Origin of the sequence: Planococcus sp. APC 3900 (assembly GCF_030407735.1) — a bacterium.
Taxonomy (GTDB): Bacteria; Bacillota; Bacilli; order Bacillales_A; family Planococcaceae; genus Planococcus; species Planococcus notacanthi.
On record NZ_JASDCT010000002.1, the window covers coordinates 1 to 230,686 of the forward strand.

201 protein-coding genes, 6 pseudogenes and 1 riboswitch (1 of these 208 cut by a window edge) are annotated in these 230,686 nt (G+C 43.8%); of the genes and pseudogenes, 153 read left to right on the forward strand and 54 right to left on the reverse strand.

Annotation, left to right across the window (positions count from 1 at the left end; translation table 11 throughout):
- From QMA04_RS04105 to QMA04_RS18235, 20 genes and pseudogenes are all read left to right on the forward strand, one after another.
- On the forward strand, window positions 1-1,390 hold a 1,390-nt coding region (locus tag QMA04_RS04105), incomplete at its 5' end, for a polysaccharide biosynthesis protein (RefSeq protein WP_290184043.1).
- Between the two features lie 102 nt (window positions 1,391-1,492).
- Window positions 1,493-2,395 (forward strand): glucose-1-phosphate thymidylyltransferase RfbA, encoded by a 903-nt coding sequence (rfbA, locus tag QMA04_RS04110; protein WP_290184673.1) that lies wholly within the window; start codon window positions 1,493-1,495, stop codon window positions 2,393-2,395.
- A complete protein-coding gene (gene rfbC / locus QMA04_RS04115; RefSeq protein ID WP_290184045.1) occupies window positions 2,392-2,955 on the forward strand; it encodes a dTDP-4-dehydrorhamnose 3,5-epimerase in 564 nt (187 codons plus the stop codon). Before rfbA (QMA04_RS04110) ends, rfbC begins: the two co-directional genes overlap by 4 nt.
- Window positions 2,956-3,810: a dTDP-4-dehydrorhamnose reductase gene (gene rfbD / locus QMA04_RS04120; RefSeq protein ID WP_290184047.1), complete on the forward strand. Its 855-nt coding sequence runs from the start codon at window positions 2,956-2,958 to the stop codon at window positions 3,808-3,810.
- Window positions 3,810-4,829, forward strand: coding sequence for a dTDP-glucose 4,6-dehydratase (gene rfbB / locus QMA04_RS04125; protein ID WP_290184676.1), 1,020 nt, complete (start codon window positions 3,810-3,812; stop codon window positions 4,827-4,829). The genes rfbD and rfbB (QMA04_RS04125) overlap by 1 nt, the downstream gene beginning before the upstream one ends.
- A 59-nt stretch (window positions 4,830-4,888) precedes the next feature.
- Window positions 4,889-6,265: a UDP-glucose dehydrogenase family protein gene (locus tag QMA04_RS04130; RefSeq protein ID WP_290184049.1), complete on the forward strand. Its 1,377-nt coding sequence runs from the start codon at window positions 4,889-4,891 to the stop codon at window positions 6,263-6,265.
- Window positions 6,240-7,271 (forward strand): SDR family NAD(P)-dependent oxidoreductase, encoded by a 1,032-nt coding sequence (locus QMA04_RS04135; protein WP_290184051.1) that lies wholly within the window; start codon window positions 6,240-6,242, stop codon window positions 7,269-7,271. Before QMA04_RS04130 ends, QMA04_RS04135 begins: the two co-directional genes overlap by 26 nt.
- A 78-nt stretch (window positions 7,272-7,349) precedes the next feature.
- Entirely contained in the window at window positions 7,350-8,249 is a 900-nt protein-coding gene (galU, locus tag QMA04_RS04140; RefSeq protein WP_290184053.1) for a UTP--glucose-1-phosphate uridylyltransferase GalU, read from the forward strand.
- Window positions 8,250-8,499: 250 nt separating this feature from the next.
- Window positions 8,500-9,791 (forward strand): annotated as a pseudogene (locus QMA04_RS04145) (transposase).
- A gap of 217 nt (window positions 9,792-10,008) precedes the next feature.
- The gene (locus tag QMA04_RS04150) at window positions 10,009-10,932 is read left to right on the forward strand and encodes a right-handed parallel beta-helix repeat-containing protein (RefSeq protein WP_290184055.1); all 924 of its coding nucleotides are present in this window, start codon (window positions 10,009-10,011) and stop codon (window positions 10,930-10,932) included.
- A 439-nt stretch (window positions 10,933-11,371) separates the two neighbouring features.
- Complete coding sequence (locus QMA04_RS04155; protein WP_290184057.1) at window positions 11,372-11,854, forward strand: transposase family protein; 483 nt, start codon at window positions 11,372-11,374, stop codon at window positions 11,852-11,854.
- 227 nt (window positions 11,855-12,081) lie between these two features.
- Window positions 12,082-13,629: an IS21 family transposase gene (istA, locus tag QMA04_RS04160; RefSeq protein ID WP_290184059.1), complete on the forward strand. Its 1,548-nt coding sequence runs from the start codon at window positions 12,082-12,084 to the stop codon at window positions 13,627-13,629.
- Window positions 13,626-14,369, forward strand: a complete 744-nt coding sequence (gene istB, locus QMA04_RS04165) for an IS21-like element helper ATPase IstB (RefSeq protein WP_290184061.1) — start codon at window positions 13,626-13,628, stop codon at window positions 14,367-14,369. The genes istA and istB overlap by 4 nt, the downstream gene beginning before the upstream one ends.
- Window positions 14,370-14,452: 83 nt before the next feature.
- Window positions 14,453-15,517 carry a transposase gene (locus tag QMA04_RS04170; RefSeq protein ID WP_290184677.1) on the forward strand — a complete coding sequence of 355 codons (1,065 nt, stop codon included), beginning with the start codon at window positions 14,453-14,455 and terminating at the stop codon, window positions 15,515-15,517.
- A 296-nt stretch (window positions 15,518-15,813) separates the two neighbouring features.
- On the forward strand, window positions 15,814-17,508 hold the full coding sequence (locus tag QMA04_RS04175; protein ID WP_290184063.1) for an S-layer homology domain-containing protein: 1,695 nt from the start codon (window positions 15,814-15,816) through the stop codon (window positions 17,506-17,508).
- 693 nt (window positions 17,509-18,201) lie between these two features.
- A complete protein-coding gene (locus QMA04_RS04180; protein ID WP_290184065.1) occupies window positions 18,202-18,561 on the forward strand; it encodes a hypothetical protein in 360 nt (119 codons plus the stop codon).
- 12 nt (window positions 18,562-18,573) lie between these two features.
- Complete coding sequence (locus QMA04_RS04185) at window positions 18,574-18,849, forward strand: hypothetical protein (protein WP_290184067.1); 276 nt, start codon at window positions 18,574-18,576, stop codon at window positions 18,847-18,849.
- A 308-nt stretch (window positions 18,850-19,157) separates the two neighbouring features.
- Window positions 19,158-20,291: pseudogene (locus QMA04_RS04190) on the forward strand (IS4 family transposase).
- A 114-nt stretch (window positions 20,292-20,405) separates the two neighbouring features.
- Window positions 20,406-21,626: an O-antigen ligase family protein gene (locus tag QMA04_RS04195; protein ID WP_290184071.1), complete on the forward strand. Its 1,221-nt coding sequence runs from the start codon at window positions 20,406-20,408 to the stop codon at window positions 21,624-21,626.
- Window positions 21,627-22,110: 484 nt separating this feature from the next.
- Window positions 22,111-22,212, forward strand: a pseudogene (locus QMA04_RS18235) (DapH/DapD/GlmU-related protein); the annotation flags it as partial.
- A 136-nt stretch (window positions 22,213-22,348) separates the two neighbouring features.
- On the opposite strand, the pseudogene QMA04_RS04205 reads toward QMA04_RS18235, so the two are convergent.
- The 8 genes and pseudogenes from QMA04_RS04205 to QMA04_RS04240 form a co-directional block, all read right to left on the reverse strand.
- Window positions 22,349-22,696: pseudogene (locus QMA04_RS04205) on the reverse strand (IS66 family transposase); the annotation flags it as partial.
- A gap of 579 nt (window positions 22,697-23,275) precedes the next feature.
- A complete protein-coding gene (locus QMA04_RS04210) occupies window positions 23,276-23,680 on the reverse strand; it encodes a type II toxin-antitoxin system death-on-curing family toxin (RefSeq protein ID WP_290184075.1) in 405 nt (134 codons plus the stop codon).
- Window positions 23,677-23,931 carry an AbrB/MazE/SpoVT family DNA-binding domain-containing protein gene (locus tag QMA04_RS04215; protein WP_290184077.1) on the reverse strand — a complete coding sequence of 85 codons (255 nt, stop codon included), beginning with the start codon at window positions 23,929-23,931 and terminating at the stop codon, window positions 23,677-23,679. The genes QMA04_RS04210 and QMA04_RS04215 overlap by 4 nt, the downstream gene beginning before the upstream one ends.
- Before the next feature lie 343 nt (window positions 23,932-24,274).
- The gene (locus QMA04_RS04220) at window positions 24,275-24,397 is read right to left on the reverse strand and encodes a hypothetical protein (protein WP_290184079.1); all 123 of its coding nucleotides are present in this window, start codon (window positions 24,395-24,397) and stop codon (window positions 24,275-24,277) included.
- A complete protein-coding gene (locus QMA04_RS04225; protein WP_290184081.1) occupies window positions 24,398-24,616 on the reverse strand; it encodes a hypothetical protein in 219 nt (72 codons plus the stop codon). It abuts the gene before it with no gap.
- A 211-nt stretch (window positions 24,617-24,827) separates the two neighbouring features.
- A complete protein-coding gene (locus QMA04_RS04230; RefSeq protein WP_290184084.1) occupies window positions 24,828-25,049 on the reverse strand; it encodes a hypothetical protein in 222 nt (73 codons plus the stop codon).
- 136 nt (window positions 25,050-25,185) lie between these two features.
- A complete protein-coding gene (locus QMA04_RS04235; protein WP_290184086.1) occupies window positions 25,186-25,743 on the reverse strand; it encodes a transposase in 558 nt (185 codons plus the stop codon).
- Window positions 25,744-25,795: 52 nt separating this feature from the next.
- The gene (locus QMA04_RS04240) at window positions 25,796-26,293 is read right to left on the reverse strand and encodes a magnesium chelatase subunit ChlI family protein (protein WP_290184089.1); all 498 of its coding nucleotides are present in this window, start codon (window positions 26,291-26,293) and stop codon (window positions 25,796-25,798) included.
- Between the two features lie 347 nt (window positions 26,294-26,640).
- Here QMA04_RS04240 and QMA04_RS04245 point away from each other — a divergent pair, with 347 nt between their 5' ends.
- The 5 genes from QMA04_RS04245 to QMA04_RS04265 all read left to right on the forward strand — a co-directional run bounded on the left by QMA04_RS04245 (window position 26,641) and on the right by QMA04_RS04265 (window position 33,092).
- Window positions 26,641-28,059, forward strand: coding sequence for an alanine/glycine:cation symporter family protein (locus QMA04_RS04245; RefSeq protein ID WP_290184091.1), 1,419 nt, complete (start codon window positions 26,641-26,643; stop codon window positions 28,057-28,059).
- Window positions 28,060-28,339: 280 nt separating this feature from the next.
- Window positions 28,340-30,631 carry an Ig-like domain-containing protein gene (locus QMA04_RS04250; RefSeq protein WP_290184093.1) on the forward strand — a complete coding sequence of 764 codons (2,292 nt, stop codon included), beginning with the start codon at window positions 28,340-28,342 and terminating at the stop codon, window positions 30,629-30,631.
- Window positions 30,632-30,902: 271 nt separating this feature from the next.
- Window positions 30,903-31,610 carry a zinc ribbon domain-containing protein gene (locus QMA04_RS04255; RefSeq protein ID WP_290184095.1) on the forward strand — a complete coding sequence of 236 codons (708 nt, stop codon included), beginning with the start codon at window positions 30,903-30,905 and terminating at the stop codon, window positions 31,608-31,610.
- Between the two features lie 281 nt (window positions 31,611-31,891).
- Window positions 31,892-32,422, forward strand: a complete 531-nt coding sequence (locus QMA04_RS04260) for a hypothetical protein (RefSeq protein WP_290184097.1) — start codon at window positions 31,892-31,894, stop codon at window positions 32,420-32,422.
- Window positions 32,423-32,546: 124 nt separating this feature from the next.
- Window positions 32,547-33,092, forward strand: a complete 546-nt coding sequence (locus QMA04_RS04265; RefSeq protein WP_290184099.1) for a DUF2179 domain-containing protein — start codon at window positions 32,547-32,549, stop codon at window positions 33,090-33,092.
- Window positions 33,093-33,159: 67 nt separating this feature from the next.
- Here QMA04_RS04265 and QMA04_RS04270 read toward each other — a convergent pair whose 3' ends face one another.
- Complete coding sequence (locus QMA04_RS04270; protein ID WP_290184101.1) at window positions 33,160-33,510, reverse strand: winged helix-turn-helix transcriptional regulator; 351 nt, start codon at window positions 33,508-33,510, stop codon at window positions 33,160-33,162.
- Between the two features lie 160 nt (window positions 33,511-33,670).
- Here QMA04_RS04270 and QMA04_RS04275 point away from each other — a divergent pair, with 160 nt between their 5' ends.
- Window positions 33,671-34,744: an LLM class flavin-dependent oxidoreductase gene (locus QMA04_RS04275; protein WP_191713647.1), complete on the forward strand. Its 1,074-nt coding sequence runs from the start codon at window positions 33,671-33,673 to the stop codon at window positions 34,742-34,744.
- The gene (locus QMA04_RS04280) at window positions 34,741-35,307 is read left to right on the forward strand and encodes an NADPH-dependent FMN reductase (RefSeq protein WP_191713648.1); all 567 of its coding nucleotides are present in this window, start codon (window positions 34,741-34,743) and stop codon (window positions 35,305-35,307) included. Before QMA04_RS04275 ends, QMA04_RS04280 begins: the two co-directional genes overlap by 4 nt.
- 77 nt (window positions 35,308-35,384) lie before the next feature.
- Here the strand turns inward: QMA04_RS04280 and QMA04_RS04285 are convergent, their stop codons facing one another.
- Window positions 35,385-36,221: a ketopantoate reductase family protein gene (locus tag QMA04_RS04285; protein WP_290184104.1), complete on the reverse strand. Its 837-nt coding sequence runs from the start codon at window positions 36,219-36,221 to the stop codon at window positions 35,385-35,387.
- A gap of 989 nt (window positions 36,222-37,210) precedes the next feature.
- Between QMA04_RS04285 and QMA04_RS04290 the strand changes: the two genes are divergently transcribed.
- Window positions 37,211-37,486: an excalibur calcium-binding domain-containing protein gene (locus QMA04_RS04290; protein ID WP_191713650.1), complete on the forward strand. Its 276-nt coding sequence runs from the start codon at window positions 37,211-37,213 to the stop codon at window positions 37,484-37,486.
- A 187-nt stretch (window positions 37,487-37,673) separates the two neighbouring features.
- Here the strand turns inward: QMA04_RS04290 and QMA04_RS04295 are convergent, their stop codons facing one another.
- Window positions 37,674-39,047 (reverse strand): LA2681 family HEPN domain-containing protein, encoded by a 1,374-nt coding sequence (locus QMA04_RS04295; protein ID WP_290184107.1) that lies wholly within the window; start codon window positions 39,045-39,047, stop codon window positions 37,674-37,676.
- Between the two features lie 248 nt (window positions 39,048-39,295).
- Here QMA04_RS04295 and QMA04_RS04300 point away from each other — a divergent pair, with 248 nt between their 5' ends.
- From QMA04_RS04300 to QMA04_RS04380, 17 genes are all read left to right on the forward strand, one after another.
- A complete protein-coding gene (locus tag QMA04_RS04300) occupies window positions 39,296-40,357 on the forward strand; it encodes an S-layer homology domain-containing protein (protein WP_290184109.1) in 1,062 nt (353 codons plus the stop codon).
- 222 nt (window positions 40,358-40,579) lie between these two features.
- Entirely contained in the window at window positions 40,580-41,218 is a 639-nt protein-coding gene (locus QMA04_RS04305; protein ID WP_290184112.1) for a nitroreductase family protein, read from the forward strand.
- A 115-nt stretch (window positions 41,219-41,333) separates the two neighbouring features.
- Complete coding sequence (locus QMA04_RS04310) at window positions 41,334-41,762, forward strand: MarR family winged helix-turn-helix transcriptional regulator (protein WP_290184114.1); 429 nt, start codon at window positions 41,334-41,336, stop codon at window positions 41,760-41,762.
- Window positions 41,763-41,793: 31 nt separating this feature from the next.
- On the forward strand, window positions 41,794-42,090 hold the full coding sequence (locus tag QMA04_RS04315; protein WP_290184116.1) for a putative quinol monooxygenase: 297 nt from the start codon (window positions 41,794-41,796) through the stop codon (window positions 42,088-42,090).
- Window positions 42,091-42,313: 223 nt separating this feature from the next.
- Complete coding sequence (locus QMA04_RS04320) at window positions 42,314-43,075, forward strand: hypothetical protein (protein ID WP_191713669.1); 762 nt, start codon at window positions 42,314-42,316, stop codon at window positions 43,073-43,075.
- A complete protein-coding gene (locus QMA04_RS04325; RefSeq protein WP_290184119.1) occupies window positions 43,072-44,298 on the forward strand; it encodes a glycosyltransferase family 2 protein in 1,227 nt (408 codons plus the stop codon). The genes QMA04_RS04320 and QMA04_RS04325 overlap by 4 nt, the downstream gene beginning before the upstream one ends.
- A gap of 59 nt (window positions 44,299-44,357) precedes the next feature.
- Window positions 44,358-45,248: a hypothetical protein gene (locus QMA04_RS04330; RefSeq protein WP_290184120.1), complete on the forward strand. Its 891-nt coding sequence runs from the start codon at window positions 44,358-44,360 to the stop codon at window positions 45,246-45,248.
- A gap of 257 nt (window positions 45,249-45,505) precedes the next feature.
- Complete coding sequence (locus tag QMA04_RS04335; RefSeq protein WP_290184121.1) at window positions 45,506-46,201, forward strand: N-acetylmannosamine-6-phosphate 2-epimerase; 696 nt, start codon at window positions 45,506-45,508, stop codon at window positions 46,199-46,201.
- A gap of 1 nt (window position 46,202) precedes the next feature.
- The gene (locus QMA04_RS04340) at window positions 46,203-47,069 is read left to right on the forward strand and encodes an N-acetylneuraminate lyase (protein WP_290184123.1); all 867 of its coding nucleotides are present in this window, start codon (window positions 46,203-46,205) and stop codon (window positions 47,067-47,069) included.
- Between the two features lie 23 nt (window positions 47,070-47,092).
- Window positions 47,093-48,601: a sodium:solute symporter family protein gene (locus QMA04_RS04345; protein ID WP_290184125.1), complete on the forward strand. Its 1,509-nt coding sequence runs from the start codon at window positions 47,093-47,095 to the stop codon at window positions 48,599-48,601.
- Window positions 48,602-48,622: 21 nt separating this feature from the next.
- Complete coding sequence (locus tag QMA04_RS04350) at window positions 48,623-50,326, forward strand: FAD-binding protein (protein ID WP_290184127.1); 1,704 nt, start codon at window positions 48,623-48,625, stop codon at window positions 50,324-50,326.
- Window positions 50,327-50,409: 83 nt separating this feature from the next.
- A complete protein-coding gene (locus tag QMA04_RS04355) occupies window positions 50,410-51,306 on the forward strand; it encodes an ROK family protein (RefSeq protein ID WP_203339151.1) in 897 nt (298 codons plus the stop codon).
- 16 nt (window positions 51,307-51,322) lie between these two features.
- Window positions 51,323-52,162: a MurR/RpiR family transcriptional regulator gene (locus QMA04_RS04360; protein WP_203339152.1), complete on the forward strand. Its 840-nt coding sequence runs from the start codon at window positions 51,323-51,325 to the stop codon at window positions 52,160-52,162.
- 45 nt (window positions 52,163-52,207) lie between these two features.
- Window positions 52,208-52,981: a glucosamine-6-phosphate deaminase gene (gene nagB, locus QMA04_RS04365; protein WP_290184131.1), complete on the forward strand. Its 774-nt coding sequence runs from the start codon at window positions 52,208-52,210 to the stop codon at window positions 52,979-52,981.
- Between the two features lie 278 nt (window positions 52,982-53,259).
- Entirely contained in the window at window positions 53,260-53,736 is a 477-nt protein-coding gene (locus QMA04_RS04370) for a VanZ family protein (RefSeq protein ID WP_290184133.1), read from the forward strand.
- Window positions 53,737-53,958: 222 nt separating this feature from the next.
- Window positions 53,959-58,110 (forward strand): tetratricopeptide repeat protein, encoded by a 4,152-nt coding sequence (locus QMA04_RS04375; protein ID WP_290184135.1) that lies wholly within the window; start codon window positions 53,959-53,961, stop codon window positions 58,108-58,110.
- 202 nt (window positions 58,111-58,312) lie between these two features.
- Entirely contained in the window at window positions 58,313-58,822 is a 510-nt protein-coding gene (locus tag QMA04_RS04380) for a DUF6241 domain-containing protein (RefSeq protein WP_290184137.1), read from the forward strand.
- Between the two features lie 47 nt (window positions 58,823-58,869).
- Here the strand turns inward: QMA04_RS04380 and QMA04_RS04385 are convergent, their stop codons facing one another.
- Both QMA04_RS04385 and QMA04_RS04390 read right to left on the reverse strand, forming a co-directional pair.
- The gene (locus QMA04_RS04385; protein ID WP_191713674.1) at window positions 58,870-59,271 is read right to left on the reverse strand and encodes a DUF2512 family protein; all 402 of its coding nucleotides are present in this window, start codon (window positions 59,269-59,271) and stop codon (window positions 58,870-58,872) included.
- Between the two features lie 128 nt (window positions 59,272-59,399).
- Window positions 59,400-60,224 (reverse strand): aldo/keto reductase, encoded by an 825-nt coding sequence (locus QMA04_RS04390; protein ID WP_290184140.1) that lies wholly within the window; start codon window positions 60,222-60,224, stop codon window positions 59,400-59,402.
- Between the two features lie 128 nt (window positions 60,225-60,352).
- On the opposite strand from QMA04_RS04390, the gene QMA04_RS04395 reads away from it, so the two are divergent.
- The 8 genes from QMA04_RS04395 (at window position 60,353) to QMA04_RS04430 (ending at window position 68,573) form a co-directional block, all read left to right on the forward strand.
- The gene (locus tag QMA04_RS04395) at window positions 60,353-60,688 is read left to right on the forward strand and encodes a hypothetical protein (RefSeq protein ID WP_290184142.1); all 336 of its coding nucleotides are present in this window, start codon (window positions 60,353-60,355) and stop codon (window positions 60,686-60,688) included.
- A gap of 352 nt (window positions 60,689-61,040) precedes the next feature.
- The gene (locus tag QMA04_RS04400; RefSeq protein ID WP_290184144.1) at window positions 61,041-61,325 is read left to right on the forward strand and encodes a hypothetical protein; all 285 of its coding nucleotides are present in this window, start codon (window positions 61,041-61,043) and stop codon (window positions 61,323-61,325) included.
- A gap of 143 nt (window positions 61,326-61,468) precedes the next feature.
- The gene (locus tag QMA04_RS04405; protein ID WP_290184146.1) at window positions 61,469-63,205 is read left to right on the forward strand and encodes a DNA/RNA non-specific endonuclease; all 1,737 of its coding nucleotides are present in this window, start codon (window positions 61,469-61,471) and stop codon (window positions 63,203-63,205) included.
- 2 nt (window positions 63,206-63,207) lie between these two features.
- Entirely contained in the window at window positions 63,208-63,993 is a 786-nt protein-coding gene (locus tag QMA04_RS04410; protein WP_290184678.1) for an ABC transporter ATP-binding protein, read from the forward strand.
- Window positions 63,994-64,300: 307 nt separating this feature from the next.
- Window positions 64,301-64,480: a hypothetical protein gene (locus tag QMA04_RS04415; protein WP_290184148.1), complete on the forward strand. Its 180-nt coding sequence runs from the start codon at window positions 64,301-64,303 to the stop codon at window positions 64,478-64,480.
- Window positions 64,477-65,901 carry an amidase gene (locus QMA04_RS04420; protein ID WP_290184150.1) on the forward strand — a complete coding sequence of 475 codons (1,425 nt, stop codon included), beginning with the start codon at window positions 64,477-64,479 and terminating at the stop codon, window positions 65,899-65,901. The genes QMA04_RS04415 and QMA04_RS04420 overlap by 4 nt, the downstream gene beginning before the upstream one ends.
- Before the next feature lie 196 nt (window positions 65,902-66,097).
- A complete protein-coding gene (locus QMA04_RS04425; protein WP_290184152.1) occupies window positions 66,098-67,036 on the forward strand; it encodes an acetamidase/formamidase family protein in 939 nt (312 codons plus the stop codon).
- A gap of 256 nt (window positions 67,037-67,292) precedes the next feature.
- Window positions 67,293-68,573, forward strand: coding sequence for a trypsin-like peptidase domain-containing protein (locus tag QMA04_RS04430; RefSeq protein WP_290184154.1), 1,281 nt, complete (start codon window positions 67,293-67,295; stop codon window positions 68,571-68,573).
- A gap of 100 nt (window positions 68,574-68,673) precedes the next feature.
- Here the strand turns inward: QMA04_RS04430 and QMA04_RS04435 are convergent, their stop codons facing one another.
- From QMA04_RS04435 to QMA04_RS04445, 3 genes are all read right to left on the reverse strand, one after another.
- Window positions 68,674-70,080, reverse strand: coding sequence for a TcaA 3rd/4th domain-containing protein (locus tag QMA04_RS04435; protein ID WP_290184156.1), 1,407 nt, complete (start codon window positions 70,078-70,080; stop codon window positions 68,674-68,676).
- Window positions 70,081-70,172: 92 nt separating this feature from the next.
- On the reverse strand, window positions 70,173-71,747 hold the full coding sequence (locus tag QMA04_RS04440) for a zinc ribbon domain-containing protein (RefSeq protein WP_290184158.1): 1,575 nt from the start codon (window positions 71,745-71,747) through the stop codon (window positions 70,173-70,175).
- A complete protein-coding gene (locus QMA04_RS04445) occupies window positions 71,737-72,249 on the reverse strand; it encodes a zinc ribbon domain-containing protein (protein ID WP_290184160.1) in 513 nt (170 codons plus the stop codon). The genes QMA04_RS04440 and QMA04_RS04445 overlap by 11 nt, the downstream gene beginning before the upstream one ends.
- Window positions 72,250-72,408: 159 nt before the next feature.
- On the opposite strand from QMA04_RS04445, the gene QMA04_RS04450 reads away from it, so the two are divergent.
- From QMA04_RS04450 to QMA04_RS04470, 5 genes are all read left to right on the forward strand, one after another.
- Window positions 72,409-73,830 (forward strand): TcaA 3rd/4th domain-containing protein, encoded by a 1,422-nt coding sequence (locus QMA04_RS04450; protein WP_290184162.1) that lies wholly within the window; start codon window positions 72,409-72,411, stop codon window positions 73,828-73,830.
- 268 nt (window positions 73,831-74,098) lie between these two features.
- Window positions 74,099-74,749, forward strand: a complete 651-nt coding sequence (locus QMA04_RS04455; protein WP_290184680.1) for a DUF4352 domain-containing protein — start codon at window positions 74,099-74,101, stop codon at window positions 74,747-74,749.
- A 197-nt stretch (window positions 74,750-74,946) separates the two neighbouring features.
- Entirely contained in the window at window positions 74,947-75,951 is a 1,005-nt protein-coding gene (locus QMA04_RS04460; RefSeq protein WP_290184163.1) for a GNAT family N-acetyltransferase, read from the forward strand.
- Between the two features lie 135 nt (window positions 75,952-76,086).
- Complete coding sequence (locus tag QMA04_RS04465; RefSeq protein WP_191713688.1) at window positions 76,087-77,040, forward strand: hypothetical protein; 954 nt, start codon at window positions 76,087-76,089, stop codon at window positions 77,038-77,040.
- Window positions 77,041-77,226: 186 nt separating this feature from the next.
- Complete coding sequence (locus QMA04_RS04470; RefSeq protein WP_290184166.1) at window positions 77,227-79,344, forward strand: LTA synthase family protein; 2,118 nt, start codon at window positions 77,227-77,229, stop codon at window positions 79,342-79,344.
- A gap of 521 nt (window positions 79,345-79,865) precedes the next feature.
- Here QMA04_RS04470 and QMA04_RS04475 read toward each other — a convergent pair.
- The gene (locus QMA04_RS04475; RefSeq protein ID WP_290184168.1) at window positions 79,866-81,482 is read right to left on the reverse strand and encodes an aryl-sulfate sulfotransferase; all 1,617 of its coding nucleotides are present in this window, start codon (window positions 81,480-81,482) and stop codon (window positions 79,866-79,868) included.
- A gap of 174 nt (window positions 81,483-81,656) precedes the next feature.
- Between QMA04_RS04475 and QMA04_RS04480 the strand changes: the two genes are divergently transcribed.
- Together QMA04_RS04480 and QMA04_RS04485 are read left to right on the forward strand one after the other, a co-directional pair.
- On the forward strand, window positions 81,657-82,040 hold the full coding sequence (locus tag QMA04_RS04480; RefSeq protein ID WP_290184170.1) for a VOC family protein: 384 nt from the start codon (window positions 81,657-81,659) through the stop codon (window positions 82,038-82,040).
- Between the two features lie 580 nt (window positions 82,041-82,620).
- Window positions 82,621-83,595, forward strand: a complete 975-nt coding sequence (locus QMA04_RS04485) for a N(5)-(carboxyethyl)ornithine synthase (protein ID WP_191713692.1) — start codon at window positions 82,621-82,623, stop codon at window positions 83,593-83,595.
- Between the two features lie 63 nt (window positions 83,596-83,658).
- On the opposite strand, the gene QMA04_RS04490 is transcribed toward QMA04_RS04485, so the two are convergent.
- A complete protein-coding gene (locus QMA04_RS04490; RefSeq protein ID WP_290184173.1) occupies window positions 83,659-84,435 on the reverse strand; it encodes an SGNH/GDSL hydrolase family protein in 777 nt (258 codons plus the stop codon).
- 193 nt (window positions 84,436-84,628) lie between these two features.
- Here QMA04_RS04490 and QMA04_RS04495 point away from each other — a divergent pair, with 193 nt between their 5' ends.
- Together QMA04_RS04495 and QMA04_RS04500 are read left to right on the forward strand one after the other, a co-directional pair.
- Entirely contained in the window at window positions 84,629-85,012 is a 384-nt protein-coding gene (locus QMA04_RS04495; protein ID WP_290184175.1) for a helix-turn-helix domain-containing protein, read from the forward strand.
- A 169-nt stretch (window positions 85,013-85,181) separates the two neighbouring features.
- Window positions 85,182-86,375 carry a cation:proton antiporter gene (locus QMA04_RS04500; protein ID WP_290184177.1) on the forward strand — a complete coding sequence of 398 codons (1,194 nt, stop codon included), beginning with the start codon at window positions 85,182-85,184 and terminating at the stop codon, window positions 86,373-86,375.
- Between the two features lie 48 nt (window positions 86,376-86,423).
- On the opposite strand, the gene QMA04_RS04505 is transcribed toward QMA04_RS04500, so the two are convergent.
- A complete protein-coding gene (locus QMA04_RS04505; RefSeq protein ID WP_483313711.1) occupies window positions 86,424-88,811 on the reverse strand; it encodes an EAL domain-containing protein in 2,388 nt (795 codons plus the stop codon).
- A gap of 293 nt (window positions 88,812-89,104) precedes the next feature.
- Between QMA04_RS04505 and galU (QMA04_RS04510) the strand changes: the two genes are divergently transcribed.
- The 9 genes from galU (QMA04_RS04510) to QMA04_RS04550 all read left to right on the forward strand — a co-directional run bounded on the left by galU (QMA04_RS04510) (window position 89,105) and on the right by QMA04_RS04550 (window position 100,049).
- Entirely contained in the window at window positions 89,105-89,986 is an 882-nt protein-coding gene (gene galU, locus QMA04_RS04510) for a UTP--glucose-1-phosphate uridylyltransferase GalU (RefSeq protein ID WP_191713696.1), read from the forward strand.
- 182 nt (window positions 89,987-90,168) lie between these two features.
- Window positions 90,169-92,274: an LTA synthase family protein gene (locus QMA04_RS04515; RefSeq protein ID WP_290184180.1), complete on the forward strand. Its 2,106-nt coding sequence runs from the start codon at window positions 90,169-90,171 to the stop codon at window positions 92,272-92,274.
- A 462-nt stretch (window positions 92,275-92,736) separates the two neighbouring features.
- A complete protein-coding gene (locus tag QMA04_RS04520) occupies window positions 92,737-93,744 on the forward strand; it encodes a peptidoglycan bridge formation glycyltransferase FemA/FemB family protein (RefSeq protein ID WP_290184181.1) in 1,008 nt (335 codons plus the stop codon).
- Between the two features lie 182 nt (window positions 93,745-93,926).
- Entirely contained in the window at window positions 93,927-94,412 is a 486-nt protein-coding gene (locus QMA04_RS04525) for a VanZ family protein (protein WP_290184183.1), read from the forward strand.
- Between the two features lie 174 nt (window positions 94,413-94,586).
- Window positions 94,587-94,850, forward strand: coding sequence for a hypothetical protein (locus QMA04_RS04530; RefSeq protein ID WP_290184185.1), 264 nt, complete (start codon window positions 94,587-94,589; stop codon window positions 94,848-94,850).
- Window positions 94,851-94,985: 135 nt separating this feature from the next.
- The gene (locus QMA04_RS04535) at window positions 94,986-96,113 is read left to right on the forward strand and encodes a right-handed parallel beta-helix repeat-containing protein (RefSeq protein WP_290184186.1); all 1,128 of its coding nucleotides are present in this window, start codon (window positions 94,986-94,988) and stop codon (window positions 96,111-96,113) included.
- 199 nt (window positions 96,114-96,312) lie between these two features.
- Window positions 96,313-97,278: a UDP-glucose 4-epimerase GalE gene (gene galE, locus QMA04_RS04540; protein ID WP_290184187.1), complete on the forward strand. Its 966-nt coding sequence runs from the start codon at window positions 96,313-96,315 to the stop codon at window positions 97,276-97,278.
- 301 nt (window positions 97,279-97,579) lie between these two features.
- Window positions 97,580-98,545: a glycosyltransferase family 2 protein gene (locus QMA04_RS04545; RefSeq protein WP_290184188.1), complete on the forward strand. Its 966-nt coding sequence runs from the start codon at window positions 97,580-97,582 to the stop codon at window positions 98,543-98,545.
- A gap of 40 nt (window positions 98,546-98,585) precedes the next feature.
- Window positions 98,586-100,049: a lipopolysaccharide biosynthesis protein gene (locus QMA04_RS04550; protein ID WP_290184191.1), complete on the forward strand. Its 1,464-nt coding sequence runs from the start codon at window positions 98,586-98,588 to the stop codon at window positions 100,047-100,049.
- A gap of 37 nt (window positions 100,050-100,086) precedes the next feature.
- Here the strand turns inward: QMA04_RS04550 and QMA04_RS04555 are convergent, their stop codons facing one another.
- Window positions 100,087-101,067 carry a GNAT family N-acetyltransferase gene (locus QMA04_RS04555; protein ID WP_290184193.1) on the reverse strand — a complete coding sequence of 327 codons (981 nt, stop codon included), beginning with the start codon at window positions 101,065-101,067 and terminating at the stop codon, window positions 100,087-100,089.
- A gap of 91 nt (window positions 101,068-101,158) precedes the next feature.
- Complete coding sequence (locus tag QMA04_RS04560) at window positions 101,159-102,163, reverse strand: GNAT family N-acetyltransferase (RefSeq protein ID WP_290184195.1); 1,005 nt, start codon at window positions 102,161-102,163, stop codon at window positions 101,159-101,161.
- A gap of 482 nt (window positions 102,164-102,645) precedes the next feature.
- Here QMA04_RS04560 and QMA04_RS04565 point away from each other — a divergent pair, with 482 nt between their 5' ends.
- From QMA04_RS04565 to QMA04_RS04665, 21 genes are all read left to right on the forward strand, one after another.
- Entirely contained in the window at window positions 102,646-103,770 is a 1,125-nt protein-coding gene (locus QMA04_RS04565; RefSeq protein ID WP_290184197.1) for a right-handed parallel beta-helix repeat-containing protein, read from the forward strand.
- A gap of 160 nt (window positions 103,771-103,930) precedes the next feature.
- On the forward strand, window positions 103,931-104,842 hold the full coding sequence (locus tag QMA04_RS04570; protein ID WP_290184199.1) for a glycosyltransferase family 2 protein: 912 nt from the start codon (window positions 103,931-103,933) through the stop codon (window positions 104,840-104,842).
- Window positions 104,843-105,327: 485 nt separating this feature from the next.
- Entirely contained in the window at window positions 105,328-106,806 is a 1,479-nt protein-coding gene (locus tag QMA04_RS04575; RefSeq protein ID WP_290184201.1) for a lipopolysaccharide biosynthesis protein, read from the forward strand.
- 38 nt (window positions 106,807-106,844) lie between these two features.
- On the forward strand, window positions 106,845-107,996 hold the full coding sequence (locus QMA04_RS04580) for a DegT/DnrJ/EryC1/StrS family aminotransferase (protein ID WP_290184203.1): 1,152 nt from the start codon (window positions 106,845-106,847) through the stop codon (window positions 107,994-107,996).
- A gap of 17 nt (window positions 107,997-108,013) precedes the next feature.
- Window positions 108,014-108,904, forward strand: a complete 891-nt coding sequence (gene rfbA, locus QMA04_RS04585) for a glucose-1-phosphate thymidylyltransferase RfbA (protein ID WP_290184684.1) — start codon at window positions 108,014-108,016, stop codon at window positions 108,902-108,904.
- Between the two features lie 12 nt (window positions 108,905-108,916).
- Window positions 108,917-109,933 carry a dTDP-glucose 4,6-dehydratase gene (gene rfbB / locus QMA04_RS04590; protein WP_290184205.1) on the forward strand — a complete coding sequence of 339 codons (1,017 nt, stop codon included), beginning with the start codon at window positions 108,917-108,919 and terminating at the stop codon, window positions 109,931-109,933.
- Between the two features lie 48 nt (window positions 109,934-109,981).
- Window positions 109,982-112,096, forward strand: a complete 2,115-nt coding sequence (locus QMA04_RS04595; RefSeq protein WP_290184207.1) for a protein kinase family protein — start codon at window positions 109,982-109,984, stop codon at window positions 112,094-112,096.
- A gap of 21 nt (window positions 112,097-112,117) precedes the next feature.
- Window positions 112,118-113,593, forward strand: a complete 1,476-nt coding sequence (locus QMA04_RS04600; RefSeq protein ID WP_290184209.1) for an MOP flippase family protein — start codon at window positions 112,118-112,120, stop codon at window positions 113,591-113,593.
- 297 nt (window positions 113,594-113,890) lie between these two features.
- A complete protein-coding gene (gene fcl / locus QMA04_RS04605) occupies window positions 113,891-114,841 on the forward strand; it encodes a GDP-L-fucose synthase (protein WP_290184211.1) in 951 nt (316 codons plus the stop codon).
- An 11-nt stretch (window positions 114,842-114,852) separates the two neighbouring features.
- Entirely contained in the window at window positions 114,853-115,917 is a 1,065-nt protein-coding gene (gene gmd / locus QMA04_RS04610; protein ID WP_191713714.1) for a GDP-mannose 4,6-dehydratase, read from the forward strand.
- A gap of 36 nt (window positions 115,918-115,953) precedes the next feature.
- A complete protein-coding gene (locus tag QMA04_RS04615; RefSeq protein WP_290184213.1) occupies window positions 115,954-116,925 on the forward strand; it encodes a glycosyltransferase family 2 protein in 972 nt (323 codons plus the stop codon).
- Window positions 116,926-116,995: 70 nt separating this feature from the next.
- The gene (locus QMA04_RS04620; RefSeq protein WP_290184215.1) at window positions 116,996-118,375 is read left to right on the forward strand and encodes a hypothetical protein; all 1,380 of its coding nucleotides are present in this window, start codon (window positions 116,996-116,998) and stop codon (window positions 118,373-118,375) included.
- Window positions 118,376-118,441: 66 nt separating this feature from the next.
- Entirely contained in the window at window positions 118,442-119,551 is a 1,110-nt protein-coding gene (locus QMA04_RS04625; protein ID WP_290184217.1) for a glycosyltransferase family 4 protein, read from the forward strand.
- Window positions 119,552-119,601: 50 nt separating this feature from the next.
- Complete coding sequence (locus QMA04_RS04630) at window positions 119,602-120,909, forward strand: glycosyltransferase family 4 protein (RefSeq protein ID WP_191713718.1); 1,308 nt, start codon at window positions 119,602-119,604, stop codon at window positions 120,907-120,909.
- 421 nt (window positions 120,910-121,330) lie between these two features.
- On the forward strand, window positions 121,331-122,716 hold the full coding sequence (locus QMA04_RS04635; protein WP_203339193.1) for a sugar phosphate nucleotidyltransferase: 1,386 nt from the start codon (window positions 121,331-121,333) through the stop codon (window positions 122,714-122,716).
- Between the two features lie 54 nt (window positions 122,717-122,770).
- A complete protein-coding gene (gene manA / locus QMA04_RS04640) occupies window positions 122,771-123,724 on the forward strand; it encodes a mannose-6-phosphate isomerase, class I (protein WP_191713720.1) in 954 nt (317 codons plus the stop codon).
- 254 nt (window positions 123,725-123,978) lie between these two features.
- On the forward strand, window positions 123,979-124,869 hold the full coding sequence (gene galU / locus QMA04_RS04645; protein ID WP_191713721.1) for a UTP--glucose-1-phosphate uridylyltransferase GalU: 891 nt from the start codon (window positions 123,979-123,981) through the stop codon (window positions 124,867-124,869).
- A 15-nt stretch (window positions 124,870-124,884) separates the two neighbouring features.
- The gene (locus QMA04_RS04650) at window positions 124,885-126,210 is read left to right on the forward strand and encodes a UDP-glucose dehydrogenase family protein (RefSeq protein WP_191713722.1); all 1,326 of its coding nucleotides are present in this window, start codon (window positions 124,885-124,887) and stop codon (window positions 126,208-126,210) included.
- 19 nt (window positions 126,211-126,229) lie between these two features.
- Entirely contained in the window at window positions 126,230-126,943 is a 714-nt protein-coding gene (locus tag QMA04_RS04655) for a sugar transferase (RefSeq protein WP_301611061.1), read from the forward strand.
- A 249-nt stretch (window positions 126,944-127,192) separates the two neighbouring features.
- The gene (locus tag QMA04_RS04660; RefSeq protein ID WP_203339196.1) at window positions 127,193-127,918 is read left to right on the forward strand and encodes a YveK family protein; all 726 of its coding nucleotides are present in this window, start codon (window positions 127,193-127,195) and stop codon (window positions 127,916-127,918) included.
- Window positions 127,919-127,922: 4 nt separating this feature from the next.
- Entirely contained in the window at window positions 127,923-128,627 is a 705-nt protein-coding gene (locus tag QMA04_RS04665; RefSeq protein WP_290184222.1) for a CpsD/CapB family tyrosine-protein kinase, read from the forward strand.
- A 59-nt stretch (window positions 128,628-128,686) separates the two neighbouring features.
- Here the strand turns inward: QMA04_RS04665 and QMA04_RS04670 are convergent, their stop codons facing one another.
- The 3 genes from QMA04_RS04670 to QMA04_RS04680 form a co-directional block, all read right to left on the reverse strand.
- A complete protein-coding gene (locus QMA04_RS04670; protein WP_203339198.1) occupies window positions 128,687-129,133 on the reverse strand; it encodes a GDYXXLXY domain-containing protein in 447 nt (148 codons plus the stop codon).
- Window positions 129,130-130,305: a DUF2157 domain-containing protein gene (locus QMA04_RS04675; protein WP_290184225.1), complete on the reverse strand. Its 1,176-nt coding sequence runs from the start codon at window positions 130,303-130,305 to the stop codon at window positions 129,130-129,132. Before QMA04_RS04675 ends, QMA04_RS04670 begins: the two co-directional genes overlap by 4 nt.
- Window positions 130,306-130,426: 121 nt before the next feature.
- Complete coding sequence (locus QMA04_RS04680) at window positions 130,427-131,959, reverse strand: glucosyltransferase domain-containing protein (RefSeq protein ID WP_290184227.1); 1,533 nt, start codon at window positions 131,957-131,959, stop codon at window positions 130,427-130,429.
- A 407-nt stretch (window positions 131,960-132,366) separates the two neighbouring features.
- On the opposite strand from QMA04_RS04680, the gene QMA04_RS04685 reads away from it, so the two are divergent.
- Window positions 132,367-133,011 (forward strand): flavin reductase family protein, encoded by a 645-nt coding sequence (locus QMA04_RS04685; RefSeq protein WP_191713729.1) that lies wholly within the window; start codon window positions 132,367-132,369, stop codon window positions 133,009-133,011.
- Between the two features lie 69 nt (window positions 133,012-133,080).
- Entirely contained in the window at window positions 133,081-133,629 is a 549-nt protein-coding gene (locus tag QMA04_RS04690) for a GNAT family N-acetyltransferase (RefSeq protein WP_191713730.1), read from the forward strand.
- Between the two features lie 69 nt (window positions 133,630-133,698).
- On the opposite strand, the gene QMA04_RS04695 is transcribed toward QMA04_RS04690, so the two are convergent.
- A complete protein-coding gene (locus tag QMA04_RS04695; protein WP_290184230.1) occupies window positions 133,699-134,409 on the reverse strand; it encodes an MBL fold metallo-hydrolase in 711 nt (236 codons plus the stop codon).
- A gap of 306 nt (window positions 134,410-134,715) precedes the next feature.
- On the opposite strand from QMA04_RS04695, the gene QMA04_RS04700 reads away from it, so the two are divergent.
- From QMA04_RS04700 to QMA04_RS04730, 7 genes are all read left to right on the forward strand, one after another.
- Window positions 134,716-134,991 carry a YciI family protein gene (locus QMA04_RS04700; RefSeq protein ID WP_290184232.1) on the forward strand — a complete coding sequence of 92 codons (276 nt, stop codon included), beginning with the start codon at window positions 134,716-134,718 and terminating at the stop codon, window positions 134,989-134,991.
- 32 nt (window positions 134,992-135,023) lie between these two features.
- Window positions 135,024-135,569 carry a glycerol-3-phosphate responsive antiterminator gene (locus tag QMA04_RS04705; RefSeq protein WP_191713732.1) on the forward strand — a complete coding sequence of 182 codons (546 nt, stop codon included), beginning with the start codon at window positions 135,024-135,026 and terminating at the stop codon, window positions 135,567-135,569.
- Window positions 135,570-135,746: 177 nt separating this feature from the next.
- A complete protein-coding gene (locus tag QMA04_RS04710) occupies window positions 135,747-136,580 on the forward strand; it encodes an MIP/aquaporin family protein (RefSeq protein WP_290184235.1) in 834 nt (277 codons plus the stop codon).
- A gap of 18 nt (window positions 136,581-136,598) precedes the next feature.
- Window positions 136,599-138,101 carry a glycerol kinase GlpK gene (glpK, locus tag QMA04_RS04715; RefSeq protein ID WP_290184237.1) on the forward strand — a complete coding sequence of 501 codons (1,503 nt, stop codon included), beginning with the start codon at window positions 136,599-136,601 and terminating at the stop codon, window positions 138,099-138,101.
- A 283-nt stretch (window positions 138,102-138,384) separates the two neighbouring features.
- Window positions 138,385-140,061, forward strand: coding sequence for a glycerol-3-phosphate dehydrogenase/oxidase (locus QMA04_RS04720; protein ID WP_290184239.1), 1,677 nt, complete (start codon window positions 138,385-138,387; stop codon window positions 140,059-140,061).
- 154 nt (window positions 140,062-140,215) lie between these two features.
- Window positions 140,216-141,364, forward strand: a complete 1,149-nt coding sequence (locus QMA04_RS04725) for a S8 family peptidase (RefSeq protein ID WP_290184241.1) — start codon at window positions 140,216-140,218, stop codon at window positions 141,362-141,364.
- 145 nt (window positions 141,365-141,509) lie between these two features.
- Window positions 141,510-142,208: a DUF998 domain-containing protein gene (locus QMA04_RS04730; protein ID WP_191713737.1), complete on the forward strand. Its 699-nt coding sequence runs from the start codon at window positions 141,510-141,512 to the stop codon at window positions 142,206-142,208.
- 41 nt (window positions 142,209-142,249) lie between these two features.
- On the opposite strand, the gene QMA04_RS04735 is transcribed toward QMA04_RS04730, so the two are convergent.
- Window positions 142,250-142,684 (reverse strand): GtrA family protein, encoded by a 435-nt coding sequence (locus QMA04_RS04735; RefSeq protein ID WP_191713738.1) that lies wholly within the window; start codon window positions 142,682-142,684, stop codon window positions 142,250-142,252.
- A 59-nt stretch (window positions 142,685-142,743) separates the two neighbouring features.
- On the reverse strand, window positions 142,744-145,410 hold the full coding sequence (locus QMA04_RS04740) for a YfhO family protein (RefSeq protein ID WP_290184244.1): 2,667 nt from the start codon (window positions 145,408-145,410) through the stop codon (window positions 142,744-142,746).
- Between the two features lie 271 nt (window positions 145,411-145,681).
- Here QMA04_RS04740 and QMA04_RS04745 point away from each other — a divergent pair, with 271 nt between their 5' ends.
- The 9 genes and pseudogenes from QMA04_RS04745 (at window position 145,682) to QMA04_RS04785 (ending at window position 157,796) form a co-directional block, all read left to right on the forward strand.
- Window positions 145,682-146,233: a divergent PAP2 family protein gene (locus tag QMA04_RS04745; protein WP_290184245.1), complete on the forward strand. Its 552-nt coding sequence runs from the start codon at window positions 145,682-145,684 to the stop codon at window positions 146,231-146,233.
- Window positions 146,234-146,540: 307 nt separating this feature from the next.
- Window positions 146,541-146,942, forward strand: a complete 402-nt coding sequence (locus tag QMA04_RS04750) for a hypothetical protein (RefSeq protein WP_290184247.1) — start codon at window positions 146,541-146,543, stop codon at window positions 146,940-146,942.
- A 337-nt stretch (window positions 146,943-147,279) separates the two neighbouring features.
- Window positions 147,280-148,689 (forward strand): S1C family serine protease, encoded by a 1,410-nt coding sequence (locus tag QMA04_RS04755; protein WP_290184249.1) that lies wholly within the window; start codon window positions 147,280-147,282, stop codon window positions 148,687-148,689.
- A 185-nt stretch (window positions 148,690-148,874) separates the two neighbouring features.
- Entirely contained in the window at window positions 148,875-149,888 is a 1,014-nt protein-coding gene (gene galE / locus QMA04_RS04760; protein WP_290184251.1) for a UDP-glucose 4-epimerase GalE, read from the forward strand.
- 37 nt (window positions 149,889-149,925) lie between these two features.
- A complete protein-coding gene (locus tag QMA04_RS04765; protein WP_290184253.1) occupies window positions 149,926-150,717 on the forward strand; it encodes an ABC transporter permease in 792 nt (263 codons plus the stop codon).
- A gap of 26 nt (window positions 150,718-150,743) precedes the next feature.
- Window positions 150,744-151,244, forward strand: a pseudogene (locus QMA04_RS18240) (ABC transporter ATP-binding protein); the annotation flags it as partial.
- A gap of 1,153 nt (window positions 151,245-152,397) precedes the next feature.
- A complete protein-coding gene (locus QMA04_RS04775; RefSeq protein ID WP_290184257.1) occupies window positions 152,398-153,573 on the forward strand; it encodes a glycosyltransferase in 1,176 nt (391 codons plus the stop codon).
- Entirely contained in the window at window positions 153,563-156,235 is a 2,673-nt protein-coding gene (locus QMA04_RS04780) for a bifunctional glycosyltransferase/CDP-glycerol:glycerophosphate glycerophosphotransferase (RefSeq protein ID WP_290184259.1), read from the forward strand. The genes QMA04_RS04775 and QMA04_RS04780 overlap by 11 nt, the downstream gene beginning before the upstream one ends.
- A gap of 13 nt (window positions 156,236-156,248) precedes the next feature.
- On the forward strand, window positions 156,249-157,796 hold the full coding sequence (locus QMA04_RS04785) for a glycosyltransferase family 2 protein (RefSeq protein ID WP_290184261.1): 1,548 nt from the start codon (window positions 156,249-156,251) through the stop codon (window positions 157,794-157,796).
- Window positions 157,797-157,907: 111 nt separating this feature from the next.
- On the opposite strand, the gene QMA04_RS04790 is transcribed toward QMA04_RS04785, so the two are convergent.
- On the reverse strand, window positions 157,908-159,008 hold the full coding sequence (locus QMA04_RS04790; RefSeq protein ID WP_290184263.1) for an acyltransferase family protein: 1,101 nt from the start codon (window positions 159,006-159,008) through the stop codon (window positions 157,908-157,910).
- A 200-nt stretch (window positions 159,009-159,208) separates the two neighbouring features.
- Between QMA04_RS04790 and QMA04_RS04795 the strand changes: the two genes are divergently transcribed.
- Window positions 159,209-161,881: a CDP-glycerol glycerophosphotransferase family protein gene (locus QMA04_RS04795; RefSeq protein ID WP_290184265.1), complete on the forward strand. Its 2,673-nt coding sequence runs from the start codon at window positions 159,209-159,211 to the stop codon at window positions 161,879-161,881.
- Window positions 161,882-161,969: 88 nt separating this feature from the next.
- On the opposite strand, the gene QMA04_RS04800 is transcribed toward QMA04_RS04795, so the two are convergent.
- Both QMA04_RS04800 and QMA04_RS04805 read right to left on the reverse strand, forming a co-directional pair.
- A complete protein-coding gene (locus QMA04_RS04800) occupies window positions 161,970-162,647 on the reverse strand; it encodes a class D sortase (protein ID WP_301611059.1) in 678 nt (225 codons plus the stop codon).
- Window positions 162,647-163,834 carry a processed acidic surface protein gene (locus tag QMA04_RS04805; protein WP_290184267.1) on the reverse strand — a complete coding sequence of 396 codons (1,188 nt, stop codon included), beginning with the start codon at window positions 163,832-163,834 and terminating at the stop codon, window positions 162,647-162,649. The genes QMA04_RS04800 and QMA04_RS04805 overlap by 1 nt, the downstream gene beginning before the upstream one ends.
- Before the next feature lie 243 nt (window positions 163,835-164,077).
- On the opposite strand from QMA04_RS04805, the gene galU (QMA04_RS04810) reads away from it, so the two are divergent.
- Together galU (QMA04_RS04810) and QMA04_RS04815 are read left to right on the forward strand one after the other, a co-directional pair.
- A complete protein-coding gene (gene galU / locus QMA04_RS04810) occupies window positions 164,078-164,962 on the forward strand; it encodes a UTP--glucose-1-phosphate uridylyltransferase GalU (protein WP_290184269.1) in 885 nt (294 codons plus the stop codon).
- A 120-nt stretch (window positions 164,963-165,082) separates the two neighbouring features.
- Window positions 165,083-165,640 carry a DUF4126 domain-containing protein gene (locus QMA04_RS04815; protein WP_290184271.1) on the forward strand — a complete coding sequence of 186 codons (558 nt, stop codon included), beginning with the start codon at window positions 165,083-165,085 and terminating at the stop codon, window positions 165,638-165,640.
- Between the two features lie 37 nt (window positions 165,641-165,677).
- Here QMA04_RS04815 and QMA04_RS04820 read toward each other — a convergent pair whose 3' ends face one another.
- From QMA04_RS04820 to tagD, 3 genes are all read right to left on the reverse strand, one after another.
- Window positions 165,678-166,871 (reverse strand): LysM peptidoglycan-binding domain-containing protein, encoded by a 1,194-nt coding sequence (locus tag QMA04_RS04820; protein WP_290184273.1) that lies wholly within the window; start codon window positions 166,869-166,871, stop codon window positions 165,678-165,680.
- A gap of 231 nt (window positions 166,872-167,102) precedes the next feature.
- Window positions 167,103-168,272, reverse strand: a complete 1,170-nt coding sequence (locus QMA04_RS04825) for a CDP-glycerol glycerophosphotransferase family protein (protein ID WP_290184275.1) — start codon at window positions 168,270-168,272, stop codon at window positions 167,103-167,105.
- Window positions 168,269-168,661: a glycerol-3-phosphate cytidylyltransferase gene (tagD, locus tag QMA04_RS04830; RefSeq protein WP_203339221.1), complete on the reverse strand. Its 393-nt coding sequence runs from the start codon at window positions 168,659-168,661 to the stop codon at window positions 168,269-168,271. Before tagD ends, QMA04_RS04825 begins: the two co-directional genes overlap by 4 nt.
- Window positions 168,662-168,913: 252 nt before the next feature.
- Between tagD and QMA04_RS04835 the strand changes: the two genes are divergently transcribed.
- The 4 genes from QMA04_RS04835 (at window position 168,914) to QMA04_RS04850 (ending at window position 172,793) form a co-directional block, all read left to right on the forward strand.
- Window positions 168,914-170,113 carry a CDP-glycerol glycerophosphotransferase family protein gene (locus QMA04_RS04835; protein WP_290184279.1) on the forward strand — a complete coding sequence of 400 codons (1,200 nt, stop codon included), beginning with the start codon at window positions 168,914-168,916 and terminating at the stop codon, window positions 170,111-170,113.
- Window positions 170,114-170,194: 81 nt separating this feature from the next.
- Complete coding sequence (locus QMA04_RS04840) at window positions 170,195-171,001, forward strand: ABC transporter permease (protein WP_203339222.1); 807 nt, start codon at window positions 170,195-170,197, stop codon at window positions 170,999-171,001.
- A 17-nt stretch (window positions 171,002-171,018) separates the two neighbouring features.
- Entirely contained in the window at window positions 171,019-171,837 is an 819-nt protein-coding gene (gene tagH, locus QMA04_RS04845; protein ID WP_290184283.1) for a teichoic acids export ABC transporter ATP-binding subunit TagH, read from the forward strand.
- A gap of 89 nt (window positions 171,838-171,926) precedes the next feature.
- The gene (locus QMA04_RS04850; RefSeq protein ID WP_290184285.1) at window positions 171,927-172,793 is read left to right on the forward strand and encodes a DUF1028 domain-containing protein; all 867 of its coding nucleotides are present in this window, start codon (window positions 171,927-171,929) and stop codon (window positions 172,791-172,793) included.
- Window positions 172,794-173,010: 217 nt separating this feature from the next.
- Here QMA04_RS04850 and QMA04_RS04855 read toward each other — a convergent pair whose 3' ends face one another.
- Window positions 173,011-176,223, reverse strand: coding sequence for an efflux RND transporter permease subunit (locus QMA04_RS04855; protein WP_290184287.1), 3,213 nt, complete (start codon window positions 176,221-176,223; stop codon window positions 173,011-173,013).
- An 18-nt stretch (window positions 176,224-176,241) separates the two neighbouring features.
- Window positions 176,242-177,060, reverse strand: a complete 819-nt coding sequence (locus tag QMA04_RS04860; RefSeq protein WP_290184288.1) for a TetR/AcrR family transcriptional regulator — start codon at window positions 177,058-177,060, stop codon at window positions 176,242-176,244.
- A 276-nt stretch (window positions 177,061-177,336) separates the two neighbouring features.
- Here QMA04_RS04860 and QMA04_RS04865 point away from each other — a divergent pair, with 276 nt between their 5' ends.
- Together QMA04_RS04865 and QMA04_RS04870 are read left to right on the forward strand one after the other, a co-directional pair.
- Window positions 177,337-177,858, forward strand: a complete 522-nt coding sequence (locus QMA04_RS04865; RefSeq protein WP_290184289.1) for a GyrI-like domain-containing protein — start codon at window positions 177,337-177,339, stop codon at window positions 177,856-177,858.
- A 187-nt stretch (window positions 177,859-178,045) separates the two neighbouring features.
- Window positions 178,046-179,101, forward strand: a complete 1,056-nt coding sequence (locus tag QMA04_RS04870) for a glycine-rich domain-containing protein (protein WP_290184290.1) — start codon at window positions 178,046-178,048, stop codon at window positions 179,099-179,101.
- A gap of 80 nt (window positions 179,102-179,181) precedes the next feature.
- On the opposite strand, the gene QMA04_RS04875 is transcribed toward QMA04_RS04870, so the two are convergent.
- Entirely contained in the window at window positions 179,182-179,652 is a 471-nt protein-coding gene (locus tag QMA04_RS04875) for a competence protein ComK (RefSeq protein WP_290184291.1), read from the reverse strand.
- Between the two features lie 238 nt (window positions 179,653-179,890).
- Here QMA04_RS04875 and QMA04_RS04880 point away from each other — a divergent pair, with 238 nt between their 5' ends.
- Both QMA04_RS04880 and QMA04_RS04885 read left to right on the forward strand, forming a co-directional pair.
- Window positions 179,891-180,373 (forward strand): sigma-70 family RNA polymerase sigma factor, encoded by a 483-nt coding sequence (locus QMA04_RS04880; RefSeq protein WP_290184292.1) that lies wholly within the window; start codon window positions 179,891-179,893, stop codon window positions 180,371-180,373.
- 58 nt (window positions 180,374-180,431) lie between these two features.
- Complete coding sequence (locus QMA04_RS04885) at window positions 180,432-181,751, forward strand: ATP-binding protein (RefSeq protein ID WP_290184294.1); 1,320 nt, start codon at window positions 180,432-180,434, stop codon at window positions 181,749-181,751.
- Window positions 181,752-181,839: 88 nt separating this feature from the next.
- Here the strand turns inward: QMA04_RS04885 and QMA04_RS04890 are convergent.
- Window positions 181,840-182,040 (reverse strand): annotated as a pseudogene (locus tag QMA04_RS04890) (IS3 family transposase); the annotation flags it as partial.
- 88 nt (window positions 182,041-182,128) lie between these two features.
- Window positions 182,129-183,001 carry a UV DNA damage repair endonuclease UvsE gene (gene uvsE / locus QMA04_RS04895; RefSeq protein ID WP_290184295.1) on the reverse strand — a complete coding sequence of 291 codons (873 nt, stop codon included), beginning with the start codon at window positions 182,999-183,001 and terminating at the stop codon, window positions 182,129-182,131.
- 99 nt (window positions 183,002-183,100) lie between these two features.
- Here uvsE and QMA04_RS04900 point away from each other — a divergent pair, with 99 nt between their 5' ends.
- Complete coding sequence (locus tag QMA04_RS04900) at window positions 183,101-183,577, forward strand: SRPBCC family protein (RefSeq protein WP_290184296.1); 477 nt, start codon at window positions 183,101-183,103, stop codon at window positions 183,575-183,577.
- Between the two features lie 295 nt (window positions 183,578-183,872).
- Complete coding sequence (locus QMA04_RS04905; protein ID WP_290184298.1) at window positions 183,873-184,841, forward strand: SMP-30/gluconolactonase/LRE family protein; 969 nt, start codon at window positions 183,873-183,875, stop codon at window positions 184,839-184,841.
- 185 nt (window positions 184,842-185,026) lie between these two features.
- On the opposite strand, the gene QMA04_RS04910 is transcribed toward QMA04_RS04905, so the two are convergent.
- Window positions 185,027-185,797 carry an NRDE family protein gene (locus QMA04_RS04910; protein WP_290184299.1) on the reverse strand — a complete coding sequence of 257 codons (771 nt, stop codon included), beginning with the start codon at window positions 185,795-185,797 and terminating at the stop codon, window positions 185,027-185,029.
- A 374-nt stretch (window positions 185,798-186,171) separates the two neighbouring features.
- On the opposite strand from QMA04_RS04910, the gene QMA04_RS04915 reads away from it, so the two are divergent.
- From QMA04_RS04915 to QMA04_RS04970, 12 genes are all read left to right on the forward strand, one after another.
- A complete protein-coding gene (locus QMA04_RS04915; RefSeq protein WP_290184301.1) occupies window positions 186,172-187,842 on the forward strand; it encodes a sensor domain-containing protein in 1,671 nt (556 codons plus the stop codon).
- A gap of 530 nt (window positions 187,843-188,372) precedes the next feature.
- Entirely contained in the window at window positions 188,373-191,177 is a 2,805-nt protein-coding gene (locus tag QMA04_RS04920; RefSeq protein ID WP_290184303.1) for an ATP-binding protein, read from the forward strand.
- An 18-nt stretch (window positions 191,178-191,195) separates the two neighbouring features.
- Window positions 191,196-191,891, forward strand: a complete 696-nt coding sequence (locus tag QMA04_RS04925; RefSeq protein ID WP_191713768.1) for a response regulator transcription factor — start codon at window positions 191,196-191,198, stop codon at window positions 191,889-191,891.
- Between the two features lie 333 nt (window positions 191,892-192,224).
- The gene (locus QMA04_RS04930) at window positions 192,225-193,013 is read left to right on the forward strand and encodes a YveK family protein (protein WP_203339237.1); all 789 of its coding nucleotides are present in this window, start codon (window positions 192,225-192,227) and stop codon (window positions 193,011-193,013) included.
- Window positions 192,955-193,650, forward strand: a complete 696-nt coding sequence (locus QMA04_RS04935) for a CpsD/CapB family tyrosine-protein kinase (RefSeq protein ID WP_290184307.1) — start codon at window positions 192,955-192,957, stop codon at window positions 193,648-193,650. Before QMA04_RS04930 ends, QMA04_RS04935 begins: the two co-directional genes overlap by 59 nt.
- A 32-nt stretch (window positions 193,651-193,682) precedes the next feature.
- A complete protein-coding gene (locus tag QMA04_RS04940) occupies window positions 193,683-194,594 on the forward strand; it encodes a polysaccharide biosynthesis protein (RefSeq protein ID WP_290184309.1) in 912 nt (303 codons plus the stop codon).
- Between the two features lie 19 nt (window positions 194,595-194,613).
- The gene (locus QMA04_RS04945) at window positions 194,614-195,126 is read left to right on the forward strand and encodes a sugar-transfer associated ATP-grasp domain-containing protein (protein WP_203339239.1); all 513 of its coding nucleotides are present in this window, start codon (window positions 194,614-194,616) and stop codon (window positions 195,124-195,126) included.
- A 66-nt stretch (window positions 195,127-195,192) separates the two neighbouring features.
- Entirely contained in the window at window positions 195,193-196,479 is a 1,287-nt protein-coding gene (locus tag QMA04_RS04950) for a nucleotide sugar dehydrogenase (RefSeq protein WP_290184310.1), read from the forward strand.
- A gap of 266 nt (window positions 196,480-196,745) precedes the next feature.
- On the forward strand, window positions 196,746-197,489 hold the full coding sequence (locus QMA04_RS04955; RefSeq protein ID WP_290184311.1) for a polyphosphate polymerase domain-containing protein: 744 nt from the start codon (window positions 196,746-196,748) through the stop codon (window positions 197,487-197,489).
- Between the two features lie 16 nt (window positions 197,490-197,505).
- Entirely contained in the window at window positions 197,506-198,192 is a 687-nt protein-coding gene (locus QMA04_RS04960; protein WP_191713775.1) for a DUF4956 domain-containing protein, read from the forward strand.
- 87 nt (window positions 198,193-198,279) lie between these two features.
- A complete protein-coding gene (locus QMA04_RS04965; RefSeq protein ID WP_290184314.1) occupies window positions 198,280-198,612 on the forward strand; it encodes a hypothetical protein in 333 nt (110 codons plus the stop codon).
- A gap of 367 nt (window positions 198,613-198,979) precedes the next feature.
- On the forward strand, window positions 198,980-200,215 hold the full coding sequence (locus QMA04_RS04970; protein ID WP_203339244.1) for an NAD(P)-dependent malic enzyme: 1,236 nt from the start codon (window positions 198,980-198,982) through the stop codon (window positions 200,213-200,215).
- Window positions 200,216-200,387: 172 nt separating this feature from the next.
- Here QMA04_RS04970 and QMA04_RS04975 read toward each other — a convergent pair whose 3' ends face one another.
- From QMA04_RS04975 to QMA04_RS04985, 3 genes are read right to left on the reverse strand one after another with little or no spacing between them, the layout of a single operon-like run.
- On the reverse strand, window positions 200,388-201,494 hold the full coding sequence (locus QMA04_RS04975) for a 5-methyltetrahydropteroyltriglutamate--homocysteine S-methyltransferase (RefSeq protein ID WP_290184316.1): 1,107 nt from the start codon (window positions 201,492-201,494) through the stop codon (window positions 200,388-200,390).
- Window positions 201,495-201,527: 33 nt separating this feature from the next.
- Window positions 201,528-202,700, reverse strand: coding sequence for a cystathionine beta-lyase (gene metC / locus QMA04_RS04980; protein ID WP_191713779.1), 1,173 nt, complete (start codon window positions 202,698-202,700; stop codon window positions 201,528-201,530).
- The gene (locus QMA04_RS04985) at window positions 202,693-203,817 is read right to left on the reverse strand and encodes a methionine biosynthesis PLP-dependent protein (protein ID WP_290184318.1); all 1,125 of its coding nucleotides are present in this window, start codon (window positions 203,815-203,817) and stop codon (window positions 202,693-202,695) included. Before QMA04_RS04985 ends, metC begins: the two co-directional genes overlap by 8 nt.
- 76 nt (window positions 203,818-203,893) lie before the next feature.
- Window positions 203,894-203,997, reverse strand: a riboswitch (SAM riboswitch).
- A gap of 294 nt (window positions 203,998-204,291) precedes the next feature.
- On the opposite strand from QMA04_RS04985, the gene QMA04_RS04990 reads away from it, so the two are divergent.
- From QMA04_RS04990 to QMA04_RS05010, 5 genes are all read left to right on the forward strand, one after another.
- On the forward strand, window positions 204,292-204,597 hold the full coding sequence (locus QMA04_RS04990; RefSeq protein ID WP_191713781.1) for an antibiotic biosynthesis monooxygenase family protein: 306 nt from the start codon (window positions 204,292-204,294) through the stop codon (window positions 204,595-204,597).
- Complete coding sequence (locus QMA04_RS04995; RefSeq protein WP_191713782.1) at window positions 204,594-204,947, forward strand: hypothetical protein; 354 nt, start codon at window positions 204,594-204,596, stop codon at window positions 204,945-204,947. The genes QMA04_RS04990 and QMA04_RS04995 overlap by 4 nt, the downstream gene beginning before the upstream one ends.
- Window positions 204,948-204,963: 16 nt before the next feature.
- Entirely contained in the window at window positions 204,964-205,623 is a 660-nt protein-coding gene (locus tag QMA04_RS05000; protein ID WP_191713783.1) for a cobalamin B12-binding domain-containing protein, read from the forward strand.
- Window positions 205,598-206,365, forward strand: coding sequence for an STAS domain-containing protein (locus QMA04_RS05005; protein WP_191713784.1), 768 nt, complete (start codon window positions 205,598-205,600; stop codon window positions 206,363-206,365). Before QMA04_RS05000 ends, QMA04_RS05005 begins: the two co-directional genes overlap by 26 nt.
- A 323-nt stretch (window positions 206,366-206,688) precedes the next feature.
- Window positions 206,689-207,696: an LLM class flavin-dependent oxidoreductase gene (locus tag QMA04_RS05010; RefSeq protein ID WP_191713785.1), complete on the forward strand. Its 1,008-nt coding sequence runs from the start codon at window positions 206,689-206,691 to the stop codon at window positions 207,694-207,696.
- A gap of 77 nt (window positions 207,697-207,773) precedes the next feature.
- On the opposite strand, the gene QMA04_RS05015 is transcribed toward QMA04_RS05010, so the two are convergent.
- From QMA04_RS05015 to QMA04_RS05035, 5 genes are all read right to left on the reverse strand, one after another.
- On the reverse strand, window positions 207,774-207,944 hold the full coding sequence (locus QMA04_RS05015) for a hypothetical protein (RefSeq protein ID WP_191713786.1): 171 nt from the start codon (window positions 207,942-207,944) through the stop codon (window positions 207,774-207,776).
- A gap of 178 nt (window positions 207,945-208,122) precedes the next feature.
- Window positions 208,123-209,007, reverse strand: a complete 885-nt coding sequence (locus QMA04_RS05020; protein ID WP_290184323.1) for a hypothetical protein — start codon at window positions 209,005-209,007, stop codon at window positions 208,123-208,125.
- A 149-nt stretch (window positions 209,008-209,156) separates the two neighbouring features.
- On the reverse strand, window positions 209,157-209,879 hold the full coding sequence (locus QMA04_RS05025; RefSeq protein ID WP_191713787.1) for an amino acid ABC transporter ATP-binding protein: 723 nt from the start codon (window positions 209,877-209,879) through the stop codon (window positions 209,157-209,159).
- Window positions 209,872-210,531: an amino acid ABC transporter permease gene (locus tag QMA04_RS05030; protein WP_191713788.1), complete on the reverse strand. Its 660-nt coding sequence runs from the start codon at window positions 210,529-210,531 to the stop codon at window positions 209,872-209,874. The genes QMA04_RS05025 and QMA04_RS05030 overlap by 8 nt, the downstream gene beginning before the upstream one ends.
- A 28-nt stretch (window positions 210,532-210,559) precedes the next feature.
- Window positions 210,560-211,336 (reverse strand): ABC transporter substrate-binding protein, encoded by a 777-nt coding sequence (locus tag QMA04_RS05035; protein WP_290184324.1) that lies wholly within the window; start codon window positions 211,334-211,336, stop codon window positions 210,560-210,562.
- Window positions 211,337-211,546: 210 nt separating this feature from the next.
- Between QMA04_RS05035 and pcp the strand changes: the two genes are divergently transcribed.
- A complete protein-coding gene (gene pcp, locus QMA04_RS05040) occupies window positions 211,547-212,155 on the forward strand; it encodes a pyroglutamyl-peptidase I (protein WP_191713790.1) in 609 nt (202 codons plus the stop codon).
- 260 nt (window positions 212,156-212,415) lie between these two features.
- Here the strand turns inward: pcp and QMA04_RS05045 are convergent, their stop codons facing one another.
- Complete coding sequence (locus tag QMA04_RS05045) at window positions 212,416-213,075, reverse strand: HAD family hydrolase (RefSeq protein ID WP_191713791.1); 660 nt, start codon at window positions 213,073-213,075, stop codon at window positions 212,416-212,418.
- A gap of 154 nt (window positions 213,076-213,229) precedes the next feature.
- On the opposite strand from QMA04_RS05045, the gene QMA04_RS05050 reads away from it, so the two are divergent.
- The gene (locus QMA04_RS05050; protein WP_191713792.1) at window positions 213,230-213,523 is read left to right on the forward strand and encodes a hypothetical protein; all 294 of its coding nucleotides are present in this window, start codon (window positions 213,230-213,232) and stop codon (window positions 213,521-213,523) included.
- A 184-nt stretch (window positions 213,524-213,707) separates the two neighbouring features.
- Here the strand turns inward: QMA04_RS05050 and QMA04_RS05055 are convergent, their stop codons facing one another.
- Window positions 213,708-213,839 carry a YhfH family protein gene (locus QMA04_RS05055; RefSeq protein WP_225218317.1) on the reverse strand — a complete coding sequence of 44 codons (132 nt, stop codon included), beginning with the start codon at window positions 213,837-213,839 and terminating at the stop codon, window positions 213,708-213,710.
- A gap of 16 nt (window positions 213,840-213,855) precedes the next feature.
- Complete coding sequence (gene aceB, locus QMA04_RS05060; RefSeq protein ID WP_203339254.1) at window positions 213,856-215,457, reverse strand: malate synthase A; 1,602 nt, start codon at window positions 215,455-215,457, stop codon at window positions 213,856-213,858.
- A 166-nt stretch (window positions 215,458-215,623) separates the two neighbouring features.
- Between aceB and QMA04_RS05065 the strand changes: the two genes are divergently transcribed.
- Entirely contained in the window at window positions 215,624-216,274 is a 651-nt protein-coding gene (locus tag QMA04_RS05065; protein ID WP_290184326.1) for a LytR/AlgR family response regulator transcription factor, read from the forward strand.
- A gap of 104 nt (window positions 216,275-216,378) precedes the next feature.
- Here QMA04_RS05065 and QMA04_RS05070 read toward each other — a convergent pair whose 3' ends face one another.
- Window positions 216,379-217,743 carry an FAD-binding oxidoreductase gene (locus QMA04_RS05070; RefSeq protein ID WP_290184328.1) on the reverse strand — a complete coding sequence of 455 codons (1,365 nt, stop codon included), beginning with the start codon at window positions 217,741-217,743 and terminating at the stop codon, window positions 216,379-216,381.
- Window positions 217,744-217,845: 102 nt separating this feature from the next.
- Here QMA04_RS05070 and QMA04_RS05075 point away from each other — a divergent pair, with 102 nt between their 5' ends.
- From QMA04_RS05075 to QMA04_RS05105, 7 genes are all read left to right on the forward strand, one after another.
- A complete protein-coding gene (locus QMA04_RS05075; protein ID WP_290184330.1) occupies window positions 217,846-218,868 on the forward strand; it encodes a TRAP transporter substrate-binding protein in 1,023 nt (340 codons plus the stop codon).
- Between the two features lie 172 nt (window positions 218,869-219,040).
- On the forward strand, window positions 219,041-219,706 hold the full coding sequence (locus QMA04_RS05080; protein WP_203339258.1) for a GntR family transcriptional regulator: 666 nt from the start codon (window positions 219,041-219,043) through the stop codon (window positions 219,704-219,706).
- On the forward strand, window positions 219,703-220,731 hold the full coding sequence (locus QMA04_RS05085; protein ID WP_290184333.1) for a TRAP transporter substrate-binding protein: 1,029 nt from the start codon (window positions 219,703-219,705) through the stop codon (window positions 220,729-220,731). The genes QMA04_RS05080 and QMA04_RS05085 overlap by 4 nt, the downstream gene beginning before the upstream one ends.
- Window positions 220,732-220,842: 111 nt before the next feature.
- Window positions 220,843-221,337 carry a TRAP transporter small permease gene (locus QMA04_RS05090; protein ID WP_203339260.1) on the forward strand — a complete coding sequence of 165 codons (495 nt, stop codon included), beginning with the start codon at window positions 220,843-220,845 and terminating at the stop codon, window positions 221,335-221,337.
- Window positions 221,334-222,623 (forward strand): TRAP transporter large permease, encoded by a 1,290-nt coding sequence (locus QMA04_RS05095; RefSeq protein ID WP_203339261.1) that lies wholly within the window; start codon window positions 221,334-221,336, stop codon window positions 222,621-222,623. Before QMA04_RS05090 ends, QMA04_RS05095 begins: the two co-directional genes overlap by 4 nt.
- Before the next feature lie 33 nt (window positions 222,624-222,656).
- The gene (locus tag QMA04_RS05100) at window positions 222,657-223,814 is read left to right on the forward strand and encodes an aminotransferase class I/II-fold pyridoxal phosphate-dependent enzyme (RefSeq protein ID WP_290184336.1); all 1,158 of its coding nucleotides are present in this window, start codon (window positions 222,657-222,659) and stop codon (window positions 223,812-223,814) included.
- A gap of 67 nt (window positions 223,815-223,881) precedes the next feature.
- Entirely contained in the window at window positions 223,882-224,376 is a 495-nt protein-coding gene (locus QMA04_RS05105) for a cupin domain-containing protein (RefSeq protein ID WP_290184338.1), read from the forward strand.
- A gap of 76 nt (window positions 224,377-224,452) precedes the next feature.
- Here the strand turns inward: QMA04_RS05105 and ahlS are convergent, their stop codons facing one another.
- A complete protein-coding gene (gene ahlS, locus QMA04_RS05110) occupies window positions 224,453-225,301 on the reverse strand; it encodes an AhlS family quorum-quenching N-acyl homoserine lactonase (protein ID WP_191713803.1) in 849 nt (282 codons plus the stop codon).
- 109 nt (window positions 225,302-225,410) lie between these two features.
- A complete protein-coding gene (locus tag QMA04_RS05115; protein ID WP_191713804.1) occupies window positions 225,411-226,775 on the reverse strand; it encodes an aspartate kinase in 1,365 nt (454 codons plus the stop codon).
- 127 nt (window positions 226,776-226,902) lie between these two features.
- Between QMA04_RS05115 and QMA04_RS05120 the strand changes: the two genes are divergently transcribed.
- Genes QMA04_RS05120 through thrB form a run of 3 tightly spaced genes read left to right on the forward strand, consistent with a single transcriptional unit; the run spans window position 226,903 to window position 230,155 of the window.
- Window positions 226,903-228,195 (forward strand): homoserine dehydrogenase, encoded by a 1,293-nt coding sequence (locus QMA04_RS05120; RefSeq protein ID WP_191713805.1) that lies wholly within the window; start codon window positions 226,903-226,905, stop codon window positions 228,193-228,195.
- Window positions 228,192-229,253 carry a threonine synthase gene (gene thrC, locus QMA04_RS05125; RefSeq protein ID WP_290184340.1) on the forward strand — a complete coding sequence of 354 codons (1,062 nt, stop codon included), beginning with the start codon at window positions 228,192-228,194 and terminating at the stop codon, window positions 229,251-229,253. Before QMA04_RS05120 ends, thrC begins: the two co-directional genes overlap by 4 nt.
- A complete protein-coding gene (gene thrB / locus QMA04_RS05130) occupies window positions 229,250-230,155 on the forward strand; it encodes a homoserine kinase (RefSeq protein ID WP_290184342.1) in 906 nt (301 codons plus the stop codon). The genes thrC and thrB overlap by 4 nt, the downstream gene beginning before the upstream one ends.
- 65 nt (window positions 230,156-230,220) lie before the next feature.
- On the opposite strand, the gene QMA04_RS05135 is transcribed toward thrB, so the two are convergent.
- On the reverse strand, window positions 230,221-230,686 hold the final stretch of the coding sequence (locus QMA04_RS05135) for an NAD-dependent succinate-semialdehyde dehydrogenase (protein WP_290184343.1). The gene runs 959 nt beyond the window's last position; only the last 466 of its 1,425 coding nucleotides appear in the window; the start codon falls outside the window, past its right edge — the gene reads right to left on this strand; its stop codon occupies window positions 230,221-230,223.

Sequence of the window (230,686 nt, forward strand, 5' to 3'; positions counted from 1 at the left end):
TTCAATGTCTTCAAACTTAATTGCCTTGGTAATATCCACTTTAGTCATATTTATTTTACCAAAATATTTAGGTGTTGAAGAATATGGATATTGGCAGTTATATATATTTTATTCTACTTATGTTGGGCTGTCGCAATTAGGATGGAATGATGGTATTTATTTAAGGTATGGAGGAATTCAATATGATGCTTTAGATAAAAAAACTTTTTTTTCTCAATTTATTATGATGTTTGGTAGTCAAACTATTTTTGGAATTCTAATTTGGATTTATACTATTTTTTTCATTCAAGATTTAAATAAAGATTTTATTATAATTATAGTATCAATATCTATGGTTATTTTGAACACTCGAGTTATGCTTTTATATATTCTACAAGCAACGAACAGAATTAAAGATTATGCGCGTATAACTCTATCTGACAAAATGATATTTATAATTCTAGTGATCATCTTTTTGTTTTTTGGAATTAGAGATTTTAAAGTAATTATTTATTCAGATGTAATAGGGAAGTTTTTCTCTCTCATTTACGCTATGTTTTTATGTAAAGAAATTGTTTTCAATAAAGTAAATTATTTTTATTTAACTATCAACGAAATGGTAAATAATGTTGCGGCGGGTATAAAATTAATGTTTGCTAATGTTGCTGGTTTATTAATTGTTGGAGTTGTTAGGCTTGGAATAGAGCGTACTTGGGATATCACGACATTTGGTAAAGTCTCTCTGACTTTAAGTATCTCCAATCTTTTAATGGTATTTATAAATGCCGTAGGAATTATTATTTTTCCAGTTTTAAGAAGAACTAGTATTAATAATCTACCATCTATCTATATGAATATGAAAACATTCCTGATGATTCCATTAATAGGAGTTTTAGTTGTTTACTACCCATTAAAGACAGTATTAGCCATTTGGTTGCCTCAATATGCCGAAAGTCTAATATACATGGCTCTTCTTTTTCCGATATGTGTATTCGAGGGGAAAATGGCTTTATTAATAAATACTTACTTAAAAACTTTGCGTAAAGAAAAAGTAATATTAATGGTTAATATTATTTCACTAATTCTAAGTATAATCTTAACTTTGTTATTTACATTCTTTTATAAAAATATTATTTTTGCGATTTTATCCATAGTCATAGTTTTGGCTGTACGGAGTGTTATAGCAGAAATCCTGCTTTCAAAAATTCTTAAAATATTTATTTTAAAAGATTTGCTTTTAGAACTGTTGATGGTTTTTATATTTATAATAGCAAGTTGGTATTTAAGTTTTTGGTTAGGATTACTTTTCTATTTAAGTTTTTATGGTATTTATATTTTTATAAAAAGGAAAGATATTGGGGAGACTCTTAAATACATTAAAAGGTTAGTAAGAAAAGAAGAAGAAATTTAATTTTTCACTTATTTTTTTGATATCCTTATTAAATCATTCAAAACATTAAAATATGCAATTAAAATTAAAACACAGATTTAATAATAGAAAGGAGCTAGTATGATGAAAGGTATAATTTTAGCAGGAGGAAGTGGCACCAGGTTATATCCTTTAACCATGGTGACAAGTAAACAATTATTACCTATTTATGATAAACCCATGATTTACTATCCATTATCTACATTAATGTTGGCTGGTATTAAAGAAATATTAATAATTTCTACCCCAGAAGACACGCCAAAATTTGAAGAATTACTAGGAAGTGGTTCTCAGTTTGGTATATCTTTGGAATATAAGGTGCAACCATCTCCAGACGGTTTAGCTCAAGCATTTATACTAGGAGAAGATTTTATAGGAGAAGATAGTGTTGCTTTAATTTTAGGAGACAATATTTTCTATGGCCATGGGTTTACAGAATTATTAGAGAACGCAGCATCGAGAAAAAATGGTGCAACTATCTTTGGATATAATGTCAAAGATCCAGAACGGTTTGGGGTTGTAGAGTTTGATAAACATGGTAAAGCAAAATCTATTGAAGAAAAACCAGCATATCCAATCTCTACGTATGCAGTCACTGGACTATATTTTTATGATAATAGAGTAGTAGACATTGCGAAGAAAATCAAACCTTCCAAGCGTGGAGAATTAGAAATAACTGATATAAATCAAGAATACTTAGTTCTTGATGATTTACATGTTGAATTATTAGGTAGAGGTTTTGCTTGGCTAGACACGGGTACTCATGAGTCTCTACTTGAAGCTTCTTCATATATTGAAACCATTGAAAAACGTCAAAGTCTTAAAGTCGCTTGTCTTGAGGAAATTGCTTATCGAAAGGGCTATATTACTAAGAAACAATTAATAGCCTTGGCAGAACCGTTGAAGAAGAATGAGTATGGTCAATATCTTATGAGACTAGCTAATCAACATATCGATATGCTAAATAGAGAAGAGGTTTTAGGATGAATTTCATTAAAACGAAGTTGGATGGAGTACTAATTATTGAACAAAATGTTTTTGGTGATCATCGAGGATGGTTTACTGAAACTTATAATCAAGAAAGTTTTGAGAAAGTAGGACTAACTTTAAGTTTTGTTCAAGATAATCATTCATTTTCCGCTACTAAAGGTACTTTAAGAGGTTTACATTATCAGCTAGCTCCAAAAGCTCAAACTAAGTTAGTAAGATGCACTAAAGGATCAATTTATGATGTAGCTGTTGATATAAGAAAAGGCAGTGTCACATATGGAGAATGGTTTGGAATTGAACTAACCGCTGAAAATAAAAAACAATTGCTAGTACCTAAAGGTTTTGCCCATGCTTTTATGACTTTAACAGATGATGTAGAAGTTCAATATAAAGTGGATGAGCTCTATTCACCAGAAAATGATCGTGGAATTGTATGGAACGATCCGGACATCGGAATTGAATGGCCAATGTCTATTAAACCAGTTCTATCTGGCAAGGATGAGAAAGCACCTCAGTTAAAAGATGCTGACAATAATTTTACATATGGAGCTGAGTAAATGAAAATTTTAGTTACAGGTTATAAAGGTCAACTTGGTTATGATGTAGTTCAAGAAGGTCTTAAAAAAGGATTCGATATGATTGGTATTGATAGAGAAGAAATAGATCTTACTATCAATGAAGATGTAAATTCATATGTAAGTAAGATAAATCCAGATGCAATAATCCATTGTGCAGCTTATACTGCAGTCGATAAGTCGGAAGAAGATAAAGAAGGCTGCTGGAAAGTAAACGTTGAGGGCACTGAGTATCTTGCAGCAGCAGCAAAGAGTATAAAAGCTAAATTTATTTATATCAGTACGGATTATGTATATGACGGAGAAGGTAAACAACCTTTTGTTGAAACTGATGTTCCGGACCCTCAAGGTTATTATGGTTTAACAAAGTATGAAGGTGAAAAAAAAGTAAGAGAATTACTGGAAGAGTACTTTATTGTACGTACATCATGGGTTTTTGGAATTAACGGTAACAATTTTATTAAGACAATGCTTAAGTTATCTGAAACGAGAGATGAATTAAACGTGGTTGGCGATCAAATTGGTTCTCCTACCTATACATATGACTTAGCAATTCTATTGATTGATATGATTCAAAGTGAAAGGTATGGACTTTATCACGCCTCTAACGAAGGATTTTGTAGCTGGGCGGATTTGGCTGAACAAGCATTCCGTATAGCTGGAAAAGAAGTGAAAGTAAATGCTATTACAACAGAAGAGTACCCAACCCCAGCTATTCGACCTAAAAATTCACGGATGTCAAAACAAAAATTGCTTGATAATGGATTTAATCTATTACCATCGTGGCAAGATGCGGTAAAAAGATATGTAGACGAGCTTTATCAAGAGGTGAAATAATAGTGAAACAGAAAATTTTGGTTACAGGCGGAGCAGGTTTTATCGGAGGTAATTTTGTTCAATATATGGTAAAGAAATATCCGGACTATGATATCTATAATTTAGACTTGTTAACATATGCTGGAGATTTAACTAAGCATAAAGAAATTGAAAAGCAAGCTAATTACCATTTCTTAAAAGCTGATATTGCTGATCACCAAATTATTAACGATTTATTTAACAAATATAAATTTGATTTTGTAGTCCATTTTGCAGCTGAAAGCCATGTGGATCGTTCAATAACTGATCCGGGTATCTTTGTTCAAACCAATGTTTTGGGTACCCAAGTGTTATTGGATGCAGCTAAAAATATAGGAGTAACCAAATTTGTTCATGTTTCTACAGACGAAGTATACGGGGAATTGGATTTTGATCCTACAACATTTTTTACTGAAGAAACACCAATCGAACCTAATAGCCCTTATAGTGCAAGTAAAGCTTCTTCAGACTTGTTGGTTCGGGCTTATCATGAAACGTTTAATTTGCCGATTAACATCACCCGCTGCTCGAATAATTATGGTCCTTATCATTTTCCGGAAAAACTCATTCCTTTAACAATATCACGCGTATTGAATGACCAAAAAGTTCCTGTATATGGAGATGGGAAGAATATTCGTGATTGGTTACATGTAATTGATCACTGTGCAGCGATTGATCTCGTTATGCATAAAGGTGGAAATGGAGAAGTATATAATATTGGCGGACATAATGAAAAGACTAATTTAGAAGTTGTGCAAACAGTCATTAGCACATTAGAAAAATCAGAAGAGTTGATTGAATATGTTAAGGATCGTTTAGGGCATGATAAACGGTATGCTATTGATCCGAGTAAGTTAGAAAAGCTTGGATGGCAGCCAACCTACACATTTGAAACAGGAATTGCCCAAACTATTCAATGGTACCTTGATAATAAAGACTGGTGGGAAAGAATTATTTCTGGAGAATACCAGACTTATTTCGAAAAGCAGTATTCAAAATAAGGTTCCTTTCTTTCTTTGTCTCAGGAATTTTAATACTAAGAGAGTAAGGAGTGTTTACATTGTTTAAAATTGCAGTAGCAGGTACAGGATACGTCGGCTTAGTAGCAGGAGTATGTTTTGCTGAAAGAGGCCATCAAGTAGTCTGTGTAGATATAGATGAAAATAAAGTAAACCTGATGAAATCAGGAGTATCTCCTATATATGAAACAGGTCTAGAAAAATTAATGAAGAAGAACTACGAAGCGGGAAAACTTGAGTATACAACTGATTATAAATCAGCTTATAAAGATGCAGATGCAGTATTTATAGGTGTGGGAACACCTGAAAATGAAGATGGCTCTGCTAATCTTTCATACATTGCAACTGTCGCTCGACAAATTGCTGAAACGATTGAAAAAAATTGCTTAGTAGTAGTTAAGTCTACAGTTCCAGTTGGAACAAATGATAAAGTTGAACAGTTTATCCATGACTTCTTAATTAACGATGTAAGAGTAGAAGTTGCTTCAAATCCTGAGTTCCTGGCACAAGGATCTGCAGTGCACGATACTTTGAACGCGAAGAGAATCATTATTGGTACAGAGAGTGAATGGGCAGAAGATCTTTTACAAAAAATTTATCAGCCATTTAAATTACCTATTGTATCTGTAAACAGAAAATCTGCAGAAATGATTAAATATGCTTCTAATGATTTCCTTGCTTTGAAGATATCTTATATGAATGATATTGCAAACCTTTGTGAATTAGTAGGAGCAGATGTTCAAGATGTAGCTAAAGGGATGAGTTTCGATGATCGAATCGGTAGCAAGTTCTTGAATGCTGGTATTGGATATGGTGGATCTTGTTTTCCTAAAGATACGAAAGCTCTTGAATACTTGGCCACTCAAAATGGCTACGATTTGAAAACAGTCAAAGCTGCGATTGATGTAAATAAAGATCAAAAGACTTTATTGTATAAAAAAGCTAGTAAACGTTTAATTACATTTAATGGTCTTAAAGTTGCTATTTTGGGTCTTACTTTCAAACCTGGAACAGATGACTTAAGAGAAGCTCCATCTTTGGAAAACGTGCCTTTGTTGTTAAACCAAGGTGCCGAGATATATGCCTATGATCCAATTGGTGCAGAGAACTTCGCTAAAGCCTTTCCAGAGGGCAAGGGCGGTAAAGGCAGCATCAAATATGTATCAAGTGTTGAAGATGCTTTAGAAGATGCAAATGTATGCTTCATCTTTACTGAGTGGGGAGAAGTTAAAGCTGTTGATGCAAAAGCGTATAAAAAATTGATGAGAACTCCATTGGTCTACGATGGTCGTAACCTTCATAGTGTTGAAGAGATGGAACAAGCTGGAGTAGAATACTATTCAGTTGGTCGAGCTCCGGCAAACCAAGACGCGCTTAAGGAGATGAGAAAGCTTGAGTTACAAGCCTCTAGACTCTAGTAAAGTATATTTCGTTACCGGTGCAGCTGGATTTATTGGTTATTACCTTTCAAAACGGTTATTGGAATTGGGTTGCCGTGTAGTTGGTATTGATAACCTCAATGAATACTATGACGTGAATTTAAAGCATGATCGCTTAAGCGAGTTAGAATCAAATGAAAAGTTCACTTTTATTAAAGGCGATATTTCTGATAAGGAATTAGTTTCTAATCTCTTTGAAGAATATAAACCAAACATTGTTGTGAATTTGGCAGCTCAAGCTGGTGTTAGATATTCGATTGAAAATCCGGATGTCTATATTCAAAGTAATGTCATCGGGTTTTATAATATCCTGGAAGCTTGCCGTCATTATCCAGTTGATCATTTATTGTATGCTTCTTCAAGTTCTGTATATGGAGCGAATAAGAAAGTACCTTTTGAGGAAACTGACTTTGTGGATAATCCAGTTTCTTTGTATGCTTCTACCAAGAAGTCGAACGAATTGATGGCTCATACTTACAGCCATCTTTACAAAATTCCAGCAACCGGACTTCGTTTCTTTACAGTTTACGGACCCATGGGGCGCCCTGATATGGCGTACTTCGGATTCACTGATAAATTGTTTGCTGATGAAGAAATAAAGATTTTTAACAATGGTGATTTTGAAAATGACTTATACCGTGATTTTACATATGTCGATGACATTGTACAAGGTATCCAACGGCTCTTGTCGAATCCGCCAAGCGAAGCCGGTGAAGTTCCACATAAAGTATTTAATATCGGAAATAGCAATCCAGAAAAGCTGATGGTGTTTATAGAAACACTTGAGAAATGTTTAAGTAATAGTTTAGGAAGAACAATAGAGTTCAAGAAGAAGTTTGAACCAATCAAACCAGGCGATGTTCCAGCAACCTATGCTTCTACTAAACTATTAGAACAAGCGATTGGCTTTAAACCGAAAACCTCTATTGAAGAAGGTCTTCGGAAGTTTACGGATTGGTACTGTGAATATTATAAAAAGGCCTAATTTTTTGATAAATAGTTCAATTAATTTACAAAAAAATAAGACTAAGTAGTAAGGTCTAAAGTATAAGTGGGTGCAAAAATGAAAGTGAAAAAAGCGATAATCCCTGCAGCTGGGCTCGGAACAAGATTCCTACCTGCTACAAAAGCAATGCCAAAAGAAATGCTGCCTATCGTCGATAAGCCGACGATTCAATACATCATTGAAGAAGCGATTGCTTCTGGTATAGAAGACATCATTATCGTGACTGGTAAAGGCAAACGTGCGATTGAAGATCATTTCGATCATGCGTTTGAATTGGAAGATACACTGATGAGAAAAGGTAAGCAAGAAATGCTAGATTCTGTCTTAGAAACTTCTAAAGTGGAAATTCATTTCATCCGCCAGAAGCAACCACTTGGCTTGGGACACGCCATCTGGTCAGCGCGTAAATTTATCGGCAACGAACCTTTTGCTGTATTACTAGGCGATGACATTGTCGAAAACGATGAACCCTGTTTGGCTCAATTGATGAATCAACATGAAAAGACAGGCAAAAGCGTCATCGGCGTACAGCAAGTAGCGGAAAAAGACACGAATCGCTACGGTATTATTGATCCTGTTTTGGTCGATGGAAAATTGATCAAAGTGAAGAAATTTGTCGAAAAACCTGCTGCTGGAACAGCCCCATCGAATTATGCCATCATGGGTCGCTATATCTTAACACCGGAAATCTTCGAATACTTAGGAGAGCATGAATACGGTGCAGGGGGAGAAATCCAACTGACTGATGCGATTCAAAAGTTAAACGAAGTCCAGTCGGTTTATGCCTATGAGTTTGATGGCCGCCGTTTTGATGTGGGCGAGAAATTCGGCTTTATCGAAACGACGATTGAGTTCGCTTTAAAGCGTCCGGAACTGAGAGATCAGTTGCTGGAATTATTTAAGGCTAAGCTAAATGAATCGCTGGTTAGAAATGACCAAACAAAAACTATTAGATAATTAACAAGCAGCTTACATATTGAAAATATGTAAGCTGCTTTTATATACAAGTAGCTTACAGGAGCAACAATATAACTATTTTCTTATAAATTATAAAGTAAAATTTATATTAAGTTTATTTAATCGAGTTAATTTCATAATTCCGAGCCCTTACGGCTCTAAGTGTGAAACGGCACAAAAATAGAGCACCTCCCCAAATCCTGTATAATGGGAGTCACCAACAACACACAAACAGTAGGGAAAGCGCTCTATGCCTATTATAAGACAAGATAACCTATTTGACATGCATGAATTATTTGAGATGGAACCTACCCATCGATTTAACGCTATTTTCTCGACAATGGAATTGGATCCGCTTCTGCGCATCTTTGACAAGAAGACGCATCGCGCCAAGAGAACTCAATTACGGTGCCATGATTTATTCGTTGATCACTCGTGTGGTGGAGCGCCCTGAAACAAGATCCTTTTTTTCGGTTTGATTGCGGGTTTCTATTATCGGACGATGTCCCATCTGAAGCTTCTTATTCACGCATGATTACGGCGATCAGTGAAACCGATACGCTGGCGAAAGTGCAAGACGTTCTTGTGGCTCTAGCGATCCAAGAAGGCTACATCACCGAAGAATCTCTTGCCATTGATGCCACGCATTTTGAAGCGCGTGACAAACCGGAAGCCGCCGTGAAAAAGGAAAAGCCGGCTCCGAAAAAACGGAGACGAAAGCTCAAGAGCGAGCAAGCCGTCCAACAACAACAGGAAGCTGACAAGACGCTCTACGAAAAAGAGATTGTCCATCAATTGGATGCCTCGGTTGAGGCGCTGGTAACCGAGATGCCAATTGCCCCGAAATGGGGCATTAAGAAAAACAGTGACGGAAAAAATACATTTTGATTCGGCCACAAAGCCCATTTGGCTGTAAGTACGAACAGCCAATACATTATCAGGAGGCTCATGAGTTCCGGCAGTTTGAGTGACGGGAAAGCCGCCATCCCCCTCTTGAAGCAAATCCAGCAGACAATGCCAGGTCTTTTTCAAGCGAGCATCATGGACAAGGGCTACGATTACAAACCCATCTACCGACAATTGCAGGAGATGAACCTGGATGCCGCCATTGCGTACGGCCCGCGCAGAGAAGAAGAAGTCGTCGGCTTTGATGAACATTTCGCCCCCACTTGCGTACGGGAACACGCGTATCGCTACGACAGCTATAACGCCAAATACGAAACCCTGAAATATTCCCGTCCCAAAGAATGTGCAACCTGCCCGTTGAAGGATGATTCCTTGTGCCAAAAAATCTTTAAGATCAAAAGGTCAGTAGACCTTCGTAAATATACATCACCTGCCAGAGGCTCCTTGAAATGAACACTGTATTATAAGCGGGCTGCAGTAGAGCGCATCAATGCCTATTTAAAAGAGTATTTCGATTTAAATAACGTTCGGCATCGGACAGGCAAGAAAGCAAAAGTCCATTTTCAATTCTTCACCTTAATTTACAACGCATCCCGACTGGCGAGCGATCGAAAGCCTCCAAACAAGCCGTTTTAGCAGTCGCTTAAATTTTAAACCAGCAAAAATGGCTTAAAAAACCGTCTACACTTTTTTAAAAGAGCGATTTATGAAATTGATTCAATCAGATATTAATAAGTTTAATTGCTTAGAAGCATTTAATTACTCTTGAAAAGATTATATTAAAATTAGTAAAGTAATAACTGTTAACAATATTTATTAGTTTCTATATTTTTAATGAAGGAGAGGATATTTTTTGCGAAAATCAGTCAATAAAAATTTTTTTCACATTAAAATTATTATTTTAATGTGTTTTCTATTCTTATTTCTGTTTTATTTCTGGACTATAAAGGATTCAAGAGTTACAATTTTAACTTTTGGTGCTTTAGGAGATGATCAGCAAGAAGATACAATTGCTATCCAAAGAGCAATTGATTTTCAGAGTAATCGTGGAGGCGGAGTAGTTGAGTTTCCTAAGGGAATCTATTTAATAGATGCATCGAAATCAGTTGTCTTAAAGGATAATATTACATTGGATTTTAAGAAAGGAGCTATCCTACAAGCTATTCCTAGTGAGCTAGAAAGCTATGAAATCGTGAAAATTAGAGATGTAGAAAACGTTACACTTACAGGAGATGTTAGAATTATAGGAGAACGTAGTAGTCATATAGGTTCAACAGGAGAATGGGGATTCGGAATAAGCATTATGGGTTCTGAAGATGTAGTAATTAAAAATGCGAATATTTCAGATTGTTGGGGCGATGGAATTTACATAGGTAGCACAGAGAATAAAGAATATAGTAATAAAATAAAAATAATAAATGCGACTTTAAATAATAATCGAAGACAAGGCATATCAATTATTTCTGCTAGAAATTTGGAAATAACTAATCCGAAAATTCACAATACAAATGGAACAGCTCCACAGAGTGGGATAGATATTGAACCAAACTTTCCGTCAGATTACCTAGAAAATATAAAAGTAAAGAATCTTATTACATCAAATAATCTCGGCTATGGTTTACAGATATACTTAATAAATTTAAAAGGTAGCACAAATCCAGTTAGTATTGAAATTGAAACCTCAAAGAATCTACCCGATGGAATTTATTTAGGAGAATATGAAGGAATTAAAGGTGAAATAGTAATTAAAGATTACTTTTCTCATATATTAAAGTGAAATTTGTAACGGTCAAGTAGGTGGAAAATTTTCCGCAAATAAGATAAGTTCTCACGCTCTTTTGGTGAGGTTTCTTTTTATTACTTTTCGGGTATAAGAATACCAGAAACCCGAAAGGTCGTTGAACGAGATGAAGACCTCAATGGAAGAAGCCTTTTTCCATTTAGACGAAAACTGATTACAGCCAAGAAAATATACCACCTCTGCCATATTTCTGAGCCACTTCGGACATAAAATAGAGCCACCTCTGCCTTCAAGAGAGCCACCTTCTGTATACTTAGTTTGCGCAATATTGCGCAAATTGAATGTACAGGAGGTTTTTTAATGGTAAGCGTCCAATAGCGAGCACGTTCTAATAGAAGATTCTTCATGAGATACTCTTTTCAGATTTGAATTTCTGGGAGGGGTTTTTTTTGAAAAGAAAAGAGAAAGAATTGTATTGGACCGAGCAGATCAGCGACTATCGGCAAAGTGGAGAACCTATTGGACGTTTACTCTTATTTATTACAAGCAGACGGAGGAAGAACTCTTTTTCATTGTTGAAGTTCAATCCTCCTCAGCGCTATGTCCTGCTTGTCGTCAGATTTCTCGTCGTCTACACAGCCGTTACTGCCGGAAAGTGGACGACCTGCCTTTGTTAGACCGGCAGGTACATTTTCAGGCTCTGCTGCACAAATGGTTTTGTGATAACTCGGATTGTCCAATGAAAGTGTTCACAGAACGGTTAAACTGGCTTCAATCTTATAAGAGAAAGACCGAGCGCTTGGAGAACGTCATCGAAAAGATCGCTTTTTCCACAAGTTGTTTAACAGCGGAGAAAGTTTGTCAGGCGATGCACATTCCCGTCAGCCATGACGCGCTTCTCAGACGCGTGAAAGCGGCGTCGTTTGAACTGACGCCGCCTTCCTTTCGTCGGCATTGATGATTTTGCCTTTAAAAAGCGCTTCACTTACGGAACCCTATTCATCGATTTACAGAGGCATAAACCAATTGATGTGCTGAATGCATATAGCCATCTAAAAGAACCACCTGTGCCAAATTCCAGAACCACTACGGACAAAAAATAGAACCACTTAAGACATGAGAGAACCACTCCTATATAATTGGTTTGCGGAATATTCCGTAAATTGATTGTGTAGGAGGTTTTTTATGATCAAATATCGAGAGATTCTCCGGCTGGATGCTCAGGAGGTATCCAAACGGGGAATCGCAGCCAGCTGTAAGTGCTCAAGGAGTACGATTAATGATGTGCTGGAGCAAGCAGAAAAGAAAGGGATTTCCTGGCCTTTGCCTGAGGAGTTAGGAGACAGAGAGCTTCAAAAGCTTCTATTCCCCGAGAAACATGTTAAAGACGAAAGGTACTTACCTGACATGGACTACGTCCATAAAGAAATGGCGAAAACAGGCGTTACGCTCTCGCTCCTCTGGCACGAATATGTAATCGTCTGCCGAAACGGGAATCAGATTCCCTACAGCTATCGGCAGTTCTGCCGGGAATACACGAAGTTCGTCACCACAACCAAAGCGACTATGCGCATTAAACGAAAACCGGCTGAAACCCTGGAAGTCGATTGGGCCGGCACTTCGATGAGCGTAAGAGATCAAACAACAGGTGAAGTACATGAGGTGTCACTTTTTGCGGCCACCTTGTCCTGCAGTGGCTACTCGTATGTCGAAGGGTTCTATTCAATGAACTCGCTTCACTGGATTACCGGACATATCCATGCATTTGAATTCTTTGGAGGCGTCACGCAGACGATTGTGCCCGATAATTTGAAAACGGGAGTCGAAAAGCCTTCTTATAGCGATCCCGTGATCAACCGGACTTATCAAGAATTGGCAGAGCATTATCACACCGTCGTCATCCCGGCACGCGTCAGGAAACCTAAGGACAAGCCCAGTGTCGAAGGAACCGTTGGCACCATCACCACCTGGATTATCGCTTCACTGAGGTACCAAGTTTTCTTTTCACTGCAGGAGCTGAATGAAGCCGTCCGGCTTAAGCTGGAGGAATTCAATGAAAAAGAGTTTCAAAAGAAAAAAGGAAGCCGGCTTACTGCTTTCTTGGAAGAGGAGAAGTTTGCGCTTCTCCCGCTGCCTGCTTCCCGGTATGAAATGGCTCAATGGAAGAAAGCCACTTTACAACCAGATTATCATATTGAGGAAGACAAGATGTATTATTCGGTGCCTTATGAATACATTAAACACGTGGTGGAAATACGGTTGACCCGAACAATGGTGGAAGTATTTTTCAACAACTTCCGAATCGCTTCCCACAAGCGATTGTTCGGTAAAGATGGGCAATCTTCGACGGAATTTGATCATTTGCCAGCCAAACATCAGCAGTTTCTTACGTTTACACCGGCGCATTTCATTGAATGGGGAGAGTCCGTCGGACCCTCTACGGAAAAAGCTGTTCGCACGATTCTAGCCAATGGCACCAATGAAAAGCAGGCACTCAAGCTGTGCTTAGGGTTATCTAAACTCGTTGCACAGTACAGTGAACGCGAACTCGAGGTAGCTTGTGAAAAGGCATTGGCCTTCTCTCCGAGAGTGAGCCTGAATACGGTCAAAACAATTCTCAAAACAGAGCGTGACATCAAAACGACGACGCAGTCGCAAAAGAAAACTGTCAGCCTTTCAAAAGAGCAAGGATTTGTCAGAGGGGCAGACTATTACGGGAGGAAAGATCAATGACCATTGAATCTACAATCACCAAACTAAACGAAATGCGCCTGAGCGCGATAGCCGACACCTATTATAATCAAATGAACGACCCTCAATACCGGGAACTATCTTTCGAAGATCGCTTCAATTTATTGATCGACAGCGAGTACATCCGCCGGAAGAACAGCAAATTAGAACGGCTGATCCGTACAGCGAATTTGCGTATGCCAGATGCTTGCATCGAAGACATCCACTACCACGAAGACCGCAAGCTGGATCGCACGACCATCTTGCGTTTAGCCAGCTGCAATTACATCGGAGAGAAGCAGAACGTCATCCTGAAAGGGGCATCTGGAAACGAAAAATCTTATTTAGCATGCGCGCTTGGCGTCAGTGCTTGCCGAAATGGCTATACGGCCAAATATATGCGCCTGCCAGAATTACTGGATGAACTGGCTCTGGCTCGATTAAATGGGACGTACCAAAAGATCATGAAAGCTTACCGAAAGGTAAACTTATTAATTTTAGACGAGTGGCTGCTTGTTTCCTTGACTGAGCATGAAGCGCGAGATGTACTGGAAATCGTCGAATCGAGATACCAAAATGCCTCCACTATTTTCTGTTCGCAGTTTGAACCTAGCGGTTGGTATGAGCAGATCGGGGAAGCGACGCTCGCCGACGCCATCCTCGATCGGGTCATCCATAGTTCGCACTCTCTCTTTATCGATGGGAAGATTTCCATGCGCGAAAGGCTTGGGATTCAGTCATAAGAATAAAAAACCGCCCTTGGGCGGTCTTCTTATTTTTATGACTGGTTCTCAGATGTCCGAAGTGGTTCTGGTTTTTGTCCGAGGTGGTTCTATTTTATGGCACGAGTGGTTCTCGAGCTTGTCCTTCTTCACTGAATACACGAGAGGCCGTTGATGTAACAGACTGGCTCCAAAAATATCCAGAGATTGAACTGATTACGCGCGACGGCTCTAAAACTTATGTCGCAGCGGTGAAAAAAGCTTCTGCCACCATTCTCCAAGTAGGCGACCGGTGGCATCTTCTTCATCAGCTATTTGAAGCCGTCAAGAAAGCACTTTTTGGTATCTTACCGGCGAAATGGGCACCTCCTTCACCAAATAAACCAATTGCTTCAGAGGAAGAAGTGGATGTCCCTCTTCGCAAAAGTGAAACTCAACGTACGCAGAATGAAGAGAAAAGATGGACCCGAATCCAACAGGTACAATCTCTGTTCAAAGAAGGATATTCTAAAGCTGCCATTCAAAGAAAACTTCACCTCTCAAGCGGAACAGTTTACGCTGATCTGCAAAAAAAGGAAAAGCCAAACCATAAACGGACTTCTCCCTTCAAACGATTTCATTCCCTTATTCGATCCTTAGTCCAAGAAAAGCAGACGGTGAAACAAATTGAAGCTACTTGTCGTGCAGAAAGCTACCGAGGATCTTTCGGTACCTTAAATAACTTAGTCGCCGAAGAAAGATGCCAAACCAAACCGGCGACGATTTCGGTCCGCCAGAAAGTCCTCCGTGTGATCTGGGATTTCGAAAAAGGTAATCACCGGGAACGGATTCATGAGTTGCATCCGGATTTACTGAAGATGTTCCCGCAACTGATGAAGCTCGATGAGCTGGTTCACCCATTCCGAGCATTATTTAATGAAAAAAAAGATGAAAACTTGATGAGCTGGATAGCGTCTTACGAACATGTTGACTTCTCTTTTGTTCAATCATTTATTCATGGAGTCCTTCAGGATTTGAGCGCAGCCAAATTAAGCATCGAAGCGCTGTGGAGCAACGGACCGGTAGAAGGACAAGTGAACCAATTAAAAACCATTAAACGCGTGATGTATGGACGAGCCGGTTTTCAAGTGTTAAGAAACCGGGTTCTTTATCAATGGTCATTATCTTAAAATAGCCGGAGATTTTTTCATGAAAGACTTCAAACATTTTCCCCAAAAGAGCGTGAGAACCTATCTTAATTGTTATAAATTGCTCTCTAGTTTAGCATTTACAAAATTTCATAAAATGTATAATCATCCGTAATAAACTGATTTTTATTGTATTTAATAAACAAAAACATATCTCGAAACTCCTTAATTTCTGATTAAGTAAAATGGGGTTAAAAACTCATTTTTTAGAATATTAAAAAAACTTAATACAATTCACCTATTTTTATGATATAAGTAGATAAAAAGAGGTGAAGAAAATGGAAGGAATGGTAACGGAAAAACGATTTTGGATAATAAGCATCTTTATTATTTTTGCCTTAAGCTTATCATTTTCTGCGAGTGCTTTGGCAGAAGATAAACTAAGCGTACTTTTATTTGGGGCAAGTGGTGATGGAGAAAAAGACGAAACTGAATTTATACAAAAAGCAATAGATTTTCAAAATGAGAAGGGCGGAGGAATAGTTTATTTCCCAAAAGGAAGTTATAAAATTGATGCATTGAAGTCTATAAATTTAAAAGATGATATCACCTTAGAATTTGAAGAAGGTACTATATTAAAAGCAATTCCTAATGACTCAGAAGCATCAAATATAATTAAAATTCATGATGTTAAAAATGTAAGCATGATAGGGAGAGTTGAAATTCAAGGGGAGAGGAAAGAGCATATAGGAACTTTAGGAGAGTGGGGAATGGGAATAAGCATAAAAGGTTCAAACAATATTAGAATTGAAAATCCTATTATTTCTAATAATTGGGGAGATGGGATATATATTGGAAGTTCATTAAGACAAAATTATAGTGAGAATATAAAAATTATAGATCCCATAATAAGTAATAATCGTAGACAGGGAATTTCAATAATTTCAGTGAAAAATCTTGAGATCATTAATGCTGTAATTACTAACACCAATGGTACTATGCCGCAGGCAGGGATTGATATAGAACCAAACAGCCCATTAGAGTTTTTAGAGAATATAAAAATTTTAAATTTATCGACAGAACAAAACTTGGGTTCTGGGTTACTCATATATCTTGCTAATTTGAAAGGTACGAAAAATCCAATAAGTATTTATGTAGATAGTACAAAGAGAATCAAGGATGGATATTCTATAAGAGAGTTAGAAAATCTTGAAGGTCAAATTGATATAGAAGGCTATTATTATTTGACAGACAAAGAAATAGTAGAAAAACCTATAGTAAATGCATTAACTGCATCATCTACAGCTTTATCAGGAAATGCTCCAATTGGATCTACCATTACTGTAAAAGCAGGGAGTTCAATAATTGGAACAAGTATTACTAATAATTTAAAGGAATTTACTGTTAAAATTCCAAAACAAAAAATTGGAATGGTGTTAACTCTCACAGCTACCGATATTTTTGGAAATGCTAGTGAAGAGTCGATAGTGATAGTAAAAGCTGAAAAATTCTTCGATATAGAATCTGGACATTGGTTCTATAATGAAATCTTATATCTTTCAGAAAAAAAAATAATCGAAGGATTTCCAAATGGGAGTTTTCAACCAAAAAAATATTTAACTCGTGCAGAAGCAGCAAAAATGCTTGCTACTGCATTAAATATTGCTAGCCCCAATAAAACATCTGAATATCCAGATGTTTATAAAGATCATTGGGCAAAAAAAGATATTGAAAAAGTAACCGCCGCTGGATTATTTAATGGCTATCCCGATGGATCATTTAGACCTGCAAAAAATATAACGCGCGCGGAAATAGCTAAAATTTTGGTTCTAGCTTTTGATTTAGATGTAGACAATAAAACAGTATTTAAAGATGTTCCATTAACTCACTGGGCATCAAAACCTGTTTCTGGTGTTTTTAATAATAATATTACTAAAGGCTTTCCAGACAATACTTTTCGACCTAATACTGCTGCTACTAGAGCAGAGTTTTCAGTCTTCTTATCTAGAGCTTTAAATAAAGAATTTCGGTAGCTATATTGTTATTGACGTCTAATTTCGACTAGAAATTGCCGGCTCTTTTTGTCCAAAACCTGACGGGTTTGTTGTCCGGTAAATAGAGAAAAACGAGGAGAAACTAAGCCAGTTCTCCCTCGATCATTTTTTCACTATTCGGTCGTCGATGATGCGATTTCCATTCTTTACGTAAGCGTCCAATATTGAAGACCTGGTTTCTTAGAAAAGGAAATGCCTTTCTGATTGTTTGTCGGAAAGGCATTTTTACTTTTTCTTTTGGATATAACAGTCTTTTGGAAGTTCCTTCGACCACGGCATAAGGTGATCGATCTTCAACTCTTAACTCATATCAAGTTGTGGAAGTTCTTCGAAAAGAAATTGAAGTTAGAAAAATGGATTCAAACCATTCTCTTTGGCAGTCTCTACGAGACTGTAAATACTTGCGGCTGATCTCATCGGCATAAAGCAGATTTTCCTGTACCAGTTGCCGGTGGAGGTGTTCATAGAACGGGCTCAACCAGCAGGTGGTGCTCGAAATCATTTAATTCGAGAGCGTTTTGTGTAATGCACAATAGAAGTACAGAACTTTGCAACGAATTTGTACAGAGTTCTGCATGAAAGTTTCATGGAAATAAAAATGGACTTGCAAGCCGCCCAAGTCAACCTCTACTGTTAAAGTGCGAAATCATAACAGGTGGAGGTTAGAAAGGAATGCATACAATGTCCGATATCAATTGTATCAAACACTTACGAAACGAAAAAGGATTGAGCATCGACCAGATTGCCAATACCCTCAAGATTAACTGGCGCACGGCCAAAAAGTATGCCGATGAAAGTGAGCTTCCAAGCTCCATCATCAAACCGAAAAAAGGAATGATGTACGAAGAGAAATGGGGAACGATGGTTTCTGATTGGTTGTTCGAGGATGCCCAAGAAAAGAAAAAACTGAGAAGAACGAACCTCCAACTATTCAAAGAATTACAGACCTATCAATTCCTGGGGTCCTATCGGACCTGTTGTAACTTCATCCAGGAATGGCGGGTGCAGCACGATATCGAGGATAAAGACTAAGGATTTGAACGCTTGGAACATCTTGCGGGTGAAGCGCAAGTCGACTTTGGGGTGCTGGAAGCCGTTGAAGAAGGTAAGGCGCGCGATATCCGGCTATTGATCATGTCCTTCCCTTGCAGCAACGTCGCTTTTTATGAGCCTATGCCTTCTGAAAACCAGGAATGCTTTCTGGAAGGACTGAAGAAACTATTTGGCAAAGCGGGCTTTATCCTCCGCAAAATCCGAATCGATAACTTGACGCCCGTCGTCAAAAAGATGCGAGGCAAAACACAGAAGAAGCCCGATTAACGGATGAATATCTGCGCTTTCAAATGTATTACGGGTTTGAAACACAGGTGTGCAACGTGGGCAAAGGAAATGAAAAAGGCCAAGTAGAAAAGAGAGTCGGCTATATCCGCTACAACTTTTTCAGTGTCCCGCCAGTCATCACAGGGCTGGAGGATCTATCCGTATTTTAATAAAAAATTTGAAAAGCAATCACACTATAATATAGCACGCGTGTTGATTAGCCAAAATCATCCAAATGAATACAAAAAGAGACACCTTTCTTGTAGACTGTAAGTGCGAACCAACAACTACAGGAAGAGGTGTCCCTTATGAAACAGAATATCATGTTCCCGAGTTTGATTCAAAAGTTTATTACAGATGAAGATGTGGCTTTACTGACGGAAATGATAGGCTATGAAGACACTGCTCGGAAACTCACCGTGGGCAAGCTAATTGAATACCTGGTCACCGCAGCGGCGTCTGAATGGAAAGGCTACCGCCATTGCGGGGATGTAGGGACTTCCGCAGGATTGGTGGATGTTGATCACTCGACCCTCTCCAAAAAGATGAAAGAACTGGACTACCAGCTGATGAAGGAAACCTTCGCCATGGTTGTCGATAAATGCAACCGGGCAACCCGGCGGGACCTCAAGATTCCAAACCGGCTCCTGCTGGTGGATTCCACCACTATTACCGTCGGTAAGAATCGGCTCCCTTGGGCGCTTTACCATGGCGAACGTTCCGGCATCAAGCCTCATGTCAGCTTCACGCCGGAAACCGGTATGCCGCTCGACGTGATGGAAACCACCGGCCTGGTGCACAACGGCCCGGTCGGCGAAGAGCTGGCCGATCCACGGTTTATCCTGGTGCAGGACCGGGCGTATTTCAATATCAAACGCATCGATCAGTTTGTTTCAGACAAACAGGACTTTGTTATTCGGATGAAAGAAAATGTGGAACTATCGAATATCCGGTCACTTCAGCGCCTGCCGGAAGAAGGTTCCAATGTCACGCGCGACTTCACATGCTGGCTGGGAACGCCTCAATCACGTTCGAAGAAACGGCACCGCGTGGCCTTTTTCACCGATCATGAAGGGCATGAAATCCGGGTCGTCACCAGTCTGCTCCATGTTTCAGCTGAGGCTATCGCCGGCATGTACAAAGCGCGGTGAGGCATCGAATCCTTTTTCCGCTGGATCAAACAAAACCTGAATGTGCCGAAGGTATTCGGCCAAATACCGAATGCCGTCTACAACCAATTGTTTGCGGCTTTAATCGCATATGTTCTCATACAATGACTGTATCAAAAAAAACCGGCCATTCGGACACCTGCCTTATCGCTTGTGGCCTTTCAGCGCACATTGTTGAACGGCACGCTGCCCTTAATTTGGCTGAATGCCTTGACGACATTTCTGCACGAGTACTTTGCGCTCAGCAGGAACAGTCTGTCATTTATTGGTTAATCAATACGCCTGATAATATAGTATACAATATTAAATTACTAATAAAGGGTATCTAAAATATCGTTATGTCTTTATAATTATAATAACAAGTGAAGAATTGGTGGTTTTATATATATGATTCAGTCAAAGACTGTTGCTGGGAAATCTTTAATGTTTTTTATTGCCTTAAGTATTCTTACGATGTTTCTACCTCCTATTTCCTTATCTATAGTTAGTAGCACTCTAACAATCTATGTAGGAGAGATTTTTCTATGGGTTACACTATTTTTGTGGATAATTTTAATTTTTAATAAAAGAAGTTTTACTTTCAATGGCCTTGGAAAATATTCATTGGGTTTAGTGCTAATGGGGTTTTTATCACTCATAAACACTACGGATTACGGAAGGTTTTTTATTGGTTTTTCTACTTACGTAGAAGTTTTTCTGATTATTATTATGTTCTCAGACATTAAGTTAGTTGGAAAGTTTCAAGAAAAAATATTCATGTATTATTTGTATTCGGGTGGAATATTATCACTTTTCATCATTGGATATACTTTAATAGAAAACGAGGGAAGTTTTTTAGTTGGTAATAAAATAATATTAGATATTGGTGCAAGTAATTATCTTGCTTCAATTTTGTTGTTGCCTTTTTTTATAGTGTTTACACAGTTAACAAAAAGTGTTTTTTCAGTTAAAGGTTTAATATTAGTACTGCTCATTGGAGCAGCTATAATATTTACAGCATCAAGGAGCGCTTTACTTATAATGATAGGATTAGCTTTCCTTTTTCTGCTTAAAGATATACTTTTTAATCGCAGTGCGACTTTAGTTAAAAGAGTTACTTCACTGACAACAGTACTTGTAGGCAGTGGACTAACTTACTTTATTGGTAGAGAGTTTATTGCTCAAATGATTGAAGCGGAAAGGTTTTCTAATCTTTCTGAACAAGCTAACTTACTAAGTAGATTTGATATATTTGAAGAATACTTTTTAGCTTTTTCTCAAAATCCTTTTTTAGGAAAAGGATTTTTAAATGTGGATGGTATGGGAGAATATTACTTAGCACATAATCTGTTTTTACAGGTATTAGGAGATAATGGATTTATATTTTTTGTTTTATTTGTTTTGCTCCTTGTATCTATTTATAGAATGCTTGGAAGAAGCTTTAAATCTTTTGAAAATCCATTTTTAAGAATGTTTGTTTTAGGATTTAGAAGAGGATTTTTAGCTATAATAATTCATGGGATGCTAGAACCAAATTTTGGAACGAAATTATTTATGCTTTACTTATTTATTGGAATAGGTATTATTATAGCTACAAACTATTCTTCAGAAACAAATATGAAATATTAGATTGAGTATGTAATAAAATTTAGATGAAAAAGTAGTAAATAATTTAAGATTTTCTAAGCTAGCGATTATGGATTGTACCATATTAATATGAAGCCTAGAACAACTTTTTAGCATGAAAAAAGAGGTGGAAAAGGTAATGGTAGGAAAGATAAAAAAATTATTGGTTCAGCTTTATAGAGATATTTTAGTGAATTCCATTGCGGCATCTTATTTTACACCAATACCAATTAGGAAATTAATTTATAATTTTTATGGAATTAATACAAAAACGAAATCTATACGTCCGAAATGCTACTTCGGGGGAAGAAATGTAACCATTGGAAAAGGCACTACTATTAATGGAAGGTGTTATTTTGAAAACTTGGAAGGTATAGAAATCGGAGAGTATTGTGATATTGCTATGGATGTGTTGTTTTGTACTTCCACACATGAGTTTGGTTCGAAAGAAAAAAGAGCAGGTAAAGCTTATGGAAAAGCAATTAAAGTAGGAAACGGATGCTGGATAGGGGCGCGAGTTACAATTTTACCAGGCGTAACAATCGGAGATGGCTGTATAATTGCAGCTGGGGCTGTAGTTACAAAAGATTGTGAAGCAAATGGATTGTACATAGGATTTCCAGCAAATAAAGTGAGAGATTTAGAAAGGTAAGCGTCCAATAATGAGCACCTGGTTTCTTAGAAAAGAAAATGCCTTTCCGATTTTTTATCGGAAAGGCATTTTTCTATTTTTTCTTTTGGATGTAGCACACTTTCGGAAGTTCCTTCGACCACGGCATGAGGTGAGCGATCTTCAGCTCTTGGCTCATATCGAGCTGTGGAAGTTCTTCGAAAAGAAATTGAAGGTAGAAAAACGGGTTTAAGCCGTTCTCTTTGGCGGTCTCTACTAGACTATAGATGATGGCACTGGAATGCACTCCACTTGTTGAAACCGCAAACAGCCAATTCTTTCGTCCGATGACGAACGGTTTGATGGACCATTCGGCGCGGTTGTTGTAGATCTCAATGCGTCCGTCTTTCATAAAGGTGGTCAGCTTTTGCCATTGATTCAACGAATAAGAGATGGCTTTGCCGGTTGAGGCGCAATAATTTCCTTTTGTTCCGTTAGCCATGCCAATAAGCATCCAGCACGGGCTGTGTAAACGTTAAACTAGATTATAGAGATTTCAACAAATAAGTTAAAACCGCGCCCCTGTGTCAGAGACAATTTAGTCTATACACAACAAGTGCATACCGAAAATGCCGCATCGAGGAACCCCAACGGTTTCGAGATGCGGTTTTAGCATGTATATGGGGAATGCTAAATAGTCATAACTGTTTCGTACACAGGGACCATTTGGGAACTGCTGGGAAAACATGGGTACGTCGAGAGAGCAATTCTTGCCTAGATGCATTTTATCCACATAACGAGCAAGAACAGGAAAATCACTAGAAATCGCGCCCCTGTGTTGAAGAAGATTCAGTTTATTCACGGAATATGTAGACTCAAAAGTCCAAAGCCTGATGCAGCGGGGAGTTAAGGCTTTAGATTGGGAATAATTATCTAAATAATTAAATATTTATAATTGTGTTTGACACAGGGACCATTTGGGAACTGCTGTAATTTTGAGGAGTCGAAGGCGGCACCAATCGATTCCACTGGCAGCGATTCGTCAGCTCGAGCTCTTGGTGGTGTTCTGTTGCAAAATTTCACTCATTTCCTTCAAGGTATACCGGTGGTTTACAACATCCACCACAAAATCCTCTTCACTTATAGCTATCGGAAAACGCAGAATATATCCGTTGTAACGGAAAAAGAGCGCCGTACACATCAGAGCGGTACGTTTATTCGCATTATGGAAAGCGTGGTTTTGAGCCAGTGACTCTAACAATGCGGCTGCCTTCTCATAGAGGCTTGGGTAAGCATCTTGACCAAACAAAGATTGCTGTGGTCTTTTTAAAGCTGAATCCAATAACGCGTGATCCTTTACACCGGTCTGCTCATCGGCAGAATGCTCGAGAATCACTTTCTGGTTAATCAGGATCGCCATCTCTGCTGTCAGGAAAAAAAGGGTCATCGGTCAACGAGTCCTTTTAATGCTTCATGATGAGCTTCCATTTCTTCTTCGAGCCTGTCGAAGAAATCTGACGGGACACCGTCCGGAAGCGGAATCATTTTCGGCACTTTTTTTATGACGATTTGATTATCAACCAATTCGACTTGTACCTCATCGCCCTTTTTGACATTCATTGCTTTCAGCACATCGTTTGGCAGCGTCAACCCCAGCGAGTTGCCGATTTTCGTAATGCGTCTTTCTGTCATGGCCATTGTTTCTTCCTCCTCAATATTTCATTGGCATAAGTTCTAACAAAAGGTATTTGTTCTAACCATGATAACCTTTGCTTCTCAGCCAGGCAAGAAGCTGGATTCCTCTTCGAAGATCTTCTCGAAAGAGTGAAAATCGCGCCCCTGTGTTAAAGAAGATTAAGTGTATTCACGGAATATGTAGACCCGAAAATCCAAAGCCAGACCCAGAAAGGAGTTTCAGACTTTGGATTGGGTATTGTGTCTGACACAGGGACCATTTGGGAACTTCTGGGAAAAGTGGGGCATGAAGAGAGTCGTTCAGTTCTGTATGCATTTTACCCATATAAAAAGAAGAACAGTAAAATTACTGCTCTTGCTCGTTGATTGCGTTGAAAAACACATCGGCTACTTCTTTTTCTTTAATCCCTACTAATCGAGAATAAATATAATCTTGATCCAGCTCATTTCCTTCATAGAGTTTCGTCATCTATTTCAATTGCTCTTTTTCCTTCCAATGGACAAGTGCTCTTAACCTGTCGCAAAAGATGTCCTCAGGACTAATCATATGAACAATGCAACCGTCATCAGTCAGCACATCTCTTACTCTGTCATAACTGCCTTCTAGATGGTTGTCAGGGATTTCAACAGAGACTTGCAACTCTTTTAAATAACTGTCTTTGCCTTGCCCTTTCAAAACCCAACTCAATTAACGCCTCCATGATTTTTTCATGTGACGTTGCAACAAAATCGATATCAACAGTCGCGTATTGTCCGATAGTATAATACTCCACACTGAGGCCGCCGACTACAATCAGTTGAATTTCCGAATGTTTCGTTTCCACATATTCCGTTACAATCCCAGCAACTCGAATATTTTTGTCTACTAACGGAAGGTCTTTTAACTTAGCTAATTTTCTCTATATAGTCCCGTTCTGTTTTCCATATTCTTTCTCAAACATCAGAAGGATTTTTGTCTCATCTTCAGAGCGGGGACGTTGTCTTCCCGGTTTTAAATCAGAAACAATTTCTCCTGTCCTCTCTTCTAAAGTTTTCAGGAAATCATCTGGCAGAGTCGACTTGGAATTTCGACGCTCCTTCATGGCAATGCTTGCAATTTCTAGTTTACGTTTGGGCTCCATTGTCGCTCACCTCTTTTCTATATAATAGCATATTTCTGTTGTAATCAATAAGAATGTAATTCTGAACTAAGCTGGGCCTTACTTATAGAAGAAAGTTGAAAACTATTTTTAAAAAGGAAGGCAGAAACCACTTGTCTCACATCACCGGCGGCTCCATGTCCTCCACATGCTCGTCTTCTTCCGCATTCTGCGCATAGGTCAGGCAGTACATGCAATACGCCGTGTTGTTTTGCTCGAACGGTTCCGGCAGCAAGCCCCGCAGCAGCTCCCGGTCCAAAAAGGCAGGCGCCGGAAGCAAATCATCCCAATAAAGGGGAAACGAACTGTACGGATACAGCTCCAGGCGCTCGACCATCGGCTGTTTCGTCTGGATCGGGTTGCGGTGGATGTAGCTGCTGACAGTAAGCAGACCGAGGCGGGAATCGACTTCTTTCGCGAAATAGCGCTTCTGATAGATCCGGCCGATGTGGCCATAGCGTTTGGCATAGGAAGCGCTGTAGCGCCGGTTGACCAGCCCCATGATTTTAGATAACGGATCTCGCTCCGCTTTGATCAGGATGTGGTAATGGTTGGTCATGAAACAATACGCCAGCAACTTGAACGGGTAATCGGCATGGACGTAGAGGAAGGCGCGTTTCAATTCGAACATGTCTTCCTTGGTCCGGAAAATCGGCTGCCGGTTATTGCCGTGCATGATGACGTGATAATAAGCATGGGGGGGGAAACGTGCGCTTTCGGGTCATGGCTCACCTCATCAGTGAACTGTGGGTACGCGAAGCGCTGATTTTCCATTCGAGCGCTTCATCAACTGCCGCGTCCGTCACTTCATCATTGCCTGACAAATCGGAAATGGTCCGGGCCAGCCGCAGAATTTTCATCGTGGAACGGCTGCTCAGCTTTTCCTGGAAACTGACCGATTCGATCCGTGCCAATTGTGCCGGAGTGAACTGGGTCTTTTCCTCAAACAGCTTGATTGGCACGATGGCATTCGTGTAATTGGCGCCGTAGCGGATGCGTTGCCGGGCACGGGCAGAGGCCGTCAGCTTGCGCAGTTCTTCGGATGTGACCGCAGTCGATTGTGCCAGGACGCCCTGATTTTTCATCTCCAGCACAAAATCCACCCGGTCGATGATGGGGCCGGTGATTTTCTGCATGTACTTCAAGCGGGCTTTGTCGCCGCAGGTACAGTATTTTTCGTGGGAGCCGTAATAGCCGCAAGTACACGGATTAGTCACAGCGATCAAGTTGACGGCAACTCGTGTACATTGGAAAAGTCGGCAAAATACTAATAGCTTTTGAAGGGTTTTAAGTGAAGCTTAAGATGGCGGATCCCGTATGAGAGAGATTTAGAAATTTTGCGGGTGCCAGGCACTTACTCAATTTCCAGTTAATAAACAGATCAAGAAAGTAACAGTTACTTTTCAAGAGTCAATTTTCTTGATATTCTAAAAAAATGCTTGATGTACGAGTTTGGAAACAGTCCTATGTGAAAATTTCTCCTATTTTACTATAAAATTTCCTTGAATTCCGTTTGAAACTATTCAATCTAGGGAAATTATTGATATCTTGAGATAACATAGGAGGAACACAGGTGGATCGTTTTTTGCAGGGTGTTGCTGATTTTTCGGCTTGGTTATGGGGGATTCCGCTCATCACCATGCTATTGATATCAGGTCTTTATATGACAGTTAAACTTGGATTTTTTCAATTCCGTTATTTTGGCTATATTGTCGGACAGACGTTCGGCAGCGTATTTAAAAAACCGAAAGGGGAAGGGACGGTCACTCCGTTTCAGGCTCTGACGTCTGCTTTGTCTTCCACCATCGGAGCAGCGAACATTGTCGGTGTGCCTGCGGCGATTATGTTTGGTGGGCCCGGAGCGGTTTTTTGGATGTGGGTCATTGCGTTGATCGGCATGGCGCTTAAATTCGCTGAAAGCGTACTGGCGGTTGAGTACCGCGAGAAAAATAGCCTGGGCGAGTTTGTCGGTGGTCCGATGTACTACATGACGAAAGGCTTGAACATGAAGTGGTTGGGTATTTGGTTTTCATTTGCCTTGATGATTGAGTTGATCCCAAGCATCATGGTACAAGGGAATTCCATCGCCACTACAGTACAAGCGACGTTTAATATTCCGTTGTTGTGGACGGGGATTGCTACCGCTGTACTGGTATCCATTGTTGTTTTCGGTGGCATCAAGCGAATCGGCAAAGTCACAGAAATTTTCGTTCCATTTATGGCATTGATTTACGTCGGTGGCGCTGTCGTGATTTTGTTGATGAATGTCAGTGCCGTGCCCGAATTCTTTATGCTGATTTTTAGCAATGCCTTCTCGCCTGCTCCTGTGATGGGCGGTTTTGCCGGGGCAGCGATTGTGGAAGTGATCCGCTGGGGATTTGCCCGCGGCCTTTATTCGAACGAAGCTGGACTCGGTACAGCTCCGATTGCCCATGCAGCTGCCATGACAGATCATCCTGTTCGACAGGGGTTCTGGGCAGTCGTTGGAGTGGTTGTCGATACGTTGATTGTCTGCACGGCAACGGCTTTTGTTATTTTGTCTTCGGGTGTTTGGACGGAAGACGGGGCAATGGAGAATTCCTCTGCTTTGACGAGTCTGGCATTTGAATCTTATTTCGGCCAATTCGGTGCAGTTCTCGTAACCATTTCCTTGATTTTCTTTGTTCTTTCCACGATTTTGGTGGTTGTTTTCTACGGCGCTAAGCAGGCTGAATTCCTGTTTGGCACGAAAGCGTCTTATGGCATGCAAGTGGTGTATATCCTTGCGGTTGTTCTCGGCGCGGTCGGTGCAGCAGAAGTGATCTGGGGCTTCCTCGATATTATGCTGGCGGCTATCCTCATTCCGAACGTCATCGCCATTTTGCTGTTAAGCAAAAAAGTAAAAGCATTGACTACCGAATTTTTCACGTCGGACAAGTATTACATAAAAGATCAAAAAGAGAAGAAACGAAACAAAGCGAAAAAAGCAGCGAAAGCGGGTTACGATTCTTAAACAGAAGCTCCGTGTTAAAAGCCTTGAATTCCCGGGAAGGGAAGTTCAAGGCTTTTTTTGCTGGATGGCACTTTGAAGAGAGGGAATGATTAAATTGTGTGCGTGCCTGGCACGTAAAACAATTTACCAAAAATAAATATGTATTTTTTAGGGAGAATCGTCTATTCTTATGAAAGAGTATTCAATAATATGGAAAGTTTATGTGTGGAAAGGTAATTTTCTGTCTTGAGAACTGAAAATGTAATTGAGGACTTATTCGAAAAGTAAAAGGAGATAGATCATGAATAAACTATTGCGGTTAGGTGTGATTGTTGCTTTACTATTGCCTGTTTCTCTTGGACTGGCTGCTCATACCGGTGCTGAAGCGACGGACGAAACCTTTATCGATGTTCAAAAATTTAAGATGGATAACCGGGTATCCACTCTTGATGTCTTTGACGATCACTTTATCACGACCTATCGTGATTATGCCGATCAGGCCGCCGTCATTTCTTCCTATAGCGAAACAGGAGAATTGAATTGGAAAACCATTCAAAGCGGGCCGAATGCCATCACGAAAGACAAATTTGCGACAGTGGACCGCAATGTGCTTTATATCTATTCTACCGCTACCGGGAAAGTCGTAGCCACTGGAAACTACCCGAAGCTTGTCACTTTCGGAACCGTTTCGCGCATTTATATGAATGACAACTACGTTGTTCTGACCAACAAACAATCGAAGACGAAGAATTACTTTGTTTATGATACAAACGGGAAGTTTATTATGGACGGAAAAGCTGAAGGATTTACCGCAGCGGTCCTCAATAAGAACACACTGGTTTTCCAAGACGCTAAAGGTGTCCATTCAATCAATCTGGCTACGCGCCAAAAGGTGTGGGATGTTCCGTTGGAATCCCGCATGAACAATCAGCACACATTTGTACCTGATGAATCTGTCATTTATGCACAAGGGGTTGAAAGCATATCAAAAACGGATTCCCAGGCTGTTAAAGATGTAGTGGTTGCCATCAATGCAAAAACAGGCACCGTTCTTTATAAAAAAGACTTGGGCGATACTGAAGAAACAAGAGTCCAAGTAAAGGATTTCGGACTTCTGATAAGCCAAGATACAGAAGAAATCCATGATTTTCATTATGCTGATGGAAGGCTGAAAATGAAGCTCGATATGGGTTCTCCCGAAATCGAACAGCTCAAGCAAAAAAACAACATCCAAGGAAACCGCTATAATTTTGTTCAAAAGTTTATCGCTTCACAAGACGAACTTTATTACTTCAAGCAATATACAGGCATTCATGACGAGTACATGTTCTCGTCCATCCAAGGCGTGGATGATGCTGGAACTGTAACGTTTGAGAAAGTCTTGGATAAACGTGTAGAGGATATTGCGACGACAGATTCCAATAAGTTATTCGTGGCAAAAAGATTGGACTATTCCGGTGAACTGGACGTCTATGATTCAAACGGCAATTTACTGGATACTCTTCCAACAGAGCCTATTGAACATTTGCGGTCAGACGGCTCGAGTATCTATGGGGTTAGCGGCAGTACAATGTACATCTTTAAAGAAAGTGAACCAAAGAAAGATACAATCGCACCGAACGCTCCGAAAATCAATATATTTAGTAACCTGGACAGTGTATTGAGCGGAAAAGCTGAAAAAGGGGCCATGGTCTACGCCTATGCCGGCGGGAAATTAATCGGTGAAACCAAGGCTTTATGGAGTGCGGTCACTATCCAGATTCCGAAGCAGGCAGACGGGACTGCGATTGATATTTATGCAGTAGATAAAGCCGGCAATAAAAGTGCCAAAACGACCATCAAAGTCATCGATAAAATCGCGCCGACTGTGCCAACGGTAGATGTGGTCGGCGACAATTCGGTTGTTGTGAGTGGTAAAGCTGAATCCGGTGCAAAAGTTTATGCGTATGCAGGAAGCAAAAAGCTAGGCGAAGCGACGGCGAAAGACGGCAGATATTCCGTTAAGATCGCTAAGCAGAAAGCAGGCACCAGTATTTCTGTCCATGCGGTAGATGCAGCAGGGAACAAGAGCGGGGTTAAGACCATCAAAGTGGTCGATAAAACCGCGCCGTCAGTGCCGACTGTCAATGCCGTAGGAGACAACTCCACAGCGGTGAGCGGAAAAGCCGAATCCGGTGCAAAAGTCTACGCGTACGTGGGAAGCAAGAAACTGGGCGAAGCGACCGCGAAAAACGGCGCTTATTCCATCAAAATCGTGAAGCAAAAAGCCGGAACGTCCATCGCTGTCTACGCAGTCGATCCAGCCAAAAACAAAAGTGGCAGCAAAACCGTCAAAGTGGAGGATAAAACCGCACCAGCAGTTCCAACGGTCAACAAAGTGACTACTAAATCCACGTCTGTTTCCGGTAAAGGGGAAAAGGCTGCGACCGTATTAATCTATAACGGCAGTAAGAAGATTGCCCAGGGAACAGTCGACAGCAAGGGCACCTTTAACGTGAAAATCAGCAAGCAGAAAAAAGGGGTTTCTTTGAAAGTACAGCTTCAGGATAAGGCTGGAAATAAGAGTGGGAGTAAGACGGTGAAAGTGAATTGAGAGTGGGGGTTCTGTGAGAAGTATTCATATCTTCTAAGGTATTGAACACTTTCTGCAGAATTCAAAAACCAGGTGTTGTACTGTGGGCAGGTGGAATTGAATAAAAAGGAACATAAGTTAAGGACTATAAGTCTCTAGGAACGTATGGTTTGAGCAGAAAGCGCACTAGACTTAAATGATGTCTCTCTCACCAACAAAATTGTTAAGTATTGCAGAAAGAATATATTGTAAGATTTAGTAACATATAAGTAGTTTAATTAGGGGGATACTCATGGGATTTTGTACGCAATGTGGAAATTCAATTGAAGCTGATGCGCGTTTTTGCGGAAAATGTGGTGCGGAAATTAGGAGAGAGGACATAGTTAACTCTCCTAAACCGATACAGAAGCAGTTATCTGATTCAGCTAATAAAGTAACTAACCGATTGCAAAATATAAGCAGTAATCCAAATTGGAAAAAACAGAAGTACAACAAAAAGGTCATCGGCCTTATAGCTTTAGCTTTAATTATTGGGTTTTATATGGTGTCCCCAAACCAATTGAAAGAGCAGGAGTATGAGGATTTAGTTATCGAATTGCTGGTCAAGGACGAAATGGCAACGGATAATTTTTCGAACGAAATAGCGTATTACGATATTGATACCGGTTTTGATGCGGAATGGTCAGAAGACTACAAACAACTGATCAAACCAGCAAAAGCTCTTGAAAAAGATTTTAAAAAGTTACGCAAAACCTTAGAAAATGTAAAACCCCCGGAATATTTTAAGTATGAACATGAAACATTATTGAAAGTATTTAATACACATGAAAATATGGCCTCAAATCTCATTTCTTATGTGGAAAGTGGAGATGAGAAATACATGGAATTATTCGAAGAGTTTGAAAATAGGGCAGATGAATATTTGGATGAATCCATTTTTGTAACAGAAGAGTATGAAGAGCAAATAATGCAAGCATACCAAAATGCTAAATTGGATTGAATTGAAATGTATGCGGAGAGGTTAAAATCGAGCCCTTATTTCAGAGATAACTCAGATTATGCCTGACGAATGTCTATTGACAAAGCCATATCCTAAAACCCCAAAGGTTTTAGGATATGGCTTTGTCGTATTTATAGGAAGCGCTAAATGGTCATCATTGTTTCCCGCAGTGTTTATATAGATGAGAATAACAGTAAATGATAGTTTCTAGAAAGGTTGCCCAAACATTAGTATGATTAAACTACAAAAACGAACGTTCGATTTAAGGAGAGAATGCAGCTTTGATTAGAAAAATCAGTATCTTGATTCCTTTGTTGATACTTGCGGTACTGGCAGGAGCCATCATTTGGGTTAATATGGGAGATTTAGCTGTCCCAGCTGTCCAAGCAGAACCGGAAGAGACGGCAGAGGTTGAGAAATTGAAGATGTCCAAATACAATCCCGCCAATCCCAAATCGTATTATCAGCAGGCAACTGAAAGTGCATTCGATGGGACTATTGAAGGATTTCTGGCTTCAGTCCATCAGACGTGGCATGAGCTAACGGAAGAAGAAAGGTATGATGGCTCAGTCTATTCAGCAAGCTATGACATCATCGCATCCGTTGTTCTGGAAATTAACTTTCTGAATGCGCACATCCCTAGTGAGTGGGAGTGGAAATTCGATGCGCTTCAAGAAACGGCGCATCAATTGACGAGCCCAGTGAACGAATTGTCGCAGGAAGAGCGGGACGAGTTGATTCCTGTATTTGAAGATGATTTAAAACTGTTGTATGCGAAACTAGTAGAAAGCTTATTCCCAACTCCGGAATGAGCTTTTTTCATATGAGAAAAGAATTAGAACGCTCAGATCACGTTTATTCTTCCCGCTCTGGGGAAAAAGATAACATCTCATAAAATTTCATGGAAAATATTATATATAAAAATGGAGGGAGTTTATGCTGGAGATTCATCCTCTTCTATTGATAGTGATTATTTTCAGTATCAGCCTCAGCTTTGTTACGCTATCGACGATCCGGATGATCCTGACCTTGAAAGGCTATCAGTATTCAGCCGCAGCGCTATCGATTTTGGAAGTGATCATCAACATCCTTGGCCTCGGGCTGGTATTGGATAATGTAGCGAACGTGCAGAATTTATTGGCGTATGCGCTTGGGTTTGCAGCGGGGATTGTTGTGGGTTCCAAGATTGAAGACAAACTGAGTCTCGGCTATGTGACGGCCAATGTCATTTCCCAGGACAACAGCGGCAGACTTGCTTTGCAATTGCGGGAAAAAGGCTATGGGGTGACGGACTGGCAGGCAAATGGTTTTGAAGGAAAGCGCAGTTCGATGCAGATTCTCATGCCGAAAAAGCAGGAAGTGAATCTGTACCGGACGGTGAAAGAGCTGGATCCACAGGCATTCATTGTGGCGTATGACGCAAAAACGATTTACGGCGGGTTCTGGATACGTGCCCTCAAAAAACGGCATATTGCCAAATGAATTGTGTGTGTGCCAGGCACCCACACAATTGGAAAAACGCTCATCCCAACTTGGAATGAGCGTTTTGTTATGAACTTTTGATTTGATCTTGTTTTACATCTCTACGCATCGTATGCTTAGCGCCCCATTCATGCATCGCTTGCAGGACGGGCTCCAGGCTCCGGCCGTATTCCGTTATGGAATACTCGACTTTTGGCGGGACTTGCGCGTAGACTTTGCGTTCGATGATGCCTTCGTCTTCGAGTTCGCGCAATTGCTTGGTCAGCATTTTTTGAGTGATGCCGGGCATCATCCGCTTCAGTTCGTTGAAACGTTTGGTGCCTTCTTGAAGCAGGTATAAGAGAATCATGTGCTTCCATTTGCCGACGAGGACGCCTAACGCATCATCGACCGGGCAATTTTCGGGGATTCTGTCCACATCTATTTCCTCCTAAGTATCTTTTTGTATACTATACCACTTTAGAGTGCGTACTTATAAAGATGGGGATTGGCGTTTATACTGGAAGCAGTGAGGCTACAAAAGTTGGGCATTGCCCACTGCATGTTACCATGAACTTATTCGAAAGGTGGAACTATACATGGAAAAATATCGCATCAATCCAGATGACGGCATCGAGTTTGGCATCTATACACTGGGAGACCATCTCCCGAATCCGGCGACCGGCGAACGGATTTCTGCGCAACAGCGCATTCATGACATTATCGACTATGCGGTGCTTGCTGAACAGGCAGGCGTTGACTTCTTTAGTGTGGGCGAAAGCCATCAGGAATTTTTCGCGACACAAGCGCATGCGGTGGTGCTTTCGGCTATCGCACAGGCGACGAAGAAAATCAAAATCGCCAGCTCTTCAACGATCATCAGCACGTCCGATCCGGTCCGGGTCTACGAGAACTTTGCGACGCTTGATTTGATTTCCAACGGCCGTGCGGAACTTGTGGCAGGGCGCGCTTCCCGCGTCGGGCTTTTTGAGCTGCTTGGCTACAATCTTCACAACTACGAAGAATTGTTTGAAGAGAAGTTCGAATTGCTTCGCTTGATCAATGAAAACGAAACCGTCAATTGGAGCGGGGAGTTCCGTGCACCGCTGCGTGATGCACAAGTGCTTCCGCGTCCGGTCAACGGTTCGTTGCCGATTTGGCGTGCAGTGGGCGGAACGCCGGCCAGTGCGATGAAAGCGGGCTATGCAGGTGTGCCGATGTTCATGGCGCATCTCGGCGGTTCGACTTCCCAATTTAAACGGACGGTGGACAGCTACCGTGAAGCAGCGCGGGCAGGCGGGCATGACCCTGCACAATTGCCGATCGCGACAGCCGGATTTTTCTATGCGGCGGAATCTTCCCAGCAGGCGCTGAAAGAGCTGTACCCGCACATCAATGAAGGCATGAAACGCACCAACGGCGGTGGGTTCCCGAAACAGCTTTTCGCACAAGGCGTCGATCCGCACAACATCATGAATATCGGCAGCCCCCAGCAGATTATCGAAAAAATCCTTCATCAGCATGAAATGTTCGGCCATCAGCGCTATATCGCCCAAATCGATTTTGGCGGCATGCCGATGGACAACATCAAGAAGAACCTGGAACTGATCGGTACGGAAATCCTGCCGGCCATCAAGAAATACACCGCTAAAAACAAGGAGGGGCAGGCATGAAGATTGTTGGCTTATCCGGTTCCCAAATTGGCTCGAAAACAAGAATCGCCATGGACGCCACCCTTAAAGTGATGGCGGAAAAATACCCGGAAGTGGAAACGGAATTGATTGACCTCGCAGACTACAAAATGGAATTCAGCGATGGCCGGAACTATTTGGATTACAGTGGCGACACCGGCTATGTGACAAAGACCCTGATGGAAGCGGACGCCATCATCATCGGCACGCCGATTTTCCAGGCTTCGATTCCGGCAGCGTTGAAAAATATTTTTGACTTGCTTCCGGTCAATGCGTTCCGCGACAAAGTCGTCAGCATGCTGGTAACAGCAGGATCCGCCAAGCATTATTTGGTGGCGGACACCCAGTTGAAGCCCATTCTTGCGTACATGAAAGCGCAGATGGTGCAAACTTTTGTTTTCATTGAAGAAGTGGATTTTCACCAGAAACAAATCATCAACCACGACGTGCTGATGCGCTTGGAGCGTTTGGCGGAAGATACTGTGGTCTTGACGGAAACGTTCACGAAGATCCGTGAGGAAAAAGAAGCGGAGTATGATTTTTAATTGGATGGGATAACGAGAAAAGACGCCGGAAATTCGGCGTCTTTTTTTGATCTCTTCAGTACATGAGCTTGAAGCGTTCAGAAATGGCCCATGACGTTTTCAAAGGTTGGACTCTTGGCGATTTTGCTGGCCATCAAGACAAAAACCGGCTCTGGAATCCGCTCGATTGCCCGGATCCCAAGAGGCGTGATGGTGACCCCGGCATTTTGAGTGGCCTGGAGTGCTTCATGCAGTGCGCGTTTCAACAACACATGGGCATCCCGTGTAGCGGCGAAATGTTCTTGATCTGTATTGCATGCGTAAACGGCTGGGGCCAGCGTCGGAATCAACAGAGCGACATGCGTCTTCAGCCAATCGTCCATGTCTGTCCGAATCTCCGCACGGAAGCCGCGCATTGAGCTCAGCACTTCTGCCACTTCACGTGTTCTGGCTGTCACGCTGCCGTCCACTTCGCCGATTGGCAAGGCCATCGGTTTCTTTTCTTCAACAGGCATCATGTGCATGACATGCCCTTTCTTAAAGCCGCCGGGATGCGGAAAACCGGCCATTACCCGTTCTTTGCCCAGTGCGTCAATGAATTCCTGCTGCCCCGCTGCATTGTTCATCATGAACAGAAACGTGGGGATGAATTTATTGGCAGCCAAGGCAGGGAGAATCTCGGACACGCAATTTTTGCGCATCGGTACGATAACCAAATCGTAACGGTCTTCTTCGTTCAAATTGTCCACGACTGGCAGGCGAGTGACGGTCTGTTCGCCGGTTTCCGTATTTTCGGTGACGATTCCGTACGTTTTCAATTCTTGCTGCCGTTCCTTGTGGTCGAGCAGGGAAACCGAATGCCCTGCCTGTGCCAGGCGTTCAGCGAACAAGCTGCCGAACGGCCCGACACCGTAAATCAGGATGTTCTTCTTCATGGGGATCGCTCCTTTAACATATTGGAAAGCGGCCATGGCTTGAGCGGTGGACCTCCTTTTCTTTAGAAAATGTGTTCTTCGCTTCAAGCTCAACGTATGAAGAGATATGTAAAGTTGGTCAGTTGCAGGCATTGATGTGATTCAGTATTCTACATGCGTGCTATTTATTTGATTTATTATATCATTTTCCAGGCCTGGAGTATTTCATGAAATCTCAGACTCGCCGCGAGGGTTGGCTCGCTTTTGATTCGATATGATTATGATATCAATCAATTTATAATTGAATATTCAGTTAAATTAAACTATGATGGTTGTAGTACTTTAAAACTAAGGAATTTACATAGTGGTTTAAAAGTTAAAGAGTTGAGAAGATCCCGTATGAGGATGCAGGACAATGAAAGGCTCTTCTTCTTGATCATTCAGAAGAAAGAAGCAGAAGGGGAAATGGAGGGATGAAAAGATTAGCGCTTCCGGCTTTATTGCTTGGCATTATTGCCATTGGATTTTTAATTTTTTGGTTGGTTGGCCGATATCTATAGAGAATCCGTCATAATGAAGGAACAAGTAGATAAAAGGGGTTTCCGAGAAGTTTTTTGATTCGGCAACCCCTTTTTTGTTTTGGATAGACGAATTGCGGTAGCGAATGGAGTTGTTCGTGTAGCGAGCGGGGATGTGCAGGTAGAGATAGAAGTTGTACAGGTAGGAACGGTTAAAACTCTTGTAGAAAAAGCGAACACCCGGTTTGAAACGAAAAGGCGTGATAAAAGAGAAGTGGGAAGCGATATCGCGGTTGCTAATGAAAGCGAAAAAATGGTAACTTATAATTCGTTTTTGATGAATGATAAAATATTTATTTTGAGACTATAGTCACTCTGCGAGTTTGCTGTTAAACTGAATTAGCTAACAATATCTGGATGTTATTCCTTTATTGTTGTAAAAGTTATCAAAGGGAAAAATCGAAGGCGATAATTAGAAAAGGGGGATTTATTATGAAAAAGATTGGTTTTGCTATTATGTCTTTAATGCTCGTAATGAGTTTTACAATCAGCGCGGCACCGATGCCGGCAGATGCTGCAGGCGTGAAGGCGAAGACGTATGCCAACTGTAAAGAAATCAATAAAAAATACAAAGGCGGCATTGCCAGTTCTTCCAAAGTGAAGAACAAAGGCGGCGCAACGAAATACAAGCCGTTTGTATCCAAAGCTTTGTACGAAGCGAATAAGAAGAGCGATCGGGATAAAGATTTGATTGCTTGCGAGCGCTAAAAAAGTGCCAGGCTCTTTTATGAGCCACCGGTTGTAGAAAAAAATGCCCTCTTCGATGAAATCAGCAGATTTCGAAGATGGCATTTTTTCGTTTAAAGAGAAGGATGAGGGCAGTTATAATCTGTCCTTGTAGGCAGAATTCTCAACAAAAAACATCCCAAAAAAGTTTTTGGGATGTTTTTTCTATTTATTTCTTCTCCAAACCGATTGTAAACCCTAAGTAGCTCAAGGCATTGCGTGCTTTGAACAAATTGCTCATGACCATGCGTTCGAGTTCGATCTGCGTCATCTGGTGCTTGCGGAGTTCGCCGTCTTGGGCGATTTCTTCCTGCTTGGTGATGACTTGGACAAAGCTGCGTTCCATTTGGTCGCGCAGCTGCAGCGTCCGGATGGTGGCGACGTTCTGGACCTGGGACAGCTCGTAGCCGAAGATGTCCTTCGACAGCCAGAACAAGGCTTTCAACGCGCCGTTTTTGGTGTCGCGGATAAACGGTTTGAGCGGGTTTTTCATGTTTTCTTCCTCGAACCAGATGCGCTGCATGCCGGCGCGCGGGTCTTTCATATCGAGTTTGTAATAATGGGCCACGAATTGAGCAGTTTTTGTGAACAGCGAGAACGACTGGCGGTAAACGGTCTTCAACTGTTCGTTGCGTTCTGCGCTTGGTTTCTTTTCCTGCGCTTCGTATAAGTTCCAGCGCAACGCCGTGAATTCCGAAACCATGGCGTCCATGAAGGTTTCGAGGAAGACGCCGCGTTCCTGGTCATTGGCTTCTTTGTGGCGGTAATTCAGCGTATCGATTTTCATGGTGCCTTTGGGATCGATTTCATTGCCATCATTCAGAAGCAAACGGTGCTTGGCGCACCAGTCGCGGTACTCGCGCTCGTGGCCTTCGAAAAAGTTTGGCTTGTAGCTGCCGGTCATATCGATTGGCCCGATTTCCTCAAGCATCTTGACGGCGAGCTTCAGGCGGTCTGCGTATAACGCGCGGCCGTTGGTGTTGCTGATTTTCTCAGCGCCTTTGTCGAGCAAGTCGCGTGACAGGTGAAGCGCTTCGGCTTTCTGGTCTTTGTCGCGCAGGAACGTCGAATAGAACAATAGCCCCCAGCCGCGCTCAGCGTCTTTGCGCTCGTAGGATGGATCTTTCTCGGCTTCGATCATATCTTCCAAGACATCCAGCCCATCAAGTGAACGGCCTACATAAATCAACGCTTCTGCGTAGTTCAGGCAGATTTGATTCCAAATGGTGGTCGGCACTTTGGCGCGGAACTGGGCGTGCAAGCTTTCAAAGAGAAACAGCTGGCGCTGCTTCATTGGACTGTTCCAGTCTTTTTGAAGCTGGTGCTGGATTCCGAGTTGGCTGGTTTCCAATAGAATCGCCAGTGGATAGGAAGTTTGGCCATCCAGGCGTTTTTTCAAATGGCTGATGATGTCGTTGAGCTTTGCCGGCTGTGTGCGGGTTTTCTGGAATTCCTGGAGCAACAGCTGTGCAGCTTGGTAGACTTCTTTTAAATCAAATTGCCCGTAATCGTCTGATTGGGCAATGTCCTGTAATGTTGACATGGGAACCCTCCTTGAATAGGTGCTTCTTCTATTATTGTAACGAAGTGTGGAGCAGGGGTCACCCTTTGTTGTCGGAATTTTATGGTTTTCAGTTTTTGTGCGCGTAGCAACTTTGCAAACTGCTTTATAAAAGAGAAGTCGATGCTTTTATTAATATCTGAATTTTTATTAATTTATAGAGGTATTAATAAGATTTTGCTGTTAAACTAAGGTCAAGAAGCAAGCCATTAAACGGAGGAGTGACGAGCGTGAAAAAGCTGATGGGTGTGCTGGTTGTAGTGCTGTCGCTGTTTTTAGCCTTGCCTGTTGCCGCTGCTGCACCGGATTTGCCGCAGAATCACCAGTTTTATGAGGAAATGACTTATTTGATGGAGAAAGGAGTGATTACGGGATATCCGGATGGTACGGTGCGGCCGGATCAGCAAGTGACCCGTGCCGAAGCGACGGTCATGATTGGCCGACTGCAAGGGCTCGATGGTACGAAACGGGTGACGCCGTTCCGTGACGTGCCGGCTGGCCATTACGTCAGCGGCTATGTCGCAGAAGCAGCAGAAGCGGGCTATATCCTGGGTTATGGAGACGGGACGTTCCGTCCGAATGCGCCGATCATTCGCGGGGATATGGCGCTGATTTTGGAGCGGGTCTTTGGTTTGGCGTTTACGTTCAACCAGTCGTTTACGGATGTGCCGCAAAATGCTTATTACACAGGGGCCATCAGCAAGATTCTGGCGGCGAACATCACCATCGGTTATCCCGACAATACGTTTCGGCCGAAACAGGCTGTAACGCGCGGCCAGTTCTCTGCATTTCTCGCGCGCGCCTTGGAGCCGGAATTTAAAAACGATGCGACGATCGCCCGTTCTTACCAGAAAGACAAAACCAAAACTTACACGTATCGCATGTCCGACGGAACAACAGTGGTCCATCGCTTTGTCGATGTGCCGGACCGCGGCGGAATGGCCTACGGATTCATGTGGACAGTGGAAGTGGGTGGGGACACCTATGAATACATGGAGTTTGAAAGCCATCAGCTGTTTGCATTCGGGTATCCGTATTCTGAGTATGATGTCGCGCTCGTCTATCCGGTCCGAGTCGGCAAAACCTTCAATGTGGGGTTAGGCGATGAAGTGATCATCCATACCATCACCGGTGTCAACAAAACCGTCGAGACGTCATACAAGATATTCACCAACGCAACCGAAGTGACGACGCAGGATGGCCTGCGCTATTACATGGCGGAGGGCTTTTCAACGATTAAATCGATCAACGCGCAAGGGCGTGTGGAAAGTGAATTGGTGAGTGTGGAATAGGACGGAATAGTGAGGAATTGTGTGCGTGCCTGGCACGCACACAATTCACTCAATTACTGGACGCTCTGCAAAATGCAGAACGTCTTTTTTATGGATCTGAGCAATCAGTTCATATGAATTGCATATTTTTCAAAGGCGTATTATATTGTATGAGGTATCAATCATTGACCCATCAATTATATGGGTTTTACAAACTGTAGATGAAAAGGGAGTTTCGACATTATGCAAAAGCTTAAAGTAACAAATGATTTTGATCAGATCGTCAACGGCCGCCGTTCGATCAAACTATATGACCCGACGGTGAAAATAAGTCGTGAAGAAATGAGCGAAATCATCGCTCAGGCGTCGAGAGCTCCGTCTTCGGTCAACCTGCAGCCATGGCGTTTTCTGGTCATCGACAGTGAAGAAGGAAAAGAAAAGTTACTGCCTTTGGCTTCATTCAACAGCAATCAGGTCAAGACTTCTTCAGCGGTCATCGCCATTTTTGGAGATCTCAATAATTTTGATTATGCCGAAGAGATTTTCGGCAAGGCAGTGGAACTGGGCTATATGCCTGCAGAAGTGAAGGAAATGCAATTGAACTATTTCACCCCTCTGTTTGAAGAAATCAGCAAGGAACAAATGAAAGACACCGTTACGCTGGATTCGGGTCTTGTGGCCATGCAATTGATGCTGGTCGCCCGTTCATATGGATACGATACAAACCCAATCGGCGGATACGACAAAGAACGGATTGCTGAAGTATTCGGCATGGACAAAGAGCGCTATGTCCCGGTTATGCTCATTTCCATCGGCAAAGGGGTAAATGAAGGCTATCCTTCTTATCGCTTGCCGGTAGAGGCGATTACAACCTGGAGCTAAACCAGCGTTTATTTCAGGTGAATATGGTCCGTTGGTGTATACTCTTTAGTGACAGGTCAATGAATAGTGAACCGCGCTATCAACTGGCCTCAACGATCAGGTAGGAGGTCCCGTTATGACGTGTTCATTTTCAAAACAGGAACAAGTCCTGCAGCAGTTTAAAGGGCTCACCAACCAAGTCAGCCCCAAATTTGAACGGTGTACAGGCATCAGCGCATCACGCTATGAACTGCTGTCGCAGCTTTATCAAACAGATGAAATCAACCAATCGACCTTGCAGAAAGCCGTCAATATCGACGGCGCGGCCATTACGCGCCATTTGAAACAGCTGGAAGCCGGCGGAATGGTGGCAAGACGAAGAAATCCTGCAGATAATCGGGTGATTTTCGTCAGCTTGACGGAAGAAGGGCGCAAACAGATTATCGAATACCGTAAAGAAAATATGGGATTTGTGAAGCAGATGCTCCATGATTTTACGCCGGAAGAAGTAGACGTCTTGTCTGATATGCTGAACCGCATGCAACACAATATCGTTGATTACTGATACAAAAACAGTAAAGGATAGGTGAGACTCAATGATCATCATTCACGCCAACATGCAAGTAAAATTGGATCAAGAGCAGGAATTTCTGGAGGCAATCAAAGAACTTCTGCCAGCAACACGAGCGGAAGAAGGCAACATCAGCTACGAGTTGATGAAATCCATCGAGCAGGACGGCCATTACACAATGGTGGAAGTATGGAAAGACTTCGAAGCCACGACTGTCCACGGCAAAAGCGAACATTTCACGGCTTTCACTGACAAAGCAGCAACGTTTATGGCTGCGCCAATGGAGTTGAAAGTGTTTAATGGAGAGTCTATCGAAATCTAAATTTATGAATTTGTAATGCCGCTCTGCATATTGCAGGGCGGTTTTTTATGTATGAGTTGTTTGGGAGTTGTTTGCGTGCCTGGCACGCAAACAATTTTATTAATAATAGAAAGCTATTATAAAAAAATAATGCCAAATTCATAGTTACATGGTATTGTTAATCGAATAAATAATCGGTCACAAAAGTCTTTAGACCCATAATTTTAAGAAGCGAGGGATAAGTATGAAGAAAAATCTAGTTCTCGGTGTATTGATTTTAGGAATTTTGATCAACGGGTGGGCTATCGCTTATCTGGCTTTGCCTTTTTATCAAATTGTCCTTGCTATTGGCGCTCTGTCCATTTTAATTATGACTCTTTTGCACGACCGCTATCTATTTTTATACGCAATTACCATCGCTTTGGCTTTTGGCGTTTTTTTAACCGCATATTCCTTTACCAATCAGAAAACTCCTGAAATGCAGATGTTGTATATGTATGAACATCTATTACTGACAAGCCTGGTATTGATGTATTGGATTTTATTAAACTTCATCAAAAAGATCGGTTATGAAAATAAAGAATTGAAACAGCAAGTGAAACTGCTGCAAAAATACAACGGTGTCACCAAATTACTGACCTTGACCGAATTCAATGAACAGGCACAATGGCTGTTGAAATCGAGTGAGCGCAATAAAGAAGAAGCCTGGTTCGTTAAAATCGATATCCTTTATCCAAATAAACGGACAAAGGTAAATTTGCAGGAAGACCTGGAACGTCTGGCACTGCAGACAATTCGCCAAAAATTCGATTTGATTTCCAGTAACAGCGGAGCCATTTATATTGTTTTAAAAAATACGCATGCAGAAGGAACTCAGCGGATGCTCGAACGCTTTCAGGAAAAGGTCCGGTCAGAACTCAATTTCATTGAACCTCCTTTCACTTTCATGAAGATGCAGGTAGATAAGGCCAGTCAATTGGCCGCTCTGGTGGAGATCAAATCATGACAACTTTAATCGTCATTATCATGGCTTTTTTTTGGGTGCTGTTGACTTTCTATTCTATTATGACTGTCGCTGGCATTTGGTTTCGCCTCGCATATAGAGATGCGCCAGAACTCGATGCATACCCTAGTGTCGCGTTGCTTATTCCCGCACATAATGAAGGCATTGTACTGGAAGACACATTGCGGGCCATGGCCCGGCTGCAGTACAAAGGAAAATTGGACATCTATGTCCTGGACGACAGCTCAAAGGATGATACAGCAGAGATTGCTCAGGAGTTTGCCAATGTGTTTTCCAGAATCCATTACATTCCGGTTCCACCAGGCTCACCTTCCGGAAAATCACGTGTACTGAATTACGGCTTAAGCATTTCTGAATCTGAGTACTTTGTTGTCTACGACGCGGACAATGAACCTGAATCTGATGCGCTTGAAAAATTAGTCAGAGCAGCAGAAACGACCAAAAACGCAGCTGGTGCCGTAGGTTACGTGAAAACAAAAAATGAAGACACCAACACATTGACCCGGATGATTGCTTTGGAATTCCAGGTATTCCAGCTGCTCATGCAATGTGGACGCTGGGCAATCTTCAAATTGGGCTCACTTGCAGGAACCAATATGTTGCTGCGCCGATCCGTGCTGGAAGAATTGGGTGGATACGACGTCCTGGCTTTAGCAGAAGATGCAGAGCTGACCGTCCGCTTAACGGCAAAAGGTTATTTACTGCCGGTTGTGCCTACTTCTCGGACATGGGAACAAGAGCCTGAACAAATCAAAACCTTCATTAAACAGCGGACGCGCTGGCTCACAGGAAATATTTATCTTCTGGAAAAATCGTTGTTGGATTTGACACATTGGAGAGGAAAGACATTCTTTCTGAGTCTTCAGCATGTTCTGACTTACCTAGTCTTCGTAGGAGTCCTTCTCTTCTCGGATATTTTTTTCATTATGAGCTTAGCAGGTTATGAACTGCCGAACATGGAAGCTCCATTATTGATTTTATGGTTTATGAGTTACATTGTGTATACCAGCCAACTATTGAGTGCATTGGTTGTCGACCGAAATGTATCTTTGAAAAATGTTCTATACGTCTTTGTGATGTACTTTACTTATGCTCAACTGTTCATCATCCTACTGATTCGAAGCTTTTCTACTTATGTTTGGAGCCGCATCCGTGGAACAACCATTGCTTGGGATAAAACGAAACGCTTTAAAGGAATCGGCTAATGAAGAAAAAATCTATTTGTCTCGTTATTCTTCTATTAATGATGAGTGGGTGTAGAGATATGGACTCTGTGCAAGAGCAAGTTGAAAAAGAATACATGCACTCCGATAGACTAATCCATGCCTACCCTGGGAAACCGGATTCCGAAGTCTTATCAGAAAGCCTCGGTTTGTACATGGAGTACCTGTTGCTGGCCGGTGATGAACAGAATTTTCAGGAGCAAGTTTCCATTTTGAAAAATCAGTTCCTCGTCAATGAAGATGCCTTGTCTTTTATCCAGTGGCGTTTGAATGAAAAAGCTACAACTAATGCGTTGATTGATGACATCCGCATTCTATCAGTTCTGCAACGGGCAGCAGACGCTTTTGAAAACACCGCTTATGATGAGTTAGCGGATGAACTGAGTATCGCCCTTTCTTCTGTCCAAGTACACAATGACTATACTGTAGATTACTACGATTGGTCTTACTCCTTGTCAGCACAGCGTCTGACGCTGAGTTACGCAACAGATTCCCAAGTCATCTCCGAGAAATCAGTTGAGTTGCTGAAGAAAGTGGATTCTACACGGGCCTTTTTTCCGGAATACTACGATACCAAGCAACAGAAATATATTAATAGTGATGAAGTCCATCTGATCGACCAATTGCTGATCGCCATTAATCGAGAAAAAGAAAATCTGCATTCCGAATCGTTTTTTAACTGGCTCAAAGAAGAATGGAATAACGAGCAGCGACTTTACGGACGGTATAATCGCGAAACCAAGGATGCCACAGTAGATTATGAATCCCTCGCTGTCTATTATTATCTTCAAAGCTACTTTTTGCTTACAGGAGAAGAAGAAATGGCTAGAGAAGTTGTTCAACAGGCAAAAAACATCGCTTCCGAAGAAATGCTCGCTCAGGCCCATTTCTTCGATTACATTCATTATCAATTAATGCTGCAAGAGCAATAGATGCCAAAAAACCGCTTAAGAAAAATTCTTAAGCGGTTTTTTGTGAATTGTGTGCGTGCCTGGCACGCACACAATTCACACACAATTAAAAAATAAAAATGAAAGTTAAAAATCATTTTAAAAATAAATGTTGAAAGTTAATTGTCATGATGGTATAGTTCGATTAATAAAATATTTCGACAACGAACAGGAGGACGGCTATCCAATTCAGCAGAACCTTGAAGAAAAGAAAATGAATGAAGATAGGGAGTTTTTAAATGACGGTTTTAGAACAGATCCATAAAAAATTAATCGTTTCCTGTCAGGCGCTGGAGGAAGAACCACTTCATGATCCGTACATAATGGGGAAAATGGCGTTGGCCGCAAAAATCGGGGGAGCCAAAGGAATTCGTGCAAATACTGTAACGGATATCCAGGCAATCAAAAAAGAAGTGGACTTGCCGATTATCGGCATCATCAAGAAGGATTATCCGGGGAGCAATGTTTACATCACGTCGACACTTCAGGAAGTTGACGCACTGGTTGAAGAAGGCGTTGACATCATCGCGATGGATGCGACAAAACAGCAGCGACCGAACGGCCAAAGCTTCAATGAGTTTTTTTCCGAGGTTAGGCTAAAGTATCCCGACCAACTTTTTATGGCGGATGTATCGACGATTGAAGAAGCACTGGCGGCCGAACAGGCAGGAATGGATATTGCGGCTCCGACATTGGCCGGTTATACGCCTTACTCAGTGGGCACGGTTCCGCTCGAATTGCTGAAGGAAATGACGGACAAGTTATCGATTCCCGTTATTGCGGAAGGAAATTTTGATACACCCAATAAAGCGCAGCTTGCTCTTGAGGCCGGAGCACATTGCGTCGTCGTTGGAAGCGCTATCACACGGCCGCAGCTGATTACAGAAACATTTGCGAAAGCGATAGAAAAAATAGAAAAGGGACAGGTGATATGAGATGAAAGGTTTATATACAGCATTGATGTGTTCATTCGATGAACAAGGAAACGTGAACGAAAAAGGATTAAGAGAAATCGTGCGCTACAATATCGAGGTTTCTGAAGTGGATGGCCTGTACGTCAACGGCAGTACCGGGGAAAACTTCCTCATCTCGACGGAACAGAAAAAGCAGATCTTTGAAATCGTCAAAGATGAAGTCGGCGATCAAGTGAAACTGATTGCGCAAGTCGGCTCTTTGAATATTGAAGAGGCATCCGATTTAGCCAAATTTGTCACCGACCTTGGATACGATGCCATTTCTGCGGTAACTCCGTTCTATTACAAATTCGACTTTGAGGAAATTAAAGACTATTACAATACAATCCTCGAAGGCGTCGATACGCAACTTATCATTTATTCGATTCCAGCATTGACAGGGGTCAATATGAACCTGGAACAATTCGGAGAGCTGTTTGAAAACGAAAAAATCATCGGCGTGAAATTCACGGCACCGGATTTCTTCTTGTTGGAGCGCTTGCGCCATGCATTCCCGGACAAACTGATTTATTCTGGATTTGACGAAATGCTATTGTCTGCAAGTGTCTTGAATGTAGACGGAGCAATCGGCAGCACGTTCAATGTCAATGGCAAGAGAGCGAAGCAAATCTTCACGTTGGCACAGAGCGGGAAAATCGACGAAGCGCGTGAAATCCAGAGAGTGACCAATGACTTGATTGAAGAGATTTTGAACAATGGACTTTACCAGACGATTAAGGAAATGCTGAAAACGCAGGGAGTCAACGCTGGGTTTGTCAGAAAACCGATGAAACAGCTGACAGAAGAAAGAGCGATTAAAGCACGTGAACTAGCTAAAAAATACTTGTAATGACGAACGGGGGTATGGGATAGATGAATGGGACATTTGCGGTTATCGATTATGTGATTTTATTTGCTTATCTTTTGTTTATTTTATATGTGGGAATTGCCTTTGCCAAAAAGGAAATGAAAGGCAAAGAATTCTTTAAAGGGGACGGCTCGATTCCGTGGTGGGTGACTTCGGTCAGTTTGTTTGCCACATTGCTCAGCCCAATATCGTTTTTATCACTTGCCGGAAACTCGTATTCCGGAACATGGCAGTTGTGGTTTGCTCAACTTGGCTTATTGATCGCCGTGCCTGTAGCAATCTATTTTTTCCTGCCGGTTTATCGCAAACTGGATTTGGATACGGCTTATGAATACTTGGAAAGAAGATTTGATAAGCGGATGCGGATTTTGGGAAGCCTGCTTTTCATTGTTTACCAAATCGGGCGCATGTCGATCATCATGTACTTGCCTGCGATTGCATTAGCTACTGTAACCGGCATTAATGTAATCGTCATCATCTTGTTTATGGGGGTCATTGCGACCATCTATTCTGCTTTCGGCGGATTGAAATCTGTCCTTTGGACCGATTTTATCCAAGGGATCGTCCTGATCGGTGGCGGGATCTTCGCCTTAATCATCCTGCTGTTCTCCATTAACGGCGGGCTTGGAGAAGTCATCAGTGTCGGGACCAGCAATGAGAAATTCTTTGGAGATATCGCTTTATTTGATCCGAACCTCATCAATAACAGTATTTTAATCATCATTTTGGGCGCGGGATTATCGACGACGTTTTCGTATATTTCCAGCCAGGATATGGTGCAGCGCTATTTGACGACGAAAGATTTGAAGGAAATGAATAAAATGACGTACCTGAACGGTGCATTGTCATTGGGTACGGCAACTTTGTTCTTCTTGATCGGTACATCTCTGTATGTTTTCTATTCACAGCAAACGGCTGCTATGCCAACAGGAAAATCGGATTTGATCTTCGCCAACTTCATCGTCAGTGAATTGCCTGTAGGGGTTTCAGGGTTATTGATCGCCGGATTATTCGCAGCCGGCCAATCAACGCTTTCAACAGGACTGAACTCAGTGGCGACAAGCTGGACGCTTGATATTCAGCAAGTATTAAGAAAAGACATGAGTGATGAAAAGAGCACACGGATGGCCCGTACAGTATCGACGGTTGTCGGGATTTTCTCTATCGCCTTTGCGATTATTCTTGCGTACTCCAATGTCGGTTCTGCTTATTCTTGGTTTAATGGATTGATGGGCTTGGCACTTGGGATTATCGGTGGGACCTTTACGCTTGGTGTCTTGACGAAACGTGCAAATGCAAACGGTGCTTTGTTCGGTTTTATCGCTACCACGATTTTGGCTGTCTACATTTCTTACTTTACGGATATCACATTGTGGGCGTATTCGATCATTAACTTGGTCGCTTCGATTGTCTTCGGCTATGGCTTCAGTTTACTGTTCGCCAAAAAAGAAGAAAAAGACGACGATGAAGGAGTCACATTCTTCGATTACAATAAAGTGATAAAAGAAAAATAAGCTTTAGATTTAGGTGGGAGCATGTTGGAAATCTCTCGAAAGATCAAAACAGACGTATTAGTGGTCGGCAGCGGGCTGGCAGGAATTAAAGTTGCAAAAGAATTAGCCGATCAAGGACATGAAGTCTTGCTGGCAACAAAAATGAAATTGGCTTCTGGTTCAAGTTTTTATCCGTTGAAAGCTTCGCTGGGTACACAAGTTACGAGTAGTAATTCCGATAAGCGTGTCTTTTTAGCGGATATTGCAGCATCGAGCAGAGGCATGCACCGCCAGGATTTGGCGGAAGTATACGTGGACGAAATTCAGGATCGCGTCAAAGAATACAGCGATATCGGCGTGGTTTCCAAAAAGCTCGAAGGTGAACGGAAAGCTTGCTTTGCTGAGCATCCAAGAGATATTTACTTGCTGAGTGATTGGGACCAAATCAGGGAAAACGTATCCGGAATTTTTGGGTGCTATGAAAATTTGGCGGTGTTGGAGCGGACAGTGGTCATTTCACTGATAAAAAAAGAAAACCGGATTGCGGGCGCATTGATGCTGGATCAATTCAATCAAGTGGTGCTGGTGGAATGCAAGGCAGCCGTGCTTGCTACGGGCGGGTTCGGCAGCATCTACAAGCACAACCTGAATCCGAATGATGTCGATGGATCTGGCCATATACTCGCTCTTGAAGCGGGAGCCAGCCTGGTCAATATGGAATTTATCCAATTCATCCCAGGCATTACATCTCCGCGCTATAAGACCCTATTCGGCGAACACACTTTGGCGTATTGCAGAGATATTGTCAAAGATAATGGAGAGAGCCTGTTGGATGGAGTCCTTCCGGCAGGGCTTGCAAAAAAAGAATGTCTGGATATCCGCAGTACCCATGGGCCGTTTACAGACTCACTGGAATCCAAATATGTGGATATTGCGATGATGAAGGAAATCATCGCTGCCAAAGATGAGAAGGGCTTTAAATTAGTTTTCCATAAAGAGCTATACGAAAATGAAGAAGAGTTTTATACCGTCTACTTAAATTGGTTGAAGACAAAAGGAATCGATATGCTGAAGGATGAGGTGCGGATTGCGCCTTTCGCCCATGCCAGCAATGGCGGTGTCCGCATCGATCCATACGGGCGCTCGGGGGTACCAGGATTGTATGCCATCGGTGAGCTGTCTTGTAATATCGAAGGAGCCAATCGGCTTGGGGGCAACTCGACTGGCGCCTGCATGGTTTTTGGCAAGCGTGCAGCAGCGGACTGCAGCCGTTATCTGGCAAAAGCCAGACTTTGTGCCATCAGTGATCAAGATGCCAAGCGCCACTTAAAAACTGTATTGGACAACGGCGATAGCAGCAGCGTTGGAGAGAACAGTTCGGCAGAGTCTGACAAAGAGCAACTCCACCAGACCATAGAGAAAATCAGGGAAATACTGTGGTATTCTGGAAATGTCGTCCGTTCGGAAAAACAATTGCTCGTTGCACTGGAGAAGATAGCCGAGATGCAGTCCAAAATGGATATCAGCCGTTTATTCGAACAGCAGGAAACCAGAAAAATGGTGATCAAAGCAAAGAACTTCATGGAATTGTCCCAAATGTTACTTCGGGCGATGCTGGAGCGAAAAGAAAGCCGGGGAGCGCATTACCGAGAGGATTATCCTGCTGAAAATCCAGCATTCTCCAAACGCTTGTTTATTTCAAGAAACCCTGCAGGGACCTTATCGCTGGAATTCCTGGATCAGTAAAGAGCAACTTCAAGTATCAAGAAAAGAGAAAAGCCTAGTCGTGGTTTTTCTCTTTTTATTCATTCAGAAAAGAGGAAAACAAAATGCAGCTTGGTGTAATTGATATTGGCGGTACGTTTATCAAATATGCAGTCATGGACGAAGAAGGGGCATTTCTGTTCCATGACTCGGTTCCGACGGATGCAGACCATGGCGCCAATAGCTTAGTGGCCAAAATAGTGGGCCTCTGCGGCCGAATCATGAATGATTTTGAAATCGACGGAATCGCCATCAGTTCAGCAGGACAAATCGATTCACGGCAGGGAGTGGTGGTCTTTGCGACCGATAATCTCCCGGGCTATACTGGAACCAGACTGGCCGAGTTGATATCTGACCATACCGGCTTGCCGGTGACAGTGGAAAATGACGTTAATTGCACAGCACTCGGCGAATCCTGGAAAGGGGCTGCCCGTGGAATAGACAATTTTCTCTGCGTCACCATCGGTACCGGAATCGGAGGAGCACTGTTTTTGAACGGACAGCTGTATACTGGAGCAGGCTTTTCAGCTGGTGAAATTGGACACATGGTTTTGCATCCGCATGGTCGTGAATGTACGTGCGGCAGCCGGGGCTGCTATGAACAATACGCTTCAAGTTCGGCGCTCCATCGTTCAGCGGTAGAAACATTCGGAGACGAAATGACTGTAAAAGCGCTGTTTGAACGCGTCAAATCAGGCGATCGAGAAGCAATTGGCATATTTGAAGTATGGATAGATAACTTGACGACCGGCCTTCAGTCGCTCGTTCATCTATTCAATCCCGAGTTGATTGTCATCGGTGGTGGCATTTCCGCACAAGGCGAATTTTTGCGTCAGGCGATTAATCAGTCACTGGAACAGAAAATCATGCCGAACCATCAAAAATGGCTGCAGATCAAAATGGCTGAACATGACAACAAATCAAATTTACTGGGAGCAGCAAAAAGCTTCCTGACACATTAAAAAGGAGGTGGACACGATGGAATCTAAAACAATGGCAGGACCAAAACCTTCTATTTTAATGGAACAGCACAAACATACTTTCACCAAATCAGAACACAAAATCTATGATTACATCCTGTCGCACCCGGACAAAGTCCTTTACCATTCCCTGACGGAGCTTTCGGAATACAGCAAAGTGGCTGAGGCGACAGTGTTGCGCTTTTTCCGCAAGCTGGGGTTCAAAGGCTTTCAGGACTTTAAATTCCTCTTCGCCCAGGAAGTGCCTCAAGCCAATCATGCGCCACAAGACGAATCGTTCGTTCATCGAATTCGCTACAACATCGTCCAGGCCATCGAAGATTCTTCGGAAGTTGTGGATTTGGGCACGTTGGAGAAATGCATTAACGCGATCGATGCTTCTCAGGATGTGGTGATTTTCGGAATCGGTTCATCGGGCATTGCCGGCTTGGATATGCAAAATCGTTTGATGCGGATCGGCAAGCATGTCAATGCCATTACAGACTCCCATTTCCAGATCATGAGAGCTTCATCGCTCAACGAAAACTCAGTGGTGATCGCCATCAGTTTGACGGGAAGCACCAAAGATATCGTTGACGCCGTAAAATTAGCGAAAGAAAAAAAGGCTACAGTCATTGCCCTGACCAATTATGTGAAGTCGCCATTGACCAAATATGCTGATCATGTTCTGTTGTCTTCTGCGAAAGAAAGTCCGCTCGACAGCGGTTCGCTGGTATCGAAGATTGCCCAATTGTATTTGATTGATTTGATTTGTACGGGTCTGACAATGAATAATGTGAAAGATGCTGAAAGTGTTAAACGGGAAATTACCGAACATATTGCTGGAAAACTATATTAGGGACGAAGATTTCTTTACATATGGCTTTCATTAAGAGGTGGAAAAGTGCAAATTATTAAAGCAAAGAACTATGAAGAAATGAGCGAAATCGCTTGCTCAATGCTCGTGGAGCATGTTCAACAAAACGAATCCCCGGTACTCGGATTGGCAACAGGCTCTACGCCTGAAGGGCTTTACCACTCACTGATCACTGAATACCGCAAAGGAACAGTGTCATTCCAAGGTGTGACGACGTTCAATTTGGATGAATATGTCGGCTTGGACGAAGAGGATGCCAATGGCTATCAATTTTATATGAATGAAAAGCTTTTCAACCATATCAACATTCCGAAAAGACAAATCAATTTGCCTAACGGTGTATCGGCAGATTTGGACAAGGACTGTTCAGACTACGAGTGGAAGATCCAAGAAGCCGGCAACATCGACATCCAAGTCTTGGGACTGGGCTTGAACGGCCATATCGGATTCAATGAACCGGGAACATCGTTTCTAAGCAGAACACATGTCGTCGATTTGGACGAATCGACGCGCGAAGCCAATGCCCGCTTCTTCTCAAGCATTGACGAAGTGCCGACCCAAGCTATCAGTATGGGGATCGCTTCCATCATGGAAAGCAAGAAAATCCTGCTTTTGGTATCCGGAAAAGAAAAAGCTGAAGCCTTGTATCATGCGATGAACAGCCCGGTGTCGGAAGAATTTCCGGCAACGATTCTCCAACTGCACCCTGAAGTCACCGTCATCGCCGATGAATTGGCGTTGTCGAAAGTGCTCGAGTCATATGGTGAAGACGCCATCGCTCATGAACTGCAAGTGAAATAGACATATAGACAGAACCCACCCCCTGCCGTCACGGCAGGGGGTTAATCGTTTGCGTGCCAGGCACGCAAACAATTCCCTTTGAATAGGAGAAAAATACTAGTCAATTTTCATCGTGGGTCTTATAATGAAAAGAATCAAGTTGCTCTATAAAATTAGAAGAATTAATGATATAGCTATTCGATAAACCCAGTCTATTTTCCATCAAGGCTCAACCCATTTGAATCACCATGCAAATAGAGGACTTACTACTATAGAAGAAACCTGAAGGGAAGAACGTTTTGAAAGCTAAATACATACCGGTAGTGCTGTGGGCTTTGTGCATCCTGCTGGCCACCAACAACTACAATTTTCAGTCGCTCTTATTCGCTCAGGAAATCGATTTCCACATTCGCCTGTTCCCGAACTTTTCGGATCTGTTCATCACGAGCGATATCCATTTGGAAAGCAAGACCTATGTGTTTCAGAAAGTCGGCCATGCCCTGTCTTTTGGCATCTTGTTCTTGATCTTAGCTAAAACCATCGCCAACGACACCAAAGCCATTCTTCTGTGCAGCTTGTTTGCCTTCTTCACGGAAGTGCTGCAGTTGTTCTTTGAACGGAGCGGCAGGTTGAGTGATGTGCTGATCGACATCGGCGGCATTTACCTTGCCTATCGTTTGAGTGTTTACGTGAAAGCGCAGGGAGGACCGGTTCCAGCCTTTTGGAAAACCGTCCAGAAAATTTCCGGCGCTTTTGCCGATGAGAAATTACGCTAGTTTATACACAATAAAGTCGCCGCCTCTTCGATGGTTGAAGAGGCGGCGATTTTTATTATTTATGGATAGAATGTCAGTAAAAGAACTTATTAATTTAAATAAAAATTATCATCTTAAAATTATTTCCTAGGACCTCTGAAATGGCATTGCATCCTATAATTTTCCACTATATAATAAATCAACCACATTTTCATGGGGCAATGGGAGAGGCGGGAATAAGAAATGAAAGCGACAGAGATACAGACAGCACAGCAAGCCGTGGAGGCGATCCGTCAGTTATGGGCGGGGCGTTCAATCCGGAAATTGCGTGCGTTTTTAGGAGAACTCGAGACAGAAGATGATTTTTACCGGCTGATGCGTTTGACGGATCAGGCGGATTTATATACGTATAGCCATTTGCTGGCAACTCAGGCGCATAAGCGTTTCGGGACGCTGCGGACATTTACGTGGAGTTGTGCGCGACTGCTTGAAACGGGGCGCAGCTTGGAAGCGGAAGAACGCATGATGGGCAGGTTGCAGGGCATTTCGTCTGCTAACGATTCGGTGGAAGAGCTGGCGTCGGCGCATCAATTGCTGCTTCGGGTATTTGCCCAGCTGAACCGCCTGCCGGAAGCGAAAGCGCAACTGGATCGTTACGCGGAACTGAAAGGTTTTGTCTGGCCGGACCTGGAAGGCTTTTATTTTATCCACAGCGGAGAATGGGCTGAAGCGGAACAGGTATTGGAAAAAGTCTTAAGTGATGATGTGACGGAACGCAGCTCGTATGTAAGGTTGCAATATGCCGACGTGCTGGCGATGACCGGCCGCCAAAAAGAGTCGTTGGACGTTCTGGAACATGGAGAACGAATCGAACCCGGCACATGGACTTACCGTGCGGACATCATCCGCACGCTGTTTTTCCTGGGCCATTATGAAAAAACACTGGATTTGATCGCGGCATACAATGAAGAAAATCCATTCCATGTCCACCGTCCGTCTTTTATTTACATGACTGCCGAAGCTCTCTATAAACTCGAGCGCTGGGAAGAGTTGAAGGCATGGGTCGCGGATCACCCGAAAGTGCTGGAGAAAAGTGTCTACGGCAAAGGCGAAATCCGGCAGGAAGCCGAGCGCCGGGAGCTTCAATTGACGCCGAACATTCAGAAGCTCAATTATTGTGTGCCGGCATCACTCGCATTGATGCTGGAAGCGTTTGGCATGAAAAAAGGGCAGGACGAAATCGCTGAGCATGTGTTTGACGTAACGGGTTCAGATCTGCAAAAGACCATGGAATACATGGAGACGCTTGGGTTTACAGCGCGTTATTTCAAAGGGACAATCGACGTTTATAAAGGGCTGATCGATGCCGGAATTCCTGTGTTGCTGAGCATGATGATTGAAAACAATGCGCATGTGCAAGTGGTCATCGGTTATGACGACCGGCTCCAGGCGCTGATCATCCAGGATCCGAATGACCTTGGACCGTATTTATTGTCCTACTCGGATGTTTCCGATACGTTCAAGCTGACCGATTCCTTGAGCATGGTATTTTTGACGCCGGAGCAGCTGGAAATGCTGGAGCTATTGGACAGCAAGCAGCACGACTTTTTCAATGAATTATTCACCATTTGGGGAGACAACACGAAAGGGCGCGACAAAAACCGTTCGATCGAGTTTTTGAAAGCGCATCCCGATGAGCGCTATGCGGCCGTGGTCGGCTTGGTGACCTTGTTCTCAGAAGAAGCGAAAGCTCTTCATTCGACATGGCTCGAAAAAATCCATCAGGACCTCGGCAAAGAAGACGGCGAAGTGGCTTTGCTTGCGGCGCATATGCATTACCAGAAAGATGAGACGGAACAAGCGCTGGCAAGCCTTGCGCTGGTGAAGGAAAAGAATTCGCCATACGCGCTGTTTTTGAAAGCGGCGATTTTGATGAGCCGCAATGAACACCAGAAAGCGATCCCGCTCTTGAAACGCTCGATTGAGTGGGACAATTACCAACCAATGGCGTACAGCCATTTGGCGCGCTGTTATTTGGAAGTCGGCAAGACCTACCAGGCATTCAAATGGTCGAGCATCGCACTTGACCAGGTGCCGAACGACATCTCGACGCGCATTACGCATAGCCTGATCCAATACGAATCGGGTGCTTATGAGAAAGCGTTGGCGCGTTTCCGTGAACTTTCCGACGAGCAGCCGGAAGATGGGTATTTCATTTACGAAATGGGCCGTTGCCTGTTGGCGCTCGGGGAAGAAGAGAACGCCATCGAGGCATTCGGGCGTGCTCGGGATATTGATCCGAAAGAGCCGTTTTCGTATTTGCGGATTGCTGAAATCCACCTGGCTGCAAAGGACTGGCCGGAAGCGGAAAGCGTTCTGCATGCCGGCATCGCCAATTGCGAAACGGCTGATGTGCTGCATCAGTATTTGGGCCATCTCGACATGGAAAAGGAACAGTATCAAGAAGCGGAAGCGGAATACCGCAAATCGCTTGAAATGGACCCGAATGATTTGTTTACGGTGACGCACATTGCCCATGCGCTGCTCAAGCAGCAGAAAATAGCCGAATTGGGTAAATGGGTCGCGCATTATGCGGAAAACGGCGATACCGATTATTTTGTCCGGACTGCGGCGATGCTGTGGCAGGAGTCAGAGGACGATGCGTGCAAAGCACTGGCACTGGATCTGCTGGAAAACGGCATGGCGCGTGTTGCGCTGGATCTTCATGAAATGGCCGAGCAGTATGCGGATTTCGGCGACGCACCGCAGTTCCGCAGCCACTTGTTTGATTTCTTCAAAGGCCTGCGTGAAAAGAAAGCGGATGCGCTTTTGCTGTGCTATGAAGCGAGCCTTTACGAACTGGAGGACCATCAGCGTTATGCACAGATCCTCTACAGCCAGGCGGCGGAACTGGAAGGCCTGGCGCTTGCTCTTTACCGCCTTGGCCTGCTTGCTGAACAAGCTGGGAAATGGAATGAAGCACTGGCTCACTTCACGAAATGTGCGGAAGCGGAAGCCGGCTTCACAGGAGCTCATGAAGGATTGATGCGGACGCATTTGGCGTTGGAAAATAAAACACAAGCGTTTACAGCGGCTTTGCATGTGCTGGAAAATGAACCGCTGCTGCTTGATCTGGGTGAGCTGTTCGGTCTGATCGACAATGAAACACAGCTTGCGGCTGTAGAGAATTCATTGAAGAAAGTGTCCTTGCAAGTACCGGAGGAATGGCTGCTTGCAGCACAAGCTCATATAGCAGAGAAAAAAGGCGATTTATCGGGAGCAGAATCGTTGTTCCAACAGGCGAAAGCAGTCAACGGGGCCTATCCTTCGCATTACCAGCATATCGAATTTTGCGTCCGCCAAGGAGATGTCAAGCGGGCAGTCGGCTTGCTGGAGGAATTGATTGCCGAGCATCCGGACGAGGAAGGTTTGTATGCTGAATACGTTCGTTTGCTGATGGACATGCGCAAAACCGGCGACCTGCACAAACGGTTGAGAAAACGTCTGAAAGGCGAGGAATTGGCGATGGCGCAAACGTACAGCGCAGATCAATTGGCGGAATGGGTCGATGAAGAGGATGAAGAAGCGCCGAAGCATTTTATCCGCAGGCTGCGTGACAAGTCACGGCGTTTCCTGATGCTTTCAAACGTCATTTCGCTTTACCTGGAGGCCATGAAGAATTTCAAGGACAGCGAAGTGCCGGTGCTGCATCTCGCCGACTTCTATATGAACCGCGGCATGGCGGATGATGCGGCGAAGGAACTTACGCCGTTCGTCAAACGCACCGGCCATTTTGGAGCTGCCAAAGCGCTGCTCCAGGCGACCCTGCAGGAAGCGAACGGAAAACAGTCCGAAAAGCTATTGAATAAAGCCATCAAACAGGCGGAACAACTTCATTTGGAGCAGCCGGGAGATATTGATATTGTCTTGTGGCAAGGCGATATGGCGGCTGTACTCGGCGAAATCGCACAGGCTGTGTCGTATTACGAGCAGGCGATTGCTTTGAATCCGTACCACAGCGAAAGCTATGTCCGTTTATTGCATCTGCTGGCAGAGCACCGGCCAGAAGACGCCAAGCGGTTCGAAAGCCGTCTGCCCGAGGAGCTGCAAGTCAATGAATGGATCCGCTTGTCGCTGGCGATGATCTACACGACGATGGGCGACAGCGCAACTGCCGCAGAACGGCTGTTGGCGCTGCAGGATGATGAACCCACTTACTTGCCGGTAGGCTATGAACTTGCACGTGCTGCCATGAAAGCCGGGCAACCCACTCGTGCCAAAGAATTGCTGAGCCAGTTGTTCAACACCGAAGGCGGCGAACAATTTATTGAAACCGCCATCGAAGAGGAATTGTTCGATGAAATACTGGAAGACGTTTTTGCCGTAGGGGTTTAACTTCTTCAACAAATAAATGCCTTCTCTGAAATCACTTGATTTTAGAGAAGGTGTTTATTTTTATGCAGCAAAGTGGTAAATGTGTGTACGTACGATTTCCTGAATTTATTGAAAAGAGTTGAATTTGGTACTATGGTTCTTCATACTTGAATGGGGATATAGTCGTATATTAAATATAAGAGGTTCGAGGAGTGACAAAAGAATGAAAACATTGATCAAAACGATAAGTCTGACAATCGGCGTATTGGCGTTGTTGGCAGGAGCCGGTTATTATTTCTTCACGCAAAATTCCACGAGCGGCGGAGAAATTACGAAAGTGGCAGAGAAAATCGAAAAACGCGAAGGAACAGACGGCAAGCCTGAAAACACCGAACCCGACGAAGACGATCCAGATATGGAAGAGGTTGATCTGCAAATTCTTCTCCACCAGATGACGCACCAAAAAATCAGCGCTGGCAAAAAGAAAGGCGCTGTCGAAATGACGCAAGAGAACATCGATGGCTTGCTGCTGATCGTACAAGCCAACAAGCATCTGTACAAACATGGTCCTTTTTATGAAGATACCTTGACCGAGTGGCAGCAAGGCGATTTCTCTAACGCCGTCACGGTCCACAACACCATTTGGGATTGGCATAAAGGGACAGTCGGCAGAGCTACAGGGCTGATGAGCGCCGAAGAAGAACAGGAATTTGTTGAAAGACATTTTAGATGAAAATACTATACATAGAAGAAGAGGCTGTCCGCGGACAGCCTCTTTCTTCAGCTTCTTGCCGATTTGTAATTGTTGTACTCAGGCACCACCGAGCGGTCCACATAAAGGTGGAAGAACCACTCGCCGGCTGATAGGACCAATGCGCCAACCAGCGCCGGCGTCACCATCTCGAAATTCTGGCCGGTCAACAGCCAACCGATCAGCCAAATGGTCAGGAACGCCATGACGAAATCAACAAAAGTTGCGATGGTATTGCGCCCTGACTGATTTTCTGGTCTGCCGGCATTCAAAAAAATCATGATATCGCCCATTGCGTAGGACAATGCTGTCAGCGCCAAACTGATCAGCAGCGTATCAACAAACGAAACATCAAAAATCAAGGTAAGAACGATCAATAAGACAGCAGCCACCATTACAAATTTAATCGCCAGTGCAAGCAAATGCCTCAACAGCTTCTCCTCCTCAAAAAAAATTCTATTAAGGAGAATTTACCCGTTTTCCGGACAGAGTATGCCGAAATGTGAAAATAACACGAAAAGCCGCCTCTCCATTGGCTGAAGAGGCGGCTTTCAAACGATTAACGTACGTTCATTTCATTGGGATGAGCGCCTTTGCGGCGGTCTTTGTTGAGTGCGTTGATTTCATTCATTTCCGCTTCCGACAGCTCGAAGTCGAAAACATTGAAGTTCTCTTCGATGCGTGACGGCGTCACGGATTTCGGAATGACGATTGTGCCGTTTTGCAGGTGCCAGCGAAGAACAACCTGAGCCGGCGATTTGCCTTTGGCTTCGGCGATTTTCTGGATGGTCTCATCTGTCAGCACTTCGCCGCCTTGGTCAAGCGGGCTCCAGGCTTCAACGAAGATATCATGCTTAGCGCAGAATTCCTTCAATTCGTTTTGTGCCAGGTACGGATGGCATTCCACTTGGTTCAGGACCGGCGGAATGTCGCATTCCGCAAGCAAACGCTCGAGGTGCTTAATTTCGAAATTGCAGACACCGATCGCTTTGACGCGGCCGTCTTTATACAGCTGCTCCAACGCTTTATAGGTATCCACATAATTATCGAATTCCGGAGTCGGCCAATGGATCAGATACAAATCGACGTAATCAAGGCCGAGGCGCTCCAGGCTTTCTTCGAATGCACGTAACGTATTGCCGTAACCTTGGTCGCTGTTCCAAACTTTTGTCGTGATGAACAACTCTTCACGCGGCACAGTCGTTTCCTTCAACGCTTTGCCGACGCCTTTTTCATTCTGGTAAATCATTGCCGTATCGATTGACGTATAACCCGTCTCCAGCGCTTTTGAAACAGCTGCGGTTGCCTGGTCGTCTTCAACTTGCCAAACGCCAAAGCCCAGCTGTGGCATTTTTATCCCATTGTTTAATGTAATAAAGTCCATTATGCATTTCTCCTTTAGGTTTATTCGGTTAGAGTAGATGTTTACCCGGTACTTCGGAACTCTAAGCATTATTATAAAGGAATCTTTCAACTTCTGTCGAAATAGTTTTGAGAGAGGAGTTGAAAGCCATGAGTATGCAAAAAATTGTCGAAATGGATTTGGTGCGCGACGAGTACGGCAACTATTACAAAGTGGTCGGCACCCATATGGAAGAGGATAAATTGACTGCCATCGAGGTTTCGAACCTGTATTTCGAGAAATCTTTCGAAGCCGGCACAGACAGCCTGGACGAGAGTTACCAAGGCAAGCCGTTCGGCGTCTATATCCAGGATCAAGTGAACGCCTATATCGAGGACATCCAGCAAAACGAACGCCCGATTTACGGCATCCGCGACTTGATGGTCAACCGGATCAAAGTCTACGCGGTCGACATCACCCAACCGCACCCAAAACGCAATTTATAATAGAAGATACGAAGCCATCGCCAAGCTCACAATGAGCTTGGCGATGGCTTTTTTATGGCTTGGAAAGTATTTTGTGGCGAGTGGAAAGTATTCCGCCGTTAACAGAAAGTATTTGCGCTCTATTGGAAAGTATTTGCCTCCAAACGGAAAGTATTTCCATATAACTGGAATAAAACGTAGTGGAATCCTCCCGATTATGGAAATACAATCCCCAACAGAAGAAATACGCTTCTTAAGCGGAAAGCGCAGCATGCGCTTTCCTTCTCTTAGCCATCCAGTGCCTTCCTACAATGATTATTTCCGGCATCAGCGGGTAAAGAAGAAGCAACGACACATTCAGGAGGGATGCATCATGACCAACAATGACGCACACGATAAGAACCTGCACCACAACCAGGATAATGAGGAATCAACACTCGATAAAGTCGTCAAAAAAACCAGCGAAATGCTGAGCGGCAGCGATGAAGGCTGGGAATCCTCCGGCAAAAACGACGTAAGGGAAACTGCAGGCGACGATTTCCAAAACGCGCCGGATGAAAGCTCGGAAGATGTGCCGACCGAAGACCGAGTCATCCGCGATTCGAAAACCGGCGAAGAAACAATTGTGAAGAATGACAATAAAAAATGGTCACTTTAAGCGAGACACTCCACGACCCATTCCACTCCCTGGAATGGGTTTTCTTCGTCTAATTGTGATAAACTTTTTTTGAAGGTAATTAATAGAATATTAAATTTTTAATTGAAAAATATAGCCTATACGTCGGAAGGGGATGGAAGAGAATGGCCAAGAAAATGGAACAGATCCAGCAGGAAGCGTTGCAGCGTTATTTAGCATTTGAGGAAGAGCGCCGGCTGGAAGCACAGGCGGCAGCATCAAGAGAACGGATGATGACACGGTCGAGCATCATCAACCACCACGATAATTTGGCGATGGAGCGGATCATCAACCAAAGCGATTTGTTTCCGATTGCGCATCTGCAGGCGGGGCTCGACGTCAGCAAAGCCGTTTGCCGCATTTCGATCCGCAGCCAATCCGGCCAGCTGGAAAGCTACGGCACGGGATTTCTGGTAGCACCGAATTTATTGCTGACGAACAACCATGTGCTCGAAACGTCCGAAGCGGCGATGTACGCGGTGGCCGAGTTCAATTACGAAGATGACGTCCATTTTATGCCGCGCGACATCATCAGTTTCCGCTTGGATCCGGAAGCGCTTTTCATTACCGATGAGGCGCTGGATTTTACACTCGTGGCGGTAGAGGAAAACAATCAGCACGCCATTCCGCTGACCAATTTTGGCTATTTGCCGCTATTGCCGAAGCCCGGGAAAATCCTCGAAGGCGAATACGTCACCATCATCCAACACCCGAATGGCGGTCCGAAAGCAATCACCATCCGTGAAAATGAAGTCAAATTCATCTCTTCGGACTTTGTCCATTATGTCAGCGATACTGAGCCCGGATCATCAGGTTCGCCGGTTTTTAATGATCAATGGGTAGTCGTGGCGCTGCATCATGCGGGTATTCCAGATCCAAATGACCCCACTAAGTGGATTGCCAATGAAGGGATCCGCATCAGTTCGATCATCCAGCATCTCAGCGAGGCGCGCAGCAGCTTGGAAGAAGAACATTCACGTGAACTGCTGGACCAGCTGCTCACTGTTGTCATGCCGGGCTCTGCTGCAGAACCGATGGAAGTCGGTGTGTTGGCCGAAGATTGGTATGCGGATGCTTCCGGATATGATCCAACTTTTCTTGGACAAGGGTTCGACGTACCTTTACCCGCATTAGGCGAAGCACTAATAGACGATGTGGCACAAACTGCGGACGGCAAGAGAGTCCTTGATTACATGCATTTCTCGATTGCGATGAGCAAATCGCGCCGATTGGCGTTTTACACAGCCGTCAACATCGACGGCAACCAGTTGGTGGACGTCAAACGCAGCAACGACCGCTGGTATTTTGATCCGCGAATTGACGAAGCTTACCAGATCGGACCGGAATTTTACCAATCAAACGATATCGACCGAGGGCATTTGGTGCGGCGCCGCGATCCGAACTGGGGCGTTGATGCGGTGAAGGCCAATGAACACACATTCCATTTCACCAACTGCTCTCCCCAGCATAAGAATTTCAACCAAAAAGCGTGGCTGGATCTGGAAGATTATTTGCTCGATAATGCCCGCGACCACAGCATGAAAGTCTCGGTGTTCACAGGGCCTGTGTTCCGGGACGATGACGTGCGCTACCGGGATGCACAGATTCCGGATCAGTTCTGGAAAGTGGCAGTGATGCTGAAAGGCGATGCGGCCTTATCCGCTACTGCTTACTTGCAGACGCAGGAAGATTTGATTGGCGGAGACCTGGAATTCGTCTACGGCCAGTTCGGGACTTATCAAGTGCCGGTTACGCAAATCGAAGAACTGACAGGGCTTGATTTCGGCAATCTGCGTGATGCTGATCCAATGGCAGCGGGGCAAGCAGCTCGTGTCCAGCGGGCGGAGGATATCCGTCTATGAAAATGATGTTGGAACTGGAAGGAGTCACCCGAAAAAGAGACGACAAAACCGTGTTGAATGGCGTCAATTGGCAGGTCCGAAAAGGCGAACATTGGGTGCTGTACGGCTTGAATGGCGCCGGGAAAACCTCACTGCTGGATTTGATCAATGCTTATTTTTTCCCGACGGAAGGCAAAGTGACAGTACTCGGAATGGAATTCGGCAAGACCTATCTGGCAGAAAAGCTGCGCAGCCAGATCGGCTTTGTGTCTGCCTCTATCCAGCAGAAGTTGCCGATTTACGACAATGCATATGAAGTGGTGCTGAGCGGAGCGTTCGCTTCTCTCGGCCTGTATCAGGAAACGACGGATGAAATCGACCGAAAAGGCGTCGAGATTCTTCGGGAACTCGGCTGCCTCGATTACGCCAACCGGGATTACCATACCTTGTCGCAAGGTGAAAAGCAGCGCGTATTGATCGGCCGCGCGTTGATGGCGGACCCAGAACTGCTTATTCTAGACGAACCGACCGCCGGACTCGATTTCATCGCCCGGGAAGAACTGCTCGAGTCGATTGCCGCCATCGCACAAAAACCGGACGGCCCGACCATCATTTACGTCACCCACCATATCGAAGAAATCTTGCCGGAATTCAATAAAACCTTATTGTTGAAAGCCGGCAGCGTCTTCGCTTCCGGCAACACAGAAGAGCTCATCGACAGTGAACAGTTGTCCGGTTTCTTCGATATGCCCGTAAACGTCGTTTGGAGCAACGGACGGCCCTTGCTGTCAAAAGTCAGAAACCATTGAATGGCTGAGGGCGGGGGCCCAAGCGTACTTGGGACCGAAAGTGCAGGCCTGCACTTTCCTGGGTTAGGGCATTAGGGTGTTTTTGGCAATTTGGACTGTATATCCAATTCACTGGAAGAATTCTGCAGCAATACACCGAATAACTTCAACAAACCCTATTCGACAAGACAAGATCTTGCCGGATAGGGTTTTATTCTGCCAAAAATCCTCTTTAAACTATCTGAACTGTCTGGAAACTATGATAAACTGTCGGTAGACAACCCAGATTCTCAGACGTTTTCAAACTATCCGAATGGGAGGACTTGCTATGGCAGAGGGCATTCACAGGATTTTAGAGGAACGTGGGATTCAAGTACCGGAAGCGCATCAGGACATGCTGGTGCAACAGATGAAAGCGGTGCAGCAATTGCGGGAAACCGTGGACAATTCGCAGCTGAAAGATTTCGATATCGGACTGACGCATGTGCCGGGAGGTGAGCGGCCATGAATGAAGAATTGGCAGCACAATCCATTGGGGAATTGGCACCGAAGCTGCGCGACAAACAAGTGTCGCCTGTTGAAGTGACGGAAGCTGTATTGGCCAATGTCAATGCGTATGACGGAGAAATCAATGCCTTTATTCGAGTGCAGAAAGAGCAGGCGCTGGAATCGGCGAGACAGGCGGAGCAGGAGATCCAAAGCGGCAATTACCGCGGTTTTTTGCACGGCATTCCGATGGCGTTGAAGGATATTTTATATTTCAAGGACGAACCCGCGACGATGGGCTCGAAAATCCATGAAGGATTTATCGCTGATTTTGATGCGACCGTAGTATCGAAGCTCAAACTGTCGGGCGCGACTTTTCACGGCAAGCTGAATATGCACGAGTATGCATGGGGAGCGACGACCACCAATCCGCATTACGGAGCCTGCAAGAATCCGTGGGACCTCAGCAAAATTCCAGGCGGCTCAAGCGGCGGGTCCGGTGCTGCGGTGGCGGCGAATATGACGATTGCTTCGCTTGGGACAGATACCGGCGGTTCGATCCGGATTCCGGCATCGAGTTGCGGCATTATCGGATTGAAGCCGACGCATGGCCGCATCAGCAAATACGGCTGTTTTCCGCTGTCGTGGAGCCTCGATCATATTGGCCCGATGACAAAAACCGTTTTCGACGCAGCGCTCCTGTTGGAAGTGCTCGGCGGTTACGATCCGAAAGACCCGATATCTGTGGACCGGCCGACGCAAAATTATTCCGGAGGGTTGAATGAAGACGTCAAAGGAATGGTCATCGGCATTGAGGAAGGTTATTTTTTCAAAAACGTCGACAATCGTGTCAATGAAGCGATCCAGTATGCACTGCAGCAACTTGAAAAGTTGGGTGCGCGTATTGAGACAGTCCGCATCCCATCGCTTGCACAAGCCGAATTTGCGGAACTTGTCACCATCACAACCGAAGCAAGCGCCATCCATCATGACAATCTGGTCAAGCAGCCGGAAAAATTCGGTGATGACGTCCGCTTTTTATTGGAAGTAGGCGAGCTGATGTCAGGTGTCGATTATGTTCAGGCACAACAGATCCGCCGCAAGCTGGATCTCGATTTTGCGGCAGCGTTTGAAAAAGTGGATGTGCTTATCACGCCGACTCTTCCGTTCCTGTCACCGCCGATCGGCGACAGCACCGTTGACATCAATGGCCAGGCGCTAAGTTTTTTGGATGAAGTCATCCGCTTCACGGGTCCGGGCAATTTGACCGGCTTGCCGGCACTCAGCATTCCGTGCGGTGTCCGCGATGGATTGCCGGTCGGTCTGCAGATCATGGGTCCGGCGTTCCAGGAGGAAAAAGTATTAAACGTCGCCTACGCAATCGAAAAGCTGGAACTGATGAAAGGCCATAAGCCGGATTTGACGGCGATTAAGCCCATCTAATTTGAGTCATATAATAAAAGCTGATTTTAGAGCGGAAAGCGCAGGCTTGCGCTTTCCTGGGCTTGGACATTTATCGTGGTTTGGAAAGTATTTTGCTTCTTCTGGAAAGTATTTAGGCTCAAACAGAAAGTATATCCAGTTATCTGGAAGAAAACCGCTGATTCTATGCCAATTCAACCTGAAAGGATGACGAAATATGGCCAATACGCATCAATTTCCGGAAGACCGCGTGCATTACACATGGGATAAGGACCCGCAGCCGGTATTGACGATCGACAGCGGGGACCAAGTGGATTTTTCCACCCGGGAAGTGGCGGACGATCAATTCAATAAAGATTCCAAAACCGGAGACATTGCCACGCTCGATTGGGCGAAGGTTTATCCGCTCGCAGGACCCGTCGAGATCCGTGGTGCGGAACCGGGTGATACGCTGGAAGTGGAAATCCTCGACCTAAAGCCGGGAAGTTGGGGCTGGATGGCGATTTTGCCTGGGCTCGGCTTGTTGCCGGAAGAGTTTCCAGATGCCTACTTACGGACGTTCGATTTGAGTGATGGCGAATCTATCCATTTCAGCGACAACATCAAAGTGCCCATCACTCCGTTTCTAGGGACGATGGGCGTCGGTCCAGCGAATGCCGAAGGGCAAGCCATTATGCCGCCTGGAACATTCGGCGGCAATATGGACACACGGCAACTGACGGTTGGCACCAAATTGTATTTGCCGGTGCAAGTGGGGGGCGCCATGTTCAGCTGCGGCGATGCCCATGCAGCGCAAGGTGACGGGGAAGTTTGCGTAACGGCGCTCGAATGCCCGATGCAGGCATCGCTGAAATTTCGTCTCATCAAAGGCAAATCGATTCCGGCACCTCAGTTCCAGACAGCTGGCGCATTGACGCCAAAGGTCGACCATAAAGGATTTTACGGCACGACCGGCGTCGGTCCGGACCTGATGGAAGCGGCGCGCGACGCCATCCGTGCCATGGTCGATCATCTTGTAGAAAAATACGCGCTCGAACCAAAAGACGCCTATTTATTGTCCAGCCTGTGCGTCGACCTGAAAATCTCCGAAATCGTCGATGCGGGCCAGTATGTAGTGAGTGCGTTGCTGCCGCTTGCCGTGTTTCAGGAAAGTTGAATTATTAGAGCCGAAACACTGCCAAACAAGGCAGTGTTTTTTGTTAGCTTAACATTTGTAGCCTTTGCTTACTGTTTTCACATATATCCTAAAACATAAAGTTTGAATTTATCACATTCGCTGCATTAAAATAGAAAAGAGAATAAATGTAAACATAAAAATAGAATAAAAATACATTAATTAGATAATATAGACTATTTATTTTCCATTCTAAAACTTATAATAGGCTTATGCAGAATGGCGAGGAGTTATGGAAATGAAATGTTCAAATTGCAGAGAAAAAAACGAGGAAGAAGCGAAGTTTTGTAGGAATTGTGGCACTTTGCTAGAGGTAGAAAAGAGCGGAACTTCTAAAAAGAGGAATATATTAATTTTACTTTTGGTTCTTGTTCTTGCTGTTGGCTTCGGTCTACAGAATTCTCTCTTTGGCAATGGGGAAGAAAGAAATACTAATGAGCAAACTTTTGAAGGAAATGAAAAAAGTACCGGCAAGAAAGAAATTATCAAAAATGCACAGAAAAAAGTCTATACCGTTATAACAGATAATGGTTTTGGTTCGGGATTTTTGTTTGAAGAAAACGGAATGGTCGTCACTAACGCACATGTAGTAGCTGGCTATACCAATGTTACAGTCCGGGATATAGATGGTGAAGAGTATAGCGGACAAGTAGTTGGCATATCAGATGTGGAAGACATTGCTTTAATCAAAGTTATTTCTTTTGAAGGGATAGAACCCTTAACAACAGAAATGGAAGTTACTGATGTCGGAACTGAAGTAATTGCGCTTGGAAGTCCAAATGGTTTTGAAAATTCCGCATCGATTGGTTATCTTACCGGTATCAATCGGGATATCACGTTTGATTTTCAGTATGAAGATGTTTATCAAATTGATGCTCAGATAGCTCCAGGAAGTAGTGGAGGTCCACTTATTAATGCAGAAAACGGCAAAGTTATCGGCATTAATTCCTTACTTTATAATGAAGGCAATGCAATTGGCTTCTCGATTCCTTTGCACTCTGTTTATAATTCTTTTATGGAATGGAAAAAGAGCCCAATGTCTGCAGCTGAAGTTTCAGCATTGTTTGGCATCTACAATGACTATGAAACCAGTCCTAAAGAATTCGAGGATGAAGAAAATGACAGCGAAGAATACGGAGAAGAGTATGATTCTGGATCTTCAATTATTGAAGAAGAAGCAGTTGAGTTTCTGAGCGATTACCGTTCTTATTACGAAATGGCTTTATCGGAGGAAGATTTTTACTATGTTGAAGACATGCTCCTCTATGACAGTCCAATCTATAACGGAATTTCAAGTTATATTGATCAAGTAACTGGGAGAGGAATGATTTTTGAGTTTGTAGATTTTACTGTGTTAGAAACAGAGATTTTTGAAAAATATGCAATTATTCAAACGTACGAGTCTTTTGATTTTATGAATACTTCAGGAGACTGGACATTTGAAGAACGCTATAAAACCTACAAAGTAGTAATGGACGACTATGACGATTATTATATTGCTGACATTGAAGGCGAATAAAATCAGTTACGATGACAATTACGGTAATAGGTTGCTCAGCTTTGAATAGTATAAAAAGAACTCAGTCGCATTAAATGGACTGAGTTCTTTTTAAAATTAATTATTCTTCATCAATATCGGTAGATAGTTCGTTAATATTTGTAATGTAGTAACCACCTTGGACATTAACAGTGTATCTTTTAGTTTTATGATACCTGAAATCGTTGCCGTCAATAGTATAAAGGAAGACCTCGTCTGTATCGATTTGCATAGTAGTATTATCGATTGCTTGAATATCAGTTACTACAGTAGAAATGAAATCATATTCGTAATATTCCTCAGAATTATAATGCTCTTCCATTTTCTCAATATATTCAGCTTGTATAGGGCTGGCTGAAGGAAAAAATGAAGAAATATAAGAGAAATCTCCATAGTTTAAAGCTGATTCAAATTCATAACGGAATGATGCGATAAAATCGTGTAGCATCATTTCATGGGTTTCTAGTAATTTTTTTCGCTGCTTAGCCTCCAATTTCTCACTTTTTTTTGCAGCGATATTCTGCTGGACAAAATCAAAGGTAAGATGTGCTGTTTTACTTTCAATCATTATTGGTTCTGCTTTTACAACAGTGTCATTCTCATCTTTTGCTTCAGCAGAAATTTCTACAGTTTTGTTAAAAGGTACTGGGCCTAGCGTTTTCAATTCTGTTACGGTTTTTTCGGTGGATTTTCCATCAATCCATAAAATAGCACTAGCCAAATCAGAAGTGACGGTAACCATCCCAGCTTCAAGAGCCGGATTTAGTTCATACAAATTCGAGCCATTTCCACGTACTTCAGCGGTACCAGAATTTTCAATTGGAGAATAGTCGCTGGCAGCAGTTGCTTTCCAGTTATAATTCCCAGGAATAAACTTGCCAACTTCAATTTTTTCATTCTGATTTCCAGTAATCGTTTTTTCTTGTATTTCAATAGCTGTTTTATTTAAAAGAGTGGTGGCTTCGACTGTAATAGGATGAATAAAAAAAGATATTTCATTGTATAAACCAAATAAGATAGGTTCTTCACTGACCGTAATGAATTTATTTCCAGCAGAATCTGTAATAATATTCGATAAGCCTTCATTCTGAAGGAGCTCTACTTCGGTTTTCATTTGATCCCGTATTTCTTTCCAGTCCTCTTCTTCAACGAAGGAATAGAAACTTTCAGCGTCACTCATTACATTGTCGTCAAAAATGAAATACGAAAGAAATTCTTTGTAATCATTTTGAGTATAGGCTTGGTTCATTTCGATTAAGGTTTTAGAAGAATCGTACTTTGATTTTAAAAAAACGTGTGTGCCTAGTAGTATTGCAAAAAGAGTTATCACTGTGATAAGCCCAGCTATTTTTTTCCTTGGAGCTTTCCTGAATTTATCAGTATTATTGGTTGGTGCAGGCTTACAATCATCTTCGTGTTTGAACCCACAATTTAAACAAAACTTATCCTTGGAATTTCTTTTAGTTCCACAATTGGTACAGGCCTTCATCTTTTTTACCCCCGTATTTATTTATTCTAAAGGAAATACAGACACCTCACGTCTCTTTGAAGATGTCTGTATTCGTCTATAAAGTTATACAATTATGATTCGCTTAAATAACGCTTTAAAAATCCACCTGCACTGAAAAAAGCAAGTGCATATAAAGTTGAAATTAAAAAGACTGAAATTAAATCTGAATGGACCTGAATACTTAAAGCCTCATCTGATTCCCCAAAACTGGTACTGGATATAAATAATTTTAAGCTGGTAAAAAGCTTGACGATAACCATAAACAAGCCATAAAATGCGCTAAACTTCAATAACTCTATTATTTTCATACGATGTGTTGTGTAAAGATAATAACCAGTCACAACCAACAATGCTGCTGGTAACAAAAAGCTTAACTTTACCCAAATTGGAAAAGTTTCAGCTACAAAGAATGAACTGATAATATCGTTTTGATTATCTGACAAAGATTCTAGTAAATGGAAAGTGTAAGATTCTGTTTCTCCAAACTCACGCATACTTAAATTAATTGGAAGGAAATGTGCTAAGTCCCATATCCATATACTGAAAGAACCAAACAAAGCTATGCCATTCAACTCAAAATACTCAAAAAGTTCCTCGGCAGCAGGAGAAGCACTAAGTGCTGCTAATGTAATAGCTGCCATTGAAAAAAGACCACCAAGGATTAAGAAAATACTAAAAGCTAAATATTGTATGTAAGAAGCTTTTGTTTGGAGATAAATGAAAGTTTGTTTTTTGTAAACCATAAATAACGCTGATGAACCTGCAATAGTAGCCGCTAAAAATAGCCCAGAAAAGAATGATTCAACTAAAGGGAACTTTCCTACAAAATTTAAAGACACTTCAGCAAATGCGCTGTCAAAATCATTATCGTATTTAAATCCTGCAATAAAGGATGAGATGGCCACGAAAATACCGTAAAGAAAGCTGAAACCCATAATCGATTGCCACATTGGAACATTATCTTTTTTAGTATAAAAACCTAATACAACTCCACTCATAAATAATATTAAAAATGTAATCAATAGTAAGGGAGCAGAAAAATTCTGGACATTGATATCTATGCCATACTGAAAGAAGTCACTTTCTTTCTCAAAAGCTTCTCCAGTTAGTTCAAAGTCTACTCCATGCATAAAGGAGATATATGTGAAAATGTTATAAATGCTCGGAAGATCAAGGTTTACTTCATACTCATTTTCAAACTCACTGGCAATGTAATTCTCGAAAGAGTGAAATTGGCCTCTAGTTATCTCACCTTCTGAAAGTTCTATCATAGCTGTTTCTGCTTCGGTTTTTAAAAGAAAGGCAGCTACAAACATTAGTAATATAGAAATGCCCAAAGCCAAAAAGATTGAAGTAAGTGATTTGGAAGTAAATAATTGTATTTTGGTATTTTGCTTAATTGTTGTATTTATAGGTGTTTGCGGTTGTTGTATCTTTTTAGCTACTCCAGTTTTTGAAATGCTATTCGATTCTCCACAATGTTTACAATATTGTGCGGAAGACGTTACAGAGTTTCCGCAGCCGGCGCAAAACCCCTCACTTTTATGGTGAACTGGAGAAGGGAAAGTGGCTATTAAAACTTGTCCATCATTGGGACAGTAGTTATTAAATCCCGGATGTTTAGAACCGCATTCTTTACAATACATACGCGCCCTCCTGAATAGGTACAGTTGAGTGCCCGCAACATGGACAAAATAAAGCGGTATGAGGTATTTCTTCCTCACATTCTTGACAATTTTTAAGTTCTTCTTCGATTGTTTCCGGAATAATTACCGGTGTTCCACAAGAGCCGCAGAATTTATCCGAAGGGTTTACTTCCGAATTGCAAGAAGTGCAAATATATATATTTTGTGTTGATGCTTTTAATTGATCTACTGCTTTTGCTTGCTGGTAAATATTTTTATCAATAGCTTCAATATTAGAGAAGATTTCTTGAAAGTCAGTGTCCACAATTTCATTTAGCCTTAATTTTTTATGCACTTTATTGCCCATTAACACTATCAATTCCTGACGCTTTTGCCGCAAAGCACCTAAGGTTTGCTCTATTTGGCTGATTTCTTGGACTGTTTGAATTTTTTGCTTGCCTTGCTGTAATGAATCTTGAATTTTATTCAAACTGCCACCCACTTTATTCTGAAACTCGCTCACTGAAATTCCTCCATTTGTTAAAGAATAGTTATTTATTAGTTAAATAATATCATATGAATTTAATATATAGAACTATTGTTTTATTACTTTTGCAAATTTTATATTCATAAAAAACTAATGATATGGTATATTTAGTTAAAAATGAATGAGGGAAGTAGTATGAAGAATTGTCCTAACTGTGGTGAAGAGAGAAAAGGAAAAGAAAAGTTCTGCGTAGGTTGCGGTAGTCTTCTTGAAGAGAAAGTTCCTTTGGAAAATGAAAAAGTGAAAAAGGAGAAAAAAATCATCTCATCCAAAAGTAAGAAATCAAGAGTCGCTGCAGTAGTTTCAGTTGTTGTGATTCTTATAGGGCTAATTGGAACCCATTTATTTCTTCAGTCAAAGTATGATGTTTCTAATACTTTATCTAAAATGAATCATGCCTATAGTACAGGAGATAAAAGTGAGTTATTGGATTACTTCGAAGTAGCAGAGGGGACTACAAAAAGTGCAGAAGGCTTCTATTCTTTCTTGGAAGAGGAGGGTTGGGAGAATATACGTGATCAAATCAAATCAGAAGCCAGTAGATTAACTGAAGAGGGATTAACCAATATTATTGTGGATTCTAAAGGTAATAAATTGATTTCAGTCCTTGAAAACCCAGTGTTATTTGGTTTGTATCATGAAGTGACTTATTTATTACATCCTGTAACAGTTGAAATGGAAATGCCGTTGAATGGTACAACATTTACTATGGAAGGTGCATCAGTTAAAGGGGACAAAGGAAAAGTAGTTAAAGTTGGCGATTTTTTGCCCGGAAGTTATGAATGGGATGTTAAAGTGGCTAGTGAGTACGGTGAAATTAAAGAGAATGGTTCAACTGAAGTAGTGGGGGACGGCGAAAATATTTACAATTCTACCCCTCAAATTGATGCGGGTATGGTAAATGTTACTTCTGACGTACCGGAAGCTATTTTGTGGATTGATGGAAAGTCCACTGAAAAAACGGTTGCTGAAATAAAATCTTTCGGTCCAATTCCAATGAATGGGACTGTGGAAATCACTGCTGAAACAAAAAATGGCAAAGGAGAAAACGTAAAAGGAGAACCTTTAGCAGTTGAAACTGATTCGGCACATATCCGTTTTGAACATGTACAGGAAAAAGTAACCGCAGAAAGAACTAGGCAACTTGAAGAAAAAAAACTTGAACAACTAGTTGAAACACATGGGCAAGCTGTAGCATCTTTTGTTGATGATTTTCGCTACTCTTTCGAATCTGCCCTGAATTCTGCTGACTTTTCTTATATTGCGGAGTATTTTCCTACCGGTAGTCAAGTCCAGGAAGATTATTTAGCTGATATCAATAGACATTCTGCAATGGAAGAATCCTATTACTATGATTTTCAATCTAACACGACTACAGGTTTAGATATTATAGATGAAAACACTTTTGTGGTCACAACAGCAGAAATGTTTTATTTTGATTCTTATGAAGACCGTCTAAAGTACAATAAAACAAAAGCATATACTATAAAGTTGCTAAATGACCAATATTATATTCAGAGCATAGATCAACTTACCTCAGACAAAGTGGAGATGTAAAAACTCTTTCCTGTATTTCTTAAGTAATTTTTAGGTCGGATAGCTTTGAAGTAACTATATATTAGGCAGCAGATTTAAAAAATGAATAAGTGAAAGAGATACTGCTGAAATTAGCAGTATTTTTTTATGTAAAAAATTTACATATATAATAAACAGATATATATATAAATTTTATATAAAATTACTTATTTTATATCCATATTTTTGTAGACTTAATAAGTCTTTTGAATTACTATTAAAAGTAGTTATTAAAAAAGGAGAGATTATTATTATGGCCAAATTAGTGCCGTGTAAAGCGTGTGAAAAAGAAATTGCAAAAGGCGTTAAGAAATGTCCGAGTTGCGGTAAAGACCAGCGCAATTGGTTTATGAAGCATAAAATATTGACGGCAATTGGTATCTTAGTGGTTATATCAATTTTAGGTAGCCTTGGTGGAAACGATACTCAAGAACAAGCTGCAACTGATACGAATGTTGAAGTTGAAGCTGAGGAAGTTGCTGAAGAGAAATTTTACAAAGTAGGAGAAGCTATTGTAGCAGATAATTTAGAAGTGACGGTTACAGTTTTTGAAGAAATGGAAGTTATTGGGGATCCGGATTTTTTAGGTAAAAAAGCTTCAGAGGGTGGAACTTTGGTAGCGTTGCAATATACAATGAAGAACATTTCTGATGAACCCGTAGGAATGTTCAGTTATCCAACAGTGAGCCTTTTAGATGAAAAAGGTACGAAATATTCATCGGACATAGATGCAAGCAGCTCTTATGCAGTCGAAACAGAAATTGACAACTCGAAAATATTCTCAGACCTAAACCCTGATATTAGTGTAACTGATACAGCGGTTTATGAAGTATCGAAAGAGAAATTTGCCCAAGGTAGCTGGTATGTACAAATTGGTGATGCTAAAGTACAGCTTAAGTAATTACCAAAATTTAAAATAATAAGCTGAAACACTGCCGAAAACGGCAGTGTTTTCTAATGAAAAAATAAACTGTCTTTAAAGTTATCTGAATTAACTGCATTTTTAATAAACTCTGTGTTAAACTAAAATAGGATTCAGAAGAGACTAAAATCAGCCAATTACTTCCTATTAAAACTATACAAGGAGAGATTGTTTAAATGGAAGATATCTATTTTGAGAAAGACTATGCGCGCTTATATGAAAAAATAGAGAAGGGGAAGTGCGAAGAGTTTATTTTTGATCATCCATTAGGAACAGTCAGCCATCTATTTATTAAACGTGAAATTCCCATAGAGCTGGAGGGGCGCGTTTTTTATGATTTGGTAACGCCATATGGATATGGCGGCCCGCGTATGATCAGCTGCAAAGACGGCGACAGGTTAGCGCTGGCCGCGGATTTCCAGCAGGCATTCGGCGATCATTGCCTTAAAAACGGAATCGTTGCCGAGTTTGTCCGTTTTCATCCGGTCGTGAAAAACCACTTGGATTTCAGTGCTTGCTATGAACTGAGCTTTAAACGCCATACCATCCAGACCAACCTTGCAGATACAGATGATCCCATTCTTACTGAGTATTCAGCTTCCTGCAGAAGAGATATCCGGCGTGCGTTGAAGGCTGGTGTGGAGTACCGGATTATCGAGCATCCTGAAAATCTGAATGACTTTAAGGAATTGTATTATTCGACTATGGAGCGAAATGATGCCCAGGCGATTTATTATTTCAATGATGAGTACTTCCAGAATTGCATTGATTTGCTGGGGCCTTATTTAGTGGTGGTGGAAGTGACTTATCAGGGCAACATTATCGGCATGAGCCTAAGCTTTGTCTGCGGTGACTTTATTCACGTTCATCTGACCGGAACGCTTCAGGAATACCACGGGCTGGCTCCTGCTTATGTGCTGCAATACGCCCTTGTGTTGTGGGGCAAGGAACAAGGAAAAGCATTGATTCATCATGGTGGCGGGCGGACTGGTGAACCGGATGACAAACTCTACCTGTTCAAGAAAAAATTTGGACGTAATGAGGAGTTCGATTACTTTATCGGCCGGAAAGTTTGGAACCCGGCAGTTTACGAATCGTTGTGCAAATCCGCAAATCCGCCAGTCGATCTGGAGCAGTTTCCTGCTTACCGGAATCAAAGCTCTCTTGTAACCATCAATTAACGGTGCGTTGTCTCATCTGCTGTCAGGAATTACAAGAAAGGTCAAAAGGGCGCCGATTTCTGAGTTCGCTCTTGGCCATTTAATAAAAAAACAGCAAGTTAAAAGTTTGTTCCAAGAAACAGTAGGAGGTTCGTTATGAAAGAGATTGGTGGATATTTTGGGTTGGATAATCTGGCAGGCACTGAATTTTACAAAGGCCTGATCGGGCTTAATACCGGTCGGCATGCCCTGCTGTACCTGCTTAAAGCGCGGCGCATCACCAAATTGCATATTCCCTATTACTTATGCGACTCGGTCAGCAGGCAGCTGGTGAAGTATGGCTATGAATTCGAGTATTATCATGTGGACCAGGAGTTTCAGCCGATTTTTGATGAAGAACTGGCACCTGGCGAATACTTGTATATCGTGAATTTTTATGGGCAAATTACGGAAGAAAAGACACAGGCATTGAAGCAGCATTATGGGCAGGTGATTCTGGATCACAGCCAGGCTTTTTTCCAGAAGCCATTGCCTGGTGTCGATACCATCTATTCCTGCCGCAAATTCTTTGGCGTGCCGGACGGTTCTTATTTGGCAACCGATGCGATTCTTCATGAAACGCTCGAGCAGGACATTTCTAAAGACCGCATGAAGCATATACTTGGCCGTTACGAGGCGCCGGCAAGTGAATATTACCATGATTTTCACAGCAACGACGGTGTACTCGATGAAACGCCGCTCCTGGCAATGTCCAAACTGACCCGCAATCTGATGGGCGCCATTGACTACGACAAGAGCTGCCGCATCAGAAATGAAAACTACGCTTATCTGGAACAACAATTGGGTGCAGATAACCAAATGAATCTGACCAAACCGGAAGGCGCATTCGCCTATCCGTTGCTGGTGGAGGACGGCATACCCATCCGAAACAAGCTGGCCCAGCAGAAAATCTACATCCCGCTGCTTTGGCCAAACGTTCTGGACGACTGTCCGGAAGATAGCATCGAATACCAATACGCCGCGAACATCCTGCCGCTGCCATGCGATCAACGCTACAATTTAGAGGATATGGCTTACATGGTGGAGATGGTGAAAAAACAGTTGATGTAAAAAGAAGCTCCGGCTTCTTTTTTTTTTATGAATGGAATCCGTGGATGTAAAGGTTCTATTGTAAACTGAACGTAAAAAACATTACGTCTTTATTAATAAAATCAAAAAAAGATGCTATACTAAACGGAATAATCCACTATCGGAATAGTTTGTGCAGAGTTTGAATTACAGAAAAGAGTGAGTCCGTTGTTTACTAATCTTTCCAAGACAATCACCGTCAAAAAGCTCATCGTCTGGATGCTGACCGCATGTTTTATGGTCGGCTTGCCGTTTCTGACGTTGTATGTCAGTGAAACGATTGTCCGAAAAGCGTTGGACATGCCGTTTTCTGTCTGGACGACGGAGTTTACCAAACGCTTTGCCTTGAATATCATCATCTTAATTGCGGTCTTCAATGTCTTGTATATTCTGCCGCGCAAATGGTTCATGTTCACCAGTTTTCTGGTGAGCTGTATCCTGGTTATTTTTGCGGTGGCCAATAATATGAAAATCGAGCTGCGCAATTCCCCGATTTCCCTTGGCGATTTCGCTTTGCTCAATGAACTGCGCGGTCTGGAAAATCCCGTCGATTTGTCGATGCCGCTCATCATCGGGGGGAGTGTGGCTTTTCTTGCCATCACGGCTGCGATTTTCTGGCTGGTGCCGAAAGTCAAAGAATGGTGGGTGCTGAAAATCGGCGTCTCGGTCCTGTCCATGGCTTTCCTGGCCATTTTATGGACGGGCTATCCGTTTTCACCGATGGAAAAAGTGCAATTCCAAAATACCTGGTGGCAGCAGGAAGTCGGAACGATGAGAAATGGCTTGTTCGGCAATTTTGTCTTGCTGGCGCAACAGGCGAAAATCGCCCCGCCGGAAGGCTACTCGAAAAACGCCATTGAAACGATCGGCAAGGACTATGTGCCAGCTGAAAGCACGGCAGAAGAAAAGCCGAACGTCATCATTCTCATGAGTGAAGCCTTCATCGACCCGTACCATTTTGGAGAAGAGAATTTCAACCAGGACCCGATTCCAAATTTCCGCAAATTGTACGATGAATCGATGCACGGCACCATGTATTCACCGGAATTCGGCGGGGGAACGGCGAACGTGGAATTTGAAGCGTTGACCGGTTTGAGCCGCCAGTTCATGCCGGACAGCTCTGTTGCGTATCAGCTGTATGTCAAAAAGCCTTTGCCTTCCGCTGCTTATGCGTTCAAGGATGCCGGATACGAAACGACCGCCATCCATTCGTATTTTGGCTGGTATTACCAGCGGGAATCTGTTTATCGTCTACTCGGCTTCGACCAATTTATTTCCGGGGAAATGATGGACCTGGATCACGCGCTTGGTTCCGGCTGGGGCTTTCCGAAAGACCATAACATCACCAATTCGGTGCTGGAGACTTTAGATACGACCGAAGGGCTGGATTTTGTCCACGCAGTAGCGGTTGAAGGGCATCAGCCTTATAAGCCGCAGGAAGAGTCCGAGTTGGTGAAAACCGGTGAACTGCCGGACATCACTCGGCAGTACCTGAATAAATTCACCGATAAGATGAACAGCGTCGACAAAGAAATCGGCCGCCTTGTAGAAGAACTCGAAAAACGCGACGAGCCGTCGATTTTGGTTTTCTTCGGTGATCATTACCCGACTTTCGGGAACAATAACCAAGTCTACGGTTCGCAAGGGACGCAAATCGCGAACAATATGCTGGGGGATTATGACGATTTCATCAATACCCATAACGTCCCTTACTTCATTTGGAAGTCGGAAGGGAACGAGCCGAAAGAACTGGACTTGTCGCCCAATCAATTCGGAGCCATTGCTTTGGAAATGGCCGGCGTCAAAGGGAACACAGTGACCGCCATTCTGGATGACATGCGGGCAAAAGGCGATGCTGTCATACCGTATAACCAGTGGCAAAAGCAGATGGGCGCACAGACAGAAGAAATGGGCGACCTGCATCAAATCCAATTTGATTTGCTTCACGGCAAACGCCATGTTGAAGAAACGATTCCTGGTTTGATTGCCATGCCGGCGAACGATTACCACCTGGGACTGTATCCCGAAATGGATGTCCAGAAAATCACCAGCAATGGCAATTCCTTCGAAATCCTGACCAAAGGTGTTCCGAAGTTCACGAAATTATTGAGTGAAGACAATGAAGAGCTGGTCGCCGAATGGAATGAACTCGGCAACGGGCTTTCGACATTTACAGTCAATAAAAGCGATGTGGAAGCCGGAGAAAAATTTCGGTTTGCCCTATACGATTCATTGGAAAATATTCTGCGGAACACCGATTATTTTGAAATAGCGGAAACGCCGTAATACGCAAAAGGAGCACATGAAGTCGAAACTTCATGTGCTCCTATACTGTAGACAGAATCTACTCAAAATGAATAACAATATATAATTCCAAACGGGCTGGCCACTTCGCTTTCCGTGGGCTCAGCTTCAGCCTCCTCGTCACTGCGTTCCTGCGGTGTCTTCAGCTTTCGCTGTTCCCACAGGAGTCTGCGTGGCCAGCCCGTTTGGAAGCGTCCCGCTACAAAAGAGAGAGCAAGCTAGGCAGTCACATAAAAAACAGCTTAAATGAAATTGATCATCACGTTGCAAAGGATCCGAAGCGCAGGGCGGCGACTCCTGCGGGACAGCGAAGTGTCGAAATCCACTCGGACCCGAGTCCGAGTTAGTTCGGCGCGAGTCCGCGGAAAGCGTCCGCCTGCAGCGCAGGATCTGCTGCAAATCAGCGGAAATGAATCGTTATTCTTTAAAGGATATAACTATTCTTTTGTCTAAAAGCTAGGAGCACATGAAGTCAAAGCTTCATGTGCTCCTTTTTTTATCTTTTATTCAAACCAAAAGTCTGTAAAGTTATATTTATATGCGCGGTAAGAGAATGTGCTCGCCTCATACTTGAACTGGGCCAAAAGCTCGCCTTCTGCGCTGTATTCTTCCAAGGTCTTGGCCATGCCGCTGTTGATGACGATCGAGTCGCCAGTCGCTTGTGCATTGCTGACGATGGAGGAATAAGGAACGTCGAATTCCTGGACTCGGTCATAGCTGCGGTTGGTTTCGTCCACCAGGAACTTCGTGAATTTGGAACGGTCCTGGTCATTTGCTTCGAAAGTCTGGCTGGTGTCACGGATGACTGCCCCTGTGTAATCCGGGCGGCTTTCGTACCACCAGTAATTATTGTTGTACATATACAAGTAATATTGGCCTTCCGGCAAGCTGTCGTCCGCCACATAGGTAACGGAATGCTGGCCTGCTTGGCTTGGAAATTCGCTGCTTTTTTTGAGCCGCAGCTCTTCGCCTTCGGTGCCTTCCCAGACGTCGTGAATGCCGATCAAGTAATTGATGGTCGGCTGCGTATAGATGTCATCAACTTTAACGATGGTCGAATTTTCCCGCGCGCTGAGGATCAGCGAGTCGCCTGCCAAGTCAATGGAGTTGAAATGAAGCCAGTCCCAGACGCTTTTGCCATCTGTTTCCACCGGTTTCGTTTTTTGCTTATAGCCGCTCAGCAGTTCATTGAAATCGACCAGCAGCTTTTGTTCGCCGGTGTTCAAGTCAATGCTCATCACCAAGTCTTCGACGGTGTTTTTAGCCGGGTCGGAAACGAGCGTCAGCACTTGGCCGTCTTCGTTGATGACAAAATCATGGTGCATGACGTAGCCGTTAAGTTCAAAGGTGTCAGTGATTTTGCCGAGTGGGTTCATCCGTGCCAGCTTTTGGTCGGTCGTGGTGAAGACCATCGAATCTTCGTAAGCCACCATCCGGTCCATGCGGTAATCTTCCGAAATGATTTCAGCGCGCATGGTGCCTGCGTTATCGAACAGGAACGTGTAGCCATCATAATTATTGACACCCATCAACGCGAACAAGCCGTCAGCGAGTTCCGTATTTCCTGAAGACGCCGTCTGTTCCATGGTGATCGGGTAGCCGGAAGTGGTTGCAGGTGCCGCCACTTTGAATGAATAAGTATCGCCTTGTGTGCCTTCTTCATTGATATAGGTCACTTTGACCGTATTTTCTTTGCCGGGCACTAGACCGATCACTTGATATTCTGCTTCTGCAGCAGCGGGATTGGCGTCTTTTGCATCACGCGTAAAATCCGCTGTGCCTTCTGCAGAAACCGTATACGTCAATGTACCGGAATCCGCTGCTTGAAAATGAAGATAAAGCCCGGTGGTATTGGTGCCGAATGGATTCATGACCGCGAGCGGCTCGGACACTTTATAGTTTTCTTCCTGTTTCAGGGCATCCAGCTCTTCTTGGAGCCGGTCGACAATTTTCACGTCATAAGCGGAACTGGAAGGGCTCACCCGCGTATCGAGAAATTCAAGCTCTTCCACCGTAACTTCTATTTCGCCGTGATCCTTCATTTTCACTTCTTCGCTGCAGCCGGTGAGCAAGCCCGCAACCAGCAGTGCAGCACCCGATAGCCAAATTTTTCGTTTCATTATGTAATCCTCCATTAGTTAATCGAAATCATTAAACCTTAGTAACTTTACCATAAATTAAAGATGAATTTCAATTTTATGATGGATTTTTATTACTTTTAATGAAGGCAATTTAAAGGAATTTGAAATCTTTGTGGCGAATGCATCTGAAAACGACGTAAAGGAGTGTTTCCAGTGGAAGAAGAAAACAAAGTACAGCCAGGTTCCATCATTTCTTCAGATTTAACGGTACATCATGCAGAAACGGTCCGCGATTTTTATAAGGAAGTCGTGGGGTGGGGACATAGTGATTTTCAGATGGGGGACTATGCCGATTACATGATGAACACGCCGGACGGCAATCCGGCTGCAGGGATTTGCCATCAAGCGGGAATCAATGAAGGATTGCCGCAGTTATGGATTGTCTATTTCGCGGTTGCGGACCTGAAACAAAGCCTCGAAGCCTGCCAAAACCGCGGCGGCATCGTCCACCGTGAACCTGAAGGCGCTATCGTTTCAGGCAGCTACGCTATTATTGAGTACCCAGCCGGCGCTTTTTGCGGACTGAGCCAGATCTGAAAAAGCTGCTGCCTAGAGAAAAAAGCGGAAAGCGCAGACCTGCGCTTTCTCGTGTTGGGCATCCGGCGGTTTTAGGGTGTTGAACAGTATTCAGGTGAGAACGGATCGTATTTTCCTCAATCGGACAGTATTTGTATCCAATGGACTGTATATGCCGGAGTTTGGACTGTATGTCCAACAACTGGAAGAATAGCTGGTCTCGCATTTAAAGAATAGTGACGCCACCTCCTTATAATCTCCGCGACCAGAATTACAGTCTATAAGTAATGGAATTATGATTAAAACGTTTTTCGGGTTCTGTAGATAACGGACGAAAAGCTGCTTATTCAGGAATTCCATTTCCTGTTCCAGACGAAAAATAGCGTTGTTGCATCAAAAAAATATATTTAATAGATACGCTTCAAAGTACTTATATTTTTTCCGGTATATGGTATGATTCAAAATAGATCAGCTATACGGAAACGATATTAATATATTAACTCACTCGACAATTTTTGAGGGTTGTCCGGTCGATTCTGTATGAAATGTCTATTATCAGCCGATCAGGATTCACCATCAGTTCATTAATTGGAGGTTTATTATGTACACAATAGGATTTGTCATCAGCCACAAAAACAATGAAAAAAGAAGAGCGCTTTTGCCGCAGGATATGCCGAATATCAAAAACATCAAGCAGTTATTTTTTGAAGTAGGATACGGCGAGGCATTGGGCTACTCGGATGCCGAGTATGAAGTGTCAGGCGCTCAATTCGTTTCACGTGAAGAAGTGCTCCAATGTGACGCCATTGTCGATGTGAAACTGGGCAACGCGGATTATTTCGATCAATTGACACCTGGTAAACTGTTGATCGGTTGGGCGCATGCCGTTCAGGATATCGCCTTTACAGATTCGGTGCTTGCAGGAGACCATACAGTGGTCGCTTGGGAAGAAATGTTCGAAGACGGCCGTTACATCTTTTACCGCAACCGCGAAGTTGCCGGAGAAGCGGCGATTCTTCAAGCGTATCAATATTGCGGCAAAATGCCTTACGAAACGAAAGTGGCGGTTCTTGGAAATGGCCATACGACAAAAGGTGTGCTGCGCATTCTTCACGGCTTAGGTGCCGATGTTGATGTCTACGGGCGCAAGCTGGAATCCCTGTTCATCAAGAACATGGGCAATTACGATGTGCTGGTCAACTGCGTTATGTGGGATACGACACGTACAGACCGCATCATTTATAAGGAAGATCTGAAACGCCTGAAAAAAGGAGCGATGATCGTCGACGTCAGCTGTGACCCGAACATGGAAATCGAAACGTCCCGTCCGTCGACCATCGATGATCCCGTCTATACAGTGGATGGCATCATCCATTACACGGTGGACAACACGCCGGCAATGTTCCCGCACACAGTCACGAAAGTGCTGAGCGAAGGATTTTCCCCAATGGTCGATAACTTTGTCGAAGGCAATTGGACCGACATGATCCGTGATGCCGTCGTCATCGAAAACGGCCACATCATTGATCACCACATTAAAGAGTTCAGAGAAGCCAGAAACCTATTAGTGAAATAAAGAAAACAGCCGTTTCCAGTGAAATCATTGATTTCGTCGGAGCGGCTGTTTTTTATTGACCTCTTACTTACCGATCAGTTCCGTAGCCATGTAAACTTTAAGCTTATCAAACAAATAAGCTTGCCCTTTCGTATTTGGGTACAGCGAATTCTGCATCAATGCCGTTTGGGAGATGGCATCACTATGGATTTCAGCAGCCATCACTTGATAGAAATCAAAGAAATGAACGTTGTTGGCAGCAGCCAACGCTTCGCTTGCCTTCATATAAGGCATCATCTCTCTATTGTCCCCGACAGAAGTAGTCGGGTTCGGCGTGCGGATCAGTACTTCCGTATCACCCGATGCCGTGATTTCCTCTAACATCACTCCGTAGTTTTTGGCATACTCTTCAACCGGAATCCTCCAGCCGCCGAGTGCATCGTTCAGTCCTGCGGAAATGACGACCAAATCAGGTGAATGATTCAAGACGTCACTGCCAATGCGCTGTTTCATATGGGAAACAGTATTGGCATTCATCCCGGCGTTGACGATTGTTGCTTGATCCGGATAATTGGATTCGAACCATTTTTCCAGCAATGCCACATGATTCGGATTGCCATCCGGCAGCGAATCGGGGGACGTCACATAATCGCCTAGAAAGACGATGGTGACAGAATCTCCTGCAGCCAGTTTTTCCGCAAACGTCCCGGGTTCTTCGGCGGCCACTGCCTGAGCGCCGCTTGTTTCAGGGAGGAGTGCTGTTTCTTCTGTGATTTCGATATTGCCGAAGTTGGTTTCACCGATGATAATCACAAGGATTAGGCTAATGATAAGTACGTAAACTAACTTATTGAGCATCATATTACCTACCTTTCTTAGTAAACGTAATTACATATTACCATACATGTTAGTACAATTAACTAAAATTTCAGAATTTTTATGAGTATTCAGCCTTAAATCCCTTGGATGGACTGTTTTCATAGTTTTAAACGGTTATAATGGGGAACAATATAAGTAATGTATAACTGTCACGGGTATAAAGGAGGCGCCGGAAATGAAGCAAATAGGAGAGAAATTGAAAAAATTGAGAGAAGACAATCAGCTGAGTGTAGACGAGCTGGCGCTTGCATTGGGTTTTGCAAAAACAGTGATTTGGGGATATGAAAGCGGCAAAAAGCAGGTAAGTGTTTCCCATCTGGAAATATTGGCCGATTATTATAAAGTAACTGTCGATTTCTTATTGGAGCGGGAACAAATCTCTGACACATTGGACCTTCTAAACCTAACGGATTTGAATTCCATCAAACTGGTTGTAGATGACCAGCCGGTGAATCAAGAAGAACTTGCAGAAGTAACCTCTTATCTACAGGTCAAACGCCGCTTAAAAGAAGAAGCTGATCAGCTTCAAGGACGGGTTGCGGACTTGAAAGAGGGTTAATAAAAAGTGCAAAGCAGCCATCAATGGATGGATGCTTTTTTTAGTGGGCACAGAGTGCCGGGCAGTCACTTGGAAGTAGAGCAGCCATCGATTCAGCTCTTCGTTTGAAATGGCCTTTTCAAGGGAAGAGACCCAAGTAATCGAACTGGAAGTATTGGAGGAGATAGGCATGACGGCGGCTTTGGCGACGGTTTTATTGTGCATCGGTTATTTGGCATTTACAGTTGATAAAAAACAAGAGAACTTTCCGGTGCCGGTTGTACTCGTGCTGATTGGCATCGGTTTGTCATTCCTGCCTTATTTCAAGGAGATTGAAGTGACGGAAACGATGATTTATGATGTTTTTCTGCCGGGACTTTTATTTGTATCGGCTTATCAGTTCTCTACAGACGCGCTGCGGAAAAATGCCGGCATCATCGGATTGCTCAGTACTGTCGGACTTGGATTGACGATCGCGTTGGTCGGTTTGGCGGTCTATTGGATCGGGGGCTGGTTCTTTTCCATCTCGTTGGCAGGGGCGATGGTGATTGCGGCAGTTCTGGCGCCGACAGATCCGGCTTCGGTCGTCTCAATCCTGAAAAAGTCTTCGCCTGACAAGAGCATCGCCGATATCGTCGATGGAGAATCCATGATCAATGACGGCACCAGCATCGTTTTGTTCAGTGTATTGGCAGGGATCTATCTTGAATCGCAATCGTTTGATGTGCTGTCGGCATTGGGTGAGTTTTTCTATGTCTCGGCAGGCGGTGTTATTCTTGGCGTTGCAGTGGGGTGGCTATTGAGCAAAGCCGTCCATATCACCCATCACCGGGATTACCAGGTCATGCTAAGTATCGCTTTGGCATACGGGGCTTTTCAGCTGGCCGAAAGCTTCGGGTTTTCGGGTGTTTTGGCGACTGTTTCAGCAGGCATCATGCTGTCCTGGGAATTTTCCCATGCCAATAAGGAAGACCATTACCGGGAGGCCTTATCCGGATTTTGGGATGTGGTCGAACCTTCCTTATTGTCGCTGCTGTTTTTACTGATCGGCATTGAAGCGACAGAGCATCTGGTCTGGGACAATTGGCTATTGGCCATCCTTATTTTATTCGTCAGTATCGCGATTCGTTTTGTGATCGTCGGCGGTACGTTCAAGCTGTTGGCTGGTACTAAGCATGAAGCGATCTGGAAAAAAGCGCTGCTTATTTCCTGGTCCGGCATACGCGGTTCGATGTCGGTTTTCCTCTTGCTCCAGCTCGGGGTGATGGCGGCGGGAGGCGCTGCAGATGAGTTGATTTCACTCAGTTTTTCCGTGGTCATCTTGTCGCTGATCATCCAGAGTCTGGGCATCCATCCTTTGTCTAAATTATTGGAATCAAAATAAAACAGCCCTCGTATGGAAGCTAAGGCTTCTGCACGGGGGCTGCTCTGTTTATGCTTTTACATATAATTCTTCAATCATTTCAGGAAGCATCGGTTTATGGAAAAAATAGCCCTGAGCTTGGTTGCATTTTTTGGTTTTCAAAAAAGCCAGTTGTTCCGACGTTTCCACCCCTTCTGCAATCACATTCAGCTCCAGGTTATGGGCCATCTGAATGATGGTATCAACCAGAGCCGCGTCTTTGGGATTGCTGTGGATATTGCGTGTGAAATGCTGGTCGATTTTTAATGTATCAATCGGGAACATTTTCAAATAGCTCAAGGAGGAATAACCCGTGCCGAAATCATCAATCGACAAATGGATGCCCATAGCTTTCAATTCCTGCATTTTTGAAATGGCGGAAGCTGTTCCTTGGATGATGCTTTCAGTCAATTCGAGTTCCAAAAACTCAGGAGCAAGCCCTGACTGGTACAAAGCGGATGTAACGATTTCAGCGATATTACCTTGGGAAAACTGCTTTGCAGAAATGTTTACAGCTACACGGAAAGGGTCTAAACCAGCATCCTGCCAGGATTTATTCTGCTGGCAGGCCGTATGGAGAACGTATTCGCCGATCTGGAGAATCATGCTGTTTTCTTCCGCGATGGGAATGAATTCTGCTGGAGAAATCGGTCCCAAAAGCGAGTGATTCCAGCGGACCAACGCTTCGACGCCGATGATTTTTTCGGACGTGATGTCGATCTGCGGCTGGTAATGGACCGTAAACTCGCCAAGCTCCAATCCTTTACGGATACTCATGGAAATTTTGGATTTCCGTGAGACCAACTCATTCATTTCGGAAGTGAAGAATTGGAAGTTGTTTCGCCCTTCCTCTTTGGCGCGGTACATGGCGATGTCGGCATTCTTGACCAGTATTTCCGGTGACTGGCCATCAGAAGGGAAGAGGCTGCCGCCGATTGACGAAGTAGTAAAGACGGTCTCATCATTTAATAGGAAAGGTTCGTTCAGCGCACCGAGAATTTTTTGTGCAACCGCTTCTGTTTTCGTGTAATCCGCATTCAGCAGCAATACGATGAATTCATCGCCGCCAAGGCGTGCTAGCGTATCTGTTTTTGAAAGGCAGGATTTGATGCGTGTGCTTGCCTCAACCAACAGGCGATCCCCGGTTTGATGGCCATAAGTGTCGTTGATCAGTTTAAATTGGTCAAGGTCCAGATAAAGGATAGACAGCACTTTCCCATTGCCTGCTGCCTGATCGATTGACGACTCGAGACGATCGTTGAATAAGCGCCGGTTCGGCAGTTCGGTCAAGGAATCCAAATAAACGAGATTGCTGATTTTCTCTTCTGTTGCTTTCCGTTCGGTGATGTCCCGGATGATCAGGCTGTAATAAGCGCTGTTCGCCATCTGCCAAGTGCCCATGGACAATTCCACTGGAAATCGGGTGCCATCTTTTTTAAAGCCAATCAATTCAATGGTTTTGCCGATCAGGTCCAATGAATCGTGTTCCGGATGAGTTTGATGTTCGAAAATCATTCGGACATTCTGTTGCTGGATCTCTTCTTTACTGTAGCCGAAAAGCGATTGAGCTCCATTATTCCATTGGCTAATGGTTCCTGCAGCATCTGTAACGACAATGCCGTCTGCAGTGGACTCGATGACCGAGTGGAATTGGCGATCGTAATCGTCTGACAGCGACTTCACTTTCGTCTCACTGCGGATGCTGGTAATGGCAATCAGCAAAATCAGCGCCATCCCAATTCCGACATTATAGGCAATATAACTGCTGCCCATCGTATTTCCGGCCATTGTATGTGTGTGTGAATCCATTTTAAATTGCACAGCTGCCATGCCGACATAATGCATTCCTGAAACGCCTATGGCAATCAATGCTGCACTAACGACTTTCAGTCCAATCAGCTTGCTGCGTGCCCGCGCATAAAACAGCAGGAACATCGCCAGGAGCGAAGCGGCCAAAGCGACGAAAACTGACAGGATAACCAAAGGCACATCGTATTGGATGTTGGCCTGCATCTGCATAGCTGCCATACCGCTGTAATGCATGGCAATAATGCCGATTGTAATCATTATGGCACCTATGGCCACTTCTATTTTGCGGACTTGTGGTTTGCTGGTGATGGCAAAGGCAATTCCGCTGGCAAATAAGGCAGGGAAAATAGAAAGAATGACTAAGGGTGTATGATAAGTGACCTCCACTGATACATGGGAAGCCAGCATGCCGATGAAATGCATGGACCAAATTCCAAGGCCCATGACCAGAGCGCCATGAAGAATCCATTTAACCCGATCTCTGCCGACAGTGGAAAATAATGTGCTGCTTATAGTTAAAGCTGTATAAGCAGAAATGAAAACGACAGCAATGGATAAAACAAATAATGGCCAATCGTAAGATAATGGTAATAAGTTCAAAAATTTCACTCTTTCTTTTAACTTGAATGGGTGTTTAGGGTTGACTATACAGAAAAAACAGGAAGTTATTAATAGATTTATAGACCTATAGTCCATTTATTTTAGCATCTTACTACTGTTTTGATAATAAATTTAAATTTCTGTCAACTCAAGGGTGCTTAATTGCTCAGACTGCTTTATACTGAATAGTAAATGGAAAATAAAGAAAATAATTTGGTCTATTTGTAGAACATTGTTCGGATTCAGCAAAATGTATGCAATGAGTTGTATCAGTCAAAAATGTGGATTGGGAAGGTGAAGAGATGAAAGTCAAAAAAGCGATTATTCCGGCTGCGGGGCTCGGAACACGATTCTTGCCAGCGACAAAAGCCATGCCGAAGGAAATGTTGCCCATCGTTGATAAACCCACTATTCAATACATAGTCGAAGAAGCGATCGCTTCGGGAATTGAAGATATCATCATCGTAACGGGCAAAGGCAAGCGTGCGATTGAAGACCATTTCGATCATGCTTTCGAACTTGAAGATACGCTGTTGAAAAAAGGCAAGACCGATATGCTGGATTCTGTTTTGGAAACATCTACTGTCGAAATCCATTACATCCGACAAAAAGAGCCGCTGGGCCTCGGACATGCTATTTGGTCTGCGCGCCGCTTTATCGGCAATGAACCGTTTGCTGTCTTATTGGGCGATGACATTGTGGAGAATGAAGAGCCTTGTCTGGGTCAGTTAATGAAGCAAAATGAAGAGACCGGCAAAAGCATTATCGGTGTTCAGCAGGTGCCGGAAGATGAAACCCACCGCTACGGCATCATCAATCCTGTTTCAATTGACGGGAAATTGATCAAAGTTGATAATTTCGTCGAGAAGCCCGCCGCGGGAACGGCGCCTTCGAATTATGCCATTATGGGGCGTTACATCCTGACACCGGAAATTTTTGAGTTTTTGGGCCGCCACCAGCTTGGCGCAGGCGGCGAAATCCAACTGACGGATGCTATTCAAATGCTGAATGAAGTCCAATCGGTCTATGCCTATGAATTTGAAGGACGTCGTTTTGACGTTGGTGAGAAATACGGCTTTATCGAAACGACCATTGAATTTGCGTTGAAGCGCCCTGAATTGAAAGATCGGTTGCTGAAGTTATTTGATGAAAAGTTAAAAGAGTCGTATATCAACGAAAAGTGATGGCCTGTGTATAGATAAAGCAAAGCGCTTCAGCCACTAAGGCGAAGCGTTTTTTTGCCTGCAGCCGGTTATTGCAGCCGGCAGATAATGGTACACTGGAAAGGTTCTATATCCATTGGAATAGGATTTGAAATTTTTATAATCGACTCTAAAAGAAATGAGTGTTTGAAGTGGTGAGAAATTTGAGTTTCAAAAAAATAGCGGTGTGGCTGTTGATGCTTTTCTTCATGGTCGGCTTGCCGCTTGCAACATTGTATGTCAGTGAACGGCTGGTCCGTGAAGTGCTGACTTTGCCGCTGCGGGAATGGGTGGCGGAATTGCCGGAGCGCTTTATGGTCAATGTGCTGCTGATGCTGGCATTATTCAATCTATTGTATATTCTGCCAAGAAAATGGTTCATGGTTACGAGCCTGTTGCTGAGTGGTTTTTTGGTTGTCTTCGCTTATGCCAATCAAGTGAAAATGGAGCTCCGCAGCTCGCCGATCTCAGTCGGGGATTTTGCATTGCTGAAAGAATTGGGCAGTCTGGAGCAGCCGGTTGGCATCAATGTTCCGTTGCTGGCGGGCATTGGTTTGGCTTTTATTGTGTTGGTTGCAGCAATTCTATTTTGTGTACCGAAGCTGAAGGAAAATTGGATTCTGAAGACAGGAGTTTTTCTTGTTTCCGTGTTGTTCCTGGTGATGATGTGGACCGACAAGCCGGCCTCTCCAATGGAAAACGCGAACTTTGAAAATACGTGGTGGAAGTTGGAATTAGCACTGATGCGCAACGGCGTCTTCGGCAACTTCGTCATGCTGGCTAAAAATTCCCGAATTGAACCGCCTGAAGGTTTTTCTGCAGATAACATGAAAACCATTGCGGAAAAGTACCAGCCGGATGAAAGAACGGGCGGAGAAAAACCGAATGTCATTTTCCTGATGAGTGAATCGTTCGTTGATCCATATTTATTTGGGGAGCAGCATTTTGCTAAAGATCCAGTCCCTAATTTCCGCCGTCTCTATAAGGAATCACTGCATGGCGGAATGTATTCCTCAGAATTCGGGGGTGGGACGGCCAATGTAGAATTCGAGGCGTTGACTGGCTTCAGTATGCAGTTTATGCCGGCGAATTTCGTGCCGTACCAGTTGTATATTACCAAGCCGTTGCCGTCCGCGGCTTATGCTTTCAGGGAAGCGAATTATGAAACAACAGCAATCCATTCCTACTTCGGCTGGTTTTACCAGCGTGAATCGGTGTATCGCCAAATGGGCTTTAACCGTTTTATCTCGGGTGAATTCATGGATTTAGACCAACCCAACGATCCCGGAAAAGGGTTTCCAAAAGACAAGCACATAACCGATTCAGTCATAGCGACGCTGGACAGAACCGAAGGACCGGATTTTATTCATGCAGTGGCTGCTGAAGGCCATAGTCCTTATTACAAAACCGAGCAATCGGAATTTATGAATAGCGGCACGTTGCCGGAGGAAACAAAACAGTATTTAGCCAATTATACGGGGAAAGTACATGGTGCTGATGCCGAACTCGGGCGAATGGTGGAAGAGATCGAAGCGCGTGGCGAGCCGGCAATCCTGGTGTTTTTCGGAGATCATTATCCGTCCTTTACAGATAATGAAGCGATGTATGGAGAAGCGGGCACAGGCATCGCAAACGACATGCTGGGGGATTACGACGATTTTATTGCCACCCATAAAGTGCCGTATTTCATCTGGAAATCCGATGGAAACCAACCCGCAGAGCTGGATGTTACACCTAACCAGTTCAGTGCTTTGGCGCTCGAAATGGCAGGAGTCCAGGGCAATAAGGTGACAGCGATACTGGACGATATGCGTGAACAAGGAGATTCGGTAATTCCGTACAATCAATGGCAAAGTGAAATGGGTCCGCAGACCCAGCAGATGAAAGACCTGCAGATGATCCAATACGATCTGCTTCATGGCAAGCGTTATTCAGAATACTTGATGCCGGACCTTGTCAGAAGGCCTTCTGCGGATTACCACTTAGGGCTTTACCCTGAAATGCATGCGCAGAAAGTGCTGGAAACTACAGATTCCTATGAATTTTATGTTGAAGGGGCTCCCAGATTTTCAGAGGTTTTGGTTGATGGTGAACCTGTTCCTGTAGAATGGCAGTCAGCAGAGCAAGGTTTGGCCGTATTCAGTGTGTTGAAAGATCAAGTGGAAGAAGATGCAGCGATTCAAGTGGTTGTCTACAACTCCAGAGGAGCCGTATTAAAAGAAACGTCTGAATTTACAATTGAAGAAACTGTTGTAACGAGCAGACAGTAAAAGCAGCGGCCGAATTATCGGGCCGCTGCTTTTTCACTAATTGGATAGTATCAGCGGAGTTATCTCCATAAATTCACATGAAAATATCCTCACATATTTAATAAGTACCCTCCATGAGTATCTGATAAATCATGGAAACTGCAAATGATAAATATTATAAAGATTTGATTAGTCGAAGGCGCCAGCTTATTTGTTTAGGAGAGGAGAGCCATTGTCATATGCTTCTACCTTGCAGTAGAGCTTGTTCTTTTTTCAGTCACTAAACAAAATTTCAGGGATCGATCAACTTATTTTGAAATTAAGTAGTTCAAATAATCTAAAAAATCAGTATTATTAGTGGAAATTCTTTGGAAGTATGATAAACTATCTAACTATAGATGAAATAATGTAAACAGTTGGAAATTCAACAAGAATACTGACTTTGCTATTGGCAAAGAACAGCTACAAGGAGGCAAGGCCCAGGTGAAAGATATTTACTTTGAACGTGATTATGGGCGTTTATATGAAAAGATTGAGCAGGGGACATGCGAAGTTTTTGAATTCCAGCATCCATTAGGGAATGTCAGCCACTTGTTCATCAAACGGCTTATTCCGATATGCATCAATGAAGAGTCCTATTATGACATCAGTACCCCTTATGGCTATGGAGGACCAAGAATCATCGATTGCCAAGAAGGCAGCGAAAGCCAATTGGTTCAAGCGTTCCACGACGCCTTTGAAGAATATTGCCGAAAAGAGAACATCGTCAGTGAATTTGTCCGTTTTCATCCTTTATTTACAAATGCACAGGATTTTAACAGCAGCTATGAATTGACATTCCGCCGTTACACTACCGGAACAAACTTAAAGGATTACGAAGATCCGATCAAATCGGAGTTTTCCAAGTCTAAGCAAAAAAGCATCCGAAAGGCGTTGGCGGCAGGCGTGGAGTATAGAGTGACAGTGAATCCACCTGATTTGGAAGAATTCAAGCGCATTTACTATCGCACGATGGGCAGGAAAAATGCTGAGGCTGTCTATTATTTCAATGATGACTATTTCAAAGAGATGCTCGAGCATTTAGGTGAACATATTTTATTAGTGGAAATTCTATATGAAGGCCAAGCGATCGCAATGGGGTTGAATATGGTCTACGATAAATTTATCCATATCCACCTGTCCGGTACCATGGAGGAATTCCATCATCTGTCTCCGGCATTTGTCATGCGCTATGCATTAGTGACGTGGGGAAAAGAAAATGGAATAGAACTGATCCACGAAGGCGGTGTCACAGGTGAAATCGATGATCCTTTGTACTTGCTGAAAAAACAATTCGGAAAACATACGGAATTCGAGTACTATGTCAGCTATAAGATATGGAACCGGAAAGTCTATGAACTGCTTTGCAAAACGGAGGGGGAAGAAGTGGGAACAGGATCATTTCCGACATACCTTTCAAAGAAGAGTCTTAAAGAATATATTGTTCCTTAAAAACCACTAGGTTCTCTAGTGAAAAGCCTGCATCTTGGTGCAGGCTTTTTTTAGTTCGGTAAAAGTGTGGGGCAAATAATGATTCTAGGATTGAGTACTTATGTCAGGTGAAGTTTATTGATGGCGAATGCTATAATAAACCCAATGCTATAAACCGATTCTACTAGTAAAGGATTTGTAAAATGACTGTATATAGAAGTGTTTCCTGGATTGCCGCCTTTTCGTGGATGGCTGTCATTTTTTATTTGTCGCATCAGCCAGGCTCCGCATCAAGTGATTTGAGTTCAGGCGTTGTAGCGGCACTTTTGAATTTTATCGATCAAGTAGCTCCGAACCTTGAATTGAATGTGGAAAGCTTCCATACCTTTGTCCGGAAAAACGCTCATTTTATGGCGTATTTATTTTTAAGCCTGCTGAGTTTGAATGCCTGGAAAAGCAGTGGGTTCCGAGGTTGGAAACAATTGTTTTTAGGCTTCGGGATGTGCGTGCTGTTTGCAGTGACCGATGAAATCCATCAATTGTTTATCGAAGGACGGAGCGGTGAAGCTAGAGATGTTCTCATTGATAGCACAGGTGCTGCGGTTGGAGTGGTGGTCTACATAATCGCTGCGAAAATGGTTAGTTTATGGAAGAATTACAACGATAAACAGATAAAAGCGGAATTATAATAGTTTTTGTTGCCTGTCATATGTCATTAGATTCATCGTTATTCACCTTTCTGTGAAAAATGAACCTAGTAAATGCCAAAAATTTATCGTAAGATGGTATAAATAAGGAAAGCTTCGTGCTTGTTTGGAGCAGTTTTACGAGATTGGTATTTCAGAAATTACAAGGAGTAGAGTATGAATGGTAGCAGCAAGGTTGCGGAAAAAGAGGTGGATCGCATGTGGGCTTTAATTACCGGCGGCTTTATTTTTGTCCTGGCCGTTGTCTTTTCTTTGGGAAAAGCGAGCTCGAAAAGAGAAAATGTGGCCAACAGTCATCGTCAGGAATTACTTTCTCGCGGGAAGGAATCCATTCAGGAGGCAACACTGGTTATTGAAGAAGCGGAATCTCAAAAAAATCATAAAGAAAGAAAAGTGCCACATCCATCAGAGCAACTCTGAAGATGTGGTATTTTTTAGTTCTATTTTCCTTATTGATACTTATATATTGAATTATCAGATATCAAACTGTTATTTTTCGCCTATATTCTGTATGATGAGAAATAAGAATAGTTTGTTTAGAGGGAGGTGATTGGCATGAATATAAAAACAACCGGAGCAGTTCTTCTAGTGCTCATAAGTATTGCGAGCTTCAGTTTTTTCTTTTTTGTAGTTGAAAAATTGATGAAGGAAGATGAGGAGCACAGCGCCGGAGAAGGCTATAGTGCAAATTTGGAGGAGCCGGTCGATAAAACAGAGGAACTTCAAATCGCCATCGACGAAACTCCAGCAGGAGGAACGCTGGAAATTCCACCAGGCGTCTATCTGCTAAGCAAAAACCCTGATTATAAAGCGGTTACTGGCTACGGGGACAGCTATTTTGCCTTAAAGATCTCAAAGCCGATCACAATTCTTATGGATGAAGTTATTTTTCAAACAGATACAGATGATGAATACGGTGTGTTTTGGATAAATGAAACAGAAGACGTCCACCTGAAAGGCGGTACTTTAATGGGGGAGCGATTGCCGGAAGACGGATCTTTAACTTCACATATTGCCATCCTGTTTCTCTATACAGACAATAGCTCGATTGAAGGCACCTACCTGAAAAATTTTTCTCAAGGGGTCCATCTCAATCATTCAAATAATAATCTTGTACTGAAAGTGACATCAGAATTCAATTATGGATCGGGTATCATCAATTTTGATTCAAGCCGGAATGTTATTGATTCCTGCGTGGTGCGGAATTCCGGTGACGGCCATTTATCTTTGTATGGAGGTGGCGAAGATAATCATGTAGTCAACTGCATGGTTACTGAAGACCGCCCGGATTACACGGATCAGCAGGGCATCACGGTAGAAAGTGAAATCGGAAGCCTAATTGAGAACAACACAGTCAGCGGTTTTTACTATGGCATTGATGTTAAAAATGGATCGGAAGGGAACATCATTGAGTCGAACATAGCTTTTGACAATGAATACAATATCGCTGTCCGAGGCGGTGATGGCGGTGAGAATCTTCAATTGCCAAGCTACGATACGCAAATCCTGAACAATATAGTTGTTGACCCACGGGAAAAATCTTCTTATGGCATCTACGTTGGAGCGGGTGATGGCCATGTTGTTATTGGAAATACTTTGAACCCAGGCAATCTGATTCTGCCGAAAGAAGATCTGGAACTTTACGAAAGCCAAAATTATTTTGTACCAAAAGACGAAAGTTAACACGTTTCCTCTGAAGGCGGCTATGGCTTCAGAGGAAACGTTTTTTTATGGACAAAAGAAATCACCTGTTGAGGTGCACTTGAAGCCATGTGAGGTGCGGTCAGCTAATTCTTCTGGAAATACTTTCATGCAGATTTACTCCAAATGGTATAATTGAGGCAATGAGCAACTTTTATTAGATAGAGGAGGAAATGGATTTATGGCAATACTAGTTTGTGGAGGCGCCGGATATATCGGCAGCCATACAGTGAAAGAATTGGTTGATACATATGAAGTGGTAGTGCTGGATAATTTGACTACCGGCTTTGAATCGTTGATTGATGAGCGGGCGACTTTTGTGAAAGGGGATTTGGGCGACGGGGCGGTGCTTGATCGCATTTTTACGGACTATCAAATCGACGCCGTGTTCCATTTTGCGGCCAATAGTCTAGTAGGCGAATCGGTGGAAAATCCGTTGAAGTACTACCGCAATAACGTCAGTGCGACGCTCGTGTTACTTGAGAAAATGATTGAACATAAGGTTAAGCGCTTTATCTTTTCGTCGACAGCCGCCACGTATGGCATTCCCGATACCGAGATGATTACGGAAGAAACAGCTAACAAGCCGATCAATCCATATGGCCACTCTAAACTGATGGTGGAACAGGTATTGGCTGACATTGCGCATGTTCACGATTTTCAATATGTCGTGCTCCGCTATTTTAACGCGGCAGGTGCGCATGAGTCAGGTACGATTGGTGAAAGCCACGACCCTGAATCACATTTGATTCCGATAGTGCTTCAGCATCTTTTGGGCCAACGTGAAAAAATTTCAGTATTTGGTACGGATTACGACACGGCTGACGGTACTTGTGTTCGGGATTATATCCATGTCACCGATTTGGCGCGTGCGCATATCCTGTCATATGAGGGGATGGCCAAAGGGGAAATTGCGAATGAAACGTATAACCTCGGCAACGGAGCAGGTTACTCGGTGAATGAAATCATTAAAGCTTGCGAATCGATTGCAGAACGGAAAGCAACGATTGAATATGCTGATCGGCGCGCAGGAGATCCGGCTACATTGGTCGCTTCCTCCACTAAAATTGCAGCGGCTTTAGGCTGGAAACCGGCATTCGATTTGGAAGCCATCATTTCCAGCGCCTGGGCGTGGCATTCAAAGTGAAAAATAACAGTTGAAAAGATCCCTTGAGCATCCAAACGCTCAAGGGATTTTTTATGCCTGTAAACTAAGGGCGATCAAACACTTTTGATGATTAAAAGCGCTGAAATTTAAATAACATAATTTATTTTCTAAATAGAGCGAATTATCTATATTTAAACCTATTGTTTGTGATAGAATGGGAAAAACAAAACGGAACTGAGTATATAGTAATGGTTTCGAATTTGTTTGCTTCCTCCATTTTTAAGATAGCTATTACCCCTTATCACTCAATCCCCAAATTACATTAAGAGGAGAGAAACTTATGAATAAGAATCCATTAGTCAGCGTTGTCTGTACAAGCTATAACCACGGGGATTATCTTGCTGAAGCAATCGACAGCTTTTTGATGCAGAAAACAAATTTTGATTTTGAAATTTTGATTTATGACGATGCCTCAACCGATCAAGGGCCGCGTGTCATCCGAGAGTATGAAAATCGCTATCCTGATCTGATTAAACCAATTTACCAAACCGAAAACCAATACTCAAAAGGAGTCCGTGTGGAATTGTTCAACCACAACCGGGCGAACGGAAAGTATATCGCTGTTTGCGAAGGGGACGATTATTGGACGGATCCTTATAAATTGCAAAAACAGATTGATTATATGGAGGCGCATCCGAATTGCAGCATGACTGTCCATGCAGCCGACCGGGTTTTATCGGATAAGAAAAAAATCCTTTCCACAGTGCGGCCCGAGAAGGCCAATGCCATTTTATCCATGGAACGCGTCATAGAAGGCGGAGGGGACCTGGTAGCCACAAATTCGATGGTTTATTCAAAAGAAAAAATTCCGGAATTGGCTCCGTTTTATTTAAATGCGACGGTAGGCGACTATCCGATGGTTATTTTAGCTGCGCTTCATGGAACGGTGGATTATTTGGATGACAATATGTCCGCTTACCGCGTCGGGGTGAAAGGGTCTTGGACAGAACGTGAGCTGGCGACCAGTATGAAGCGCATCAACCATTATCACGATATGGAAAAAATGTTTGATGAAATCAATGAGTATACGAATTTTCAATATAACGGCGCATTGGAAAAAGCGAAACGGGGCTACCGATTTTCGCTTTTGGTGGAGCAGAGGAAATTCAAAGAAGCGAAAAGCGGTGAATTTCGCCAAATCTACTTGGATCTTGGCACAAAACAACGTGTCTTAATGGGAATGAAGCGCTATTTCCCGAATGTTACTGAAAGCATCCGCAGAGTAAAGTGGAAATTTGTCCAGTAAATAGAGCGCTAAGAAGGACTGGGGGATAGGAGACCGTTAAATGGAACCACAACCATCATTGAAGAAAAAAATAATTAGCGGTCTGATATGGAGTTTTGGTGACCTGATAGGCAACCAAGGCATACAGTTCCTCATCCAGATTATTTTGGCGCGGCTGTTGCTGCCCGAACATTTTGGGTTGATCGGCATGATTTTGGTATTTATTGCCTTGTCAAACTCGTTGGTTGATAGTGGATTTACGCAAGCTTTAATCCGCGAACGCCACGCCAGCCAGACGGATTACTCGACCGTCTTTTATTTTAATCTGTTTGTTTCGCTCTTGATTTATTTGATTTTGTTCATGGCTGCTCCGGCAATCAGCCGTTTTTTCGACGAACCGCAGCTGGTGGCGCTGGTCCGTGTATTGTCAATTGGAATCGTCATTAACGCATTTGCCGTCATTCCAAAAGCGATGTTCGCCAAAGAGGTAAACTTTAAAACACAAGCCAAAATCAATTTAAGTTCCAGTATTTTGTCCGGTCTTTTTGCGGTGGGGTTGGCATTGGCAGGCTACGGGGTTTGGAGTCTGGTGCTGCGGCAGTTATCGATGAATGCCATCCAGTCTCTATTGTTCACGCTGACAAAAAAGTGGTTGCCTTCTTTGGTGTTCAGCCTAGCTTCGTTCAAGCGTTTGTTTGGATTTGGCTGGAAACTTCTTGTCTCCGGAATGATTGATACCTTCTATACGAATGTCTATTTCCTGATTATCGGCAAGCAATATTCAGCGGCGCAGCTGGGCTATTATACAAATGCCTCCCGTTTCAGTGAAATTGTTTCGCAGAATTTGGCGGCGACTATATTACGGGTGACCTATCCGGTGCTCAGCAGCATTCAGGATGAACACGAACGCTTGAAACAGTCCTATAAAAACATCACCAGGCTTGCCGCTTTCCTCATTTTTCCGGTAATGGTCGGCATGGCTGCGATAGGGGAACCTTTAGTGTTATTGGTGTTCGGTGAAAAGTGGCTGCCGATGGTGCCTTATTTCCAATTGCTGTCCATCGCTGGAATGCTGTACCCCATTTTGGCTCTCGATTTAAGTATTTTGCAGGTAAAAGGACGATCGGATCTTTACCTGTATTTAGAGATCATCAATAAACTTTCATTGACGATTCTTTTGTTCCTGGCAGTGTGGCTGGAATTGGGGGTCATCGGGCTGATCGGAGCAGCTATTTTAAACACGTATTTTGAGTTCTTCGTCAACAGCCATGTTTCCAAAAGGGAAGTGGCGTATCCAGCTATGGAAAAATTGGGTGACCTGCTGCCGGTTTACTTACTGTCTTTTGGGATGGGCGCTGTGGTTTGGGGAGTCGGAGAATTAGTGGATGGCGGACCACTGGTAACATTGCTACTACAGGTTCCATCGGGAATTATACTTTATACCGTTGTGAGCAACATAATAAAAGTTAAAGAACTGAAAAAAATATATGATCTGATAAAATCGATTTTTGTCAAATTAAAATAACCGGAAAGCAGAGTTGTCTGCTTTCCGGTTATTTTAATTACCGATAGGCCGGAAAAAGTTTTGTATGATTATCGTTTTCTTTTAGCTTGACCAATTGCCTGTAGATTTTTTCGTTCCAGATTTTATCGCCGATGTGATAATCGAATTCTGTATTTTTGCCAAATTTCTTTTTGAACAAATAGAGAGAGTCGTCGGGGGCGGTGGTGATCCCGCCGCCGGAATGGATCAGGTCTACATTGTGTTCTTTGCCCCATTGTGCAATAGCATAGGTCATTACATAAACAGGCGATAAGTGGCTGAAATCATTTAAGGTGCCTGACAGATGTGTATGGATAACCGGTCCGGAAAGAAAGTGGATTTCTGCACCAATTATTTGAGAATCGAAAAGAGCCTCCACTAAAATCAATTGATCTCCAAAATAGTCAAGAATGTCCGAGAAATAGGCGTCATTGAAGAAATAGAGTTCATTTGCACCAATTCGTTCCATCGTTTTTTTGTAGATGATTTTGAACTGTTCTAAATCAGGTGGATGGACTGTAACACGCCAAGTCACACCGTCTTTTAATGCTTTTCGGATTCTTTTGCGGGTTGAGCTTGAAAACTCTTCCTGCACTGGATCTTCAAAACCCTTTAAGGTGATGCCTGTGGTATATCGCCTGAAACGGATACTATAGCAAGAATTGAAATCTGCAGCGTTGTTGATTATTGGATGGAAGCGAACGAATTCGCTGACAATGTTCTGTTCCAGACAATAAGCCTGAAAGGTTTGGCAAAAGTGGAAAACAAGTTCTTCTTTTCGTTCTGTATCGAACAACTTGGTGATGACAGGGCCGCCGTAGCCATATGGGGTAGTCAAGTCGTAATAGTGGGAGCCTTGAATATCGATAGGTATCTTTCGCTTAATGAATAGATGGTGGATGGTTCCAAGTTCGTGCCTAAAAATAAATTCTTCACACATACCGCCTTCGATTGCTTCATAAAGACGACCATACTTTATATTGAAATATAAATCCTCCAAAAAATCCTTCCCCCTTTTTTTGGGTATCTGCTGTAAAAAAAGAAGAAGAAGCGGTTGGTGACCCGGCTCCTCCTCATCGAGCTTTGGTGAATTAATTCGATACTCGTTCAAACTTTTTCTGGCGGTAAGCAGGAAAGCTCTCTCCGCTCCTACTAACTTGCGCCTCTTCGCATAGAGCTTGATATATAGGTTCATTCCATATTTTATAGCCAAAATAGTATTCAAATTCTGTATTTTTGCCGAACTGCTTTTTAAATAAAAATAGGCTGTCTTGCGGATCGCGGGTTCGGCCACCCCCATCATGAATGAGTGATATGCCGTTGTCTTTGCCCCAGACCGCCAATGCGTATTGTAAAACATATGCCGGAGAAAGATGATGATAGTCTTTTAAAGTACCGGACAGGTGGGTATGAATCAAGTCATTATAAAAAAAGTTCAATCCCATGCCAATGACTTTGCCTTCGAATGTCACCTCGGTCAGTAAAATGTTTTTTCCGAAACGACGAAGGCAATCAGAGAAATAATCGTCATCAAAGTAATAGATTTCGGCCGCTTTATTGCGGTCCATGGTTGAATAATAAATCTCCTTAAATTCTTTTAAATCTGGTGGATTAATGGTGATCGAAAAGGAAACGCCGCTTTTCAATGCTTTTCGTATATTTCTTCTGCAAGATTTTGAAAACTCGCTCTGCACAGGATCTTCGTAAATTTTTAAGTTTGTTCCAGTGGTATTGCGCCTGTGGACAATTTCGTAACAGGACTTGAAGTCGTGGGCATTTGAAAAGACTGGGTGGAAACGAACGGATTCGCCGACAATCTTGTTTTCCTGGCAATAGCTCCAAAAAGCTTCTTGGAAAAGCTGTGCCAATTCCTCTTTCTTTCCATCAGCAATATCGGTCATCAATGGACCGCCGTATCCGTAAGGTGTTACAAGATCGAAATAAGGTCCGTCCTTCAATTGGACAGGAATTTCTTTTTTGATGAATTGGTGGTAGACCGATCCGAGCGCATGTGTAAATTCAAAAACTTCGCAGCTTCCTCTTTCAATTTTTTCGTAAAGTTTGCCGTAATCTTTCTCGAAAAACAAATCCTTCAAACTAATCCCTCGTTTCCTTTTTTAATTAAATAAAATGTATAGGGCTCTTCTTGGCGAGTGTGGGATAACAGTGCTTAAGCATTCAAATCAGGATAGGGTAAATGGTACCTCTGACTGATTTTCATCAAAAAGATAAAAATTGCAGAACTGATACTCTTTCAGACAAGAACCTGTAGTGGCAGTTTACTTAGATTCTCGAGCTCATAAAAAATGACTAAATTTTCAATTAAATTAGTTGGCATATCGATTATAGCGAATAAAACAGTAAAATGCGAGGAGAAATCGTTTTTTTCATCCAACAAATTGGAAAAAGACTTAGGTAATAGGATAGAATGACGAAGTAAATGGATATTTTTTTAATAAAATTAGTATTCAGAAATATGTGCATTTTAAGAATAATACCCTTATACTATAATTGAGTTTAGTTGTAAAGCACTCAAAAGAAAGAGTTAATTTCCGGCAAGATAAAGGGGAGCGTGCCGATGACCAACAAAAAGACAGCCCGTTGGCTCTTATTCCTTTTCGGGGTTTTCGGGCTGATAGTTATTTTTAGTGTGGGACAGAATTTTTGGCTTACTGAAAAGCAGATTGATGCAAAAACACAATTTGGAGCAGAAGGTGATGGAATGGCGGATGATACGAAAGCGATTCAGACGGCTATTGATGAAACTCCTATCGGAGGCAAGTTACATATTCCAGCAGGGATATACAAATTGAGTAAAAATCCGGACTTGAAAGCGAGCACCGGGTATGGTGACAGCTACTTTGCCTTGAAGATATCCAAACCAATTACCATCGTGATGGATGAGGCAATCTTCAAGACGGAATCAGACGGCGAATATGGGGTTTTCTGGATTGTTGATACAGCGGATGTTCACTTGAAAGGTGGATTTTTGATGGGCGATAAACTTCCTGAAAGTGGCTCTTTGATTTCGAACATTGCCATCTTGCTTCAGGACAGCCAGAAAAGTTCAATTGAAAATGTCTACACTCGAAATTATTCTCAAGGCATTCATTTGCATCACGCCAATGACAATGTCGTCCGGAATGTGACGAGTGAATCCAATTATGGTTCCGGCATCATCAATTTTGCGTCGGATTACAATACGATTGAATCTTGTGTGGTAAGAAATTCGGGAGATGGCCATCTTTCATTATTCGGCGGCGGCAAACACAATCTTGTTAAAGGGTGTGTGGTGATGGAGGACCGCCCGGGGTATACCGATCAGCAAGGAATTACGGTAGAAAGTGAAAAAGAAAGCGTTATTGAAAAAAACACAGTGAGCGGTTTTTATTATGGTATTGACGTGAAAAACGGAGCGGAATCGAATGTAATCGAAGGAAATCTTACTTACAATAATGAATTTAATATTGCGGTAAGGCCCGGAGATGGAGGCAATAATTTGATGACGCCCAGCTATAATATCCGGATTGCCAATAACTTGGCTCTCAATCCTCGAGAAGGATCTGAACGAGGAATCTACGTGAATATAGGGATGGGACATGAAATTCAAGGTAATACCATAGAAGAAAACAATTTAATCATTCGTGATGAAGAGTTGCGGGTGACCTATCAAAAGGAAAACTTTTTTGTGAAATTTGAATGACCGGCCAACATTTACAAGAATGTAAACAAGGTATTAATTTATCTGAATAATCTGCTTTATAGTAAAGTTTATGCTAATATGTAAAAAAGAGTTAACTGTTAAGCTGTATCGTATTTGGTTATGAAATAAATCTATTTAACTGAAGAGGAGTCTGCGACTAATGGCAAATGAGATAATGGTGAGTATTGAATGTACTAGTTACAATCATGAAGATTATATTGCAGAAGCATTAGATAGCATGCTGATGCAAAAAACGAATTTCGCTTACGAGATTCTGGTTCATGATGATGCATCAACTGACCGCACGGCTGAAATCATCAAGAGCTATGAGCAGAGATATCCAGATATTATCAAATCAATTTGCCAAACAGAAAATCAATATTCTAAAGGTGTACTGGTTGAGTTGGTTAATTCGGAACGTGCACTAGGAAAATATATTGCAGTTTGTGAAGGAGATGATTACTGGACAGATCCCGATAAATTACAGAGGCAAGTTGATTATATGGAAGCGCATCCTGAATGCAGCATGTGTGTACATGCTGCAGAAAGAGTTTCGGCGGTAACCAAAAAGACTGTATCCTCCATCCGACCAAGCAATAAAGACAAGATCTTTTCAGTAGAAGAAGTAATTGAGGGGGGAGGAGAGCTTTTCGCCACGAATTCAATTCTGTATTCGCGCGAAAAAATTCCCGAAATGCCTGAGTACTATTTGAACGCCAGTATCGGAGATTATCCCCTGGTTATCTGTGGGGCCTTAAGTGGAACGGTCTTTTACATGGATCGGAACATGTCTGCTTACCGTGTGGAAGTAAAGGGATCTTGGACAGATGTACAAGTCTCGGACGTTGAAAAGAAACAACAGCACCTACAGGCAGTCGCCGATATGCTTGATGAAATAAATGCATATACTCATTTTAAGTATGACAAGGTCATCAATCGGACAAAAAAACGGGATCGCTTCTATATTTTGCTGAAACAGATGAAAATCAAAGAGACGATGAAAAATGGTTACTGGCAATTTTATATGAAACCTGAATTCCTGAAACGAGTAATCAAAAGAATCGCAATTTGAAAAATTAGCAGTTCATAGTATATAAAGGTAGTTTCGAAAGCCAACAGTAGAGGCTTTCGAAACTGCCTTTTTCTTTTTTCAAAACAGCGAATTTGAACTCGTATATTTAAATAAAACCATTTTAAAGAATATACGGAAATGAGGAAGAAAATAACAGTTAAATAAGAAATGTTGCGCGTCATTTGAGTTAACCCACTCAATAATTAAGTTGAAAAAGGAAAGATAGTGGAATAATTTGCATAATAAAAATAAAAAATAATCTAAATTATCTGTTATTTAAGACTTATAGTATGTTAGAATGAAAATCAAGAAGTATTAATAAGCACAAAGTAGTGTATTTGAAAGGGAGGTTATTTTATTTCATATTAAAACAGATTTAATTTACCTAAAATGTATGTTTTAATAATAATCGAATCGAACTTTCTGAACATTGAGTTATATTTAGCGATGATGTATCAAAAAGTTTTTTCGATAGGAGCCAGCAGATGGAAAAGGAAAAATCATTGAAGAAAAAAACAATCAGCGGTCTACTGTGGAGTTTCGGAGACATGATGGGAAATCAAGGGGTGCAGTTTATCATTCAGATCATCCTAGCGCGGTTATTGACGCCGACAGATTTCGGATTGATCGGCATGATTCTGGTGTTTGTCGCACTTTCAAATTCGCTCGTTGACAGCGGCTTTACCCAGGCATTGATTCGAGATCAAAAAGCCAATCAAACCGATTATTCCACGGTTTTCTATTTTAACTTGGCTGTGTCTCTTTTTATTTACGCCACACTGTTTTTATCAGCGCCTCTGATCAGCAATTTCTTTGATCAAGCTCAATTGACGTCAATTATCCGGGTGTTGGCATTGGGTGTCATCATTAATGCGTTTTCGATCATTCCAAGAGCCATGTTCACGAAAGAAGTGAATTTCAAAGTGCAGGCGAAAGTCAATATGGCGGCCAGCCTGCTGTCAGGTGCTGTCGCTGTTGCAATGGCATTGACGGGATTTGGTGTATGGAGCCTGGTCGTCCGGATGCTGGCGCTGAATCTGATTCAGGCGCTGCTGCTGGTTTTCTCCAGAAGATGGCTGCCTTCACTGGTTTTCAGTGTGTCATCGTTCAAGCGCTTGTTCGGTTTCGGCTGGAAGCTGCTTGTATCGGGTTTGATTGATACGGCCTACAACAATATTTATTACTTGATCATCGGAAAGCAATATACCCCAAGCTCTCTGGGGCATTACACAAATGCTGCCAAATTCAGCGATGTGGCAACACAGACATTGACAGCGACCATCCAGCGGGTCACTTATCCGGTATTGAGCGGAATCCAGGAACAGCACGACAGGTTGAAGCAAAGCTTTAAGAAAATCATCAAGCTTTCCGGCTTCCTCATCTTTCCGGTCATGGCTGGTGTGGCAGCAGTTGCAGAACCGCTTATTCTGCTGATCTTCGGTGAGAAATGGGAGAAGATGATCCCTTATTTCCAGCTCCTGTGCATCGCTGGCATGCTGTATCCGATCCATGCATTGAATTTGAACATTCTTCAAGTGAAAGGGCGCTCGGACCTGTTTCTTTACTTGGAAATCATCAAGACGATTGTGCCGACAGTGTTGATTGTCGTTGTCATCTGGATGGATTGGGGCATTATGGCCTTGGTGGCTACGGTCGTACTGGATTCATATATTTCCTTGTTCATCAATATTTATTTTTCAGGACGGGAGATTTCTTACAGTGTCAAAGAACAAATCGGGGACCTGGTGCCGATTTATGCGATTTCGCTGGTCATGGGTGCAGCAGTTTACGGCTTTGGGTGGCTGTTGCCTTTACCGGGTCTTCCTGCCCTGGTCCTGCAGATCGGTTTTGGGATAATCATCTATATCCTGATTTGCAAACTGTTTAAAATTCAGGAATTCGATACAGTCTTTGATTTATTGGTGCCGATCATAAAAAAGATAAAAACCGCTAAGACGGTTTGACTGGCGGGAAGCAGATTTATACCTTGGGAGGGAATGTAATGGCTAAAGCTTTTGAACAACCGATTTATGTCACACGGCCTTTGTTGCCGGACATAAACGATGTCACGGAACGGATGAAAAAGGTATGGGACAGTAAACAATTGACGAATTTCGGCGCACAGCATGATGAATTGAGCCGCCAGCTCAAAGATTACCTGGAAGTGGAGCATATCTCGATGTTTTCCAATGGCACTTTGGCTTTGCTGCTGGGCTTGAAGGCATTGAAACTGACTGGGGAAGTCATTACGACGCCGTTTACATTTCCGGCTACGGTACAAGCTTTGGACTGGAATAATTTAACGCCTGTGTTTTGTGACATCGATCCGGAGACCTTCAATATTGATGCCGATAAAATCGAAGCGTTGATCACCGAAAAAACAAGCGCTATTCTGGGTGTCCATGTTTTTGGGAATCCATGCGATGTGGAAAAAATCCAAGCCATTGCCGATAAGCATAACCTGAAGGTCATCTACGATGGTGCCCATGCATTCGGCTCCAAGATCAATGGAGTGCCGATCAGCAGCTTCGGCGATATGACGATGTTCAGTTTCCACGCCACCAAACTGTTCAATACGATCGAAGGTGGTGCTTTGACCTATAGTGATCCGGCACTCGATAGGCAGTTGGATTTGTTGAGGAACTTCGGGATCGCCAATGCGGAAGAAGTGGTGTTGTCCGGATTGAATGCCAAACTGAATGAAGTCCAGGCGGGCGTCGGTATCGAAGTGCTGCAAGTGATTGAAGGTGAGCGAAGAAAACGCCACGCCATCAAAAGAGTCTACGAAGAAAATTTGTCGGATATTGACGGTATTCGAGTGTTAACAACACTTGAAGACGAATCCAGCAGCTACCAATATTTTGTCATTGAAATAGACGAAGCGGTATTCGGGCAGTCCAGGGACACGGTCCATCGGGAACTCCAGAAATATAAGGTCTTTGCCAGAAAATATTTCTATCCTTTATGCAGTGATTTCGAGTGGTACAGCGAACTGCCATCTGCACGGCCTGGAAATCTGCCGAATGCGCAGCAGGCGGTTCAGCAGGTTCTTGCAATGCCATATTATGGTGATTTGGCGGCTGAATCGATCGGAACCATCTGCGGGATCATCCGTGAATTGCATGTCGCTCAGAAAAGTGTATCTCAACTATAAGAAATGAGGGATCAATGATGAAGGGAATTATTCTAGCTGGTGGAACGGGGACACGCCTTTATCCGTTGACCAAATCGATTTCAAAACAAATGCTGCCTGTTTACGACAAGCCTATGATCTATTATCCACTGTCTGTTTTAATGCTTGCAGGAATCAAGGAAATCTTGATTATTTCTACACCAAGGGACATCTCCGGCTTCTTAAGTTTGCTGGGCAATGGACAAAAACTGGGCATCAAACTGGAGTATGCGATCCAGGAAGAGCCGAACGGATTAGCTGAAGCGTTTACGATTGGCGAAAGTTTTATCGGTGATTCACCTGTGGCACTGGTACTCGGCGACAATGTCTTTTACGGATCGGATTTCGGAAATCGTCTTCAAGAATCGGCTGAGCTGACTAATGGATGCGTTATTTTTGGCTGCCATGTAGCGGATCCGCGAGCTTACGGTGTAGTAGAGGTGGATGACGAGTTGAATGTCATTTCGATTGAAGAAAAACCGGAGAAGCCAAAATCTTCCTATGCAATTCCGGGTCTTTATTTCTTCGACAATAAAGTCGTCGAGATTGCGAAAGGGGTAGCGCCTTCGGCACGTGGAGAAAAAGAAATCACTTCTGTAGTTGATGAATACATGAAGCGCGGCGAATTACAGGTCAATATCATGGGGCGTGGACTGGCATGGCTCGACACTGGAACGCATGAAGCTTTACTGGAAGCTTCCAATTTCGTGGAGGCCATCCAAAAGCGGCAAGGGCTGTACGTTGCCTGCATTGAAGAAATCGCGTACCGGAGAGGTTATATCAGCCAAGCGCAATTGATTGAACTGGCGCAGTCTTTGAAAAAGACAGATTATGGCCAGTATCTGCTCGATATTGCTTCTGAAAAATCATTGTTACCGAATAACTCATAAAGGGGCGCCTCCATGGAAAATGTACTAGTAACCGGCGGAGCGGGATTTATTGGAGGGAATTTTGTCCAATATATGGTCGATAAATATCCGCAATACCATATTTATAATCTGGATTTGCTGACGTATGCAGGAGATTTGACGAAGCATCAGCAAATCGAAAACAAAGAAAATTACAGCTTTGTCCATATCGATATTGCTGATCGGCAGGCAGTGGGTGAATTGTTCGAGCAGGTGGATTTTGCCTATGTCGTCCATTTTGCTGCCGAAAGCCATGTCGATCGGTCGATTACAGATCCGGAAGTATTTATCCGAACCAATGTGCTGGGCACGCAAGTGTTGCTGGACGCTGCTAAATCGGCGGAAGTCCGGAAGTTCGTCCATGTCTCGACTGATGAAGTATATGGCGAACTGAGCTTCGATCCCACAACATTCTTTACGGAAGAAACACCGATCCAGCCTAATAGCCCGTACAGTGCCAGCAAAGCGTCTTCGGATCTATTGGTCCGGGCTTATCACGAAACGTATGGGCTGCCGGTCAATATTACGCGCTGCTCCAATAATTACGGCCCGTACCATTTTCCGGAAAAATTGATTCCATTGACGATTTCACGGGTGCTGAATGACCAAAAAGTTCCGGTTTACGGCGACGGCAAAAATGTCCGTGACTGGCTCCATGTGCTGGATCATTGCTCGGCGATCGATTTGGTGATGCATAGTGGAACGGTCGGCGAAGTGTATAATATCGGCGGCCACAATGAGATGACCAATCTTGAAGTGGTGCGCACCATCATTCGGGCTTTAGGGAAGACCGATGAGTTGATTGAATTTGTCGAAGACCGTTTAGGCCATGATAAACGATACGCCATCGATCCAACGAAAATCGAAGAATTGGGATGGCGACCGGTTTATGACTTTGAAACAGGCATTGCCCAAACCGTTGATTGGTTTCTTGAAAACAAGGAATGGTGGGAAAAAATCATCAGTGGCGAATACCAGCAATACTTCGATAGGCAATATGCACGCAAATAGAGAGATGGGCCAGATGTTGTATGCCGGTGGACAAGGGGGAAGAGCAGCTTGAGCAATCAGTCGACAATCAGTGAATATATAAGGAAATTGTATCCGGATAAACAGGCAGTGAAAGTCCTAGAATTCAATGCTGAAACCAGCGGCCTGAAAAAACAGTTGGCAGCTTCGGGTTATGAAAATTATTTGGGGATCTGTACAGGCGAGCCAATGGGCAGCCGGGATCCTGATCTGTATTACGCGAATGAAAAGACGTTGACCTATAAAAACAATGCAGAAGTATTAATCATCAACCGGGCTGATTTTATGGATCTGAAAAATGCATTTCATTCTTCTGCGGATGTGATCTTGTTTATTCCGTCCAAAATCATTGACCGTGCCAGCTTCCTGCCGCTCTGGGCATATAAGCTGGCGAGAAAGAAAAAATGGTCTTTTCATTTTGAAGCGTTTGCCGGCGGTGCAGGTGAAACCCGGACCGTTATCGTCTTCAAGCGCAATCACCGGAAAGAAAAGGCAGCTCGGCAATACCTATCTCCTGAATTGGGATTGGAAAATTTTTTCGATTTGTTGAATGAGCGGAAACTGGATTACGTCATTTTGCGCTGGTTTGATGAATTGCCTTTTTTGGATCTGGATGAAGACGTGGACTTGTTGGTTTCAGACACCCATATCGAAAAAGTCAGAGACTTGTTAAATGAAAAAGTCGGTATATTGCCGTTTGATATTTATAGTGCAGGCGGGTTGCCGGGAAGCAACTTCAATAATATCGCCTATTATCCGCCTTACATCGCGGAAACGATTCTGGATCAAAAAGAATTGTGGAACAGCAAGTATTTTATTCCGTCTAAACGGCATTATTTTCTTAGCCTCATGTACCATGCGGTTTACCACAAAGGCGAGAAATCAGGGATTCCAGCCAAGGCTGGAGGTGTCGTCAAAAAGATTCCGCAGGATCATGATTATCCGGGAGTCCTCCAGGACCTTGCTGTCCAAACGGATGACAGGCTGGAAGAAATCAGCCTGGAATATTTCCATCATTTTCTTGAAGAAGAAGGGTGGGCGCCGTCGACTGACACGATCCGGAAACTGATCGGCGTCAGTGGCAGCTGGCTCGAGTCGACCATCAAATCAAATGAGCACAATTTTGAAAAAGATGGGGAACTGATGGTATTTGTTGTGCGGGAATGGGCGGAAGAGCGGCAGTTGACCCATAAGATCATCGATTGGTTTGAGCGCAACGGCCTGTGCCTGATTCGGGCGGTCAAATTGGATGAAGAACAGAAAAGAAATGCCTCCCAAAGCATGCGCGGCGGTAATTGGGGGCAAGGTCCATGGCCAGTGAGCGGCGGCAAGCCGTCGACTTTGCTGGTCATGTATGATTACCACCCGAAACCGTTAAGTGCAAAGATGAAGAAAAAATACCCGCATGTCTCGAATGAACATTATTTGCTGAAAGAGCAGTTGCGTTCGGAAATCAATTTTTCCTTATCCAAAGATGAGCGGGCTAATCCGCTTCACAGCGCTGACGATGAAATTGAAGCTTTGGATTATATTTCTGCAGTCGCACCGGACCTCATTGGTGATATTGAAGCGATTGTCACTGAATGGGACAATGCTTACCGGACGCCGGAAAAAGTGATAGCGGACGTGTCTGAAAAAAAGCGGCGCGCCAAAGTGGAAGTCATTGAGTACCAAGGAGGAAAAGCGGTAAAGAAAACCTATAAAGCGGGCAAAGAACGGTTTTTGGAACGTGAAAAGTTTGTCTATGGCGAATTGAGCAAGGAATGTGATTTTATTCCGAAGCTGATCGACAGCGGCGAGAACTACATCATCGTTCCATACTTAAAGACCAATAAAGTGACAGAAAGCTGGCACATCAAAAAGCAGATTCTGAAGCGGAAGCATAAACAGGAGATTTTCAAGATCAATGAATTCTTCTACAACAAAGGGTACGCACTGATCGATTTCCATCCGGGCAATATCCTTTTGACATCTGAAGGGTTGAAACTCATCGATTTCGAATTTCTTTATCAATATGAAGAAAAGCCTTTGGATGTCCGTGAATCGTTCGACTTGAATGGGTTTCCGGAAGATTTTACGGAAGATAAGCCATACGGGATATTTCCAAAGCAACGCCGCAATATGTGGAAAAAGATATTATATTAAACGCGATTAGAGGAATGGCCTATGGCGTCTTTAAAAAACCAAGCGGTGAGCAGCGTCAAGCTCACTTCAATATCGATGCTCGCAACGAGTATCCTGCAGATCGGCCAGTTGCTGATTTTGGGGAGGGTGCTGGGGCCAGCTGTCTTTGGGCTGATCGCCATGGTGCAGATCGTCATCCAGTTTTCGCAATTGTTCCTGGAGATGGGCATCACGGATGCCATTATCCAAAAAGAAAAAATTTCTAAACTCGAACTGTCCAGCCTCTACTGGTTTTCCATTTTCGTCGGGCTGGTGCTGTTTCTCGTTTTATTGATAGCGGCGCCTGTTATTGCCCTGTTGTTTGATGAGCCTAGCCTGACACCAATGATTCAAGTAGTCGGCATCAGCTTTTTGATCTTGCCGTTCGGCCTGCAGTTCCAGACGCTTGCTACAAAAAAACTGGAGTTCACCCAAATCACCAAAAACGAAATCCTGGCGACGGCAATCGGTGTGCTGCTGACCATTTATTTGGCAGCCTTTACAACGCTTGGTGCGTGGTCACTGGTGTACGGACATATTGCCATGTCGCTGGTCAGAAGTGTCCCGTGGGTGGTCGGCGGTTACCGAAATCCGGAAACCAGGCCGCAGTTCGAATTTTCGTGGAATGCCATCAAAGGTTTCGTTTCATTCGGCATGTACCGGCTCGGATCAACGAGCATCAATTATTTCACTACAAAAATCGATCAGGTGATCATCGGCATCACATTGGGGTCGGTGGCACTGGGTTATTACAGTATGGCCATGAACCTGATCATGCAGCCTGTCCAGAAATTGAATTCGATGATCAATCGGGTAGCGTTTCCGGTATTTTCAAAAATTCAGCTGGACAGCGCCAAGTTGCGCAGAGCTTATCTGTTGATCACCAATATGCTGACTACTTTTAATGCCCCTCTGCTGGCAGGAGTGATTGTCTTGGCTCCTTATGCTGTGCCGCTTTTGCTTGGAGAAGAATGGCAACAAAGCATTTTGATCATTCAAATCCTTTGCCTCTATGCTTTGTTCAAGGCATTGGGAAATCCGAGCGGCAGCTTATTTATCGCCGTTGGAAAAGTAAGGTGGAGCTTTTACTGGCAGCTGGCTCAATTGGGGATCATACCCGCCGTCGTTTTCCTGTCCAGTTTATCCGGCAACATCTTCGTGGTGGCGTTGTCGGTTGGTTTGCTGAGGCTGGTACTGTTCTACGTCAGTTATTTTGTGCGAATCCGCCACATTATCGGCGAAAGCTTAGGTGAGTTGACGATGTCGATCGTCAAACCGATGGCCCACTCGGTTATTATGCTGGCTCCTTTATACGCCATCAACGCCCAGTTAACAGGAGTCGGACCAATCGCCATCATTGTTATTGACGCCTTGATCGGCATGCTGGTGTATGGTTTGTTGCTGATTTTCAATCAACGCGAATTGGTGGTGGAAATAAAGAGCTTTTTTCAAAAGCGGACAGCGGTTAAAGGGGCATAAGCACTCGTTGCAATAAACTTGCTTCATTAAAAATAAACAGATACTCGGTAATTGTATGGAAGTATCTGGTGCGGAAAAATAAAAATAATATTAATTATCAAATAATCAAAATAATCTGTAATATTTAGACTATAGTATGGTAGAATGGAAAATTAAAATCAATTAATTATTATATAGTCTTGTGTATATTGATATCTTTTGATTTTTTATTTATTCATAGCTGTATATAAACATCAAAAAAGACACCAGCATCCATAAATTATCTATGGCATTCGCTGAGAAAAAGGTGGGGTAATTATGAATTTGGATTCAAAGATTTACGTGGCGGGGCATAGAGGCTTAGTGGGATCGGCGATTACAAGAAATTTGCAGGAAAATGGTTACACCAATCTTGTGTTCCGGACCAGTGGGCAACTGGATTTGACGAAGCGTGATCAGGTGGATGCATTCTTCGAAGAGGAACAGCCGGAATATGTGTTTCTGGCAGCAGCGAAAGTGGGAGGCATTGTAGCGAACAATGATTTTCCGGCAGACTTTATCCGGGATAATTTAATGATTCAAACCAACGTCATTGACGCAGCCCATCAGAACCATGTCAAAAAGCTGTTGTTCCTTGGCAGCACGTGCATCTATCCGAAGTTGGCGGCGCAGCCGATGCGGGAAGATTCACTATTGACCGGCGAACTCGAGCCGACCAATGAAGCTTATGCCATTGCGAAAATTGCGGGAATCAAAATGTGTCAGGCCTATAACCGGCAGCATGGGACAAATTTCATTTCCATCATGCCGACCAATCTATACGGACCAAATGATAACTTTGATTTGAACAGCTCCCATGTTTTGCCGGCACTGATCCGGAAATTCCATGAAGCTAAATTGAACAATGCGCCGACTGTTGAAGTGTGGGGGACCGGGACACCGAAACGTGAATTCCTCTATTCGGATGACTTGGCGGATGCTGCGATTTATTTGATGAATACGTACAATGGCAGTGATTTGGTCAATGTTGGGATGGGCAAAGACATTTCCATCAAAGAGCTCGCAGAGAAAATCGGAAAAACAGTCGGTTACTCCGGGGCAATCGTCTTTAATGCTTCCAAACCGGATGGCGCTCCACGAAAGCTGGTCGATGTCAATCGCCTGAAGGACCTTGGCTGGACAGCGAAAATCTCGTTGGATGAAGGATTGGAAATGGCCTATACATGGTTCTTGGAAAATATAGAAAAAAATACAATGATGACGAATTGAGGGGGAAAATCATGAAGAAAGCATTGATTACTGGAGTTAACGGGCAGGATGGATCGTTTCTATCGGATTTCTTATTGGAGAAGGGTTATGAGGTTCATGGCATTATTCGCCGCAGTTCAAGCTTCAACACCAGCCGCATCGAACATTTGTATATTGAAGAATTGAAGTCGAGTGAGAATTTTTATATCCATTATGGGGATATGACTGATACCTCGAATATCATCCGGTTGATCAGTGAAATCAAACCAGACGAAATCTACAACTTGGCAGCGATGTCTCATGTCAAAGTGTCGTTCGAAACGCCGGAATATACAGCAGACGTTGATGGTATTGGCACGTTGCGCATCCTGGAAGCGGTCCGCATCCTAGGTTTGGAGAAAAAGACGCGCATCTACCAGGCTTCGACTTCTGAACTATACGGCAAAGTGCAGGAGGTCCCACAAAGGGAAACCACGCCGTTTTACCCACGTTCACCTTATGGCGTAGCGAAGCTATACGGTTATTGGATTACAAAAAATTACCGGGAGTCATATGATATGTTCGCCGTGAATGGCATCCTCTTCAACCATGAATCGGAACGCCGTGGCGAAACGTTCGTAACGCGCAAAATCACGATGGCGGCTGCCCGCATCGCCCATGGCAAACAGGAAAAACTATTGTTGGGCAACCTGGACGCCAAACGCGACTGGGGCTATGCCAAAGATTACGTAGAATGCATGTGGCTGATTCTTCAGCATGAAACACCGGAAGATTTCGTGATTGCCACCGGGGAAATGCATACTGTCCGTGAATTTGCGACGCTGGCTTTTAAACATGCAGGGATTGAAGTGGAATGGCAAGGTGAAGGAATTGACGAAAAAGGCATTAATGTGAAAACGGGTGAAGTGGTGGTTGAAGTAAATCCTGACTACTTCCGTTTAGCAGAGGTCGAGTTGCTGCTGGGGGATCCTTCAAAAGCGAAAAAACTGCTTGGATGGAACCCGACTTCCACATCGTTTGAAGAACTCGTGGAAATCATGGTGACACACGATTGCAATTTGTTGAAAGAAGAAAAAAGTGCCATCACTGAGTACTGATCTAAGCGGGTTCCTTATCGGGTGGGGGGAAATCTAATGGTGACCTTAAATGATAAAGTCAGTGTGATTATTCCGACGTATAATCGTTCGGAGTTGCTGAAAAAAGCAATAGAAAGCCTGGAAAACCAAAGTCATCAGAACTTCGAAATCATCATCATCGATGATTGCTCGACAGATGATACGGCTGAAGTCGTGAGGGGGATGGATGATGAGCGCATCATCTATCTCAGACACGACACTAACAAAGGTGGATCGGAAGCCAGAAACACTGGAATCAAACAAGCCACGGGGAGTTTTATCGGCTTTTTGGATTCGGATGACCAATGGCTGCCGGATAAATTGGAAAGGCAGCTCAAACAATTTGAAGGCCAGCCCGATGTTGGAGTGGTTTATACGGGAGTGCAGGTTGTCGACGAACACAACCAGCCTACCCGTAAAATCGTTCCGGCATACAAAGGGGAAATTTTGCCCAAACTGTTTGAATCCAATTGCATTGATACCACATCGTCGGTTTTGGTGAAGAGGGAAGTGTTGGATCAGGTGCAGGGCTTTGATGCCAGTTTGCCGAGTTGCCAGGATTGGGATTTATACATAAGACTGGCGCAGGTGACAAAATTCGATTTTGTTAAAGAAAGCCTGGTGCTATTCTATCACCACAGCGGCGAGCGGATCACCACCAATAAAAAGTCGGTGCTGACTGGGCATATGAGTATTTTTGAAAAGTATAAAGAATTGGCGAAAAAACAGTCCAAATCGACTTTTCATCGTTTTACGTTAACCATTTGGAAAGTGATTTTCAGGACCGCCATCATCAGCGGAAACAAAGAAACCGTTCGGCTGTCACGCAACGTATTGGCAGAAGGATTTAAGAATAATCGTACCTCATTGAAGTTCCTGTTCTACTATCTGTCGACTTTTTTGAATATGAAGATCTTATCTTATCTTTATACGCAATCCAAAAAAAACAACAGGAAATCCCAGCTGTTATCCGTAACTACTCCGTCCTGAGGATTGAAGTAGCCGGAAAGTGTGCGGTTGGCAATCGGGAAAAGGACATCACGAATAAAGGACTGAGACGATGGAAAAACAACTTGAGGCCGATGATCGATTTGAAAAAGTCCTGTATATCATCGTCAATTTATTAACCGGGATTTCTGTGATTTATTATCTGCTTCGTATAGGCCAGGTTTTCAATCCAGAAGATCCGTGGAACTTGTTCATTTTAATTATTTTTTCCTTTAAATTCCTTTTAGATATTTATGTCTTTAAGGTGGGATTTGCCACTTTTTCGCTGGTCCTGCTATTTTTGCCGATCATCAGCATATTGGGTTTCGGGCCAGTAGGAGAAGTGCAGCCATTATTCAATGACCGCACCCATCTCATTGAAAAACATTTCTACACATTGGCATTCGGTGCCTTGTTTTTCTACTATATCTGGTCAATTCTGCTGTGGCTGACCAATAAAACATACCGCAGTTACGATGCGAAGATTTTGGCGTTTTATTCAGGGACGGTCCAAAGCTTATTGGCTACCTGGTTTTTCAGTGCAGTAGCCATCGTTTCTTCCATTATTTATTTGCCGGATCTGCCGGGGAAGGCCTATCATGAGATGTCGCCCAGCCTGCTTCCCGGAAATGCCTGGAACTCTGTGGTCGTCATCTCGTATTTCTTCGTGTTGATGGGCGTCAAAGGCAGTGCGATCCGTAAGTTCGCCATTCTGTTTGTACCTTTTTGGCTGCTCGCGCATTATGCCAGAGTTGATATCTTGGGCTTGTTGCTGATCCTGTATCTGCTTCTGACAGCTACCAAAAAAGCGGATGTCATCCGGTCGAAGTTCTCTTTTAAAAAAGCGGCATTGATTGTCGGCGGTTTGCTGGTCTTCTCCTATTTGGGGCTGGTTCGGCATACTGGGTTGATTTTTGACGTGGAAGCCATTACGGAATCGTTCTTCATGCTCATCAACTATCCCACTGTACAAGACCTTGTCTATTCGACAGCCGCTGCAATGGAAGTGACACATACGTATGGCAACTATAATACGCTCATCGACTATATTCCGCAGTTGATTCCTTCGTTCTTTGGAATCGAGGCGCAAAGTCCACAGGCGGCCCACTTGGTGGCATCGCTGATCCATACCAATTATGGATTGTTTGTCTACGGGGAATACTATTTGAATTTTGAGGTTATCGGATTGATCGTGGCACCTTTTGCAACTTATGCTGTTCTGTTTGTACCGGCGATCTTGCTGAAGAAATTTTTCGGCAATATGGGGATGGCTCTGGGGTATTACTGGATTGTGCTGACGATTGCCCGAGTGTTCTGGTACGGCTATATCTATTATATCAAGCCGTTGATCATCATCATGCCGATTTTCATCATCCTGTATCTGGTCATTGCATCTTTTGAAAAAGATTTGGTGGACAAGCCTGCATTGAAATCCACTGATCCACATGCATAGGTAATTCCCTGCTTGTCCATGAAATTCTTTGGCAGGCAGATGTCATTCAATGAGAGGTGAGTCAGTATGGCTGGAGTAAAAAAAGGGAATTTAATCTTTGTAGGCCCGCTTCCTCCTCCCATTTTGGGAGAGAGTATCGCTTTGCAGTCTTTGTACAAATCCGAAAAACTTCACCAGCGGTATAAAGTGAAGAAAATCAACTTGAGCCGGAAGGATTTTGAACATCCGGGGGCTCTTTCTTTTGATAAATTGTTGACCGATACCTTGGCGATTCTTTACTCCGGTTTTTTATCGGCCGTGATGAAAAATCCGATTTTGTACATTTCCATTTCCCAGACGAAAATGGGCTTACTGCGGGATTGCGTCATGATCCAAGCATGCAAATTATTGGGGCGCGGGAAAGTGGTGACGCATCTGCATGGCAATAATTTAGGCGGCACGATTGATGCGACTTCCGGGATCGCCCAAAAGTTCATCATCAATTCATTGAAGAAAATTGATGTTGGTATTGTATTGGGCGGTAAGTTGGCCCCCAATTACCGTGGCTACGTCGACCGTGTAGAAGTCGTATCCAACGGCATTCCGGAAGATTTCATCCTTAAAGATGAAGTGGGGCAACGTAAAAAAACAGGACCTATTTCGTTATTGTATTTAAGCAACCTGATGTTTGAAAAAGGTTATGTGGAATTGATCAAAGCGACAACTGCCTTAGTTAAAGAAGGGCATAATCTGCGGCTGGACCTGGTTGGGGGGATTCAAAATGAAACCGAATTCCAGGAAGTGAAACAGTATATTCAAACAAATGACATGGAAGAACACATCCAATACCATGGGCTTAAACAAGGCGAAGAGAAAAAACGCTTTTTCCTGGAATCGGATATGATGGCCTTGCCCACCAAGTACAAAGTGGAAGGACAGCCCATGTCCATCATTGAAGGGATGGCGGCCGGGTTGCCGATCATTTCATCAGACCGAGGAATTATCGCCGAACTCATTAAAGATTGCGGCGTCATTATCGAGCCGACTGTCGAAGGCGTCAAATCCGCTATTAAGAATTTGGTGACGGATGATGCAGAACGCCTTCGCCTTGGAAAAGTGAGCAGGGATACATTTGAAGCGTTCTACACGGAAGATAAATACACCGATTCGTTAATCGCTATTTTTGATGAACTTTAAAGGAAGACTGCACGTATTGCGGCATGTTCTTCGGGAAAGGAAGGCTCAGAATGCTACGTAAAAAAAAGATCACCTTTGTCATCAATTATTTCTATCCGGATCTCGCAGCGACCAGCCAATTAATGACAGAGTTGACGGGACGCCTCCAAAATAATTTTGATATTACGGTTATTGCCGCGCAGCCGGGATATGCCGGAGAAAACCATGATAGCAACCGCTTATTCGAGGTGGATTATCTGGAGAGCATCAAAGTGGTCCGGATCAAACTGCCTGAGGTCGATAAGAATTCCAAAGTCAGTCGGATGAAATACATTTCGTCCTATTTTTTATTGGCGAATATCGCTTTGCTGAAGGAAAAAGGGACGGATGTCATTTTCACGATTTCGCAGCCGCCGGTATTGGGCGGTTTGATCGGTACCATCGGCAAGTTCCTGAAGCGTTCGCGCCATATTTACAGCGTCCATGATTTTAATCCGGAACAGGCGGCAGCAGTTGCTTATACGAATAACCAGACCGTCTTTAAAATCGCCAAAGCTGTCGATAAATTGAATTGCAGCTACGCGGACCAAGTGCTGCTGGTGGGTGAAGATATGGCTGAAACCTTGAAAGGGCGCTTTGTCGGCCAAAAGGTGCCGTCTCATACCGTCATCAGCAATTGGACCGATGAAGAAGCCGTGGTGCCGCTGGACAAAGACGAACCAGCTATCCGTGAGTTTTTGGAGACTAATGGGCTGCAGGATAAATTCATCGTTATGTATTCCGGAAATCTTGGCCTATACTATGACTTGGAGAATTTAATCCAAGTTGCCAAAGAATTTACGGACCAGCCCGATATTGTCTTTTTGTTTATCGGTGAAGGTGCTGTAAAACAACGGATACAGGATTACGCGGCTGAAAACCAACTTGAAAACGTCAAGTTCCTGCCGTATCAGCCCAAAGAATTTCTTAAGTATTCGTTGAATGCGGCAGACGTCCATCTGGTGGTCAATCAAAAAGGCATCAAAGGGGTTTCGGTGCCAAGCAAAATCTACGGGGTCATGGCTGCTGGGAAACCGGTGTTGGGCGTTCTGGAACAAGGCAGTGAAGTGCAGCGCCTGATTTTTGAAAGTGGCGCAGGTGTGGTCATTGAACCCCAGGATTATCGAGGAGTCGTCCATGCAATCCAATATTTGCGAAGCCTGGATCCGAATGAATTGAAGGCGATGGGACTCAAAGGGCGCGTTTATCTTGAAGAGAATTTGACGCGGGATACATCCATCAATAAGTATCGGTCTGTCTTCCAGGAAGTCGCTGGTACTCCCCAACTGGAGGCGGCTTATCAAGCGGATCCGTATAATGAAGTGATCAATAAAAAGTGAATATCCTTTTTCGAACCGTCTCTCTAAAACAGGAGAGACGGTTTTTTTTGTGTGCAGATAGTTAAGGGATGAAAAATTTGACAGTCTATTAGTTTCAATTAAAAATTTTAATGTTTATAATTTCTAAAAAAACAGAAAAATTAAATAACTATTAACCTATTGATTTCAAAGGTTCCGGGTTATAAAATAGGTAAATATATCTGACATTTCTAATTAATTAGAAAATTATATTGAATTATTAGGTATTTATATATATAATACGGGTATACCTTTTTCAATTGATGTGAAAATATGATTACTTCGTTTTTGTTACAGGTATATATTACCTATAAATTTTTTTGGTTAATTATATTTTCTGAAAAGCGTGATTAATATGAACCATCCACAACTTAGAGTTGCAGATGGAGAAGGAGGACGTAATATGCGATTAGTAATGTTATCAGGGGGATCGGGAAAACGCCTATGGCCGCTATCCAATGATGCGCGCTCAAAACAGTTCCTCAAGGTTTTAAGTGATGAGGAGGGCAATAAGGTTTCAATGGTGCAGCGTGTCTGGAAGCAAATAGAAGAAACGGGCATGGCTGAAAACTCTATTATTGCCACAAGCAGTTCGCAGGTGGATATGATAAAAGCTCAATTAGGCCAGGATGTACATGTAGTAACTGAGCCCGAGAGAAGAGACACTTTCCCTGCAATCGCCTTGGCAGCAGTTTATCTATATTCTGTCCAAAAATGCGGATTGGATGAAGTGGTTGGGATGCTGCCGGTCGATCCATACGTTGAAAACCGCTTTTTCAATCGTGTTCAAGATCTGGAAGAAGTCCTGCTTTCATCCGGTGCCGATTTGGCATTGATGGGTGTAAAGCCGACTTATCCTTCTGCAAAGTATGGCTATATTATTCCGGACAGCCAGTCGCACGATTCCTATTTGACGGTTGATTACTTTAAAGAAAAACCGACGGAACAGCAGGCGGAAGAATTGATTGAAAAGAATGCCTTATGGAATTGTGGGGTATTCGCTTTTAAATTGGGGTATATTATCGGCTTGCTGAAAGAAAGAGGAATGCCGATTGAGTATTCCCAGTTGCTCAGAAACTATCACCGTTTGCCTAAAAACAGTTTTGACTATGAAGTGGTCGAGCGTGCAGAACATATCATCTCCTTGCCTTACGACGGGTATTGGAAGGATTTAGGGACGTGGAATACGCTGACGGAAGAAATGGCGGTCCAGGTAACGGGAAAAGGAATCATTGGCAAAGGAGTGGAAAACTCACACATTGTCAATGAATTGGATATTCCGATTACGTTACTGGGATTGGATAACGTGGTGGTTGCTGCGAGTCCGGATGGCATTTTGGTTACAGACAAAGACGCCAGCACCAAGGTGAAGGAATACGTTGAAGGCTTCAACAACCGTCCGATGTATGAGGAACGCCGTTGGGGTTGGTACCGTGTATTGGAGTACACGCGCTACGCAGAAGGCAACGAAGTGCTGATCAAACGCCTGGGCATAAACGCCGGAAAAAACCTCAGTTATCAGATGCATTATAAACGCAGCGAAGTATGGACGATCGTTAAAGGGGAAGGGATTTTTGTATTCAATGATCAATTGAGCCACGTCAGAACAGGAGATGTCATCCATATTCCGTTAGGCGCTAAACATACTTTAAAAGCGACGACCAATATGGAAATCATCGAAGTACAGACAGGCAGTGAGCTGATCGAAGAAGACATCTACCGCACATCCAATGAGTGGGAAGAAATAGAAGCAATCTGCAAAGTACGCCAAACCGCCCGCCACGGATAATGGATGGGCAGCGCATATGATTTGCTTGTCATTTCCATAGTGGGAGGGAAGATTATGTACAAAGAGCCCGTTTTCTTAAAACCGGTTTTTCAGGAACGCATTTGGGGTGGAGAAAAGCTTCAGAAACTATTCGATTATGATATTCCTTCAGAAACCACTGGAGAAGCATGGGTCATCTCTGCCCATGAAAATGGACCGTCGATTGTCATGAACGGTGAATTAAAAGGGATGAGCCTGCTGGAGGTTTGGCGGAACTATCCTGGTTTATTCGGCTCAGAAACAACTGGCAGTGATTTTCCGTTATTGGTGAAAATTTTGGATGCCAATGACCAATTGTCTGTGCAGGTGCATCCGGATGATGCATACGCCAAAGAGAAAGCACAAATGCCCTATGGCAAGACAGAATGCTGGTATATTCTGGATTGTGAAGAAGGTGCCGAGATTATTATCGGCCATCAAGCCAAGTCCCGTGAAGAGTTTCAGGAATTGGTCAGCAAAGGTGAATGGCAAAAGCTGTTTCAGCGCATTAAAGTGAAAAAAGGCGATTTTGTCTATGTTCCGAGTGGCACCTTGCATTCCATCGGAAAAGGCATCGTTATTCTTGAAACTCAGCAAAGTTCTGATATTACTTACCGTCTATACGATTACGACCGTGTAGATCAGGAAGGCAAAAAGCGGGAGCTTCATTTAGAGGAAGCAATGGCGGTCATGACCTGTCCGCATCAGCAGGTCATGCAGGAGAACCTGAAGGAACAGCTGAACAACCTGCAATCAACCCGTTTGGTTGAAGGGGAATACTTCACTGTCTACCATTGGATGCTGGGCGGAAAAGTTGAAGTCCCGGTAACCACCGCGTTCCTGTTGGTCAGTGTCATCAGTGGTTCAGGTCAGATTGTGACAGAAGAAAGCGTCTCGACAGTGAAAAAGGGCGACAACTTCATCGTGCCTGCGACCATCGGAAATTATTTCATCGACGGTGAGCTCGAAATGATTGTATCCCATACTTAAAAACGTCTTAAATTATCAGAATATTAAAATATATGAAACAAGATGATTTGAGTTATTCTGACGGCAAAAAGTAGGTATTTGAAACTATTTATTCTGTTAAAATTAAAAATTCTTAATAATTGAACTATATTTCGGGGACTATCGATGTTACAATGGGACAATATTTGAGGGTTTTGTGTACAAAAAACTTATTCTGTCCCATTCGTAAAGATAGGAATCGATGATTCAGAAACTATCAAAGGCGGGTGGAGTTTATGGCAAAGAAAGTGACAAAGGCAATTATTCCAGCAGCGGGGCTTGGGACTCGATTTCTTCCAGTGACGAAGGCGATGCCCAAAGAAATGTTGCCGATCGTAGACAAACCGACAATCCAGTACATTGTCGAAGAGGCAATTGCTTCCGGGATAGAAGACATCATTATTGTAACGGGGAAAGGCAAGCGCGCCATTGAAGATCATTTCGATAAAAATTTCGAGCTGGAAGACAATTTGTTCAGAAAAGGAAAATTTGATCTTCTTGAAAAAGTTCAGCATACCTCGAATGTGGAGATTCACTACATCCGCCAGAAAGAACCGAAGGGCTTAGGGCATGCAGTCTGGAGTGCACGTAAATTTATCGGCAATGAACCGTTTGCGGTATTGCTAGGAGATGACATTGTTAAAGCGGATAAACCATGTCTCAAACAATTGATCGACCAATACGACAAAATGCAGTCTTCCATTATCGGTGTCCAGCAAGTCCCTGATCAGGAAACACACCGTTACGGCATCATTGATCCGAGTGCGGTCGATGGACGCTGCTATGAGGTCAGCAATTACGTAGAAAAACCAAAGCCAGGAACAGCTCCTTCCAACCTGGCGATAATGGGACGCTATATTCTGGTTCCTGAAATTTTCGATTTCCTGGGCACCCAGCAAGCTGGTGCAGGAGGAGAAATTCAATTGACGGACGCCATCCAAAAACTCAATGAACTGAAAAAAGTTTACGCATATGATTTTGAAGGAAAACGCTACGACGTAGGCGAGATGCTAGGGTTCCTGCGGACAACCATCGAATTCGCTTTGGATAGCCCAGAATTCGGAAAAGACGTGGAAAGCATCATTAAAGAATTGATGGCTGAGAAATCAGCTTCACCATTATTTTAAGTTGGGGGCGTCCGTATGAAGATTTCGGTAATAGGAACTGGGTATGTCGGATTGGTAACAGGTGTGAGCCTGTCTGAGATCGGCCATCATGTAACCTGTATTGATGTCAACCAGGACAAGGTCGCTAAGATGCAACAGGGGATTTCGCCTATCTATGAACCCGGTCTCAGTGAAATGATGACAAAAAACATCAATGAAAACCGTTTAAGTTTTACAACAGACCACCGTCAAGGCCTTAAGCATTCGGATGTGATCTACATCGCGGTGGGTACACCCGAAAACCATGACGGATCTGCTGATATGTCCTATGTGATCCAGGCTGCACGTGATATCGCTGAAAATATTCAACAAAATGTAATTGTGGTGACAAAAAGCACCGTTCCGGTAGGCACTAATGACATGATCAAGCAGACCATCCAATCGCATATGGCAGCGAACCTGCAGATGGAAGTGGTTTCGAATCCTGAATTCCTGAAAGAAGGGTCGGCGATCCATGACTCGTTCCATGGAGACCGTATTGTGATCGGAGCGGAAAGCGAGTATGCAAGCAATGTCATTGAACAGATCAATCAGCCTTTTGGCGTCCCTATCTTCAAGACGGATATCAAAAGTGCAGAAATGATCAAGTATGCCTCGAATGCATTTTTGGCGACCAAAATCAGTTTCATCAACGAAATCTCCAATATTTGCGAATTATTGGGGGCCAACATAGAGAATGTATCAACGGGCATGGGGCTGGATCAGCGAATCGGCAGCCAATTCCTGAAAGCAGGAATCGGCTACGGAGGATCTTGTTTTCCAAAAGACACAAAAGCCCTGATCCAAATTGCGGGGAATGTCGAGTATGAATTCGAGCTGTTGAAAGGTGTAGTCAATGTCAACAAAAAACAGCAGGGGATTCTGATCGGGAAATTAAATGACTGCCTGCCGATCCTTACAGGCAAAAGAATAGCGGTGCTGGGACTGGCATTCAAACCGAATACTGACGACATGCGGGAATCAGCATCCATTCGGGTTACTGAAGAATTGATCAAACAAGGTGCGCATGTAATTGCTTATGATCCGATTGCCATGGGAAATGCGAAGTCCATCCTGAACCCACTTGTTGAATATGCTGATTCAATTGAAGAAGCGATTGCCGATAGTGAAGCTGCACTGATATTGACCGATTGGGATGAAATCAAAAATATTGAGCTGGCTCTATTCAAGACCATGAAAAAGCCACTCGTTATTGATGGAAGAAATTGTTTCTCATTGGAAGCTGTGGAGAGCAATGGAATCGAATATCATTCAATCGGCAGACCTGTTGCTACAAAGGTGATTGAAGCAGCGCCCATCTGATTGATAAGGTGAATTTAAGATGAAAGTGGTGATTCAAATGTCAGTGTCCGCTCCTGAAAAAGAAGAAATGGATATGAATACTAGATACAGTGACATGGTGTTTGAGAGCGTCAAAACAAATACCAGCAATGGCTATTTATATACAAAACGCTTTTTGGATATCGCTGGTTCGCTGATGGGGCTGATTATCCTGATTCCCCTATTCCTGATCGTGAGCTTGATGATTAAAATAGAGGACCCTAAAGGCCCTGTATTCTTCAAGCAGAAACGAGTCGGAAAACATGGCAAGACCTTCAATATGTACAAATTCCGTTCGATGGTCTGCAATGCAGAAGATTTGAAAGCCTCGTTGCTCAAGCAAAATGAGGCGTCAGGACCGGTATTTAAAATCAAAAGCGATCCGCGAATCACTAAAATCGGGAAGTTCATCAGAAAGACCAGCATCGATGAATTGCCGCAATTGGTTAACGTATTGAATGGAGATATGACCATCGTCGGCCCAAGACCCGCTCTCCCCGATGAAGTAGCACAATACACCAACTACGAAAAACAGCGCATCAGCGTGACACCTGGATTGACTTGTTTTTGGCAAGTGAATGGAAGAAGCAATATCAGCTTCCAGGAGTGGGTTGAGATGGATCTGGATTATATCCGAAACCGCAATACGATGATGGACATCAAGTTGATTTTAAAGACCATTCTCGTATTGTTCGGTTCGAAAGATGCATATTGACGAAGCGAGCGATGATTGCATAAACCATGGGCTATCCGGCACATGGGCATTACATATTTTGATTGTCGCTACTCATTCACAATAAGCCGGCCCTGGGACATCAAACATTCAAATTGATGTCCCATAGCTGGGTAATCAGCGAAAAACCGATTCGCCATTTAAAAGGCCCGGTTTGGTATATAAACAGCGACAATAGATCCCTTGTCCCCGTGATTAAGATTTCTCTTCATTGAAAGGAGGGGTGGCGAAATGATGGAAACCATCAGCCTGCGTGAAATTTACGGAATTTTGAAGAATCGAATTCGATTGATCCTGACCATCATGATTGCATTTATGGTCTTAACCGCATTAGTGTCTTATTACATGATCACCCCTATTTACCAAACATCTACACAACTCCTGATCAGCCAGCAGCAAGCTGGAGCAGCCCTGGACAATCTGAGCATCGAGACTGATCTTCAATTGATGGGTACATACAGTGAAATCATTGAAAGTCCGGTCATACTCGAACAGGTCATCAGCCAATTGGGGCTGGATATGTCTTATGAAGAGTTAGCAGAAAAAGTGACAGTGGAAATTGCGGAAAGCTCCCAGCTCCTTAATATACAGGTGCATGATGCTGATTTGGCTGCAGCAGTAGAAATAGCGAATCGGACGGCTGAAATATTTGAAGTGGAAGTTACTGAATTAATGGGTGTAGACAATGTTTTTATTTTGTCGCAGGCCGTCGTGATGGATAATCAGACACCAGTGTCTCCGAATCCGCCATTGAATATTTTATTGGCAGCAGTTGTAGGGCTTCTCGTTGGAGCAGCTGTCGCCTTTATTCTCCAATATTTGGATACAACTCTCCGAGGTGAACAAGACATTCATGATGTACTGGGCATCCCGGTTTTGGGGGCCATCTCACCGATGAATGAAGAAGAAGACATCCCGGCAAACGAGCCGATAGCTTTTAAACGCAGGGAGGCTTAACTGAATGGTGAAAAAGAAGAGCAAGTCTGAAGTAGAAAATAGAAAGCTGATTGCATTCACCAATCCTCGGTCGCGCGTATCTGAACAATTTAGAACGCTGCGGACGAATATCCATTTCACTTCACCTGATGGAGACATCCGTTCGTTGGTCATTACTTCGGCTTCCCATTCAGAAGGCAAGTCGACCACAGCTTCAAATTTAGCGATTGTCTTTGCACAGGAAGGCAAACGCGTGTTGTTTATTGATGCCGACATGAGGAAGCCGACTATGCACCACACATTCAAAATCAATAATTCCAGAGGGTTGTCGAATGTGCTGGCACGTCAAATTGCATTAAAAGTGGCAATCCAGCCAGCTGAAATTGAGAACTTGGATCTTTTGCCGTGTGGTCCGATTCCGCCGAACCCGGCAGAGTTGCTGAGCTCCCAAAATATGGACCTGCTGTTCGAACAGGCATTGGACGTCTATGATTTGTTGATTTTTGATACGCCTCCTGTCTTATCCGTCACAGACAGCGTCATCCTCGCGAATAAATGCGAAGGCACCATTCTGGTGATCAATTCAGGAAAGACTGAGAGAGACCACGCCATCAAAGCAAAAGAAGCCATTACGGCTTCCACGAAAACCCGGTTGCTTGGAGCGGTCATCAATAACGTGAAGGTCCAGAAAGATACTGCTTATGCACAGTATTATGGAGCAGACGGATAAAGAAGATTTGAAAGCAAAAAAAGTTCAATCAGAAGGCTGATTGAACTTTTTTCATGCATTTATTCTGTGCGTTCCCGTAAGTCGATGGGGCGGATGGTTCCCCAACTGGAGACGTCAATGGTCACTTGCAAGTCACGGGCCGATTCGAGATCCGGACCAGTACCTTGTTCTACATAGAACTGTTCCAATTGTGGGGCGGTGACACTGCCGTCATAGACAGATCCGGTGATGGCTCCGAAGAAGGGCTCGTTTTCGATGCGGTCTATGACGGCGTATCCATCCTCCGCTCTTTTCAGTGTGAAATAGATGGAACTGTCGTTTGTGATTTCGCTCGATTTGAGATCTGGATATTGCAGCATGACGTATTCGCCGTAAAAGGGATCAAACGGGTCAAACGGTTCGGCCCGCAGAACATATTGTTCGCCAAACCAGGATGCGGCGTAATAACTCACGAGCAGCAAGACGACGATGAGTGTTTGGGCAATCGGGAATATCCAGGATTTCATCGCTCTACACCTTCTTTCCGGCGATTGATCCACCAGGCGATAGCTGATAACAAGAACAACAGCAGGGCTCCAATCAAGAAGAACAGCGACATATCGAGCCGTTCCCAAGCGTAAATAATGTAGATGACAAACTGTACAACGATAAAGTATACAAAGCCGAGTCCGAGTGGTTCATTTTGCCGCTGGGCGATAATCAGGTATCCAAGAGCGGACAATTCAGCAACTACTGCGAGACCGATCGCGGTTTCGTCGAACAGCAACAGGCCGATGAGACCGGGGACGGCGATCCATAAGAGTGAGCGAAATTTGAAAAAACTCAATACCAGCACACCGAAAGCGGCAGCTGCTAAAGCGATAGCTTCTGCCATATGGCTTTCATCCACCAGACTGATGAACGTCTGTCCGCGAACAGCCAAATAAATGACTAGCAACATGCCAGCTGTCAACAGATAAAATGGACGAATCTGTCGTTGTTTGTTCTCTGGGACGATCAATAGCAGGAGCACGAGTGCAAACAAAGTCCAAATTGGCCATAACAGGCTGTCGTATTCCACTAGCCCCCACAACATGAATCCCGAAGCGAACAGCAGAAGCCAACTGAAGGCTACTGGGGCAAAAGTTTTACTGAAGTAAAACCAGGTGACGGCCACGGCGATGAAGAGGACCCATTCGACCCAGCCGATATCGGGAAGAAACGACAGCAAAACGGTTGCGCCAAAGAAAAATCCAATGACGGAATAGATGAGATTCCGCCAATAAAAATAATGGGCAAGCGCAGCCAAGAACATGATCCATGGAAGCAAGGAGTTTGCCAGCGGAAAGTGGAATGTCTGAGCAGCTACGAGTAATGTAGCTCCGAACATCGCAAGGCCAATCACCCTGAAGAGAAGCGGAGAGCCAAACGCTTTCTTTTCAGAGAAATAAGCGATGGTATAGAAAAGCCACATCAATGCAAGCATCACCAGCACTTTTGCCAAATCCGGTATGGCCTGCCAGTTGGCAGCGATAAAACTGAAAATCGCCAGTGAAAAGAAAATCAAGCCGATCATCAAAAGAAGCGGCAGCTTTTTAGGGGCAGGCTGGCGTTTTTCAAATACTGAAATTCGTTCGGCAGTTTCGGAATCCAGTAATCCCGCTTCCTGCCATTGTTTCAGTTTTTGTTCGGTGTCCACGTTAATCCCCCCATTCTATTTGCTTCTATTATAGCCCTAAATAATCAGGCTAGATAGGTAAATGATACGGGATTGAAAAAACCGAACGACGGATGATTCTACCCGTGTTCGGCTCGTGTCATTATTGAAGCTTTACGACAACTACGTCGTCAATTACGCGGACTGCATTCGGAGATGGCCATGCCTCCATCTCCGCAAACCATTGGGAAGCAGCAATTTCCTGGCGTTCCTGTTCAGAAATGAATTTGTAATTGACACCAAAATGGCCTTTCATCATGGCGTTGTAATGGTAAGGGAGCGGAAGGATGCTGTCTCCTAAAGAACCCATAACTCTAGGTATGCTTTGGGGGATGATCTCTTTGCTCAGTGGGGATCCCAATTGAACTCTGCCAATCAACGCCAGTTTCGATTCCGGCGTCACTCCTTCGGTTTGTTCAACTCTGCTGATCAGCCGGTTTACAAATGCAGTGGACTTTTCATATCTTAATTCCATGTTGAGGTAGGAAATGTTCGAGATGACGGCAAAATTGAATACGACAACGAATGCACTCACTACAGCTAACCAAGAGAACCCTTTGGCGGCCATGGTCGGAATGGTGAGATGTTCATAAAAAAGCACAGGCAGCAGATAGAAACCGACAAGCGGCAGCACCATCAGCATATGGTACACCACGTCAGGAGAAACAAAATACAGGATATAAGAGCTTAACGGCATCAACAGCAGCAACCCCAATGAAATTATGGCCATGGGAACATTGGTGAATATGCGATTTTGAATGAGCAGCAGGACAAATCCGATAGCGATCAGCAAGAAGACGGCGGCGTTCAACCATTCAAACAGCTGGACCGGGAAGTCTGTCATGAATCCGCGGAAAAAGAAAAACGTGAAAGCCTCATGGACCTGTTCAAAACCGTCAAAAAAGGAGCCGCTGCTTTCGCCGACCGAATCCAACCCTTGGTAACTGGTGATCGTTCCAGCAAATAGACTCGAATAGAGTTTGAAGTTGGTGGCATATAAAGCCATGCCGATGGCTCCCAATCCGAAAAAACGAAGAATATAGCTTTTGAGTTGTTGGAAGGAGATTCTTCTTCCCAATATTTCACTGATCAAAAAGACAATCACAATCGTTAACAAAAACGGCAGGTTGGCTTGGTAAACGCCTACGGCTATGTAAAAAACGATGGAACCTGCAATGAATCCGTAGGTGTATTTGATGGTGATGAGCAAAGCCAGCACGGTCAGCAATGAAGCGAACATGTAGCCGTCTGCCGTAAACATATAGGAAAAGGTGGAAGCGATGGTCGGAAATGTAACGATCAGACCGCTGACTGCCACAATGGAAAAGGTTTTTTTCAATTGGAACAACTCAGCTAAAACCACGGCGGTCAATGCCAAATAAAAAACAGAAAGTGTCCCGTTGATCCAAGGCAAGTCGAAATAGGAGCTGATGCCACTGACAGGAGACAGGAAAAAACGTCCAGACTCTCCTTTTAGTTGAGGGCTGTGCATATTGACCAAGCTATCATGGTTGGGAAGAGTATTGGTGAACACAAACATATGGCATAAAAAGCCGATGATGGCCGCAGATAGAAAGGCGGTTTTCCATTGCGGTTTGATTGCGGATTTCCACTTCGACATGAATTCTTCAGGCATTTCAATCGGCTCCTAATCTCTTACAAATTTCTACGTGCATTTGGTTAATAAATTCCATTTCCAATCATAGCAAACTTTGTATGTGTAAAACAGAGTATTTCTTAATTCCGGAAGAGTGCGCCAGTGAAATCAAGAGATCTAGAAAAATTGAAAGGCAAATACCTTTTGAAATGGTAAATAGACTAATCTTGTAAATAACAAGTTGAAAACCTGAAACGACGGGGGTTTCTGCCTTTTTATTTTCCATATTTCCAAAACTAGACAGGGATACAATCAGCTAGTATCGAATAAACGAAAGACAGCTGATTGGTGGGATGTGAAAGGTGATTTTCGCATTGAAAGCAGGTTCGGCATGGTCCGAAAAGGGAAAAGAATAACAATAGAGATTGTTAAAGGGGGAAACGGCAATGATCATCGATCCGCTGAATATGACGGCCAAGCAAAACTATAAATTATTGATCGGCAGTGTGGTGCCTCGGCCGATTGCCTGGGTGTCGACACTGTCCCCAGAAGGCATTGCCAATTTAGCGCCTTTCAGCTTCTTTACAGTGGTATCGCGAAATCCGCCGATGCTGGCATTTTCTGTAGGGGAAGGGGTGGAGGAACGCGCGGGCACGGTCAAAGATACTTTGCAGAACATCCGGGACAACCAGGAGTTTGTCATCAATATTGTCACAGCATCGCTGGCTAACGAAATGGCCAAAAGCGGGGAACATGTACCGAGTGAAGTCGACGAATTTGCGTACGCGGGATTGACGGCGACGGAATCGCTTGCTGTATCGGTACCGCGCGTATTGGAAGCGCCCATCAATATGGAATGCAAACTGCATGACATCATCCAGTTGGGGGACGACCATCTCGTGATTGGCCGACTGGTCAAGTTCCATGTGAAAGACGAGCTGTATCAAAATGGCCGCATCAATTTGGAGAAACTTGCGCCGATTGGCCGGTTAGCCGGAAATTATGCGCCGGTGGAAACCATTTTTTCATTGCCGACTGAAAATCTGGAAGACATCTTGAAGACGCCTGTGGACAAATCAATGAAACCGTGAGTTTTTGTTTGTAGCATAGAATAAAGCACAGCAGTTTTTCTTTCTAGAAAAACAGAAAGGGGTGTTGGGATGGGCTTGGATATACGGAAAGTCAGTTTTCGTCGATTGCGGCGTGAACATTTGCCGCAGCTCTATGATTGGATTACTAAAGAACCACCAACAAATCGCTTCTGGGGTTATGTACAAGGCCATACATATGGCCAATTTCTGCAGGAATTCACAGCCAGCATCAAGGGCAAGGATTCGACCAAGCCCTATATCATCTATTACGAAGAGACGCCCATCGGCTATATTCAGACATATCACTGGAGTGATTATCCAGGCAATGAAAAATACGAGGAATTGCAAAAAGCTGCCGGTCTGGATATATTGATCGGCGCAAAAAGCTATCGGAACAAAGGGCTCGGTTCCAAAGTACTTCAAAAATTCCTGAAAGAAATCATTTTTACAGATCCAAAAATCCAGTTCTGCGTCACTGATCCGGACATCCGGAATACAGTTGCCATCCGTGCTTACGAAAAAACAGGATTTGAAAAGACGCGGCAAGTTGATGAAGTACTGGATGAACCAAGGCCCGTGATGCTGATGCGTGTGAGCCGCAAAAAGTCATTTGACTAAAACCGTTTGCCCGGAGAATTGCCGGGCAAACGGTTTTAGTTTGTGTAAATAGCTGTTGTGCATCCGCAACTAGGATTGCAGGCTTTTCTCGCTTTCCATGATGGCTAAATCGATGGCATCAAGCGGTTTGTCGATCATCTTGCCATGTCCTACAGCCAATAGCTGTGGATTTAATTGCCGGATTTTCTTGGCACTTTCCAATGCGGTTTGTTTGTTCCATGTGGCAAAGGCCGGAAACGGAAACAACGGTTTAAATGTACCGGAAACAGCTATGCCGCCGCGTGTTTGGAAAGCGTCTCCAGCGATCAGGAAATGAGAGCGTGTGTGCAGCAACGAAATGGAACCGGGCGTGTGGCCAGGTGTATTGACCACTTGCAGGGAGCCGGCGGAATCTCCTTCTTCAAGCAAGCGGTCGGGCTGTGTTTTGACGTTTCTGGGAACGCCGCCTTTGATCGGCGAATCAGGTTCGCCAGGCAGCAAGCTCATGTCGCCTGCAAGCAGACGCGCATCACGTGGCGACATGAAGACGACGGCATCGGGCCATTCACGTTTAATGGCATCAAGTGCGCCGATATGGTCGCTGTGGGCATGGGTGATGATGATGCGGGTCAACGGCTTTTCCATGACTTTGATGGACAATAAAATCTGTTTTGTGTTGAATCCCAGCGCAGCATCAATAAGCGTCAATTCCGTTTCTTCGTCGATGATATAGCAATTAATCGGGAAAAATCGGGGCATGAATGTCAATTGATAGACAGGTCCTTTTTTCGTCATCTGCACAGCCAACCAGCTCCTTAACAATTGATGTATAGTAGTTCCAGTTTACCCATTTTTGTGAGTTTGAAATCGGTATTCATCCGATATTTAGGCACCTGGAATGAGTTTTATTCGTCGTGGACAGTATTTTTTGAGTTTGGACAGTGTTGTAATGGAAGTGGACAGTATTTCATCAATCTGGACTGTATTTGAATGAAGCCGGACTGTATATCCAATTAACTGGAATTCCGCGCGGATTTCCATAGAAATGATGGCAATGAAAGACTTTTTCGGGCGTGCTCCTTATAATAGGAGAAAGGGGGCATGATCATGAAATATTTCGCTGTGCTATTGCCGATGAGAAATGCAGACAAGAGCCGTGATTTTCGGCCGCAGCATCTGGCGTTTCTCGAGAAAATGCGCAATAGCGGACATGTGGCAGCCAATGGCAAGTTTGCAGACGGTTCGGGCGGATTGGTCATCTACAAAGCTCCATCGTTTGAAGCCTGTGAAGCGCTGGTCATTACAGATCCGTATATCGTGGAAGGCGCCAGGCAATATGAAATTTTTGAATGGGAAGCCGTTTGGGCGGAGGAAGCTCCGTAAGGATTCTGTAATTTGATTGAGGGGGAAACTCGGTGCATGAGTTGAAGGGCGTTTTGCCGGTTTTGCGTAATATGAAAGAATTTGAACGTTTGTTGAAGAGCGATCATGAATACATCATCTTTTTGGAAATCCGCTTGGCGCAGCTTAAGCAATTGGTGCAAGTCGCGAAAAAAGCCAAAAAGAAAGTCATCCTTCATGTCGATTTGATTCAGGGACTGAAGACAGATTCTTATGGCTTTGAATACCTTGTGAGGGAAGTCAAACCGGATGGCATCGTTTCAACACGCAGCAATGTCATCGCATTGGCCAAGAAAAATAACTTGATGACAATTCAGCGGCTATTCTTGCTGGACAGCCAGGCGCTTGAACACAATATCAACTTGATCAATCAAGTGAAGCCGGACTATATCGAAATCTTGCCTGGAATCATTCCATCCGTTATCAAGGAAGTTTTCGATAAAACCGGCATTCCGGTAATTGCCGGCGGGTTGATCCGCACAAAAGAAGATATTTTATTGGCTTATGATGGTGGAGCCAAAGCAATTTCAACTTCTCAGCCCGAACTTTGGGAGTTATAAAACGTTGACAGCGTTTTCATGAACTGGTAACTTAGTATTTACAAGTTAAGAACTGTGTAGGAGAAATGGAGACCCACACTGGAACGAGCGCTTCTTATGGAGAAGTCGCTTGGTTCAGCGTGGGTCTTTTTATGTTTTCCTGATAATGGTTCAAAAAATACAAAGGGGTTCATCACAATGACGGAATTTGTAGCAGAATTGATCGGCACGATGATTTTAATTATTTTCGGTGCAGGTGTAGTAGCAGGCGTGGCATTAAAAGATTCCAAAGCTGAAAATGGCGGCTGGATCGTCGTTACGATTGCATGGGGATTGGCTGTAACGATGGGTGTTTATGCAGTCGGCAGTTTTTCAGGGGCACACTTAAATCCGGCCGTGACGCTTGGATTTGCAGCTGTAGGCGATTTTCCTTGGTCGCAAGTTCCCGTTTACATAGCCGCACAGATTTTGGGGGCGATCATCGGGGCAACGATTGTCTTTTTAAACTACTTGCCGCATTGGGAACGCACCAAAGATGCAGAAACGAAGCTTGGAGTATTTGCGACAATTCCAGCGGTCCGCCGGCCATTTTCGAATATGGTCAGCGAAATCATCGGCACAGCCGTATTGGTTATGGGCTTGCTGTTTATCGGTGCCAATGAATTCACGGAAGGCTTAAATCCGTTGATTGTCGGTGCATTGATTCTAGCAATCGGGCTGTCGCTTGGCGGCACGACGGGTTACGCCATCAATCCGGCGCGTGATCTCGGACCGCGTATCGCACACGCGTTATTGCCGATTCCCGGGAAAGGGAAATCGGACTGGTCATACGCCTGGGTACCGGTTATCGGACCCATCTTCGGCGGCGTTTACGGAGCGTTGTTCTATAAAGCATTGTTCACTGGTGCATACGGCTTGCCGTTTTGGATCATGAGCGCAATCTTGTTCCTGGTTTTATTCGGTGCAGCAAGTGTAGAATTGAAAAAAGAGCGGACCACCGCTGATAAATTAGAAGAGAAAATTGTTTCATAATCATTGGAGGAGATCGTTTTGAGTAAAGATTATATTTTATCCATAGACCAGGGCACAACCAGTTCGCGTGCCGTATTGCTGAACCACAAAGGTGAAATTTTTAAAACGGCCCAACAGGAATTTCAACAGTTTTTCCCGAAACCGGGTTGGGTAGAGCATGATGCCAATGAAATCTGGACGTCTGTTTTAGCTTGTATTGCAGAAGTATTGCGCAAATCGGACATCGACCCGAGCCAAATTGCCGGCATCGGAATTACGAATCAGCGCGAAACGACAGTCGTCTGGGACCGCAACACAGGCAAACCGATCTACAAAGCAATCGTCTGGCAGTCACGCCAAACAGACGGCATCTGCAACGACTTGAAAGAGCAGGGCTTAAACGAATTGTTCCGCAAAAAGACAGGCTTGCTGATTGATGCCTATTTCTCCGGGACGAAAGTGAAATGGATTCTGGACAATGTGGAAGGCGCACGCGAAAAAGCGGACAACGGCGATTTGATGTTCGGAACGATCGATTCGTGGCTTGTCTATAAACTGTCAGGCGGAAAAGCGCACGTCACGGATTACAGCAATGCATCCCGTACATTGATGTACAATATCTACGACTTGGAATGGGACCAGGAGCTTTTGGATATCCTGACAGTGCCGAAGAGCATGCTGCCTGAAGTCCGCCAGTCTTCTGAGGTCTATGCCAACACTGTTGATTATCATTTCTTCGGCCACCAAGTGCCGATCGCCGGCATCGCCGGTGACCAGCAGGCTGCACTTTTCGGCCAGGCATGCTTTGAAAAAGGCATGGCGAAAAACACATACGGCACAGGATGCTTTATGCTGATGAACACCGGTGAAGAAGGCGTCGTATCGGAGCACGGTTTATTGACGACATTGGCATGGGGCGTTGACGGCAAAGTGGAATACGCATTGGAAGGCAGTATTTTTGTTGCCGGTTCAGCGATCCAATGGCTGCGCGACGGATTGCAGGTCATCGAAAATGCGCCGGAAAGCGAAGACTACGCCATGCAAGTCGACTCAACTGAAGGCGTCTATATGGTTCCAGCCTTTGTGGGCCTTGGAACACCCTACTGGGATACCGATGCACGCGGTGCTGTTTTTGGCTTGACACGCGGCACGACGAAAGCACATTTCATCCGTGCGACGCTTGAGGCGCTCGCATACCAGACAAAAGACGTCGTAGATGTTATGATAGAAGATGCAGGGATCGAATTGAAGACCTTGCGCGTTGATGGCGGAGCGGTCGGCAATGATTTGCTGATGCAATTCCAAAGTGACATCCTGGATGTTCCAGTAGAACGTCCGGTGATCCAGGAAACGACAGCACTGGGTGCAGCTTACCTGGCAGGACTCGCAGTCGGTTTCTGGAAAGACAAAGAGGAGATCGCCCAGCAATGGCAGATCGATAAGACCTTTACACGCGACATGCCGACTGAACAAAGCGGAACGCTTTACGAAGGCTGGAAAAACGCGGTAACTGCAACACGTACTTTTAAACCAGTGAACTAACCTACAAGTTAATAAATGAGAGATATACGGCCGGAGACTATGAGAGACCAAGCCAGTTTTGCAGAAGAAATTCTGCAGCTGTGCCTTGATCTCTCTTTTTATATGGGAAAATGGTGATTCAAGCCGAGTGAGAACTGATTTTCCACACTGCTTCGAGTCACGCGAATCAGCTTAGCACTTTACAAAATAGGGTAGTGATGCAGTATCAGAAAGAATGAGATTCCACTATCAAGCATCAACATATTTTCTTTAACCTACACACAAAAAAGGAGCAGATCAACTTATGAAATTTTCAAGCTTGAATAGAAGCGAACGTTATGAACAAATGAAACAAGCGCAATTGGACGTCCTTGTTATTGGCGGCGGAATCACGGGTGCGGGCATCGCGCTTGATGCAGCTGTACGCGGCATGGACGTAGCGGTTGTGGAGATGCAGGATTTTGCAGCAGGAACAAGCAGCCGTTCCACTAAATTGGTTCACGGAGGCTTGCGTTACTTGAAGCAATTCGAAGTGAAGATGGTTGCTGAAGTCGGCAAAGAACGTGAAATCGTTTATGAAAATGGGCCACACGTGACAACTCCAGAATGGATGCTGTTGCCGTTCTATAAAGGCGGGACATTTGGGCCTTTGAGCACCAACGTCGGACTGCGCGTCTATGACTTTTTGGCAGGCGTGAAAAAAGGCGAACGCCGCAAAATGTTGAGCAAGGAAGAAACCTTGCGCCGCGAGCCTTTATTGAAGAAAAAAGATATTAAAGGCGGCGGCTATTACGTGGAATACAAAACCGACGATGCACGCCTGACAATGGAAGTCATGAAGAAAGCTGTTGAAAAAGGCGCGTTGGCGATGAACTATGCGAAAGTGAAAAGCTTCATCTACGATAATGGCAAAACAGTCGGCATCCAAGTGGAAGACCAAATTGATGGCACCATCCACGAATTGTACGCGAAGAAAATTGTCAATGCAGCAGGGCCATGGGTTGATACGCTGCGCGACAAAGACCATTCGAAATTCGGTAAAACACTTCAACTGACGAAAGGGATTCATTTGGTCTTTGACGGCCGTCGCTTCCCATTGAAACAGGCGATTTATTTTGACATGCCGGATGGCCGTATGGCGTTTGCGATTCCTCGCCAAGGCAAAGTCTATGTAGGGACAACAGATACGGTCTACAAACAGGATATTGCGCATCCAACGATGACGTTGGAAGACCGCAATTATGTTTTGAAAGCAATCGACTTCATGTTCCCGGAAGTGAATATTACAGAAGCGGATATTGAATCCAGCTGGGCTGGATTGCGACCGTTGATCCACGAAGAAGGCAAAGATCCTTCCGAGATTTCACGGAAGGATGAAATTTTCGTATCGGATTCAGGGTTGATTTCGATTGCAGGCGGCAAATTGACCGGCTACCGCAAAATGGGGGAAAGCATCGTCGACCTGGTTGCCGAACAATTGAAAAAAGAAGAAGGATCGAAGTATCCGAAGAGCTCGACTAAACACCTGCCGATTTCCGGCGGTGAAGTAGGCGGCTCAAAAGGATTTGAAACCTTTATGGCGGATCGTGTCCATCAAGCTGCAGACATGGGATTGACTCCTGACGCGATGCGGATGCTCGTAAACCGCTATGGTGCAAATGTCGATAAAGTACTGCGTTTCTATACGACTGGATTAGACGAGGCGGCACATGCTGGACTTGATCCGCTGGTCTACGCAATGCTGCGCTATTCCATGGAATACGAAGCCGCCTATAAGCCAATCGATTTCTTTATTCGCCGTACAGGTGCCTTGTACTTTAACATCCACTGGGTGCATGCGCATAAAGAAGCCGTTATCGCTTATATGGGCAAGACACTTGCCTGGACCGACGAACAAACGGCGGATTACCGCGCTGAATTGGAAGGCTTGCTTTACGAAGCCGTCCATCCGGTTGAAGTATCTTCTCAAAGCTTAAGCTAATGTTTATAAAATCCCATCTGCCCTCATTAAATTGAGAGCAGATGGGATTTTTTTCATATAAGCTTGGAAAATAAATCTTTAGGGTTTATAATTAATAAAAATATCTTATTATACATAATATTCAGACTATAAAACAATGGGATGGGGAATAGTCATGAAAAAAATTATCTGCCTTTTTACAATTTTGCTGTTGATGTTCACCGCGTCCATAGGTAATAGCACTAAAGCTTTTGCAGAAGCAGATCCGCAGCGGGTGATTGTAAAGTTTAAAGAAGGTGCGCAAACAGGAATCGCAGCGGCGAATGTGGCAGTTAGTGATGAAAATGGAGAAGTGGAGACCGCAGCATTTGAAGTGCCGGAAGGTGAATCCATGGAGAACTACATGGAAGAACTGGAAGAACGGGACGACATTGAATTTGTCGAGCCGGATTACCAGATTGAACTTGCCTATAAACGGAAGGACCCGGAACTGGCTACCCGGCAATACCATCATACACAAATTCAGACAGCTGCTGCATGGAAGCAAACCAAAGGCTCAAAAAAAGTGGTCGTAGCGGTGATCGATGACGGTATGGATGTGGCGCATCCGGAACTGAAAAAACAATTTGTCGCTCCTTACGATGCACTCAATAAGAAAAAAGGAACCGTCACTGCTGGGAAGCATGGCACACACGTAGCGGGCTTGATTGCCGCTTCAGCAGGCAATGGAATGTGGGGAGCGGGAGTAGCGCCTTCGACGAAGATCATGCCGATTGATGTTATTGACCAAAATGGCTATGGCTATACTTCCACCTTGATTCATGGCATCGAACATGCCATCAAAGCGAATGTCGACATCATCAATATGAGCTTGGGCTCGTATTATTACAGTGAAGCTTTGGATCAAGTAATCCAAAAAGCACATAAACGGGGCATCGTCATTGTGGCCGCCGCAGGAAATGAAGGAACGCGTAACGCCCATTATCCTTCTTCTTTAAATAATGTTATCTCAGTCGGTGCAGTGACCCGTACAGACGTCAGCGCTTTGTTTTCCAATAAAGGGCCGACCATCGATCTAACGGCGCCAGGAGTGGATGTCTATTCCACATTGCCTTCCAATCAATTCGGTCCATTAAGCGGAACTTCCATGGCAACGCCGATTGTTTCGGGTGTGGCAGCATTGATCAAAGCCAATCAACCATCCCTCAGCAATAAGGAAATCGAAAAGCGGTTGTTTTCTTCTTCGGATGATTTAGGGAAGGCAGGCAGAGATGATGTTTACGGGCATGGACGCGTCAATGCCAATAAAGCGTTAAAGAAATAAAATGCAGCTGCATGAGTCTTTCTTGAGGAAAGCCCCATGCAGCTTTTTTCTGTCAAACTTTAAAATGATGCTTTGGAAATGGGAAAGTCTGTTCCAAAAAGTGTATAATGATAGAATATTCAGAAATAAATTCGGCGGTGAAAATATGAAATTCGGAACACAAAAAAACTACTGGCAATTCATTGCGTTAAGCGGCGCAATTGCTGCGCTCGTTTATATTTCCCACGTGGTCATGGGCGGCGTATTATGGGTTGGCTATAGCCATGTAAAACAGACAATCAGCGAACTGACAGGAAACGGTGCACCCGATGCAGAAATGTTAAGGATCTTTACACTGGGCTATGGCATTCTGGCAGTTCTTTTCTCAATTGCGCTTTATGTGCTTTTCCGTAAATACAAAGTGGACGCAATCGCCCGATTTGGCGCCCTTCTGCTGCTGACTATGCATACGGCTTCGCTGGTGGGTTATGGTTTATTTCCGTTGGAGCAAGGAGGGGAAGTACTGACCTTCGGGAATTTTATGCATTTGGCCATTACAGCCATCGTTGTGATTGCGACGGTGGGTGCATTGTTTGCCATCGGCTACGGCCTCTGGCTCACTAAGAATTTCAAGGGGATCGGGGTATTTACACTGGTCTGTGCCGTCGTAATTGTTTTAGCGGGAATTGCGACTCCGATTGTGTTGAACTATGATCTGCCCTATGCCGGGCTGGTTGAACGTGTGACCGTGTTCACTCTTCAGTTATGGACTTTCGTGCTGTCGCTTTACCTCTACCGGCTGCCGAAAATCATCGATATGGAAGTGAAGAGGATGGGGCTTGTGGAAGTTTACAAAGAACCATGAAAATGCCGGATCAGGAAATATCCTGTCCGGCATTTTGAGGCTTATTGAACTTTTTCCGCTGCTGGAGCTGAACGGTCTTTAAAGATGAATTTCTTGCTGAAGATGTAATTCGCGACCAACACAATCACATTGGCCAGGATTTTTGATATGGTGCCATTGATGCTCAACAACCCGACTAAAACCATCATGGTGCCCAGATCCATAAAAAACGACAAGACACGGAACCCGAAAAACGAACCCATTTCAGCAAAGCGGTCGCGCCAAGTGTTAGTGACGCTTTTGAAGACAAAACGCTTGTTGACGACGTAAGCGAAAACGACGGCGAATACCCAGGCAATCGTGGTTGAAATGCGGTAATCGAGGTGGAACAGCTCTTCACAAATCCAATAGACGACGATATTGACGACAGTGGTCCAGCCACCCATGATGAGGTACATAAGGATGCTGCGCCAATCTTTGGTTAAAATTTTTTTCATTGAAATCTCCGTTCTTTCTACTGATGTGATGAAGGTTCAACAACCCACGGAAGTTTTTATTAGCTGAATCTTAGTTTGCGGATCTGCAGGAAAACGGCTCCGAGAAAACTGATGATGGAAATGAATAAACCAGCCGTGAATCCTTCCGGTTTATATCTTAACGCAATTGCGTGCTCACCGGAAGGGGCAAGTATTCCGGTATAGGCTGAATGGACAGGGAACGTATCGACCGGTTGCCCGTCGATATTTGCTTTCCAGCCTGGTGAATAGGGAATGGATAAAAATAAAACCGCATCCAGCTCTGCCGAATAACGGCCATTGACGTAATTATTGCCGTAATCGATGTCCTGCAAGCTGCTGTTCTGATAATCCCGTATGATTTCTTCATAAGTTTCATAATCGGCAGCAGTCACCTGGATATCCTTGATTAAAAATTCGCCAGGTTGGATGGTCAATGAAATGGCTTCCGTTTCCGAGTCCATTCCGAAACGGAACAGCACTTGATTTTTTGCATCTGTATACGTGTATTGGTCAACTTCGTAGCGGTTGTTCCGCATATTCTTTTGGAGAACATAACTGGCGCCAAGGTTGCTGGCAGCCCTGATTGTTAATCCTTCATTTTCTGTATAAGGAAAGACATCCGCATAAACAGTCAGTTCGGAAAGCGTGTGGTCTTGGATAGGGATGGTTAGTTCAATGGGGGTGTCAGACTCCACCCAGACGCCATCGGCCCGGGTCTCCACCTGCGTCTCATCGTCAAAAACAGCGTCTGCCAAAGAGCTGATAGTCTGAGAAGCGGTAGAGTCGTCTGAGTCCAGTTCCGAGGTATTGAAAACATCATCCGGCAGTACGGCATTTCTCAGCAGCCGTTCATCGAGCAGGGGATCCCTTGTGTCATCCACTGCAGAAATCGGCATAGCTGTTTTGTATAAAAAACCGATAGGCAAGGAGAACCGGTTTTCCTCGATGACAATATTTTCATTTTCGTAAATGGTTTCGTAGCCGTAAAGATTATAGGGTTCAGCAAAAGAAATCGTGTATTTATTAGTTAGCAGGGTATTCAGGAACGTGTTGGTTGGAAAGCCGTTGACCACATTCAATCTTCGCGTTCCTGCAGCTGCCAAATAGTCCATCTCGAACTTCTGCAAGTTCCATTTGGCTAGGGATTGATAGGTAAGGTATGACCTGTACCCATAGCTCATGGAGGCGTTATAGCCGGATACGCCGGGATAATTGATGTTGATTCGATAAAAGTCTTTGTCCTGTTCAAGTTGTGCAAGCCCCTCTTTGATGGCTTCGTTATCAAAATGATTTTTGTAATCGTCTTTGCTCATGAGCGACAACACGCCCCAAACCCCTTTATGGGTTTCTTCAAGTTCCTCTCCTTCGGATTTCATAATCAGATCGGTCACCAAACTGTATGGAAGCAACAAACTATAGAGCAGGATCGCCAGCGCTGCAAATGAAAAAACGGGGACTTTCAATCGTCTATTCGAAACGAATTGCCCCGCTATAAATAGAATTGCAAAAGCTAAAGGCATGAATTTGATGAAGGTATCGTAATGGGTAAACGGATTTTTATCAAGCCAAAGGTAGATTAATAGTGAACAAAAAATGAGCACGATGCTGTTTTTAGCTTGTTTAAAGTTCATTTCATTTAAAGCGACGGCTGAAAGCATGATGAAAAAAAGGTTGAAGACAAACAATGCCCTGAATTCATCCGGCGTACTAAAACTGCCCAGCAGCGAATTGAGTTGCTGGACCATCAACATGAAAATGAGCAGAACCCCTGCAAATCCCAAAATCAGAAAACGTTTTTTGAAGCCGTTGATGAAAAAAAGAGGGAGTGCCAGAAGAACGACAAAATTGATGCCGCCTTGCCACAGCAGTTTTTGGATCACTTCATTGAAAGTCAATAAAGCATCTTCGATTGGCTGTCCTGCCCGGTAGAAGGCGTTGGACTGAAATAAGCTGTATACAGATGGCAACAGAATGACCATAGCGGTTCCGAGTGCCAGTAAATAGAGCGTAGCTAATCGAAAGTGGAAAAAAAGAAATGCCTTCACAGTCTTTTCAGAATGGCTGGCAACAAAATAACGGACCCCGCTGTAGAAAAAAAGGCCAAGCGTAATCATGAAGAGAAAATAGAAATTGCTGATGCTCGCAAAGAACAAAGCAACAAAGAGCAGTGCCGGTTTGTTGGCGGATAAAAACCGCTCGAATCCCAAAAGAATGAACGGAAAGTAGACCGTCGCGTTCAAGAAAAAATAATGGGTATAGAAGTGATCGAAATTGAACAATGCAAAACTATTGGCAATCCCTCCTATCAAAGCGATGTTTTTATTGACGCCCAGTTTCTTCAGTAAAAGATAGGTTCCTAAACTGATGAGGAAAATTTTGAAGACGGCCATAGGAATAAAGGAAATGGGGAACCAGGCTTTAGGAAACAGCAGCAAGGGCCAGATGAAAATATCGCCCAGCATGTAATAGCCGAAGTCATTCCAAAAGCTGCCGCCAGGACCGTAATTCCAGGACCAAAAAGGCATTTCCCCGCTTCTGGCAAGGTCGTGGAACAAGTTGAAGAAGTGGATGTATTGATTAAAAGGGTCGCCGCCTAATGAAATGTAGAGAAAGCCACTGGCAGGAATCCGAAAAAAAATAAGACTGCCCATGAACAGGACCAGGAGTGTTAAGATAATCAGCTGATAGTCGATTCTTTTTGCCATTCTTGGAACACCTCGATTAAAAATATAGCGGGTACAAAGTGCCATCAGGCATTTCTTCCAATATACAGGAGTCTGAGTAATTTATCGATAAAGTTTATTGAAAATTCAATATACTTATCTAAAAAGAGTGAATTTATGGTATTGGGCAGGCTTAAGAAATAAAGTTGAAATTATATAGGCTTCTCTTTACATATTCTGCTGCGATAATGGGTAAAGAAGTATATTGAACGGCAACTGTGTGGTTGCCAAGCTGAAACTGGAGGATGAGCAGATGAGAAAAATGAACCGGGGAATGATAACCTCATTAGGAGCAATCGGAGTGGCGCAGGCTTTAAAGATCGTCACGCATAAATCGGTGACAGGACAATGGGATTGGAAGCAGGCCTTTACAACAGGCGGCATGCCAAGTTCCCACTCAGCCGGTGTATCGGCACTGGCTTCATACGTAGCTGCCAATAAAGGAGCGCGTCATACAGAAACGGCATTGGCCATCGTATTCGGCGTTATCGTCATGTACGATGCACAAGGCATCCGCCGCCATACCGGCGAGATTGCGCATTTGGTCAATGACTTGGAAGACAGCTTCGTGAAATTTTCTGGAGAGTTCCCAAGCTTTGAGTTTGTGGAACGTGAAAAGGAATTGAAGGAATTGCTTGGCCATCAGCCAGTTGAAGTATTAGCAGGCGCTGCTTTTGGGACCGTCCTGGGACTGGTTTCCGCAGCTATTGAAAACCGTGAACGTGAAATCGAAGAACAAGAAGAACGTTCCAAAAAACGTCTGCCCCACAACGGACGCAGCCGCCGATTGACACGATCCCATTAAAAAATGCAGCCATTCCTTTGGGAAATGGCTGTTTTTTTGTTTATTCGAGCAGAAAAATCGACAAGCGCACCTCAACTGGCTGGGAGCGCACCTCGCGGCGGGACAAGCGCACCTCAAACGGCCAAGAGCGCACCTCACAACCCGGCAAGCGCACCTCAAACGCCCAACACCTTTCCTCGTCATCAAACGCCACAATTGTAAAGCGCAGATTAAGAGTTTCTAAAGACTCCGGATAAGGGGATTACGGTGATTGGCAAATGGTATAAGCTGAGTGTAGCGCCTAATCATTTTGAAGGAGGAAGATCATTTGAAAACTTCGTTTTTGAAAATGTCTGTTCCTGTATTCGCCCTTGGATTTGTTTTGACGACGCAAGTGGACACGCAAGCATACGTGGCAACAAACGCGCCAGCATCTGAAAAACAAAAACTGGCCTACGAACCGGGTGCAGGAGTTTTGGAAAGGTTAGGCCCCTACGAACAACAGCTAGCCGAATTGGAAGCAGACCTTCAGGCATTGATTGAAGAACTGGATGACGAAGAAGCCATCAGCTTTGAACAATATCAAGACTACCAGTCCACATTGGATGGCCTGATTCATGAATTAAACACAGTGTCTCAAGAGATAGAAGAAGCATCTCCAGCCATAAACGCAAACTTCAAAGAACTGTTGCAGCTTCAAGAGCAAATCCATGGGATTGATGTGCAATAACACTTGACTCAATGAAAACAGAGAAAGCGCAATTGTCATGACGGCAATTGCGCTTTCTCTTCTTCTCTATGTTCCTAAAAAATAGTATTTTACTAATTCGATTATACTGACTGGACAATCTCCAGCATACTGTCTATTTAAGAATATTTTACATTTCGATGGTTTTAGTGGATGTAAATCTGATATTTATGATAATATTACCTTCTGAATAGATAGATTTATTACAAATGCGAAGACTTTATTACATCTTGCAACCCTGAGTAGTTGTTTGACGTTATAAGGTTTATAATGGAAGAAATTAAGGGGATTTTTGCTAGTCCATCAGGAGGTACAATTCATGCAAAGAAGAAGCAGAAAGCAGAAAAAGCGCAGCTTTGTTTACGCAACCGTATTGATATTGACATTACTTGGTGTCGGAATCGGTTCAGCACAGTTTTTGGGGGATGAGCCGGAACAAGCAGAGCCGCCGAAACAAGAGCAACCGGAAAAAGAGACACAACAAGCGGCACCTGAGGTAAAAGAAGAACCTAAGGAAGAACCTAAGGAAGAACCGAAAGAAGAAGCCGAAGTAGAACCGAAAATCGAACCCGGTACAGTGGAAAAGGTAGAAGAACCTGAAGAAACAGTGCCAGCAGAAGAACCGGTTGAAGGCAAAGTCACCAAGGTGGAAAATGTTGTTCCGCCTTCTGAGCAACCTGAAAAAGTAGAACCGAAGAAAAAAGAAAAAACAGCGATCATCAAAGAATCTCAGCAAAAAGTCTATACGGTTTTGACTGAAGGCGGACAAGGATCCGGATTCTTGTTTTCAAACACAGGTATGGTTGTCACGAATGCCCATGCTGTTGCAGGATTCACTGATGTAGTGGTCCGCAATATCAATGGACAAGATCACCCGGGTACGGTTGTCGGCATTTCTGGTGAATCCGATATCGCATTGATCCACGTGGAAGCATTCGAAGGCATTGTGCCCTTGGAAGTGGAAATGGGAGCAACTGATGTGGGAACTGAAGTCATAGCACTTGGAAGCCCGGCAGGTTTAGAAAATACGGCATCCATCGGTTATTTGACTGGAGTGGACCGTGACTTCTATCAGGAATTCACTTACGAAGATATCTATCAAATTGATGCTAAAATTGCGCCTGGCAGCAGCGGCGGCCCATTAGTCGATGCGACAACAGGAAAAGTGATCGGCATCAACTCGTTGGTGATTGAAGAAGGCGATTCGATCGGTTTCTCTATTCCGATGTATTCAATGTACGACCAATTATCGCAATGGGTTGCGTCGCCAATGGCTGTAGAAGATGTTGCGGCAATGTTTAAGGCGTATGACGACTTCAGCGGCTACGAAGACGAAGATTATGAATACGATGTTGACTTGGAAATGAAATTCGATGAAACCAACTTAAGCGAGTTCATCGGCGATTTCCGTTATTATTACGAAACGGCATTGAAAGAAGAAGATTTCTTCTATGTGCAGAACCTTCTTGTCTACCAAAGTGATATCTACAACGGCATTGCTGAATACATCACCGATATCTCTGGACAGGGAAGAGAGTTCAACTTTACGAAGCTGGACATCTCAGGCATTGAAATCTTTGAGGATCATGCCCTCGTGCATACAGAAGAAGCATTCGACTTTAAAGATACAGCTGGTGTCTGGTCTGTACAGGAACGCAGCAAAACCTACACCATTGTAATGGATGAGTATGGATTCTATTATGTATCGGATATTGTTAACAAAGAGTAAGGGAAATAGTAAAGCTAAAGTTGTTCGTTTGAATCCTGGGATTCGAATGAGCAACTTTTTTTATTTGAAATAAAGCAAAAAGTCTCATGTTTAGGTGGCGAATAGAAGTTTTTGAAGTATAATAGTAATGGAATCAATTAACTAAAAATTCTAATTTATAAAAAACTTTTAAAAGAGGGATGTATATGACGGTACTTGTCACAGGGGGAGCAGGATTTATCGGCAGCCATGCCACGGTAGAACTGCTTGAGAATGGCTATAAAGTGGTAGTGGTGGATAATCTGTCAAACAGCCAGAAAGCAGCCATTGACCGCATAAAAGAAATGACCGGTAAAGATTTTGCATTCCATCAAGTGGATTTATTGGATTCACAGGCCTTGGACGATATTTTTTCCACGTATGACATTTCAGCAGTTATGCATTTTGCCGGATATAAAGCTGTCGGACAATCGGTTGAAATGCCCCTCAGCTATTACCACAATAATATTAGCGGTACATTAACGTTATGCGAAATGATGCTGAAGCATAACGTCCAGAAGTTGGTCTTCAGTTCGTCCGCCACTGTTTACGGTCTTCCGGAGCGTGTTCCGATTGAAGAGTCGTTTTCGTTATCTGCAACCAACCCTTATGGACGGACGAAGCTGATGATTGAAGAAATACTGCGCGATCTTGCTCTATCCAATCCTTCAATCCGTATTGCGATTCTTCGCTACTTCAATCCAATCGGAGCTCATCCAAGCGGAAAGCTGGGAGAAGATCCACGAGGAATTCCCAACAACCTGATTCCTTACATTACGCAGGTGGCAATCGGCAAACAGCCGGAACTGAAGATATTCGGCGGAGATTATGAGACAAACGACGGAACCGGTGTCCGTGATTATATCCATGTGATGGATTTGGTGAAGGGGCACATTAAGGCGCTGGAGTATCTGGAAAAGCACGAAGGAGTAGAAACGTTCAACCTTGGTACTGGAACAGGCTACAGCGTATTGGAGATCGTCAATAGTTTTAATGATGTAACGGGAAAACAGATTCCTTACCAAATAACCGATAGAAGACCCGGAGACATTGGGGTCTGCTATGCCAATCCGGAAAAAGCCAAAAAGCTGTTGGGGTGGCAGGCAGAAAAAAGTTTGAAGGAGATGTGCAGGGATTCCTGGAACTGGCAGGTCCAAAATCCTGACGGCTTCACGCAATAGGCGATAATTTATACGCAAGCTGCAGAGGAGAAGAATTATGTTCGATATTTATAAAGAAATGTGGAGAAAAAGAGGAATGATCCAGTCTCTTTCCATTCAGGAAATCAAAAGAGAATACGCAGGCACGCTATTGGGCTTTGTCTGGGGACTCGTCAACCCCCTGATGCGCATTGCGGTCTTCTGGTTTGTTTTCAGTATTGGAGCGAGAGCTGGTGGTCCGGTAGATGGTGCTCCTTTTTTTGCTTGGCTGGCGATTGGAATGGTGGCTTGGTTTCTCCTGAATGATGGATTCCGGCTTACGCAGAAATCATTTCGCAGCAAGAGATCGATCATCAAAAATACGCCTTTTCCCATCGCTATTCTTCCGGCCGTACAGATTCTATTTTCGTATTACATCCATTTGATCCTATTGGCAGTGATATTCGTGTTGATGGCTTTATCGCTTCAGACAGTTTCGCTCTATAACTTCCAGTTGATTTATTACGACTTTGCGGCTGTCATGCTGCTTTTGGGAATCGGTTCGGTGACTGCTCCATTGGTAGCTGTAAGCAAGGATTTCGGGCGTTTTCTCGACACCATCCTGGTTTTCCTTTTTTGGATGACACCTATTTTTTGGTCAGCGGACAATTTGGGCATGTATGAGTGGATCATCAAAATCAACCCTTTCCACTACATTGTCCAAGGCTACAGGGATTCCTTTTTCTATGACATCGGGTTTTGGGAGCAGCCGTTGTATACTTTATACTTTTGGATTTTGGTTCTCATCTTCTTCCTGCTCGGAAATTACTTGCATAAACGGATGAAGCCGATTTTCCTGGATACCTTGTAATATTTATTCCTGAAAGGCGGATCGTGATGGATGTAGCAGTCAGCGTCAAAGAACTCACAAAAAAATACAGTCTCTATAAGGATCCGTGGGGTCCTATTAAAGAAGTGGTGACACGCAAAAAGCTGCATAAGGATTTTTATGCGCTTCTTGGCGTCTCGCTCGATTTCCCGAAGGGGGAGTCGATTGGGATCCTGGGCAAGAATGGCTCCGGAAAATCGACTTTGCTGAAAATCATTACGGGCATTACCGAACCGACTTCAGGGCAAGTGGATGTTCATGGCTCCATCGTGTTTTTGGACGTCAGTTCTGGAATCGATTCGGAATTGAGCGGTTACGATAACATTTTCATGAAAGGTACATTGTTGGGCTATACGAGACAGGAAATGCTGGCGAAAATCGATGACATCATCGAATTTTCTGAGCTTGGGGAATTTATCGGGCAGCCTGTCAAAAATTATTCTTCAGGAATGAAGGCCAAACTTGGCTTTGCCATTTCAGTAAATGTCGATCCGGATATTCTGATTGTCGATGAAGCACTGGCCGTGGGAGATTCAGCCTTTCAAAGAAAATGCATGAACAAAATGAATGATTTCAAGCTTCAGGGGAAAACCATCATCTTTGTCAGCCATGATAATCGCGCGGTCGAATCATTTTGTTCGAAAGCAGCGTGGATTCACCAAGGAGAACTTATTACATACGGCGACTCTAAGTTTGTCGGTTCCATGTACGCAGAATTTATGGGAGGCCTCAAGCCTATTGAAGCGATACAGGCCGAAATTCAGTATGAACACGCGATTGAAGAATGCACCTACGGATTAACAGAAGATGGCTTCAGCCTACAAGTGAAAGGCTACGTCCGGAATCGGCAAGGACTTGATGTCCAAGAGCATTTTCAATTGGCTATCCGGGATAATCGAACTGGAGAAACTGCTGTGAAAAAGCTGCAGCCGGCGGGCAAAGAATTCACGGTCAGCTTTACTGATCAAGAATTTCCTTTGTTTTTCAAGCCAGGCAAATACAGTTTTTGGCTCCGCGAAAAAAGACCAGATGAAAAAGTAGTGCAGTTTTCCATTTGGGAAGGAAAAGCGGTCCTTCGTGAACTGCCTTCAACAGGTACTGGCCGATTCTCCTACCAGTTTGCTGTGCGGCAAAACAGCCTGGAATTGGCCATCGAAAATCTTATGAAAGTCGAGCAGCAGGTCAACAAAATGTGGGTGGAAGACGAAGTGCTCCATATTGAAGGCGTTGCTTTCGTAAGAGGCTATGAAACCAGGTCTTCAGACGCTGTCTCGATGGTTTTTTATTTAACAGAACTGTCCAGTTTTAAACGGTTTGCATTTCCGGTCAGCATCAGCGAGACGGAAGAAATTACAGAAAACCCATCTTACAATCCACAGGGAAAGGTTTATAATTATTCGCGATTCAAAATCGCTATCGACCTTGCAGGCTTGGAGCCGGGTAAATATGAAAGCCACTTAAGCTACAAAATGACGAATCGTCCGCACCACGATCTGCTGAATCTGGTCTGGGCATCCAAAGCGCAGGAATACCCGGCTGACCCTTATGCTGCGGAGTCCTATACAGTAGAAGTCCAAACCGCCAGCAAATACTTGCGGCTCGAAAAGAAACCGGCAAACGGTGTGTCTGCCGAACGTTAATCTATTCACAAGGGGTAATCATATGGAACGTAGAAATATCGTTTTTTTAATCAATGAATTCAATGATCACGGAGGCGCTCAACGCGTGGCTTCTATTTTGACGAAGGAATTTATGGAGGATGGGCATCATGTCTCCATCCTGAGTGTCAACCAACAGAAAAATGCGCCAAGCTATTTTTCGGATGAAGTTCCTGTCACCATAATCCATAAAGACAACTACCGGCCGCCTGCGGCAATCGAGCTTTCCTCGAACCTGAAACAGCGGCGGTTCGTTAAACTATCGAAAGAATTGAAGCGGCGTTACCGGCTTCAAAAGCAGCGGAATGAAGTGAAGAAGTTTTTTGAAGCCTTTGGTGAAGAAGAGGTATTTGTGATTGCCATTCAAGTGTATGGCATGCAATGGCTTCAGCCGGTGCTTTACAAACGAAACATCAAAGTGATCGGCCAAAGCCATGAAAGTGTGGCAGCAGCGCAAAGCTCCAAGCGCTACAAACGGATTTTGACGTATTACCGCCAAGTATCCAAATTCCTATTGTTGACACAAAAAGATGCCGATCATTTTGAAGAAGCAGGCTTTACGAATACTGGAGTGATGTACAACCCCTCTCCGTTCCGCCAATTCACCTCCCCGGAAATTTTGTATCAGCATAAAAAAATCGTTTCCTCAGGAAGGCTGGTCGCAGGCAAAGGATTTGATGTATTGATCGAATCGTTTGCCGGAGTGGCGGGTGCAATTCCAGATTGGACATTGCATATTTACGGAGAAGGGCCTGCCGAAGAATCCCTGAAAAACCTCATCCGTATATTCGAGTTAGAAGACCGGGTCTTTTTGGAAGGGCAGACGGAAGACATTGAAACATCTTTAAGAGAAGCCAGTTTTTTCGTGCTGTCATCAAAAGCAGAAGGGCTTCCCATGTCGTTGATTGAAGCGCAGTCCTGTGCATTGCCATGCATCTCTACAGATTGCGCGCCGGGCATCCGTGAAATTTTGAACGAGTATGAAGACAGTCTGATTGCGCCAGTGGGAGATGTCCATGTACTGGGGCGGCATATCAAGCGCCTTGCCGACAATCCGGAACTGTTTTATGCCTATAGCCGGAATGCTTTTGAAAATAGCCGGAAGTTTGATAAGCAAGTCATCAAGCAGCAATGGTATGAACTTTTTGACGAGTTGGGAGGCCGAGGGAATGGTCAATGATCACCAAATGACAACACGGCCGAAGCTTTCTGTCGTCGTGATTGCTTTCAATAATGAACTGTACATCGAAGAAGCCTTACAGTCCTTGCAGGAACAGAGCTATAAGGACTTTGAAGTGGTGGTGGTCAACGATTTTTCAAGCGATCGGACAGGGGAACTGATCGATCGTTTCGTAGAAAACAAACCCAACTTTAAAGCCATCCATCTGCCTGAAAACAGTGGAGGCTGCAGCACGCCGAGAAATACCGGAATTACCAACTCAACAGGTGAGTACCTGATGTTTCTGGACGGGGACGATTGGTACACCGTAACAGCTTGTGAAAAAATGGTCGAAGCAATCGAGCGGACCGATTCGGATTTCGTGGCGGGACAAGTAATCCGTACGAATAATTACGAAATCTGGTACCACAAACAATTGTATTCAACGGAACGCATCAATTTGAATATCCGCGAATTCATGGGAATGTTGTTTGACAGTCTGTCTGTTAATAAAATCTACAAACGTCCGTTTCTGGATGCCCATCAATTAAGATTTCCTGAAGGCATTCATTATGAGGATATTGTCTTTACCGGAAAAGCTTATTTTCTTGCAGAGTCTTTCAGCATCATTCCCGAACCGGTCTATTATTGGCGAGTGGTGGAAAACAGCGACGTCAAATCCATCACCAACCGGCGCTTTGAATTTGAAAACTTTGAGAACCGCATAATCGCACACCGGTACTTTGATCAATTTTTAAGAGAAAGCGGTGCGGTGCTTTACCAAAAAGAAAAAAACAATAAGTTCCTCCGTCATGATCTGAAGCTATACACAAACGACTACCTTCTGTTCGATGAGGAGTATAAAGACAAGTTCCATGCACTGATTTATGATTACCTGCATGAAACGATGGATGAATATGCTTTTCTGAATTTAGCGGAAAAAGACCGGATTCTCTATTACTTGCTGTATATCGGAGACCGTGCAGGATTTGATGATTACATTGCTTACATCAATGGCGTCGCAACAACTGCCAACCGGATTTATGCGATCGGCAGCCAGTATTATTTTAAAGCGTCGAAAGATGTACGGAATCACGAAAAATTCTTGAAGCTTCAACAGCCGGAAATTGCTTACCGTATTTCCGACATACAGTTGGATGAAGAACGATTTTCATTTCATGCACAGGTCGATGTCAATTCGATTGACAGTGATGAAATCACATCCTTCTGGGTACTTCGAAATCGTCAGACAGGCGCTACATTGGTGTCGGAAAAATCCGGTGACGGCACGATCACTTTCCATGTGAAAAATATGGCGGAAGGCAATTATTACCTTTCTTTATTCGTCAACCATATGGGCAACCTTCATAGAGTATTAGTGAAAAAATCGGAAATTGCTGACTTGCCGAATATCGAAATCAGGGAAGGAGACCTGTCAAAAAGCATCTATATCAACCAAAAGAACTCCTTTTCAATCCGGGTTCAGCCGGTGAAAAGAGTGGACCAGGTCAAGTGGAAGCTTAAGCAAAGGAGAACAGCCCAATCCGCCAAGAAGTCCGGGAATGCCGAATCGGCTTTCCAGAAATGGGCCAAACGCTGGATTCCACGATTGCCGGTCCGTTCAAATTGGGTTTTGTTTGAAAGCCATATGGGCAAGCAATACAGCGACAGCCCTAAGTATCTGTATGAGGAGTTACTGGAATCGGGAAGAAAGTATAAATATATCTGGTCGTTTCAGGATCCGGAAACAGTGGAAGTGCCAGGGCCAGCAGTAAAAGTGAAGAGAAACAGCCTGAAGCACCTTTATTACCTGAACCGCGCAAAATTCTGGGTAGACAATCAAGGGCTGGCGCATCTGGCAGACAAGAAAGAAAATCAGGTCTATATTCAGACATGGCACGGCACACCGCTGAAACGGATGGGCTATGACCAAAAGAAATTGCCGTCCAATGAAGAATTGGCCCGATTGAAAAAACAGACCGATGCATGGGATTACTTGGTGTCCCCTAACCGGTACACCAGTAAAGTCCTGAAAAGAGGTTTCAGGTATGGCGGCGAAATTTTGGAAACGGGCTATCCGAGAAACGATTTGCTGATCAGCCGGCCACCGGAAATCAAAGAAAAAGCGCGTATGCAACTGGGCATTCCTTCTGGCAAACAGATCATCCTTTTTGCTCCGACATTCAGGGATTGGGACCCGAATTCGTTCCAACGGGTGTTGGATGATGTCCAATACCTAAGCAAAGAAGTCGGCGACAATACAGTGCTTGTCCTAAGGCTCCACTATCTGCTGTCGGATAAGATTTCCCAATTCGAATTGCCGCCGAATATCGTGGATGCATCCAATTACCAGGACATTCAAGAGTTGTACCTGCTTGCGGATATGCTGATTACCGATTATTCATCTGTCATGTTCGACTATGCATTGCTGAAACGGCCGATTCTGCTGTACTGCTACGATCTCGATGAATACATCACACGGCGTGGCATGTATTTTGACTTTGCCGAAAAAGCACCGGGTCCGGTCTGCAAAACCATAGAAGAGCTGCTTGAATACATTAAAGAGCCAGAGAAGTTGGCTGGGTATGAAGACAGTCTGGAGCGGTTTGTCGAAGAGTTTGGAAGCCTGGAAGATGGCAAAGCTTCCGCAAAAGTGATTGAAACAGTTTTCGGCCAAAAATAAAGGGGGAAAGTGTATGGCAATTCTTGTTTCTGTCGTTATTCCGGTATATAACGCAATTCCATATTTGGAAGCTTGTCTCGAATCGGTTGCCATGCAAACTTATAAGAATTTAGAGGTCGTAGCCATCAATGATGGTTCAACGGATGCGAGTGAAGAAATACTTCAGCGATATGCCCGAAATGACCAGCGCTTCAAGGTTTACTCACAAGACAATCATGGATTGGGGTACACCCGCAACCGTGGTGTTTCCTTATGCCAGGGCAGCTACGTGTTCTTCTTGGATTCGGATGATATCCTTCCGCCAAAAGCAATCAGCTCTTTGGTGGAAGCAGCAGAAAAAAGCGATGCGGATTATGCGGTGGGCAAAGTGATCCGGTTTGACAAAGAGCGGCAATATGCCCCTCCCCGCCATGTGGAATTCGGGTTGTATAAGGAAAAGGCAGTGACGACGCTGCAGGAAAGTCCAGAGCTTATGCAGGACAGCATTGCCTGCAATAAACTATGGAAAAAAGAATTGTTTACAGAGCATCAGTTGGCTTTCACAGAAGGCAAATACTATGAAGATTTATCACTCACATTAAAAGCGGCCGTGCTGGCAAAAAAAATTCAGGTTCTGGACGAGTTGGTCTACCAATGGCGCGTTCGGGAAGAAGAGTTTATGCCTTCGATTACACAACAACAGATGAAGCTGGAGAATACAGCTCACCGGCTGGAAGCACTGGCAGAAAATCGGGAGTGGCTAATCCTGACAAACAGGCCGCAGCAAATCATCGATGAACACGATCTAAAAAGCCTGCTGGATGTCATCCGGCTCCATGTTCTGAAGTATGCGTTGATTGCCGAAGAGGAAAAGGCGCAATGGAAAGAGCTGGTTTATTCTTTTTTGAAGGGCATCCCAGCAAGCATTGCAGAAAAGTTGCCGGATAAGGAAAAGCTGTTGTACCAATTGATGATGGCAGAAAAAGTAGAGGATTTGATGAGGCTGTCACAGCTGCTGACGGATACCGAGAAGTCACCGGTTGTCAGACAGGAACCTAACCGCTTTGTCTTTGAGGGAACTGAAGAGGAATATGAAGTCACGAAATTCAATAAACCAAAGGTGATCGTGGAACGCGTTGACACGCGAAATGGCAATTGGCAGCTTTCCGGAAAAATATGGATACCTAAAGCCTCACGCCCGCTTACAGGAAGCTTGTATGCCAGAGACCGAAAAGGGGACAGGGAATTGCCTGTAGCCAAGTTCAATCTGGATCAGCCGACTGAAGGCAGCATGTATCCTTTTGAAGAACAGGCTTTTACTCTCAATCTGGACGCCTCACCACTGATAGAGGCTGGAAAAGACACGACTTATGATTTCTATTTCAAGCTGGACGATTTTCCTCGTTCCCCGAAAACCCGGGTCAGGCTTTATTCAGCAGCCGATCCTGGTCAGGCCCGTAAGGCAGGGCGACAGAGAATATTCCTGTACCGGACCAACTATGGCAATTTGAGCTCCACCATATCAAAACCCCAGCGCTTAAAATCTTTGATCAAAAAGGTTTTGCCTGTGGGCAAAGGATAAAAAAGCACTTCCTGTTGAACTGTTCTCCGTTGTTGGTTATTGCCAGCATTCGAAGAGACGTTCAGTTTAGGAAGTGCTTTTATTTGAGTGAACCAATTCTTTCTATGGTTCTTATCGATCGTAATTTACATTGTAAGCTTCTCTGGTGACAGGCGGAGTTTTGCTGTCTACCGGAGTCGGCTCTAAATATTTTATTTTCCCGGTAAAATACCGGGTAAGACGGCTTTGGTAAAGCATAAAGGCAACGCCGATGCATGCCGAAATTGTAAGAAATGCCATCACGCCTACATAAGTGAAAAAGTTTTCGCCAAAGGTTAACGACAGTTTCACAAAATAGGGAAGAAAAATCATATGTGTTAAATAGATGAAGAACGAAAAATTGCTGATCATTACCAATGTTTGGTTATTAAAGTTGAATTTTCGGATCAATGCCACTAAAAGAAAGAAGACGCTGACTGAATACAAAAGCATATCGTACCGCTCACTCGAAATTCGTGTATAATCCATTTCGGTGTAATTGTACATGATTATTCCAAAACTGCTGATCGTCAGCAAGACAGGTACCCATAATTTTTGAGTTAAAAATGTGATAAGTTGTTCATAGTATTGGCCAATATAAAATGCGACAATAAAATAGAACAGCCACATAAAGATATGGGTTTTGTACCAAAGTGGATAATCAGTCAAAATGAAATTTTGATATGCATCAATGTGCACATAACAATATACGTGTGCAAAAGAGATGGCAAATGAAATGAGGATCGGTCCAATAGGATTGACGCGGGCCAAATATTTTCCGATCAGCCAATGAAGGATATAAAATTGAAAAATTACTATAACGAAGAACCCGTACCATTGGCCCAAAACAATTTTTTGGAATGCAACTTCCATGAATGAAAGCAAGTCTTTATCAGAGCTTCTGTAACTGACAATTAGCCCGACAAATATGTATGGCAACAAGATGTACTTTACCCGCTTCAAAAAGAATCCTTTTTTTAATCCATTCGGATAATTTTTGGATATCAAAGTTTCGGATAATAGAATGAATATGGGAGTTGAACAAAGCAGAGCAAAACGTATCCAAAGAATATACTGGTCGTAGGCAGCTTGGTCGACTTCAATATTCCTTAAGTAGTTTGAAATGGAATGTGTTACAACAATTGCAAGACACATGATGGCTCTAATAATATTGATTTCATTTAAATTTTTCACTGTATTTCTCCAATAAAAAAACCTATGCTAAAAGCAATAAGTTAATTTCGTTTTTATAACAAGTATTTAATCTACTTGAATACATTATTATAGTATAGATAAGTTCTTTGTGACTGTCTACTCCATCCTAATTGACAGAAATTAGAAGGGTGATAATATTAGGTATTGCAATAATTAAATTGGCCGGGAGATTAATCATTATGATATTAAAAAAGTTTTCAACTAAGTTAAAGAAAATGTTGGTAAAAAGAGTCGAAATTGAAAAGTACTATTTTGAAAATAAGAACCTTCTTTTTAAATTCAAATTATCGAATTTTTTCGCATTAAAGAAGCAGGTTAAGGCAGAATTTCTGATAAATGAGGATGTTCATCCATTAACTTATGAGTTGCAGCCTAATAACTACTTGATCGTTACTATACCAGAGCACTTGCTTTCTTTGGTCACATCCAGTTCGCGCGTCCAATTGACGATCAATAATAAAAAGATCTGGATTACAGAGCACGAAATGTACAAAGCGGGCGACTTTCAAGAGTCTTTATTGATTGGCAATAGGTTTCTATCAACTAAAGTAAAAAGAAATGTCATTATCACTAACCGGTTTGCTGATTTTTATTTTATGGAAAATGCGGTGAGTGCTGAAGTCGAATCTGTACACTATGATCTTCTGACTATGTCTATGAACTTGCCAAATCTCTTAGAAGATGATTCACGAACGGTTGAACTCTATGCTTTTAACAACTCTCAATTCCGGATGCAGACAGGCATGAGAAGTGATGAAAAGAACATCGTCGTCTTCAGTGGGTTTTCAGAAATGGCTGCCGGTTTATGGCGTATGTTTGTGCAGATTGACAACAAGCTATACCCGATAAACTTATTGAAATCGTTCGACGAGAAATTCAGTTCGTATCACCATGAACTTCAGATTCTCAATCGGAAATCTGCATTTTATTTAGAGATGATTCCGCATTCTGTCGAGATTGAGTCTCTTTCAATTGTGGAAAAGCAAAATTACGATTACCTGATCTCATTTTCACTTCCTAATGGACCCACTAACTTAGATTACTCTCTGCAAGTGGACGATCCGAAGAGTGGCTTGGTTAGATCTTATCCCCTAAATAGTCGAGATGGGAGTCTTGAAACCAATCTTCCGATGAAAGAGTTATTAGAGACTCTTTTTGCAAAACGATTCTTTCTTGTAGAACACAGTGAAGAACCGAAAGTTTATAGATTTATACTGGACAAAGAACTTCTGCAAAATACCACTACACATTTTAAAATCATATCAAATTCACAGTTTGTAAAATTAAGGTTCTATCGCCGTAAAGATTTATCCTTGGGATTGGCAATGAAACAAGCTAAATTGAAGAAGGCGATTCGAGAGGTAGAAGATTTTCAATTAGAAGGAGTTATCGGCTCAATTGAAGAGTTTATCGGCTCTAAAGCTTATTTGATGATTGAAGACCGTTTGTCCCAAGACTCGCTTCAAGTTCCTATTACCGGCGAATTTACAGTTGATTTGAATGGTTTGGATTTAATAGGAATCAAGAGTAAAGACAAAACAGTTCTTGACCTCTTCGTCGTTATTGAAAACAGTGCGGGCGAAATCATTCGAAAAGAAAAAATCCGCTACAGCAAAGCAAATTATAAAAAAGACAATTATTACAGCCACAAAATTCAGTATGACGCGGAAAACAATGAACATCATTTTATGATTACAACTACTCCTTTTAATAATGTGAAGGTGGAGTCGTTTGCCATCAGACATCACATTAAAGTTCCCGAAGATGTTACAACGAAAGATGATAACGTCTGGTTGATGGGTGAGCGGACGAATACGGCACAGGATAATGGAATCGTCTTTTTTAAATGGCTGCAGAAAAACACAGCAATCGAAGCCTATTATGTGATCGAAGAAGACAGTTCAGACTATGAACCTATCAAACATATGCCGAACGTTTTGATTTTTGGATCGGAAAAGCATTTTGAAGTCGCATTTAAAGCTAAAGTTTTATTGGGTACCCATGACTTGGAAAATATACTTCCTTATAAGCCAGCCAAAGGTTTTTTTGGATACGAAGAAACGATTAAAATTTTCCTTCAACATGGGGTATTAGGCCGCAAGAATGTAGAGTACCATAAAAAGAATTACGACATGCCATTTGATTTGTTTATTGTCAGTTCAGATCCTGAAAAGAAAGTCATTGTAATGGATGAAATGGGTTACGACGATCATGAAGTCGCTGCCACAGGACTGGCTCGATTTGATAACTTGGTTCAAGTGAATCCGCCAAAGGATATCTTATTAATGCCAACTTGGCGTGATTGGATCAATACAGACGAACAATTCTTGAAAAGTGAATATTTCCTTGCCTATTCCAATTTGATACAAAACGAAAAATTACTTCAATTGCTTGAAGAATATAATGTCAATATCAACTTTTATCCGCATTATCGAGCTCAGGATTATTTCCAAAGTGAAATTGAAAATATGCATGAACGCATTAAATTTATACCGCTCGGATCGCAGACAGTGCAGCAGTTACTGATTGATCATGCACTTCTGATTACCGATTACAGTAGTGTGAGCTTTGATTTTACGCTGCTCAATAAACCGGTTGTTTATTACCATTTCGATGTAGAACGCTTTTTCCGTAAAGGTATTTTACGTCCTGTCGAAGAAACCTTTATCGGTGGAATCGGTACCTACGAGGAAGAGCTGGTGACAATTATTGAGGATAGAATCAAGAGCCATTTTGCTAATTTCGAATACGAAATAACTGGCATTATTAAACACCAGGATCAGCACAACAGCCAACGTATTTATGAGGAAGTTCAACAGCTGATAGAAAACAAAAAGGCCGCGAAAGTATAATGGATGGAGTGAACACCATTCAATCTATAGTGTCAAAACCATACAAAAAGAGCAGTGAAGTAAATCTCACTGCTCTTTTTAATATCATCTATTCACTGGAAACCAAATCAGCAACCAGGATATAGCGTTCCGGTGCATATCCCACATAATCGAATGGGTAACAGGTCGAAACCGTCAAAACAGCTTTAGGCTTCGGAACAATGACGGTCCGGTCGTCTTCGTCTACAATCCGGACTTGGCGTACTTTGTAAGTAAAAGTTCCGGAGAAGGTTTTGACAATCAGCAAATCCCCTTTGCCGACTTCACCAAGTTCACGGAAGACCGTGTCCCGATGTCCGGATAGGACGGAATTGTCATTTTCCCCAGGCATGACGCTTTCAGCAAAATGGCCAACGCCTTTTTCCAATTCGTCTTCATTTGTGCCGTGGATAATCGGCAAGGAAGCTTCCAATTTCGGAATGATCAGTTCACCCATAAGGTCGCCGATTTCAGGAGTTTCCGGATAAATGGAGTCCCTTACTGGTTCTTCAACAGGTTCTTCAGTTTCATCTTCTTTTTCAATCGGAGCTTCTGCCATTTCGAGTGGCTGCGGTTTGTTGCTGAAGTTTTTTGCTTCAACGTTCCCCGTTTTATAAAGCATATAGCCTTTGGCGAAAGTAGCGGCATTTGTGGTGCTGAACCACAAACCGAGAACAATCAGAATGATGGATAGAGAAAGAAGAAGCGGTTTCTTGCTTCTTCTTTTTTCAGTTCTGCCTTTCATCATTAAATTCCTTCAGTTCTAAAGCGGCGGAATAAAACAATCCCTGCGGAAATTAAAGCCAGGCCAATCAATGCATTGACTGCAAAATCAGTGGATGTAGCAGGCAGTTTGCCGCCTTTTACCGTTTGAGTAGTTGTGGGTGCAACAACAGCAGGTTTTTGAACCGCCGGCGGTGTTGAAATGATTGTTTCCACTATCCCCAGTTCTGTTCCTGTCTCCACAATTATTTCAGAACCGAACATTTCAGCTGTCAATAAAATATCGGCTAAAAATACATCTTTCAAATTATAGATTTCGATTAACAGGTCAGCGCCTTCAGTTGATTCAAGCGTCATAAGCGTTGATAAAGATACTGAAGTTTTCTGTCCATCTTTCACAAAAAAGTAAGCTGTTTTCAATTCGAAAAGCTCGATCAAGTCATTATAAATGTCCATAAGCTCAGCGATTTGTTCTGCGGTTAATTCATCCGCAGTTTCAAATTCCCCGATTGCCATCATGCGATCACTCAATTGGGTCAACTTTTCTTCGAAAGCTGGATTTTGATAATCCAATGTTTCCATGTGAGCGATTAATCTTTCCAGTTCTTCTTCCGTCAATCCAAGCTCAGTGAAAAGCCCATCAAGTTCCAAATCGTATTCATCCAGTTCTTGATAATAAATAAGCGACTCCTCTAGATCTTCGATAAATTCATAGTTTTTAATGGAATCAGAGTATCCATCCAAGTACTCTTCCAATGCTTTTTCTGATGTGAATCCGTATTCTGTCATCAGTTCCTGAAGGTTTGTAGGAGTGATGGGTGTTCCCAATTCATCCTTCAAATAAAATTCAACATAGTACTCAATATCTTCGATGAAAATCAAAAGAGTTCCGTCAAGCACATCTTCTCCGTATTCAATGTCGCCAAATTCATAAAGCACTTCGTTCAATTCGGTGCGCGTCATTTCGAGTCTAGGCAATAACGTCTGGATGCCTTCTTCAGTCAACGGTGTTCCCAGTTCATCCACTGTATCAAATTCATCCAATGACCACCCTTTGCCCTCAAGGTAATCAACATAGGCTTTCTTTTCCCAATTGATTTCAACTAAAAATTGATCAAACTTGGTATCATCCGCCTTGATTGCAAAGGCTGATAAAGGCATGCTGCTAAAAAGAAACCCTAAACCTACTAAAAAAACTACTAAACGCTTCATTTTCTTCCCCCTGTGTATAATAAATGGAATATCTAGAATATTATAGTCACAGATCAGAATGATTAATATAGGTATATTGAATTATAAATATGGAATTTAAAAAAGAAAAGATATTGTTAAAGAACATTTAATTTTTATAGCAGTCTAAAGAGAATACTGAATGTATACTATTGAGTTCTGAAAATTCCGATTAATGTTATGATAGAAAGAAATAGAACCCATGGGGAACAGGAGGTCTTTCCGATGTCCATCAGAAAAGCCATCATTCCAGCCGCCGGTCTTGGAACACGTTTCTTACCCGCTACAAAAGCCATGCCGAAAGAAATGCTGCCCATTGTCGACAAACCGACCATTCAATATATTGTAGAAGAAGCCGTAGATTCAGGAATTGACAGCATCATCATCGTTACTGGGAAAGGCAAACGAGCGATTGAAGACCATTTTGATCACGCCTTTGAACTGGAAGCCAATTTACTGGAGAAAGGCAAATTGGACATGTTGGATGCGATTCTTCAAACATCGAAATTGGAAATCCATTACATCCGCCAAAAACAACCACTTGGATTGGGGCATGCCATTTGGTCAGCCCGTAATTTTATTGGGGATGAAGCATTCGCCGTATTATTAGGGGATGATATTGTAGAAAACGAAGAGCCGTGCCTGGCTCAACTGATGAAACAGTTTGAAAAGACCGGAAACTCGATCATTGGTGTACAACAGGTTCCGCTGGAAGAGACTTATCGTTATGGAATAATCGATCCGATTTCAATGGATGGCCAATTGATGAAAGTCAGAAGCTTTGTGGAAAAACCGGTACTTGGAACAGCACCATCCAATTACGCAATTATGGGCCGCTATATTCTGACTCCTGAAATCTTCGGGTTTTTGGGCGAGCATCAATTAGGGGCAGGAGGCGAGATACAGCTCACGGACTCCATCCAAAAGTTAAATAAAATCCAAAAGGTCTATGCTTATGAGTTTGAAGGGCGAAGATATGACGTCGGCGAGAAGTTTGGTTTTATTGAGACCACGATTGATTTTGCGTTAAAACGGGAAGAGTTGAAAGAACCTTTGCTGAAGTTGTTCAAGAAAATCTTAAGTGAGGAAAAAGAACGCCAAAACCCTTGAAGAGGGCAAGGGGGATGAGAATCGGTTTGATTGAGATTCCTTTGGTTTATCCATTCGGTATCGGAGAGCCTCAAGCTCCTGTATACTGAAAAGAAAATGAAGACGATGGAGGTCACGGCCATGGAAACCATTCTTGCAATATGCATAGGTTTGGCATTAAGTGCAACTGTGGGGTTTAGAATCTTTACTCCTTTGTTGATCACAGGTATATTCGTGCATGTAGATTGGCTGACACTTTCAGAAGGGTTCAGCTGGATCGGCAGCACTCCCGCAATTATCGCTTTTGGGGTAGCGACCCTTTTTGAAGTGGCAGTCAATTATATTCCGGCTGTGGGCTCGTTTATGAAAATGATTTCCACACCGATCGCTGCATTGGCGGGCATTCTGCTGACGGCGTCATTTATTGGAGACATGAGCCCCTTTTTGGAATGGAGCATCGCAATCATCGGCGGTGGGGGCGTAGCCACTGCCTCCCATGCAACCATTACAGCTGTTAAAGGAGTCAGTGAAACGGCTTTGATGAGTCCGGCTGTTTCCTTGGCAGAAGATGCTACTGCTACAATGGCGCCGATTCTGATATTCATAGCGCCGATTCTGGCAGTCTTCTTCCTGATTGCTATGGCGTTCATGATCTATAAGTTGTATCGTCGTTTTCTTTATAAGCCGAAAGCTATATGAAAAGGAGCTGGAATCTATCTTCCGGCTCCTTTTTCTATTATCTCGGAATCACCAGCACTTGTCCTACACGAAGTGAATTGACATTGGTTATTTTATTGGCTGCTGCAATCTTGGCAACGGTCGTTTTATAGGTGCGTGCAATGCTGTAAAGGGTATCACCTGCTTTCACAGTGTATTTCACAGAAGTAGCAGGCGGTGCAGTGGTTTTCCCAGGAATCGTCAAGACTTGGCCGACACGGATTAAACTATAATTGGTGATATTATTGGCTTTGGCTAGCGCCGCAACGGTGACATTGTATTTTTTCGCAATGCTGTAAAGGGTATCACCGGCCTTAACCGTGTATTTTACTGAAGTGGCAGGGGGCGCAGTAGTTTTTCCGGGAATCGTTAATACCTGGCCTACGCGGATTAAATTATAATTGGTGATGTTATTGGCTTTGGCCAGTGCAGCAACAGTGACATTGTATTTTTTCGCAATGCTATAGAGAGTATCACCGGCTTTGACTGTGTATTTGGTTCCACTTGCTGGAGCAGAAGGCAATTTCAATAATTCAGAGACCGTCACAAATTTATAGCCTTGGGCTTTCAATTTGCTGATCATGCCTGGCAAAGCACCGGGAGTCCCAGAGGCACCTGCGCCGGTATGCATCAAAATGATTGATCCCGGTACAATATTGTTCAGGACCTTATTGGTGATTTGAGTGGATGAAACGCCTTTCCAGTCGACCGTGTCGATATTCCACTGAATCGTATGGGTATATCCAGCTTCACCTACAGTTTTAAGGACAGTTGAATTGGATGCACCAAAAGGGGCTCTGAAAATCGGTTTGGTCGATTTTCCTGTTATCTCTTTAATGGTCGTTTCGGTGGTAGCCAATTCACTTTTTATCTTAGCAGCTGAGATTTTCGTGAAATCGGGATGTGAATAAGAATGGTTGCCGAGCTGATGGCCTTTGGCTGAGATGTTGTTGATCCAGGTCGGATGGTTTTTTGCTCCGGAACCTGTCAAAAAGAATGTGGCTTTGACGTTATGGGCAGATAGGACATCCAGAATTTTATTGATGTTTGTGCCATCTGAACCGTCATCGAAAGTAAGAGCGACAACTTTGCTGGTGGTACTGCCTTTCGTGACATAGGTGGAGCTTGCTGCTTGTGGCTGGCTGGAGAAGGAGAACACAGTAAACAGGGTCAATAACATGGCTGCTGCAACTTTAATCCATTTAGAAAGCACCTTTCTCACCCCTTTATTTAGTGCGCTGAGCCGAGCCAGCGTATGTATAGGAGAGATTAGGCCGGTAACTATGGTGAAAGATTGAGGAGGGATTTTTGCAGATTCTCTAATCATATTATACCACATGGATGAGCAATAAGGGCTAATTTAAACTGAATATTTTGAAGATTAATTAGTGTATCCAAAAAGAAAAAATCCAGTTGTCCATAGATTGGGCAGCTGGATTTTTCTTTATAAATCTTTTGTATCGTAAATGGCGGTGATGAGCTGACAAGTGCTGTGGCCAGTCGAATATGTATTCCAATGGCTGCGGAACAAATCAATTTTTTCATGGTCCACAGAAGAATCTTGAATATGCGCAAGCACTTCTGTTGTAGTCTTAGCGATCGGGCCAGGGAAATAAAGATTGCTTTCCGCCCATATTCCTTGGGTCTTGCCGTAATCTTCCAAGTCATACGTATAGAAAATCATCTTTTTCCCGAGCAGCGAGAACTCCACTGGGATAGACGAATAATCGGTGATCAAGATGTCGCTGACGATCAGCAGATCGCTGAGGTGGGGATAGTCAGTGGCCAACAGGACCCGTGGATGATCCACTATGTTGGTTACTTCTTGGACAGATGGATGCAGCCGGATCATGAGCACATAATCCCCATCCATTTTTTCGAGAAACTCTGATACCTCTAATTGAACTTTCATACTGTGCAACGAATTTTTCCGGAAAGTAGGGGCATACAATACCAATTTTTTTCCTGCAATGATTGGATATCTCTCGATTAATTTGGCGTAAGCATTTTCTTTTGCAGCTTTATCGAAATAGAAATCAGTCTGAGGAACCCCAGTGTAGATAAAATGGCTTTGATCCACATGGAAGGATTCAGAAAAGATATCCGCCATTTGCTGGGAGCCGACAGGAATGTATTGAAACCGGTCGTATACTTGCTGAAAGCGCTGCTTGGCCCGCTCGCTTCTGGCGGATGTTTCAGGATCGCTCCACCCAAATTTCTTGATGGCTCCAGCCGCATGCCACAATTGAATGCATTTTACTTCTTGGCGGAAGCGGATGACGGAAAGGACGCCTGCATAATTGTCGACAAAAACGTATTTTGCGGTAGCCAAATGGTAAATCGATAAAAACGTATCCAAAATATTGGACGTTTCAAAGCTGTATATCTTTTTATTGGTTGTAGGGACAGCAGTGAAGTCGATTTTGCATCTGGATTGGTTGATGAAAATAATTTGATGCTTTTCCGACTTCGCTAATTCTTTCGCAATGAAAAACGCATTGTCACCAAATGAAGAAAGAAAGACCGTTTTATTTTTCATGGGGAAAAGATTGAACAGGGAAAAGAAAACTTTGAATAAAAACAGATAAATAGATATTCCGAATTCCTTTATCATTGTTTGTTGTAAAGGTCGGTTTTGATTTTTGTAGTTGAGATGCCTTCGGTTCTCGGCAAATAAAGCACTTCACAATAATCCATCAGCTCATCAAATTTGCCTTCCCAGTCAGATCCCATTACAAACAAATCTACATTATTCTTCTGAATATCATCTACTTTTTGGCCCCAATTGTGTTCGGGAATCACTTCATCCACGTATTTGATCGCTTCAAGGATTAATTTGCGTTCTTCGTAAGAGTGATAGGCTGCTTTTCCTTTGATAGCATTAAATTCGTCCGATGACAAGCCGACAATCAAATAATCGCCATACTCTTTCGCCCGCTTTAATATATTGATATGGCCATGGTGAATTAAGTCAAAGGTCCCGTAAGTAATTACTTTCTTCATAATTTGTTCACTCCAAAAATGCTTATTTTCGATTTATTTAACAATATGCTATGATACCATCTTATATGTTATCATGTGTAATAGCTATTGAAAATGTAGAGTACGTACAAGGCATTAGACGTTTTTTTTCAAAAAAAGATGCATTTGAAAGAAGCTAAAGATCCTCACAGGTTCAGTATAAAATAAAGGTTGATAAGATTCTGTTTTCTGTAATGGAATTTTGCTCATTTGACTTTTCAAGAAAGAAGTAAGGTGACTAATTTGAGTTTTATCCAAAAAATTAAAGGGTTAAAAAATAGCAGCGTCACAAGAAGGCTCTTCCGCGCTGTTTTCGTCATACTTGGAAAACTTCCGAAAAAGAAGAAATTAATGGTGTTTGAAAGCTTTCATGCGAAACAATTTAGTGACAGTCCGCGTTCTATCTATGAATACATGAAAGAAAATCATCCGGACTACCGGCTTCTTTGGAGTGTTGACAAAAGTGCCATCCACTTATTTGAGAGTTTTAATGTGCCTTATATTCAGCGTTTTACTTTCGAGTGGTTTTGGACATTCCCACGAGCTGAATATTGGGTGAACAATGTCCGGCTGCCTCGATGGATGCCAAAACCTTCCGGTACGGTTTATCTCCAAACCTGGCATGGAACCCCTTTGAAAAAACTTGGGCTGGATATCGAGGAGATTCATATGCCCAATACGAAAACCGACTCCTATAAAAAGAATTTTGCCCTGGAATCGGAGAAATGGGACTACTTAGTTTCACCTAATCCTTATTCAACCGAGATTTTTAAGCGTGCTTTCCATTATAATGGGGAAGTTATCGAGTCGGGATATCCACGCAATGATTTGTTGACCAATCATTCGGATACACTGATCAGCAGCCTGAAGAAGGATTTAGGGATTGCTGAAGACAAGAAAGTCATGTTATATGCTCCTACGTGGAGAGATAATGAGTTTTACCAAAAAGGGAAATACAAGTTCGAGTTCCAATTTGATTTGGAAAACTGGATAAAGGAATTCGGGGACGAATGGGTGCTGCTGTCCCGCATGCACTATTTAGTTGCTGAAAACTTTGATTTCTCGGCCTATGAAGGCGTAGTCTACGATGTGTCATTATATCCGGACATCCGCGATCTTTATCTCGCTTCTGATTTGCTGATCACGGATTACTCATCCGTCTTTTTCGACTATGCTATCTTAAATCGTCCGATTATTTTCTTTATGTATGACTTGGAAAACTATCGCGACCAGCTCCGCGGTTTCTACATCGATATCGAAAAAGATGCACCTGGACCGATTGTCCAGACCGAAAAGGAATTGTTTCAGGCGATCCGGGCGATGTCTGATAGCAATGTCCAATTAAGCTCAACATTCAGTGAGTTTAAAAATCGTTTTTCTTCCTTGGAGGATGGGAAGGCAACAGAGCGGGTAGTGAATACTTTTTTGAAGTGAAGAACGTGAGTGAGAGTTAATACAGCAAAACACATTGCTGATTGTTTAATGAGATAAAAAGTGATTAAGTGAGGATACATTATGAAATCAGCTATAAAAGTTATTAAAGAGCAGTTTCAATTCTTTTATTTGGTTAAAAGGTTGTCTGTTTATGAATTACGCAGTTTAACAAGAGGCAACTATCTTGGGGCAGCATGGGAAATCATCAATCCGGCAATCCAGATACTGATTTACTGGTTCGTATTCGGTTTTGGAATCCGGCAAAGGGAAGCGGTCGGCGATATCCCTTATTTCCAGTGGATGTTTGCCGGGATACTGGTATGGTTCTTCATCAATAACAGTGTCATGAAATCATCCAAATCGATTTACAGCAAAATCAGGATGCTGTCCAAGATGAATTTTCCGATGAGCGTCATTCCGAACTATACAATCTTTGCGCAATTTTACCCGCATCTGGTATTATTAGCTCTCGGAATGGTGGTCCTGCAATTTATCGGATTCCCGATTTCCATCTATTATGTGCAGTTGCCGATTTACATCATTGGCCTGCTCGTATTTTTGTTCAGTCTCGCCCTGATTACGTCGACTTTGTCGACAATCATCCGGGATGTCCAAATGTTGCTGCAGTCGGTCATGCGGATGCTATTGTATTTGTCTCCGATTTTGTGGCCGCCGACTTTGCTGCCTGAATCGTGGCAGCCTTACATGATGCTTAATCCTTTCTACTATGTGATTGAAGGCTATCGTTACTCGTTGCTTGGGGAAGGCTGGTACTTTCTTGAGAATCCTGTCTACACCCTTTATTTCATTGGAGTAGTCGCAATTACATTCATGGTCGGTGCATATCTTCACGTGAAATTTAGAAGTCAGTTTATCGACTTTTTATAAAATTGGAAGTGAAACTGTTGGTTAATTCAGTAGAAGTTAAAAATGTCTCGAAACGCTATAAACTATATAAGAAGCAATCTGAACGGATTCTGGATCTGCTGGTTCCCTATAAAGACTATGGGGAAGATTTCTTCGCTTTGCAGAATGTCTCGTTTGATGTCGAGAAAGGCTCAATCGTTGGGCTTGTCGGCATTAACGGTTCCGGCAAATCAACTTTGGCGAATATCATCGCAGGCGTTATTCCAGCGACGAACGGCCAAGTGACGAGCGACGGCAATGTCGCATTGATCGCGGTAAATGCCGGACTGGATGGCAAGTTATCCGGCCGTGAGAATATTGAACTTAAGCTATTGATGCTTGGTTTTTCCAAAAAGGAAATTGCAGCAATGGAAGATGAAATCATTGAATTTGCGGAGTTGGAGAAATTCATCGACCAACCCGTGAAAACTTACTCCAGCGGCATGAAGTCGCGTTTGGGCTTTTCCATTTCTGTACGCGTCAACCCCGATATTCTGATTGTGGACGAAGCTCTATCAGTCGGAGATAAGGCCTTTTCAGAAAAAAGCCTTGCCAAGATGATGGAGTTCAAGGAAAAAGGCAAGACCATGTTTTTTGTCAGCCACTCGATTTCGCAGATGAAAAAATTCTGTGACCAGATCTTATGGTTGGAGTTTGGAGTGGTCAAAGAATACGGTCCCACCAAAGAAGTGATTGCCAAGTATGAAACTTTCTTGGCCGAATATAAAGCATTGTCAAAAGCGGATAAAAAGAAATACCGAACAACTGCCCTTGACCGCCAATCAAAGAAAAACACAGAATCTGCAGAAGTCCTTTGAGGATTGCTGCAGATTTTTTGTGCTCAGAATTGCTAAGAGAGGAAATTTTTTCTTGATTATTCTACAGTAGAGAAAAGGGGTGAAACGACATGATAAACAAAGAACAATTAGTTGCGACATTTTCAATTGTCGCAGCAGATCCGGAAACCGGAGAAGTGGGCGTCGCTGTCCAGTCGAAGTTTTTAGCAGTCGGATCGGTGGTTCCATGGGCAAAAGCCAATGTAGGCGCAGTTGCCACACAGTCCTGGGCGAATACCGCTTTTGGACCTGAGGGATTGGCATTATTGGAAAAAGGCTTGTCGCCTGAAGAAGTCATCGACAAGCTCGTTGCCGACGATCCAGACAGAAGTTTGCGCCAGGTGGCGGTCATCAATGCAGAAGGAGAGGCTAGTGCCTTCACTGGACATGAATGCTATGACTGGGCCGGACATATAATAGGGAAGCATCATTCCTGCCAAGGCAATATTCTGATCAGTGAAGAAACAGTCAGTGAAATGAGCCGGACATTTGAAGCGTCGGAAGGCCCATTGGCTGAACGCATGCTGAAGGCCGTCGCAGCTGCTCAACACGCAGGAGGCGACAGCAGAGGGAAACAGTCGGCTGCTGTTTATGTTGTGCAGGAAGGCGCTGGGTACGGCGGCTATAACGATGTCAAAGTGGATCTGCGGGTGGATGACCATCCCGAGCCAATCGAAGAATTGCAGCGGCTGTATGAGCTGCATAAAATGTATGCCGCCCCGTCAGAAGACAAACTGGCCATCGAAGGGGATGTGCTGAAAACGGTTGTAGAACAATTGGTGAAGCTTAGTTTATTGGGGATGGGCGACTACAACAGCTATAACGCGGAAGTGAAAGAGGCATTGAAGGCATTTGTGCTACGGGAGAACTTCGACGATCATTGGTCAGAAGAAGCGCTGATCGATGAATCGGTATTGGCATATTTGAAAAAACAATGAGTTTAGAGCCTGTTCAGGATAGCTGAGCAGGCTTTTTTTGGTGTGAGGTGCGCTTGTGAGGCTGCGAGGTGCGGTGTTGGCCGTTTGAGGTGCGCTTGTAAAGCTGCGAGGTGCGGTGTTGGACAGTTGAGGTGCGCTTAAAGCCAAATGAGGTGCGCTCACCAAAAATAAGCATGGAAAAAGGCAGCTCATGAGTGAGCTGCCTTTATTTAAAAGCTTAATCTATTTGTTTCTTACGGAACTTCGACACGACTTCGTAGACGATCGGCACAATCACCAATGTCAGTAAAGTCGAGCTGATCAATCCGCCGATAACCGTTATGCCGAGGCCTTGGGAAATTAATCCGCCGCCTCCGCCTTCCACGCCAATAGCAAGCGGAATTAAAGCTCCGATAGTTGCTAAAGCAGTCATCAGGATAGGGCGTAGACGTGTCACGCCGCCTTCAAGAAGGGCTTCGCGTGTTGTCAACCCGGCTTTTTCCATGTGGATGACGCGGTCAATCAAAACGATGGCATTTGTCACAACGATACCGATCAGCATTAAAACACCAATCAATGCGTTGACACTCAATGCTTCTCCAGTAATCCATAACGCCACAAGTACGCCGATTACCGTAAATGGCAACGAGAACAGGATAGAGAATGGAGCGAGTGCGCCTCCGAATGTAACAACCAATACAAAGTAAACGATCGCGATGGCTGCAAGCATTGCCAAGCCAAGCTGAGTGAACGATTCGTTGATCTGTTCAGTTACGCCGCCGTGGTCAGTAGTGACACCGGAAGGAAGGTCAAGCTCTGCTACCTGCTCATCGATTTCCGCAGTGATTTCCGCAGCATTGTTGCCAATAACGTCTGCAGTCAGAGATGCATACATTTGGCCATCTCTGCGGTTGATGGTATCCGGCGATTTGCCTTCTTCCACTTCCATGACTTCACCGACTGTCACAGTCGAACCAAGGGCAGTTGGAATTTCGATGGCTGTTACGTCATCAATTCCCGCGTATTCGGTTTCTTCTGTTTCGATATATACGTTCAGTTCTTTATCTTCGTTCGTAACGGTGGTCAATACAGGAGCTTCGCCAACGCTGCTTAACGCCATACCGATTTGGGCAGCAGTTAAGCCGTTTTCGCTCAAGCTTTCCTGATTAGCTACCAAAGTAAACTGATCATAAGCTTCAGTCAAGCTGGACTCTGTGTTTTCTAAACCATCGTTGTCTTCCATGAACGGCTGGATTTCATTGATGGCTGTTTGAATGTCTTCCACGCTGTCACCGTAAACGAACATTTCCAGACCGCTTGCTCCCATTGCAGCAAAGTCCAGGCTTGCCCATTCACCGGTTTCAGTAGAGCCGTTCAATTCTTCAATCAGTTTTTTGCTTTCATTTTCGAATTCGGCAAAGTTATCATCATATTCAATATAGAACAATGCGGAATTATCTCCGCCTCCGCCCATAGCTGACAACGGATTTCCGCCGCCAAGCGAGTATTGGTATGAAGTGACGCCTTCACGTCCATCAATGGAAGCTTCTGCATCAAGTGCAATGGCTTCCACGTCTTCACGTGTCTGGCCGGGTTCGGGGCTGTAAGTAGCCATGACCATTTTTTGTTCTTCTTCAGGAAGGAAACTGACGCCGATTACGGGAATCAGGAATAGGCTGGCGACAAGGACTACGGTAGCTCCTCCGAATGTGATGATTTTGTGGTTCAATGACCATTCCAAAATGCGTTTGTAGCTGGCTGCCATTTTTCCTGGCTTGTGTTCTTTTTTATTGGATTGAGGAGTATCCAGATTCTGCAATTGCTTGCGGTACATCAAATGCGCCATCATCGGAACGATGGTTACAGCAACCAGTAAAGAAGCTGATAAGGCAAAGACCACTGCGAGGGCAAATGGCAAGAACAATTCGCCAATCTGTCCGCTGACAAGGGCAAGCGGAAGGAATACCGCGATGGTGACGACGGTTGATGAGAAAATCGGAAGGAACATTTCGCTTGTTGCTTCACGAATCAATTCTTTGCCGCGCAATTTCTCACCAGGCAAGGCCATACGGCGGTAGATGTTTTCGATAACGACGATCGAGTCATCGATGACGCGGCCGATAGCTACAGTCAATGCGCCGAGTGTCATGATGTTCAAGGTAATATCCAATTGATTCAATAAGAAAATTGCCATCAATAAGGATAACGGGATCGAGATGATTGAAATCAATGTTGTCTTGAAGCTGCGAAGGAACAGCAAAATGATGACGACGGCAAATAAAATACCGAATAACGCTTTGCTGAGCATCGTTTCGACCGATTTCTCGATTGGTTCGCCTTGGTCGAATGTCGAAGAGATCGTTAAGCCATATTCTTCTTCAGCATCTGCAACGATGTCTTTGACAGCATTAACCACTTCAACGGTGTTGGCATCTGGTGATTTGATGATTGAAATACCGATCGATTCTTCACCGTTCGTACGGGAAATCGATTCCGCTTCACTCACCACTTCAATGTCAGCCAATTCGCTTAAAGCGACTGTCGGAATTGTAGTTGGAGCAGCTGGAGCTTGAGCGGCAGGATCCTGTGCGCCTGCAGCGGCACCAGGAGCGGCCGGGGCTTGTGCGCCTGCAGCGGCATCAGGGCCAGTTGGTGTTTGTGCGCCGGCAGCAGCATCAGGAGCTGGGGCTGTCGGAGCAGCAGCTTGAGGGATAGCTGGAATCTGCAGGTTTTTCAAGTCGTCGACAGTTGTAATATCGCCATCGATGACCAAGTTTTTAAGTTCTCCGTCAAAGTCCGTCAATCCTAATGGGAAAGTCAGTTTTGAACCTTGGATCAATTGCTGGATCGTTTCTTCAGTCAAGCCGTATTGTGCCAGAGCTTCCTGGTCAAAAGCCATCGTGACTTTCTGCACACGCTGACCCGATACTTGTGCATCGGATAAACCGTCTACGCCTTCAAGAGCAGGAAGGACATTGTCTTCAACGTTTGCTGTCAGTTCTTCCAGTGAGCTTCCGGAGTTGCTGATGCTCAATGTCAGAATCGGGAAGGCATCCAGGCTAAGGCGGGAAACCTCTGGTTCATTGGCTGCTTCGGGAATTGAAACTTGCGACAACGCATCTTCCAATTCGCGGGTGGCCTCGTCCATATCGACATCAAAGTCGTACTGGACTTGGATAGTGGAAGCGTTGGCTAATGATGTGGATGTCATCAGTTCGACGCCATTCATATTTTGAATCCGCTGTTCCATTGGAATCGTAACTTCTTCCATAATTTCGTCAGGCGCAGCGCCCGGGTATGTAGTGACTACAGTAACTGCAGGCAGTGTAATACTCGGAATGGATTCTTGCTTCATCGTCAAGCCTGCATAAAGGCCGGCAACGACAACCATAATGGTCAAAATCCATATCGCAAATTTGTTGTTTAAGGAAAAATCAATGATTTTTTTCAAGTTCTTAGCTCCTATTCGTTAAATGAAATATTCCAGATAGATGACTTCATTCTTAATGGAAGGATGCTGTTTCAAATAAAGCAGCAGGGCTTCAATCAAAAAATCCTGTGGTTCTGTTTGGCCGATTTGTTCTTTCAGCAAATCCAGTGAAGCCAGCAACTTATCGGGATTCGTTTCAGATGCTTTAATCTTCTCAGAGATTTGCATCAGGAGTTGCTCGATTGTTTCTGCAGGGGAATGTGCTTCAGCCAATACAGGTTCCATCGCCGCTAAATTATTTACAACGGCATCGATGGCAGCTGTGATGAAATTGGCGAGTTTGGAGATTTGCACTTGTTTCTTGTCCATCAACAAGGTGATGATGTATTGCTGCATCAGACCTTCAAGCACCGTCACCAAATCGGGAAGGAACGGCTCGATCTCCATGCCGTATGTATCCAACAAAATGGTTTTATGCAATGTGATGGTCGACTGCCGCAATTCCCCGAATAAGGCACTCAGCTTGTCACTGTCGCTGAGCGGCATGTCCTTGAACACCATCATGAAAAATTCCTGATTGGAGAGAGTGCGTTCAATTTCAATGGCCAGTTTCTTCTTGAAGACATCCTTGGAATCTGAACCAGGTACTTGCTCGTAATTGGCGATTTCCGTCGAGATTTCTTCGTGGTGCTGTTTTAGGATTTCGATGAACATGTTTTCCTTCGAATCGAAATGTTTATAAAAAGCTCCTTTGGAAATTCCAGCGGCTTGTGCCACTTCCTGAACAGAAGTTTGATGAAAGCCTTTTGAAGAAAACAGGTGCACAGCCTGTTTCATAATCTCAGTTCTTTTGTCCATTCAAGCCCTCCTAAACCAATCGGTCACATATAGTGACCGGTCAGTCACCTGTTTCAGATTATAGTTTCCACCTATTAATGTCAATTTGAAGAGCTTCGAATGATGTGACAATTTATTGTCTGGTGATGATGTAAATGACGACTTTATTGGGAATGAAGGTTTAAAAATTTTAGAACGTTTTTATATTGAAATTTCTGTACTGAATTAAAGGACTGTCAGGACGAATAGAGAATAATACAGTTATTGGCTCGATTCGTTCAAAGAGGAGAGGGTTGGATGGGGCAGAAGTATATCAGTGAACCATTTGTGGAAGAACGTGCAGAGCAGCCATATGTCGGAATTCCAATTGTGGCGGGGCTATCGGAATGGGACGAAGTCAACGGCCTGGTTGGTGAACTATTCGACTGGCTGAAGAAGAGAGGCATCAAACCGGCAGGAGCTCCATTTTTTCGATATTGGTGTATGGGAGATTCTGAGGGCAAGTACAAGATGGAAGTTGGAGTGCCGGTCAAGCGCATGGTGTCGGTAGATGAACGTGTAGTGGCAAGTTATATTCCGGGCGGTTCCTATGTAAGAGCTTTGCATAAAGGGCATCCCGATGAGTTGGAAAAATCACTTGATGCCCTGGAACAATGGGCAATACATGAAGGGTTGGACATCGATAAACGTTGGGAAGGCGAAGATGAAATATGGAACGGCCGTTTCGAATTTTACGTAACCGATCCCGAAACGGAACCCGACTTAAACAAATGGGCAATTGAAATCGCATTTCTGCTCATGCGCGACGACGCTGCATAGGCGAAATGAAAAGTACTTCTCTTTAGATTGGCATTTTTAGCCGGAATAATGAGAAGTGCTTTTTTCGATAGAGTAAAATTAGCTCATTGCAAATATGCAGTAAAAGCATTTTTCCAATGTATGTAAAACAGCCTTTTTTTTGGAGTAAGATAGAAAAAGAAGGTTCATTTAAAAAAGGAGAGATAAGATGTTTGTATCCTTTGGAATTATTGCAGCAATCGTTGGAATTGTAGCTGTCGCAAGTTATTCGGAAACACGAAAAAAGGTTAACGCGAAAAATAGAAATCGGGAATTGTTTTTGCTGACGAAGGATGAATTTGTCAAAAAACAACAGACCTTAGAATTGGATTTTGTAAAAGAGACGGATTCTGCTGCTCGAAATCATGCGCAACAGTTGGAAGATGCCTATCCACTGGATTATCAAGTGAATATCTACAATCGAATGGTTAAGGAGACAAAATATAGCCAGGAAACTATCCTGGAATTGATGTTTGAGCAGAAACGTTTTCTTCTTATGGCGTCTATTCTGAAAAAAGTGCCGATGTTCTCAAAAGCCGTAGACGAAGTGTGGCATCAGCAATTGATGTTCACCAATCAATATAAGCATTTCACAGAAAATTTTGCTGGACAATTTATTCATCATGCCCCAAATGTGGATGGTGTAGATGGAGCCGATGATAAGTTCTTGTTCGATATGATGTACAAAAAACTATTCATTGAGAAACCTTCTTCGGTCAAATCATGGGGCACTCCATTTTATGCAAACATGCCAAGCGAAGAGTTTATGGCTGAGTGGAGAGACACAGACATCGATCAACTCGAAGGCCGGTACTTTTTTGCCAGGCCTGAAACTCGGCGACTGGTTCAAGGAATGGTTCGGAGCATAAAGGAGGATATCCAGGCTGCAGGCAACAAAGGGAAATTCGAGCAGTTTCTCCAAAAGCAGACTCGCATCTCTGCAAACTCCTATCCCACACCGGGAACTGCAAATGAGCTGACGCTTCCTTACGTATTTTGGGCGGCGAACAGTGATGGCACAACGTATGCTGAATCTCTGGGAATAGCAAAAACACAAAGAAAAATCAAGCTGGATTCCGATGCGGAAAATCCAGGTTTTCTCAGCAATCTTTTGGACAGCCCTAAAAACTCAAGAGATCCTTGGTGTGCTGCTGAATCAACTGATTCTGGCGGCTCCGACAGCGGCCATTCCTGCGGAAGCAGCTGCGGCGGCGGATCTGATTGAAAGGGATAATGTTTTCTGGAAGAAAGACACCTCTCTCTGCATTGGCATATCCCAATGCAGAGAGAGGTGTCTTTCTTCTTTCAGTGCTTGTTTCTTTCACGGACGTTTGAATAATAGTAGATCATCTCGTACATACGGCTGCGCTGTTTTTGCAGGATGCCGATGGAGACATTGACTTCTGTTGAAACATTGAATTCATCGAAAATGATGCGGGTTCTGGTTGGGGCTATGGTTTCAAGGCGGTAATGGTGGTTGAAAATCCAAACGCAGTCAGGGTGATCCGGAGACTTTGTGGGATAGGCGGCCAAACCATCTTCTGAGATGAGAAGTGTTGTTTTTTTATGCTGTTTAAGATTATGCCGTGTGGCTTTTACGCGGCCTTCGTATGTAGAAGCAAACATCATACAGGCCTGATCAATCAAGGTCAAAACAGAATCGCGGGAATAAAAAATACCGTCTTTAGTGACGATTTTAGACTTTCTTTCTGTTTCGAAATAACTTTCCACAAACAACACTGATCGATCAATTAAATTCTCATCATACTTCTTCACTAGCACAAGCTCCCCTTTCTTAACACATGAAAATTCTACCATTCGCTACTTTATCAGGCAATCTATTTTTTGAAAATAAAAACTCTTTTGATAATTGTTGCGCACAAACGCTTTGTTTCCTCGAGACAAACCGTATTTTTGAACGTCAAAAGATAGAAAACAGCGATTGGCTGCTTCTTACAATCTGAACTATTCTGGATTCACCCGGGAATCGACGAACGTTCAGAAGGATAAGACGATGAAAGATTTTGAAGAAGTAGCGGTACAATATGCTCCAATGATTTCTGCTTTGATCCGAAAGCTCCATATTTACCGCGATTACGACACTTTTCGCCAAATCGGCAATATCGCCTTATGGCAAGCATGGCAGCGTTTCGAAGATTCAAAAGGAAACTTCACTCCTTTTGCTTATCGCAGCATTCAAGGAGCGATGCTGGATGAACTGAAACGGGAGACCAAAAGAAACGATCGCGGAAGCTGTACAGACAACGGTGTTAGAGAAAAAGCAGAAGAAACAGTGATAGAGGAATTACCGGAATGGCTGGAAATAAATCAATTGACTGCACATGAAAAGTGGCTCCTCGATGCTCTTTTCGTAAAAGGGTTCAGCCTTCCGGAATTGGCCGAACTTGAAAAGATTTCGCTGGCCGGAATGAAAAAGAGGCGCGAGCGGCTATTGAAAAAACTGAAGGTTACAACGCAACATCCGTTCAAACAATAGAAGACATCAGCTGGCTTCCGGATTCAGGCAGAAAGGGGTGGTAGGGAGGAACAGCGAATTGTATAATGAAGGACGCAGCAAAAAAGAAAAGGAGATGACATACATGGAAGAAATGATGACGGGCATGATCAATAACATCTTTTTCATCATCTTTCCGATTGTCGTCTATCAGATGTTTGCGACAGCAGGCCAGCGAAACTTTTTCGTCAGCCACCGTGTGACCATGACCATTCTTTTCTCGATTTCCATCATATTATGCATGGTGTTCCCTTATCAGTTTCTGACAGACCAATACATTTTTGATTTAAGGCAAGTACCTATGATCGTAGGAGCTTTGTATGGTGGACCTGTAGTTTCGGGCATCTTGTTTTTGGTTTCTTCAATTGGCCGGATAATCATCGGTGGAGACGGAATGTACATTGCCATCCTTAACCAATTTGTGATCGCAGCTGGAGTGCCGTTCCTGCGTCCACTGTATATGCGGATAAATCGCCTCGGCAAAATTGCATTAGTGTTCTGCATTTCAATTGCTTCGCTCTTGTTCAATATGTTTGCGGGCGCGTTCTTTTTTGGGGACCCACTGCATGACATTATTGGGATTTGGGTGATGCTGATGCTCAATCAAGGCACCATCATTGTCTTGACGGCTTTATTGATTGAGCATATGCAACGTCAGGAATACATGTACAATGCTATGCTGAAGCATGAAAAAATGGAGACAGTCAGCCATTTTGCCGCGGCCGTTTCCCATGAATTGCGAAACCCTTTGCAGAGCATCAAAGGCTTTATCCAGTTGATGCATGAATATGAATACAGCCGTGAAAAACAACTGGAGTTTCATCAGACCATATTAGAAGAAATCATTACGGCAGAAGATTTGATCGATGATTATTTGGTCTATGCGAAACCAACCTACGGACAACTAGAGCCGATTACGGTTTCTCCAGAAGTCCATCATGTACTAAAAATCATGGCGCCTTATGCTAATGGAAAAGATGTCATCATGCAGATGATAGAGATGGATGAACATGCAAGGATTCTGGTCGATCGGCAGAAATTCCAGCAGGCTTTGGTTAATATCATCCGAAACGGCATTGAGGCGATGCCTGAAGGAGGAACCTTGGCCGTATCCGTCAAATCGTCTCCTGCCAAAGTGTGGATCGAAGTGGCTGACGAGGGCGTCGGTATGACAAAAGAAGAAGTGAAACGCTTAGGAGAACCTTATTTTTCGAATAAAATCAAAGGAACAGGACTTGGAATGATGGTTACCTACAGCATTGTCAGCCAAATGAATGGAGAAGTTCTGGTGGATTCCGAAAAAGGAAAAGGCACTGAATTCACGCTGGAATTTCCGAATACAGCATCGGTGAGCAAATAAAAAGGAGCTGTCTGGAAAGTAAGTTTTAGGTAGTGATCCTTTAAAGTTAGAGTTTTACTTATGCAGCTAATTGGCTGGCATATGTCCGCTATTGCACCGGGCTCATGCCAGCTAATTTTTGTTTAATACGTTCGTTGTTGCAGTAGGTTATGTATTGTTCGATCTGCTGTTTTAATTCTTCGTATGATGCCAATGCTTCTCCATAATACATTTCCTGCTTCAGGAGGCCGAAGAGGTTTTCCGTGGCCGCGTTATGGGCACAGGCCTCTTTTCGGGACATGCTTTGGAAAGCAGTGAATCGAATGAAACACATGGAATCTTTTAAAAAAAGCTGCCCTTTTGTCATGAAAAATGACTTTTGGGACAGCCTTTTTTATTTATTTATTCATTAACTGCCGGACAAAAGGCAGGACGGATTGTTCTTTCAGTTTGGCTTCGAACATGATGTCCGCATCGGTTCCGCGGAGCAGGGCCAGTAATTCATTAAAGTCCGTTTCGGAAACGAGATCATGATGGCGGAGATCCGTGAATCCTTCTTTTCCTGTGCTGATATGGATTTTAGGCGTACCGTAACCTTTCCAGGTCTCAAGGATTTCAGCGTAGTCGACGGGATTCCCGTCATTATTGCAGTTATGGTGATGAATATCAAAGCAAATCGGTACTCCGCATATCTTATTGACATCCAGGACATCTCTCACTGTAAAAGTTTTATCGTCATTTTCTAGACGCAAACGCTGGCGGATGCTTGGAGACAACGCCAAATAGGCTTCCGCGAATCGTTGTTTTGCCGCTTCTTTGTCTCCATAAGCTCCTCCGGTATGGAGAATGATGTCGGAGCCCCCAAGCAATTGAATCAGTTTATCGTGGTATTCGAGATCCTCGATTGATTTCCGGACCACTTCGGGCTTCGGCGAATTGAGAACCGTGTATTGTCCGGGATGAACCGATACCCTCATGGTATTTTCTTCTACAATTGTACGGATTTCATCTGTGATCGTCAGGACATCCGAATCTTCCCACCAAATCCAATCGTTTATCGGATGGGTAGAGAGTGGAACGATTGAACTGGAAGCCCGGTAAAAGAAAATATCGTGCTCCAGATTCCACCGGAGGATTTCTAAGGTAGTCTCCAGATTTTTCATGGTCAATTCTTTTATTTTTCCTGTCCCTTCCGCTTCCGCAGTTGCGACACGCAAAGTTCTGAAGATGGTTTTCAATTCAGTGTTCATACAGGCATAACCTAATTTCATCTAAATTCAACTCCTTGCTTTTCTATACCCTTCCAGCACCGATTGCATTCCTTCCTTTCGGGTATATTATATAGAAATGATTCAATAGGAGGAATTGAAATGACTGCAGAAATCACCCGCACTGAAAAAGGTTATCTTGCCACATTTGACCGGAAGCTGTCGCATGACATCGAAAAAGTTTGGCAGATGCTGACGGATAATGACAAGATTCATCAATGGTTCGCTGGATTGCAGATAGAAGAGCCGGGAAAAGGAGGACACCTCTCGTTTGATATGGGAAACGGTCATTTTGAAAAAATGTCGATTACGGATTTTGAGACGGAAAGCCAATTGGGTTTTGAGTGGGGCGAAGACCATGTCCTGTTTGAGCTTACTCCCGAAGATGGAGAAACCCACCTGCGTATGCTGGAGAGCATTCCAGCTTTAACAGACCATACACCAAGGGATTTGGCTGGCTGGCATGTTTGTTTGGATGTTCTTGAGGCACTGCTTAATAAAGAAAGTATTGAACGGACGTTGGAGTGGGAGCATTGGTATCCCGAATACAAGCGATTGGTTGACAGCATGAGTGTTTAACGATGATTGATCGCAGCTTCTAAAGATAATACACGATGCATGAGGCAGATAGCTTTCTAAAAGCCAGCTATCTGTCTTTTATCTTTGCAATTCTTGATAACCTACCAGTTTAACAAAAATATTCTTGTTAAAATAGATAAATTCTTACTGATTTATTCCTGTACTCTACCAGTTATCCTTGTTGTTTTTACTCATTGCCGCTTGTATATTTTGTTGAAGCAGTTTCATATTTCGGTGGCAATCAATTAAAAATTCGAAGACAATGAGTTCAGTAAAATGAGGAGGTATTCAGCACATGAAAAAAAGAGGATGGGCAATTATGGCATTACTTGTGGTTTTCCTGGTAGCAGCCGGTTTTGCAGGCACAAAAGCAGCCAATGACAAGAAGTCTGCAGCAAAAGGGGAACGACATGACATTTCTGAGATTATTCCATCTAAAGCCAAATGGGAAAAGGTGGTTACAGGAGATGGCGGGTTTATGGAAGGCATCAACTTTGACCGTGACGGTAAGATTTGGATGGTCAGCCCCATGTCAGGAGAACTTTTGGCAGTGGAAGATGGAGAAGTCGAATTCGTTAAGGAATATCCAGGTCCGGTAGGAGCGAAGTTCCATAATGACGGCCGCCTGTTCATTACCGATATCAGTGGAGTGATCCACGCATACGATCCGGAAACAGGGGACAGTAAGGTGGTCATCAGCACATATCAAGGAGAACCGTTAAACGGCTTGAATGACTTGGTATTTGATCAAGATGGCGGCTTGTATTTTACGGAACCCATGGGCTCAAGTGCTACCCATCCAGTCGGACGCGTCTTTTATGTTCCTGCAGACAGTACAGAACCTGAATTATTCGCTGAAAAAATCGCCTATCCGAATGGTGTCGCAATTTCAGCGGATGGATTGCGTGTCTACATATCAGAATTCGCTAAAAATAGAGTACTTGCTATTCCAGCCAAAAATGCACCACCATCACCTGAAACTCCGTTTATTTTCGGACAGTACGAAGGAGGAATCGGTCCCGATGGTTTAGCTGTTGATGACAAAGGAAATTTGTATATCGCACATTTCCAGGCTGGTGAAATTGTCGTTCAAGATGCAAGCGGATTTAGTTATGGCACAATTCGTCTTCCGGAAGGCGCAGGAACCTTCACAACGAATCTGACATTCCAGGACGGTTATCTGTATGTCACTGAATCCTCCAAAAATGAAGTATGGCGAATTCAAGTGAAAGAAAACGGATTGCCATTGTACGGAGCGCAATAAAGAATTTCAACCAACGGTGAGTTGCTAATTCTTATCAAAACCGATCAGTAGCTGATTCAGAAATGCGTATAACGTAAAGCCGAATAGAAACTGCTGAACAAATTTACGAACCAGAAAAGTAAAAGAAACCCGGCATCCTTTCAAAATAAGGTTGCCGGGTTTCTGTATATTTCAACCGAAATCTGTTACTGGGTTTTCTGCTCAATTTTGAATTCAAAAAAACTGTCTTCCTGAAATTTGCCTTTTTCGTAATTTCGTTCTGCAAAGGTAAGCGTGCCATCATGCGAAAACAAGACTACGGTTGCAGCGCGTGTTCCGTAATCAGGTGTTTGAATGAACATAGGAGACAGCATACGTTCCAAATCCAAACCAACTCCAGTGTCTGGAAGATGCGTATCGGGTGCATGTTCCGTATCAGATAGAATGGCGAAAAGCTCTTCCAAATCCGCTTCTTTGGATTGTGCCATATAAGAAGACAGCTTTTCCTTTCCTTTTGTCACTTTTGGCCAAGGCGTATTAAGAAAATGGTTGCTGAGTCCATGAGTTCCAGGAGGAATTTCGTAAGACTCATGCTGAATATTGTTGTAATAAAGCAATCGGTCAGAATCGCCTAAAATAATATTGAACCCAGCGTATTGTGTTGGATCGATGGACGTTACATAATCTTTAGAAGAATCGGTACTGGCTAAAAAGTTTTTGACTACTGCGCCTCTCGATATGGCGCCTGCTTCGAGATTGGTTGGATCCCGAAAATTTGTCAAAGCTGCAAAACGTCCATGTTTGGTAACTCCCAGCCATGTGCCCATTCCAGTCAAGTCGCGGCCAGCTAAAATATGGGGCTCGTCATCCCAGAAACGGGCAGATGCAGCGGGACGGCCGTAAAACTCGTCTCGATTTGCAGCAACAATCAGTTTGTATTTAGGGTGGTTCCGAAACTGTAGGTTGATCAGACACATAACTTATCCCCTTTGTTATTTTTATCCGCCAGTAAAGCTTCCGCTGCCCGGAAAGTGCACCAGCCTTAAAAGTCCGATTGGAACAACTTTACTCAATGGCCAGTGACTGTTGTGTAAAGTTTCTCTCATTATATACAATGAATGGGCACGTTAACAGAAAGAGGTACCGGCATTTAAAATTATTTTATCAAGAAAATGGGATGGGTAGAAATTGAAATGGACATTCATCATCTATAAAAGTTATTGCGCAGATTGACCTATTTTTTAAAAAGATATTAGTTCTAAAGTTTTAAACGGAAGTATTTTCTGCTACACTGTTAAAAGAGTTTTTACTATAGTTGGAGAGCTTAAAGAGGATCAGGAGGATGGACATAATGAACGAAGCAGCTTCATTGTCTTTTGCACAGGTATTGATGGAAGGCATTAAAGAAATGGTGTTTGTCATAAAAGTTGTTGAGGAGGATTCTTTCATTTATGAATTTTTTAATACGGCAGTGATGGAAAAAACCTCTTTGACTTCTCTTTCGATTGGCAGGACGTTTCATGAAGTTCATTCTTCAAAGCTGGCGAGTTTTTTACAGGAAAAGTATAGGGAAGCAGTCCAAAGCAGACAATGTGTGGTCTATGAAGATTCTTTCTATTCTGCTGGGAAGCAACTATTTTATTCGAAAACCCATCTGACTCCACTTTTCGATGAGACAGGAAAATGTACTCATATTGTAAGTTTAGTAAAAGACATAACAGATGAAAAAGCAACTGAATTGAAAAACAATGGAATACGTGAACGCTTGGAAGAAAATAGTGCCCGATACAGGGCTTTATACGAAAGCAATGCAGGTGCAATTTTTACAGTGGATTTAAAAGGCGATATTACCGGTGGGAATCCGACAGCCCAACAGTTAAGTGGCTACTTGATGAAGGAGATAGTTGGAAGAAACTTTGTTGATTTTGTTTTTTCAGAAGACCGACTACTTGCACAACAGCATTTTCTGGCTGCTGTCGAGGGTGAATTTAAAGACGTGCGCCTGAACTTCACTTCGAAATCTGCGGAAATTATGGGTTGTTTGATTAAATTTATTCCAATTAGTCCGAAAGGTAAAATTACTGGCTTTTATATGGTTGTCAAAGATATGACAGAATTGGATAAAGTGGCAAGCCTTTATGAAGCTGGGGAAAAGAACTTTCAGATCATTGCGGAAAACGTTCATGATGTCATTGTATTGATGGATCATCAAAAAGCTTATCTATATTTGTCTCCTTCTATTGAAAGCATATATGGCTATCAGGCAAGCCACATTATCGGCCAAAAGCCATTTTATAATGTCCATCCGGAAGATGTGCCGGCTATAACACTGGCCTTTGATGAAGCCGCAAAGAGCGGTACCACTTATCTGCTGCAGCTTCGCCTTTTGCATAAAGACAGAGGATGGGTGTGGTCGGAACTAAACGGTACTCCTGTATATGATGAGAAAAAGCGGTTCAAGCACATGGTGATGGTTGCGCGGGATATCTCCCTGCAAAAAGAATATGAGAATCAACTGATGCATTTTGCTTATTTCGATTCTTTGACTGAACTGCCCAATCGCCGTTATTTTCAGGAATATGCAGCAGAGCAAATGGAAATCCATGATAAAACGCAAAAAAGTTTAGCAGTGATGATTCTGGACATTGATGATTTTAAAGAAATCAACGATCAATGGGGCCATGAAATTGGTGATGCAGTTATCCAGGAATTTGGTTATCGGTTGAGCACCTGCATCCATAGAGCGAATATGGCTGCCCGTCTGGGTGGGGATGAGTTTGTGGTTTTAGTAGCAAATGCAGAAGGACAGGAACAAGTGGCTAATGTGGCTGCCAGCATTTATCAAACAATGGAAAAACCTTTTAATGTGAAGGATTTATCCTTACAGGTTTCCATCAGTATGGGAATCGCCTTTTCATTGGATGAAAAAATAACAATTTCAGCCATGATGAAACGGGCGGACATGGCAATGTATAAAGCAAAAAGTCAGGAAAAAAATTCATTTCAAATAAGCCAAACATGAGCAGCCTTTGCTCATGTTTTTTTATGATGAAATAATAAAGGGTTAAATTAAGTAAAATTATTGGTAAAATTAGTAGATGATAGACAATGTTTGAATTTTCGGAATTAAAATGAGTTTTCTTTTTCTAAGGAAAATGTTATGATTCTGTTAAATCATACATCCTATTAAAAATCCATAAATTGGTTTCTATACTAATTAAATTTACCTTAAGAGATGATACAAACGTGCATAATTAACTATAGATTTGCTGGAGTCGGCAATGGTCAAGGAATTTATTGATTTATCTCTCTTCTCTGTCCACTGGCCGTAAAAGCCCGATTGGATGGACTAACACTCAATGGGGAAAAAACTTCCACTGAGTGAAGTTTCTCTTTACCCCGCATTAACGGTCAGTAAGACTTCCGCTTCGCGAAAGGTCTACTGGCCGTAAAAGCCCGATTGGATGGACTAACACTCAGTGGGGAAAACTTCCACTGAGTGAAGTTTCTCTTTACTGAATAACTGAGGTGAAAAAGATGAAAGAGTCCTTAATGAAAATTTTTATGGTCATCAGCCTGATCTGCATATTGGGAATCTCTTTCTTTTTTTACAGCAGTCAATATACAATCGCAGTTGACAGTGAAACAGAAACGATCTATTTGAGTTCTGATGTGGATGAACTTTTATTGACGGATGAACTTCGGATTTTAAAAGACTTGGAAGGCGATTTGCGGATTGATGATCTAGTGGTGCCCCCTTACAGTTGGAAGTTTATTTCAAATGAAGAAGAAGTGCCGAATGGCGGGTTGGCTAAAGATGTGTATTGGTTGAGCTTTACGGTGAAAAGCCAGTCAGAGGATCGGGACTGGTTGCTGGAATTGGCAAATCCATCTATTGATGAAGCCATTCTTTACTCGCCGGTTCCGACGGATGAATACACTAGTGAAAAAATTGAAAAAGGCATTTCAAGATCAACAGAAACACATCCTCATCATCATTTAATTTTCGACTTGAATTTGTCGGAGGCGGAAGCAAGTACATACTTTTTGCGTGTGGAGTCAAAAGGTGCTAAGTACATGCCATTGACGATTTGGGAACACGGTGCATTTGAAGAGCATTCCCGGCAAATCACTGCCTGGATCGGGCTATTCAGCGGAGTAAGCCTCATCTTTTTTTGGTGCTGCATCCAGTGGTTTCTCAAATATAGACAAAAAAACTTTCTGTATCTCCTGTTGTTGTCTGTGTCATTTATTTTAGTATCTTCAACTTGGTCCAATTTCAGTTTTGCCTACATATGGTCAAACTTGGAATGGTGGAACAGACAAACTGTCTCCGTATTGATTGGAGCAGCCAGTATTCTGTTATTGGTTGTTACGCGTGAACTGTTTGCAGAAAGACTCAAAGCCTCTCGCTATTTCACTATTATTAAAGCAATGATAGTTTTAGCCTTGTCTTCAATAGTGCTTTCATTCTTTTTCTATCCCATCGCTGCATTGCTGCTGTATGTAGTGGCTCTTCTGTCTGCCGGTGTTTCTTTTTCAATCGCTTTTTATGCTTGGAACGAAGGGGAACGATATGCCGGCCAGTATGCGGTTGCTCAATCTTTTTTGGCAGTGGCTGTTTCAACGGCCTTTTTAACTGCCGCTGCGATTATTCCTTATTTGAATATCCTCCATTATTCAATTTATTTCTTTAGTGGAATGGGTCTCTTATATGCAGCTAAGGCATTGCTCGAGAAAGAACATATTGGTTTTAAAAAATTAGGGGAACTGGAGTGCCAGAAAAATGATCGGCAACAGTTAGAAGCGGAAACGCTGAAACATGCTAATAAGCAAAAAGATGAGCCGTTGGCATATACATCGGCAGGCCTGAAAATACCTCTTGAGGACAGGGATGGAATTGCACGATCCCTTCAAGAAACGACGGAAGGGACAAAGTCTTTTGCAACGGCGAGTCAATTGAATGAATGGGTGACAAGTGGAGAAAATATGGCACATTTGGTCAATAGCGTTGAGGATCTTTCCAAAAAGAAGAGAGATTCTGAAACGGGGCAAGTTGAAGCAGGTATTAGGGAGCTTTCTGTTTCCAAATTGGCGGCTTCCATATTGAAACAGCAAGAAACAAAACAGACGTTGAATATCCTTGTTATTGATTCGAAAGAGACCAACCGGTTGGCACTTTTGCAGCAATTGGGTTCAGGTGGTTACCGAGGAATTGGCGCAGAAGATGGCCAAACTGCTTTGCGCATATTGGCAGAAAGTGCAGTCGATCTGATTGTAATGGATGGCAATCTGGACGATGTAACAAGTGACGAGTTATGCCGACAGATCCGCAGCGACTTTACATTGACGGAGTTGCCGATTTTGATGTTATCGGATGAAGATGGACTAGGTAAGAAAAAGGATGCTTTCAAAGCGGGTGCCAACGATTTTCTGGTGAAGCCTTGTGACAAAGAAGAGTTTATGCTGCGTGTTGAGACATTGGCGAATATGCGCAGACTGACACAGGAAATGGCCAACTTGAATCATTTTCTGGAACGCAATGTCCAGGAAAGGTCAATGGCATTGGAAGTCACCAATAAAAATTTACTGACAGTCAATGATGAAATTCAGGAAATTGAGAAATCCAGAAACGAAATGCTGTCTGCAATTTCACATGAACTGGGTACACCCATTACACTGATCCATAGCTATATCCAAGCGGTTAAGGAAAGTTTGATTGAAGAAAACAATCCGCGCTATTTGGATATGATCCATAAAAAACTATTGCTTTTGGAACGCCTGACAGAAGATCTTGTAGAACTGACGAAATACAAGTCTGGCAATATGACCTTGCGATTCGAGCAACATGAACTGCAGCCATGGACAGAGCGGCTCGTCGATTCGTTGGCATCTGATGTCATTCAAAGCGGGCGGGAATTCAAATTCCACGGCACAGAAAATCTGGATGGAATCAATCAAGCTTATCTTGCGATCGACTTGGACCGGATTGATCAGGTCATTTCCAATATTCTCTGGAATGCCGTTAAGCATACGTCTTCAGAAGAAGGGCGGATTGAGCTGTCTCTGGAGCTGCTTGCCCAAAACAATGATCATGCTTTATTGGCTGAAGAGGATTTTGATGGAGAACTGGTCATTCGGATTTCTGATAACGGGCGGGGCATCAAGAAAGAGGCATTGCCGCATATATTTGACCGGTTTTACAAAATCGATAGTTCTACGAGCTACAAAGGGAGCGGGCTTGGGCTCGCAATTGCTAAAGAAATCATTTTGGCCCATAAAGGGCAGATATGGGCGGACAGCAAAGAAGGCAAAGGGAGTGTTCTGATTATTGTATTGCCGCTGGTTCTGCATTAACGAACAGGAGGAAAACAGATGACTGCTGCTACAGTGTTGATTGTCGAGGATGATGAAGGAATACGCGAATTGATGCGATTGTTCTTGCTGAAGAAAGGGTATGGCGTCATTCAGGCTGAAAATGGTCTACAGGCTTTGGATATGCTGGAAAGCGAGAGGCCGGACCTGATTTTGCTGGACGTGGAAATGCCGGGCATGAATGGTTTGGAAGTATGTGAGAAAATCCGCTTGAAAACGACTTTGCCGATTTTGTTCGTCAGCTATCGTAAAGAGCTGGTCTATAAAATTCAGGGATTGGAAGCGGGCGGCGACGATTACATCACCAAGCCGTTTGATTTCAACGAACTGGAAGCCCGTATACGTGCCATTCTGCGAAGAAACGGCTGGAAGAACGATGAGGAAGACGGGCTGACAATCCTGAAATATAAAGATCTGCATATTCATGTGGATGCGCGCGAATTGTATATAGAAGGCGCTCAGGTAAAGCTTTACCATAAAGAATTTCAATTGCTGCTGCTATTGGCCCAAACGCCAAACCGTGTATGGACGGCAGAGCAGTTATATGACCAGGTATGGGGCTATTATTCAGAAGGTGATGTGCAGACAGTCAAAGTCCATATCAGCAACTTGAGGAGAAAGATTGAGAAAGATCCTGCTAACCCGGTTTATATCCAGACGGTTAGAGGGTTCGGCTACAAATTCATATGGGAATGAAAAGCATTCGGCTGTTACTGGCTGAATGCTTTTTATTTTGCCGTTTAAGTGGCAGGGGCAAAGAGCGTTAATTTGTTGGCTGCAACAGTACAATGGCTTTTAAGTTATTTTATAGTCTTTTAAGCCTTATTTAAAATAGTGCCCTGTGATTAATAACCTGGTTTATTCCCTTATTTATTATTTTACTGGTTATTGATTATCTGAATCGGTTCTTAATGCCTTTATTTTTTAAAGTTTTCTCTTTTATTAGAATTTTTAGATTACTTAACTTGTTTTTAACCTTCGAGTTTTACGATGAAAATAACAAAGGATAAACCTTAGGAGGATTTGATTATGGAAAGCACATTCAATTTGAATAAATTCCTGAAAGCAATGGCAAAAAGAAAAATGTTGATCATCCTAGTGACACTGGCTTTTATTGTTATTAGTGCGGTTGCCAGTTATACCGTGATGAAACCGGTCTATCAGGCGACAACGCAGATTTTAATCAACCAAAACACAGCAAGCAGCCAGGATTTCGATAGTCTGGATATCGACACCAATCTTCAATTGATCGGAACCTATAATGTCATTATCAAAAGCCCTGCGATTCTAGCCAATGTCATCGAGGAGTTACAGTTGAAAGATACGATTTCCTCCTTAACGGAACGCATTACGGTCAATAACATCGAAAGCTCACAAGTCGTTACCTTATCAGTGGAAGATTCTTCGATGGAACAGGCTGTGTTGATTGCGAATACAACAGCACAGGTCTTCCAAAAGGAAATCCAAACGATGATGAATGTGGACAACGTCAGTGTTCTTGCTGCAGCAGAAACTGCTGCAAACCCAAAACCGATTCGCCCGGACCCTGTTTTTAACATGGCAATCGGAGCGGTGGCCGGACTGGTTTTCGGTATGGCCATCACGCTGATCCTGGATCAATTGAATACAACGGTCCGAACAGAAGAAGATATTGAAGAAATTCAGGGGCTTCAAGTTTTGGGGATTGTCAGTCCTGTAGACAGCAATTTGAAAATGGAAAAACCATTAAATCTAACAGAGAGATTGGAGAAGGATATACATGCAGGCAATGAACAAGACAAAAAGGTTAATGCCGCGAAAATTGGTGGCTCGTACTAATCCACAATCGATTACTGCTGAACAATACCGAACGATTCGGACCAATATCAATTTCTCGACACCTGGTTTGGATTCGAAAGTCATCTTGTTCACATCTGCTTCAAAAGAAGAAGGGAAATCGACAACAGCGGCAAATATGGCAATCGTATTTGCCGAAACCGGAAAAAGAGTCTTGTTGATCGATGCCGATATGCGGCGGCCGACTTTGTACCGGACGTTCCAATTAGGGAACAACACCGGCCTGTCTAATCTCTTGCTGAGAAAAGGGCAGTTGAAACATTCGGTAAAAGCGAGTGGGGTTCCAAACTTGGATTTGCTGATGAGCGGACAAATTCCGCCAAACCCGGCGGAATTGCTGGAGTCCGATGCATTGGAGGAGTTGCTGGAAGAAATGCGCGGTCAGTACGATTATATCCTTTTTGATTCACCGCCGATCCTGTCAGTAACCGACTCCAAGATTTTAGCGAATAAATGCGATGGCACAGTTTTGGTAGTGAATACAGGGAAATCAGAGAAAGTCAGCGTTGAAAAAGCTCGTGACTCTTTGGCTACAGCGAAAGCATTCATTCTCGGAGTTGTCCTGAACAATTATCCGCTCAACAAGGAAAACTATTATTACCATAATTACAACGACTAAGCTGTTGATCCGAAAAGAAAGGGCGAGCGTAAATGGAGATGTACAAACATCGTGCACTTGAAATTCTTCATCGTTCACTGATCCCTTTCCTTGTTGTTTTTCGCCAATTTCGTATCTTTGTTTCGAATGGATTTGAAAGTATTGAAGAAAAGCTGGAACTGGTAGCTTTGCCGACAGCTTCACATCTGACTGGAAAAAGCGTTTTGGTTACTGGAGCAGGGGGATTTGTCGGCTCCAAAATTGCCCGTCAGCTGATTCAATATCAGCCTTCCTGCATTCTGCTGCTTGGACATGGACCGCAATCCATTTATTCAGTTGAATATGAGCTAAGAAAGTTGATGGTAGGGAATATTGAAATCATACCGATTGTTCTGGATGTTCAAGATAAAAAAAAGATCTATTCCATTATTGGGCGCTACAAGCCAGACATCATCTACCATACAGATGGGCACCGGCAACTAGATATAACAGAAGACGATTCATCTATCACTCTACATGGGGCTGTCTTTGCTGCCAATAACATTGCGGAAGCTGCTAACCGTTACCAAATTAAGCGTTTTGTGATGATTTCTACTGAGTTGGCTGAAAAGCCGCGAAATCTCATGGAAGCTGAAAAACGCTTGTCTGAAATGGTTGTTGAGAGTATTTCATTGACCAGTTTGACTCGGTACATCATTGTGCGTTTGCCGGAAGATGGAATGTCTGCTAAGTCGAAGAAGCTTTATAGTCCGAGTGACACAAAAATAGCAGATGCTCAGCTGGTGCAGCGTATTCTGCAAACGGACAGCCAAGCGCCAGCATCTGATTTATACGGCTTGAAGAAGACCGATTCAAGCCCATCTAGAGGACTTAGCCAAATTGAAATGGCCAGATTCCTGAAACAATTGAAAACAGCCACGGAGAATGAAGCGCGTCAGTTGGTCATATCTTTTCTGAAGCGTTAAACACGAAAGGGTGAAATTAATGGAGCCAGAAAAACATCACAATGAATTTCGTTTTGAAGAAGAGTTGCGTGAATTAGGTAGGGATCTGACGTTTCAAAATGACGATATGATCAAGCAGCATCCTTTTTTAAATAAGATTTATCCGTATGCACTGAATACCATCCACTTGGTCACGTATTGTGAAAACAATACAATTTCATTGTTGTCGGCTAGTCTGGAAATCGGCACGGTTGAAAGCGTCAGTGGATTTGCCGATGAAATTGGCGGCATTTCCTGCGGAGTGGACCATCAAGGGAATTTAAAGCCATATGCTTATGATCTGAATACATTGGAGAAAATTAATAAGCATCCACAAACACGTTTTGTGTTTGCGGGCAGCCAAATTCCTCATTTTGACAGGCTAAAGTCTTTTGCCATCAATTTGCATATCGACAATAAAGCCGATGACGTAATTTCTTGGAAGCTGGCCTTAAATGCTAAAGGTCAGCCAATTTTAATCACTTCTCTAAAAGAAAAAGAAAACTTGCTCTAACTGCCTAATAAACAGAACTGATTTCAGTCAGGAATAAGAAGCGAGTGAAGGGGGATAGTCGTCAGCATGTTACATAATCTGAAAATAGCTGTAGTCGGATTGGGGTATGTCGGCTTGCCTGTAGCAGCCGCCTTTAACCGGAAATATCCTGTCACTGGTTATGACATCGATGAAAAAAGAATTCAAGCACTGACCATCGGATTGGATAAAACGAATGAAATAAGCCGTGAGGAGTTTCTGGACTCCACTCTTGTTTTTACAGCCGATCCAGCGGATTTGAAAGATGCCGGGTTTATTATCATCGCTGTGCCCACTTCTTTCGACAGGCACAAGCTGCCCGATTTAACGGCTTTGCAGGAAGCCAGCAAATGTGTCGGGCAGCATATGAAAAAAGGAGCGGTTGTGGTTTATGAATCGACTGTGCCGCCGGGATTGACAGAGGAAGTCTGCATTCCGATACTGGAGAAATACTCGGGCTACGAAAGCGGTAAAGAATTTTTTGTCGGTTATTCTCCGGCACGGGTTCTGGCTGGGAATAAAAAGTATAGTTTTACAAAAATGAAAAAAGTAGTGGCGGGACAAAACGAGGAAGTAACGGAATTTTTGGCGCAAGTTTATGGCAGTGTGGTTACAGGCGGTATTTATCAGGCACCCTCAATCCGTGTGGCTGAAACTGCCAAGTTAATTGAAAATATCCAGCTTGATGTCAATGTGGCATTGATGAACGAACTTGCTTTGATTTGCGGTCGCTTAAATATTGATACGCAAGAAGTGCTTGAAACTGCGGGCAGCAGAATTGGTTTTGTGAAAGCTGCTCCGGATTTGGTCGGAGGACAGGGAATCGAGTTGGCTTCTTTATACTTGGCGAACAAAGCAGAATCTGTCGGCCACAGTTCCGAAGTCATTTTATCCGGCCGCAATATCAACGAAGGCATGGGGCGGTACATTGCCCAAACATTGATCAAAAAAATGATTCAGGACAATATCAGCATAGCTGATGGCCGCGTGACAATACTGGGGCTTTCATCTAAAGAAGATGTGCCCGATCTCCGCAATTCCAAAGTTGCTGATATCGTAGAGGAACTCAGGGAATACGGCATTGAAATACAAGTGGCTGACCCCTACGCTTCCACTGAAGATACAGCAAGCCATTATCAACTGGAACTCCTCACCCACCGGCAGTTGAAGCCCGCCCACGCAGTTATTTTGGCAGTTCCGCATAAACCCTATAAAGAAGCTGGTTGGAAACAGTTTGAAGGATTATTGATTGGTCAGCAAGGCATTGTCTTCGATGTCAAAAGTATACTTGATCCTAAAAGGAAGCCGGAAAAAGTCCAGCTATGGCGTTTATGAAGTTTTAAGAAAGAATTCTAGTTTGTCCGAATGGATATAGCAACCACCTGTAGCGTGCAGGTGGTTTTTTGCATGGAAATATACATGATGTCAATAATGCATTTTATGATTTGGGATTAGCTGAAACGGCGGGGATGAAAAGTAAAAAAATCCATTAAATACTCAGTAGATTTTAATAAACGTCTCATGATGTTCACAGAAACAAACCGTACACTTAGTTTGTGGAGTTATTATTAGAATATTAAGGAAAAAAGGAGGTGAAAGTTTTGGCTATCGAGATATTTTGCAGAAAAGAACAGAAATACCTCATCAGCAGGCTACAGTATGAGCGGCTAATTGAAGAATTGAGTGATTGCATGCGAAATGACAGAAATGGAGATGATGGAAAATACTCAGTCAACAGCCTGTACTTTGAGAACAAGGAAAAACAGATTTACTTTGAAACGAAGAATAAATTACAGTATCGCCAAAAACTTCGTTTGCGTGTGTACGGAGAAACAGATTCTGCCGGAACAGCCTTTTTTGAAGTAAAACAAAAACATAAGAATGTTGTCAACAAACGCAGATTGACGTTGCCTCTTGCAGAAGCTTATCGATATTTGGAAAAAAACGGCGAACAAGAATTAGATCAATTCAACGTATCCAATCCACAGGTGCTGAAAGAAATCGACTACTTCCGGAAATATTATCAGTTGCAGCCAGAAATGATTGTCAGCTACGATCGCCATGCCTTGCATGGAATTGATGATCCTGATTTGCGTCTCACCTTCGATTTTAATCTCAGATGCCGCAATGAGGATCTGCGGCTGGAGAATGGGGGATATGGGGATTATTTTATCGATCCGAACCTGGTGGTGCTTGAAGTAAAGGTGGACCACAGTGTGCCCTTATGGTTGGCTCGAATTCTGCAGCGGCTTGATTGTGAGCAGCGCAGCGCTTCAAAGTTTTGCACAAGTACAGAATTGCTGGGGGATGAGAAATTTTCCTTGGAAACCGAATTCAAAATGTAAATAGGAGGAGATCAATATGGCAACTATTACAGAACTTTTTCAATTCAACCCCGAAACCGGTGAGTCCACCATTTGGATGAGCTTTGCAGCAATGGCGATTGCATTGATTCTGAGCTTGATCATCACGACAGTCTATCAGCACACGTTTAATGGAGAAAGTTATTCACAGGATTTTGTACACACAATTATTATGATGAGTGTGGTCGTTTCAGTAGTCATGAACGTAGTGAGCGGCAATGCAGGCGTTGCATTCGGATTATTTGCAGTCTTCTCCCTTATCCGTTTCCGCAGTGCTGTTACGAACGCCAAGGACATCGCATATATCTTCTTCGGCCTTTGTGTGGGAATGACATGCGGGCTGTTTCAATTCCAACTGGCTATTCTCTTGACGTTATTTGCTTCAGCGGTCTTTTATTTCCTATTTAAAACCAATTACGCAAAAGGGCGCGATACACAAATTTTGAAAGTTACAGTTCCTGAAAACTTGAATCATGAAAAGCTGCTCGATGATATTCTGAAAGACAAGACGGTCGATCATCAATTGCGCCAGGTGGAAACAACCAACTTGGGCACAATGATTCTGTATACGTTTTCCATCCGCAGCAAGCCCGATACCAAAGACCATGAACTGCTCGATCTGATTCGGGAGCGCAATGCCAACTTGAAAGTTTCCTTGTCTTATCTGCAGCCGAAGGAAATGTAGGGTCTAGTCCGGGGATACTTCTCCGGACTGTTTTTATGGAGCGGGGGAAGGGTATGGAACAGTATAGAACTGAAGGAGGGCGTAGCTATGGAAATTGTGGCGAAAAGAGACTTGCTGAAGGACCGTTATGGGAATTATTATATGGTGTCTTATGCTTCCAAAAAGTCGTTGACAATTGTCAATGCCGCTATGTACCATGCGTTCAATCAAATGCTGAACGAAGAACTGGTTGCCAAGGTGAAAGCGAAGTATCCGAATGATGTGGCTTGTGGGAAATATTTTGCCGACCTTGTCCATGAGCAAGTAAAAGAGATGAACCGTCCTGGGAACCCTGGAAACATTTACGACATTGAAGATGTAAAAAAAGAATATGATCTGCATATGAAACCGCTCTATGACGATTCATTTCATTTATCGTAAAGCTTCATATTTTTGACTGCCTGCCCTGAGAAAGGGCAGGCTTTTTTTGCGCAAAAACGGGTAGGTTAAAGTTGGGGATTGAAAAGGCCCTGCAAATGATGTATTTGTCTCCTGATTGGGGCAGGGTTGGAGAAAATCATCAAAAAGGCTAAGTACTTTTCTGCTATAGGGTATTGGAAATCCGAGCAGTTGCTGCTACTGGAGTGTTAGCGCTTACAGGGAGATAAGAATACTATTGAAAAAGGAAATAGGGCTTTATTGCTTTATCCGCCTAAAGTCTGAAAAATATAATAATTGTCCGAAAACTCTTTCAATTATTCAAATACTCTTTATAATAAACAATTATGAACAAAGGGAGATGAGGCATATGTCTAAACTGAAAAACGACTCGTTGCAATTGCATCGGACGCATCAAGGGAAATTGGAGATTCGGTCGAAAGTGGCAGTGGAAAACGAAAGGGACCTGAGCCTCGCTTATTCTCCAGGAGTTGCTGAACCTTGTCGGGAGATCGCGGCAGATCCAGCAAAAGTTCATGACTATACCATGAAAAGCAATATGGTCGCAGTGGTTACAGACGGCACAGCAGTTCTGGGACTTGGCAATATAGGGCCGCTTGCAGCATTGCCTGTCATGGAAGGGAAAGCTATATTGTTCAAAGAGTTTGCCGGTGTGGACGCATTTCCGATCTGTCTGGATACAACAGATGCAGAAACCATCATCCAGACAGTGAAGTTGCTTGAACCAGGTTTCGGCGGCGTCAATCTTGAAGATATTTCAGCCCCTACTTGTTTTGTAGTGGAAGAGCGCCTGAAAAAGGAAATGGGCATTCCTGTGTTTCATGATGATCAGCACGGTACCGCGATCGTCACCTTGGCTGGCTTGATCAATGCATTGAAATTGGTCGGCAAAGACGTTCCGGAAACCCGAATTGTGGTGAACGGTGCAGGAGCGGCTGGAATTGCGATCGTGAAATTGCTGAGCAAATTCGGTTTCGGGCATGTGATCATGTGCGACACAAAAGGTGCCATTTTTAAAGGGCGCAAAAACGGCATGAATCCATTTAAAGAAGAAGTGGCTGAAATGAGCAATTATGAACGCAAAGAAGGTTTATTGGCAGATGTGATTCAAGGAGCGGACGTTTTTATCGGTGTTTCTGCAGAAGGCGCATTGACTCAGGAAATGGTGGAAACCATGAACAATGATGCCATCATCTTTGCAATGGCCAACCCTAATCCTGAAATCCTTCCGCATTTGGCTAAACAGGCTGGAGCAAGAGTTGTTGGAACAGGGCGTTCCGACTTCCCGAACCAGGTCAATAACGTATTAGCCTTCCCAGGGCTCTTTAGAGGGGCGTTGGATGTTTTGGCTACGGATATCAACGATGCAATGAAAATCGCTGCTGTAGAAGCAATAGCCGGCTTGTTGGAGACGCACGAGCTGCATGAAGAGTATGTCATACCGAAACCATTTGATTTGCGTGTGGCTTCAGCGGTTGCAGCCGCGGTTGCTAAAGCGGCAATCGAAACAGGCGTTGCCCGGAAAACAATTGAAACGGATGATCTGCAGCAAAAGACAGCAAGCTTATCGGCAGCCGGAGAATAATGCACTATATAATAGAAGAAACTCATTCGCTTTTATTCCAGCGAATGAGTTTTTTTGTGCAGAATTTGGATGAACGACTACAAATTCATTTGAACGTTCACAACCCGTAACGCGCTTATTAGAAGACAGAAAAAGCCCTTTGCCGCGCGGCAAAGGGCTGCTTCATAAGATCTTATCCGAAAATCTCTTCAGATACTTCCACGATGTATTTCAATTTGTCCCATTGCTGTTGTTCTGTCAATTCGTTGCCGTGGTGTGTAGAAGCGAAACCGCATTGCGGGCTGATGCACAATTGCTCAAGCGGCACAAACTCGGCAGCCTCTGCAATGCGGGCTTTGATGGATTCTTTGTCTTCCAGTTCGCCGTTTTTTGAGGTAAAGACGCCCAGAACGACTTTTGCGCCACCGGCAGGAATGTGTTCAAGCGGCTTAAAGGAGCCGGAACGGTCATCGTCGTATTCGAGGAAGAATCCGTCCACATTTTCATTTGCGAAAATTGTCGGAGCAATCAAAGCATAGCTGCCTTCAAAAGCCCACTTCGATTTGTAATTTCCGCGGCATAGATGAGTCGTCACTGTCAGATCTTCAGGTTTTCCTTCCAACGCTCCATTGGTTACGCGCAATGCCAGATCGATCAAGTAATCGCGGGAGTGGTCACCTTCACTGAAAGGGATTTCCGGTGAAGAAAGGCCGGCAATATAAACGTCGTCAATTTGCAGGTAACGGACACCTGCTTTGTAGAAGGCCTGAAACGCATCGCGGTAAACTTGAATAATGGCTTGTGCGTATTCTTCAATGTCCGGATAAATTGCAGCATTGCGAATTCCCGCATTAAAGAATTGGTTGGGGCTCGGAATCGTTAATTTTGGAACAGCTCTGCCGTCAGCAATGTCTTTCAATTCAAGGAAATCCTGGATGAACGGGTGATCAGGATCAAATGAAATCTCCCCGATATTCCGGACATCATAGCGCTCTGTTTCTTCACCGGCAAACTGGTAACCTGATTCCGGCACATAGCCTTCAAAGCCATTGATATGTTCCATGAAATCCAGATGCCACCAAGTACGTCTAAACTCGCCGTCTGTAACGGCTTTTAATCCGACCTCGATTTGTTTCTCGACAATATGTTGGATTTCTTTCGTTTCGATTTCCCGCAGCTCTTGTGCTGAAATCGTCCCGGCTTTGAAATCTTCTCTTGCTTTATGTAAGGAAGCCGGACGCAGCAGGCTTCCTACGTGATCGGCCTTGAATGGGGCAGTAATCGTTTGAGTCGTTGTCATGTCTGTATTCCTTCTTTCTCTAATAGTATTTTTTCAGTTAGCAATGCTTAACCCGTTGCGGCGTGCTACTTGAGCCAATGCTTGGCTAAGATCCTGTACCAAATCATCCGGATGTTCCAAGCCGACGGAATAGCGCAGCAAGCCGTCAGTGATTCCGCGTTTTTCACGTTCCTCTGCAGGCATAGAGCCGTGTGACATCGTTGCAGGGTACGATAAAATCGACTCGACAGCGCCAAGGCTGACGGCAAACACTGGAATACGCAGATGCTCCACAAAGACGCGTGCTGACTTTTTATCAGCTAGGCGGAAAGAGAGCACAGCTCCCGCGCTTTTTGCCTGGCGTTCGTGAATCGGATTGCCCGGATGGAATGAAAACCCTGGGTAGTATACTTCTTCGATCAATGGATGGTTGTGCAGGTATTCGGCAATTGTCCGTGCTGATTCCGATGACTGGCCAAGGCGTGCTCCTAAAGTTTTGATTCCTTGGATCAACAGGTAAGAATCCTGTGCCCCCAAGACCGAACCGAAGGTATTTTGAATAAAACCTAGGCGATTGCCGAGTTCTTCATCTTTTGTAACCGCAAGGCCTGCAACCACATCGCTGTGCCCGGAAAGGAATTTTGTTGCGCTGTGAAGAACGATGTCTGCGCCAAGTTCCAACGGATTTTGATAGAGCGGCGTCATGAAGGTATTGTCGACGAATGTCAGACAGCCATTGGCTTTCGCCAGTTTTGCTGCGATTTCGATATCCGTAATATTCATAGTCGGATTGGATGGTGTTTCCAAGTAGACGACTTTTGTATTCGGCTGAATGGCATTAGCCATTTCATTCAAATCGGTCATGTTGACGAATGTGTATTCGATATTGAATTTATCCAGCACTTCTGTGATGAAGCGGTAAGTTCCGCCGTAGACATCTTCTGATACCAGGACATGGTCGCCAGAAGACAACAGCATAAATGCGGAAGAGATAGCAGCCATCCCGGAAGAAAAGGCAAAGCCGCGCTTGCCGCCTTCCAATTTTGCGATGGTTTCCTCTAATGCCAGACGTGTCGGATTCCCGGAACGGCTGTAATCAAATGGGCCAAATGAATCCAGGCTTTTCTGATGGAATGTGGAAGATAAATAAATCGGTACGTTGACAGCTCCGGTTAATGGGTCAACTCCGGTAGAATGAATAAACTTGGTTTCGATGCGATCAGTCATATTCAACAACCTCCTTCTTCAATTTCGAAAATGCCTGTGTCAAATCGGCAATTAAATCTTCAGCGAGTTCGACGCCAACTGAGAAGCGCAATAGCCGGTTGCAAACGCCGCGCCGGGTACGTTCTTCAAATGGAATATCTGCATGGGTTTGGGTAGCCGGATAAGTGATGAAGCTTTCGACGCCGCCTAAACTCTCGGCAAATGTAATGAGTTTAATGTTTTCAAGAAAAGGGCCAACCCATTCTTCGTCCTGCAGGCGGAAGGATAACATGCCGCCTTTTCCCGGGTAGAGCACATCAGAAACAACTGATTGCTGCAACAGGAATTCCGCAATGGTTTTGGCATTGGCTTCATGTTGGCGCATGCGTAATGGCAAAGTCTTCAATCCGCGTATCAACAACCAGGAATCGAAAGGCGACAGTACGGCGCCGACCGAGTTATGGAATGTTGAAAGCCTTTCACAAATGCTTTCGCCTTTTGCGACAACCAAACCAGCGAGTACATCGTTGTGGCCGCCGATGTACTTTGTGGCGCTGTGGATGACTATATCCGCTCCGAGTGCAATCGGCTGCTGGAGATAGGGGGTCAAGAACGTGTTGTCGACAATCAGCAGCAGGTCATGCTTTTTCGCTAAAGCTGCATAGGCAACAAGATCAATTTCCTGCATGAGTGGATTGGTCGGCGTTTCAATGAACAATGCCCGTGTATTCGATGTTATTTTTTCTTCTGTATCTTCAACGTTCTTAAATTCGGCATAGGTGGGATGAATGTTATAGGCGGAAGCAAAGTGGTCAAGCAGGCGGTATGTTCCACCATATATATCTTCCGGAACCAACAATTCGTCGCCAGGACGGAAGAGGGACAAGACCAATTGGATAGCCGCCATTCCCGAGCTGCAGGCAAATCCGGCATCGGCGCCTTCGAGTTCCGCAAAGCCTTCTTCAAGGACAGCGCGTGTCGGGTTTTTGGTTCGTGTGTAATCATAGCCCGTCGATTTGCCAAGTCCTTCATGTTCATAAGCCGTCGATAAATATATGGGCGGATTCACAGCTCCTGTAGTTGAATCGCTGCGATTGCCTAATTGAACCAATAAAGTTTCCAAGCTGTTTTTTGTCATTCCACTCATCCTCCCAACAATAAAACAGGGGCTTTTCTTCAATGAAAGAAGAAAGCCCCTGTCTAGAAACGCATTCTTCTCATCTTTTAGGCGCAGCCTATTGGAATTAGCACCGTGTCTTCGTCAGACTGGTTGCTGAGACTTCACAGGGCCAAATCCCTCCGTCTCTCTAGATAAGAAATATCTTATTAAGTTTATGGTGTATCTATTACGATGTTTCTAATCTTAAATCATTTAGCCATGGAAAGCAAGGATGAATTTTAAATAGTTAAAATAGAAAGAAAACAGTAAGCGGAAATTGTAGATAGAGCCTTGTACATCCATGTCAGATCGGATGTCGCATCAGTAAGTAGAATAATTTGCTATCAGTTAAAGAATTAGGGCTCATCACTACAGAACCGCGGTATTCTTTTAATTCGTATATCGAAGTGTTATAATTTATGGAGGAAATTATGTGTATAAAGGAGAAAGCAAATGTATATTGTCACTTCGACGGTAGTTGTTCCGCCTGAAAAAACCGAGGAAGTTATCGGGATTTACCAAAAGCGTTCACGCCGCGTCGATCGGGCGGAAGGCTTTCATTTATTTAGATTGATCCAAAACACCAAAAAGAAAAATGAATTGACGGTCCATATGGAATGGCATACGAAAGCATCTTATATGGCGTGGGTGAGAAGCCAGGAATTCAAGGAGATCCATGATCTTGAGAAAAATTACCCGGACCAGGAATTAGCGGGAATTATCCCCGTTGTTCGGCAGTACGAAGTGGTGGCAGAATGAAGAACGACGTAAAAAATAAAATTGCTTCTGAAACGGCAAAAAGCATATATGCTGCATACCCGACACTTTGGGAGCGTTTTGGAGAGCGCGGTTTTGAGCATACAGAAAAAGATAACCATCACCACCTGGATCATTTGGAGACTGCGTTTTCCCTCAAGGATGAACAGGTATTTATTGATTACGCCATTTGGCTGGAAACTGTTTTGACAAGCCGGAATGTTGAAAGAGCCTTGATCATCGATAATTTTGACCGCTTACTGCAGATCCTTCCGGGGAATACAGAACAAGAGGAAGAAGTCTTTATGTCAGGTTGTTTGCAAAGTGCCATTGCGGTGTTGAAACCTTCATAGAGTAAAGGAGGCTGACATGAATAATCAATCTAAAGAGTTGGCCGAGTTATTTTTGGCCGGCAATGAAAAGCAGGCTTTGCATACAGTTCAAGCCTATTTGCAAAACCATACAAAAAATGAGCTTTACCAGCATATATTGACGCCTGCCATGTATTGGATAGGGGAATTATGGGAAAAGAATATCATTACAGTGGCTGATGAGCATTTAGCAACGGCCATTTGCGATTATGTGGTGTCAGTGACAGAAATGCGTAAAGGGGAACAAACTCCTGAGCAAAAGAAAGTGATGGTCCTCGGACCTGAAGGGGAAGACCATTATATCGGCTTGAAAATGGTGGCTTCGTTATTCAAAGAAAACGGTTGGGAAGTTCGATACCTCGGACCGAATTTGCCGCTCGGTGCCGCCATTGAAACAGCTAACCGCTGGAAACCGGATGCCATCGCATTGTCAGCGGCTTTGGTATACCGTCTGCCTGTATTGAAGAAATACACAGAAGCTTTCAGAGCGCTTGATTTCAAACCATCAGTCATCCTTGGAGGACGGGCGGTGGCCATGGCGAATTGGCCAGCTTCAGAATCTGAAGGCGTCTTGATTGTAAAAGAGTTGGATCAGCTGAAAAATTGGATCCAAACCGGAAAGGAACCTGACAATGAATTCGATATCTCATTTGGATGAATGGCCGCTGCCTGCTTTTAAATTGAATAATAAACTGGCAATCGTGGAGTCATCTGAAGAGGCAGAGAAATTAGTCGGCAGCTGTTCCGATTTTCTAGATTTTGTCGATGAAGGAAGCCGGCAAAAAGCATTAAGTTTTTTGCTGAGTAGTGAATCGGCGAGACCACTTGAGTTGAATTTCATTTCAAAAACCGGCGAACTGTTCCTTGGAGATGTCTACAGCAAATGGATCAGTGATTTTAGTTTGAACATCGTCCTTGTGCCGAAAGATAACCGGCTCATGGAGATCACCAACCAGTTGTTGAGCCTTCGCCGGCGCCTGCAGGAAACCGACTATGACCTGCTTCTTGAAAAGGAACGGACGGAGGAGCTGCTTCAACAGGTTCGGGAGTTGTCTGCCCCTTGTATCGACCTCGGCAAAAAGCACGTGCTGATTCCGCTATTCGGCGATTTGGACCCCCACAAGATTGAAGTGATCCGTTTTCATATCCTGAATCAAGTTTATGAAAATGGCGCCGAAACCGTCATCATGGATTTGACTGCTATGGAGAAGTTGGAACAGGATGGCGCCGATTATTTGAAGTCGTTAATGCAGACCTTTAAAGTGATGGGCATTGAGGGCATCATCACCGGAATCAACCCACAGCATGCCCAACAGCTCCATCATCTCCAAACGGGGCTGGACCTGCATTTTGTTTCTTCTTTGCAGATGGTCTTGGCTTCACGGAATTTACTTATATAGAATATGTTGTGAAAAGCGAAGCGGATAGCTTCGCTTTTTTGTTTTTTTAAATTAACGCTTCCGCTTTTCTAGTGTCCAGCTTCAGCGCCCAGGTCCTAGGGTCATAAGCCCATCTGACTATGCGGCAAAAACACGCCGCTTCGCCAGCTTGTCTTATGCCCGTCGGAGGCCCGCAGGAAGCGGGTCAGCTAACCGTTGCGACAGGAAGTCGCGCACTTAGCTTAGCTTCATCTTTTGATCGCTTGCGCTTTTCTCTCCTGAGCAGGAAAAAGGAAGTTTTTGTGAAACATCGATACAATAGAATGGATAGGAGTGGAGATAGAATGGGAATTAAGAAATTCGAAAATATACCGTTGGCTGTGCTTGATTTGGCACCGATCAACGAAGGTGCTGAAACTGCACAAGCGTTCAAGAACAGTGTGGAATTGGCGCAGCATGTGGAGAAGTTGGGATTCAATCGTTATTGGCTGGCGGAGCACCATAATATGCCAGGCATCGGAAGTTCTGCGACGTCGGTTCTTATTGGCCACATCGCTGGGGCAACGGAATCCATTCGAGTGGGCTCAGGCGGCATCATGCTGCCAAACCATGCGCCACTTGTTATTGCAGAACAGTTTGGTACATTGGAAACTCTTTATCCAGGGCGCATTGACTTGGGTCTGGGCCGTGCACCGGGGAGTGACCAGGCGACTGCCTATGCGCTGCGACGTACTTTGCAGAGCAGCGGGGATGATTTTCCTCAACAGGTTGCGGAGTTGGAAAATTACTTCTCGGAAAATCCGGTTGGCCGTGTTCGGGCTTATCCGGGCACCAATTTGAAAATACCGCTTTGGCTATTGGGATCGAGCGGATTCAGTGCACAACTTGCAGCACTTAAAGGCTTGCCGTTTTCTTTCGCCAGCCATTTTGCGCCGGACTATATGATGCAGGCTTTGCAGTTGTATCATCAAAATTTCAAGCCTTCTCCTGCTTTGGCATCGCCTTATGCAATGCTGGGCGTCAATGTTATTGCTGCAGAGACACAGGAGCGCGCTGAATGGCTCGCAACTTCTTCCCAGCAGCAAATGTTCTCACTGATGAGAGGGGAACCGACGACGTTCCAGGCACCGATTGATGATTTGGAAGAAGTTTGGACAGATCGGGAAATTGCTATTTTCCGTGAGAAATTGGATTCTGAATCGATGATTGTCGGTACACCGGATGTCGTCAAACAAAAACTGAAAAATTTCATCCAAAAAACAAGAGCTAACGAAGTGATCGTCAACTCACCGATTTTCCATCAGGAAGATCGCCTGCGTTCTTACGATTACTTGGCAGAAATGATGAACTAAAGAAAATCCCGTTCCTATGAACGGGATTTTTTGCATGAAAAAGCATCTCTCCAGATTGGAGAGATGCTGAGCCGGCGTCAGTGAAGTTCTTTCGCCTTGTCTTCTTCACGCTGCCGTTCTTTTGGAAACTCCTCTTCATCATAGGCTGCATAATCAGGTGCACCTTCGCCAATCATATTCAGAACCGCATTGAAATCCTCATCTAACCGAAGTTCAACTTCTCGTGGATCAAGTACTTTGCGTTCCATTATGATCAACCTCCTTCTTTACTATTCAGCAGCCTTATCGTCATGAAGGTGGATTCCTATCTCACTTCTATTATACAGACTATTCCGTTTAATTGGAAGGGAACTGTTTGCAAGCCTTAGCAAAAAGGGTCCGGAAAATAAAAACCGTTAAAGCAAGGGCTCTAACGGTTTTTGGCTATTATTGTTGATTGATTTCTGCATTTAAGATCAATGATTCAAAGAACAGGGAAGGTGCAGTTTCATTCCACTCAAGAGAAGTCAAATCGGCTGTGCGTTTAGGCAGATTGCCATATGCGAGTTCTGTTCGCGGATCATCCGTCAATTCGAGTTTGACGTAAGGGCCTTCCGGCGTCAGCCAATTCAACTGGGACAGGCGGTTCTCCAGAGAAAACTCGATCCATTCGTCTTCTGCTTCATCCGTTTCGAATAACGGTTCCTGAGCAGCCATCAGCCATGTTTGGCTTGAATGCTGAGGCGGCAACCAGAGATTTTTTGACAGTTTGCCTTCTTCAACTGTAAACTCTGCAATTTCGTGGCGCAGTTCCTGTACCCAGTCGCCGTTGCCTAATTGCAGTCTGCGGGAAACATAGACATTGCCGATTAGAATTTCGCTGCTTCCGTTTGTGAAGACGCCATAAGGATTGGACGTTGGATCTGGACCATATATTGTTTCGTCAAGCCGTGTAGTGGATTTGGGATTCCAAGATTTAAAATCGGCATCCTCCAAATTATTGACATTCATCGATACTGTATAAGGGACCCACCCGGTATTTTTGATTTCTTCGAAAATGATGGAAGAGCCATTATTAAGCGACCGGTCGACCAATGTATACGTGCCGACGTTCAGGCCGAGCAAGGTCATCTGGTAGACCTGTGTAAGGTCAGTGCCGCTTTCAGTTACTTCGGGTTCGCTCAGCGTAATAAAAGTCGGTTTTTCAATAGTGACCGATACATTGTTTTCAGAATGAATTTCGACTTCATTTTTTAAGAACATGACGGCTGTAAAGACGATCAGCGACATGAAAAATACTACACCCATTAAAATAATGATCTTTCTAAACACAATCTTCACCTCGGTTTTCTGCAAGTTTGCCAGTTTTGATTATAACATGTGGCAACAGCAAGAAAACCGGTGATATTTGAGCATCGCATGAACAAACAAGGATACTCAGATGTATGGGAATCAAAAAAAGACGCCCCAGGGGACGCCTCTTACAATACCTTATCGAGGAAATCTTTGGCACGTTCCGTTTTTGGATGGCTGAAGAACTCATTAGGCTGGCCTTCTTCAACCAGTACGCCATGATCCAAAAACAGGACACGGTCTGCCACTTCACGTGCAAAACCCATTTCATGTGTCACGACGACCATCGTCATGCCGGATTTCGCTAAATCTTTCATAACATCCAAAACTTCTTTGACCATTTCCGGATCAAGTGCTGAAGTCGGTTCATCAAACAGCATCAGTTCAGGTTCCATTGCCAAAGCCCGCGCAATCGCAACACGCTGTTTCTGCCCCCCTGATAAGCTGTTCGGATAGGCTGTCTCTTTTTCCGATAGTCCAACACGTTCCAATAGAAGACGGGCTTTCATTTCAGCTTCTGCTTTTTTAATGCCTTTGGCTTTCATCGGTGCGTACGTCAGGTTTTCAAGAACCGTCAAATGAGGGAATAAATGAAAGTGCTGAAACACCATGCCGATTTGCTGGCGGATTTTATGGATGTTCTTTTTAGAAGATGTCAGGTTCTTGCCATTGATGTCGATGGACCCGGAAGTGGGAACTTCAAGCAGGTTCAGACAGCGCAGGAACGTCGACTTTCCTGAACCGGAAGGGCCGATGATCGATACGACTTCACCTTTGCTTATAGTAGTGGAAATATCGCTTAGCACTTCATTGGTGCCAAATTTCTTATACAGATTCTGGACGTTAATCACTTTGTTTCAGCCTCCGTTCGAAAACTCTGCCGATCATCGTCAAGCCCATGACCATACACCAGTAAATGAGGCCGACGAATAACAGCGGTTCAAAGTTGCGAAACAAATCAGATCCAACAACTTGTGCGCGTCTCATGAGATCGAGATAACCGATGGTCGAGACGATAGCGGATTCTTTTGTTAAAGTAATGAATTCGTTCATCAGAGCCGGCAGAATATTTTTGAGTGCCTGCGGCAAAATGATGTCTTTCATCATGGCCCGGTAGGGAACGCCTAACGCTTGTGCTGCTTCCATCTGACCTTTGTCGACCGCCTGGATTCCAGCACGAATGATTTCGGAAATGTAAGCAGATGAATTTAGTCCGAACGCCAGTATGGCGGACAGGAATGCGGAAATATCATATCCCGTCAACTGGGGAGTGGAATAATAGATGATCATCAATTGCAGAATCAGCGGTGTCCCGCGAAATATAGATGTATAAGCATCAGCAAACCATCTTAAGGGGATGATGCTGCCAATTTTGAACAATGCCAATATGGTTCCGAGGATTGACCCCAGAATGATGGCGAAAAATACGAATTTTAAGGTAGCCCATATCCCTTCCAGCATAAACGGGATATAAGGAACTATTTGTGAGAAATCCAGGTTCATCTATTACAACTCATTTCTAAAGGAAAGTTTACTCTTCGTCAGTCAGCCATTCTTTCTTCAGTTCATCCAACTCGCCGCTTTCTTCCATTTCAGCAAGAACACCATTCACTTCTTCAAGCAGGTCACTGCCTTTCGGAAAAGCAACAGCCATACCCGGTGAAGCTGTTGTCGGGTCGTCGAAAGCCCCTAAATCCTGTGCTTCGATATAGCCGAGTGCAACTTGTTTGTCCATGTATGCAGCGTCAATTCGGCCAGATAGAATTTCTTGGATCAATGCGCCAGAATCATCAAGTGCTTTTAATTCGAAATTGATGTCTTCGTCTGCGATGATGCTTTTCGCACCTTCTTCTTGGATCGTTCCAAGCTGGACGCCTACATTTTTGCCTTCCAAAGATTCAAGTGTGGTCAATTCTGAACCTTTGAGCGTGACGAACATTTCGCCCGAATGATTATATTCTGTAGAGAAATCAACATTTTCTCTGCGTGATTCTGTTGCGGACATGCCGGCAATCACCATGTCGACGCGGTCGTTCTGCAAAGCACCGATAAGGCCATCGAATTTCATGTCCGTAATTTTAAGTTCATAGCCAAGTTCATCAGCGATGTGGTTAGCCAGGTCAATATCAAATCCGACAATCTCACCTTCCGGATTGCGTGATTCAAAAGGTGCAAATTCAGCGGATGTGCCCATTTCCAATACTTTTTTTTCTTCTGATGCGCCTTCGCTCGAACTATCACTGCCACATGCTCCTAGCAATAATGCGGACGTTGCAAATAAAGCAATCAATGGTTTTTTCTTAATCATGTATGTTTCCCCCTAAGTAATGTATGTTTATTCATTAAAATGAATTTTAACACACCTTTCTGTTTTTGAGAAGTTTTTTTATGAGAGTGGAAAAAGTTTATTTTTTCAGAAATTTAAAAGGGCGAAAGACTGGCTCACTAGAATTCTTCAGTGGGCACTCGTGGGAAAAGGGAAATGGGTTGCGTATAATAACAGGGAGGAGGCGATAAAATGAGGAAATTGCTTTTGACCGGGTTCGAACCATTTCTGGATTTTACGGTCAATCCAACGATGAAAATAGTAGAAGAGCTGGACGGTGAGTTAATTGGGGGCTATGAAATTATCGGGAAGATCATGCCGGTGGACTTCAGTGCGTCTGGAGAAATGCTGCTTGATTTCATTGCGGAGGAAAATCCGGATGCGGTAATTTCTCTTGGTCTTGCAGCGGGGCGCTATAAGATTACGCCGGAACGGATTGCGATCAACGTCAAAGACGGGGCTGCTGATAACGAAGGCAATAAACCTGTCGATGAACCGATTCGCGAAGAAGGGGAGCCGGCATATCTATCCGCTTTGCCTATCCGGAAAATGGTCGACAGCCTGCTTGCTAATGGTTTGCCTGCAACGATCTCCAATACGGCGGGTGCATATCTATGCAATAATGTCATGTATGAAGGATTGCATTATGCGAAAACTACTAAACCAGAGATGAAAACAGGATTTATCCATATACCGGCTTCGCATGAATTGGCAATTCAGCATGGCCGCATTCCGAGCTGGTCACATGAGGATTTATTGAGAGGCGTTCGGATTTGTATCGAAGCGTTGGAAGAAGCATAAAAAGGGGCTGTCCCAAAAGACCCGGCTGATGTCCAGTGCGGCGGACGCGTTCCGAGGGCACGGCTTCTGCCGCTTCCCTCGCTGCGCTCAGTCCAGTGGCTCCAGCTCGCGCTGTTCCCGCTGGAGTCGCCGCCTTCATTCCCATCAGCCAGCTGTTCTCAGAAAACGTATTCCCCCATCAAAAAACAGCCGGAGAAAAAGGCTTTCTTTCTCTCCGGCTGTTTTATTTTAGAGACTTATGGAACAGCCCCTTCTTCTGATTAGATGATTTCCCAATTGCGCTTGGCAGCAACTGTCCGCAGTCTTTCTTCGGGTTGGACGGCTACCGGATGGCCGACCAGTTCAAGCACGGGCAAGTCTGAATGACTGTCGCCGTATGCGTAGCTATTGGCCCAATCAATGTCCTGGCCTTCGAGTGCTTCTTTGATTTTGGCTGTCTTTAGAGGGCCCTGGATATGTGAAATGGGTGTCCGGTGATCCAGGACGTTGTCTTTATAAAGGATTTCTGTTCCAATGATGGTCTTGATCGGCAATTGTTTTGTGACCGCATGCAGAAGCGGTGTAAAGGCTCCCGATACCAGCATGACGTAATCGTTGTTGGCTACATGGTTTTTCAAACGCTCAACGACGTTCGGATTCATATCGCCGTGCATTCGGTCTGCAATTTCGCCGAAATACTGTTCCAGCTCAACTTTCGTGAAAGTTTCGAGCGCAGACAGATAGGCCTGGACAGAGCGTTCGCGCATTTTCCGTTCGGGATAGATTTTCAGTTTATGGCCGATATAGGGAGGCATGATGGCCCGGTAAAATTGGCGGTAGCGTTTGCTGTGCTCAGGATGATTTTTCAAATGGTCCATCATCAGCTGGAAAGTTTCCTTCGAATACAAAGTTCCGTCAAAATCAAATATGGCTACACGCAAGGTGATCAACTCCGGTTTCTCAATTTTTTTCTATTGCTATTATCATAGCGGAAAAACAGAGCCTCTTCCAGCGGATGGCTGCTGCAGGTTTAGGCATTTTCTTCTTAAGGGTATGGAAGGTTAAACGAATAATTACGCCACAGGAGGTTTTACGATGGAAAAGCAGCGCATCACAGTCGGTTACGTCGAATTGACTCAGGAAGAGTCGGACCGGCTGTTTCAAGAAGTGAAAAAAGATAAAGATATCGAAAACTATAGCGAACTTCAAGGATTGATGGAAGATTTTGATTCTGTCATCATCGAACCCGATGCACGGCCCCTCGCTGATATTCTTGATGGGGATGAAGCGCCCACAGAAACAGAACAGGGCGGCACCCGCTATATTGAAGTCTTTAATAAACTCGAAGAAGATACCCGTTATCGTTTCGAATCGTCAGATCAAAACTAAAACCAGCCGCCCATTTTCTGTGTTGGGCGGTTTTGTTATGGCAGATTCATTGGCAGAAGGCTTTCGTAAACGGAAAAAACAATTTTAGAGGAATTCACGGGAGTCTTGGCCTGATTATTCCTGATTGTCCTCACTTTAAAAAAGGATGACCCATTTTTGGGTCATCCTCTTTTTTAAGTTTCTTCTATTCTTCTATTTTTCCGATGCAGCGTTCACATTCGTAGATGATCGATTCACGTTGTTCCTTGATTTCGCATCCACATTCCCGGCATTCCTTTTTCGAGCGAGTTTCATAAGTCTGTGTGTTTTTCATCATGATCTCCTCCAATGGTTTAGTTTAGTATGTCGTACCCAGGCAGTGTCAGGAATTCAGCAAAATCACTTTGCAGCGTGAGGCTTGTAAACAATTCGCGGGCTTCCGCGTAGTTTCCAGTTGAATATTTCGCTTCGCCGACGGCTTGTTTGATTTTGGCGGCTTCTTCTTCGGTAACTTCATGGAATAACGAAACATCGATAGTACGGCCGTCTTCCAAAATCCCTTTCGGGTGGCGAATCCATTGCCATACTTGAGAGCGTGAAATTTCAGCTGTTGCGGCATCTTCCATCAAGTTATTGATAGGTGCTGCGCCGTTTCCTGACAACCAGGAAGCGATGTATTGGATACCGACTGAAATATTGGAGCGAAGGCCATCTTCTGTAATCGTGCCCTCGGGAACTTCAACTAGTTGCGCAGCCGTCACTTGGACATCTTCCCGTTTCTTATCGATCTGGTTAGGAGTGGGCATGTGTTCGTTGAATTGTTCCATCGCGATTGCGACCATCCCGGGATGGGCAACCCATGTGCCGTCGTGGCCGTCCACCGCTTCACGGCGTTTGTCTTCTGCTACTTTTTGGAATGCAGCTGCGTTGGCTTCATCATTTCCTTTAACAGGAATCTGAGCGGCCATCCCGCCGAGTGCCGGTGCATTGCGTTTATGGCAAGTCTTGATGCAAAGCTGTGTATAGGCTCGCATGAACGGGACGGTCATCGTCACTTGTGAACGATCCGGGAAAATGTATTCCGGAAGGTTGCGCATCCGTTTGATGACGCTGAAGATGTAATCCCAGCGCCCGCAGTTTAAGCCAGCAGAGTGATCGCGTAATTCGTAGAGGATTTCATCCATTTCAAATGCAGCCAAAATGGTTTCAATCAATACAGTTGCTCGAATGGTGCCTTGCGGAATCCCCAGTTCATCTTGTGCGAAAACGAAAACGTCGTTCCACAGGCGAGCTTCTAAATGGCTTTCCATTTTTGGAAGATAGAAATAAGGGCCGCTTCCACGCTCAATTAATTCTTTAGCGTTGTGGAAAAAGTATAATCCGAAATCGACCAGGCTGCCGGAAATCGGCTGTCCGTTAATATGGATATTTTTCTCCATTAAATGCCAGCCGCGAGGACGAACCATCAACACTGCTGTTTGTTCATTCAAAGCATACTTCTTTCCGGTTTCAGGAGCTTCAAAATCAATTTGGCGTCGAACCGCATCACGTAAATTTATTTGTCCATCAATGACGTTGAACCAATTTGGTGCAGTAGCGTCTTCCAAATCCGCCATGAACATCTTGGCGCCGGAGTTCAATGCGTTGATCAGCATTTTCCGGTTGGTCGGACCTGTGATTTCGACACGTCGGTCCTTCATGTCTTCTGGGAGTGGGGCAATGGTCCAATTATTATTTCGGATATGTTTGGTTTCAGGAAGAAAGTCGAGTTTCTTGCCGGCATCAATTTCTTTTTGGCGAACTTGTCGTTTTTCGAGAAGTTTAACTCGCTGTTTATCAAAATTTGTATGAAGCTTTTCAATAAATTCTAAAGCTTCAGGTGTTAAAATTGTCTCCATTCCCGGAACTTTTTCACCTTTTATAGTCACAGTCGATTTAGTCAACAAACAAATCATCCCTTTCTGAGAAAAAATTTAGAACATCTGTATTAATACAGTTTGTTTTGATGTATATTAATATATAACAGAAAATTCTAACTGTCTTGCAAACAGGACGAAAAGGAGTATTCAGCGATAAAAGCAGTTATAAGGGGATAAACACATTTGGAAGGGGAGTCAGGGGATGGAAAACAGTATGTTGGAACAAATGGGGTTTATTATGGGAGACTGGATTCCGAAAGAAGCATCGATTGCGATTGCGGTAGAGGATCGCTACATCTACTATAAAGCAGGTATTCATGACTTGAAGATCCGGGAAGGCGAACCCGTACTGCCAGGCAGTATTGCTGCACGTGCAAAAACCGATGGGAAGCGGATTGAGATGTATGTAGAGGAATCGATTTTGGGAACAGCTTATTATGGCATCGGTTACCCAATCAAGTTTGGCGGCATTGAAGGTGTGTTGGTGATCATCCTGCCGCCTGATTACTTAGTCCGCAAAAAACAGCCGATCCGATTTTTAACTGGGAAAATCGACGAAACGTGGAAGCCGGTTCCAATCGATCAAGTTTCCCATATTGAAAGCAGCCAAAAGAAAACCTGGTTTTACACGGAGCAGGAAACCTATTGTTCTATCCATACCCTGAAAAACTTGAAGCATCAATTGCCGGATACCTTCTTGCCGATTCACCGCTCTTATATCGTGAATATCAATTATATAGAAGAAATCTCCCGGGATATTGCATCAAATTATCAATTGACCCTTAGAGACGGCTCAGTTTTGCCGGTAAGCCAAAATTACACTGCAAGTGTAAGGGAACGGCTGGGGTTTTAATCGAATACAGAGAAACTTCACTCGGCAGGGTTCTTCATGGCAACTGACCCTTAAAGCAGGGAAAACGAAAAGCCAGCTGAGGATTTTTACTCCTCAGCTGGCTTTTATGCAAACATTTTTCCTGGGTTCAGTAGATTATCAGGATCCAGCATGCGCTTCATATTCTTCATGACAGCAATAGCTGCTCCGTGTTCGGCATCCTGATATTTCATTTTGCCAAGCCCGACACCATGTTCACCTGTGCACGTGCCTTCCAATTCAATGGCACGGAAAGCGAGCTTTTCGTTGATTTTTTCAGCTCCTATTTTTTGGACAGGATCTTTGGCATCGTATGAAATCGTCGTATGGAAATTCCCGTCGCCGATATGTCCCAAGGCTCCGCCTTCCAATCCGCTTTCTGCAATGAGTTCCAGGGCGTAATCGATGAGTTCCGGAAGTTTGGAAATCGGTACGCAGACATCACCGCCCGTGACAGTCATTCCGGACTGATGCCTGAAGGCGTAAGCCATTTCATGGCGGGCTTTCCAAATCATCGCCCGTTCTTCTGAATCTGCTGCAACACGCCAATTTTCAGCGTTCATGTCGTGCATCAGTTCTTGTGCCAAAGCCGCTTCTTCTTCAACGGCATTTTTCATGCCGGCAAACTCAAAAAAGAGGGAGTGCTTTTCAGGCAGTCCATAGTTTCCGTAAGCATTCACTTTTCCAATGCTATAGGCATCGACGAATTCCATGCGCTGGACAGGAATGCCGCTCAGCAAAATCATATGCGCGGCTTCTGCACATTGGTGGGGAGTTTCGAAAGTACAACTGGCAGCAATGGTGTGCTCAGGAATTCCGTGTAGCTTTAAAGTGATTTCTGTAATGATGCCAAGCGTGCCTTCTGAACCGGTGAACAGCCCGGTCAAATGGTAGCCGGAAGATGATTTTTTGGCTTTTGTGCCGGTATGGAGCAATGTGCCGTCTGCCAATACCACTTCCAAATCGACAATTTGATCACGCATGACGCCATAGCGCACTGCTGTGGTTCCGCTGGCGTTGTTGGCCGCCATGCCGCCGATGGATGCATCTGCACCAGGGTCCACCGGAAACTGCAGACCATGCCGATTGATGATGTTGTTCAATTGCAGGCGCGTGATGCCGGGCTGAACGGTGACCAATAAGTCTTCGGGTGAAAATTTCACGATGTTGTTCATGCGTTCGAAATTAAGCGAAATCCCGCCATTCAAAGGAATGGCTTGTCCTTCCAAGCCTGAACCGATGCCGAATGGAGTAATAGGAATGGAAGCATCACGGGCAATTTTCATGATGGCGATCACATCCTCTGTGGATTCCGGGAAGCAGACAAGTTCAGGTTCGACAGGTGGATGCTCGGATTCATCATGGCTATGCCTGTATAATTCGCTGATGCTTTTTGAATATTGATCTGTTTTTAAGATGCTTTCTATTTGCGTGATCCAATGATTTGTCATGCGGGTGACTCTCCTTTTATTTTATTAATAATTGATGAATGACAAAGGTTTAGTACAAATTCAAATCAGGGTAAAGAGTCTAAAAATCACTGAGGAGGAGCTATGAAAAAACTCATCGGATTTGCACTGATTTTACTGGTGTTGCTTGCTGCTTGCGGACGGCCTGCTGATCAATCCACTTCAACAGAACAAGAAGGAGAACAAGAAACCTATACAATCCGAATAGCTTATCTGGTGCCCGAAGAACATTCTGCCCATATCCAATCTTTGAAATTCAAAGAAAAACTGGAAGAAGAGTCTGATGGGCGGCTTATTGTAGAATTGTATCCGAATGGCCAATTATATGGATCGGACCGTGAAGCGATTGAAGCGGTACAGCTGGGCAATCTGGAAATGACCATTCCGGCGGTAGCCCCATTAGCTTCATTCAATGAGAAGTTTCTGGTTTTCGATTTGCCGTTTCTTTTTAATGATTACGATGCCGCCTATACAGCATTGGACGGAGAGCTGGGCCAGGAACTGCTGGACAGTCTGGAGCAAAACGATTTAAAGGGACTGGTATTCGGTGAAAATGGCTTCCGGCATGTTTCCAATAACGACAAGCCGATCCAATCCCCTGAAGACATGGAAGGGCTGAAACTGCGGACCCTGGAGAATCCATTGCATACAGATACTTTTAAGGCGTTCGGAGCCAATGCCTCTCCATTTGCATTTGGAGAACTTTATACAGCCTTGCAGCAAGGAACGTATGATGCGATGGAGTGCCCAATTTCCCTGTACTACACGAATAAATTCTATGAAGTCCAGGATTATTTGACTTTGACGGGACATGTCTATGCAGCTGCCATTCTTCTGGCCAACAACGATTTCTACACTAGCTTGCCTGAAGATCTGCAGCAACTGGTCATGGAAGCGTCTGAGGAATTCAAAGATGAACAGCGTGCACTCGCCCAGCAGCAGGATGTGGAATTCCTGGAACAACTGAAAGCGGAAGGCATGCAAGTCAACGATTTGACAGCTGAACAACGCGATGAATTTCGTCAAGCGGCGCAGTCTGTCTATGAGAAATACGAAAGCCAAATCGGCAAAGATCTGATTGATCGGGCATTGGCGGCGAATGAATAGAAAAGAGTGGAAACCAGGGAGCGTTCCCTGGTTTTTTTGATTTCAAGCAAATCGGTAAAGGGAGAAAGTTATTAGAAAATTGGAATTTTTACTATACAAACGAATCTGTCTATTCTATACTTTCTGTATACAGTATACACTGTACAAAATTTTTATGTAGAGGGGAGGAATTATGGAGAAAATCGTGAAACAAGCCACATTGGCGGATCAAGCATACGAGTATATCAAGAAAATGATCATTACTGGAAAGTTGAAACCGGGCCAGGAATTGCCGGAAGAAAAACTGGCATTGGAACTCGGCATCAGCCGGACGCCTTTAAGAGAAGCTCTAAAAAGACTGGCTGTTGATGCGCTTATCGAGTTAAGAAAAACACGACCTGCCATAGTAGCAGCCTTTACATTCCAGGATGTCCAGGAAATTATGGAGCTGCGCAGGCTATTGGAAATCTATGGTCTTGAAAATCTTTCGAAGGCAGATCAACAGCCTGTCATGAATGAACTGAGAAAAAATGTGGAACGCCAATTTCAGGCCGTGCAAGCTGAGAGGGTGGTGGAATTTATGGATTTGGACCAGGAGTTCCACTCCTTCCTCTACCAGAATCATGCCAACAATCGCTTGAAGGAAATGATAAAAGGCATTAACAGTGGCGGCAGCCGGGCATTTTTGCTGCTGTCAGACACTGCAGCCGACAGTTCCAAAAAGGCATACGGTGAACATTTATCCATCCTTAAAGCAATTGAAGAAGGCGATATCGGCAAAGCGAAACAGCAGTTGGCCATCCACTTGGATAATATCGAGAGCCGGCTGCTGAAATACATTTCACAGGAGGAACTATGAAAAAACTACTTGGACTATTTCTTATTGGACTATTTATCTTATCAGCCTGCGGAAGACCGGACAGTGGCACGACATCGACAGAAGACGGCGGTGCCGGAGAAGACACGTATACAATCCGATTGGCTCACTTAGTGCCGGAAGAACAATCTTCACATGTCGCAGCCGTAGCATTCAAAGAAAAACTGGAAGCGGAATCAGACGGCCGCCTGACAGTTGAGTTGTACCCGAATGGCCAGCTTTATGGTTCAGACCGCGAGGCGATTGAAGCGGTCCAGCTCGGCAATGTTGAAATGACCATCCCGGCTGTAGCGGCAATGGCTTCATTCAATGAAAAATTCCAAGTGTTTGACCTGCCATTTCTTTTCAATAACAACGAAGCAGCATACCGAGCATTAGATGGAGAACTGGGACAAGAGCTATTGGCTGATCTGGAAAACAACGGCATGAAAGGCCTGGTCTTTGGCGAGAATGGATTCCGCCATGTTTCCAACAACGAAGGACCGATTGAATCACCGGAAGATATGCAGGGCCTGAAAATGCGGACATTGGAAAGCCCGCTGCATACGGATACCTTTAATGCTTTTGGAGCAAACGCTTCTCCGTTCGCCTTTGGTGAGTTGTATACAGCTCTTCAGCAAGGCACCTATGATGCGATGGATTGCCCGATTTCCCTTTATTACACCAATAAATTTTACGAAGTCCAGGATTACCTGACTTTGACTGGGCATGTTTATGCAGCAACAGCATTATTGGTGAACAACGATTTCTACAATACCCTTCCGGCGGATCTGCAAGATCTGATCACGGAAGCTTCTGAAGAATTCCGTACAGAGCAACGCGAATTGGCCCAGCAGCAGGACGGCGAATTCCTGGCTCAGTTGGAAGCAGAAGGTATGCAGATCAATGATTTGACGGATGAACAGCGCAATCAGTTCCGTGAAGCAGCAGAATCTGTTTACACGAAATACGAAGGTCAAATCGGCAAAGACGTTATCGATCAAGCGTTGGCAGCAAATGAAGAATAAATGAAAAGGACAGTTGAAGAATCAAGGAAGAAATTCCTTGATTTTTCATTTTTTCTGCACTAATGGACGCTGTTCTGCCGGTTGAAGGTTTTTAAGAAAGGAAGTGTAAAAATGATTAAAAAATTTGAGAAGGCAGAAGAGGCCTTTCTGGTTTTTACATTAGTCGTTATGGTGGCTTTAATCTTTGGGCAAGTCGTTGGACGCTACGTTTTTTCCAATGCACCCAGTTGGACAGAAGAGATGGCTCGCTATATACATATTTTTCAAGTATGGATAGGAGCGAGTTATGCAGTGAAATTGCGTGAACATATACGGGTGGAAGCCTTCATTACACGCTTTAAAGGCCTGCCAAGAAAGATTCTGGAAACGATCTCATTGGTCATTTGGTTCGCGATGGCTTTATTCCTGGCTTATTTTGGAACCGATCTTGTGTTGAGCAGCATCGCCAATGGACAGGTCACGCCAGCGATGCAATTGCCGATGTGGATTCCATTTTTGGCTATCCCACTGGGCGGCATCGGAATGTGTATCCGATTGATCCAGCAATTGATCAAAATTTGGCAGGGCGATTACGAGATGCATAAAGGAGGGGACCTTCCGGTATGACAATAGCTCTTTTATTCGGCACCTTATTCATTTGTTTGCTGATCGGCGTACCGATTGCGATTGCGTTGGGCGTTTCAGCGTTGACAGCGATTTATTTCGGCACAACTTTACCGCTCAGCATCATCACTCAAAAAGCATTCACTTCACTCGACTCGTTTCCTTTGCTGGCGATTCCGTTCTTTATGCTGGCAGGAATTCTTATGGGAAAAGGCGGCGTTTCCAAGAGGCTATTGGCGTTTGCGTCAGCTTTGGTCGGCTGGATGACAGGCGGATTGAGCATGGTGACCATCGTGGCCTGTATGTTTTTTGCGGCTATTTCGGGATCAGGTCCAGCAACAGTTGCAGCAATCGGCGGCTTTATGATCCCGGCAATGATTGCGCGTAAATATGACGGGGGCTTTGCGTCAGCTGTTGCAGCTTCTGCAGGATCTATCGGTGTCATCATTCCGCCGAGTATTCCATTTGTCTTGTATGGGGTTATCGGGGGAGTTTCAGTCGGCAGCATGTTCCTGGCAGGCATTATTCCAGGATTGATCATCGGTGCTGGCCTGTTGTTGACTGCATATCTTATTTCCAAGAAGCGTGGCTATAAGCCGGAACCTGGCGAAGCATCGTCCTTTGAATTTAAGGACGTGCTGAAAACCTTCTGGGACGCCAAATGGGCTTTGTTGATTCCTGTCATTATCCTGGGCGGCATATACGGCGGTATCTTTTCTCCAACTGAAGCGGCCGTAGTTGCTGTAGTATATGCTATAATTATCGGCAAATTCGTTTATAAAGAATTATCCTGGCACGGACTTTATGAAAGCTTCAGAGAAGCCATTGTCATCAATGCCACCACGATGATCATCATTGGTTTATCGGTATCGTTTGCTTACTTTATGACCATCGAACAAATTCCAGGAGAAATCTCTGACTACTTAACAGCATTGTCGACGAATCCATTGGTCATTCTTTTAGCCGTCAATTTATTGTTGCTGGTGGTTGGGATGTTCATTGATACCATTTCGGCATTGGTCGTCCTGACTCCGATTCTGTTGCCGATTGTTGTTTCTGTCGGAGTGGATCCGATCCATTTCGGTGTCATTCTTGTAGCCAACTTGGCAATCGGTTTTGTCACACCACCGCTTGGAGTCAACTTATTTGTGGCTTCAAGTGTCGGAGGGGTTCGCTTCGAACGCATTGCTTTGGCCGTTGTGCCATTCTTGTTATCGATGATTGTATGTCTGTTGATCATCACATTCATCCCTGCTCTATCTCTGTGGCTGCCAGGACTTTATGAATAACGAAGATTTTTAATGAGAGAAAGGTTGTCACGTATGAGCATTTCTATTAATAGCCGGATCAAGTCGATTGAAATTTCAGGCATCCGGCAGTTTTCCAATCAACTGATCGATTTTCCGGAAGCCATTAACTTAACGATTGGACAACCCGATTTCCCGACACCTGAAGCTGTGAAACTGGCCGCGATCGAGGCGATCCGCAACGATCAGACCAGTTATACGCATAACGCAGGCTTGCTTGAGCTGCGTGCGGAAATTGCGTCTTTTTTCCAGGACAAATACGGGTTGAACTATGACCATAAAACAGAAGTCATCGTTACCAACGGCGCCAGTGAAGGATTGGATTCCCTTTTTCGAGCGATTCTTGAAGAAGGCGATGAAGTCATTTTGCCTGCACCTGCTTATCCGGGATACCAGCCGATCATCGAACTATGTGGCGGGAAAGTGATTTATTTGGACACTTCAGATACTGGTTTCCAACCCGATCCGCAGCGCCTGGAAGGTTTGATTACTGACCGGACCAAAGCCGTGCTAATGAATTTTCCATCCAATCCGACAGGAATCACCATGGAGTCGGAACAGCTTGAAAAAGTAGCTGCGGTACTGGAAAAACATGAGCTCTTTATCGTTACCGACGAAATATACAGCGAAAATTCATATGGTGAAAAACATTCTACATTTGCCCGTTTTGAAAGTTTACGAAACCGGACATTTTTGGTGCACGGTCTATCAAAATCACATTCCATGACTGGCTGGAGAATCGGTTTTGTGCTTGGGCCGGAAATGTATATGAAGCATGTACTGAAAGTTCATCAGTATAATGCCATTTGTGCAGCTGTACCAAGCCAATTTGCAGCGCTTGAAGCGATGAAAAACCAACGCTACGTACCTGCGGAAATGAATAAGGAGTATCTTCAGAGAAGAGATTTCGTCTATGGCCGTTTAACTGGAATGGGTATTGATGTCATCCTGCCGAATGGAGCGTTTTATATTTTTCCGTCGATTGAGAAATTCGGAATTTCATCTTTTGAGTTCGCTACGCGATTGCTGAAAGAAGGCGGAGTAGCAGCAGTACCAGGCTCGGCCTTCACAATATATGGCGAAGGTTTTGTGCGGATTTCCTATGCCTATAGCATGGCAGTGCTCGAAGAAGGCATGGACCGATTGGAGAAATTCATCGATACATTAAACTGATTCGAGGATTCTGCGATTACTATGCTTCTATCGGGGTAAAGTTCCATAAAGAAAGGAGCTGATAGGCATGGAAACTGTTAGGTTTTATCGATTTGAAGACGATGGGGTTATTCCTAACAACCGATCGCTTGAAGTGATAGTGTATCCGACTGCCTTCAAGGAGAATACGCAAGAAATCGAAGAAGTGTTCAACCGCCATGAGTGGACGAACAGCTGGACAGGCGGTGTATTTGAATATCACCATTACCACAGCAATACACACGAAGTATTGGGGGTACTCAGTGGAACTGCCACGCTGCAGCTGGGCGGTGAGCAAGGTGAAATTTTGGATATTGCAGCAGGGGATGTGGTCTTGCTTCCAGCAGGAACCGGCCATAAAAAATTGGATGCCAGCAGTGATTTTGAAATTGTCGGAGCTTATCCGGGAGGTGTCTCTTATAACCTCAAGACCGGTGAACCCGGAGAGCGCCCTTATGTGCTGGAAGATATCCAAAACACGCCGTTGCCGAAAATGGATCCCGTTTTCGGCGACAGCGGACCCGTTAATGAAAACTGGTCATGAAACTCACAAAAGCCCCTTGCCGGATTTTTCAGGCAAGGGGCTTTTGCATGTTAAAGGCGTCTAAGGTGCAACTCTGTTACTCATAGTAGCCTTCCGTCGATTTACGGAACGTTTTGAACTGGTTCGCATCATGGCCAAACCAGACATCGGAATTGGTTTCTTTTGCGATTCTGCGTATTTTTTCAACTGCAGTCGTATAGCCCACTGAATCATATAAGATGCCGGGCGGCTTGATTGGCGGGCCGTAACTCTCTGCCGTATAGATGGCATCCGAGGCCAAGATGATGCCGCCTGTTTCCGGCATTTGTATCTGAAGGCCGAGCATGCCCCACGCATGCCCGCTTCCGAAGTTCAGGATTTTGATGCCTTCAGCCAGTTGCAGCCCGTCCTCTGTCCGTTTGACGGTCTGCCATTGCAGGTTGTTCTTGATCCAGGCGTCGATGTCGCCCCAGATATAGGCACCTTCCTTCATGTTGCGGGCATAGGTCTGCAAAGCGCCATTCAGTTCATCTTCGTGAACGATGATGGTCGCATTGGTGAACAGCTCAAGGCAGCCGGCGTGATCCAAATGCAGATGGGAAGCCACTACATATTTGATGTCTTCAGGCCGGACATTCAATTCCTCCAAGCGGTGATGGAGGTAGCACTCTTCCGGCATATCAATCGGAAACAGTGATTGCGTCACTTTCCCCCAACGTCCTTCGGCACCCATTGAATTCGGATTGCAGGCGGTGTCGAACAGGATTTTGCCTTCAGGATGATCGATCAATACGGTGTAGACTGGAAATGTCACCATTTCACTCGGTGGATTTGGATTTTCTGCACTTGCGGGATTATGCATGGAAATCAGGTAGTTCTTATCCATGCTCAATGTGCCATTGTCCATTACGTACAGTTTCGGGTTTGCCTTGATAATACCAGTCATCAAATGTCCCCCTCTCAGAATAATTACATAATATCATAATATTCAGTTTACTGTGAAGGGATATAAAAACTCCTGAACCAATAAGTTCAGGAGTTAAAAGGGAGTGAGGTTAATGAACCAATGCAGGCTCAAAGAATTCTTTGTATAATTCGTTCAATATCTTTTGTTCATCTTCTTTTAGAATGCCGAAGACTAAACTTACTTCAGAAGAACCCTGGTTGATCATTTCGATGTTGACGCCGGTTCTGGCAAAAGCGTTTGCTGCACGTGCAGTAAGTCCTTTTGTATTGTTCATGCCTTCACCAACCAAAACAATCATGGAAAAATCATTGCGGATATGGACGTCATCAGCCTGCAGTTCAGATTTGACCCGATCGACAATCCGCTGTTCTTTATCAGCAGTCAATTGATGGCTGCGCAAAATGACGGATAAGTTATCGATGCCGGATGGAATATGTTCATAGGAAATGCACTCATCTTCCAAAATCTGCAGCAGTTTGCGGCCAAACCCGATTTCACGGTTCATCAGGTATTTGCTGACATAAAGCGTCGAGAAACCGCTATCTGCCGAAATTCCTGTAACCGGGCGCAGGGAAGTGTCGCGTTCTGCAACAATCATCGTACCAGGGGCAGATGGATTATTGGTATTGCGGATGCATAAAGGAACCGCTGCTTTAAAAACAGGCATTAAAGCTTCATCGTGCAAGACGGCAAATCCCGCATACGAAAGCTCGCGCATTTCACGGTAAGTCATCTGTTCGATTTCGACCGGATTAGCGACGACGCGTGGATTGGCGACAAACACACAATCGACGTCAGTAAAGTTTTCATACAGCTCAGCTTTGACGGAAGCTGCAAGAATCGATCCGGTGATATCCGAGCCGCCACGCTCGAATGTCCGAAGAACGCCTTCTTTTGTATAACCAAAAAAGCCGGGGAAAACAGTGATGGTTTCTTTATTGCGCAGTTCTGCTAATCGGTCATAGGCTTCTGGAAGTGCCTGTGCCCGTTCAGGCAAGCCGTTTACAAATAGACCGGCATCAAACGGGTTGACATATTCGGCATTCAAGCCGATTGAAGTCAGGTAAGCAGCGATTAATTTTGCAGAGTTGTCTTCACCGCTTGCTTTGATCGAGTCAGCAAAAAGTGGGGGAGAGCTTTTATCTGCCTGAAGGCGGTTCAGAAGGTCTGTTTTGATGACTTGCTTAATGTCATTGCCCAGCTCCAACTCGTCAGCAATTTCCGCATAGCGTTCAACGACCTTTTCCAAGGCGGTATCCGTCGGTTCCTCGCGTAGCGCAGCTGCCGATAAATTAATTAACAAATCTGTCACTTTTACATCTCCATCAAATCGCTTGCCTGGAGCAGATACCACAATGATCTTACGAGAAGGCTCTGCTTTAACGATTGCTGCCACTTTTTTGATCTGTTGTGCACTAGCTACTGAAGTACCGCCAAATTTGCTTACTTTCATCCAATCAAGTCCCATCTTTTTTAATAGTCTGTAAAAGGGTTGTTTTAACTAAGATATAATACTATAATGTCCCTATGACAAAAACAGCTGTTTTTTCACAGTGTACACACCATGGGAGGAATCGTCAATGAAAAATGAAATTTCAATCGGATTATTAGGCCTTGGAACGGTGGGCAGCGGAGTTGCTAAAATCATTCAGCAGCATCAGCAGGATTTGCATCATAAATTAGGTGCCCAAGTTTCAGTAAAGAAAGTACTGGTCAGAGACACCAATAAAGACCGGCTTTCCAGTTTAGATCCGAGTGTATTCACGACGGATATAGAAGACATATTGAATGATTCTTCTCTCGATATTATTGTTGAAGTGATGGGCGGCATCGATGGTGCGAAGTCAGCTATTGAACAAGCGCTTAAAAATGGGAAACAGGTCGTAACGGCCAATAAAGATGTGATGGCTGAATATGGCCACGATCTATTAAAACTGGCAGACGCTGAAAAGTGTGACCTGTTCTATGAGGCCAGTGTTGCAGGCGGTGTGCCGATCATCCGCACATTGGAAGATGGACTCGCTTCAGACCGGATTTCGAGCCTGATGGGAATCGTCAATGGCACGACCAACTTCATCATGACGAAAATGAAAAAAGAAAACATGACTTATGACGACGCATTAGCTGAAGCTACTGCATTAGGTTATGCCGAAGCCGATCCTTCTGCTGACGTCGATGGCATCGATGCGGCAAGGAAAATGGTGATCTTGTCTTCGCTGGCCTTCTCAACCGAAGTCCATTTGGATGATGTCCTGGTAAGAGGCATGAAAGAAATCCGTGACGGTGACCTGGAACTCGCGAATAAGTTTGGTTATACCATGAAAATGGTCGGTTCTTCAACTAAAGACGAAGATGGAATCGAAGTTTCAGTAGAGCCGATCTTCCTGGCGAACTCACATCCGCTTGCTTCGGTCAACAATGAATTCAACGCAGTTTACATATACGGCGATGCAGTAGGTGAAACGATGCTTTATGGACCAGGTGCCGGTTCATTGCCGACGGCTACATCTGTGGTCTCTGATATCATTGCAGCTTGCCGCAACCTGCAGTTGGGCGTCAACGGAAAACGCGCACACGCAGCTCAGCATGAACGCGTTATAAAACCAGAATCGAAATGCTTTTCGAAGTATTGCCACCGTCTGCTTGTAAATGATGAAGTGGGCGTGTTGTCGAAAATGACTGCAGTCTACAGCAGGCATGGGGCGAGCATCCAGTCGGTTATACAGTCTCCGGCAAACGAAGACGGCAAAGCCGAACTGGTGCTGCTGACGCATCAGATTTCACGCCAGCAGCATTTGGATGTATTGAAGGAATTACAAGGAACGGCGAGCGTCATTAGCCATTACCGCATAGAAGGAGAGGAAACAGCATGAGATGGCAAGGACTGATTGAAGAACATAAAGAGTGGCTTCCCGTTACAGAACATACACCTTCACTGACATTACAGGAAGGGAATACACCATTGGTGCATTTGGAAAAACTATCAGAAGAATGGGGAATTGACCTCTATGTAAAACTGGAAGGAGCCAATCCAACCGGTTCCTTTAAAGACCGCGGCATGGTGATGGCTGTCGCCAAAGCTAAAGAAGAAGGCAAAACAGTATTGATTTGTGCTTCAACCGGCAATACCTCCGCTTCTGCAGCCGCTTATGGAGCCAGAGCGGGTATGCGTACAATTGTCGTCATTCCTGAAGGGCGCATTGCGCTTGGGAAACTGGCGCAAGCGAAAATGTACGGCGCAGAAATTCTTGAAATCAAAGGCAATTTTGATGAAGCATTGCAGATGGTTCGTGAGGTTGGCCAGGAGGCAGGCATTGCCCTCGTCAATTCCGTCAATCCTTACCGTTTGGAAGGACAAAAAACCATTGCGTTTGAAGTTATTGACCAATTAGGCCAAGTACCCGATATTTTCGCGTTGCCTGTCGGCAATGCCGGCAATATCTCTGCTTCTTGGAAAGGGTTCACGGAGTACGCAGAACGTACTGGCGAAAAACGCCCGACACTCTTAGGGGTGCAAGCAGCTGGAGCGGCACCGATCGTCAATAATAAAGTTGTGGAAAATCCCGAAACAGTGGCAACAGCCATTCGAATCGGAAATCCCGCGAGCTGGCAGCTGGCACTTGATGCCTTGGACCAGTCAAACGGAACGATTCTCGCAGCTACCGATGAAGAGATTCTGGAAGCCTATCAGTTGTTGGCTTCAACCGAAGGGGTATTTGCAGAACCGGCATCGTGTGCTTCCATCGCAGGCATCAAAAAGCAAGTGGAGAGCGGCCAATTGCCGAAAGGTTCAAAAGTTGTAGCTGTTCTGACAGGCAATGGATTGAAAGATCCGGAAACAGCGATTTCGGTCAATCAGCATAAAGCGCTTTTGGTTCCAGAAGACATGGAACGCTTTTGGGAGGATTTGAAAAAAGGAGTGAAAATATGAGCTGGAAAGAATTTTCAGTAACTGTTCCGGCTTCAACAGCCAATCTGGGTCCAGGATTTGATTCGATCGGGTTGGCATTGGATCTTCATATGTTTGTTCATGCCTCACCAGCAGCAGAGTGGCTGGTCGAATATAAAGATTCAGGCTATCAAGGGATTGCGAGCGGTGCCGACAACTTGATTGTCGCTACTGCCCAAGCTGTTGCGGATAAATATGGACAGCCATTGCCAAGCGCGAAATTGGTGGTCGAGACGGAAATCCCGTTGAGCAGAGGTTTGGGCAGCAGCGCATCCGCAATTGCGGCTGGCATTGAAATTGCTGACAGGTTAGCCGGATTAAAACTGCCGATGAAAGAGAAATTGAGAATAGGAACGGAAATGGAAGGGCATCCTGATAATATTTCCGCTTCACTTCTTGGGGGACTGACGATCTCCTATTTCGATGAAGACGAACTGGAAATCGTCCATATTCCGGAAGTGGAAATCGGTGTGGTTATCCTGGTTCCGCCGACTGAATTCCTGACTTCAGAATCCCGCAACTTATTGCCGGAAACCTTATCCCATAAAACAGCGACGCGGGGTGGTGCTGCAGGCAACGTCATGGCGGCTGCTTTGGCGAGAGGGGATTGGCAAACCGCAGGACGGATGATGCAGAAAGATGTTTTCCATGAACCTTACCGCAAAGAGCGATTCCCGGATTTCGATGCGATCCAGCAGGGTTGCAAAGATCTTGGCGTGTACGGTTCGGCCATCAGCGGTGCTGGGCCATCTTTGTTCATCGTCGTGGAAAAAGGCCGTGAAGAAGCGGTGGCCGCCCAATTGGAAGTGAAATTTCCACATTACGAGTGCCTGGTCACCAGACCATCCGCACACGGCATCAAAATATGTGAAACAGTGATTTAAACGAAAAGAAGCAGCCCGGAATTCCGGGCTGCTTCTTTTTTCGAGCGGTATTTTCTGTTCTCTATTTATATTTTAATGGACACATACTTGGTTTCCAAAAAGGCTTCCAATCCTTCTTGTCCGCCTTCACGGCCAACGCCGCTTTCCTTCATTCCGCCGAATGGAGCTTGAGCAGTAGAAGGGGCACCGTCGTTCCAGCCGACAATTCCGTAATCCAGGTTTTCGGATAGATACGTGCCGCGCGCCATGCTTTCGGTAAAGAAATAAGCCGCCAAGCCAAAGCGTGTATCATTCGCCAACTTAACTGCTGCTTCATCTGTTTCAAAAGACATGATCGGCGCTACAGGACCGAATGTTTCTTCGTTCATGACCAGCATATCCGAAGTTGCATCGACCAGTACAGTCGGATTAAAGAAATAGGCATTATTTTCTGAACGGCCATCTCCGCCGACCAAAACTTTTGCGCCTTTTTCGACAGCATCATTGACGTGCTTTTCAACTTTTTCATAGCCGTCTTTGTCTACTAATGGA

Bases quoted from the DNA above. Each gene is read 5' to 3' on its own strand.
- QMA04_RS04680 (WP_290184227.1), bottom strand. From the start codon at position 131,959: ATGCCTGAAGAATTCATGTCGAAGTGGAAATCCGCAATCAAACCGCAA.
- QMA04_RS04415 (WP_290184148.1), top strand. From the start codon at position 64,301: ATGGCAGAGGGCATTCACAGGATTTTAGAGGAACGTGGGATTCAAGTA.
- QMA04_RS04330 (WP_290184120.1), top strand. From the start codon at position 44,358: ATGGACTCTGTGCAAGAGCAAGTTGAAAAAGAATACATGCACTCCGAT.
- QMA04_RS04740 (WP_290184244.1), bottom strand. From the start codon at position 145,410: ATGGCAAAAAGAATCGACTATCAGCTGATTATCTTAACACTCCTGGTC.
- QMA04_RS04310 (WP_290184114.1), top strand. From the start codon at position 41,334: ATGACGTGTTCATTTTCAAAACAGGAACAAGTCCTGCAGCAGTTTAAA.
- QMA04_RS04625 (WP_290184217.1), top strand. From the start codon at position 118,442: ATGGCTGGAGTAAAAAAAGGGAATTTAATCTTTGTAGGCCCGCTTCCT.
- QMA04_RS04450 (WP_290184162.1), top strand. From the start codon at position 72,409: ATGAAGAATTGTCCTAACTGTGGTGAAGAGAGAAAAGGAAAAGAAAAG.
- QMA04_RS04485 (WP_191713692.1), top strand. From the start codon at position 82,621: ATGTACACAATAGGATTTGTCATCAGCCACAAAAACAATGAAAAAAGA.
- QMA04_RS04550 (WP_290184191.1), top strand. From the start codon at position 98,586: ATGGAACCACAACCATCATTGAAGAAAAAAATAATTAGCGGTCTGATA.
- QMA04_RS04800 (WP_301611059.1), bottom strand. From the start codon at position 162,647: ATGATGAAAGGCAGAACTGAAAAAAGAAGAAGCAAGAAACCGCTTCTT.
- QMA04_RS04920 (WP_290184303.1), top strand. From the start codon at position 188,373: ATGAAAATTTTTATGGTCATCAGCCTGATCTGCATATTGGGAATCTCT.
- QMA04_RS05100 (WP_290184336.1), top strand. From the start codon at position 222,657: ATGAGCATTTCTATTAATAGCCGGATCAAGTCGATTGAAATTTCAGGC.
- QMA04_RS04215 (WP_290184077.1), bottom strand. From the start codon at position 23,931: ATGGCCATGACAGAAAGACGCATTACGAAAATCGGCAACTCGCTGGGG.
- QMA04_RS05080 (WP_203339258.1), top strand. From the start codon at position 219,041: ATGGAGAAAATCGTGAAACAAGCCACATTGGCGGATCAAGCATACGAG.
- QMA04_RS04420 (WP_290184150.1), top strand. From the start codon at position 64,477: ATGAATGAAGAATTGGCAGCACAATCCATTGGGGAATTGGCACCGAAG.
- QMA04_RS04925 (WP_191713768.1), top strand. From the start codon at position 191,196: ATGACTGCTGCTACAGTGTTGATTGTCGAGGATGATGAAGGAATACGC.
- galU (WP_191713721.1), top strand. From the start codon at position 123,979: ATGGCAAAGAAAGTGACAAAGGCAATTATTCCAGCAGCGGGGCTTGGG.
- tagD (WP_203339221.1), bottom strand. From the start codon at position 168,661: ATGAAGAAAGTAATTACTTACGGGACCTTTGACTTAATTCACCATGGC.
- rfbA (WP_290184684.1), top strand. From the start codon at position 108,014: ATGAAGGGAATTATTCTAGCTGGTGGAACGGGGACACGCCTTTATCCG.
- QMA04_RS04210 (WP_290184075.1), bottom strand. From the start codon at position 23,680: ATGACCCTTTTTTTCCTGACAGCAGAGATGGCGATCCTGATTAACCAG.
- QMA04_RS05085 (WP_290184333.1), top strand. From the start codon at position 219,703: ATGAAAAAACTACTTGGACTATTTCTTATTGGACTATTTATCTTATCA.
- QMA04_RS05105 (WP_290184338.1), top strand. From the start codon at position 223,882: ATGGAAACTGTTAGGTTTTATCGATTTGAAGACGATGGGGTTATTCCT.
- thrC (WP_290184340.1), top strand. From the start codon at position 228,192: ATGAGATGGCAAGGACTGATTGAAGAACATAAAGAGTGGCTTCCCGTT.
- QMA04_RS04440 (WP_290184158.1), bottom strand. From the start codon at position 71,747: ATGTATTGTAAAGAATGCGGTTCTAAACATCCGGGATTTAATAACTAC.
- QMA04_RS04710 (WP_290184235.1), top strand. From the start codon at position 135,747: ATGACGGAATTTGTAGCAGAATTGATCGGCACGATGATTTTAATTATT.
- QMA04_RS04495 (WP_290184175.1), top strand. From the start codon at position 84,629: ATGAAGCAAATAGGAGAGAAATTGAAAAAATTGAGAGAAGACAATCAG.
- QMA04_RS04220 (WP_290184079.1), bottom strand. From the start codon at position 24,397: ATGACGAAACTCTATGAAGGAAATGAGCTGGATCAAGATTATATTTAT.
- QMA04_RS04900 (WP_290184296.1), top strand. From the start codon at position 183,101: ATGACTGCAGAAATCACCCGCACTGAAAAAGGTTATCTTGCCACATTT.
- QMA04_RS05120 (WP_191713805.1), top strand. From the start codon at position 226,903: ATGAAAAATGAAATTTCAATCGGATTATTAGGCCTTGGAACGGTGGGC.
- QMA04_RS04375 (WP_290184135.1), top strand. From the start codon at position 53,959: ATGAAAGCGACAGAGATACAGACAGCACAGCAAGCCGTGGAGGCGATC.
- QMA04_RS04825 (WP_290184275.1), bottom strand. From the start codon at position 168,272: ATGATAAAGGAATTCGGAATATCTATTTATCTGTTTTTATTCAAAGTT.
- QMA04_RS04765 (WP_290184253.1), top strand. From the start codon at position 149,926: ATGTTCGATATTTATAAAGAAATGTGGAGAAAAAGAGGAATGATCCAG.
- QMA04_RS04250 (WP_290184093.1), top strand. From the start codon at position 28,340: ATGAATAAACTATTGCGGTTAGGTGTGATTGTTGCTTTACTATTGCCT.
- QMA04_RS04620 (WP_290184215.1), top strand. From the start codon at position 116,996: ATGGAAAAACAACTTGAGGCCGATGATCGATTTGAAAAAGTCCTGTAT.
- QMA04_RS04700 (WP_290184232.1), top strand. From the start codon at position 134,716: ATGAAATATTTCGCTGTGCTATTGCCGATGAGAAATGCAGACAAGAGC.
- QMA04_RS04655 (WP_301611061.1), top strand. From the start codon at position 126,230: ATGAAAGTGGTGATTCAAATGTCAGTGTCCGCTCCTGAAAAAGAAGAA.
- QMA04_RS04530 (WP_290184185.1), top strand. From the start codon at position 94,587: ATGAATGGTAGCAGCAAGGTTGCGGAAAAAGAGGTGGATCGCATGTGG.
- QMA04_RS04615 (WP_290184213.1), top strand. From the start codon at position 115,954: ATGGTGACCTTAAATGATAAAGTCAGTGTGATTATTCCGACGTATAAT.
- QMA04_RS04670 (WP_203339198.1), bottom strand. From the start codon at position 129,133: ATGAAATCCTGGATATTCCCGATTGCCCAAACACTCATCGTCGTCTTG.
- QMA04_RS04690 (WP_191713730.1), top strand. From the start codon at position 133,081: ATGGGCTTGGATATACGGAAAGTCAGTTTTCGTCGATTGCGGCGTGAA.
- rfbB (WP_290184205.1), top strand. From the start codon at position 108,917: ATGGAAAATGTACTAGTAACCGGCGGAGCGGGATTTATTGGAGGGAAT.
- uvsE (WP_290184295.1), bottom strand. From the start codon at position 183,001: ATGAAATTAGGTTATGCCTGTATGAACACTGAATTGAAAACCATCTTC.
- QMA04_RS04175 (WP_290184063.1), top strand. From the start codon at position 15,814: ATGGAAGGAATGGTAACGGAAAAACGATTTTGGATAATAAGCATCTTT.
- rfbD (WP_290184047.1), top strand. From the start codon at position 2,956: ATGAAAATTTTAGTTACAGGTTATAAAGGTCAACTTGGTTATGATGTA.
- QMA04_RS05075 (WP_290184330.1), top strand. From the start codon at position 217,846: ATGAAAAAACTCATCGGATTTGCACTGATTTTACTGGTGTTGCTTGCT.
- QMA04_RS04745 (WP_290184245.1), top strand. From the start codon at position 145,682: ATGAGAAAAATGAACCGGGGAATGATAACCTCATTAGGAGCAATCGGA.
- QMA04_RS04230 (WP_290184084.1), bottom strand. From the start codon at position 25,049: ATGGAGCCCAAACGTAAACTAGAAATTGCAAGCATTGCCATGAAGGAG.
- fcl (WP_290184211.1), top strand. From the start codon at position 113,891: ATGAATTTGGATTCAAAGATTTACGTGGCGGGGCATAGAGGCTTAGTG.
- QMA04_RS04635 (WP_203339193.1), top strand. From the start codon at position 121,331: ATGCGATTAGTAATGTTATCAGGGGGATCGGGAAAACGCCTATGGCCG.
- QMA04_RS04235 (WP_290184086.1), bottom strand. From the start codon at position 25,743: ATGCACGGCAATAACCGGCAGCCGATTTTCCGGACCAAGGAAGACATG.
- QMA04_RS05035 (WP_290184324.1), bottom strand. From the start codon at position 211,336: ATGATTAAGAAAAAACCATTGATTGCTTTATTTGCAACGTCCGCATTA.
- istA (WP_290184059.1), top strand. From the start codon at position 12,082: ATGATCAAATATCGAGAGATTCTCCGGCTGGATGCTCAGGAGGTATCC.
- QMA04_RS04815 (WP_290184271.1), top strand. From the start codon at position 165,083: ATGGAAACCATTCTTGCAATATGCATAGGTTTGGCATTAAGTGCAACT.
- manA (WP_191713720.1), top strand. From the start codon at position 122,771: ATGTACAAAGAGCCCGTTTTCTTAAAACCGGTTTTTCAGGAACGCATT.
- QMA04_RS04720 (WP_290184239.1), top strand. From the start codon at position 138,385: ATGAAATTTTCAAGCTTGAATAGAAGCGAACGTTATGAACAAATGAAA.
- QMA04_RS04735 (WP_191713738.1), bottom strand. From the start codon at position 142,684: ATGAAAAAAATTTTAACCAAAGATTGGCGCAGCATCCTTATGTACCTC.
- QMA04_RS04945 (WP_203339239.1), top strand. From the start codon at position 194,614: ATGGAGCCAGAAAAACATCACAATGAATTTCGTTTTGAAGAAGAGTTG.
- QMA04_RS04435 (WP_290184156.1), bottom strand. From the start codon at position 70,080: ATGAAGGCCTGTACCAATTGTGGAACTAAAAGAAATTCCAAGGATAAG.
- QMA04_RS04915 (WP_290184301.1), top strand. From the start codon at position 186,172: ATGAACGAAGCAGCTTCATTGTCTTTTGCACAGGTATTGATGGAAGGC.
- rfbC (WP_290184045.1), top strand. From the start codon at position 2,392: ATGAATTTCATTAAAACGAAGTTGGATGGAGTACTAATTATTGAACAA.
- QMA04_RS05000 (WP_191713783.1), top strand. From the start codon at position 204,964: ATGAATAATCAATCTAAAGAGTTGGCCGAGTTATTTTTGGCCGGCAAT.
- QMA04_RS04950 (WP_290184310.1), top strand. From the start codon at position 195,193: ATGTTACATAATCTGAAAATAGCTGTAGTCGGATTGGGGTATGTCGGC.
- QMA04_RS04345 (WP_290184125.1), top strand. From the start codon at position 47,093: ATGAATGGGACATTTGCGGTTATCGATTATGTGATTTTATTTGCTTAT.
- QMA04_RS04880 (WP_290184292.1), top strand. From the start codon at position 179,891: ATGAAAGATTTTGAAGAAGTAGCGGTACAATATGCTCCAATGATTTCT.
- pcp (WP_191713790.1), top strand. From the start codon at position 211,547: ATGAGGAAATTGCTTTTGACCGGGTTCGAACCATTTCTGGATTTTACG.
- QMA04_RS04580 (WP_290184203.1), top strand. From the start codon at position 106,845: ATGGCTAAAGCTTTTGAACAACCGATTTATGTCACACGGCCTTTGTTG.
- QMA04_RS04305 (WP_290184112.1), top strand. From the start codon at position 40,580: ATGCAAAAGCTTAAAGTAACAAATGATTTTGATCAGATCGTCAACGGC.
- QMA04_RS04425 (WP_290184152.1), top strand. From the start codon at position 66,098: ATGGCCAATACGCATCAATTTCCGGAAGACCGCGTGCATTACACATGG.
- gmd (WP_191713714.1), top strand. From the start codon at position 114,853: ATGAAGAAAGCATTGATTACTGGAGTTAACGGGCAGGATGGATCGTTT.
- QMA04_RS04990 (WP_191713781.1), top strand. From the start codon at position 204,292: ATGTATATTGTCACTTCGACGGTAGTTGTTCCGCCTGAAAAAACCGAG.
- QMA04_RS04405 (WP_290184146.1), top strand. From the start codon at position 61,469: ATGGCCAAGAAAATGGAACAGATCCAGCAGGAAGCGTTGCAGCGTTAT.
- QMA04_RS04905 (WP_290184298.1), top strand. From the start codon at position 183,873: ATGAAAAAAAGAGGATGGGCAATTATGGCATTACTTGTGGTTTTCCTG.
- QMA04_RS04430 (WP_290184154.1), top strand. From the start codon at position 67,293: ATGAAATGTTCAAATTGCAGAGAAAAAAACGAGGAAGAAGCGAAGTTT.
- QMA04_RS04935 (WP_290184307.1), top strand. From the start codon at position 192,955: ATGCAGGCAATGAACAAGACAAAAAGGTTAATGCCGCGAAAATTGGTG.
- QMA04_RS04960 (WP_191713775.1), top strand. From the start codon at position 197,506: ATGGCAACTATTACAGAACTTTTTCAATTCAACCCCGAAACCGGTGAG.
- QMA04_RS04475 (WP_290184168.1), bottom strand. From the start codon at position 81,482: ATGAAACGAAAAATTTGGCTATCGGGTGCTGCACTGCTGGTTGCGGGC.
- galE (WP_290184251.1), top strand. From the start codon at position 148,875: ATGACGGTACTTGTCACAGGGGGAGCAGGATTTATCGGCAGCCATGCC.
- QMA04_RS04570 (WP_290184199.1), top strand. From the start codon at position 103,931: ATGGCAAATGAGATAATGGTGAGTATTGAATGTACTAGTTACAATCAT.
- QMA04_RS05015 (WP_191713786.1), bottom strand. From the start codon at position 207,944: ATGGAACGCAAAGTACTTGATCCACGAGAAGTTGAACTTCGGTTAGAT.
- QMA04_RS05010 (WP_191713785.1), top strand. From the start codon at position 206,689: ATGGGAATTAAGAAATTCGAAAATATACCGTTGGCTGTGCTTGATTTG.
- QMA04_RS04665 (WP_290184222.1), top strand. From the start codon at position 127,923: ATGGTGAAAAAGAAGAGCAAGTCTGAAGTAGAAAATAGAAAGCTGATT.
- QMA04_RS05090 (WP_203339260.1), top strand. From the start codon at position 220,843: ATGATTAAAAAATTTGAGAAGGCAGAAGAGGCCTTTCTGGTTTTTACA.
- QMA04_RS04315 (WP_290184116.1), top strand. From the start codon at position 41,794: ATGATCATCATTCACGCCAACATGCAAGTAAAATTGGATCAAGAGCAG.
- QMA04_RS04805 (WP_290184267.1), bottom strand. From the start codon at position 163,834: ATGAAGCGTTTAGTAGTTTTTTTAGTAGGTTTAGGGTTTCTTTTTAGC.
- galU (WP_290184269.1), top strand. From the start codon at position 164,078: ATGTCCATCAGAAAAGCCATCATTCCAGCCGCCGGTCTTGGAACACGT.
- QMA04_RS04930 (WP_203339237.1), top strand. From the start codon at position 192,225: ATGGAAAGCACATTCAATTTGAATAAATTCCTGAAAGCAATGGCAAAA.
- metC (WP_191713779.1), bottom strand. From the start codon at position 202,700: ATGACTGATCGCATCGAAACCAAGTTTATTCATTCTACCGGAGTTGAC.
- istB (WP_290184061.1), top strand. From the start codon at position 13,626: ATGACCATTGAATCTACAATCACCAAACTAAACGAAATGCGCCTGAGC.
- QMA04_RS04865 (WP_290184289.1), top strand. From the start codon at position 177,337: ATGGGGCAGAAGTATATCAGTGAACCATTTGTGGAAGAACGTGCAGAG.
- QMA04_RS04650 (WP_191713722.1), top strand. From the start codon at position 124,885: ATGAAGATTTCGGTAATAGGAACTGGGTATGTCGGATTGGTAACAGGT.
- galE (WP_290184187.1), top strand. From the start codon at position 96,313: ATGGCAATACTAGTTTGTGGAGGCGCCGGATATATCGGCAGCCATACA.
- QMA04_RS04340 (WP_290184123.1), top strand. From the start codon at position 46,203: ATGAAAGGTTTATATACAGCATTGATGTGTTCATTCGATGAACAAGGA.
- QMA04_RS04325 (WP_290184119.1), top strand. From the start codon at position 43,072: ATGACAACTTTAATCGTCATTATCATGGCTTTTTTTTGGGTGCTGTTG.
- QMA04_RS04255 (WP_290184095.1), top strand. From the start codon at position 30,903: ATGGGATTTTGTACGCAATGTGGAAATTCAATTGAAGCTGATGCGCGT.
- galU (WP_191713696.1), top strand. From the start codon at position 89,105: ATGAAAGTCAAAAAAGCGATTATTCCGGCTGCGGGGCTCGGAACACGA.
- QMA04_RS04565 (WP_290184197.1), top strand. From the start codon at position 102,646: ATGACCAACAAAAAGACAGCCCGTTGGCTCTTATTCCTTTTCGGGGTT.
- QMA04_RS04465 (WP_191713688.1), top strand. From the start codon at position 76,087: ATGAAAGAGATTGGTGGATATTTTGGGTTGGATAATCTGGCAGGCACT.
- QMA04_RS04785 (WP_290184261.1), top strand. From the start codon at position 156,249: ATGGCAATTCTTGTTTCTGTCGTTATTCCGGTATATAACGCAATTCCA.
- QMA04_RS04335 (WP_290184121.1), top strand. From the start codon at position 45,506: ATGACGGTTTTAGAACAGATCCATAAAAAATTAATCGTTTCCTGTCAG.
- QMA04_RS04860 (WP_290184288.1), bottom strand. From the start codon at position 177,060: ATGGACAAAAGAACTGAGATTATGAAACAGGCTGTGCACCTGTTTTCT.
- QMA04_RS04630 (WP_191713718.1), top strand. From the start codon at position 119,602: ATGCTACGTAAAAAAAAGATCACCTTTGTCATCAATTATTTCTATCCG.
- QMA04_RS04685 (WP_191713729.1), top strand. From the start codon at position 132,367: ATGATCATCGATCCGCTGAATATGACGGCCAAGCAAAACTATAAATTA.
- QMA04_RS04390 (WP_290184140.1), bottom strand. From the start codon at position 60,224: ATGGACTTTATTACATTAAACAATGGGATAAAAATGCCACAGCTGGGC.
- QMA04_RS04775 (WP_290184257.1), top strand. From the start codon at position 152,398: ATGGAACGTAGAAATATCGTTTTTTTAATCAATGAATTCAATGATCAC.
- QMA04_RS04870 (WP_290184290.1), top strand. From the start codon at position 178,046: ATGTTTGTATCCTTTGGAATTATTGCAGCAATCGTTGGAATTGTAGCT.
- QMA04_RS05065 (WP_290184326.1), top strand. From the start codon at position 215,624: ATGGAAAACAGTATGTTGGAACAAATGGGGTTTATTATGGGAGACTGG.
- QMA04_RS04535 (WP_290184186.1), top strand. From the start codon at position 94,986: ATGAATATAAAAACAACCGGAGCAGTTCTTCTAGTGCTCATAAGTATT.
- QMA04_RS04265 (WP_290184099.1), top strand. From the start codon at position 32,547: ATGCTGGAGATTCATCCTCTTCTATTGATAGTGATTATTTTCAGTATC.
- QMA04_RS04395 (WP_290184142.1), top strand. From the start codon at position 60,353: ATGAGTATGCAAAAAATTGTCGAAATGGATTTGGTGCGCGACGAGTAC.
- QMA04_RS04380 (WP_290184137.1), top strand. From the start codon at position 58,313: ATGAAAACATTGATCAAAACGATAAGTCTGACAATCGGCGTATTGGCG.
- QMA04_RS05005 (WP_191713784.1), top strand. From the start codon at position 205,598: ATGAATTCGATATCTCATTTGGATGAATGGCCGCTGCCTGCTTTTAAA.
- ahlS (WP_191713803.1), bottom strand. From the start codon at position 225,301: ATGACTGGTATTATCAAGGCAAACCCGAAACTGTACGTAATGGACAAT.
- QMA04_RS04350 (WP_290184127.1), top strand. From the start codon at position 48,623: ATGTTGGAAATCTCTCGAAAGATCAAAACAGACGTATTAGTGGTCGGC.
- thrB (WP_290184342.1), top strand. From the start codon at position 229,250: ATGAGCTGGAAAGAATTTTCAGTAACTGTTCCGGCTTCAACAGCCAAT.
- QMA04_RS04285 (WP_290184104.1), bottom strand. From the start codon at position 36,221: ATGAAGAAGAACATCCTGATTTACGGTGTCGGGCCGTTCGGCAGCTTG.
- QMA04_RS04730 (WP_191713737.1), top strand. From the start codon at position 141,510: ATGAAATTCGGAACACAAAAAAACTACTGGCAATTCATTGCGTTAAGC.
- QMA04_RS04755 (WP_290184249.1), top strand. From the start codon at position 147,280: ATGCAAAGAAGAAGCAGAAAGCAGAAAAAGCGCAGCTTTGTTTACGCA.
- QMA04_RS04965 (WP_290184314.1), top strand. From the start codon at position 198,280: ATGGAAATTGTGGCGAAAAGAGACTTGCTGAAGGACCGTTATGGGAAT.
- QMA04_RS04970 (WP_203339244.1), top strand. From the start codon at position 198,980: ATGTCTAAACTGAAAAACGACTCGTTGCAATTGCATCGGACGCATCAA.
- QMA04_RS05115 (WP_191713804.1), bottom strand. From the start codon at position 226,775: ATGAAAGTAAGCAAATTTGGCGGTACTTCAGTAGCTAGTGCACAACAG.
- QMA04_RS04975 (WP_290184316.1), bottom strand. From the start codon at position 201,494: ATGACAACGACTCAAACGATTACTGCCCCATTCAAGGCCGATCACGTA.
- QMA04_RS04525 (WP_290184183.1), top strand. From the start codon at position 93,927: ATGACTGTATATAGAAGTGTTTCCTGGATTGCCGCCTTTTCGTGGATG.
- QMA04_RS04320 (WP_191713669.1), top strand. From the start codon at position 42,314: ATGAAGAAAAATCTAGTTCTCGGTGTATTGATTTTAGGAATTTTGATC.
- QMA04_RS04985 (WP_290184318.1), bottom strand. From the start codon at position 203,817: ATGACAAAAAACAGCTTGGAAACTTTATTGGTTCAATTAGGCAATCGC.
- QMA04_RS04490 (WP_290184173.1), bottom strand. From the start codon at position 84,435: ATGATGCTCAATAAGTTAGTTTACGTACTTATCATTAGCCTAATCCTT.
- rfbA (WP_290184673.1), top strand. From the start codon at position 1,493: ATGAAAGGTATAATTTTAGCAGGAGGAAGTGGCACCAGGTTATATCCT.
- aceB (WP_203339254.1), bottom strand. From the start codon at position 215,457: ATGATTTGTTTGTTGACTAAATCGACTGTGACTATAAAAGGTGAAAAA.
- QMA04_RS04795 (WP_290184265.1), top strand. From the start codon at position 159,209: ATGATATTAAAAAAGTTTTCAACTAAGTTAAAGAAAATGTTGGTAAAA.
- QMA04_RS04600 (WP_290184209.1), top strand. From the start codon at position 112,118: ATGGCGTCTTTAAAAAACCAAGCGGTGAGCAGCGTCAAGCTCACTTCA.
- QMA04_RS04500 (WP_290184177.1), top strand. From the start codon at position 85,182: ATGACGGCGGCTTTGGCGACGGTTTTATTGTGCATCGGTTATTTGGCA.
- QMA04_RS04910 (WP_290184299.1), bottom strand. From the start codon at position 185,797: ATGTGTCTGATCAACCTACAGTTTCGGAACCACCCTAAATACAAACTG.
- QMA04_RS04545 (WP_290184188.1), top strand. From the start codon at position 97,580: ATGAATAAGAATCCATTAGTCAGCGTTGTCTGTACAAGCTATAACCAC.
- QMA04_RS04660 (WP_203339196.1), top strand. From the start codon at position 127,193: ATGATGGAAACCATCAGCCTGCGTGAAATTTACGGAATTTTGAAGAAT.
- QMA04_RS05070 (WP_290184328.1), bottom strand. From the start codon at position 217,743: ATGACAAATCATTGGATCACGCAAATAGAAAGCATCTTAAAAACAGAT.
- QMA04_RS04400 (WP_290184144.1), top strand. From the start codon at position 61,041: ATGACCAACAATGACGCACACGATAAGAACCTGCACCACAACCAGGAT.
- QMA04_RS05055 (WP_225218317.1), bottom strand. From the start codon at position 213,839: ATGATGAAAAACACACAGACTTATGAAACTCGCTCGAAAAAGGAATGC.
- QMA04_RS04780 (WP_290184259.1), top strand. From the start codon at position 153,563: ATGGTCAATGATCACCAAATGACAACACGGCCGAAGCTTTCTGTCGTC.
- QMA04_RS04280 (WP_191713648.1), top strand. From the start codon at position 34,741: ATGAAGATTGTTGGCTTATCCGGTTCCCAAATTGGCTCGAAAACAAGA.
- QMA04_RS04360 (WP_203339152.1), top strand. From the start codon at position 51,323: ATGGAATCTAAAACAATGGCAGGACCAAAACCTTCTATTTTAATGGAA.
- QMA04_RS04995 (WP_191713782.1), top strand. From the start codon at position 204,594: ATGAAGAACGACGTAAAAAATAAAATTGCTTCTGAAACGGCAAAAAGC.
- QMA04_RS04840 (WP_203339222.1), top strand. From the start codon at position 170,195: ATGAAATCAGCTATAAAAGTTATTAAAGAGCAGTTTCAATTCTTTTAT.
- QMA04_RS05030 (WP_191713788.1), bottom strand. From the start codon at position 210,531: ATGAACCTGGATTTCTCACAAATAGTTCCTTATATCCCGTTTATGCTG.
- QMA04_RS04575 (WP_290184201.1), top strand. From the start codon at position 105,328: ATGGAAAAGGAAAAATCATTGAAGAAAAAAACAATCAGCGGTCTACTG.
- QMA04_RS05050 (WP_191713792.1), top strand. From the start codon at position 213,230: ATGGAAAAGCAGCGCATCACAGTCGGTTACGTCGAATTGACTCAGGAA.
- QMA04_RS05095 (WP_203339261.1), top strand. From the start codon at position 221,334: ATGACAATAGCTCTTTTATTCGGCACCTTATTCATTTGTTTGCTGATC.
- QMA04_RS04940 (WP_290184309.1), top strand. From the start codon at position 193,683: ATGGAGATGTACAAACATCGTGCACTTGAAATTCTTCATCGTTCACTG.
- QMA04_RS04290 (WP_191713650.1), top strand. From the start codon at position 37,211: ATGAAAAAGATTGGTTTTGCTATTATGTCTTTAATGCTCGTAATGAGT.
- QMA04_RS04725 (WP_290184241.1), top strand. From the start codon at position 140,216: ATGAAAAAAATTATCTGCCTTTTTACAATTTTGCTGTTGATGTTCACC.
- QMA04_RS04355 (WP_203339151.1), top strand. From the start codon at position 50,410: ATGCAGCTTGGTGTAATTGATATTGGCGGTACGTTTATCAAATATGCA.
- QMA04_RS04180 (WP_290184065.1), top strand. From the start codon at position 18,202: ATGCATACAATGTCCGATATCAATTGTATCAAACACTTACGAAACGAA.
- QMA04_RS04460 (WP_290184163.1), top strand. From the start codon at position 74,947: ATGGAAGATATCTATTTTGAGAAAGACTATGCGCGCTTATATGAAAAA.
- QMA04_RS04850 (WP_290184285.1), top strand. From the start codon at position 171,927: ATGATAAACAAAGAACAATTAGTTGCGACATTTTCAATTGTCGCAGCA.
- QMA04_RS04295 (WP_290184107.1), bottom strand. From the start codon at position 39,047: ATGTCAACATTACAGGACATTGCCCAATCAGACGATTACGGGCAATTT.
- QMA04_RS04195 (WP_290184071.1), top strand. From the start codon at position 20,406: ATGATTCAGTCAAAGACTGTTGCTGGGAAATCTTTAATGTTTTTTATT.
- QMA04_RS04275 (WP_191713647.1), top strand. From the start codon at position 33,671: ATGGAAAAATATCGCATCAATCCAGATGACGGCATCGAGTTTGGCATC.
- galU (WP_290184053.1), top strand. From the start codon at position 7,350: ATGAAAGTGAAAAAAGCGATAATCCCTGCAGCTGGGCTCGGAACAAGA.
- QMA04_RS04410 (WP_290184678.1), top strand. From the start codon at position 63,208: ATGATGTTGGAACTGGAAGGAGTCACCCGAAAAAGAGACGACAAAACC.